This window comes from Kitasatospora sp. NPDC094028 (assembly GCF_049543595.1).
Classification (GTDB): Bacteria; Actinomycetota; Actinomycetes; order Streptomycetales; family Streptomycetaceae; genus Kitasatospora.
On sequence record NZ_JBMVFA010000011.1, the window covers coordinates 1 to 214,969 of the forward strand.

General features: G+C 72.1%; 227 protein-coding genes. 84 read left to right on the forward strand and 143 right to left on the reverse strand.

Features of this window, described 5'->3' with window-relative positions; translation table 11 throughout:
* Positions 1–387: 387 nt before the first annotated feature.
* From ACPC54_RS18235 to ACPC54_RS18405, 35 genes are all read right to left on the reverse strand, one after another.
* On the reverse strand, positions 388–945 hold the full coding sequence (locus ACPC54_RS18235) for an HAD domain-containing protein (RefSeq protein ID WP_498965861.1): 558 nt from the start codon (positions 943–945) through the stop codon (positions 388–390).
* Between the two features lie 52 nt (positions 946–997).
* Complete coding sequence (locus ACPC54_RS18240; protein ID WP_498965862.1) at positions 998–1,642, reverse strand: hypothetical protein; 645 nt, start codon at positions 1,640–1,642, stop codon at positions 998–1,000.
* Positions 1,639–2,292: a hypothetical protein gene (locus ACPC54_RS18245; RefSeq protein WP_498965863.1), complete on the reverse strand. Its 654-nt coding sequence runs from the start codon at positions 2,290–2,292 to the stop codon at positions 1,639–1,641. The genes ACPC54_RS18240 and ACPC54_RS18245 overlap by 4 nt, the downstream gene beginning before the upstream one ends.
* Before the next feature lie 123 nt (positions 2,293–2,415).
* Positions 2,416–2,694, reverse strand: coding sequence for a hypothetical protein (locus ACPC54_RS18250; protein WP_498965864.1), 279 nt, complete (start codon positions 2,692–2,694; stop codon positions 2,416–2,418).
* A gap of 330 nt (positions 2,695–3,024) precedes the next feature.
* The gene (locus ACPC54_RS18255) at positions 3,025–4,194 is read right to left on the reverse strand and encodes a DUF932 domain-containing protein (protein WP_498965865.1); all 1,170 of its coding nucleotides are present in this window, start codon (positions 4,192–4,194) and stop codon (positions 3,025–3,027) included.
* 450 nt (positions 4,195–4,644) lie between these two features.
* Positions 4,645–5,241 (reverse strand): hypothetical protein, encoded by a 597-nt coding sequence (locus ACPC54_RS18260; RefSeq protein WP_498965867.1) that lies wholly within the window; start codon positions 5,239–5,241, stop codon positions 4,645–4,647.
* 28 nt (positions 5,242–5,269) lie between these two features.
* Entirely contained in the window at positions 5,270–5,815 is a 546-nt protein-coding gene (locus ACPC54_RS18265) for a hypothetical protein (RefSeq protein ID WP_498965869.1), read from the reverse strand.
* 72 nt (positions 5,816–5,887) lie between these two features.
* A complete protein-coding gene (locus ACPC54_RS18270; protein WP_498965870.1) occupies positions 5,888–6,301 on the reverse strand; it encodes a hypothetical protein in 414 nt (137 codons plus the stop codon).
* A gap of 31 nt (positions 6,302–6,332) precedes the next feature.
* On the reverse strand, positions 6,333–6,704 hold the full coding sequence (locus ACPC54_RS18275; RefSeq protein ID WP_498965872.1) for a hypothetical protein: 372 nt from the start codon (positions 6,702–6,704) through the stop codon (positions 6,333–6,335).
* A gap of 75 nt (positions 6,705–6,779) precedes the next feature.
* Positions 6,780–7,472 carry a hypothetical protein gene (locus ACPC54_RS18280; protein WP_498965873.1) on the reverse strand — a complete coding sequence of 231 codons (693 nt, stop codon included), beginning with the start codon at positions 7,470–7,472 and terminating at the stop codon, positions 6,780–6,782.
* Entirely contained in the window at positions 7,469–8,029 is a 561-nt protein-coding gene (locus ACPC54_RS18285; protein WP_498965874.1) for a hypothetical protein, read from the reverse strand. The genes ACPC54_RS18280 and ACPC54_RS18285 overlap by 4 nt, the downstream gene beginning before the upstream one ends.
* Complete coding sequence (locus ACPC54_RS18290) at positions 8,029–8,580, reverse strand: hypothetical protein (protein ID WP_498965876.1); 552 nt, start codon at positions 8,578–8,580, stop codon at positions 8,029–8,031. Before ACPC54_RS18290 ends, ACPC54_RS18285 begins: the two co-directional genes overlap by 1 nt.
* 95 nt (positions 8,581–8,675) lie before the next feature.
* Positions 8,676–8,972, reverse strand: coding sequence for a hypothetical protein (locus ACPC54_RS18295; protein ID WP_498965877.1), 297 nt, complete (start codon positions 8,970–8,972; stop codon positions 8,676–8,678).
* Positions 8,969–9,313: a hypothetical protein gene (locus ACPC54_RS18300; RefSeq protein ID WP_498965878.1), complete on the reverse strand. Its 345-nt coding sequence runs from the start codon at positions 9,311–9,313 to the stop codon at positions 8,969–8,971. The genes ACPC54_RS18295 and ACPC54_RS18300 overlap by 4 nt, the downstream gene beginning before the upstream one ends.
* 219 nt (positions 9,314–9,532) lie before the next feature.
* Positions 9,533–10,183, reverse strand: coding sequence for a hypothetical protein (locus ACPC54_RS18305; RefSeq protein WP_498965879.1), 651 nt, complete (start codon positions 10,181–10,183; stop codon positions 9,533–9,535).
* A gap of 38 nt (positions 10,184–10,221) precedes the next feature.
* Entirely contained in the window at positions 10,222–10,539 is a 318-nt protein-coding gene (locus tag ACPC54_RS18310; RefSeq protein WP_498965880.1) for a hypothetical protein, read from the reverse strand.
* A 69-nt stretch (positions 10,540–10,608) separates the two neighbouring features.
* Positions 10,609–11,031 (reverse strand): hypothetical protein, encoded by a 423-nt coding sequence (locus ACPC54_RS18315; RefSeq protein WP_498965881.1) that lies wholly within the window; start codon positions 11,029–11,031, stop codon positions 10,609–10,611.
* A 21-nt stretch (positions 11,032–11,052) separates the two neighbouring features.
* Complete coding sequence (locus tag ACPC54_RS18320) at positions 11,053–11,814, reverse strand: hypothetical protein (protein ID WP_498965883.1); 762 nt, start codon at positions 11,812–11,814, stop codon at positions 11,053–11,055.
* Between the two features lie 112 nt (positions 11,815–11,926).
* Positions 11,927–12,730, reverse strand: a complete 804-nt coding sequence (locus ACPC54_RS18325) for an RNA ligase family protein (protein ID WP_498965885.1) — start codon at positions 12,728–12,730, stop codon at positions 11,927–11,929.
* 94 nt (positions 12,731–12,824) lie between these two features.
* Positions 12,825–13,190, reverse strand: a complete 366-nt coding sequence (locus ACPC54_RS18330; RefSeq protein WP_498965886.1) for a hypothetical protein — start codon at positions 13,188–13,190, stop codon at positions 12,825–12,827.
* On the reverse strand, positions 13,187–13,357 hold the full coding sequence (locus ACPC54_RS18335; RefSeq protein ID WP_498965888.1) for a hypothetical protein: 171 nt from the start codon (positions 13,355–13,357) through the stop codon (positions 13,187–13,189). Before ACPC54_RS18335 ends, ACPC54_RS18330 begins: the two co-directional genes overlap by 4 nt.
* A gap of 95 nt (positions 13,358–13,452) precedes the next feature.
* Positions 13,453–14,079, reverse strand: a complete 627-nt coding sequence (locus ACPC54_RS18340) for a hypothetical protein (protein ID WP_498965889.1) — start codon at positions 14,077–14,079, stop codon at positions 13,453–13,455.
* A 204-nt stretch (positions 14,080–14,283) separates the two neighbouring features.
* Entirely contained in the window at positions 14,284–14,652 is a 369-nt protein-coding gene (locus tag ACPC54_RS18345) for a hypothetical protein (RefSeq protein WP_498965891.1), read from the reverse strand.
* Between the two features lie 70 nt (positions 14,653–14,722).
* Positions 14,723–15,097, reverse strand: a complete 375-nt coding sequence (locus tag ACPC54_RS18350) for a hypothetical protein (RefSeq protein WP_498965893.1) — start codon at positions 15,095–15,097, stop codon at positions 14,723–14,725.
* A 74-nt stretch (positions 15,098–15,171) separates the two neighbouring features.
* The gene (locus ACPC54_RS18355) at positions 15,172–15,435 is read right to left on the reverse strand and encodes a hypothetical protein (protein ID WP_498965895.1); all 264 of its coding nucleotides are present in this window, start codon (positions 15,433–15,435) and stop codon (positions 15,172–15,174) included.
* A gap of 120 nt (positions 15,436–15,555) precedes the next feature.
* A complete protein-coding gene (locus ACPC54_RS18360; RefSeq protein WP_498965897.1) occupies positions 15,556–16,176 on the reverse strand; it encodes a vWA domain-containing protein in 621 nt (206 codons plus the stop codon).
* Between the two features lie 236 nt (positions 16,177–16,412).
* Positions 16,413–16,673 carry a hypothetical protein gene (locus ACPC54_RS18365; protein ID WP_498965898.1) on the reverse strand — a complete coding sequence of 87 codons (261 nt, stop codon included), beginning with the start codon at positions 16,671–16,673 and terminating at the stop codon, positions 16,413–16,415.
* Positions 16,674–16,813: 140 nt separating this feature from the next.
* The gene (locus ACPC54_RS18370; RefSeq protein WP_498965900.1) at positions 16,814–17,659 is read right to left on the reverse strand and encodes a DNA-processing protein DprA; all 846 of its coding nucleotides are present in this window, start codon (positions 17,657–17,659) and stop codon (positions 16,814–16,816) included.
* Positions 17,660–17,778: 119 nt separating this feature from the next.
* Positions 17,779–18,291, reverse strand: a complete 513-nt coding sequence (locus tag ACPC54_RS18375; RefSeq protein ID WP_498965902.1) for a hypothetical protein — start codon at positions 18,289–18,291, stop codon at positions 17,779–17,781.
* A 202-nt stretch (positions 18,292–18,493) separates the two neighbouring features.
* Positions 18,494–19,069: a hypothetical protein gene (locus ACPC54_RS18380; RefSeq protein WP_498965903.1), complete on the reverse strand. Its 576-nt coding sequence runs from the start codon at positions 19,067–19,069 to the stop codon at positions 18,494–18,496.
* A 139-nt stretch (positions 19,070–19,208) separates the two neighbouring features.
* Entirely contained in the window at positions 19,209–19,571 is a 363-nt protein-coding gene (locus ACPC54_RS18385; protein ID WP_498965905.1) for a hypothetical protein, read from the reverse strand.
* A gap of 553 nt (positions 19,572–20,124) precedes the next feature.
* A complete protein-coding gene (locus ACPC54_RS18390; protein WP_498965906.1) occupies positions 20,125–20,469 on the reverse strand; it encodes a hypothetical protein in 345 nt (114 codons plus the stop codon).
* A 108-nt stretch (positions 20,470–20,577) separates the two neighbouring features.
* A complete protein-coding gene (locus tag ACPC54_RS18395; RefSeq protein WP_498965908.1) occupies positions 20,578–21,663 on the reverse strand; it encodes a DUF6744 family protein in 1,086 nt (361 codons plus the stop codon).
* 51 nt (positions 21,664–21,714) lie between these two features.
* A complete protein-coding gene (locus ACPC54_RS18400; RefSeq protein WP_498965910.1) occupies positions 21,715–23,343 on the reverse strand; it encodes a VWA domain-containing protein in 1,629 nt (542 codons plus the stop codon).
* Positions 23,344–23,374: 31 nt separating this feature from the next.
* Positions 23,375–24,565, reverse strand: a complete 1,191-nt coding sequence (locus ACPC54_RS18405) for an AAA family ATPase (protein WP_498965911.1) — start codon at positions 24,563–24,565, stop codon at positions 23,375–23,377.
* 234 nt (positions 24,566–24,799) lie between these two features.
* Between ACPC54_RS18405 and ACPC54_RS18410 the strand changes: the two genes are divergently transcribed.
* Together ACPC54_RS18410 and ACPC54_RS18415 are read left to right on the forward strand one after the other, a co-directional pair.
* On the forward strand, positions 24,800–25,474 hold the full coding sequence (locus tag ACPC54_RS18410) for a hypothetical protein (RefSeq protein ID WP_498965912.1): 675 nt from the start codon (positions 24,800–24,802) through the stop codon (positions 25,472–25,474).
* A 128-nt stretch (positions 25,475–25,602) separates the two neighbouring features.
* Positions 25,603–26,427, forward strand: coding sequence for a DUF8829 domain-containing protein (locus tag ACPC54_RS18415; RefSeq protein WP_498965914.1), 825 nt, complete (start codon positions 25,603–25,605; stop codon positions 26,425–26,427).
* A gap of 40 nt (positions 26,428–26,467) precedes the next feature.
* Here the strand turns inward: ACPC54_RS18415 and ACPC54_RS18420 are convergent, their stop codons facing one another.
* A complete protein-coding gene (locus ACPC54_RS18420) occupies positions 26,468–26,992 on the reverse strand; it encodes a GNAT family N-acetyltransferase (protein WP_498965916.1) in 525 nt (174 codons plus the stop codon).
* A 208-nt stretch (positions 26,993–27,200) separates the two neighbouring features.
* On the opposite strand from ACPC54_RS18420, the gene ACPC54_RS18425 reads away from it, so the two are divergent.
* The 3 genes from ACPC54_RS18425 to ACPC54_RS18435 all read left to right on the forward strand — a co-directional run bounded on the left by ACPC54_RS18425 (position 27,201) and on the right by ACPC54_RS18435 (position 30,008).
* Positions 27,201–28,112, forward strand: a complete 912-nt coding sequence (locus ACPC54_RS18425; protein ID WP_498965918.1) for a squalene/phytoene synthase family protein — start codon at positions 27,201–27,203, stop codon at positions 28,110–28,112.
* Between the two features lie 78 nt (positions 28,113–28,190).
* The gene (locus tag ACPC54_RS18430) at positions 28,191–28,877 is read left to right on the forward strand and encodes a hypothetical protein (RefSeq protein WP_498965920.1); all 687 of its coding nucleotides are present in this window, start codon (positions 28,191–28,193) and stop codon (positions 28,875–28,877) included.
* A 381-nt stretch (positions 28,878–29,258) separates the two neighbouring features.
* Entirely contained in the window at positions 29,259–30,008 is a 750-nt protein-coding gene (locus ACPC54_RS18435; RefSeq protein ID WP_498965921.1) for a hypothetical protein, read from the forward strand.
* A gap of 29 nt (positions 30,009–30,037) precedes the next feature.
* On the opposite strand, the gene ACPC54_RS18440 is transcribed toward ACPC54_RS18435, so the two are convergent.
* From ACPC54_RS18440 to ACPC54_RS18455, 4 genes are all read right to left on the reverse strand, one after another.
* Complete coding sequence (locus ACPC54_RS18440) at positions 30,038–30,553, reverse strand: hypothetical protein (RefSeq protein ID WP_498965922.1); 516 nt, start codon at positions 30,551–30,553, stop codon at positions 30,038–30,040.
* Between the two features lie 40 nt (positions 30,554–30,593).
* Positions 30,594–30,794 (reverse strand): hypothetical protein, encoded by a 201-nt coding sequence (locus ACPC54_RS18445; RefSeq protein ID WP_498965924.1) that lies wholly within the window; start codon positions 30,792–30,794, stop codon positions 30,594–30,596.
* A 74-nt stretch (positions 30,795–30,868) separates the two neighbouring features.
* Positions 30,869–31,531 (reverse strand): hypothetical protein, encoded by a 663-nt coding sequence (locus ACPC54_RS18450; RefSeq protein ID WP_498965926.1) that lies wholly within the window; start codon positions 31,529–31,531, stop codon positions 30,869–30,871.
* Positions 31,532–31,737: 206 nt separating this feature from the next.
* Positions 31,738–32,220 carry an AAA family ATPase gene (locus tag ACPC54_RS18455; RefSeq protein WP_498965928.1) on the reverse strand — a complete coding sequence of 161 codons (483 nt, stop codon included), beginning with the start codon at positions 32,218–32,220 and terminating at the stop codon, positions 31,738–31,740.
* 115 nt (positions 32,221–32,335) lie between these two features.
* Between ACPC54_RS18455 and ACPC54_RS18460 the strand changes: the two genes are divergently transcribed.
* Complete coding sequence (locus ACPC54_RS18460) at positions 32,336–32,857, forward strand: transglutaminase domain-containing protein (protein ID WP_498965930.1); 522 nt, start codon at positions 32,336–32,338, stop codon at positions 32,855–32,857.
* Between the two features lie 62 nt (positions 32,858–32,919).
* Here the strand turns inward: ACPC54_RS18460 and ACPC54_RS18465 are convergent, their stop codons facing one another.
* Positions 32,920–33,567: a 3'-5' exonuclease gene (locus tag ACPC54_RS18465; RefSeq protein WP_498965932.1), complete on the reverse strand. Its 648-nt coding sequence runs from the start codon at positions 33,565–33,567 to the stop codon at positions 32,920–32,922.
* Complete coding sequence (locus ACPC54_RS18470; RefSeq protein WP_498965934.1) at positions 33,564–35,252, reverse strand: hypothetical protein; 1,689 nt, start codon at positions 35,250–35,252, stop codon at positions 33,564–33,566. The genes ACPC54_RS18465 and ACPC54_RS18470 overlap by 4 nt, the downstream gene beginning before the upstream one ends.
* Before the next feature lie 460 nt (positions 35,253–35,712).
* Here ACPC54_RS18470 and ACPC54_RS18475 point away from each other — a divergent pair, with 460 nt between their 5' ends.
* The 7 genes from ACPC54_RS18475 to ACPC54_RS18505 are packed head-to-tail and all read left to right on the forward strand — an operon-like array spanning position 35,713 to position 39,853.
* Positions 35,713–36,744, forward strand: a complete 1,032-nt coding sequence (locus ACPC54_RS18475) for a hypothetical protein (protein WP_498965936.1) — start codon at positions 35,713–35,715, stop codon at positions 36,742–36,744.
* A 50-nt stretch (positions 36,745–36,794) separates the two neighbouring features.
* On the forward strand, positions 36,795–37,064 hold the full coding sequence (locus ACPC54_RS18480; RefSeq protein WP_498965938.1) for a hypothetical protein: 270 nt from the start codon (positions 36,795–36,797) through the stop codon (positions 37,062–37,064).
* 40 nt (positions 37,065–37,104) lie between these two features.
* Complete coding sequence (locus tag ACPC54_RS18485; RefSeq protein WP_498965940.1) at positions 37,105–37,302, forward strand: hypothetical protein; 198 nt, start codon at positions 37,105–37,107, stop codon at positions 37,300–37,302.
* Positions 37,299–37,610 (forward strand): hypothetical protein, encoded by a 312-nt coding sequence (locus ACPC54_RS18490; protein ID WP_498965943.1) that lies wholly within the window; start codon positions 37,299–37,301, stop codon positions 37,608–37,610. Before ACPC54_RS18485 ends, ACPC54_RS18490 begins: the two co-directional genes overlap by 4 nt.
* Positions 37,607–38,251 carry a hypothetical protein gene (locus tag ACPC54_RS18495; RefSeq protein WP_498965945.1) on the forward strand — a complete coding sequence of 215 codons (645 nt, stop codon included), beginning with the start codon at positions 37,607–37,609 and terminating at the stop codon, positions 38,249–38,251. The genes ACPC54_RS18490 and ACPC54_RS18495 overlap by 4 nt, the downstream gene beginning before the upstream one ends.
* A gap of 2 nt (positions 38,252–38,253) precedes the next feature.
* On the forward strand, positions 38,254–39,537 hold the full coding sequence (locus ACPC54_RS18500; protein WP_498965947.1) for a site-specific integrase: 1,284 nt from the start codon (positions 38,254–38,256) through the stop codon (positions 39,535–39,537).
* A 34-nt stretch (positions 39,538–39,571) separates the two neighbouring features.
* A complete protein-coding gene (locus tag ACPC54_RS18505) occupies positions 39,572–39,853 on the forward strand; it encodes a hypothetical protein (protein WP_498965949.1) in 282 nt (93 codons plus the stop codon).
* 42 nt (positions 39,854–39,895) lie between these two features.
* Here ACPC54_RS18505 and ACPC54_RS18510 read toward each other — a convergent pair whose 3' ends face one another.
* The 3 genes from ACPC54_RS18510 to ACPC54_RS18520 form a co-directional block, all read right to left on the reverse strand.
* On the reverse strand, positions 39,896–40,327 hold the full coding sequence (locus ACPC54_RS18510) for a hypothetical protein (protein ID WP_498965951.1): 432 nt from the start codon (positions 40,325–40,327) through the stop codon (positions 39,896–39,898).
* Positions 40,328–40,384: 57 nt separating this feature from the next.
* Positions 40,385–40,960 (reverse strand): hypothetical protein, encoded by a 576-nt coding sequence (locus tag ACPC54_RS18515; RefSeq protein WP_498965953.1) that lies wholly within the window; start codon positions 40,958–40,960, stop codon positions 40,385–40,387.
* Positions 40,961–41,307: 347 nt separating this feature from the next.
* Complete coding sequence (locus ACPC54_RS18520; protein ID WP_498965955.1) at positions 41,308–41,619, reverse strand: hypothetical protein; 312 nt, start codon at positions 41,617–41,619, stop codon at positions 41,308–41,310.
* A gap of 296 nt (positions 41,620–41,915) precedes the next feature.
* Between ACPC54_RS18520 and ACPC54_RS18525 the strand changes: the two genes are divergently transcribed.
* Positions 41,916–42,743 carry an endonuclease/exonuclease/phosphatase family protein gene (locus tag ACPC54_RS18525; RefSeq protein WP_498965957.1) on the forward strand — a complete coding sequence of 276 codons (828 nt, stop codon included), beginning with the start codon at positions 41,916–41,918 and terminating at the stop codon, positions 42,741–42,743.
* Positions 42,744–42,750: 7 nt separating this feature from the next.
* On the opposite strand, the gene ACPC54_RS18530 is transcribed toward ACPC54_RS18525, so the two are convergent.
* From ACPC54_RS18530 to ACPC54_RS18545, 4 genes are all read right to left on the reverse strand, one after another.
* Entirely contained in the window at positions 42,751–43,278 is a 528-nt protein-coding gene (locus ACPC54_RS18530) for a hypothetical protein (RefSeq protein ID WP_498965959.1), read from the reverse strand.
* An 88-nt stretch (positions 43,279–43,366) separates the two neighbouring features.
* Positions 43,367–45,553: a helicase-associated domain-containing protein gene (locus ACPC54_RS18535; RefSeq protein ID WP_498965961.1), complete on the reverse strand. Its 2,187-nt coding sequence runs from the start codon at positions 45,551–45,553 to the stop codon at positions 43,367–43,369.
* A gap of 83 nt (positions 45,554–45,636) precedes the next feature.
* Positions 45,637–46,023: a hypothetical protein gene (locus tag ACPC54_RS18540; protein ID WP_498965963.1), complete on the reverse strand. Its 387-nt coding sequence runs from the start codon at positions 46,021–46,023 to the stop codon at positions 45,637–45,639.
* 46 nt (positions 46,024–46,069) lie between these two features.
* Positions 46,070–46,579, reverse strand: a complete 510-nt coding sequence (locus ACPC54_RS18545) for a hypothetical protein (RefSeq protein ID WP_498965965.1) — start codon at positions 46,577–46,579, stop codon at positions 46,070–46,072.
* Positions 46,580–46,795: 216 nt separating this feature from the next.
* On the opposite strand from ACPC54_RS18545, the gene ACPC54_RS18550 reads away from it, so the two are divergent.
* Positions 46,796–47,380, forward strand: coding sequence for a hypothetical protein (locus tag ACPC54_RS18550; RefSeq protein ID WP_498965967.1), 585 nt, complete (start codon positions 46,796–46,798; stop codon positions 47,378–47,380).
* Positions 47,377–48,231 carry a hypothetical protein gene (locus tag ACPC54_RS18555; protein ID WP_498965968.1) on the forward strand — a complete coding sequence of 285 codons (855 nt, stop codon included), beginning with the start codon at positions 47,377–47,379 and terminating at the stop codon, positions 48,229–48,231. Before ACPC54_RS18550 ends, ACPC54_RS18555 begins: the two co-directional genes overlap by 4 nt.
* A 288-nt stretch (positions 48,232–48,519) precedes the next feature.
* On the opposite strand, the gene ACPC54_RS18560 is transcribed toward ACPC54_RS18555, so the two are convergent.
* The 4 genes from ACPC54_RS18560 to ACPC54_RS18575 all read right to left on the reverse strand — a co-directional run bounded on the left by ACPC54_RS18560 (position 48,520) and on the right by ACPC54_RS18575 (position 50,993).
* The gene (locus ACPC54_RS18560; protein WP_498965970.1) at positions 48,520–49,782 is read right to left on the reverse strand and encodes an IS110 family RNA-guided transposase; all 1,263 of its coding nucleotides are present in this window, start codon (positions 49,780–49,782) and stop codon (positions 48,520–48,522) included.
* A 52-nt stretch (positions 49,783–49,834) separates the two neighbouring features.
* A complete protein-coding gene (locus ACPC54_RS18565; protein WP_498965972.1) occupies positions 49,835–50,080 on the reverse strand; it encodes a hypothetical protein in 246 nt (81 codons plus the stop codon).
* A gap of 198 nt (positions 50,081–50,278) precedes the next feature.
* Positions 50,279–50,512, reverse strand: a complete 234-nt coding sequence (locus ACPC54_RS18570) for a hypothetical protein (protein WP_498965973.1) — start codon at positions 50,510–50,512, stop codon at positions 50,279–50,281.
* 82 nt (positions 50,513–50,594) lie between these two features.
* Positions 50,595–50,993, reverse strand: coding sequence for a hypothetical protein (locus ACPC54_RS18575; RefSeq protein WP_498965975.1), 399 nt, complete (start codon positions 50,991–50,993; stop codon positions 50,595–50,597).
* A 231-nt stretch (positions 50,994–51,224) separates the two neighbouring features.
* On the opposite strand from ACPC54_RS18575, the gene ACPC54_RS18580 reads away from it, so the two are divergent.
* Entirely contained in the window at positions 51,225–51,815 is a 591-nt protein-coding gene (locus ACPC54_RS18580; RefSeq protein ID WP_498965977.1) for a hypothetical protein, read from the forward strand.
* A 242-nt stretch (positions 51,816–52,057) separates the two neighbouring features.
* Here ACPC54_RS18580 and ACPC54_RS18585 read toward each other — a convergent pair whose 3' ends face one another.
* The 3 genes from ACPC54_RS18585 to ACPC54_RS18595 form a co-directional block, all read right to left on the reverse strand.
* A complete protein-coding gene (locus ACPC54_RS18585; protein WP_498965979.1) occupies positions 52,058–53,002 on the reverse strand; it encodes a hypothetical protein in 945 nt (314 codons plus the stop codon).
* A 205-nt stretch (positions 53,003–53,207) separates the two neighbouring features.
* Positions 53,208–53,513 carry a hypothetical protein gene (locus ACPC54_RS18590; protein ID WP_498965981.1) on the reverse strand — a complete coding sequence of 102 codons (306 nt, stop codon included), beginning with the start codon at positions 53,511–53,513 and terminating at the stop codon, positions 53,208–53,210.
* Complete coding sequence (locus ACPC54_RS18595) at positions 53,513–54,049, reverse strand: ATP-binding protein (RefSeq protein WP_498965983.1); 537 nt, start codon at positions 54,047–54,049, stop codon at positions 53,513–53,515. The genes ACPC54_RS18590 and ACPC54_RS18595 overlap by 1 nt, the downstream gene beginning before the upstream one ends.
* A gap of 257 nt (positions 54,050–54,306) precedes the next feature.
* On the opposite strand from ACPC54_RS18595, the gene ACPC54_RS18600 reads away from it, so the two are divergent.
* The gene (locus tag ACPC54_RS18600) at positions 54,307–55,656 is read left to right on the forward strand and encodes an NsdA family TPR-like regulatory protein (protein ID WP_498965985.1); all 1,350 of its coding nucleotides are present in this window, start codon (positions 54,307–54,309) and stop codon (positions 55,654–55,656) included.
* 2 nt (positions 55,657–55,658) lie between these two features.
* Positions 55,659–56,456, forward strand: a complete 798-nt coding sequence (locus ACPC54_RS18605; RefSeq protein WP_498965987.1) for a protein phosphatase 2C domain-containing protein — start codon at positions 55,659–55,661, stop codon at positions 56,454–56,456.
* On the opposite strand, the gene ACPC54_RS18610 is transcribed toward ACPC54_RS18605, so the two are convergent.
* From ACPC54_RS18610 to ACPC54_RS18635, 6 genes are all read right to left on the reverse strand, one after another.
* Positions 56,440–56,808: a hypothetical protein gene (locus tag ACPC54_RS18610; RefSeq protein ID WP_498965989.1), complete on the reverse strand. Its 369-nt coding sequence runs from the start codon at positions 56,806–56,808 to the stop codon at positions 56,440–56,442. The two genes, ACPC54_RS18605 and ACPC54_RS18610, sit on opposite strands and share 17 nt — an antisense overlap.
* Before the next feature lie 84 nt (positions 56,809–56,892).
* A complete protein-coding gene (locus ACPC54_RS18615) occupies positions 56,893–57,129 on the reverse strand; it encodes a hypothetical protein (RefSeq protein WP_498965991.1) in 237 nt (78 codons plus the stop codon).
* Positions 57,129–57,830: a hypothetical protein gene (locus ACPC54_RS18620; protein WP_498965993.1), complete on the reverse strand. Its 702-nt coding sequence runs from the start codon at positions 57,828–57,830 to the stop codon at positions 57,129–57,131. Before ACPC54_RS18620 ends, ACPC54_RS18615 begins: the two co-directional genes overlap by 1 nt.
* A 3-nt stretch (positions 57,831–57,833) precedes the next feature.
* Positions 57,834–58,307 (reverse strand): hypothetical protein, encoded by a 474-nt coding sequence (locus ACPC54_RS18625; protein WP_498965995.1) that lies wholly within the window; start codon positions 58,305–58,307, stop codon positions 57,834–57,836.
* A 20-nt stretch (positions 58,308–58,327) separates the two neighbouring features.
* Positions 58,328–59,143 (reverse strand): hypothetical protein, encoded by an 816-nt coding sequence (locus tag ACPC54_RS18630; RefSeq protein ID WP_498965997.1) that lies wholly within the window; start codon positions 59,141–59,143, stop codon positions 58,328–58,330.
* A 300-nt stretch (positions 59,144–59,443) separates the two neighbouring features.
* Positions 59,444–59,866, reverse strand: a complete 423-nt coding sequence (locus ACPC54_RS18635; protein WP_498965999.1) for a hypothetical protein — start codon at positions 59,864–59,866, stop codon at positions 59,444–59,446.
* 178 nt (positions 59,867–60,044) lie between these two features.
* On the opposite strand from ACPC54_RS18635, the gene ACPC54_RS18640 reads away from it, so the two are divergent.
* The 3 genes from ACPC54_RS18640 to ACPC54_RS18650 all read left to right on the forward strand — a co-directional run bounded on the left by ACPC54_RS18640 (position 60,045) and on the right by ACPC54_RS18650 (position 62,706).
* Positions 60,045–61,667, forward strand: a complete 1,623-nt coding sequence (locus ACPC54_RS18640) for a hypothetical protein (protein ID WP_498966001.1) — start codon at positions 60,045–60,047, stop codon at positions 61,665–61,667.
* 200 nt (positions 61,668–61,867) lie between these two features.
* On the forward strand, positions 61,868–62,185 hold the full coding sequence (locus tag ACPC54_RS18645) for a WhiB family transcriptional regulator (protein WP_498966002.1): 318 nt from the start codon (positions 61,868–61,870) through the stop codon (positions 62,183–62,185).
* Positions 62,186–62,238: 53 nt separating this feature from the next.
* A complete protein-coding gene (locus ACPC54_RS18650) occupies positions 62,239–62,706 on the forward strand; it encodes a hypothetical protein (protein WP_498966004.1) in 468 nt (155 codons plus the stop codon).
* A gap of 42 nt (positions 62,707–62,748) precedes the next feature.
* Here ACPC54_RS18650 and ACPC54_RS18655 read toward each other — a convergent pair whose 3' ends face one another.
* The 3 genes from ACPC54_RS18655 to ACPC54_RS18665 all read right to left on the reverse strand — a co-directional run bounded on the left by ACPC54_RS18655 (position 62,749) and on the right by ACPC54_RS18665 (position 66,107).
* Positions 62,749–63,576, reverse strand: coding sequence for a hypothetical protein (locus tag ACPC54_RS18655; RefSeq protein WP_498966005.1), 828 nt, complete (start codon positions 63,574–63,576; stop codon positions 62,749–62,751).
* A 340-nt stretch (positions 63,577–63,916) separates the two neighbouring features.
* On the reverse strand, positions 63,917–65,224 hold the full coding sequence (locus ACPC54_RS18660) for a hypothetical protein (RefSeq protein ID WP_498966006.1): 1,308 nt from the start codon (positions 65,222–65,224) through the stop codon (positions 63,917–63,919).
* Between the two features lie 229 nt (positions 65,225–65,453).
* A complete protein-coding gene (locus tag ACPC54_RS18665; RefSeq protein ID WP_498966007.1) occupies positions 65,454–66,107 on the reverse strand; it encodes a hypothetical protein in 654 nt (217 codons plus the stop codon).
* 292 nt (positions 66,108–66,399) lie between these two features.
* Here ACPC54_RS18665 and ACPC54_RS18670 point away from each other — a divergent pair, with 292 nt between their 5' ends.
* A complete protein-coding gene (locus ACPC54_RS18670) occupies positions 66,400–66,609 on the forward strand; it encodes a hypothetical protein (RefSeq protein ID WP_498966008.1) in 210 nt (69 codons plus the stop codon).
* A gap of 639 nt (positions 66,610–67,248) precedes the next feature.
* Here ACPC54_RS18670 and ACPC54_RS18675 read toward each other — a convergent pair.
* The 6 genes from ACPC54_RS18675 to ACPC54_RS18700 form a co-directional block, all read right to left on the reverse strand.
* The gene (locus ACPC54_RS18675; RefSeq protein ID WP_498966010.1) at positions 67,249–68,199 is read right to left on the reverse strand and encodes a hypothetical protein; all 951 of its coding nucleotides are present in this window, start codon (positions 68,197–68,199) and stop codon (positions 67,249–67,251) included.
* A 6-nt stretch (positions 68,200–68,205) separates the two neighbouring features.
* On the reverse strand, positions 68,206–69,621 hold the full coding sequence (locus tag ACPC54_RS18680) for a hypothetical protein (protein WP_498966012.1): 1,416 nt from the start codon (positions 69,619–69,621) through the stop codon (positions 68,206–68,208).
* Positions 69,622–69,790: 169 nt separating this feature from the next.
* Positions 69,791–70,054 carry a hypothetical protein gene (locus ACPC54_RS18685; RefSeq protein ID WP_498966014.1) on the reverse strand — a complete coding sequence of 88 codons (264 nt, stop codon included), beginning with the start codon at positions 70,052–70,054 and terminating at the stop codon, positions 69,791–69,793.
* Positions 70,051–70,344 (reverse strand): hypothetical protein, encoded by a 294-nt coding sequence (locus tag ACPC54_RS18690; RefSeq protein WP_498966016.1) that lies wholly within the window; start codon positions 70,342–70,344, stop codon positions 70,051–70,053. The genes ACPC54_RS18685 and ACPC54_RS18690 overlap by 4 nt, the downstream gene beginning before the upstream one ends.
* Before the next feature lie 75 nt (positions 70,345–70,419).
* Complete coding sequence (locus ACPC54_RS18695) at positions 70,420–72,423, reverse strand: hypothetical protein (RefSeq protein ID WP_498966018.1); 2,004 nt, start codon at positions 72,421–72,423, stop codon at positions 70,420–70,422.
* Positions 72,424–72,787: 364 nt separating this feature from the next.
* Entirely contained in the window at positions 72,788–73,099 is a 312-nt protein-coding gene (locus ACPC54_RS18700) for a hypothetical protein (RefSeq protein ID WP_498966020.1), read from the reverse strand.
* Positions 73,100–73,276: 177 nt separating this feature from the next.
* Here ACPC54_RS18700 and ACPC54_RS18705 point away from each other — a divergent pair, with 177 nt between their 5' ends.
* Entirely contained in the window at positions 73,277–74,245 is a 969-nt protein-coding gene (locus tag ACPC54_RS18705) for a hypothetical protein (RefSeq protein ID WP_498966021.1), read from the forward strand.
* Positions 74,246–74,735: 490 nt separating this feature from the next.
* Here the strand turns inward: ACPC54_RS18705 and ACPC54_RS18710 are convergent, their stop codons facing one another.
* The 6 genes from ACPC54_RS18710 to ACPC54_RS18735 form a co-directional block, all read right to left on the reverse strand.
* Positions 74,736–75,152: a hypothetical protein gene (locus tag ACPC54_RS18710; protein WP_498966022.1), complete on the reverse strand. Its 417-nt coding sequence runs from the start codon at positions 75,150–75,152 to the stop codon at positions 74,736–74,738.
* A gap of 65 nt (positions 75,153–75,217) precedes the next feature.
* Positions 75,218–76,399, reverse strand: a complete 1,182-nt coding sequence (locus ACPC54_RS18715) for a recombination directionality factor (protein WP_498966023.1) — start codon at positions 76,397–76,399, stop codon at positions 75,218–75,220.
* Positions 76,399–77,247, reverse strand: a complete 849-nt coding sequence (locus ACPC54_RS18720) for a hypothetical protein (RefSeq protein ID WP_498966025.1) — start codon at positions 77,245–77,247, stop codon at positions 76,399–76,401. The genes ACPC54_RS18715 and ACPC54_RS18720 overlap by 1 nt, the downstream gene beginning before the upstream one ends.
* Before the next feature lie 460 nt (positions 77,248–77,707).
* On the reverse strand, positions 77,708–78,235 hold the full coding sequence (locus ACPC54_RS18725; protein ID WP_498966026.1) for a hypothetical protein: 528 nt from the start codon (positions 78,233–78,235) through the stop codon (positions 77,708–77,710).
* On the reverse strand, positions 78,232–78,495 hold the full coding sequence (locus ACPC54_RS18730; RefSeq protein ID WP_498966028.1) for a hypothetical protein: 264 nt from the start codon (positions 78,493–78,495) through the stop codon (positions 78,232–78,234). The genes ACPC54_RS18725 and ACPC54_RS18730 overlap by 4 nt, the downstream gene beginning before the upstream one ends.
* A gap of 48 nt (positions 78,496–78,543) precedes the next feature.
* The gene (locus ACPC54_RS18735; RefSeq protein ID WP_498966029.1) at positions 78,544–79,794 is read right to left on the reverse strand and encodes a hypothetical protein; all 1,251 of its coding nucleotides are present in this window, start codon (positions 79,792–79,794) and stop codon (positions 78,544–78,546) included.
* Between the two features lie 166 nt (positions 79,795–79,960).
* Between ACPC54_RS18735 and ACPC54_RS18740 the strand changes: the two genes are divergently transcribed.
* Positions 79,961–81,103 carry a hypothetical protein gene (locus ACPC54_RS18740; RefSeq protein ID WP_498966030.1) on the forward strand — a complete coding sequence of 381 codons (1,143 nt, stop codon included), beginning with the start codon at positions 79,961–79,963 and terminating at the stop codon, positions 81,101–81,103.
* Between the two features lie 114 nt (positions 81,104–81,217).
* Positions 81,218–81,499 (forward strand): hypothetical protein, encoded by a 282-nt coding sequence (locus tag ACPC54_RS18745; protein ID WP_498966031.1) that lies wholly within the window; start codon positions 81,218–81,220, stop codon positions 81,497–81,499.
* A gap of 319 nt (positions 81,500–81,818) precedes the next feature.
* On the opposite strand, the gene ACPC54_RS18750 is transcribed toward ACPC54_RS18745, so the two are convergent.
* Positions 81,819–83,144 (reverse strand): hypothetical protein, encoded by a 1,326-nt coding sequence (locus ACPC54_RS18750; protein WP_498966032.1) that lies wholly within the window; start codon positions 83,142–83,144, stop codon positions 81,819–81,821.
* A 262-nt stretch (positions 83,145–83,406) separates the two neighbouring features.
* Between ACPC54_RS18750 and ACPC54_RS18755 the strand changes: the two genes are divergently transcribed.
* Positions 83,407–85,926, forward strand: a complete 2,520-nt coding sequence (locus ACPC54_RS18755; protein ID WP_498966034.1) for a DEAD/DEAH box helicase — start codon at positions 83,407–83,409, stop codon at positions 85,924–85,926.
* A gap of 207 nt (positions 85,927–86,133) precedes the next feature.
* On the opposite strand, the gene ACPC54_RS18760 is transcribed toward ACPC54_RS18755, so the two are convergent.
* From ACPC54_RS18760 to ACPC54_RS18825, 14 genes are all read right to left on the reverse strand, one after another.
* Positions 86,134–88,665: a hypothetical protein gene (locus ACPC54_RS18760; RefSeq protein WP_498966036.1), complete on the reverse strand. Its 2,532-nt coding sequence runs from the start codon at positions 88,663–88,665 to the stop codon at positions 86,134–86,136.
* 217 nt (positions 88,666–88,882) lie between these two features.
* Positions 88,883–89,233 (reverse strand): hypothetical protein, encoded by a 351-nt coding sequence (locus ACPC54_RS18765; RefSeq protein ID WP_498966038.1) that lies wholly within the window; start codon positions 89,231–89,233, stop codon positions 88,883–88,885.
* Entirely contained in the window at positions 89,220–89,900 is a 681-nt protein-coding gene (locus tag ACPC54_RS18770; protein WP_498966040.1) for a DUF6884 domain-containing protein, read from the reverse strand. The genes ACPC54_RS18765 and ACPC54_RS18770 overlap by 14 nt, the downstream gene beginning before the upstream one ends.
* Entirely contained in the window at positions 89,897–90,793 is an 897-nt protein-coding gene (locus tag ACPC54_RS18775; protein ID WP_498966041.1) for an SRA domain-containing endonuclease, read from the reverse strand. The genes ACPC54_RS18770 and ACPC54_RS18775 overlap by 4 nt, the downstream gene beginning before the upstream one ends.
* A gap of 16 nt (positions 90,794–90,809) precedes the next feature.
* Positions 90,810–91,703: a Mom family adenine methylcarbamoylation protein gene (locus ACPC54_RS18780; RefSeq protein WP_498966043.1), complete on the reverse strand. Its 894-nt coding sequence runs from the start codon at positions 91,701–91,703 to the stop codon at positions 90,810–90,812.
* Positions 91,700–91,969, reverse strand: a complete 270-nt coding sequence (locus ACPC54_RS18785) for a hypothetical protein (RefSeq protein WP_498966045.1) — start codon at positions 91,967–91,969, stop codon at positions 91,700–91,702. The genes ACPC54_RS18780 and ACPC54_RS18785 overlap by 4 nt, the downstream gene beginning before the upstream one ends.
* Before the next feature lie 11 nt (positions 91,970–91,980).
* Positions 91,981–92,784, reverse strand: coding sequence for an adenine nucleotide alpha hydrolase family protein (locus ACPC54_RS18790; RefSeq protein ID WP_498966046.1), 804 nt, complete (start codon positions 92,782–92,784; stop codon positions 91,981–91,983).
* Positions 92,785–92,894: 110 nt separating this feature from the next.
* Entirely contained in the window at positions 92,895–93,347 is a 453-nt protein-coding gene (locus ACPC54_RS18795) for a hypothetical protein (protein ID WP_498966047.1), read from the reverse strand.
* 196 nt (positions 93,348–93,543) lie between these two features.
* Positions 93,544–94,071, reverse strand: a complete 528-nt coding sequence (locus ACPC54_RS18800) for a hypothetical protein (protein WP_498966048.1) — start codon at positions 94,069–94,071, stop codon at positions 93,544–93,546.
* Positions 94,072–94,225: 154 nt separating this feature from the next.
* Complete coding sequence (locus ACPC54_RS18805) at positions 94,226–95,836, reverse strand: ParB/RepB/Spo0J family partition protein (protein WP_498966049.1); 1,611 nt, start codon at positions 95,834–95,836, stop codon at positions 94,226–94,228.
* Between the two features lie 140 nt (positions 95,837–95,976).
* Positions 95,977–96,618 carry a hypothetical protein gene (locus tag ACPC54_RS18810; protein ID WP_498966050.1) on the reverse strand — a complete coding sequence of 214 codons (642 nt, stop codon included), beginning with the start codon at positions 96,616–96,618 and terminating at the stop codon, positions 95,977–95,979.
* Between the two features lie 70 nt (positions 96,619–96,688).
* Positions 96,689–96,925 (reverse strand): hypothetical protein, encoded by a 237-nt coding sequence (locus tag ACPC54_RS18815; protein WP_498966051.1) that lies wholly within the window; start codon positions 96,923–96,925, stop codon positions 96,689–96,691.
* Between the two features lie 371 nt (positions 96,926–97,296).
* Complete coding sequence (locus ACPC54_RS18820; protein ID WP_498966052.1) at positions 97,297–98,190, reverse strand: carbon-nitrogen hydrolase family protein; 894 nt, start codon at positions 98,188–98,190, stop codon at positions 97,297–97,299.
* Positions 98,191–98,396: 206 nt separating this feature from the next.
* Positions 98,397–99,722 (reverse strand): NsdA family TPR-like regulatory protein, encoded by a 1,326-nt coding sequence (locus ACPC54_RS18825; protein ID WP_498966054.1) that lies wholly within the window; start codon positions 99,720–99,722, stop codon positions 98,397–98,399.
* Between the two features lie 194 nt (positions 99,723–99,916).
* Here ACPC54_RS18825 and ACPC54_RS18830 point away from each other — a divergent pair, with 194 nt between their 5' ends.
* Genes ACPC54_RS18830 through ACPC54_RS18845 form a run of 4 tightly spaced genes read left to right on the forward strand, consistent with a single transcriptional unit; the run spans position 99,917 to position 104,172 of the window.
* Positions 99,917–101,815, forward strand: a complete 1,899-nt coding sequence (locus ACPC54_RS18830) for a nucleotidyltransferase domain-containing protein (protein ID WP_498966056.1) — start codon at positions 99,917–99,919, stop codon at positions 101,813–101,815.
* On the forward strand, positions 101,812–102,918 hold the full coding sequence (locus ACPC54_RS18835; RefSeq protein ID WP_498966058.1) for a hypothetical protein: 1,107 nt from the start codon (positions 101,812–101,814) through the stop codon (positions 102,916–102,918). The genes ACPC54_RS18830 and ACPC54_RS18835 overlap by 4 nt, the downstream gene beginning before the upstream one ends.
* Positions 102,915–103,706, forward strand: coding sequence for an SDR family NAD(P)-dependent oxidoreductase (locus ACPC54_RS18840; protein ID WP_498966060.1), 792 nt, complete (start codon positions 102,915–102,917; stop codon positions 103,704–103,706). Before ACPC54_RS18835 ends, ACPC54_RS18840 begins: the two co-directional genes overlap by 4 nt.
* Before the next feature lie 28 nt (positions 103,707–103,734).
* Positions 103,735–104,172, forward strand: a complete 438-nt coding sequence (locus tag ACPC54_RS18845) for an NUDIX domain-containing protein (protein ID WP_498966061.1) — start codon at positions 103,735–103,737, stop codon at positions 104,170–104,172.
* Positions 104,173–104,350: 178 nt separating this feature from the next.
* On the opposite strand, the gene ACPC54_RS18850 is transcribed toward ACPC54_RS18845, so the two are convergent.
* Entirely contained in the window at positions 104,351–104,818 is a 468-nt protein-coding gene (locus ACPC54_RS18850) for an HIT family protein (protein WP_498966063.1), read from the reverse strand.
* Positions 104,819–105,019: 201 nt separating this feature from the next.
* Between ACPC54_RS18850 and argS the strand changes: the two genes are divergently transcribed.
* Positions 105,020–106,771, forward strand: coding sequence for an arginine--tRNA ligase (gene argS, locus ACPC54_RS18855; RefSeq protein WP_498966065.1), 1,752 nt, complete (start codon positions 105,020–105,022; stop codon positions 106,769–106,771).
* Between the two features lie 25 nt (positions 106,772–106,796).
* On the opposite strand, the gene ACPC54_RS18860 is transcribed toward argS, so the two are convergent.
* The 3 genes from ACPC54_RS18860 to ACPC54_RS18870 all read right to left on the reverse strand — a co-directional run bounded on the left by ACPC54_RS18860 (position 106,797) and on the right by ACPC54_RS18870 (position 110,113).
* Entirely contained in the window at positions 106,797–107,591 is a 795-nt protein-coding gene (locus ACPC54_RS18860) for a hypothetical protein (RefSeq protein ID WP_498966067.1), read from the reverse strand.
* Complete coding sequence (locus tag ACPC54_RS18865; protein WP_498966069.1) at positions 107,588–108,520, reverse strand: methyltransferase domain-containing protein; 933 nt, start codon at positions 108,518–108,520, stop codon at positions 107,588–107,590. The genes ACPC54_RS18860 and ACPC54_RS18865 overlap by 4 nt, the downstream gene beginning before the upstream one ends.
* Before the next feature lie 81 nt (positions 108,521–108,601).
* Positions 108,602–110,113, reverse strand: a complete 1,512-nt coding sequence (locus ACPC54_RS18870; RefSeq protein WP_498966070.1) for a pyridoxal phosphate-dependent decarboxylase family protein — start codon at positions 110,111–110,113, stop codon at positions 108,602–108,604.
* Positions 110,114–110,394: 281 nt separating this feature from the next.
* Between ACPC54_RS18870 and ACPC54_RS18875 the strand changes: the two genes are divergently transcribed.
* Both ACPC54_RS18875 and ACPC54_RS18880 read left to right on the forward strand, forming a co-directional pair.
* Positions 110,395–111,777, forward strand: a complete 1,383-nt coding sequence (locus ACPC54_RS18875; protein ID WP_498966071.1) for an NsdA family TPR-like regulatory protein — start codon at positions 110,395–110,397, stop codon at positions 111,775–111,777.
* Positions 111,778–112,125: 348 nt separating this feature from the next.
* Positions 112,126–112,641 (forward strand): GNAT family N-acetyltransferase, encoded by a 516-nt coding sequence (locus tag ACPC54_RS18880; protein ID WP_498966073.1) that lies wholly within the window; start codon positions 112,126–112,128, stop codon positions 112,639–112,641.
* Positions 112,642–112,719: 78 nt separating this feature from the next.
* On the opposite strand, the gene ACPC54_RS18885 is transcribed toward ACPC54_RS18880, so the two are convergent.
* The 5 genes from ACPC54_RS18885 to ACPC54_RS18905 all read right to left on the reverse strand — a co-directional run bounded on the left by ACPC54_RS18885 (position 112,720) and on the right by ACPC54_RS18905 (position 118,278).
* Positions 112,720–113,415 (reverse strand): SpoIIE family protein phosphatase, encoded by a 696-nt coding sequence (locus tag ACPC54_RS18885; RefSeq protein ID WP_498966075.1) that lies wholly within the window; start codon positions 113,413–113,415, stop codon positions 112,720–112,722.
* Positions 113,416–113,447: 32 nt separating this feature from the next.
* A complete protein-coding gene (locus tag ACPC54_RS18890; RefSeq protein WP_498966076.1) occupies positions 113,448–114,230 on the reverse strand; it encodes a phosphotransferase family protein in 783 nt (260 codons plus the stop codon).
* A 35-nt stretch (positions 114,231–114,265) separates the two neighbouring features.
* Positions 114,266–115,030, reverse strand: coding sequence for a PIG-L deacetylase family protein (locus ACPC54_RS18895; protein WP_498966077.1), 765 nt, complete (start codon positions 115,028–115,030; stop codon positions 114,266–114,268).
* A gap of 132 nt (positions 115,031–115,162) precedes the next feature.
* The gene (fxlM, locus tag ACPC54_RS18900; protein ID WP_498966079.1) at positions 115,163–117,529 is read right to left on the reverse strand and encodes a methyltransferase, FxLD system; all 2,367 of its coding nucleotides are present in this window, start codon (positions 117,527–117,529) and stop codon (positions 115,163–115,165) included.
* A gap of 56 nt (positions 117,530–117,585) precedes the next feature.
* Positions 117,586–118,278: a phosphotransferase family protein gene (locus ACPC54_RS18905; protein ID WP_498966080.1), complete on the reverse strand. Its 693-nt coding sequence runs from the start codon at positions 118,276–118,278 to the stop codon at positions 117,586–117,588.
* Between the two features lie 709 nt (positions 118,279–118,987).
* On the opposite strand from ACPC54_RS18905, the gene ACPC54_RS18910 reads away from it, so the two are divergent.
* Positions 118,988–119,626 (forward strand): nucleotidyltransferase domain-containing protein, encoded by a 639-nt coding sequence (locus ACPC54_RS18910; RefSeq protein ID WP_498966081.1) that lies wholly within the window; start codon positions 118,988–118,990, stop codon positions 119,624–119,626.
* A 64-nt stretch (positions 119,627–119,690) separates the two neighbouring features.
* Here the strand turns inward: ACPC54_RS18910 and ACPC54_RS18915 are convergent, their stop codons facing one another.
* Positions 119,691–120,848, reverse strand: a complete 1,158-nt coding sequence (locus ACPC54_RS18915) for a sigma-70 RNA polymerase sigma factor region 4 domain-containing protein (protein ID WP_498966082.1) — start codon at positions 120,846–120,848, stop codon at positions 119,691–119,693.
* 317 nt (positions 120,849–121,165) lie between these two features.
* On the opposite strand from ACPC54_RS18915, the gene ACPC54_RS18920 reads away from it, so the two are divergent.
* The 10 genes from ACPC54_RS18920 to ACPC54_RS18965 all read left to right on the forward strand — a co-directional run bounded on the left by ACPC54_RS18920 (position 121,166) and on the right by ACPC54_RS18965 (position 130,061).
* Entirely contained in the window at positions 121,166–122,023 is an 858-nt protein-coding gene (locus tag ACPC54_RS18920) for a sugar phosphate isomerase/epimerase family protein (RefSeq protein WP_498966083.1), read from the forward strand.
* Positions 122,020–122,955, forward strand: coding sequence for a Gfo/Idh/MocA family protein (locus ACPC54_RS18925; protein ID WP_498966085.1), 936 nt, complete (start codon positions 122,020–122,022; stop codon positions 122,953–122,955). Before ACPC54_RS18920 ends, ACPC54_RS18925 begins: the two co-directional genes overlap by 4 nt.
* Entirely contained in the window at positions 122,903–124,129 is a 1,227-nt protein-coding gene (locus ACPC54_RS18930; RefSeq protein ID WP_498966086.1) for a methionine adenosyltransferase, read from the forward strand. Before ACPC54_RS18925 ends, ACPC54_RS18930 begins: the two co-directional genes overlap by 53 nt.
* Positions 124,126–125,004 carry a phosphoenolpyruvate carboxykinase (ATP) gene (locus tag ACPC54_RS18935; RefSeq protein ID WP_498966088.1) on the forward strand — a complete coding sequence of 293 codons (879 nt, stop codon included), beginning with the start codon at positions 124,126–124,128 and terminating at the stop codon, positions 125,002–125,004. The genes ACPC54_RS18930 and ACPC54_RS18935 overlap by 4 nt, the downstream gene beginning before the upstream one ends.
* The gene (locus ACPC54_RS18940) at positions 125,001–126,056 is read left to right on the forward strand and encodes a glycosyltransferase family protein (protein ID WP_498966090.1); all 1,056 of its coding nucleotides are present in this window, start codon (positions 125,001–125,003) and stop codon (positions 126,054–126,056) included. Before ACPC54_RS18935 ends, ACPC54_RS18940 begins: the two co-directional genes overlap by 4 nt.
* Complete coding sequence (locus ACPC54_RS18945) at positions 126,053–126,775, forward strand: coenzyme F420-0:L-glutamate ligase (protein ID WP_498966091.1); 723 nt, start codon at positions 126,053–126,055, stop codon at positions 126,773–126,775. Before ACPC54_RS18940 ends, ACPC54_RS18945 begins: the two co-directional genes overlap by 4 nt.
* Positions 126,772–127,551, forward strand: coding sequence for an NAD-dependent epimerase/dehydratase family protein (locus tag ACPC54_RS18950; RefSeq protein ID WP_498966093.1), 780 nt, complete (start codon positions 126,772–126,774; stop codon positions 127,549–127,551). Before ACPC54_RS18945 ends, ACPC54_RS18950 begins: the two co-directional genes overlap by 4 nt.
* Positions 127,548–128,399, forward strand: a complete 852-nt coding sequence (locus ACPC54_RS18955) for a shikimate dehydrogenase (RefSeq protein WP_498966095.1) — start codon at positions 127,548–127,550, stop codon at positions 128,397–128,399. Before ACPC54_RS18950 ends, ACPC54_RS18955 begins: the two co-directional genes overlap by 4 nt.
* Positions 128,400–128,508: 109 nt before the next feature.
* Positions 128,509–129,303: a hypothetical protein gene (locus tag ACPC54_RS18960; protein ID WP_498966097.1), complete on the forward strand. Its 795-nt coding sequence runs from the start codon at positions 128,509–128,511 to the stop codon at positions 129,301–129,303.
* A gap of 20 nt (positions 129,304–129,323) precedes the next feature.
* Positions 129,324–130,061, forward strand: a complete 738-nt coding sequence (locus ACPC54_RS18965) for a GntR family transcriptional regulator (protein ID WP_498966098.1) — start codon at positions 129,324–129,326, stop codon at positions 130,059–130,061.
* Positions 130,062–130,814: 753 nt separating this feature from the next.
* Here the strand turns inward: ACPC54_RS18965 and ACPC54_RS18970 are convergent.
* Positions 130,815–131,303, reverse strand: coding sequence for a GNAT family N-acetyltransferase (locus ACPC54_RS18970; RefSeq protein WP_498966099.1), 489 nt, complete (start codon positions 131,301–131,303; stop codon positions 130,815–130,817).
* Between the two features lie 126 nt (positions 131,304–131,429).
* On the opposite strand from ACPC54_RS18970, the gene ACPC54_RS18975 reads away from it, so the two are divergent.
* Positions 131,430–131,768, forward strand: coding sequence for a histone-like nucleoid-structuring protein Lsr2 (locus tag ACPC54_RS18975; protein WP_498966101.1), 339 nt, complete (start codon positions 131,430–131,432; stop codon positions 131,766–131,768).
* 17 nt (positions 131,769–131,785) lie between these two features.
* Here ACPC54_RS18975 and ACPC54_RS18980 read toward each other — a convergent pair whose 3' ends face one another.
* Positions 131,786–132,346, reverse strand: coding sequence for a P-loop nucleotide/nucleoside kinase family protein (locus ACPC54_RS18980; protein WP_498966102.1), 561 nt, complete (start codon positions 132,344–132,346; stop codon positions 131,786–131,788).
* Positions 132,347–132,687: 341 nt separating this feature from the next.
* A complete protein-coding gene (locus ACPC54_RS18985; protein ID WP_498966104.1) occupies positions 132,688–133,410 on the reverse strand; it encodes a hypothetical protein in 723 nt (240 codons plus the stop codon).
* A 103-nt stretch (positions 133,411–133,513) separates the two neighbouring features.
* On the opposite strand from ACPC54_RS18985, the gene ACPC54_RS18990 reads away from it, so the two are divergent.
* Complete coding sequence (locus ACPC54_RS18990; RefSeq protein WP_498966106.1) at positions 133,514–134,407, forward strand: hypothetical protein; 894 nt, start codon at positions 133,514–133,516, stop codon at positions 134,405–134,407.
* 353 nt (positions 134,408–134,760) lie between these two features.
* Positions 134,761–135,516 carry a GIY-YIG nuclease family protein gene (locus ACPC54_RS18995; RefSeq protein ID WP_498966108.1) on the forward strand — a complete coding sequence of 252 codons (756 nt, stop codon included), beginning with the start codon at positions 134,761–134,763 and terminating at the stop codon, positions 135,514–135,516.
* Between the two features lie 304 nt (positions 135,517–135,820).
* Here ACPC54_RS18995 and ACPC54_RS19000 read toward each other — a convergent pair whose 3' ends face one another.
* Positions 135,821–136,069: a hypothetical protein gene (locus tag ACPC54_RS19000; RefSeq protein ID WP_498966109.1), complete on the reverse strand. Its 249-nt coding sequence runs from the start codon at positions 136,067–136,069 to the stop codon at positions 135,821–135,823.
* 36 nt (positions 136,070–136,105) lie between these two features.
* Here ACPC54_RS19000 and ACPC54_RS19005 point away from each other — a divergent pair, with 36 nt between their 5' ends.
* The 3 genes from ACPC54_RS19005 to ACPC54_RS19015 all read left to right on the forward strand — a co-directional run bounded on the left by ACPC54_RS19005 (position 136,106) and on the right by ACPC54_RS19015 (position 139,099).
* On the forward strand, positions 136,106–136,789 hold the full coding sequence (locus ACPC54_RS19005; RefSeq protein WP_498966110.1) for a restriction endonuclease: 684 nt from the start codon (positions 136,106–136,108) through the stop codon (positions 136,787–136,789).
* A 36-nt stretch (positions 136,790–136,825) separates the two neighbouring features.
* Positions 136,826–137,521: a restriction endonuclease gene (locus ACPC54_RS19010; RefSeq protein WP_498966111.1), complete on the forward strand. Its 696-nt coding sequence runs from the start codon at positions 136,826–136,828 to the stop codon at positions 137,519–137,521.
* A 288-nt stretch (positions 137,522–137,809) separates the two neighbouring features.
* Positions 137,810–139,099 carry a competence protein CoiA family protein gene (locus tag ACPC54_RS19015; RefSeq protein ID WP_498966112.1) on the forward strand — a complete coding sequence of 430 codons (1,290 nt, stop codon included), beginning with the start codon at positions 137,810–137,812 and terminating at the stop codon, positions 139,097–139,099.
* A 1,074-nt stretch (positions 139,100–140,173) separates the two neighbouring features.
* On the opposite strand, the gene ACPC54_RS19020 is transcribed toward ACPC54_RS19015, so the two are convergent.
* From ACPC54_RS19020 to ACPC54_RS19050, 7 genes are all read right to left on the reverse strand, one after another.
* Positions 140,174–141,127, reverse strand: coding sequence for an NUDIX hydrolase (locus ACPC54_RS19020; RefSeq protein WP_498966114.1), 954 nt, complete (start codon positions 141,125–141,127; stop codon positions 140,174–140,176).
* Entirely contained in the window at positions 141,124–141,597 is a 474-nt protein-coding gene (locus tag ACPC54_RS19025; RefSeq protein WP_498966115.1) for a GNAT family N-acetyltransferase, read from the reverse strand. The genes ACPC54_RS19020 and ACPC54_RS19025 overlap by 4 nt, the downstream gene beginning before the upstream one ends.
* Before the next feature lie 154 nt (positions 141,598–141,751).
* Positions 141,752–143,725: an ATP-binding cassette domain-containing protein gene (locus ACPC54_RS19030; protein ID WP_498966116.1), complete on the reverse strand. Its 1,974-nt coding sequence runs from the start codon at positions 143,723–143,725 to the stop codon at positions 141,752–141,754.
* A gap of 49 nt (positions 143,726–143,774) precedes the next feature.
* A complete protein-coding gene (locus ACPC54_RS19035; protein ID WP_498966117.1) occupies positions 143,775–144,941 on the reverse strand; it encodes a methyltransferase domain-containing protein in 1,167 nt (388 codons plus the stop codon).
* Positions 144,938–145,561, reverse strand: a complete 624-nt coding sequence (locus ACPC54_RS19040; RefSeq protein ID WP_498966118.1) for an NUDIX domain-containing protein — start codon at positions 145,559–145,561, stop codon at positions 144,938–144,940. The genes ACPC54_RS19035 and ACPC54_RS19040 overlap by 4 nt, the downstream gene beginning before the upstream one ends.
* A 125-nt stretch (positions 145,562–145,686) precedes the next feature.
* Positions 145,687–146,271, reverse strand: a complete 585-nt coding sequence (locus ACPC54_RS19045; protein ID WP_498966119.1) for an NUDIX domain-containing protein — start codon at positions 146,269–146,271, stop codon at positions 145,687–145,689.
* 78 nt (positions 146,272–146,349) lie between these two features.
* Complete coding sequence (locus ACPC54_RS19050; RefSeq protein ID WP_498966120.1) at positions 146,350–147,450, reverse strand: YhaZ family DNA alkylation repair protein; 1,101 nt, start codon at positions 147,448–147,450, stop codon at positions 146,350–146,352.
* Between the two features lie 663 nt (positions 147,451–148,113).
* On the opposite strand from ACPC54_RS19050, the gene ACPC54_RS19055 reads away from it, so the two are divergent.
* From ACPC54_RS19055 to ACPC54_RS19090, 8 genes are all read left to right on the forward strand, one after another.
* On the forward strand, positions 148,114–149,100 hold the full coding sequence (locus ACPC54_RS19055) for an aldo/keto reductase (RefSeq protein WP_498966122.1): 987 nt from the start codon (positions 148,114–148,116) through the stop codon (positions 149,098–149,100).
* 84 nt (positions 149,101–149,184) lie between these two features.
* The gene (locus tag ACPC54_RS19060) at positions 149,185–150,408 is read left to right on the forward strand and encodes a class I SAM-dependent methyltransferase (protein WP_498966123.1); all 1,224 of its coding nucleotides are present in this window, start codon (positions 149,185–149,187) and stop codon (positions 150,406–150,408) included.
* A 119-nt stretch (positions 150,409–150,527) separates the two neighbouring features.
* A complete protein-coding gene (locus ACPC54_RS19065; RefSeq protein WP_498966124.1) occupies positions 150,528–151,247 on the forward strand; it encodes a uracil-DNA glycosylase family protein in 720 nt (239 codons plus the stop codon).
* 91 nt (positions 151,248–151,338) lie between these two features.
* Positions 151,339–152,115 carry a nucleoside 2-deoxyribosyltransferase gene (locus ACPC54_RS19070; RefSeq protein WP_498966125.1) on the forward strand — a complete coding sequence of 259 codons (777 nt, stop codon included), beginning with the start codon at positions 151,339–151,341 and terminating at the stop codon, positions 152,113–152,115.
* 162 nt (positions 152,116–152,277) lie between these two features.
* Complete coding sequence (locus tag ACPC54_RS19075) at positions 152,278–154,059, forward strand: AMP-binding protein (RefSeq protein WP_498966126.1); 1,782 nt, start codon at positions 152,278–152,280, stop codon at positions 154,057–154,059.
* Positions 154,056–155,192 carry a beta-ketoacyl synthase N-terminal-like domain-containing protein gene (locus ACPC54_RS19080; protein WP_498966128.1) on the forward strand — a complete coding sequence of 379 codons (1,137 nt, stop codon included), beginning with the start codon at positions 154,056–154,058 and terminating at the stop codon, positions 155,190–155,192. The genes ACPC54_RS19075 and ACPC54_RS19080 overlap by 4 nt, the downstream gene beginning before the upstream one ends.
* Positions 155,189–156,214 (forward strand): beta-ketoacyl synthase N-terminal-like domain-containing protein, encoded by a 1,026-nt coding sequence (locus tag ACPC54_RS19085; protein WP_498966129.1) that lies wholly within the window; start codon positions 155,189–155,191, stop codon positions 156,212–156,214. Before ACPC54_RS19080 ends, ACPC54_RS19085 begins: the two co-directional genes overlap by 4 nt.
* Positions 156,211–157,212: a thioesterase domain-containing protein gene (locus tag ACPC54_RS19090; RefSeq protein ID WP_498966131.1), complete on the forward strand. Its 1,002-nt coding sequence runs from the start codon at positions 156,211–156,213 to the stop codon at positions 157,210–157,212. The genes ACPC54_RS19085 and ACPC54_RS19090 overlap by 4 nt, the downstream gene beginning before the upstream one ends.
* Before the next feature lie 71 nt (positions 157,213–157,283).
* Here ACPC54_RS19090 and ACPC54_RS19095 read toward each other — a convergent pair whose 3' ends face one another.
* Complete coding sequence (locus tag ACPC54_RS19095) at positions 157,284–157,673, reverse strand: hypothetical protein (protein WP_498966133.1); 390 nt, start codon at positions 157,671–157,673, stop codon at positions 157,284–157,286.
* A 400-nt stretch (positions 157,674–158,073) separates the two neighbouring features.
* Here ACPC54_RS19095 and ACPC54_RS19100 point away from each other — a divergent pair, with 400 nt between their 5' ends.
* On the forward strand, positions 158,074–159,204 hold the full coding sequence (locus ACPC54_RS19100) for a phosphotransferase enzyme family protein (protein ID WP_498966134.1): 1,131 nt from the start codon (positions 158,074–158,076) through the stop codon (positions 159,202–159,204).
* Positions 159,205–159,334: 130 nt separating this feature from the next.
* Here the strand turns inward: ACPC54_RS19100 and ACPC54_RS19105 are convergent, their stop codons facing one another.
* The 22 genes from ACPC54_RS19105 to ACPC54_RS19210 form a co-directional block, all read right to left on the reverse strand.
* On the reverse strand, positions 159,335–159,856 hold the full coding sequence (locus ACPC54_RS19105; protein WP_498966135.1) for an NUDIX hydrolase: 522 nt from the start codon (positions 159,854–159,856) through the stop codon (positions 159,335–159,337).
* An 80-nt stretch (positions 159,857–159,936) separates the two neighbouring features.
* Positions 159,937–161,319, reverse strand: a complete 1,383-nt coding sequence (locus ACPC54_RS19110) for a transcriptional regulator, XRE family protein (RefSeq protein ID WP_498966137.1) — start codon at positions 161,317–161,319, stop codon at positions 159,937–159,939.
* Positions 161,320–161,710: 391 nt separating this feature from the next.
* Entirely contained in the window at positions 161,711–162,805 is a 1,095-nt protein-coding gene (locus ACPC54_RS19115; RefSeq protein WP_498966139.1) for a hypothetical protein, read from the reverse strand.
* Positions 162,806–162,892: 87 nt separating this feature from the next.
* On the reverse strand, positions 162,893–163,780 hold the full coding sequence (locus tag ACPC54_RS19120) for a helix-turn-helix domain-containing protein (RefSeq protein ID WP_498966140.1): 888 nt from the start codon (positions 163,778–163,780) through the stop codon (positions 162,893–162,895).
* A gap of 250 nt (positions 163,781–164,030) precedes the next feature.
* On the reverse strand, positions 164,031–164,870 hold the full coding sequence (locus tag ACPC54_RS19125; RefSeq protein ID WP_498966142.1) for an SAM-dependent methyltransferase: 840 nt from the start codon (positions 164,868–164,870) through the stop codon (positions 164,031–164,033).
* Positions 164,867–167,005, reverse strand: coding sequence for a helicase associated domain-containing protein (locus ACPC54_RS19130; protein ID WP_498966143.1), 2,139 nt, complete (start codon positions 167,003–167,005; stop codon positions 164,867–164,869). Before ACPC54_RS19130 ends, ACPC54_RS19125 begins: the two co-directional genes overlap by 4 nt.
* A gap of 199 nt (positions 167,006–167,204) precedes the next feature.
* Positions 167,205–168,254, reverse strand: coding sequence for an NUDIX hydrolase (locus ACPC54_RS19135; RefSeq protein ID WP_498966144.1), 1,050 nt, complete (start codon positions 168,252–168,254; stop codon positions 167,205–167,207).
* On the reverse strand, positions 168,251–168,916 hold the full coding sequence (locus tag ACPC54_RS19140; protein ID WP_498966145.1) for a hypothetical protein: 666 nt from the start codon (positions 168,914–168,916) through the stop codon (positions 168,251–168,253). Before ACPC54_RS19140 ends, ACPC54_RS19135 begins: the two co-directional genes overlap by 4 nt.
* A 135-nt stretch (positions 168,917–169,051) precedes the next feature.
* Complete coding sequence (locus ACPC54_RS19145) at positions 169,052–169,876, reverse strand: hypothetical protein (RefSeq protein ID WP_498966147.1); 825 nt, start codon at positions 169,874–169,876, stop codon at positions 169,052–169,054.
* On the reverse strand, positions 169,876–170,712 hold the full coding sequence (locus ACPC54_RS19150) for a hypothetical protein (protein WP_498966149.1): 837 nt from the start codon (positions 170,710–170,712) through the stop codon (positions 169,876–169,878). The genes ACPC54_RS19145 and ACPC54_RS19150 overlap by 1 nt, the downstream gene beginning before the upstream one ends.
* The gene (locus ACPC54_RS19155; protein WP_498966150.1) at positions 170,709–171,212 is read right to left on the reverse strand and encodes a hypothetical protein; all 504 of its coding nucleotides are present in this window, start codon (positions 171,210–171,212) and stop codon (positions 170,709–170,711) included. Before ACPC54_RS19155 ends, ACPC54_RS19150 begins: the two co-directional genes overlap by 4 nt.
* Positions 171,209–171,403 (reverse strand): DUF5999 family protein, encoded by a 195-nt coding sequence (locus ACPC54_RS19160; RefSeq protein WP_498966152.1) that lies wholly within the window; start codon positions 171,401–171,403, stop codon positions 171,209–171,211. Before ACPC54_RS19160 ends, ACPC54_RS19155 begins: the two co-directional genes overlap by 4 nt.
* Before the next feature lie 26 nt (positions 171,404–171,429).
* Complete coding sequence (locus ACPC54_RS19165) at positions 171,430–171,897, reverse strand: hypothetical protein (RefSeq protein ID WP_498966153.1); 468 nt, start codon at positions 171,895–171,897, stop codon at positions 171,430–171,432.
* On the reverse strand, positions 171,894–173,153 hold the full coding sequence (locus ACPC54_RS19170) for an acyl-CoA dehydrogenase family protein (protein ID WP_498966154.1): 1,260 nt from the start codon (positions 173,151–173,153) through the stop codon (positions 171,894–171,896). The genes ACPC54_RS19165 and ACPC54_RS19170 overlap by 4 nt, the downstream gene beginning before the upstream one ends.
* Entirely contained in the window at positions 173,146–173,709 is a 564-nt protein-coding gene (locus ACPC54_RS19175) for a GAF domain-containing protein (RefSeq protein WP_498966156.1), read from the reverse strand. The genes ACPC54_RS19170 and ACPC54_RS19175 overlap by 8 nt, the downstream gene beginning before the upstream one ends.
* Positions 173,706–174,308, reverse strand: coding sequence for a GTP-binding protein (locus ACPC54_RS19180; protein ID WP_498966157.1), 603 nt, complete (start codon positions 174,306–174,308; stop codon positions 173,706–173,708). The genes ACPC54_RS19175 and ACPC54_RS19180 overlap by 4 nt, the downstream gene beginning before the upstream one ends.
* On the reverse strand, positions 174,298–174,684 hold the full coding sequence (locus ACPC54_RS19185; protein WP_498966158.1) for a DUF742 domain-containing protein: 387 nt from the start codon (positions 174,682–174,684) through the stop codon (positions 174,298–174,300). Before ACPC54_RS19185 ends, ACPC54_RS19180 begins: the two co-directional genes overlap by 11 nt.
* Entirely contained in the window at positions 174,681–175,148 is a 468-nt protein-coding gene (locus tag ACPC54_RS19190) for a roadblock/LC7 domain-containing protein (RefSeq protein ID WP_498966161.1), read from the reverse strand. Before ACPC54_RS19190 ends, ACPC54_RS19185 begins: the two co-directional genes overlap by 4 nt.
* 50 nt (positions 175,149–175,198) lie before the next feature.
* Positions 175,199–176,761 (reverse strand): ATP-binding protein, encoded by a 1,563-nt coding sequence (locus ACPC54_RS19195; protein WP_498966163.1) that lies wholly within the window; start codon positions 176,759–176,761, stop codon positions 175,199–175,201.
* Positions 176,762–176,840: 79 nt separating this feature from the next.
* Positions 176,841–177,251 (reverse strand): hypothetical protein, encoded by a 411-nt coding sequence (locus ACPC54_RS19200; protein WP_498966165.1) that lies wholly within the window; start codon positions 177,249–177,251, stop codon positions 176,841–176,843.
* Between the two features lie 59 nt (positions 177,252–177,310).
* The gene (locus ACPC54_RS19205) at positions 177,311–178,069 is read right to left on the reverse strand and encodes a hypothetical protein (protein ID WP_498966167.1); all 759 of its coding nucleotides are present in this window, start codon (positions 178,067–178,069) and stop codon (positions 177,311–177,313) included.
* Positions 178,070–178,114: 45 nt separating this feature from the next.
* On the reverse strand, positions 178,115–178,633 hold the full coding sequence (locus ACPC54_RS19210) for an ATP-binding protein (protein ID WP_498966169.1): 519 nt from the start codon (positions 178,631–178,633) through the stop codon (positions 178,115–178,117).
* Between the two features lie 521 nt (positions 178,634–179,154).
* Here ACPC54_RS19210 and ACPC54_RS19215 point away from each other — a divergent pair.
* The 6 genes from ACPC54_RS19215 to ACPC54_RS19240 all read left to right on the forward strand — a co-directional run bounded on the left by ACPC54_RS19215 (position 179,155) and on the right by ACPC54_RS19240 (position 186,032).
* Positions 179,155–180,507: an NsdA family TPR-like regulatory protein gene (locus ACPC54_RS19215; protein ID WP_498966172.1), complete on the forward strand. Its 1,353-nt coding sequence runs from the start codon at positions 179,155–179,157 to the stop codon at positions 180,505–180,507.
* Entirely contained in the window at positions 180,504–181,361 is an 858-nt protein-coding gene (locus ACPC54_RS19220; protein WP_498966173.1) for an NAD(P)-dependent oxidoreductase, read from the forward strand. The genes ACPC54_RS19215 and ACPC54_RS19220 overlap by 4 nt, the downstream gene beginning before the upstream one ends.
* Positions 181,362–181,720: 359 nt before the next feature.
* Positions 181,721–181,909: a hypothetical protein gene (locus ACPC54_RS19225; protein ID WP_498966175.1), complete on the forward strand. Its 189-nt coding sequence runs from the start codon at positions 181,721–181,723 to the stop codon at positions 181,907–181,909.
* Positions 181,910–182,065: 156 nt separating this feature from the next.
* A complete protein-coding gene (locus ACPC54_RS19230) occupies positions 182,066–182,881 on the forward strand; it encodes a hypothetical protein (RefSeq protein ID WP_498966177.1) in 816 nt (271 codons plus the stop codon).
* 689 nt (positions 182,882–183,570) lie between these two features.
* Positions 183,571–184,737 (forward strand): ParA family protein, encoded by a 1,167-nt coding sequence (locus ACPC54_RS19235; RefSeq protein ID WP_498966178.1) that lies wholly within the window; start codon positions 183,571–183,573, stop codon positions 184,735–184,737.
* Positions 184,734–186,032 carry a hypothetical protein gene (locus tag ACPC54_RS19240; protein ID WP_498966180.1) on the forward strand — a complete coding sequence of 433 codons (1,299 nt, stop codon included), beginning with the start codon at positions 184,734–184,736 and terminating at the stop codon, positions 186,030–186,032. The genes ACPC54_RS19235 and ACPC54_RS19240 overlap by 4 nt, the downstream gene beginning before the upstream one ends.
* 110 nt (positions 186,033–186,142) lie before the next feature.
* On the opposite strand, the gene ACPC54_RS19245 is transcribed toward ACPC54_RS19240, so the two are convergent.
* From ACPC54_RS19245 to ACPC54_RS19255, 3 genes are all read right to left on the reverse strand, one after another.
* Entirely contained in the window at positions 186,143–187,291 is a 1,149-nt protein-coding gene (locus ACPC54_RS19245) for an MAB_1171c family putative transporter (RefSeq protein WP_498966181.1), read from the reverse strand.
* Positions 187,288–187,974: a hypothetical protein gene (locus ACPC54_RS19250; protein WP_498966183.1), complete on the reverse strand. Its 687-nt coding sequence runs from the start codon at positions 187,972–187,974 to the stop codon at positions 187,288–187,290. Before ACPC54_RS19250 ends, ACPC54_RS19245 begins: the two co-directional genes overlap by 4 nt.
* A gap of 185 nt (positions 187,975–188,159) precedes the next feature.
* Positions 188,160–188,672 (reverse strand): XRE family transcriptional regulator, encoded by a 513-nt coding sequence (locus tag ACPC54_RS19255; RefSeq protein ID WP_498966185.1) that lies wholly within the window; start codon positions 188,670–188,672, stop codon positions 188,160–188,162.
* Between the two features lie 1,048 nt (positions 188,673–189,720).
* Here ACPC54_RS19255 and ACPC54_RS19260 point away from each other — a divergent pair.
* The 16 genes from ACPC54_RS19260 to ACPC54_RS19335 all read left to right on the forward strand — a co-directional run bounded on the left by ACPC54_RS19260 (position 189,721) and on the right by ACPC54_RS19335 (position 204,286).
* The gene (locus ACPC54_RS19260) at positions 189,721–190,371 is read left to right on the forward strand and encodes a hypothetical protein (RefSeq protein WP_498966187.1); all 651 of its coding nucleotides are present in this window, start codon (positions 189,721–189,723) and stop codon (positions 190,369–190,371) included.
* A gap of 12 nt (positions 190,372–190,383) precedes the next feature.
* The gene (locus ACPC54_RS19265) at positions 190,384–191,400 is read left to right on the forward strand and encodes a C40 family peptidase (protein ID WP_498966189.1); all 1,017 of its coding nucleotides are present in this window, start codon (positions 190,384–190,386) and stop codon (positions 191,398–191,400) included.
* An 82-nt stretch (positions 191,401–191,482) separates the two neighbouring features.
* Positions 191,483–191,806 carry a DUF8827 family protein gene (locus tag ACPC54_RS19270; protein WP_498966190.1) on the forward strand — a complete coding sequence of 108 codons (324 nt, stop codon included), beginning with the start codon at positions 191,483–191,485 and terminating at the stop codon, positions 191,804–191,806.
* Positions 191,807–191,816: 10 nt separating this feature from the next.
* Positions 191,817–192,596: a hypothetical protein gene (locus ACPC54_RS19275; protein WP_498966192.1), complete on the forward strand. Its 780-nt coding sequence runs from the start codon at positions 191,817–191,819 to the stop codon at positions 192,594–192,596.
* Entirely contained in the window at positions 192,574–194,535 is a 1,962-nt protein-coding gene (locus ACPC54_RS19280; RefSeq protein ID WP_498966194.1) for a conjugal transfer protein TrbL family protein, read from the forward strand. Before ACPC54_RS19275 ends, ACPC54_RS19280 begins: the two co-directional genes overlap by 23 nt.
* Positions 194,535–196,064, forward strand: a complete 1,530-nt coding sequence (locus ACPC54_RS19285) for an SCO6880 family protein (protein ID WP_498966196.1) — start codon at positions 194,535–194,537, stop codon at positions 196,062–196,064. Before ACPC54_RS19280 ends, ACPC54_RS19285 begins: the two co-directional genes overlap by 1 nt.
* Positions 196,061–197,518: a putative type IV secretion/conjugal transfer ATPase gene (locus ACPC54_RS19290; protein WP_498966197.1), complete on the forward strand. Its 1,458-nt coding sequence runs from the start codon at positions 196,061–196,063 to the stop codon at positions 197,516–197,518. Before ACPC54_RS19285 ends, ACPC54_RS19290 begins: the two co-directional genes overlap by 4 nt.
* A complete protein-coding gene (locus ACPC54_RS19295) occupies positions 197,508–197,816 on the forward strand; it encodes a hypothetical protein (RefSeq protein ID WP_498966199.1) in 309 nt (102 codons plus the stop codon). Before ACPC54_RS19290 ends, ACPC54_RS19295 begins: the two co-directional genes overlap by 11 nt.
* A 30-nt stretch (positions 197,817–197,846) precedes the next feature.
* Complete coding sequence (locus tag ACPC54_RS19300; RefSeq protein ID WP_498966200.1) at positions 197,847–198,155, forward strand: hypothetical protein; 309 nt, start codon at positions 197,847–197,849, stop codon at positions 198,153–198,155.
* Positions 198,152–199,201: a hypothetical protein gene (locus tag ACPC54_RS19305; protein WP_498966202.1), complete on the forward strand. Its 1,050-nt coding sequence runs from the start codon at positions 198,152–198,154 to the stop codon at positions 199,199–199,201. Before ACPC54_RS19300 ends, ACPC54_RS19305 begins: the two co-directional genes overlap by 4 nt.
* Positions 199,198–200,691 (forward strand): type IV secretory system conjugative DNA transfer family protein, encoded by a 1,494-nt coding sequence (locus tag ACPC54_RS19310; protein ID WP_498966204.1) that lies wholly within the window; start codon positions 199,198–199,200, stop codon positions 200,689–200,691. The genes ACPC54_RS19305 and ACPC54_RS19310 overlap by 4 nt, the downstream gene beginning before the upstream one ends.
* The gene (locus tag ACPC54_RS19315; RefSeq protein WP_498966205.1) at positions 200,684–201,262 is read left to right on the forward strand and encodes a hypothetical protein; all 579 of its coding nucleotides are present in this window, start codon (positions 200,684–200,686) and stop codon (positions 201,260–201,262) included. Before ACPC54_RS19310 ends, ACPC54_RS19315 begins: the two co-directional genes overlap by 8 nt.
* Positions 201,259–202,128 carry a hypothetical protein gene (locus ACPC54_RS19320; protein ID WP_498966206.1) on the forward strand — a complete coding sequence of 290 codons (870 nt, stop codon included), beginning with the start codon at positions 201,259–201,261 and terminating at the stop codon, positions 202,126–202,128. Before ACPC54_RS19315 ends, ACPC54_RS19320 begins: the two co-directional genes overlap by 4 nt.
* Positions 202,125–202,565 (forward strand): hypothetical protein, encoded by a 441-nt coding sequence (locus ACPC54_RS19325; protein WP_498966207.1) that lies wholly within the window; start codon positions 202,125–202,127, stop codon positions 202,563–202,565. The genes ACPC54_RS19320 and ACPC54_RS19325 overlap by 4 nt, the downstream gene beginning before the upstream one ends.
* 8 nt (positions 202,566–202,573) lie before the next feature.
* Complete coding sequence (locus ACPC54_RS19330) at positions 202,574–203,800, forward strand: nucleotidyl transferase AbiEii/AbiGii toxin family protein (RefSeq protein ID WP_498966209.1); 1,227 nt, start codon at positions 202,574–202,576, stop codon at positions 203,798–203,800.
* Between the two features lie 138 nt (positions 203,801–203,938).
* On the forward strand, positions 203,939–204,286 hold the full coding sequence (locus ACPC54_RS19335) for a hypothetical protein (protein ID WP_498966210.1): 348 nt from the start codon (positions 203,939–203,941) through the stop codon (positions 204,284–204,286).
* Between the two features lie 21 nt (positions 204,287–204,307).
* Here the strand turns inward: ACPC54_RS19335 and ACPC54_RS19340 are convergent, their stop codons facing one another.
* Together ACPC54_RS19340 and ACPC54_RS19345 are read right to left on the reverse strand one after the other, a co-directional pair.
* Positions 204,308–204,712: a hypothetical protein gene (locus tag ACPC54_RS19340; protein WP_498966212.1), complete on the reverse strand. Its 405-nt coding sequence runs from the start codon at positions 204,710–204,712 to the stop codon at positions 204,308–204,310.
* Positions 204,713–204,847: 135 nt separating this feature from the next.
* The gene (locus ACPC54_RS19345) at positions 204,848–205,273 is read right to left on the reverse strand and encodes a hypothetical protein (protein WP_498966213.1); all 426 of its coding nucleotides are present in this window, start codon (positions 205,271–205,273) and stop codon (positions 204,848–204,850) included.
* A 353-nt stretch (positions 205,274–205,626) separates the two neighbouring features.
* Here ACPC54_RS19345 and ACPC54_RS19350 point away from each other — a divergent pair, with 353 nt between their 5' ends.
* Positions 205,627–206,298, forward strand: coding sequence for a hypothetical protein (locus ACPC54_RS19350; RefSeq protein ID WP_498966214.1), 672 nt, complete (start codon positions 205,627–205,629; stop codon positions 206,296–206,298).
* A 110-nt stretch (positions 206,299–206,408) separates the two neighbouring features.
* Here ACPC54_RS19350 and ACPC54_RS19355 read toward each other — a convergent pair whose 3' ends face one another.
* Complete coding sequence (locus ACPC54_RS19355) at positions 206,409–206,744, reverse strand: hypothetical protein (protein WP_498966215.1); 336 nt, start codon at positions 206,742–206,744, stop codon at positions 206,409–206,411.
* 398 nt (positions 206,745–207,142) lie between these two features.
* Between ACPC54_RS19355 and ACPC54_RS19360 the strand changes: the two genes are divergently transcribed.
* Entirely contained in the window at positions 207,143–209,008 is a 1,866-nt protein-coding gene (locus tag ACPC54_RS19360) for an RNA-binding domain-containing protein (RefSeq protein WP_498966260.1), read from the forward strand.
* 732 nt (positions 209,009–209,740) lie between these two features.
* Here the strand turns inward: ACPC54_RS19360 and mobF are convergent.
* Positions 209,741–214,726: a MobF family relaxase gene (gene mobF / locus ACPC54_RS19365; protein WP_498966261.1), complete on the reverse strand. Its 4,986-nt coding sequence runs from the start codon at positions 214,724–214,726 to the stop codon at positions 209,741–209,743.
* Positions 214,727–214,969 lie beyond the last annotated feature (243 nt).

A 214,969-nucleotide genomic window follows, 5' to 3' on the forward strand; every position in this document is an offset into this window, starting at 1 on the left:
CTACTGCCTTTCGTTGGTGGGTGGGTGTGTCGGGGTGGGTGCTCGGCCGCGTACGGGTTGGTCCCGTGGACTGTTCCCCCGGCCCCCCGGCGAAATGAGATCTTGGGGGCGGTGAGCGGCCGGAGGTCAGGCGCGGGAGGGAGTACCGCAGCCGGTAGAGCGACGAAGGAGCGGGCCGGCGAGGACACGGACCGGAGCGCTTGACCGCAGGCCGCGCGCCCCCAAAATCGAAAAGCCGGGAGGTCGGGGAGAAGCGCCGGGCGGGCCGCAGCGAAGCGAAGGCCCGCCCGGCAGGCAGCGCCCGGCGAAGCCGGGCACCACCCGGCGCAACGCGCCGGCCCTTACTCCACCGCGGAGCGGTGGAGTACTCCTTCGTACGACCGGCCGTCAGGCCGGGGCCGGCGAGCGGTACTCGGCGGGCAGGGTGTCGACCCAGGCCGCGAGGGCCTCGAAGTCGTCCAGGCCCAGCCCCTTGGCCGGGTCGACGCAGTAGAGGAGCGCGGGGCCGGGGTGGTGCCGGGCGACATAGTCGCGGTCGGCTTGCAGGATCTGATCGTCCACCCAGGCGAACGGCTGGCCGGCGGAATGCCGTACGAGCTCCGACGTCTTGAAATAGGTGCCCTCCGGGCCGATGCCGTCGAGGTTGGTCCAGGTAACCACGGGCAGGGAGGGCAGGCCGATCCGCGGGGCGATGTACTCGTTCGCTTCTTCCTCCCAGGTTGTTCCCCAGACCAGTTCGTACGGCAGGTCGGCGAGTTCGGCGCCGTGCTCGGGGTTCAGTCGCAGGGTCAGCTCCGGGACCTGGTCCGGGCGCAGGTGCGGGTGTCGGCGTACCCAGCTCGGCGGCCGGACCTGGTGGACCATGAGCTTGTGCGGCTCGTCGGGCCAGTCGTTGAGGATGTTCAGCGGGCCGTCGACGTCCAGGTAGAGCAGGGGCAGGGGCACGGGTGACTCCGTCGTGGTTCGGGGATTCGGGAAGGCAGGGAGTGCGCGCCGGTCAGGCGGCGGGCGCGGCGAGCAGCGCGCGGAGCGTCTTGACGCGTTCGGCGGCCGCGGTTCGGGCCTCCTTGGCCCGGCGTACCGCGGTCTCGGCCTTGACCAGCTGGCCGTGGTGGATGACCAGCCAGGTCGGCACGGCGACCCGGGCGGCCGTGCGGGCGAGCTCGTCCAGGTCGGGGCGGCCCAGGTAGTGGCCGGCCACGGCGCGCAGTACGGCGGCGGTCCGGCGCTTGGTGGCCGGCGGGATGCTCAGCTGCTGGCCCCACTCGTCCTCGCGCTGGAACAGCGGGAGCCGGCTGGGGTCGGCGAGGGTGCCCGGGTAGATGTTGCAGTTCCCGGTCAGGTCTACGCCGAACACGGTCAGCGGCTCGGTGCGGCGCCGGCGGCCGAGCGGGCGCGGCTGCGCGCCGCAGACCAGCACGAGGTCGGGGCGGGCGGGGCCGGGACGCTCGCTGGGGTCGTGGTCGTACGCGGGCGGGACCGCGCTGACCGCTCCGCTGACCCTGGTACCGGTGAGCCGGTAGACGACGCAGCCGGTCGCTGGCTCGGTGGTGGCGGTGAAGTGCAGCAGGCCGTGCTCGCCGAGGTCGACGTGGCCGTGGTCCTGGCGGGCGACGGTGGGCGCGGTCGCGGTGGTGGTCATGCCGCGCACACGGCGGCGCCGCTGTCGGCCAGCAGGGTGTGCAGCTGGAGCACGCGCTCGGCCGTCGAGTCCCGCTCGTCGACGATCCTGGCCAGACTCCCCTCCAGCCGGGCCAGCGCCTCGCCGTGGTGGGTGAGCCAGTGGGGAGCTGCGGCCAGGCGGGCGGCGTGCTCGAGCGCGGCGAGATCCGGCTGGGCGCGGTGGTGCTGGACCACGGCGCGCACGACGGCCTGGGCGTGCTGGTCGGTGGCCGGCGGCAGCGGAACGGGATTGCCGACCTCGTTCAGCCGCCAGACGGGGATCACGCCGCTCTCGTCCAGGTCCGCGTAGGAGAGGTGGGTGACGTCGGTGAGTCGGATGCCGTTGACGGTCAGCGGGCTGTCCTCGGGTCCGAGCCTGCGGGAGTCGCCGGCACCGTAGGCGATCAGCAGGTCGGGTTCCGTGCGCCAGGGGCAGCGGCTGGCCGGTTCGGTCGGGTCTCGGCGGGTGGTACCCGGTAGCAGCGTCACGCAGCCGCGCACGTGGGGCCCGGTGAGGGTGTAGGTGCGGACGCCGGTGGTGGTGTTGGTTGTGGCGGTGAAGCGCAGCAGGCCGTAGCGGCCGAGGTGTCGCTGCTCCCAGTGTTCGCGGTCGGTGGTGTTCTGGTCCATCGGGGTCTCTTCGGTGTCGGGGGCGGGTCCGCGCGGCTGCGGCCGGGGAGGGGCGGGCGGTGCGGGGTGCTGCCGGGCGGCTCGATGCCGCCCGGCAACTGCTGCGCCGCGGTGGGCTCCTGGTCAGCGGGGGAAATCCTTGGGGAGCTGCCAGGGGCTCAGTTCCCACTCGCGCTTGTCGTACTGGACGTGGATGCCCTCGGGCTCGGCCGTGGCGATCCCGCCCGCGGTGGCGTTGTAGGTGATGGTGATCCGCAGGGCGGAGCTGGTCTCGTCGGCCAACCGACCGCTGAGCAGCGCGGCGATCTGGTCTTCGGTGGCGCGGTCGAGCGGCACTGCTCGGCCGGCCGAGCAGTCCTCGCAAGGGCAGTCGGGGACGTGGACGGCGGTCAGGGGCGGCACGGGCGGTTCTCCTTCTCGGTGGGCGGGTGGCTGGCCGCGCCCCGGCCGGCGCGGCGGCCGGGGTCGGCGGGCCGCGGCGCCGTGCTGGTCTGGTGGTCGGCCGGGGCCCGGGGGCTGCGGCCGCCGGCGGGCGTCGGCCGGTACGGCGCGGGTGCGTGCGCGGTTCGGCGGCTCGATGCCGCCGAACCGCGGCTGCCGCGCGCGGCCGCGCGATGGGTCCGGCCCGCCCGCCGGGGTGGGAGGGGTGGGCGGACCGGGGCCGCCCCCGGTGAGGAGTGGGGCGGCGGCTCGGGGTCCGGCCGGGCCTGTTCGGCCCGGCCGGAGGAGTGGTCAGATCGCCAGGCTCAGCGCGGCCAGGGCCTGGCCTTCGAGCTCGTGCGCCTCGTCGGCGTTGTCGAGGGTCTGGGCGGTGGCGGTGATGGCCTGCATGATGCCGCCCGCCGTGGTCTGGCCGCCCTTGATGAAGTGGCTGAGCACGGACTCGCGGACACCGTCGGCGAACTTGAGCTTCTTCGCGACGATCTCGACCGTCTGGACGGGGTCGGTGACCTCGCGCCCGGCGGCGCGCTCGATCTCGGCGAGCTTCTTCTCGACGTAGGCGCGGTCAAGGAAGGTGGACACCGCGTCGCGGGTCTGGGCGGTGATCAGGCTGAGGTTCTTCGCCTCGGTGTCGCCGCTCCAGCGGATGACGCCCTCGTCCAACTTGGCGCCGAGGTGGACGGCGCGAAGCGCGTCCTTGGTGATGGTCAGGCCGTTGCGGCAGACGCGGACCACGATGCGGGGGGTGATGGTGAACGCGCCCGCGCCGACCTCGCTGTTGGCGATCACGAATCCGGCGGACACGATCGGCAGCTCGTCGCCGGTCTGGCCGTTGAAGGGGGAGCGGTAGCCCTTGAGCAGTTCGCGGGCGTGAACGGCGACGTGCTCGGACTCGACGCGGACGATCATGCGGCGCTCGGTGAGGTCGCACCCGGTGATGTTGACGCCGTGGCCGGAGGCGCGCACCCCGTCGAGCGCGGCGATCAGCACGTCGAAGTTGTCGATCATCTTGTAGCTGTCGGACAGGACGGCGCGCAGCACGCCCTCGCCGCCCGCCTCGCCGGTGAAGCCACGCAGCAGGAACTTGCGGGCCGGGTCCTGGCCGAGCCAGCCGTTGACGTTGGTGTCGTACAGGGCGGGCATCTCGGCGCGCATCCGGCGCAGGTAGGCCAGCGGGATGCCGAGCTTGGCGGCGATGCCCTCGTCGGCGACGGCGGTGGGGCGGTAGGTGCCGTCCGCCTTGGTCACACCGTTCTCGCTGAGGATGGAGACGCCGTGTACGTTGATGTTGCCGTGGTGGGCGGAGAAGGCGGAGGCCGGGGCCACCATGTCGATCTTGCTGGCCTGCTGGCGCTGGAGGATCTGGACCAGGTCTTCGAGTCCGGCGTTGCGCGCGTCGGCGGCGGTGCCGGTCGGCAGGGCGACGGCGCGGCGGCTGTACTCGGTGGCGGTCTCGATCATGGTGCGCTCCTTGGGAGTCTTGGTCGTGGTGGCCGGTCCCGGGGCTTGCCCTCCCCGTTCCGACATGTACTAATCTACCCGATCGGGGCGAGGAAGACAACTCTCCACAGCTCCCTTTTCATGATCTTTCCCGGGTGGCGGCCGCCCCGGGGCCTCCGCAGGACTCTCCCGCCGCTGGGCGGTGTCCCTCCGGTTGTTCGGCGGCGCGGTGGTGCCGTGCCGGGCGGGACTGCCGGGCTCGCGCAAGCGACCGCGTAGCGGCTTGGCCTGGCGGTCCTGCCCGGGGTGGCAGGGTTCGGACGTCGGACGGCCGGAGGGACACCGCCCAGCACCCGCACCCCCAACCACCTGCCGTGCCGCACCCGACCGCCGGGGCTGCCCCTCTGGGAGCGAGGCCGGGGTCCGGGGCAGAGCCCCGGTGCGCTGTTCGTGTATGGGTACGGGCGCCGGTCAGCCGGATGCTGCGGTGCAGGGGTTCGCGGTGGCGGTGCCGTAGACGTTGCCGTGGTTGTCGATGGCGGCCCGGCCGCAGGCGGTGCAGGTCCAGCGGTTCGCTGCCGACGGGCCGGGCGGGTCCCACTCCAGCTGGTGGGTGCGCAGGACCGGCAGGTCGGGCGGGGCCGGCTGCTGGAGCGCCCCGGCCACCAGGGCGCGGCAGCGGAAGCCTGCGGCCCGGGCGGCCAGGCGTTCGGCCCAGGCGCGCAGCTCGGCAGCGTCGCGACGTAGATCGGCCGCCCGACCGGGCAGGCCTTGGGTATCGCAGATCTCGGCGCGCTGCAGCTGCTGGTCGTGCTTCTCTCCGTCCTGCAGCACGTCGTAGACAGCCGCCTGGAGGGGGCAGACGCGGCCGCCGAAGCCGGCGGCCAACTCGTAGCCGGGCCCGAGGACGCGGGCGACGTCCCGGCAGCCGGGGGCGCACGCGGGGATGGTGGCGGCCAGGTCGTGGAAGGCCAGGGTGGGCGCGGCGACGATCGTCTCCGTTTCGCTCCCCGGGCCGGCGGGCATCCGGTACGACACCGGTGCCGTGGGGGTGTTCTTCTCGGTCACTGCTTCTCCGGGAGTTCGTCGCTGCTGCTCAGGGGAGGAGGGCCGGCTCCGGCACCTCGAGCGCGGCGGGGGTGATGCGGGCGCGGATCTGCTCGGCGCGCTGCTCGATCTCGTCCGGGGCCGGCATCGGTCCGCCGCGGCCCGCGGCGCTCAGGCGCCGGATGTTCGCGGCCTGCCGCCTGAGCAGCTGCGCCGCGAGGGCGTACAGCTCGTCGGCGGTGTCCGCCGTCGCGGTCAGGTGCCAGGTGCGGCGCTCGCGCTCGCGGACCGCGATCCGCAGCGTGCCGGGGTCGCGTCCGGACTGCTGGACGAGGTAGTGGAACTGGATGTCGGTGCTGGCGCCGAGGAAGGCCCCAGGGTCCTCGGTGTGCACGGTGCCCAGGACGGCGGGCGAGTGTTCGGTGGCCCAGGCGCGGAAGTCGGCGGCGTTCGGCGCCTGGCCGGCGGCCGTGGTGTGGTGCAGGTAGTCGGCCAGGGCCGGGACCATGGTGACCGGGCTGAGCCAGGGGTTGCGGTCGACCATGGAGGGGCCGGCGGCGTGTTCGTGCCATTCGGTGACGGCGCGTGCGCCCATGCTGGTGCTCCTCGGGTTGGTGCTCGTGGTGGTGCCGCGGGTTTGCCCTCCCGCGGCCGGGTGCCGGCGGTGTCAGCGCCGGATCGGTGAGGTCTCGACCCAGTCGAAGACACGGTGGGCCGGGTCGAAGGCGACGGTGCCCTCGTCGCCGAGGTCTCCGGAGTAGATGAGGTCCGCAGTGAGGGTGTGGCCCGTGCACCACCCGGCGAAGGCGTCCAGCGCGCAGAGAGTGCCGGAGAGCTTCGCATCCCTGTCGACCATGAGGGCCCGGATGTGGGTCGGCAGGCCCCGGGGCCCGGGGCCTGCGCCGTCGGCGGGGATAAGCAGCAGCTCTTGCTGGTCGACGAGTTCGGCGAGGCGTTCAGGCGAAGCGCCGGGTGGTGCGATGGCGAGTCCTGCGGGACCGTCGATCAGCTCCCAGAGCGAGGCGGTGGGGACTGGGGGGCCCACGACGACGGTGCCGCGCACCCAGGTGTCCATGCCCATGGTGGGGACCTTCCGTTCGCAGATCGGGTTTTCAGGACGTGGTCGCGGCCGGGAAGCGCTCGGCGGGTCGGTCGACGGATCCGGCGGGCAGCGGGAGGTACTCGTGGGCACCGCTGACGACCCGCTCCTCGGGGCCGACCGGGTAGGCGTAGACGGTCTCGGCGGGGTCGGTGCCGCGCAGCACCCTGCACCAGGCCCAGCTCCAGGTGACGTCGAGGATGTCGCCCGGGCACACCTCGACCGTGGCGACCTCGCCGACGCAGTAGGTCTCCCTGGAACCGGGGTTGAACTTGTCCTGGATGAGCATGCCGGGCTTGAGGTCTCGGGCCCGGACGGCGGGCAGGCCAGTGGCCTCGCAAGCCGCGCAGATGCCGTGCTCGTCGGGGTGGTGGTGGGTGGCCATGTCGTTGCTCCTGGTGTGCTGGTTCGCGGTGGCCGGTCCCGAGGCTTGCCCTCCCCGTTTCCGACGTACACTAATCTACGACATTGGGGGAGGGGTGTCAAGCGGGCCTCGGGCGTGGACGAGTGCTTCAAGGCCAGCGATGCGCTCGTCGTACTCGACGAGCTGGCGCTGTCGGCGGGCGATCTCGCCCTCGGTGGCAGCGCGCGAGCTGAGCAGAGTCCGGATCTGCAGCGGGGCCTGGGCCGCGCGGCGGGCTAGGTCGAGGGCGGCGAGGTCGCCGCGGGTCAGGTGGTGGCGTACCAGCGCGGCGACGATGGCGGCCGTGCGGTGGTAGGCGCATTCGGTCACCCGGTTGCGCTCGAAGGGCCTGGCGCTGGGCAGGGGGTAGGCCCGTTTGGGCCAGGCGGTGAGGGCCTCCGTCCAGTCCGCGCCCGCCCAGTGGGCGGGTTCGGCCAGCAGCTGGCGCAGGACGGGCAGGTCGATGCCGGTGGCGCCGGCCAGCTCCATGCCGTTGACGACCGGGCGGTCGTCCCACTGGGAGGCGGATCCGCCGTGGCGGATGTCGTAGTCCAGCGGCCGGCCGTAGTTGAGGGTGAGGCCGTCCTGGCCGTTGGTGTCGGTGTTCGGGGTGAGGGTGAAAGAGCCGGCCGTCTCGGCGACGGTGTAGACGGCCAGGCCGTGACGCCAGTCGGTCTCCGGGCGCACGGTGAGCCGCGCGCCGGTGGGAGTGAGCAGCTCGACGTCCTGGGCCGCGGTCGCGGTGATCATCGGGAACCTCCGGCCGGGGTGCGGGTGGAGTGCACGGGCAGCGGCCTGCCCAGTCCGCCGGTCGGGCCGGGGTCGGGCTCGGGGTCGTCGTCTCCGCCGTTGCCGCGCCGGCACCAGGGGCACCACGGCTGGAGCAGGTTGTGCTGGATCTGCGCCACGACGAGGCAGGCCGACATCGCGTAGGCCGTGCTCGACACCACGTTCGCGGCCGCGCTGCCGCCCGGCAGCGCGAGGTGCAGCAGCAGGAGCGCCGCGTAGGCCCCCGCGACGGGGCGCAGGTGGTGAATCAGCCGGAGGATGTGGCGGCGCCGTTCGGCGGTGGCGGCGGCGTCCAGCGGGACGGCGGCGATGCACTGCTCGCACAGTTCGCGCCGGTGCCAGAGGTCGGCGGCGATGACGGCGAGGAAGCCGGCGGTGGCGAGGATGTTGAGGACGGTGCCCGGCCGCACCCAGACCAGGAGTGCCAGGACCGGGTAGAGGAAGGGGAGCGCGGCATGGGCGCGGTGGCGCCAGCGCCGGTGCTGGGGGCGGTCGACGGCGTGGTCGGTTCCGGACATCAGGCATCGCCCCCCGTCGTGTGGCCCTGGCCCAGCGAGTGCAGTACCGCGGTGGTGGCGGTGGCCCCGGCGTCCCGCTCGGCACAGGCCCGGGCAACCAGGTCCAATAGCCGCCGGGTCTTCACCTCGGCCTGCTCCGTCAGGTCCTCAGGGATGTCGTCCGGCAGCACTGCGCGGCCGGCGTCCAGGTCGAGGACGGCCCACATGGGCCGGACGTAGCCGCGGGTGCCGGTGGCCAGGTGCATCCGGGCTGCGGCTCCGGCGGGGTGGGGGTAGAGGGCGACGTACTCGTTGCCCCACGAGTAGTGGGCGCAGTCCGGGGAGAGCCGCACCGAGGTGGGGCGCAGCTTGCCGGTGGGCGCGTTCTTCATGGCGTGGGGGCCGGCGGACGGGTTGGGGACCAGGTCGTAGACCTCTTGGTGGAACGGGTAGGGGCCGGGCGCGTAGAGGGCGTTCGAGGCGTCCAGGGCGTAGGCCCAGTCGTCGAGTTCGAGGTGTACGAAGTGCGTGTAGAACTCGGGTGATCCGAGGTAGGGCTTGCTGGCGGGCACGGGGCTGTTCTCCTTCGGGGCCGCCGCGGGCGCCTGTTGGCGTCGTCGCGGCGGCCGGGTACCGGCCGGATCGGACCGGCCGGTGCGGTGGGTGGTCAGGTGGTGGTCTTGGCCAGGGCGAGCAGCGCCTGGAGGGAGCGGACTTCGTGGTGGCCCGGGATGACCTGCGTGTCGGGGTGCTGGTCGTCGAGCCACTGCTCGATCAGGGCCGAGTCGGCGACGCTCGCCAGTCGTCCGGCGGCGTCCGGGTCCCATTCGGTTCGCTCGGCGCGGATGGCGGCGGCCAGCGCGGTGGGTAGGTCGGGGCCCTCGATCTCCAGCGCGGCGATCGTGCCGCCGTCGTCGTCGTCGACCGGCGCGTGGAAGACGGTCCAGCGCTCGGCGGCGCTCACGCGGCGGCACCGGTCGCGACGGCCGCCTCGGCGTCGCCGGTCGCGCCTTCGGCCAGGAACGCGATGGCGGCCTTGAACGAGACCTTCACCTCCTGGGCCCCGACCCAGGGGTAGCGGCGGTGCTGCGTGAACGCGGCGGTGACCTTCCCGCTGATCACAACGATGCTGAGGTGCCGGATGTCGGTGTAGGTGGGGGCGCCCCACCACGCCTCCGGGATCATGTCGGGGGTGGAGTGCTCGGCGGTGCGGGTGGCGAGGTAGCCAGTGCGGGTCTGCACGAGGGTCCAGCCCGACGTCTCGGCGTCCTTGATGGCCTGGATCAGCTGGGCCTGCGTTGCCATGGGTACTCCTCGATCGTGGGTCGTGGTGGTCGATTCGAGGTTTGCCCTCCCCGTTCCGACATGTACTAATCTACTCGACATGGGTAGGGGTGTCAACCTGGCGCGCGCCGAGCCGCCAGCGGCGCAAGGACCGGTGGCCACCATCAGCCGCCCAGGGACCGCCGGCTTTTCTCGGTACCGCCGGCGGTCGCCGCGCGGCTTCGGCGGTCGTCCGCCGGCTCACACCGGGGTTCCGGAGGGGATCACGGCGACGCCGTCCGGGTCGGAGGCCGCGCAGTCCTCCTCGGCGCCGCAGCGGTGGTAGTCCATCGCCAGACGGTTGACCAACTCGCGTACCGCGCGCGGGGTCTCCGGCCGGTTGTCGACGTTGTCCTGGTACCAGGCGTGGCCGGGCATCTCGTCCTCCGGTCCGGGGTCGACGATGTGCCAGGCCGCAGGCCCGGCCGGGTCGTCGGGGTCGGCGAGGCGGCCGTCGACGAATACCGAGACGTTGGTGCCGCCGTGGTCGTGGTCGACCACCACGTCCACCCTCGGGCCGTACGGGATCGCCTTGATCGTGCCGGTGACCAGGTCGACGCTGGTTGCGGTGCGGGCCTGGACGTCGAAGACCTCGAACTCGTCGGCCTCGCGGCGGCTGCCGCCGCGCATCAGGTCGGCCGCTTCCAGTGCCGCCTCGGCTGGGGTGGCCGCGGTGACGTCGATGGTCCAGGTCACGGTGTAGGTGCGTTCCTCGGTGCTCACTTGCTCTTCGTTCTCCTTGCCGGGATTGGTGTTGCGCGCTTCGTCGGCGCGGCCGTGGCCGCGACTATCCAGCTCGGGCTTCTTCGCGATGACCGCCTCGGGCATCGCCGGGGCGCGGCCGGTGGTCATCGCGGGATACCGGCCTTGGCCGCCGGGGCCCGGGTGGCCTACGGGCTCGGGTGGGCCAGCAGGGCCTCGGCCACGCCCCGGCCGTTGACCGCGACGTAGGCCGCGGCGGCGCGGGCGAGGCCCAGGGCCTGGTCGAGCTCGAAGCGGTGTTGGGCCGACCAGGCCGCCCCGTCCTCCGTCAGGTCCCAGCTACCGGCCTGCGAGAGCGTCCGGAGGCCGTGCAGGACGACCCAGCCGCCGTCGCGCCGCTCGACCGAGACGGTGAGGTCCGCCTGCCACGGGTGCCCGGCGGGCAGGCAGGTGACGGCGTACGCGACGGTGTGCACCGTGGCGGACGGGATGACGGCGTTCGGCATGGGGCGCTCCGAGGTGCAGGGTGGTCCATGGTGATGTCGACGAGTTTGCCCTCCCGTCTTTGACGTTAACTAATCTACCACACGTGGGTAGGGTTCGGCGAGTTGTCGGCTGGCCAGGGCGCGCAGGGACCGGTGGACCGTGAGGCCCAGGCGCAGGCCCTTCGCCTCGGTCGGCTCGCCGTGGAAGACCTCCGGGGCCGGCTGGCGGCGGCCGTCGATGTCGATCGCCCAGACCGCGCTCATGTCGAAGGTGGTGCAGTCGTGGGTGACCCGGACGGCGTGGCCGGCGACCTCGAGGTCCAGGCGCCAGCCGTGCGGGCCGGTGAAGTCGGTGAGGCCGTCCGGCGAACGGGTGTCCCACTCGCTGTAGGTGGCAGCGGCGACCGCGTCGCCCCAGTGGGCGACTCCGCCGGTGATGGCGCGGGCACTGGTCTGCGAGCCGGTCTCACCGGGGCTGGGCTCGGCGGTGAAGCCGCGGAAAGTCGTGGTCACGTCGGTCTCCATGGGGTGTGGTCAGTCGAATGCAGTGCCGTGGGTGCGCGTTCCCGAGCCGCCGGCGGCTACCGGCTCCCGCCTCCCGGCTTCCCCCCGCTGCCCGCGGCGGCGCAGCCGGCGCTCCCGGCGGCTGCGCCTGCGCGGCTGCTCGCGGTGCGGGTTGCTGCGCGAGGGGATGCCGGAGGTCGGGGTCCAGTGGGTGGCCGCTGCCGTACCGAGGAGGTCAAGGATCTGGGCGGCGACCTCGGCGGGTAGCCAGCGCAGTTTGATGTCGACCTCGAACGTGCTGTTGGCGATGGACACTGCGGCGTCGGTGCACGTGTCGCCGGTGCCGGGCGGCCTGCCGAAGTCCCGGGGGCCGGCCTTCCAACGGAACGCCTTCGGGTCCGTGGAGTCCGGGTTCGCGGTGGGCAGCGGTGCGCTGAGCCGCCGCCGCAACTGCTCGTACTGGCTGGCCAGCCGTGCCCCCTCGGCGAGTTCGGCCCAGGCGAGGTCGAGTGCCTTGCTGTAGGCGGGCAGGAGCCGACGGTGGATCTCGTCGGCCAGGGCGGCGCCGCCGCGGGCGGCCGCGACGGTGATCACGGGCGTGTCCTGGGAGCTGCCGGCCGGAAGGATGCCGATCGCCTCCAGGCGCAGCGGCCGGCCCTTGCCCTGGCCGATCTTCACGATCCGGCCGTCGGGGTGGTGGAGCCAGGCGTTGCTGCCGCCGCTCTCGCCGACCGTCCAGCCGTCGAGCGCGGCGGCCGCCTCGGTGGCCAGCGGGAGGGTCTTGAGTTCCAACGGGTCTTCCTCGGGGTGCGGTTCGACGGGGCGGGGTGGGCGGCACGTTCGTCCGGCCGGTGCCCCGGCCCGGCGCGGCCGGGTGGGCGCGCCGGACCGGGCTACGGGGTGCTCAGCCAGTGGTCGCGGGCTTCTCGCGCTGGTTCTGGCCCTGGCGCAGGGTCTTCTCGTAGTTCAGGAACCGGGCCTTGGCGATGGTCGTGCGGTCCGAGCTGCGCAGCACGACGCCCTCGGGCTTGCCGCCCGCTCCCTGGTTGAGGGGGACGAGCGTGCTCGGCAGGATGGCCGTCAGCCACTGGTGCATGGCCTCGACGGAGGTGGGCAGTTCCTCGCCCTGGACCACGGCCAGGCGCGGGGTCAGCGGGATGCCCTCGCTGGCGGTGAGGTTCTGCAGGTCCACCTCGTTCCACCAGTCCTGACCGCCCCGGTCGCGCCACGCGGCGATGCGCTGCCGCTCCCAGGACAGTACGTCGGTGTCCACCGAGGAGACGTCGAAGAGGCGGTAGCCGATGCTGTCCTCGCCCTCGCCCGCGTACTGCGTGTGGGCAGCGCCGACCTGGCTGCCGTAGACCTCCAGGTAGAGCGTGGTGATCCGGTTGCCGGTCAGCGCGAACGGGTCCGCCGTGAGGCGGTCGGCCAGTGGCTTCAATGCCTCGACGATCCGCGACGCCGGGTTGAACACCCGGTCGCCCTTGGCGTGGAACAGTTCCTCGCGGGAGCCGATGACGTAGTCCTGGCCGTCCGGCATCAGGATGATCCGCCCGTTCGCGCCGTCGACCTTCTCGGTGGCGATCACCTCGCCGTGGAACGGCGTGGCCTCCTCCAGCAGCGCGCCCCGGTACCCCAGGGCGTGGTAGGTGAGGATGCTCGGGTACTTGGTGGCCGTGTGCAGGGCGGCAAGGTTCAGCGCGGTCATGTGTTGTTCCTTGGACAGGGGTTGGGCAGGAGGACGGTCGGGTCCGCCCTGCTGCTTGGTGGGTTCTGCTTCGCCGGGCGGGGCCGGTCGATGGTCAGGAGGCGAGCGCGGGGGCGGGGGCGTCGGTGTCGCACTGCTCGCACAGGCCGGTCTGCTCGGCCTGGTCCTCGGTCAGGGCGTGCTGGCACCCGTGGCAGAGGCCTGCGGGCCAGGTGAACCCGGCCCTGGCGAACTGGTCCTGGACCTCGTCGTAGAAGTCGGCGCCAGAGAGGTTCTGGTCGGCCAGCCGGTACAGGACGGCGTGCGTCGTCCGGACGGGGTTCGGCACCCGGGAGCGGGCGGCCACGGCGTCGGTGGCGGCGATCAGCAGACGGGCAACGGTGTCGGTGGCCGTGTCGCGCACGGCGGCGAGGCGGTGGCGGATCGGGTGGGCGGCCGTCCGGTCGCGTCGCCCGCTCACACCAGCTCCAGCACGCGGGAGTGCTCGGCGTCGATCCGCACGGTGGCGGCGTCGAAGTCGGCGCCGCAGGGCGGGCAGAGGTAGGCCCGGATGGTGGTCCCGGCGAGCGTCTGGCGGGTGTGGAGGCGAAGGTCCGAGCGGGTGCGGCAGTCGTCGCAGGCGGCCATGGCGTACTCCTCGTGGTGGTGGTCCGTGGTGTCCGGCCCGAGGTTTGCCCTCCCCGTTCCGACATGTACTAATCTACCCAACGTGGGTAGGGGTGTCAATCCGGGTCGGCCGCTTCGCCGGCCCCGGCCGGCGGGCGGGGCCGGCTGGAGCAGCTGGCGAGAAAGCCGGGGCCGAAGCGTCGCTCAAGGGCGTCCAGGGCCTGCCGCCGTTCGCCGTCGAGGTAGGCCCGCTGCCCGGGGGTGAGGGTGGACTCGCTGGCCCGCTCGTAGTCGGAGGGGGTCGCCCAGAGCGGGACGACCACCCGGGCGATCTCCCGGGCTGCGTCGATCCAGTCGTCGTCCGCGTCCTGCGGGAGGGTGAACAGCGGCGCGCGGGTGCACGCCGGATACGGGTCGCAGAGCAGCGGCCCCGGCGTGCGGGCAAGTTCGGCGGCCCGCGGGCGGAGGTGCTCGGCCGGGCAGCTGCCGTCGAGGAGTTCGGCCGGAACCTCGTCCCCGTACTCGCGCATACGCTCAGCCTGTTCGGCGGAGAGCTTGAACTGGCCGTGAACGTGCAGGCAGTTGCGGTCCTGGGAGTCGAAGCGCTGGACAAGGCTCCCGTGCCTCCACTCGTACCCGGCGCCGAGTACCACCAGGGCCTGGTGGAGTGCCTGGGTGCGGTCAGGGTGCGAGCACGGGAAGGTTTGGATGAGCTCGGTCAATGTTTGGTCGACGCTTGCCATAAGGAGTCCTCGAAGGCGGGGTTGGCGGATCGCCGTGAACTGGCCGGTCAGGCCGAAGGATGGGGGCTGTGCGGGCCGGCTGGTCTGCGTTGGGTGGCCGGGCGGAGAAGCGCGAACCGCTCCGGGCCGCGCGGTGCCGGCAGATCCCGGCACCGCGGGCGGGGCGCTGCCCCGGGCGCGATCAGCGCGCCCGGGGCAGCAGCGTTACTCCTGGGGGACGCAGCAGCTCAGCGGAATCCCTTCAAGGTCGAACGTCTCGGCGTCCGCGGGGATGTAGTAGCGCTTGGCCGCCTTGCGGAGCTTGGCGGTGGACGCTGCGTCCAGCAGGAGCGTGGTGTACGGGCCCTTCCGGGAGGGGTTGATCGGGCCGACCGTGCCCTGGAGGCCGTTGAGGTACTGCGGGCTCATGCCCTGGATGCGGACGGTGTTCCCGGCGGTGATCATGGCGGCGCGGGCGGTGTTGAGGAACCGGGTGCGCTGGTGGGAGAGCTCGAAGAACCGGTCGAGTTCGGGGTCGGTCGCCTGGCCGGACAGGTAGGCGGCGACGTCGGCGACGGTGACGGTGTCGGTCACTGGTGGTCGTCTTTCTCTTCGAAGGCGGGTGGCTGGAGGCGGTACGGGCGGTGCTGGCGCCTTCGGCGCGTCAGGACGACTTCTTCGCGGCGGGGGTGGACTCCTTGCAGCAGCCGAGCGGGACTCGCACGTCGTAGTGCTTGGCCGTGGGGGGGAGGTACTTGTAGAGCTTGAGCGTCTCGAAGGACTCCGCGTCCAGCCGGACGACGGCGCGGGGCTCGCCGGTGCGGGGGCGCTGGATCTCCTCGACCGAACCGGTAAGGCCGTTCAAGTACTTCGTGCTGAGCTTCTCGAGCTCGACGGTCATGCCCTTGGTGATGGCGGCCGCCCGCTCGGCGCGCAGCGACTTGCGGCGGATTTCGGCGGCGGTCTCCAGGGCCGCGAGGTCTTCGCGGGTGGCGCGGGTGGTCAGGTAGTCCACGGCGTCGGGAAAGGTGATGGTCATGGTGTGGCAGCTTTCGTGGTGAGGGCAGGCTCCGGGGGCGGCCGTGCGTGGCCGCCCCCGGGCCCGGCGGAGGGTCAGCTCAGGTCGATGACGAACACGTCGACGGTGCGCACGCAGCCGCCGCGCTCGCTCTCGCGGCCGCCGGTCGGCCCGCCCGGCGTCGTGTCGGCCGTGGCCTTCGGGGCGGACTGCTGCGGGGCGTCCGGCCCGAAGGCGGCCACCAGCAGGGACATGAAGAGGTCGAAGGAGGCGTGCCCGCCCGCCTCGGGCTCGGGCTGCTGCGGGACGGCGTCGCCGATGAACATGGGCTGCCCGCAGGCGCAGGTGGTGATCTTCACGGTGCTTCCTTGGTACTCAGGGATTCGTGGTGGCCGGTCTCCGGGGCTTGCCCTCCCCGTTTCGACATGTACTAATCTACCCGATCGGGGGGAGGGTGTCAACCCGCCCCCCGGACAGGGTCACTCGGTGCGGGCCGCCTGCTCGCGCTCGGCCCCGGTGAACGTGAAGTCGCCGGTGCGCGACCCGCGCGCTACCGCCCGGCCGACGCTGGTCATGCTGGCCTCGGTGGTGCTGGTGTCGTACGGCAGGACGGTGCCGGGGTTGATCCCGAGGCCTCGCGCGACTGCGAACGCATCCTGATTTGCCGCCATGTAGATGAACGCGGCGCCGCGCTGCTCCTGCTCGCCGATCAGGTAGCGGACCACTTCGTTGGAGAACTTCCGGGAGGCGTTCTCCTTCCCGTCGGTGACGATGACGTAGACAGTCTCGGTCGGCTGCTCGGCCGCCGGGCCCGTCGCGGCTCGGCGGTCGATGCGCTGGATGGTCGAGCCGATGGCGTCGAGCAGCGCGGTCTGGCCCATCGGGTGCAGCAGCACCCGCGGCACCTCGGCGAGCGGGCGCAGCTCGAAGACCGTCTCGACGTCGCTGTTGAACAGCACCAGGGTGACGAGGGTGGTGCCGGGCACCTCCTTCTGCTCGGCAAGGAAGGTGGCGAGGCCGCCCTCCATGTCGGTGCGAATGCCCTCCATTGAGCCGGACTGGTCGGCGATGAGGACGAGGTGACGGGTCTGGTCTGCCATAAGAGCTCCTTGCTGTTGGTGGTGTTGCGGGTGGTTGAGGGAGGCCGAAGCGGGGGCCGGCTACTCGTATTCGCCGTAGACGCCGAACGACTGGCAGCCCGGGCGCAGGCACTGCCAGCCGGAGGCCTCGGCGTCCTGCCACTGGTCGAGGTGTTCGCGGGTGCCGCACTCCGGGCAGGGCTCGCGCCCCCGGCCGGCCGGGGGCGCGACTGCTCCCGGCCGGCGGTCGTCGGGGCTCAGTCCTTCGCGGATGGGACCTGCTCCTCTCCTCGGCCCTTCGGCCCGCCGTCCTCGGTGGGGCACTGGTGCCTGGTGATGGCGGCGCGGGCCGCCAGAACGCCGACCAGGCCGGTGGCCGCGATCCGGGCACCGCAGACGCAGTTCAGCTCCATGGACGGCGGCGGGGTGTTCTCCCGTCGGCGGCTGGGCCAGAACCTCGGCATGCGGGACTCGGCGGTGCGGGCGGGGGAGGTGACGGATTCGGGGGCGGAGTTCATGGCTCTCCTTCATGGGTTCGCGGTGGCCGGCCCCGGGGTTTGCCCTCCCCGTTCCGACATTAACTATTCTACCCATTCGGGGTGGGGGTGTCAACGGCGCAACCGCCGTCCCACGCCCCCACCCCTGCGGTGGTGCGGCGTCAGCTCAGGAGGTCGGCTGCGCCGGTGGCGACCCGGGCGCCTTCACGCAGCAGCTGGTGCGGCCCCGCCGACAGCTCGGAGGTGACCGGGCCGGGCACCGCCCACACGGGGCGGCCGAACTCGCGGGCCCGGCGGGCGGCGTCCATGGTGGCGCCGGTCAGGGGCGCCTCGACCACTACGGTGGCCGGCGCGAGGGCGGCCAGCAACTGGGTGCGGCGGCGGGTGCGCGCCCGGCTGACCAGGGTCCCGGGGCCGTACTCGGAGACGAGGTGGCCGCCCTTGTCGGCGACGGCGCTCTGGAGCGGCCCGCGGTCGTGGGGGAAGACGTTGTCGAGACCAGTGGCCAGGACCGCCAGCGCCGCGCCGTAGTTGGTCGCGCCCAGCAGCGCGGCCAGCCCGATGCCGTACATCATGGCGCCGGCGACCGTGCGGCCGGACTCGCCGAGGTCTGCTGCGAAGGTCTGGGCCACGTGCCTGCCGTACCCGGTGGTGCTGGAGCCGCCGGTGATCGCAACGGCCGTCTCGACGGCGCCCAGCAGCGGGGAGGTGCCCAGCACCCACAGGCCCAGGGGCCGGTCGTCGCCGAGGGCGGACAGGAGCGTCTCGGGGTACTCGTCGTCACCGGGGACGATGAACCGCGCTCCGCCCGGCCCGCCGGTGGCGGCCTCGGGCTCCACCACGTTCGGCTCGCCGATATCGGTCACCAGGTCGGGGCCCAGCGCGCCGGCCTGGAGGTCGGCGAGGGCCTGGACCGCGCCGACCTGGTTGGCGAGGGCCCGCAGTCGGGGCGACTCGTAGCCGGAGAGAAGGGATCGGGCGGTGCGGTCGCTGGGGGTGCTGTTCACGGCGCTCCTGGGCGGTGGGGTTCGTGGTCGTCATCCGGGAGGGCCCCTCCCGGATGACGACGTTGACTAATCTGCGCAATCCCGGCGAGCCGGCGGGGCCGCCGGGGAGAGCGGGTGACTCAGTGGGAGGCGATCCCGAAGAACATCCAGCCGCGGTGCTCCGGCGGGCCGCCCTGCAGGGGGACGGTGAGATCGCCGGAGCGGATCCGGCCGGTGCGGGGGTAGCGCTCGTACACGCCGGTGATGCAGTACCCGACCGTCTCGCCCGGGAGCAGCCGACCCTCGTCGGCAAGAACGGCCAGCGCGGCCTCCTCCGTCGTCCGGTACCCCTGCCCGGTAGACGGCACGGTCACCGTGACAGTCCGTCGGTCGGTCAGAATGGGGATGGCACCGGCGGGCCCCTCTCGATCCTGGACCGGGTGGCCGTCCTCGGACATGATGCGGGCGGCCAGGACTTCGGCGTCGCCCGTGGACACGGGGGTGCTGGTGACGATCCAGTAGTCGTCCTTCTCGGCGATGGTGCCGGTGCCGTGGCGGTGGCCGTACTCGTGGCGGGCGTCCTCGACGGCGTGCCGGAAGGCCTTCGCGACGTCGGTGCCGTCCTGGTAGGCGGTGAAGTCCACGGCTCCCATGCTGGTCTCCTGCTCCTCGTGGTGTGGTTCGTGGTGGCCGACCCCGGGGCTTGCCCTCCCCTTCTCGACATGTACTAATCTACCTTCCGTGGGGAGGGGTGTCAACTCGGATCGGGGCCACAGCCGGCCTTCGGGTGTCAGCGGGGCGGCCCGGGCGTCGGTGAGGACCTGGTCCGCGCCCAGCCTGCCAAGCAAGGGCTGGTCACAGTGCCTCCGCGAAGGCGTGCCACCGGCCGACCTTGTGCCACTCGGCCTGTTCCCTGCTCTCGTCGAGCGAATCAGCCCACCGCACCCACCCGCAGGTGCACCTCGCCTCGGAATCGGTCCACTTCACCTGGTGGGCGAGCAGCACCGCCTCGACCAGGGCCGCAGTGCGGGGCTGCACCGGGGTGCCCGCGACTCGCTCTCCGGTGACGTAGCCGAACTGCCGCAGCTGCTCCGAGAGAGCTGGCGAGATGTCGCCGACCGCGGGGGTCCGGATGATCCACTGGTCCCGGACGTTCTGCCAGGTGCCCCCCGCAGGGCCGAGCAGGGCCACGGCGGCGGACTGTTCCGGGTCGAGCGGCAGCACCGGGGAGTCCGGCACCAACCGGACCAGCGAGGCGGTGTTGCCGAACGCGGCGGGGTGCTCGTACTCGAACCGGCCGCCGGGCCAGAGGGTCAGGTCCCGTCGAGCCCCTCCCGCCCGGGAGAAGATCAGGCGGGCGTGGTCGTCGGTGACCCGATCCTCCCCGTACGGCTTCCCGTTGCGGATGACGGTCTGCGTCCACTCGTTCACGGTCACTTCCACTTCGGCTCGATGCTGGCAGCTGCGGCGCACGCCGCTGCGCGATAGTTCGTGGTGGCCGACTCCGAGGCTTGCCCTCCCCGCTTCGACATGCATTAATCTACCAATCTTGGGGAGGGGTGTCAACTCGTCACCGGCCGCGCCGTGCTGCGTCCCGCACCGGCCAGCCGCCCCAGAGGTACCGGATGGCCGGCTCCACCAGGTCCGGCTGTCCGGCCTGATAGAGGGATCGGACCAGCGTGGTGATGGCTGCGCGCTGCCGGTCGCCCCCGGTGAGCCCATCGCGGGCTGCCAGGAGGTAGCCCAAGTGGACGGCTCCCAGCACTCCGTCGCCGAGGTCGGCCAGCAGGCGCTCCTCGGTGGTGCCGTGCCGGTGGGCAGCGCCCTGGATCAGTGCGGCGGTCTCGGCCAGCGCGGCGGCCAGGGCGTGCTCGTCAATGGCGTGTTCGGTCAGCAGAGCTGGTACGGCGGGCATCTTCGGGCTCCAGATCATCGGGTTCTTGTGGTCGAGCGCGGGGCGGACTCGGCAACGGCGGCCGGCCACAGCGGACCGGGGGCCGCGGACCGTTCCCCCCGGCCCCCGGCGAAATGAGATGTCCGGTGCCCTGCGCCGGAGTGCCAGAGAGGCAGGGAGTACCGGAGCCGGTAGAGCGAGCGTGCGAGCGGGCCGGCGAGGACACGGACCGAACGACCTGGCGCGCAGGCGCCGAGCACCGAGAATCGAAGAGCCGGGAGGGCGGGGTGAACCTAGAAAAACAGTCCGGCGAAGCCGGTCCATCATGCGAAAATGTACGTTTTTGCATCGCACGGGGGAGAGCCTCGGAGCGGTGTCCGGCCGGCCCGAGGAGGAGAGGCGGTGCGGAGGGCTCCTGCCCCGGGGGCAGCACACCGCCGGCTGACCCGCTCCTGCCCGGGCCGCAGCCGGTGCGGCCAGGTGGCGGCTTCGACCTCGGCCGCGCCGGCTCAGGCTGACTGGCGCCAGCACATCGTCCAGGTGGCCGTCGATCGCGGGCACGAGGACGCCGACGAGGGTTCGCCGCGGAAGGTCAGGCGGTCGGTGTACCGGTTCGCCGGCGGGCTCGCAGGGACAGGTAGAGCACTGCGGCGACGGCCAGTTGGAGGCCGCTGATCGGCAGAAGGCCGGGCCGCCAGCCGGGCTGGAGCCAGGTCAGGAGCATGGAGATCACGCTGCTTGCGGCCCACGCCACCCAGGAGGCGTACGGGTCGATGCGGTAGACCACCGCCGCCGCGGCGACCAGCAGCACGATCGCGGCGATGACCGGGGCGTGCGCGCCGGTGCCGACGGCGAGCAGAACGCTCACCTGCGCCCCGGCGAGCAGGACACAGAGGGCGCGGCTGTCCCGCGGGCGGCCGTGGGGTGCAGTGGGCACTGCTGCTCCCTTCTCGGGTTGCTCGGCCACACCGGAGGCGGCGTGGGTGACAGGTCGGCACACCCTAGCCCGCAGCACCGGGCGCCGGCGTTCTCGGCCGACCGCTGGCTACTCGTCGTCGTCCTCGACGGTGGTGAGCAGGTTGGCGAGCTGCATCTGGACCAGCTCGAGGGCGTCTTGCGTCTCGTCGAGGGTGACGGACAGCAGTTCGGAGTGTTCGGTGGTGGTCGCCTGCAGGGCTTGGTACCGCTGAAAGAGCCGCTCCACCTCGGCCTGCTTGGCGCCGGCGCGGCGAGCGGCGTCGAGGTCCTTGGCGAGGGTCTCCAGTTCTTCGCGGGCCTGGGTGCTGAACGCCGCGATCACCATCTCGCGCTGCTCATCCTGGTCCGGGAGGGGCACCCGGGACAGCATGCTGTTGTGACCGAAGCGGCCGACCAACTCGCGCAAGGCCGCCAGCTCGGTGTCGTGGCGGCGGTGGACGAAGTAGACGCCGCCGGTGGGCCTGAGCCTGAGCGCGCCGAGGTGCTCGACGTAAGCGCGGATCATGGAGCGCAGCCGGTCGCCGGTGAAGTAGGTGCAGTTGGTGATGTAACTGCGCTGGATCTCGGCGAGCATCTCCCGGACCGTGGCCTGCTCCGCCTCGGGAAGTCCGGAGATGGCCTTCTCGTCCGGTCTGATGGTCATCGTGCCGGCGCCGGGCTCGCTGACGTCGCGGCGGAAGACCACTGCGGCCAGGCGGGTGTCGTAGCGGAGCTTGACCTTTTGCTCGTCGCGCACTTCGCGAACGACGTGGCGTACGATCCGCCCGCTGTCGCGAGAGACCGGGCGCACCATCAGGAGCGCGGACCGGCCGAGTTCATCGGGTCGACGCCGGCGTCGGCGGCCGTCGCGCCCGGTGGCGGTCGGGTCGTCCAGTGGGTAGGTGACCCTGACGCCGTCGCGGCCGGTGACCCGCTCGTAGGCCGCATCACACTTCAGCGCGGGCGGGAGGAAGTCGGGGTTGAGTCCGAGCTCGGCCACCCAGGCGGTGAGGTCGTCAGGGGTCACGGTGCCGGGGAAGATCGAGTAGATCACGACGTGACCGAGCAGCCGCGCCTGCTCGCCGGCCATGGCGGCGGTGTAGGCGTCGAGTTCGGCATCGCCGGTGGTCAGGTCCCCGGCGGGGGAGGGGGTCTGCGGGTCCTGGGCGGTCATGATCACGCTCCGGGCTGCGGGTTCGGACGGTGGCAGGGCGACGGTGCCGGGTCAGATCGTCCGGAACAGGTCGGCGACGGGCTCGGGGGAGGTGAGGTCGTCGATGGTGCGCAGATTGTCGGAGAGCGCGTCGAGGACGGAGCCGGGCGCGCCGGCTCGCGGGGATCCGATCGCGATAACGAAGCTGCGGAAGTCGAGCTGCGCCTTGGCGGCTTGCCAGGCCCTCAGCCACTCCTCGCCGACCGCGCACTCGCCGTCGGTGATCAGCACGATGTCCCCGCGCTGGGTGCCCTCCTCGTTGTACTGCTCCGCCAGCACGTCGACGGCGGCCGACAAGGGCGACTCGAAATCGGTGCCACCGGCGAAGAAGTGCTCGGCCATCTCGACAACTTGGGCGATGCTCACCGGCTCGGCGGCCGGGAAGTGGAAGGCGCGCAGCTGGCCGGGGGAGGAGAACAGGATCGCCACGAAGTCGCGCCGGGAACGGCGGGCCTGGTCCAGCAGGGCCAGGGCGCACGCCTTGGCCCACGCCTCGCGGGTGGGCGAGCCGACCACGCGGCCGTGCTGGAAGCCCATGGAGTCAGAGCAGTCGATGCAGGCGATGATCGCGCCGTGGCCGATGTTCTCCTCGCCCTGGCTCTCGAAGAGCATCAACTGGGCCTCGGAGTAGCGGGCCGCGAAGATTGCGCGGGCCGCCGGCACCGCCAGGGCGGCCGCCTCCGAGGAGAGGAGGCGGGTGAGGTCGTCTCCGAGCGTCACCCCGGTCAGCTCGCCGGGGACGTTCTCGACGCGGCGGGCCCGCTCGCCCGAGGCCAGGAGGCGGAACCGGCCGATCAGCTGGACGAACTCGCCGAGCCGGTTGCCGCGCAGACGCTCGGCGAGCTGGGCACGTTCCTCGAACGGCATACGCTTCAGCTGCCCGGGCTCCACACCCCAGGCGCGCACCAGGGCGTCCTCCTCGACGACCTGCTCCACCGCGCTGGCCAAGGAGTGTCGCACCGCCGCCCGGACGCCGGGCAGCGCTTCCGCCAGCGCCTGGTCGGCGGCCAGTGCCGCAGCCTGCTCGGCCTGGTCGGCGCTCTCCGCGGCCTCGAGTGCCTGCCGGACGGCGTCCGCAGCGGCGGCGGGCACGGTGCCGTTCGCGTCGGCCGCCTCCTCGGCGAGCGTCATCGCCGCCGCCACCGCCTGCGCCGCCTCGACTGCGGCGCGCTGCGCGTCCTCGGCTCGCTGGGCCTGTTCCTGGGCCTGCCGGTTCTCCTCCAGCAGCTGGCGCAGCTGGTCGGCCTGGGCGAGGACGGACAGCCCGGCCGCGTACAGGTCGCCGGCGGTCTCCCGGCGCAGCTCCGCTAGTTCGGGGCAGGCGGACATAGTGGCGACGATCTGGTGGTTGGCGAGCCGGGAGAGCTCCATCTCCTCCTTCTCCCGCACCGCCGGGGCGACCTTGTAGGCGAGAAGGAAGACGTCCTGGAGCAGCTCGGCCGTGTAGTCGTACCTCTCGTGGAAGTCGTCGGCCAGCTCCTGCAGAGCCGATGACTGGTCGAGGATCTCCTTCCAGTCGACCTCGTCCCACCGGTCGGCGACCACCGCGGTGGTCGCCTTCGGCGCGGCAGCCTCGCCCAGACCGAGCCAGCGGCCGGCGCGGTGCGCGAGGTCCTTGAACTTGGTCAGCGCCTTGCCCATGTCCGCCCTCCTCCGTTCCTGCTGGCGGTGTTCAGTGCTGGCGACGAGGGCCCGCGCCGAGCGCCTCGGTGACGATCTGGTTCAGCAGGCTCTCTTGGCGGCCGAGGACTCGGTCCACCACGGTGGTGGACCGTCCGGCGGACGCCGCTGCCGCCCGGAGCTTCTCCAGCTCCCGGCCGGCCTTGTTGAGCTTCTTCCTCGCCTCCCTGATCACCCAGTCGCTGACATCCGCGGCGGACTGGCCCTGCTTCGCCTTCCACTGGGCCTGAAGGTCGTCGATCGCCGTCTCCAGGACGAGCGCCTCCTTGGCATCCGGGTTGATCAGGTCCAGCACCTGGTGCTCGACCAGGCGGCGCTCGGTGGGGGAGTTCCAGAGCACGTGGATCAGCACCGCGATGTCGTTCTCGGCGACCTCGGTGCGACCGTCCAGCCACGCGCTGGCCTGCATCAGCCGCACCGACTGGTGCCAGCGCCGGTCGGAGGCGATCAGTCCCTCTCTGCGCAGCGCGGTCCGCAGCGTCCCGATGGTGTCCACGATGACGTCCGGGACGGCGACGGCCGGCACCCCGGTGTCGACCGCCGCCTGGAACTCCTCCAGCGACACCGTGGTGCGCTCTGCCCGCGCTGGCGCGGACGCCGCAGAGCGGATCATCGCGGCGAAGTGTCCGGGGTCCGTGAGGTAGTCGACTTCCAGGCGCACCAGCAGCCGGTCGTAGATCGCGGCGTTGTCCTCGCCGCTGGGGAGCTCGTTCGACGCGGTGATCGCGGCGATCAGCGGGCAGGCGATCGGATCGCCCCCGCTCTCCGGGTGGTACAGGCGTTCGTTGAGGAAGGCCAGCAGCTCGTTCAACGCGGCGCTGCTGCACTTGAAGATCTCGTCGATGAAGCCGATGTCCGCCCAGGTCGCCCGCCCTTCGAAGACCTGCCGGTACTGCCCCAAGGCGAGGGCCCCGACGTCCACCGGCCCGAAGATCTTGGTGGGGGGAGTGAACTTGGACAACAGGATCTCCCAGTACTTGCTGTCCTCGATCCTGCTCGCCAGCTCGCGGGCCAGCTGGGACTTGGCGGTCCCCGGCGGCCCGAGCAGCAGGCTGTGCTGGCCTGCCAGCAGCGCCACGACCAGGGTGCGCACCACCTCATCACGCTCAAGGAACTGACCCGACACCTCCTCCGCGACGGCCCGCAGCCGCTTGGCCGTGCCGGCCGCCTCTTCGGCCGCCACGGGCCCGGACACTCCACCCACCACAGGGCTCCCCACTCCAGCTGACCGGCGCTCAGACACGCCCCAAGCCTATCGGCGCCGTACTGCAAAAACGTACGTTTTTACATAAGCTCTTCCCAGTTTCCCAAGCATTTTTCGTACACTGACGTCCCGACTGGCAAGCCCGTTCGGACGCTCCCGTTCACCGCCGCGCGCAACTCCGCGCACGAAGCCCGACCCCCGAGGGGAGAACCCGTGTCCAGCCCCGTACGCCGCTCCCTGTCGGCCGCCGCCGGCCTGCTGATGCTGGCCGCGGCCAGCGCCTGCGGTCCGCTCGCGGACGCTTCCGCCGGCGACAGGCCGTCAGCAGTCGCTGTCCGGAGCGCGGACGCCTCGGCCCGGGCCGACGGCGCGCTCGCTGTCGGCGCCGGACCGCAGGCCACGTACACCGTGGCGGCCCAGCCGGCGCCGGGCAGCTGCCGCTACCGGTATGCCCAGGGACAGCCCCTACCGGACCCGGGCTGCACGCCGGGCGCGGTGTCGCCCGCGGTCACCCAGGCCAACCTCGACAGCACGATCTGCCGCAAGGGGGGCTACAGCGCCGGGGTCCGGCCGCCGGAGAGCGTCACCGAGGCGGAGAAGCGCACCAGCGCCGCCGCGTACGGGTACACCGGTCCCCTCCACGATGCCGAGTACGACCACCTCGTGCCGATTTCCGCAGGTGGGGACCCCAATGACCCGCGAAACTTGTGGCTGGAGGCCCCCTCGCCGGGCCACCGGCCCCAGGACGGTTACGGGAACCCGAAGGACGACGTGGAGGACCAGCTCCACGAGGCGATCTGCGCCCGGCGGGTTCCGCTGGCCGACGCCCAGTGGGCGATCGCGGCGAACTGGACGACCGCCCTGGCGGTCCTCGGCCTCGCCCAGTAGGCGGGAGCGAGGACCACTGCACAGCGCACAGGGACCCGGTTGGCCAAAACTCCATGCCATGCAGCAAAGTTGGGAGCTCTGCTCAGGGAACACCCTGGGCGGGCGAAGCGATCGGTGGGGGACACACGGTGGGCAGGGACAAGGCCAAGAAGCCGAAGCGGACTGCCGGTGCCCGCGCCGGTCAGGCCCTGGTCGTAGCAGTCGACGGGGCCGACCTGGCCCTCCTGCCCGCCGCTGCCGGGCCCTTCTCTGAGTACTGGGCCGAGGTGTATGCCCGGATCCGGACCGCGGCCGCGACCGGACGGCCGGTCTTCCTCCGGCCGCTGGTCAACTTCGACTACATGAACTTCTGCAATCAGCAGCGGCTCAACCCCCGTAGTCAGGCCGCCCTGGCCGCCTACGAGGCCGTGCCGGTGCCGGAGTACGAGCTGTTCCAGTACCGGGGTGATTCGCCCGAAGTCCTGCTGCACCTGCTGCGGTACGAACGAGACGCGTGGGCGACCGGCATCCGGTCGAGGGCGGTGCTGGCCGCAGTGGTCGCCCAGTTCGGTCTGGGGGCCGGGCAGGAGACACGTGCGGAAGCACGGCGGTTGCTCGAAGCCGTGGTCGGCGGCGCACGGGCGGGGGACGAACTGGCCTTGGTAGCGAAGGCAGCCGGCCTGCCGCTCGGCGCCTACGCCACCACGATCCACACCGTCGACGGCCGGACCGCCATCGAGGAGCGCGACCGAAGCCGACTGGAGACCCTGCTGGCCGCCGCCCTGCCAGCGGGCGCGACCGGCGCGGCCACGTTGACCTCGCCCGGCAGCGCGGCCCAGCGCGTGCTGGTGTGGGAGCTGTCGCCCGCCGGCCTGGTACCGAGCGAGCACGGCGAGCTGATCCTCGCTCCCAACGCACCGCATCCGGATCATCCGAAGACCGAGTACCTGCCGGGGTTCACCCTCACCGTGTAGGGGCCCCGGGCTCAGGGGCCTTCGGCCCGTCCGGCAAAGATCAGCCGCCCTTGACCCAGGTGTAGACCGCCTGGAGCTCGCCGTACTCGGTGACCGTGTCGACCAACGTCATGCCGACGGACTCGAGGAGACGCCGCGACGGTGTGTTCGCGTGCTGGGTGACCGCGACTACCGAGCGGGCTGGCTCGGCGGCCTCGGTCCAGTCGAGCACCGCGGCGACGGCCTCCTTGCCCACGCCCTTGTTCCAATGGGCGGGCAGCAGCTGATAACTGAGCTCGATCGTCCCGGGTCCACGCCCGTCCGGCTCCACCGTCACCAGGCCGATCGCCGGGCCGCCGGCTGCGAAGGCGACGGCGAAGGCGCCCGGCGCGCCGACGTACCGGGCTTTGCGGGCCTCGGCCTTGTCTGTCGAGACGGGGCCGCCGAGGTGGCGGCGGACCTGCGGATCCTGCCAGAGCTCGACGAGCACGGGAAGATCCTCCTGCTGCACCGGGCGCAGGAGGAGCCGGGCCGTCTCCAGGACGGCCGGCCAGTGGGCCTTCAGCACGGTGGCGGGGTCGGGCACGTGCCCAGCGTGCCAGGCCGGTGCCTGCTCCGACGCCCGAACGGCAGGGCGTCACTCCGCCGGGTGATCCGGCCGATCGGGCAGAGCTGTTGAGTCCGCGTCAGCCGGTCGGCGAGATCGCGCCGAGGCGGGCGCCGGGGCTGCGAGTAGGTTGTCCGGTATCCACCGTTTAGGCTCGGTGCCTCGAACGAGAGGACTGGTGGGCCGAGTGGGCAGGTGGGAGCGGGCGCTGGACGCGGCCGGGGTGCACGACCCCGGGCTGCGGGCGGACTACAGCCGGCAGCGGCAGCAGGTCGCCGACTACAAGCGCGAGGTCGCGCTGGCTGCCGCCCTGCTGCTGCCGGAGCGGATGGTCCCGCATGTGATCGCCGCGGCGGCGTTCATGCATCGGACCGACACGCTGCTCGACAGCGGCCCGGTGGAGGGTCGCCGGGAGGCGTCCGCGCGCTGGGGGAAGGAGGTCGTGGAGTGCCTCGCCGCCAGCCGCACCGCCAACCCCGAGCTTCGCCCTCTGCTGCACAGTGTCGGCACGCACCCCGCGCTGCGCGAGCGGGTGCTGGCATACCTCGCCGCGGCCGACGCGGACCTCGACTTCGCCGGGTTCGTCAGCGAGGCCGACTACCAGCGCTACGTCGACGGGTACTCGCTGCCGGGCTTCATGGTGGTGGCCGGGCTGCTCGGCCCGGACGGCGACCAGAGCGCCTTCGACACCGTCTGCCGGACCTACATCGACGCCAGCCAGCGGCTGGACTTCGTCAACGACCTTGCTGAGGACCTGGCGGACGGCCGGCTGACCATCCCCGAGCAGACGCTGGCCCAGCACGGCGTCACCCGGGCCGACCTGGAGCAGGCCCGGGACCTTCCGGCCGTGCGGGCGCTGCTCAGCGACCTGCTCGACCAGGTGGACCGCACCATCGCCGAGGGCAGGGCCGTCGTCGGCCTCGTGCCAGCCGCCCATCAGCCGATGGTGCGGTGCATCGTCGGGGTGGACGAGCTCACCAGCGCCGCCGCCCGGGCGGACCTGGGTGCTCTGCTGCGGCGCTCGGCAAGCCCGTCCAAGCCGGCCGCGCTGCGTCTGCTGGTGCGCGAGTACTTCAAGGCCCGTCGGTTCCGGCGCTGACTTCCTGCGCAAAGCCGTCGCACCTGAAGCTCTGGCCTGCAAGGATGTCCGGCCAAGCACACGACCGAAGCAGGAGCCATGATCCGCCCCAACTGGACCGACACCACCGAGGCGCTGGCCCGCCGGGCCAAGCTGGCCGAGGCCGCGTCCCAGCGGATGAAGGACGCGCAGACCAACTTCGGGCACAGCGAGCGGGAAACCCAGGAGCTCTTCGCCCTCGTCGCCCTGAGCCGGGCGCGCGACGCGGCGCTGCTCAAGGCGGCCGGCTCCGCCCTGCGCCGCCGAGCCGCCGGTCGCCCGGCGCCGTTGTGGCTTCCACCGAGCTGGGTCCTGCCGGGCGAGGCGGCCCCTCGGTGGTGGCGGGAGTTCGTGACGCAAAGGGACGCCGGGATCTGGCGGGCCATCCCGCAGCCGGGGCCGGAGGCGGCCCTGGGCCAGCTGGATGATCCCCTGGTCCAGGACGTCGCCAAGGGCGCCCGTCTGCTGCAGACCAGCCTGGTCGGTCACAAGGGCCGGGACTCGAGCTACGAGGCGTACGTGCCGGAAGGCGGGCCCCTCCAGGGGCGAAGCGTGCCCCCGGTCCCCGGGCTGAGTCCGGAGCGAAGCTGGAAGGCGAACCTGCTGCTGGGCCGCGGCAGCGGATTCCGCGTCAAGGCCGACCGGATGGAGGAGTTCGCGCAGGCCAACCGGGACAGGCACGCGATCTGGGACCGGGCACGGAGCTACGGCGCGGCGGTCGTCGCCCTGCTGCGAGCTGTCGACTGAGCCACCCGGTCAGGCTGTAGTGGGGCCGGTGCCTTCGACCGCCCTAAACTGCTGGCTGTTCGAAGACAGGGAGATGATCCCTCCCGTACCCCGGTCGAAGGAGATCCAGTGCCCCACCCGGCGGCCCCGACGCTCGCAGATCGCCTCGCGGCCCTCGCGCTGGCAACGGTCAGCGTGGCCGAGATTGCCTCCGCAACCGGGCTGTCGGTCTTCACAGTTCGCCGACTCAGCAGGGAACCGGGCTGGCCGGGATCGGTTGCCGGCGCGGGGCGGCGCGAGCAGCGCTTCCCGCGCGAGGCGTGCGTACAGTGGCTCCGCGACAACCAGGCATCGCGGATCGACGTATCCGAGCTGCCGGGGGACGACAGCGACTGCGTCACGATGACCGAGATCGCGAACCGGACCGGTCGCAACCGGGGCTCCGTCAGCCCGATGCCCGCTATGTACAAGGACAGCGTCGACCCGTTCCCTGCTTGCGATGCCCTCGGCACGTACAACTGGGGCGAGGTCAAGCAGTGGTTTGGGCGGCGGTTCCGAGTCGGCGGGCCCCGCGGTGCCACCGAGCCGCCGGCTCCGGCTGAGACGTCCTCCACCGCACCGGTGGTCGAGGTGCTCACCACGGCCACCATCCAACAGCTCACCGGCAAGGGCACGGAGGCCGTCAAGACGCTAGTCCGCCGCCCCGAGATCGCCGCTCTCAGGTCCCACAAGGTCGGCCGCTCATGGGTGTGGCCCGCCGCCGCGCTGCTGCCGGTCCTCTGGCGACTCGGCTACCTGCCCGCGTCCGGCCCGCTCTCCCCGGAGCAGACCGCCGTCCTCGTCGAACTCGGTTACCTCCCCGAGACAGGGAAGCCGACCCCCGCGCAGGCGGCCGTGCTGCTCGAATTCGGATACGAGCCGAAGGGCACCGTCGAGCACCGGGCCTGGCTGGCCGGACCGGTCCGTTCGGCAACCGAGCTGGCCGCCTACTACGGCGTCACCCTCAGCGCGGTCAGTCGGCGGCTCAAGAGCGCTCGGGAGAGCGGCGACCCCCTTCGCCCAACGCCGATCGAAGCCGAGGGCGGCACGCGGTACGACCCCAAGATGTTCGACGAGTTCTGGAAGCGCACCAGCACCACCCGCTACAGGTAGCTGCGGCCCGTTCAGGCCTCGGTGCCGGTTCAGCAGGCGAGGAGCTGCACCAGCTCCTTGGCCTCCGCGGCGCCCAGGGTCACCAGCACACGGTTCCGGAAGGGCGACCGGACGGTGAAGATCAGCCGCAACAGGGGCCAGGGGCCACGGAAGCGGTGGCCCGCGAGCGCATCCCCGCCCATGATCGTGAAGTTGAAGAACGCTGGCTGCACGAGCCCGGGCGGGGACAAATCGAGGTCGAGGCCGGACCGAACGTCCAGGTAGGGCGGCATCTCGCAGCACGCGTGGTCGGCCAGCCAGAGCGCCAGCCTCTCGCGCACCCAGTCCAGATGGTCCCGGTCCCCGATCGCGAGTGCGACCGCGACGTCCAGGTCAGCAGCCCCGGTGGCTGGCCGCCGTGGGTCTCGCACGGTCAGGATGCACCCCGCAGGCCGTCCGTTGGCCATGCCAGCCTCGGCGGCCAGGGCGAAGACGTCCCTGACGCCGACGCCATCGAGCGGCGGCCTGACCAGCTGGGGCTGCGATCTCCTCGTCACAACGAGCACAACGACTCACGCTTCGCCCTGGACACCGCCGGGCCCCCGTTCAGCTGGCCGTGGACCCGCCCTCGCTGACGGCAAGCTCCCGCAGTCGGCGCTCCAGCTCGGCGAGCTCGCGGGTCTCCTGGGTCTCGCCGGAGACGTAGAAGGTGTTCCACCGCAGGGTACGGGCCCGCTCTTGGAGCGCCTGCACCTCCGCGGAGGCAGGCAGATCGGGATGTCGACGGGGCAGCTTCAGGAATCGCACCAGATCAGGGTAGACGTCGGCGCCGGTCCAGCGACGGGCCGGCGATGTCGCGCACATCACCGAGCGCCGTGTTCCTAGGCGACCGGGGCAGCCGACGGATCATCGTCGGGCTGCGGGCCGCAGACTGCGCGCAGCAGTGAGGCAGCGACCGAAGCGACCCGATCATCAGGGATAACCGCTGTCCCGCCAAGTGCCACTTGGCCCGGTTCGGCGCTGGCTGGAAGCTCAGGAAGTCCGGTGGCGAAGAACCCTCCTCGGACCGGACTGTCCGGGGCGACATACCGCCCGGGAGCCTGTGGGTAGTAGTGCCCTTTCCGCGCGTAGGAGAGCAGCAGTTCGGGAGCAGGACCGCTCCACGGGAGCACCATGTGCAGCGGAGAGAACGTGATCGCGGTGAAGAGGGCGCGGTTGGTCCTGTCCTCGGGGCCGTGTCCGCACCGTACCTTGATCGGCTGCGTGTCCACGATGGGCGGGACCGACAAGGCGTAGGCCGGCATCTCACCCACGTCGTCGGAGTGGACGGTGAAGAACTCTGCCATCGCCACCCAGCCGCCGTGCGGGATCCCACCCCCGTACAACGGAGCGGCGCGCCGCCCGGGGCGGGGCTTCTCGTCGAGGCGCCGGCCGATTCCCCTGGTCCACACGCCGATTCCCGCACCAGGGAAGTGCACGAACACCAGGTCGCCGCCTTCGGCGGTGGGGACGATCAGTTGGTGGGCAGGCGTGGTGGAGGGCAAGGGAGGCTCCGCGGTGTGGGGCGTGGACTGGCTGACGGCCATGGCGGGGGAGCCCGCGCCGGGGGCGGGCTGCATCCCCGCTCAGCGCGGGGCCTGAGGGAGTCCGGCGGTGAACCTCTCCGCTTCAGAGCGTAGTCGAGCACGCCCAGCTGCACAGTCGGAATCGCGATCTGCGCCGCCGTCAGGAAGAGCCAGCTGGTTGCCGCCTACTGCTGAGCGGTGAGGCGTACGAGCGCCCCGCGGTCGACCGCGTCCTGGAGGAGTTCCTCGCGCTCGCTCGGGGTGAGGATCTCGGGGCAGTCCACGATCAGGACGTCGCCGGGGCCGAGGGCGAACTCGGCAGCGGCACGCTCGGCGGCGCGGGCCTGGCGCCGCCCAGTGAGCCAGTTGGAGAGCGTGTGGGACGGGGCGCCGTCGAGGGACTCAGCGAGGATGTCGGCGGAGAACTGAATCGGGCTGATGCCGATGATCCGGCCGCCGCTCGCGCGGACCGCGCGGGCGAGCAGCTCCAGCATGATGCTCCGGCCGGTGCCCGGGATGCTGACGATGGTCTCGATGGGCCGCTCGCTCATCGCCAGGGCCCGGGCCTGCTCGACCTGGCCGGTCGTCAGCGGGTGGCCGGGGTTGTCGGCCTGGTAGGCCGCGACGGTCTGCTCGAAAACATCGGGCGAGACGGCGGGGATGATCATGCGGACATGATCCCACCTCCTACCGACAGCCCGCTCACGTCAGCCTCGGTCGATCATGTGCGGGCTTCGGCGTTCCGGGCGCCGCCCGGCGACGACGCCCGTAGGGTTCGATGCCGTGGATGACCAGGTGACCGAGCGGCTCCGGCTGTTCGAGCGGGTGCGCGCCATTCCGTACGCGACGGACGGAGCCCACGATGCCGAGCAGCTCCTGGCGGTCGGGCGAGGCGACTGCCTGGCGAAGGCGGACTACCTGCTCCGGGAGTTTCTGCTGCTGGGCTACCCGGCCCGCCGGGTGAGGTGGTTGTACCTGTTGCCGGAGCAGCCGACCGAGGCGCACCAGCTCGTCTCGCGTCGGGACGTGCACTCGGCCGTGGAGATCCTGCTCGCGGGAGTGTGGGTACTGGTGGACGCGACGCATGATCCCGCGCTGGCCCGCGCCGGGCTGACCGTCGCCTCCTGGGACGGCTGGACCGACACTCTCCCCGCCTACCCGCCGCTCGGCGCGATCTGGAGACCGGGGGACGGTCCCGAACCGGTGCCCAACGACGGCCGCCCCGGGCCCGATCCGGCCGGCCCCGGGTACCGGGTGGCGTTCAACCGCTGGCTGCGCAGCGTTCGTGCTGCTCCCGCTCGCTGACCGTCGCTTCTTCGGTCACGGGCGCCAAACTGGGTCAAGGCCGTGGGCGGCGCGGTGGCTCACTACGCGGCCGCGTGGGAGCTGGCCATGACGTGAAGCCGCTCCAGCAGCACCGACGTGTCGCCCTGCGCGGTGTGGTCACCGCCGAGCCGGATCCGCCGGTACTCCTGTTCTTCGGGGTCCCAGGCCATGGCGTGCCGGCTCCAGCCCTCCATGGCGCACCACCAGTTGCCGCGGCGGGTCCACCGGGGCGGCAGCGGCTGGCCGGAGAGCCGGCCCCACTCGCCGCGCAGGGCTGGCTGGTCGAAGTGCGCGCCGTACGCCACGAGGATCGCGGCTTGGGAGAGCACCTCGTTCAGCTCGGCGGCGATCGCCTCGAAGGCGGGGCAGCCGATCAGGTCCTCGTCCTTGATCTTGTGGACCTTGACGGCCTCCGGGTCCTGGAGCCGGCCGGGCTGGACCCGCTGGAGGTAGCGGATGTTGCCGGCGGTGTCGAGGACGCAGATCTCCACGATCCGCGGGTTCGTGAGCCGGTCGGTCTCAAGGTCGACCAGCAGGACCCGGCCCGGCGGCTGGGCGAGGAGCTGCTGGGCATCTTCGGCCGCCCGGCGGCGGGCACCGAGGAGTTGGGCTCGGTGGGCGGGCGGCAGTCCGGCCAGCTCATCCGGCCAGACCTCGCCTGCCGCCGCCGTGCCCACTGCGTCGATCACGGCTGGTCCAGGTCGAGGGCGCCGTCGGTCGGGGGAGCAAGGTGCTCTCGGATCTGCTGGAGCGCCTCGAAGAGCCGCTCAGCCGGCTTGCTGCGCTGGCCGAGATCCTCCTGGGGGACGTCCAGGAGAACGGCCAGGTGCTCCGGCAAGGGCGTCGCGCGGCGCTTGATCTGAGCGATGGCCTGCTGGACCTGCTTGCGGTAGTCGACGGGCTCCAGCTTGCTGAGCTGGCCCTTGCGCGCATTGACGGGATGAACCGCGTGCCGCAGGTTCTGGATCATCCACGCCGGGATGGCGTTCCAGGCCGGGTCGCCCTCGGGCGGCAGCGGGCGCCAGACCCTCTCGGCGTCGGCGACGGCGCGCAGCGCGCTGTCCTGGTCCGCGAAGTACCGGTGCCCGGTCGGCTGGAGGGCCCGGCGCCGGTGAGTCGCCGCCCACCGGCCCGTCTGCCGAGGGGCGAGCGTGCCGATCGTCCGGCCCGCCGACCTGACCAGGTACGCACCGGAGCGGGCCTGGTCGGGGACGAGCTCCAGACCCTCGATGTCGGCATCCTCGCCCGGGTCGGCAACCGGTGCTTCCCCGGTGGCGTCCTGCTCGGACTCGGTGGCCGGGGCCAGGGCCGCGAGACTGGCCCGCAGTTCCACGAACGCGGCGGTTTGGTCGGCGAGCTGCTGTCGCAGGGGGGAGACGACCTCCCTCTCGTACCGGCTGCGGTCGGCGGCGAACTGCTCGGCCTGGGACGCCTTCTCGGCCTGCACGGTGGCGAGATCGACGCCGGCCCGGCGCAGCTGCTCCTCCAGCGCGGCGACCTTCTGCTGGAGGTCGGAGACCTGGGGGCGCAGGACTTCGAGCTCACCCTGCGCCCGGCCGGCGGCGGCGGTGAGTTTGGCGTGTGCGGTGCCCAGCTCGCGGTGTTGGTCGGCGAGGCCCCGGTGTGTCTCGGCCAGTTGCTCGTGGCGGCCGGCCAGTGCCTGGTGCTGGTTGCGCAGCTCCTGGTGCTGCCCGGTCAGCAGGTCGAGCGCGGTGCGGTCGATCGTGGCCTGGGCGTCGGCGGCGGCGGCCTCCCGCAGGGCAGTTGATGCCTCCAGGAGGGCAGCGTCGCGCTCTTCGACGGCGTCGGCGGCCGTCTGCTCGTCCTGGGCGGACTTCGTCTGGGCGGCCACCATGGCGGCCTGCGCGGTGGTGACCTGCTCGAGCGCCGCCTGCTCGACGGCACGGACGCGCTTCTCGGCAGCGAGTTGGGCGGCCTGGATCCGGTCGGAGGCCGCCTGCTCCACGCCTTCGATGTGCTGCTGAACGGCGTCGGTGTCGGCTGCGGCCTGCTCGCCGTCGCTGATGGCCTGGAGGGCTTCCAGCAGCCGGGGACCGAGGACGCCGACCAGTTCTCGATCGCGCTCGCGCCGGGCGAGGACCTGGGGGAGGGGATCGCGGGCAGGCTCTGCGGCCGCCTGCTGCTCGCGGGCCAGCTGCTCCCGCTCCAGCTTCTTCTGGTGGCGCCGAGCGAACTGCCTGTCCCTCTCGTTGTTGTGCCCCGGGCAGTACTTCGACTGCGGGCCGGTCTGGCCGTCCTTGCGGGGCGTCCGGGGGTTGGTGCACTCCGGGTATTCGCAGTTGGCGCCGATGCCGACGGCCGCGAGGCGACTGCTCAGCCAGGTATCGGGGTGGGTCTGCGGCGCGGTGGTCATCCCGGGTCTTCCCTGTGGCACGAGGGGGGTAGGCGGGGCCGCCGTGGGCCTCACCTCGGTGTTTTCCCAGGATAGCTAACTCACGTCAATATCTCAACTCAATTCAGATACGACGTTTTTCGATGTTTATTGATGTGACTTGTGATGTGCTGTGACCTGCGAAAATGTGCTGTGCGGCTCTCTAGGGTGCGAAGTGGATTAGAGGCCCTATCAGTCCAACAGCAAGGTCAAGCGTCTCAGCATGCCTTGCAGGGCTGAATCGAGCCGAGGGCCGTGTCAGAACCTTCCCGAACATGTTGAACTTTCAATCGTGTCGGTTCGGCCCCGCCGAGGCCCTGATTCCCGATACGCTCTCCTTATCCGGAATCAGAAACCACCGGGTACACGACAAGAGGCGTCAGCGGGTATCCCGTGAGCGCAAGGGACTCCGGCCGGAGGGCCGGGGGAGGGGTGGGGCGCGATGGCGCAGAGGCAGCGCCGGCCGCGGGAGGCCGCGAAGCCGGCCCGGCGGCCGGATGTGCAGTACCCGCTGCTCCAGAACGGGCTGGACTACCTGGTCGACGTGGTCGACCGGCTCTCCGACCACCACGGCGAGGGCCAGCAACCGGACGCGCGGACCCTCAAGTACGCGGTGCTGCACCTACAGGCCGGCGTCGAGGTGCTACTCAAGGCCCGGCTCCAGCAGGAGCACTGGTCCCTGGTGTTCAAGAAGCCGGAGGCCGCCGCCCAAGTCCGTTTCGCCTCTGGCGACTTCGAGAGCTGCGGCACCGAGGAGACCATCACCCGGCTGCGGCAGATCGTCGGGCTCACGCTCGCCGACAAGGGCGTCGAGTCGGTCAAGAAGCTGGGCGCGACCCGCAACGCCCTGCAGCACTACGGGCTCACCGCGTCCGCCGGCGCCGTGGAGGCACGCACCGCCGAGGTGCTCAACTTCCTGCTGCCGTTCATCGACACCCACCTGCTGCCCGGACTCGACGATCAGCAGACCGCCGACGTCCGCCAGACCATGCAGGTCGTCCGCTCCCAGCTGCGCGGCATCGAGTCGTACGTCACCACCCGGATGAACGAGCTGCGCGCCGAGCTGAAGGACGTTCAGAGCACCACGGTGGTCTGCCCCGAGTGCGACCAGCAGGCCCTGGTCCTCGGTCGCGACCTGCCTGTCTGCCGGTTCTGCCTCGCGACCTGGCAGGACCCGGCCCAGGCGGCCGAGGAGTACGCCTGGATGGTCCTGGGCCTGGACGGCGCCGCGCCGGGCGACGAGGAGAACCCGCCGGTGCGGATCTGCCCGGACTGCAGCAGCCAGGCCCTGGTCATGGAGGCGGTCACCGCCGAGGCCCCCGAGGACGCCAGGCCGCTGTGCTTCGCGTGCGGCGAGAGCTACGCGAACAGCGAGTTCGGCTACTGCGCCCAGGGCTGCGGCACCCCGCTGCCGGCCGAGTCCGAAGACCTGATCTGCTCGGACTGCGAGGGCATCGCCCTCGGGCGGTTCTGAGCGTGGCCGCCGCCCACTCCGGGCAGCCGGAGTCCTGGACGCCGACTCGCGTGCGCGTCGACCATCTGCGGGCCCTGACCACGCTTGACGAGCGGTCCGTGCTGGTGGCCGACCCCGCCGGAAAGCTGACCGTGGTCACCCCGGACGCCGCCTGGGCGGCCTGCTTCGGCGGCACCGCGCGGCTGATCGCCACCCGCTCCGACCTGCTGGACGCCGGTCTGCGCGAGTCCTGGGCCGCCGGGCGCCTGACCGGACCGGTGGTCGAGGTCTGCGCCGCCGAGGCCGCGGCCATCAATGCCGCGGAGAGGGAACTCGCCTGATGCCGTACCAGCAGCTGATGGCCGACCACGGAAGGGCGCGATGGTGAAGATGACGGTCGAGCTCGACTCACACCAGGCCGCCACGCTCCAACGAGCCGCAGGCCAGTGGGGTCTGACGCCGCAGCGTCTGCTGGCCACCCTGGCCGGGCTGGTCCGGGTGGACACCGCGCTGGCCGACGAGGGACTGGGCGGCCCGATCCTCGCGCTGGACGCCGAGCCGGCGGAGGAGCGGTGGTGAGCCGGCTGCTGCGCTGGTGGCACACCGGCTCGCCGTCGTGGCGTCGCCTGGTGCTGTGCGTCGCGGTCTTCGCCGTCGCGCTGGTCGTCGCGGTAGTCTGCTTCGCCCCGGGCTCGTCAACGGTGACCGCGCCCGCGCTGGCGGCCGTCGTGGTGGCTGCGATCGCCGCGCTGGCGGGCTACGCGGTGGTGCTGCGGGCGCGGATCGGCGGTCACCGAATCCTGTCGCCGCGCTGGTACCGCACGTTCGTCGAGCAGGCCCGGGCGGAGCGCGCCGCGCACCCCGGGCACCCGGGGGAGGGCCGGTGACCACCACGGTGCCCGCGCCGGCCGCGCTGCTCCCGACGCCGCGCACGGCGTCAGCCGGCCCGCTGCGGGTCGCCGTGATCGCGTTGAGCCGTACCTCCCGGATGGCGGGCCACGCCGTGGCGGTGGCCAGGCGGCTGGCGCGGCTGCGGCCGGACGTCGAGGTGCTCGGAGGCGGGGCGCAGTTGTGCACCCCGGCCCAGGCGAGCCGGTTGCTGGGCGCGGACGTCGACCTGCTGTACGTCTGCGGCCACCACTTCTGGGACGAGGTGGAGCCGCTGTTCCTGGGGCTCGACCTCCTCACAGCCGGCTGGGCTCTCCCGCCGGTCATCGCGCCGGCGATCGTCCTGGACACCTGCTTCGGCGGTGCGGACGACCTGCTGGGCGCGGTCGCCGCCGCCCGCCCCCGGCAGTTGCCGGCCGCTGCGGTGTTCACCACCGATGCCGACAAGCAGGCGCCGTTCAGCCATGACGTGTTGTTCGGCCCGCTGCTGGCCGCCGCGCTCGCCAAGTGCCGGCCCGCCTGCTGGCGGCGGCGGCTGGAGGACGCGATGGCCGAGGCGCTGGCGTCCAGGGAGATGCAGTTCCACACCCGGCGCGACTGGACGCGCTGGGGTGTCCACCAGGTCCAGGGAACGAGGTAGGGATGGGCAGCGAACTCGCCCTGGCCGGCGGCCAGGCGCCCCCGGCGCGCCGGGCCCCGTCGGTGCACCACCGGGCGGAGCCGGACGTCCTCACCCCGGCCGGGCACCGGCTGTCCGCCTCGGCGGCCCGCAAGCTGGTCGAGGCGATCCCGCAGAACTCGCGCGACGCCCGCGCCACCCGCTGGCGCACCTTCGAGCTGTGGGCTCAGACCTACGGGTGGGAGACCGACGAGCCGGGCGCAGTCGTCTCCCACCTGGCGGAGCTCGGCGACCGCGGCCACCGCTCCAGCGTGCTGGAGTCCCACTACGGCACCCTTCGGGCGATGCGGGCCGTCGCAGGGCGACCGTTGGACGCCGCCGAGATCAAGGCGTGCCAGACGGTCATCCGCCACCGGGCCGGTGAGGAGGCGGACGACCCGCAGGTCGAGCCGGGCCCGCTGCAGGCCGACCCGGTGGACATGGACGAGCTGCGCCAGATGGTGCGCACCCTGGACCGCACCACCGTCCGGGGGAAGCGGGACGCCGCCGTCATGATCATCGGTTGGTGGATGGCCGCCCGCGCCTCCGAGCCGGCCCGCCTGAACCTGCACGACGCGAGGATCACCTCGGTGAAGCTCGAGGACGAGGCGAGGCGCAAGGTCGCCCACCCGGCCCTGATCATCAAGATCCGCCGCTCGAAGGCCGACCAGGCCGCGCGTGGCCACGAGGTGCGCATCCTCGCCCCCGAGGACCAGGAGCTGTGCCCGATCCACGCCCTGCGGGAGTGGCTGGACGTGCTGGCCGACGATGACCAGCTCGTGCCCGGCCCGCTGCTGCGCCGCATCGACAAGCACGGCAACATCGGTGTCAAGGCGGCCGGCCGCCAGCCCAAGGACCCCGCCCGGCGCGGCGGGATCACGGCGGAGACGGTCAACGACATCATCGGTGCCGCCGCCCGCGCCGCCGAACTCACCCCCGAGCCCACCCCGGAGGAGGTCGCGGCCGCCGCTCAGGCGAAGCAGGAGGCGTACGCGGCCGCCGCTGCGGCGCCGACCGCCGAGGAGGGCAACCTGATCGTCAAGGCGTGGCGGACCGCTCAGCGGGCCGCCCGGGCGGCGGTGCGCCGGATCACCGCGCACTCCTTCCGGCGCGGCTGTATCCAGGCGCTGCTGGCCGCCGGGATCCCGCCGGACGTGGTCGCGCTGCACTCGCGGCACTCGCAGCGCAGCGCCGCGTTCGACGAGTACCGGCAGAAGAAGATCCCGTGGAAGCAGAACCCGACCCTCAGCCTGGGCCTGGCCGCCTAACCGGCCGTCACTGAGAACAAGGAGTACGTCAACCGTGCCGACGCGTTACCCGACCGATCTGCCGGAAGTCCCGCGCGACCGCTGGAACGCCGAGAAGGTCGCCGAGAACGAGATCGTGATCCCGGACGAGGGCTGGGGCCGGTCGATCAGCCACTTCGCGATCGACGCCGGCTCCGGGCCGGAGGCCGAGAAGCGAGTGCTCGCCTGGATCGATCACGACTACGAAGACGACCTCCGCCGTGCCACCGCGGAAGCCGTGGCCGAGCTGGCGCCCGGCCGGTGGCGGGTGACGCTGACCGTCCTCGGCGAGTACTGACCGGTCGACAGGTCCTGGGGCGAGGCGGCTTCACAGGATCGTTCACTCCGCCATGGTGGCCGAGGCCCGGTTCTCGCTCTGAGGTGTCTCGATCGCAGGTCCGACGTCCCCAGGAAGGACCTCGGTGGCAATCTCGGGCTTCCGACCCATCCGGGCCTTGAGGTCAGCGAACCGGCTCTTGACGTGCGGCGCGGCCAAGGCCAGGAGGGTCAACGCGGCACCTACGGCGATTCCCACCGCCAAGCCGGTCTGGGCACCGTCTGCGTAGCCGGCCCGGACTGCTTCGGCCCTGATCCGATCGATCTCGTCGTCCGCAGGGAAGAGCACCGCGTGCGTGGTGAGGCCGTTCTCGTCATTCCGCGCGAGGGAGCTGCGGCCCCCGGGAGTAGTGGTCGACTGCGACAGGCGCGTGGTCGATGGGTACTCGACCATCATCAGTTCCCGGGTCATCCCGGGCAGTTCACCAGAGGGCATGTGGCAACTGTAGGGATCATCAGCGGCTTCATGCCGGGAAACGAAGCGCTAAGCCGATCAGCGGCATCCACGCATGCGCTGGTGAGCCTGCCACCGGGCCCAGTACGCCGAGACTTCAGTCCGCCGGATCTCTTCCGGGTCGAGCCCGTCCGTACGTGCCGGGTAGTAGCGGGCCCGGTGGTTCTGCTCGGCGTAGAAGATCGCCAGTTGCAGGCGCTGCGGAGACACCAGACGCACGTCGAAGGTCTCGCCGGCCCCACCCTGGGGCACCTGCTCCCTGGTCAGGAACCCGCCCTGGATGTGGTCGAGCCGCGGAGTGCCTGGCCCGCCACCGCTTCGCCCGCACAAGGCGCAGTGGTCCCGCTCCTGGTAGTGCCAGGGGAGGCCAGGCCGCTCGCCCCTCCAGCCCCACCACACACGAGGTGTGAGCGCCTTAGTGACGGTCTCTTCGATCTGCTCCGCGTCCATCGCCGTCGGCGCCGGGTACTCGGCGACCAGCAGCCACCCCTTCCGGGTGAACTGCCCGATCCGGCGTGTCCTTGGTTCCAGGCACATGCCGACCTTGATCGCGCCAAGGCCCGGGTGATATAGGCCGTAGACAACACATGGCTCCACCCTGCTGCTGATCGTCACCGGGGATCGAGCCCGAACAACAGCGCCTGGCCAGCCGGCTGCTGGGCGGTGCGGTGCCGGCGGAGTGCCCGGGCGCGGGTCGGCCGCTCGTGCGAGGGCGCGCTTCGCGCGGTCTCCGCCTTCCGACCGGCAGCGCGGCGGTGGGAGCGGCTGCTGTGTCGGGACGGTGGCCTCATCAAGTCGAACGGGCGTCCTGGTCCACCTCGGGCTGCACTGCTCACGTCCTGCCAACGAGCGGAGCAGTGCCGAGGTCACCCGGGCGATGTCAGGTGCCGAGCTCCTGGTTCCGCCAGCGATCCCCTGTCCGCCTTCCTCTGCGCCCAGGGCATCGTCATCCTGACCAGCTGTCACCTATTCGTGCGGGCTCTGCGGCCGACGAGCCGGCGCCACCGGCCGCTTCGTGGGATCGGCACCGGGTGCGGTTGCACTCCTCGTTCCGCCTCGTCCGGCTCGACCTCGCGGGCGGCCGAGTCCGCCTCCTGCTCCTCCCGTGACTGGCCGAGGAGCTCCACGATGGTCTCCAGCAGCTCCGTTGGTATCTCGTCGACGGACTGCCCGCACGTCACGACCGATGCGCTCATCTGTTCCATCTGCCGTATCGCGTGCTGGCGTCGTTTCGACTCGTCGGTGCCGGTCGCAGGGGTGGTGGTGCGGGTCACGGGATTCCTCGTGGCAGTGCGTGTACTGATCGTCTACCTTAAGGCAGGCTCGTCTCCCGCCCGCCAAGGTACTCAGCGGCACGGGGCAGCCGGGGGTAGGCGCATCACGCAGAGTTATGGGAACTACGGAGCGCTACTTGTCCCTCTGCCGTAGCTACCCGACTACGAAGCCGGAACGCCGTCAGCCACAGGCTGACGCCGGCAGAAGGCCGGCGGTCGAGGATGCCGCCTTCGGGTTCTGATGCGGAGTCGGCGTTCGGCAGACGGCGGCCCGTCCGATCCGTAGGCTCCAGGGCATGGCAGAACTGCGCATCGCCACCTTCAACACCCTGTTCGGCGGCCGGGACGACGAGGGGTACGGCGACGACCGCCGCTGGCAGCAGCAGGCCCGGTTCCTGCGCTCCCTGGAGGCCGACACCTACGCCCTCCAGGAATGCACCGTGTGGGACGTGCTCGGCGGCCGGCGCCTGCACCAGGCCCGCCGCCAGCTCGGCATGACCAGCGCCTTCCTCGCGTTCGCCAACAAGACCACCACCGGGCACCGGTTCCACACCGCGCTGTTGTTCGGCCCGCGGGTCAGCGTGCTGGCCGAGGACGGGGACCGCGCCCGCTACCACCACGTCCTGGGCTGGGCGAGCGTGGAGATCGACGGCGACCCGGTGCCCTGGGCCTTCCGCAACCTGCACCTGGACCCGTTCGACCCGGCCAATCGGGCCAGGGAGGTCCAGCCGCTCCAGACCCTCGCGGACCCCGGCCGCCGATCCGTGCTTCTCGGCGACGCCAACTCGCTCGGCTTCGGGCACCCGGAGCCAGACTGGGCGCCGCTGCCAGCGCACCTGCGCAACGCCCAGCTCGGCCTGGACGAGCCGCGCTCGGCGCAGCGGACGGCGATGGAGCTGCTGCAGGCGGCCGGCTTCACCGATGTCGCCCACGCTCGCCGGGACGACCGGTTCACCGGCGGCTTCGGCGTGGGCGACGTGCCGCGCCGCCAGGACCTGGTGCTGCTCTCACCTGCGCTCGCCCCGGCGGTGGTCGGTTATGAGGTGCACGACGAGCCGGTCACGGACGGGTTCAGCGACCACGCCGCGGTGGTCGTGACCATCGAACTGGACCGGCTCCACTGACACTGAGTCAGGCGGTGGTGGTGACGTGGTGCCGGGTCAGCAGGCTCTCGGCCCACTCGGCACCGGTGACCAGAAGCGGTCCGCCCGGCAGCTGCTCGAGGGAGGGCAGTTCGGTGCCCGCCACCGTGCTCATGACGGGCTCGTGCTCGTAGGTGAGCTCGGCGAACAGCTTGCCGATCGGGTTCCCGTCCACCAGCTGGTTGTAGCGTTCCAGTCCCGTCCGGATCCTGTCCGGCAGGCCGGTCCGGTCGGCGACCTGCTCGATGATCCACTCTGCTGTTACCCCGTCGAGCGTCTTGGGCCAGTCGGCCGCCTCGCGGTCCGGATCATGGTCCCGCGCGGTGTAGATGAGCAGTGCGACGGTCGGCAGCGCGTTCATCCACGGGCCGCTGCTGTAGCCCTTCGGGGTGCTGGTCGGTTCCAAAACGGCGGCCGCCCGGCGCACCGAGTCGTGCCACCGGTGCTCCAGCCACCCCGCGGCCGGCATGTCGTACGCCAGCCGGCCCGCCCGCCACCACAAGCTCTGAACGTCCATGCCACCAACCTAGGTCCCTCAGCTGGTCCTTCGGGCCAGAACGCGGAAACATCGGGGCTCAAGGAGAACTCGCGGGCTGTCCCGGCATCTACGTCTGCGCGCTTTGGGCCGGGGGCCTGCGGCCGTCGGGCAGCGGCAGGACGAGTTGGAGTACGGCCAGGCCGATCGGCTCCCGCAGGCCGGGGGAGGTCGAGGTGAGCCGGTCGTGATGGTCGAGGCGGGGACCACGAACGGTGGCGCTCTCGTGGGTGCGGCCCTGGGTGCGGTACTCGACATGGACGACGGCACCGGGCCCGCCGCGGAGCGCTCCGGCCAGGACACCGCAGTCCTCGCCCCCAAGGGCCGGGGCCCGGTCCCGGATGAACCGGGCGAGGTCGTCGACCGGTTCGGGCCGGCCGTCCACGGCCGAGCCGGACGGCCACAGGCCCGGGTCGGCCGGAACACGACGGGGACGGGGTTGCCGGAGCAGGAGGCTACGGGGGAGTTCGTACGGCGCGGCGGCCGGATCCGGCTGCTCCGTCCTCCCGGCCTTCCGGGCGGTCAGAGGCTGGGGCTGGGGCTGGGGCTGGCCGTCGGGGGCGTAGCCGGCGGAGCGCAGGGCAGCCAGGACGGGGCCCTCCTTCATGGGAGACAGGAGCGTGGTCGGGCCGACCTGGCACAGCTGCAGCCGGACCAGGTCGCGGTGGTGGGCGAGTTCGGCGGCGAGGGCGGGGGTGCGGACGTCCAGGACGGTAGCGGTCCGGGTGACCGTGATGTGGCCGTGCCGAGCGGCGGTGTCGGTGATCAGGACCGTGAGGACCTGCGGCAGGGGGGTAGTGGAGCGGGCGGCGAGTGTCTCCAGCAGGTCGGCCGGGTTGGTGCCGGGGTGATCGTCGAAGTAGCGGCGCACGCCGGCGGGACTGAAGCGCCACCTTGAGGTATGGGTATCTCGGAACTCCAGGTCGCAGAGGCCGGCGAGCAGTTCGGCGAGGGCGGAGGAGGGGGTGCCGGGCACCAGGACGGTGCGGTCGGCCAGGATCGCGGCCTGCTCCACCAGCTGCAGCACCTCGTCGGCGGCCCGGCGCAGGGCGGCTGTGTCGGCCGGGTCGCGCAGGAACGCGCGGCCCAGAGCGGTCAGGGTGCCGTGGTCGGCCAGGGCGGTGAGCTCGGCCTCGCGCAGCACCGTGGCGGCCACGTCGGCGGCGGCTGGTTTAGGCCGGGCGGTGTGGGCGGCGCGCTGGGGCGGTGGAGGTGGCCCGCCAGGAGTGTGGGGCTGGACGAGCTGTGGCGAGCGGTAGTGGACAGCGGCCGCCAGGGCGGGGGCGTCGACAGCGGCGCGGCCGGCGGGCAGGGCGGCGAGGACGCGCAGGACGGTGCGCCGGAGTTGCTCGGCGCTGTAGCGCGGGAACGGGACCGGTCCGGACGATTGCGCGGGAAACTGGCTCAGCAGTCGCGGGTCGTCCCCGATGGCCGGTGGCAGGGCGGGGACCATCCGGACCTGGCCGTAGGCGAGGGCAAGGTGGGCGAGGCGGTCGGCCGGGGGTGTGCGGCTCCACCCGGGTGCGCGCTCCGTCCGGCTCCAGCGGCCGCCCTGTTCGTCGATCAGGTCGAGGTTCGCGGCCAGGTGCAGCCAGAGCCGGGCGTCCTCCTCGGCGCCGCCCAGGAGGCGGGCCAGGCGGCGGATCTCGCGCACGCCGATGCCGCCCGTCCTGAGCGCCGGCCACGGCTCGTCGAACGCGGCCAGCAGGGTGTCCACGGAGTTCAGCGCTGCCACCGCAGCCCCGGGGCCGCTCCCGGCGGCGGGGCGGGTTTCGGGAACGGGGGCTGCGGGGGCGAGTGGCGCGGTGGCGGGCATCGCCGGCCGGCCGTGGGCGGGGCGCCCGAGTGCGAGGGGGAACAAGACGGGGGTGTCGGGGTGGAGGAGGAGCCGGGTGTCGTCGGGCCAGGCCAGGGAGAGGACTGTGAGGGATTGCAGTACGTCCGCGAAGCGGTCCTCGGTGACCGCGGAACCGACGCCCAGCAGAGCGGCGAGGTCGGCGCGCTCGCAGCCGAACGGTGCGCCTGGCTGACGGGTGTGGTCGGCCGCCGCGACGGCGGCCTCCAGGAACTGCTGCTGGCCGAGGTCGAGGGCGGAGAGCGACAGCGGGGCCGTGCCTAGCAGGCGGGCCGCGAGCTGGTGGAGCGTGCGGGGACGAGGCAACTGCACGGCAGCGGGCCGGGCAGTGAGGAGGACGGCCTTGTCTTGATCGTCCATCTCGGCCAAAAGCCGCGCCAAGGAGCGGATCTGATCCTTCACCCGCACATCGTCGCATCGGAGCGGCGGCACGCGGGGAGGGTTTGGCGCAGGTTCCACCCCGGCTGGTATGGGGCTCCGGAGGGTCAGCCGAGCAGCCGCCTGGCGATCAGCGCACCGTCCGGGCCGCAGGCCGCGCGGAGGGTGCTCGCCCGGATCGACCGCGCCCACCACGGCGAGCTCCGCGGCGCCGAGCCTTCACCGGGCCTGCGCTGGTGGCCAACCCGTCCCGCCCCGGCAGCGGACGGCGGCAGCACGCGCGGCCCGGGACGGGACCGAACCGGGGCCGTCGGTTCAGCGAGCACCTCCTCGAGGTGCTTCTCGAGGAGCCCGCCCGGGCTGGCGAAGGTCGGCCACTTGATCCCGCCGCCCTTGGCCATGCCGATGATCGGCAGCCGGTCGACCAACAGGCCGGTCGGCGTTGGGGACTCGACGGATCCACCTTGCGGTTCCTGGTGCTGCTCGTGCCTCACGGTGCCGTCCTCTCCGGGTTTCCAATGATTGAAGCAGCCGGCACCGTCATCCGCGCACACCGGCAGCGGCGGTGAGGCGGGCGAGCATCCTGGTCACGATGATGTGCGCCTTCTTGTCGTTCACGACCGCGTGGTGAGCATCGACGCCCCGCTCGTCCAGGTCCTCGCCGGGCGCGGCCAGGCCCACCCGGATCAGGTCGACGGCGTACTCGTGGCACCGGGCATAGTCGGCCGCATCGCGCACCGCTTCGACGTGGTCGATGCGGCCGGGGTCCTCGGCGCGCAGCTGCGCCGGGGTGGGCAGCGGGCCGAGCACGTCGTTGATCCACGCCGAGACGGTCTCCCGGGGGCAGCCCCGTTCCAGCTTCGAGGCCGTCGCGGTGGTGAGCGCCAGGTGGATGAGCAGCGACCCGAACCAGGTGGCGGCCTCGGCCGGAGGTGTGCCCTTGCCGGCTGGCGGCATCAGCGCCTTGTAGAACGCGCCGGAGTCGTCGGCGCTCGCGGCGGCGACGATCGCCTTCACGGCGCTGTCGATGGCTGCCTGCTCGGTGGTCACGTCGGCGGTTCTCCTCCTTGTCTATGGCGGACCGTCAACTTATCTCCTTCCAGGGGAAGTCGGTGCACCTTGGCCAATCTTCACCGTTTGGCGGGACGTGCCTGCGGCCGGTGGCCGGGGGCCGGCAGCTGCGCCCCGTTGCGTCCCGTCCGACGGGCCCGTCAGCCGTAGGATGACGGCTAGCGGGGCCGGCGGCAGGGGAAGGACTTCAGGCGGATGACGATCACCGGGGACTACTTCGGCTACCTGCAGCCCCTGCACGCCGACGGCTGCCGGGCGACCGGCTGGGAGGTCCGCTACCGGGAGGCCGACACCGCCCGGCCGGACGGCGAGCACGGGTGCCGCAACCCGACGTGCGAGGACCACGGCCCCCGCTACACCGAGATGCGGGTCCAGATCCTTTGCCGCTCGTGCGACCGGATCCTGGAGGTGACCGGCGAGGAGCACACCTTCCAGCACACCCCGCTCGCCGCGGTCGGCTACGGCACGCCGCCGCTCAAGGCCGGCCCGGTCTGGCTGTACGCGGGCCGGCAGATCCTGAGCGGCGAGCCGCAGGTGCTCGGCTACCTGGTCGCCGGCCGCCGCACCGACCACCTGGTCCAAGCCGACGTGCTCGGCCGGGTCCGGTGCTACACGACGCCGCACGGAGCGTGGCGCTGGAAGGCGGAGGCCCAGCCTCGCTGGCACCACGACGGGATCATGGTGGTCTTCGACACCTCGCAGGACGGCTTCGCCACGCCGACCGCGGCCGCGAAGTGGATCGCCGCCGTGCAGCCCGGGCCCGAGGCAGCCGGCCGGTGAGCCGCAGCAGCGAGATCCGCTCCTTCGTGCAGCGCATCTCCACGCGCCACGGCTGCGCCATGGAGACGGACTACTACGACCACAAGAAGAAGTGGGAGATCCGGTGGCACGACGGGCCAACGACGGCCACCGTGCTCGCCGACGTCGCCCAGCGGCTGCCGGACCACAAGGAGATCATCTACGCCTCCCGCGACTTCTCCGAGGAGGCGATCGTCCTCTCGGCGATCCGGCTTTTCTCATCCGGCGAGGCCGGCCAGTGGCTCGACCTTCGCTACTTCGCGATCCGCTCGCTGGAGGACGTCGCGTTCCCGCTCAGGACGGCAACCCCGCGGGAGAGCGCGATGGTGGAGCGGGCGCTGGAGGAGTCCGCCCAGGAGACCCGGTGGGGCCGTGACCGGGACGCCGACTACGCGCTGAAGCTGCTGAAGGAGCGGCGGGGGATCGGCTGGCTCCTAGCCCCGCCGACCGAAGACCGTCAGCTAGAGGCTGACGCACCCCTGCTGGTAGTCCCTGACGTGACCCCGATCGAGCTGCTGACCAGCCGCTACGCCCGCGGCGACCACGGCGCGGCCTGGCGTGAGTGTGCCGAGCCGATGCCGCCCGCCGATGCGTTCGCCGCCGCGCTCGCAGACCCCGAGCCCGACCAGGACTCCTCGCTCGCAGCGCTCGCCCTCGTCGCACACCTGCGCACGCAGCTCGACGGCCAGGAGGCCGCCCTCATCGGCCGGGCGCGCGGCGCCGGCGCATCCTGGGCGGACGTCGGCCAGGTCCTCGGCATGGCCAAGCAGTCGGCGCACAAGCGGTACGCCAAGCTCATCGCCCCACCAGCGCCCCCGTCAGCCAACGGCTGACGCACGTCGTCAACGCCGCTGCGCTGGACCACGCTGGCAGGACACCTCTGGTTCGCCGGGCAGTGGAGCCTGCGCCTCTTCCCTGGTGGCCCTGGTCTAGCCCGCGCCCTGGGTCGGCCCGGCGGAGAGGCAGCCGGCACCGTTCCCGCGAAAGGGCTCGGCGGCCCGGGGTCTCATGAAGGTGTCGATCCGGCTGCCCGTCGGCCGGTCCGGCTCCGGGGCGATCTGGTGGCGCGGCCAGGCACCGCTTCCGCGTGAGGGCTCGGCGGCCCGAGGTGAGCGCAGGTGTCAGCTCTGGCCGGCCTCCGGACCGCCCCGGTCCGCGCTGGTTCCGAACATCGCCTCCTCCGAGTAGAACTCGCCGTGGAGCAGGCAGTGGTGCAGACCGCTCAGCAGTCGGCCTCCCACCCGGCGCAGCGCCGCCGCGTAGCCGTCGCCCTTCTCCCGGCGTTCGTCGTACAGGCGCCGGGCGCCTGGGGAGCGGGTCAGGGTGTTGAACGCCCACTGGTGGGTGGTGCCCTTCAGGCGGCGGTTGGCCACCTGGCGGTGGGTCACGGACCGGCTTCCGCCGGAGGCCCAGGTCAGCGGTGCGGTTCCGGCGTAGGAGCACAGTCCGCGGGCGGTGGTGAACCGGTCCGGATCGTCTCCGATCTCGCCGAACAGCCGTGCGCTGGTCAGCGGTCCGCAGCCGGGAAAGGACCGGTAGATCTCGGCGTGCGGGTGCTGGGAGAACAGTTCCTCGGTCTGGTCGGCCAACTGTTGGGCGTGGGTGCAGGCCTGGCTGAGGTCGGTGAGCAGGACGGCGGCGCGCACGCCCATCGCCTGCTCCGTCGCCGGGCGCTGGCGCAGGCGGGGCTGGGCGAAGAGCTCCAGCAGCCGCGCGGCCTCGGTGTCGATGAGCCGGCTGCGTCCCGCGCGGGCCAGCGTCTCGGCGATCTTCCGCTTGCTCAGCGCCGCGGCCGCCCGCGGTGTGGGGGCCTGGGTGAGGACGGCCCGGGCTTCGGCGCGCCGCAGTCCGTGCTGCATCGTCGCCCACGCCTCGGTGGCCGCCGGGTAGTAGAGCATCAGGTGGCTGCGCAGGCTGAGCATCAGCTGCCGGGCGCGGTCCGCGGCCTCCTCCTGGGCCCGGGCCATCATGGCGACGGCGGTCGCCTGGTCGGAGGTCCTGGGGACCTCCCGGTGCAGGTCCGGGTACATGCGGATGATGTTGGCCAGCAGGGCGGCGTCGGTGCGGTCCGACTTGGGGGGCGCTGGGGCCATGCGTCCCCGGTGGCGGGCGACGACGGCGGGCGGGACCACAACAACGGGTTGGCCTAAGCGCTGCAGCTCGACCGCGAAGAGCCGGCGCCTGTCCTCGATCGCGACCGGCACCTGGAGGCGGGAGAAGCGGTGCGAGCGGGGGTTGAGCTCGCGCAGCGCGGTGACGAACTGGGCCACGCCGGCCGGGCTCTCCTCGACGCGCACGTGGGTGACCACCTTGCCGTTGCCGTCGACGATGGCGCAGTCCTGTAGTATCTCCGACCAGTCCACCCCGGCCCACCAGCGCGTCACGCCCTCGCCGCCCCAGCCGGTCGCCGCCTGCGGCAGTCTGGTCCCTGCACCTTCAGCGCCCCTTCTTCTTGTTCTTCTTCTCCATCGGACGGATCGTCAGCAGCGGCGCGGCGGCCGGTCGGCACCGGGCCCCGGAACTGGCCGCCCACACGGTCACCGTCCGCACCGCGCTCTTCGGCACCCGACGCAGGCAGTCCGTACTGACCTGCCGCGCGGCGACCTGGGCCGTCGGGGATTCGAGGTTCACCCCGAACCACACCGACACCGGCCCGGCCACCTCCACCCAGAACCCCGCCAACACCCCTCCCCAGTAGTCCAATTGCGTCGGAACACCGTAAGACGTGCCACCGACAGTGCCCCGACGTCCGCCGCACCGGCTCCGCTCCAGCGACCCGGTACGGACAACCCTGGCGAGCGTGCCCCCTGCTGGGCCAGCCTCGCCACGCACGGGAGGACACCTGCCGTACGAAACCGACCTGCGCTGCTGCGCGGTGGACTACTGGTTGTGTTGCAGCACGGTGACCTGCTCGGTGCCGTCCGCGGTGACGACCACCTCGATGCCGCGCCACACCAGCTCCGGGTCGCTGGCGTACATGGTGGTCAGCATCGCCCTCACCCGGCGGCGGTTCTCCTGCGGTGTGCACTCGTCGGTCCGCTTGAGGACCAGCCCGCGGTCCCAGGCCGCGCCGGACAGGGCCTCGATCGCCCACAAGGTCGGCGGGTTGCTCATACCGCCATGGTGGCGCCGGCCACGGTGACCGCCGCGGTGAACGCGCCGCGCTTCACCCGGTCCGCCGACCCGAAGCCACCGGTCAGGCCAGGTCGAGGCGCAGGGCGTCGGCGATGTGGACGAGCTGGTCGCCGAACCGGCCGTACAGCAGCACTTGGCCCGGCGGGGTGTCTCCCCAGTCGCTGCCGGCGATCTCGGCCGCCAGGTCCCGGCGAAAGCCGGCACAGGTGTCGCAGGCGGGCACCTGGTGGATCAGGTACCGGGCCGAAGCGAGCTGCCGCCCCGCCGGCCCGGCCAACCACAGGCCCGTCTCGCCGGTGACGTGGCAGCCCCGCTCGCCGGTGACCTCGAGCAGCACGGACGCGACCCCGGAGAGCGGGCTCACCTCGGCGGGGGAGCCGAGCACGTACACGGTCTCGCCCTCGGCGAAGTGGTCGGGGCTGATCACCCGGGAGGAGACGAGATCGGCTTCGCTGGTCATGTCCTCACCGTCGCACCGTCCGCCGGGGCGCGCCCGCCGAGCTCTCCGACACCCGCCCGTACGGGCGGGGAGGCAACTGAGGCCGCCGTGGTGTCACCCGTTCCGGTGCTTCCCTGGACCGCCCGCCCGACAGCCATGCCGCGCGCCCTACGGTGGTGGTCAGGCCCGGGTGCCGCTCGGGCACGTGCCGTCCGCGGCCTGCTGCGCCGCGTTCCTCCAGAAGGCGACCTTGTGCCGGCCGACCAGTCCCCGCTCATCCGCATCCGCCCGGGCAAGGAGGCGGTGCTCGAGCTGCTCACCGCCAAGGGCCTGCTGCCCCGTCAGGAGCCTGGCCGCGACGATGCCGGCGCCGTCGTACGCCGCCGGTCCGGCTTCGTCATCACCACGGCCGAGCAGCCGCCCGGCTGGAAGATCAGCTACGTCCACGACGAGGGTGACGAGGTCAGCGAAGGCCGATTTCACGATCAGATCCGCCAGCTGGCCCGTGACGGCGGGCTGGAGGCCGAGACGGTCGACGCGCCGGCCTGCCGCAACGTCGCCGTCCGGGTGAGCGCGGTGCGACCGGTCACGGAAGCGGACTGGGGGTTGCTCCAGGCCGTCGACCAGGGTCGCGTCACCAGGCGGTGCGGGCGGTGGGTGGATGCCGGCGCGCTCGGCGGCTCCCCGCTCAGCACCGCCGCGCTGAGGGACCTGATCGCCAACCAGCTGGTGGACACCGGATCGGACGGCGGTACCGCGGTGCTGACCTCCACCGGGCAGGCGCTGCTGCGCCGCGGCGACCTCGGCGGGGCGCCTGCCGTCGACCTGTCGGAGTTCGTCTGAACGGCGGCGCAGATCAGGGGTCGTGCTCGTGGTCGTGGCGCCGGAGCCTCGCCGCCGCCCGGCCCTGCACGAGGGCGCAGTGCGGCGGCGGGTGAGGCCGGCCCCGTCAGACCGCCCCTGGCTCACCCGCCGCCTTCCCCGTTGCAGCCGTCCTGCCCGGCCGGCTGCGGTCCGGCCCGCCCGTCCACCACGGCCGCCCCGAGCAGCAGGGGGCGGCAACCCACGGGCGGGCCGGAGTCTCATCAGTGCACGATGTACTCGGCTTCCTCGTCGCTGAGGTCGGCCGCGGCCAGCAGCTGCGCGTAGGAGAACTGGGCGTCGACCGGCAGGTGGTCGGAGGCGCCGCGCAGCTCGGGGGTGTCGATGACGCCGCCGGCGACCAGGGTCTTGGCCATCTCGAGCACGGCGTAGCCGCGGTCGATGCACACCGCGAGGTCGACGTCGGCATCTACGCCGCGCTGGAGCCGGGTCTGGTGGCCGTAGCCGGCGGTGCCGCCGTCCGCGCCGGCCTGGCCGAGCTCGTTGGCGGCGTAGATGCCGACGTCGACGAGTCCGGCGTAGCGCAGGTGCCGGTCGGGCCGGTCGTCGGCAACGTGCACGCCGTCGTCGGTCAGCACGGAACGGTTCGCGGCGAAGGGCCGGTCCTTGACGGTGTGCAGGCTGGTGGCCGGGCGGCCGGAGGTGCGGTAGGAGTTCCAGTCGTGGTGGCCGTAGCCGAGCAGGCCGTGCTTGAACAGGCCGGTCAGCCACTCGGCCTCCATGAAGCGGCCGGTCGCGGACTGGTAGGGGGCGTGGCCGGAGACCAGGGAGATCGGACGGCGGGCCAGGGTGTTGTCCGGACGGCGCAGCCGCACGGTGAGGTTCGCCGGGGCGAGGAAGCCGTACGGGCGGGGGTGGTCGAAGGCGTCCTCGAAGACCAGCCGGCCCTCGCGCCGCAGGAAGATCACGTTCACCTTGTTGCGGCCGTGGTTCGGGGCGGTGGGGTAGGCGTCCATGTCCAGGCGCTTGGAGACGGCCGCCCAGTCGGACTCGATGCCCTTGGCGGGGTCGCCGATGATGGCCTCGTGCCACATGATCGCGTCCACGGCCGGGGTCAGCTGGTCGATCCAGTCGCACAGCTGATCGCGGGAGCGGCCCTGCTGGCAGTTGACGCCGAGGATCCTGATCACGTCCGTGGTGCTGCTCATCGTGGTTCTCATCTCGCCTTCGGTGCTGTGGTGGTGGTCGCGGCCGGGGTCCTCGGGCACTCCCTCGGGCCTGAGGACCCCGGCGGTGGTGCTGGCCCTGCCGGTCGGTGCCCGCCCCAGGGAAACGGGGGGTCCTGGGCGGGCGGCTGGGCCGGTCCGGCGGCCGCGTCCTGGGAGGCGAGGTCGGCGCCGGAGTGCGGGTGGTCTAGACGACGGGGTCGTAGAAGAGCTGCTGGACGACGGGCAGCGGCGGCAGGCCGTAGGCCTCGCGCAGGTGCTTGAGGTAGAGCCGGTAGACGCAGGACTGGCACATGGTCAGGGCGCAGAGCTGACCGTCCCAGATGCTGTCGCCGACCACGGCGACCACCTCGGCGGACTTCTCGCACTTGAAGCAGCTGCCGATCAGGTCCCACTGGTAGCGGGCCCACACCTCGGGCGGGCGCAGCCAGGTGCTGGTGTCGATGCCGGCCAGCGCGTCCTGCTTCTCGTCCAGGACCCAGGCGATGGCCATCAGGCGGCCCGCCGGCCGGCGAGTTCGGGCGGCGCGGGCCGGACGCGGACCCGGGAGGCGCGGTGGAGCGCGGCGCGGCGCCCGAGCAGGAGCTCGCGGCGGCTGATCGGCTGGGCGGGCAGTTGGAGCTGCGCCCACATCCGTTTGCCGCAGGTGGTGTTCTCCGCGCCCCAGGCCAGCGACCAGAGCCGGGTGAGGAACATGCCGACTCCCGCCCGGGGGTCGGGGCCGGCCGAGCGGGGCTTCGGCGCGTTGACCGCGCCGTCGTGCACGACGATCAGCAGCTGGGCGCGCAGGCGGTCCACGTACAGGAAGACCTGGAGGTAGGGGCCCTTGGCATGGGTGACCGCGCCGGTGATCAGCTCGGAGGCCACGGTGCGTACGCGCTGCTCGGTGTCCGGCCCCAGGGCGGCCCCGGTCTGGGCGAGCAGGTCGAGGACCTTGGTGCGGCCGCGGGCGACCTCCCGCTCGGTTCTGGCGAGCAGGAAGCCGCACGTGAGGATCACGGGGCTGCTGCTGGCGGTGGTGGTGGTCACGGCGAGGAACCCCCTTTCCGGTGGTTGGCGGCCCGCGTCCGCCCAGGTGCCCACGGCATCCGGGCGGACGCGGTTCCCGCACCGCGCGGCGGCGGGGGTTATGAGCACTCGCGCCATCCCGCTGCGGTGGGTAAAGCCTCACGGCCGGGCCCAGCAACTGGCTAGGTTTCTGGGGGGTTTCTCTTCACTTTGCGCTGATCAGCGGCGGCTGTCAGTACTAGGATCAGCGGGCTGCCCTGCCCACGAGGGGACCTGACATGGCGTCACACAGCGTCGCATCGCACCCGCTCGACTACGTGCTCGCCCAACGCGGCTGGAGGGTCGCCGAGTTCGCCCGGCTCATGATGGACAAGGGCGCTGCCATGGGAATCCCGCTGGCGACCAACCGCACCCTGGTGTGGAAGTGGCGCCACGGCCAGGAGCCCGAGCCGGGTGCCCAGCTGGTCCTCGCCTCCTTACTCGATGTCAACCCGGCTACGGTGGCAGCGAATCCGTGGCCCCGGTGGCTTCCCGTCTGGGAGGTGACCGGGGTCATGGCGCCGTGGACGCGGGCCGGTACTCTCGATGTGCTGGCGGATCTGGTCAGGAGTGGGCGAATGGACGTCGACCGTAGGGGCTTTCTCACCATCACCGGCACGCTAATGGCCGCCGTGGCCGCGGGCTGGGCCACATCGGGCGAGGCGTTCGCCGCGGCCGCCGGCGGCGACCGCGTCACCGACGAGATGGTCACCACCCTCACCACCCGCATCCAGACGCTGCGGACCCTGGACGCGCAACTGGGCGGGGCCCGCCTGCTCGACCAGGCCAAGGGCGATCTCGCGATGGTCGAGACCCTCCTCAAGCACGGCACCTACAGCCAGGCGATAGAGGTCCAGCTGTACGGCCTGGCCTCCCAGATCTCCTACATCGCCGGGTGGATGGCCTACGACGCCGGGCTGCGCTCGGCCGGCCAGCAGTACTACGTCGGCGCGCTGCGCGCCGCGCGCTCGTCCGGCGACGACGCGCAGGGTGCGTTCCTGCTCGCCGAGATGGGCGTGCACCTGTCCGATCACGGCGACAACGCCGGGCGCACCGACCTGGTGAACACCGCCCTGGACAGCGCCGGCTCGAAGGTCGCCCCGGCGGTGCGCAGCTACCTGGAGCTGCACGCCGCGGAGTCGCTGTCGCGCGACGGCCGCCACGACCGGGCCGCCGCCGCGCTGGACCGCTCGCGCGGCCTGTGGCCCGGCCACGGCGACGAGCTGCCCGCCTACCTCGCCTGGTACGGCCCCGCGCAGATCGAGAGCACCGAGGGCAAGGTGATGCTGCGCTCCGGCAAGGTGGAGCAGGCCACCGATGTGCTCGCCCGCTCGATCGCCGGCGCGGTGCCGCGCGACCAGGCGGTGCGCTCCGGGCGCCTGGCCAAGGCCCGCCTGGCCGGCCGAGACCTGGACGGCGCGCTGGACGCCGCCGGCTTCGGCCTCTCGCTGCTGGAGGGCCCGGTGCACTCGGTACGCGCGGTGGACGCGCTGCGGGACTTCGACGCCGGGCTAAACCCGTACGCGGCCGAGCCCACGGTGAAGGCCTTCCGCGAGCGCCTGGTGAACCTCCCGGCGATGGCGGCCTGACCGTGATCCTCGAGTTCACCCACGCGACCGCCGCGTCCCCGGGCGCCAAGGCCAACGACGACGCCCTGGTCGTCGGCGCCGACTTCGCGATCGTCCTGGACGGGGCGAGCGCCGGAAGCGGCGAGACCGGCTGCTGCCACACCGTGGCCTGGTACTCCCACCAGCTCGCGGCCCGCCTCGCGGCGCTGCTCACCGGCGGTGCCGACCTGACGCTGACCGAGGTCCTGCGCCGGGCCCTGACCGAGCTGGTCGCCGACCACGGCACCACCTGCGACATGGACAACCCCGACTCGCCGTCCTCGACGGTGGCCATCGCCCGGGTGCGCGCGGGGGTGCTGGAGGTGCTGTCGCTGGCCGACTCCCCGATCGCGGTCGTCCGCGTGGACGGCACCGTCCGGGTGGTCGTGGACGAGCGCACCACCCGCCTGCCCTCCTACACCGAACAGGCCCGCCGCGAACTGCGCAACACCGACGACGGGTTCTGGGTGGCGAGCACCCGGCCCGAGGCTGCCGACCGGGCGGTGACCGAGACGCTTCCGCTGGACCAGGTCACCTCGTTCACGCTGTTCAGCGACGGCGCCAGCCGCCTGGCCGAGCGCTACGACTGGTCCTGGGTGGACCTGCTCGCGCTGCTGCGCACGGCAAAGCCCTCGCACGTGATCAAGCTGACCCGCGAGGCCGAGCGGAACACCGACCCGGCGCGGCTGGGCATCGGTCCGGGCCAGCTCCGCGGCAAGAAGCACGACGACGCCACGCTGGTCCACTGCACGGTGCGGCCAGCGGCTACCGCAGGAGCCTGAGCCGGGCGACGTGGTCGACGGCCTCGCGCATCCGGCGCTGCAGGTGCTGCTCGACCGCGCCCCGGTGCTGCTCGGGGACGGGCCGGTTGTCCTTCACCGAGATCGCCGGCACGCCGGCCAGCTCGTAGCGGTGCGTGGTGACCTTCCAGCCGAGGGTGTGCGCGGCCTTGCGCACGGCGGTGCGGATCGCGTCGGTTCCCGGGTGCTCGGCCTGCTGGTCGGTCAGGGTCAGCGACCCGGCCGCTCCGTAGCCTCCCGCGTCGGGCGGGCACAGGCCGCTCAGCACGGGTACCAGGGCGGCGGGCAGCTCGTCGAGGGGAACGTCGGGCACGGCGGGCGGGGCGGTCAGCATGGCGCAGAGTCTAGGGCCGGTGCGCCAACAGCGCGGTGGGCGACAGCATTTGCTGCCGCCCACCGCCCGCCGTGGTGCTGCCGGTCAGCCGAAGAGCGCCCGCCACGCGGCGTGCAGGGCGCCGGCGGCCGACAGTGCGCCGAGGGTGAGCAGCACCTTGAGCCCGTCGTGCATCGGCACCGCGACGATGTGCTCGCCGTCGCGCGCCTCGCCGTGGTGGGCCCGGTCGCGGTGCGCCCGCCGGTCGCCGGTCAGCTTCGACGGCCGCCACGTCGGCCTCGAGGTGTAGCCGCACGCGGTGCAGCAGTAGGCCCTGGCCATCAGATCGCCTTCCGCTCGCCGGCCGCGCCAGCGCCGGGCCGGGCGGGCATGTGCTCGCGGCGGATGCCGGTGCGGTTGGAGCGGCCGGGCAGCCAGAGCTGCCCCACCTCGATCCCGTAGCCGCGGTAGAACCGGGCCAGGTCCTTGACCGTCCAGCCGGTCAGGCCCTCGGCGTGCATCCGCTCGACCAGCTGCTCCAGGTGCACGCCCGGCCCGTCGCCGATCTGCCGCCACGCCAGGGCGATCAGCTCGGCGCGGATCGTCTCCGGCGAGTACACCTCCGCGGCCTCGGCCGCCGGCACCTCGTCCTCGGGCTGCTCCTCCTCTTCCTCCCAGTCGTCGTGCTCCTCGTCCTCGGGCTCCGGCTTCTCCAGCGACACCCGGGAGCGCCGCGGCTCCGGCTCGGGCTCGGTGTCGAAGTCGGGCTCCGGCGTGGTCCCCAGGCGCAGCGAGGAGACGAGCAGCCCTCCCAGCAGGAGCGGCACGGTGAGCGAAGCCGGCCACAGGACCAGCGCGATGACCGTGAAGACGACCAGCCAGATGGCGATGACGAAGCCGCTCCAGCTGGAGACGGCGTTGGAGCCGAGCACCTTGAACGTGGCCCGCAGGCCGCTGCGGATCCGCTCGGCCACCTGCCAGGCGATCACCGCTCCGCCCGGCCCCCACTGCGTCTTCTCCTTCTGCGCCTGCTTCCTGGCCATCGGTCAGCCTCCCAGGTGCATGGTCGAGATGCCCTGGGCGATGGCCTGTGCTGGCCAGAGCAGGACGGCGGCGCCGGACAGGGCGAAGGAGACGGCGAGGGCGTGGCCGGTCCAGGCGCCACGCACCAGGCTGTGCTTGCGCAGCACGGCGAACGCCAGGATGCAGGCGGCCATGCCGACGCCGGTGACGTTGACCATCTTCGGGTTGTCCATCACGGCCATCAGCAGGGTGCGGGTGATGACGACGCTGGTGGCGAACGGGCCGCCGGCCGCGGTGAAGGTGGTCGTCGCGGCGAAGGAGAGCATCATCATCCCGTAGCCGGTCTTCTTGATCTTGTCGTTGCCGCCCTTCTTCACCATGAGGATCAGCACGACGAACAAGACCATGGCCGGTCCGCCGGTGCCCAGGCTCAGGCCAAGGTTGTTGCCGAGGTCGTTCACCTGGGCGGGCTGTCCGGCCGCCAGCAGGTAGGACACGGTGTGCTCCTTCCCCCAGGTCACAGCTGCCCCTGGTGGATCTTGACGTAGAAGACGGTTGCGATCAGGCACGTGGCGGCCGGCAGGCGGGCCAGCCACGCCAGCGGCCAGATCAGCCGCTTGGCCGCGTTGGCGGCCAGCAGGAAGAACACGGTCAGCGCGCCGCCGAACGACAGCGCCATGGTCGTGTCCGGGATGCGCCGCAGCTGCTCCCCGAAGTCGGTGAGCCAGCCGGCCGCGAGGGCGGGTGCGCACGGCAGGACGTACTGGAACGCGAGGCGGCAGTTGCGCCGGTTCCAGCCGTAGTCCACGGCGTCCTGGTCGCCCGGGGCGAAGAGCCACACCAGCAGCGGGGACTCCTGGTCGGCGGCCGGCGCCGGGACGGGCGCGGGGACGTCGGGTCCGGCCGGTTCGTCCTCGGCGGGCGGCGGATCGGGGGTGCGCCGCCGCCTGGTCCGGGTGCGCCGCCGCTCGGCGGCCCGAGCCTGGGGCGGTTCCGCCACGGGTTCGGCCGCCGGCTCGGTACTCCCGGCACTCCTGGTTCCGGCGCCCCGGGGGCGGGGTCCGCCGGTCTTGTCCCAGGGCGGCTCCAGCGGCCACAGCCGGCGCGGGCGGGAGCGGTCCGGATCGACGAACTCCTCCTCCGGGTCCGCGGTGAGGTTCCGGACCCGGGTCCGCCCCGGCGCTGGCGCGGCGGCCGGCGGGGTGGCCGGCAGGACGGTGCGCGCGGAGACCAGCACGGTGACCGGCTGGTCCTCCCGGCCGGGCGGCGGGGGTGCGGGCGGCAGTGCCAGCCGGGGCGGCCCGGATGGGAGGGCGGGCAGGTCGTCAGACACGGCGCACCCCCTCGAATAGGCACGTTTGTTCGAATTGATACACGGACGAACCCCTTTCAGTCCTAGGCGCAGCTCTAGGCACCCCGTGGAAGGGGTGCCTAGAGCTCTAGCGGCATTCGGTGAAAGTGCTGGTCAGCGGTCTTCTAGACGCGCGAGCGGCGCCTAGAGGGCCGCGGGAGAGGACCACACTACGGCGGGGGAGGGGTGAACTGCACCCCGATTGGAATGAGTTGGCCGCGCCGGGGGCCCATGGGATATGGGCCGGCCCAGCCGCGGCGGCGGCGGAGTGCGGCACGGCGGTCAGGCTCGGCCGCGCTCCGCCCGGGCCCGCGCCTTCGCCCAGGTCTGCAGGGCGGCGTGCGGGGCGGCGAAGGCGATGGCGGCGCTGGCCAGCCCGACGTAGAGCGAGTCGGCCCAGCCCAGGTTCCCCGGGCGGCCGGCCGGCAGGCCGACGTGGGCGAGGAAGACCCCCATGACGGCGGTGAACAGCACCGACAAGTAGGTGATGCCCCGGCGGGGCAGGTCCCGGACGGTGTAGGCGCAGGCGACGCCGAACACCGGCAGGACCAGCGCCGCCGCCCATGCCTCGAAGCCGTCCAGCCCGGCGTGGCGCAGGCCGGCCGCGTGGTACGGGGTGAACACGGGCCACCAGATCACGCCGGGCAGCACGGCCAGCCCCAGCATGACCGCCGTCGCGGCCGTCGGCCTGACTGCACTCGACACTGTGTCCGCCCCTTCCGCCGAACGCTGCGGTGCTCCTGACACTCCACCAGCTCCCGCAACTACCGGTAGCGAGCCGTAATCTACCCGACGCGCAGCGTACCGTTCGCGGCCGGTGGGCCCCGGGGCGGCCGGGGCCGTCGTCGAGCCGGGAGCTGGGGGTCCGGTACCGTCGGTGGCCATGATCTCGGCGTTCGATCCGCAGCGCGTCCCGGTGCCCGCCGGGCCGCTCCCGGCCGTCGACGCCGGCGCCCTGCGCGCGGTCGGCGTCGAGCTGCCCCTGCTGCTCGCGGCCACGGCCAAGCTGTCCGGGGGCAAAGGCGTCCTCCACCGCCCGCGGTCTTCCCCGGGCTCGTGCCGGCGCGCCGCGCAGTCCGGCCTGTCGCGGGAGGTCGTGATCGCCGAGGTGTACGACCGGATCTGCCCGGCGTGCCGCCGGTTGCCGCTGCCGGCCGTCGTGCGCAGCCTGTGGCAGGCCGCGGCGCAGGCGGGCGCCCTGCTGTCCGCGCTGGCGGACGCCGAGCACCTCGCGCACGCCCGGGCCGCGATGCCCCACCTGGCCTTCGCCCGGCTGCGCGCCCTGGCCGGCGACCGCGACGACCAGCTGGTGCACGCCTGGGTGGCCATCGCCGCCAGCCACCCGCGCTACCGCGCCGAGGCCGGCGCCGTCGCCGCCGCCTGGGACCGTGCCCGCGCCCGGCACCGCGACCTCCTCCAGTGGCTGGCCGGCACCTGCCCGCCGCTCGCCTCGGCGGGGGTCGTGCGCGACGTGGCGGCCGGTCTCGGCGCCGCCACGGACCCGTTGGCCCCGGACGGGCGGACGGTCGCAGCCCTCTCGCGCCGCCTCGCCCGCGCCGCCGACCTGCCCGCCGAACCCTGGGTGGTGGTCTCCTCCGCCTGGTCCGCGGCACGCGAGCTGGGCGGCGGCCCCGAGGAGGCCCTCGCCGCCGCGCTGGCCGCGCTCGACGCGCAGCTGGCCGGGGCCCGGGTCGTGGACGTGCGCGCGCTGCCGGCCCCGGTCCTGGACGGCTCCGGTTTCGCCTCGCCCGCCCAGTGGGCCGACAGCGAGCTGGCGCGCTGGGCGCCGAGCGCCGGCACCGCCTGGTGCGGGCAGTTGGAGGCGGCGCTGCGGGACGCCGGCCGCGGCGAGGACGGGGAGCAGATGCTGGTCACCGTCCTGACCTGGCCGCTCACCCTGGACCAGGACGCGGATCTGGCGCACCTGTCCCTCGTCGAGCCGCTGGCCGTGGTCCCGTACGGCGGCCGAGACGGCGGCCACGTCAACTTCGCCGCGGTGCTCGCCCTTCCGGCCGCTGTCGCCCACCGAGCCGTCCGGGCCGGTGCAGGCCGGGTGGTCGCCGATCCCGGCGCCGACGACGACGACTTCGTGGCGCGGGCCGCCGAGCTGGCCCGCGGGCTCTTCCCGTACCGGCCCGCCGACGCGGACACCGACGCGGGGGCCGTCCCGTCTGCGGCCGTCGAGCAGGCCCGCGCCAGCGCCCGCGGGGATCAGGCGCTGTGGGTTCCGGACGGTCACGGGATCGCCGGCCTGGCGGAGGCCCTGGCCGGCCTCGACCGGGACCAGGTGCTGGCCCTGACCGTGGAGTGCGGCACCCGCGACAAGCCGGTCCTGGCCTCGCTGAGCGGGACCGTCACCGACACCGACGCCACCGAGTCCCTGGTGCTGTTCGCCCCCTGGGGCGGCCACGACCCGCTGCCGGTACCGGTGCACCGTATCGCCGCGCTGCTACGCCCCGAGAAGGCGAAGAGCGGCACGGTCCCGGTCTGGGCTCCCGCCGCGTAGACGCCCGGGCCGCTCGGCAGCGCCCCGGGCGCGGACCCCGCCGAGCGGCCGGGGTCGCGGTCGGCGACCTGCCCCATTTCACCCGAACGGGTGACATGGCGGTTTCGTGTCGGCCGGGGTCTGGCGTAGTGTCAGCGGCCCGGTCGGCGATCAACGGCCGGGTGGGGTACGCGATCCGATCCTCGGGGGAGGGGAACGACGTGGAGGACAGCGACACGGACTGGGCCGCGCGCGGCGCCTGCCGCACCAGTGATCCGGACGAACTGTTCGTCGAGGGTGCGGGGCAGAATCGTGCGAAGGCGGTGTGCAGCGGCTGCGTGGTGCGTACGGAGTGCCTGGCGTACGCGCTGGACAACAGAATTGATCACGGGGTGTGGGGCGGGATGACCGACCGCGAACGTCGGGCGCTGCTCAAGCGCCGCCCGACCGTCGACTCCTGGAGCAGGCTGCTGGACCAGGCACGGCGGGAGTACGACCAGCAGGTCGGGGTCCGGGCGGAGTTGACCCGCGCGAGCTGACCGCCTGTCCGGTTCCGGGCCCGGGCGGGTCGAGCAGCCACTACGTTGGCTGCGTGACCGCCGATGACGTCGTAGAGACGATCCTGCTGGCCTGCGCCGGGGTGCTTCCCGGCACCGACGCGAAGGTGCTGGCCTGCCGGATGGCCGACAGCGTGCTGCACCTGCCGGTGCCGGCGGCCGCGCTGATCGGGTTCTCCAATGTTCCGGCGGATGTCCAGGAGTTCGCGCGCGACCTCGGGGAGCGCCAGGGGATGGCGGCCGCGGGGGAGGGCTTCCAGCTGTTCGCCGTACGGCTGTGGCACCGCCGCCAGGACAGCACGTTCCCACCGGACCCGGTCGGTGTCGCCGTCGCACTGCGCGAGCTGTGGCAGGAGCGGGTGCGCGGGACGGCGAGCGGCCTGACCACGATCGTGGTGATGCCGGCGTTCGATCCGCAGCGGTGGCTAAGCCTGGCGGAGCGCTCCCCGTGGATCGTCGGGACGCGCGGCGCCGCGCCGGGCCTGATCCCCGGTGGGGCCTGAGGCGCCGCGCCGCCTGAAGCCGGCGCCGGCAAGCGCCCGGGGTCACTCGTCCGCGTCTTCCCCGTCGTCTGCGGCGTCGTCCGCGGCGGCCATCGCGCGATCCATCAGGGCGGCCGCCTCGGGGGTGAGTCCGCAGGTCTTCTGCAGCCAGTCGAGCGGCTCGATGCCGTGCTCGGCCAGCGACTGCCGGAGTCCGTAGAGGGTCTGTGCCATGTCCTCGACACTGGACATGACGTAGCGGACGAGTTTGCGTGGTTGGGCGAAGGTGACCACGGCCTGGTCGCCCGGGGGGATCACCGCCTGGCTCAGGTGCCGCAGGCCCTCGCGCAGCAGGTCGCGGGTCTGCCGGTCGATTCGCTCCCGGTCCTCGTTCTCCGTACGGCGGGCGGCGGCGCGCTCGCGCGGATCGTCGGCGTCCGCCGCCCGCTCCGGCTGATAGGAGCGGTAGGCGCAGAGGGCGAACTCGTGCTCGACGGCCCGCAGGCCTTCGCTGCAGAGCCAGTCCCTGGTGACGGGCTGGACGATGGCCTCGCGGGCGAGCGCCTGTGTGAGCGTCGCGGTGATCTGCCGCAGATCGCGCTCCGGCGCGGCAGCCGAGGTGGCGGGCAGGGTGAACGGCTCGGGCTGCCGGTTGAGCGCGACCACCAGGCGCCCCACGAACTCGGCCACGGGGACGGGGACATCGCGGTGGCGAGAGAGGTCGTCGACCAGGCGGGCGGAGGTGTCCCGTTTGCCGTCGTCCAGGTCGGCCCGGTGCGCCGCGAGCAGTTCGGGCAGGGCCGGAAGGAGGGCTTGCAGCCAGACGCGAAGCGGCCCTGTGGAGGCCTGGTCGGCGCTAGCTGCGGGGTCCTTGGTGAAGACGGCGCTCACGATGGTCGAGGTGTCCTTGTCCGGGGCCGGCGCTGCCGCGCAGCGGGGCCGTGGCGGGCGGCAGCCGGCACAACCCGGCCGCCCGGCGCCGAGAGTAGCGCCCGGCACCGGCCCGCCCCTCAGCCAGGCGCCGGGGGGGGCCCCCCCCGGGGGGCCCCCCCCCCCCCCCCCCGCCCCCCGGCCCCCCGGCGCGCCCCCCCCCCCCCCCCCCCCCCCCCCCCCGGGGCCGGGGGCCCCCCCGGGGGGGCCCCCCCCCCGCGCCTGGCGGCCCGTCAGGGTGCCACCCATCCGGCCGGGCTGTCGCCGACTCCGCCGATCCCGGTTGGCGGTCCCGGCGCTCTTACGCCTGGCCGACCGGCGGCGGAGCTGCGCCTTGCAGGAGCCAGGCCATGGCGTTGTCGATGGTCTGGCTCGAGTGCGCGAAGCGGGCACCGTGCTGGAAGTGGCCATCGGCCAGCGCCGGCCAGCCGCCGCCGGCGGCCGCGGTCCGGGCGAAGAGCGCGGCGAGGGTGTCGGCGACCTCGACGTAGTACTCGTCGCCGGACACCCAGCTGTCGATCACCGTCATCAGCTCGGTGACGGTGTTCTCGTCGATAGGCTTCGGCTTGTCGGCGAGATCGACACCGGGCCCCCAGGCCAGGGTCCGCATCGCCAGGCTCTGCCACGACTCCTCGTTGCCCGCGTACAGGCGCCCGCTCTGGAGCTTGCCGGACCGCTCGTCCTCCTCGTAGGCGTGGCGTCGGGCAAGGCGGTAGAGGGCGACCAGCAGGCTGGCCAGGGCCTTGGGGCCGGCGCCGGTGAGAGCGGCCTGCACCCGGTCGCGGTCGGCCGCGGTGGCGGCGACGACGGGGCGAAGGGGTCCGCGGGCGGCCCGCAGTTCCCGGTACGTCATCTCCTCCAGCCGGCGCACCTGGGCGTGGTCGGCGCGGTAGAGGTCCGCCTCGATGCGGTACCAGCCGGTGTCCTGGGCGTCGACGACCCGGAAGGGGTGGCCGGGGCCGGCCAGCACCTCGACCGGCGCGGCCTCGGGACCGGTGAGCAGGTCCGGGTGCGGGTGGGGGGTGACGGCGTCGGGGGCCTTGGTGCCGGTCATCTGGGCGGCGGTCTCCAGCGGGAGTGCCTGGACGTGCACGGACCGCTCGGTCACCTCGGGGTAGCGCTCGACCAGCGCGGTGATGATGGCGGCCGCCGCGTGGCTCAGGAACGCGGCGACCGCGTCGGTGGAGGTCCACTCCCGGCGGGCGGACACCCGCACCAGCAGCATCGCCGGCCGGTGTCCGGGCAGCGGCGCCATCGCGCTCTCCTTGGTGGGGAGCGGACCGTGCACGTCGGCCCGGGCCCGGTACCAGCCGTCCTCGCCGACCAGGTAGTCGCAGGCGCCGGCCAGCACCTGGGCGGCCTCCAGGCCCTCGCCCCCGACGGGCAGCATGGTGGCGACGATCAGCGGGACGGTCAGGATCTCGTACTCGGGGCCGGCCTTCGGGGCCGGGGCGATGCCCGGAGGCGCCTGCCGCCGGCTGACCTCGTCGGCGGTGTGCTGCTGGTCGACGACCTGGCCGGTCTGGTCGAAGCGCCGGCGCTGGCCGGCGGCGGTGTCCTCGGCGCGCTGCGCGCGCACGGCCCGGTTGCGGGCTCGGTTCTTCGTCATCTGTTGACCTCGGCGACGTGCCCCACGCCCACATCGCGAAGTGGAACAGCGACGATGGGTGGTGCACGCGATTCCGAGAACCTTGCCCAGACGAGGGGGGTCTGGGCGTGGGGCTGCGACCACCCGGGAGCGGCGTACGTGCACGCCGCAGGGCGCCACTGTACCGGGCAAGTCCAGCCCGACGCAGGAGAATCCGGCATCCCACCTGCGCCGGACGGGCGGACGGCTCTCAGAACGGGACCGGCTCGGCGTACTCGGCGTAGAGGTGAAAGACCGGGTCGCCGCCGTCGTCCGGCTCGACCATCCCGGTGGGGATGCCCTCTTGCACCCTGGCGACGGACCAACCCGTTGGAAGGACGGTTGCGGCCCACGCGGTGAGCTGCTCAAGTCCCAAGTACGGCGGTGCCAGCAGCTCACCGACCGGATCGCGCTGCGCCTGGGCTAGCAGCTGCCACGTCCCGGCGCGACCGGACATGTGGTTCAGCGGCGGCTGGTACCGCAGGGTGTGGGTCGGCGCCTCTTCGCGCTCCGGCGCCCAGCCCCTCGCCAGGCGCTCCAGCCGGTCCTGCGCAGCGACCCAGTCGGTGACCGCCGCCCTCGCGTTCCCGACCAGGGCCCGCGCCGCGGCCGGCTCCGCGGTCGCGCCGAGGTCGAGCCCGGCCACCGCGAGCCGGGCCCGGCGCTCCTGGAGTTCCACGAGCTCGTACTCCCTCCCGCTGCGATCCGCCGCGATCCGGCTCAGGTCGGCGATCAGATCCTGGGCGGCCAGCAGCGCCTCCAGCGGGGTGGCCGGCTGGGAGGCCTGCTGCTCGGCCAGCAGCCGGCGGGCCACCTCGTCCACCGCCATCCACTCCTCGCCGGCGCGCCCGGTGCCGGGCGTCACCGGGTGGTCCCCGGCGCGCAACGGGCCACCGCGGTGCCGTGGCCGGGCCGGCCGGAAGCAGGCGCGGGGCGCTCAACGGGGTTCGGGCCGGATGGGCAGGTGGTGCTGTGCGGCACGGCTGGCTCCTAGTCCTCGGGGACGGCGCTGCACACCGTAGCGGCCGGGCGACGACCGGCTCCGGTCTCCGGCCCGGGCTGGAGACGGGTGTTGACGGGGGGTAGATGTGACGTGGTGACTCGGGCCATGGCGGGGTCGTTGGCCACCGCAACAGCGACAACGACTGGAGGCGGGCATGGAATCGCGCGAGGAGATGCAAGCGCGGGTGGCCGGGGAGCGGATCGTGCGGCCCGGCCACGGGTACGTGTCCAAGACGGCGGCGGTGTACCTGGTCGGTCCGGGTAGCGGCCCGGGCGGGCTACCGGTGAACCGGAAGGAGCGGCGGCGGGCGGAGCGGGAGCGGCGAAAGGCGGAGAGCCGGGCCGCCGAGCACGCTCGCCGCTGACGTGCAGCCGACTGCGGTGCCCGTCGCTGGATCGAGCGACGGGCGCCGCGCTGTCCGGACCCGACCGCACCCTGTTTGCGGACGGGCTCGTTGGGCGGGCTGTGAGCAGGACACCTCGCCGCGGGCTCGGCCGCCGGCTCGACCTCACCGTCCCCGAGCGCCGCTCGGGGCCTCGAAGCCCGCGCCGGTCGGCGGCCGAACGCGCGGCCGAGAGCCCGGTGAGCGCCGCGCCGTTGGAGGACCCCGTGCTGCTCGGCCGGCAGCGACGGCTCCTCGCCGCGCTCTCCCGCACCACCGCCCGGTTGCTGGAGGAAGCAGGACTCGGGTATCCCGGCACGACCGGGACCTGCCGGAGCCCGAGGGCACGGCCGACCTGGTCGCCGTCTGCGAGCACTGCGTCCAGCCCGTCCCCGATGGCGGGGGAGCAGTCGAGCCGGTGCGCGGGTCGCGGCTGCTTCCGGCGCGAACCCGTCCGCTCCCCTCCTCTCTGCCCCCGGGGCACCTTCACCCTTTCGGGTGACGCCCGGGCGTGTCGCTCGCGGGCCTGGCCCGGCTTCCGGAAGATTGGACGCTGGTTTCTTCTCTGCAGGGCAGGGGTTGTGCAGGGGCCTTCGGGCCCGTCACGGCGCCGGGAGTGCGTCAGTCGGCGTCCGGTCCGCCGGGCAGTCGGCGCGCGGATCGCTGGACTTGCGCGCGCTCGAGCGCGTCGAGGCCGCGAGCTCTACTGAGGGCGTCAAGGTCGACGGCGGCTTCCAGGCCGGCACGGACCTCGGCGACCAGTTCGTCGGGGGACAGGGCCTCGGCCTGGACCGTGGTGGTCATGTAGTCACCGCGGCGGTCGGAGGGCTTCTGCGGGGCGCTGGGCAGCCGGTACTGCTCGATCTGCCGCGGTGTCACGGCTAGCCGTGTAAACCGCGGTGGTGGGCAGTCGCCGAGTTCCGGGATGAAGGCGAGGACGTCGGCGGCGGCCGAGTCCAGGATCGAGAGCCCGCTGGGGTCGTGGTCACCGACGTGCAGGATGTGCGTGGGCCGCTCCCGCTCGGCGATCCGCCGCGCTGCCTCGTACTTCGCGGTGACGCTCTCGTAGCCGCCCGAACCGTAGGCGTCCACTCCGTAGTCCTGCGCGAGCTGGCCCAGCAGCGGCACCATCCCGCCGGCCTCGATCCACAGTTCGATCGCGTACGGCTGGCCGTCGGAGAGATCGTGCCGGTAGCCGCTGGCCTGCGACCTCACGCTATCCCAGAACTCGTCGGGACTGCGGTAACCGCCCGTCAGCCACTGGTTGGCCGCGTCGTCGCGGATGGCCCACATCGGGATCAGCCGGGCCCGGCGCGCCCGGTTCAGCGTCTCGATCAGCCGGTCGTAGTTGCTCTCCGTCTTCTCGAAGGCGGACCTGCCGACCAGGCGATAGTAGACCTGACGCGCCGTCAAGGCCGACCCCAGGTGCCGGTACTCGTCCAAGACCTCCTGGATCTGCTCCACAAGCAGCCGGGTAGCGGCGCGCGGCCGCCACGGCGCGAACCCGCGCACCCTGGTGCGCCCGTAGCGGCGCCCGGAGACGGTGTCGCGCTCGCGCGGGTCGGCGGCCACCGGAGGTCAGCGCTCCTGCAGCTGCTCGTCGAGAAACCTCTCCAGCGCCAGCGGCTCGAGCAGGTCGCTCCAGACCATCCCCTGCGGCAGCGCTCCGAGGTCGGCGACGAGCAGCTGGGCCTCCTCCGTGGTGCCGGGCCGTACGGCGGCGCTCAGACCGCTGGCGTGCCGCTCGCGCAGCGGCTGTTGGCCGGCTGCGCCGAGGCCAGCCAGGTAGGCACGGGCGGGCGGGGTGAGGACGACGGCGTGCTCGTGGAGGAAGGCGTCGAAGACGTCGGTGCCGGGTTCGGCGGTGTTGGCCTCCTCTCCCGCGCACGGGTAGGGCAGGCTCAGGTGGTCAAAGAGCGCCGCCGTGGTGCTGACGATCCGGTGGTCGGGGCTGGTGTGCGGCACGCTCGGCCACAGGTGGTCCTCGGTCGCGGCCTGCCGGTGCAGGTCGCTGTCCTCGCTGAGCACCGCGCGCAGCAGGGCCAGCAGGGTGACCACCTCGACTCCGGCGGTCGACTGCGGGCGCCGGCCGCGGGGGACCAGGAGGCGGCCGGTGAAGCGCTGCCGTACGGCCGGGGCCTGGAGCAGGAGTTCGGCGACGGTCTGCTCGGCGGCGAACACCGCGGCCGCGCGTGTCGCCTCGACGGCGCCCTCCTGGCCGACGAAGCGCCCGTCGGGCAGCCGCCACCCAACCTTCCAGCGCCACAGCTCGCGTGTGCGCGTGGCGGGTTCTCCCCAGAGCGCTCCGGCCAGGTACTCGCGGAGGTCTCCGCGGGCCGGCTCTCGCCGAAGGACCGCCTCCAGGATGTTCGACGACCCGGCGACGCGGTGGCAGCCGGTGAGGCCGCCGTGCTGCGCAAGCCAGGGGAGGGGAGCGGGCTGGTACTCGGTGATCCGTACGAAGCCGTCGCCGAGGGCGGCCAGCCGCACCAGGACGGCCTTGCGTACGGCCTGCCGCTGGTGGGTGCCCCAGTCCTGCGGGACGCTGTCGGCGAGGGCGGTCAGGAGGTCGAGTGCCTGCGTGGCGGCGCCTTCGGACTCGAACTCGGGCTCGGCGTCGTCGTCCCGCAGCGCTTCGAGGAGCGGTGCGAGGAGTTCACCTCGCCGCAGGCGGAGCCCGACCGCAGCCTCCCGGAGCTGGCCGGCCGTAAGGGGTCGCACCAGCGCTGCCAGGGCGTCGACCAGGGTCACGGCCTCCCCGGGCGTCGCGGGCTGGGTGAGCGGGAGTTCGGGCCAGTCCTCGGCGCCGTACGCGAGGTCTCCGATCATGAGCGTGCCGCGCGGAGCCCGGTCGAGGACGGCGAACGTCTCGCCGACCAAGCGGTGGGCCAGGTCGCTGCCCGGCACGGGCTCGCCGGTGAACGCGCAGATCGCCTCCGCCAGGGTCTTGTCGCCGAGACCGCTGCTGGCCTGCTCGATCCGGGAGTCCACCACGCGCTGTCCTTCGTCTTGCAGCGGCCGCCGACACGGCCCTTGCGGTCCGGGTGGAGGGGCACCGCCGGTGGCGCTACCCGTCACAGTGTCCCAGTCCCCGCCGCCGTCCGGGTCGGCTTCACCCGATCGAGCGAGGGCGGTGGAGCGGGTGGAGGGGAGCTCGTCCGGCTCAGCCGGTCCAGGTCAGTTCCATCAGGACGAGGGTGCCCATCTGCGGGCGGATCAGGTAGACCGCCAGGCCCGCGCCGCCGCCCCACTCCATGAGGCGGATCTCCGGGCTCATCCGCTCGTGGTAGCGCTGGGCTCGGCCCCACGGGTCGGCGGCGGCCTCGAGCAGCGCGACGACTAGCAGCTCCCGGACGTCCTGGTGCAGTCCGGCCAGGGTCTTGGCCGCGGCCTCGTCGACCTGGACGGCGAACGGGGTCGCGCTCACCGGGCGGTGGGCAGGCCGGGCAGCAGGCCGGACAGCTCGTCGCCGGACACCAGCGCCGGCTCTTCCTCGCCGCGGTGGATCCGCTCGGCCCGTGCCGCCGCCTCGGCCAACTCCGGCACCTTGTAGGCGCGCGAGCGCACCGCCCAGCCCGCCAGGTCGGCCGGCACAGGCGCGTGCTCCACCGCGGCGCTGAACAGCGGCTGCAGGTCCTCGGGCAGGCCTTCGCGCACGCTGCGGATCGTCGGCAGCGGCACCTCGGCACCGGGGTGCTCGTACGGCTGGGCGCTCATCGTCGGCTCCCTCCTTCGAGGGAAGCGTACCGGGACACCTGACCCTTGGGCAGGCGTACCGGACCACGGGCCCGCTCAGCCTCGGCCGAGGTCCTCCAGCAGCAGCCTCGCCGCCTCGGAGTGGTCCGGGGCTCCGCACGTTCTCCGGGGGAACCGGCGGCCCTGAGCGGGGTGCTGACCGATGCGCAGGACGCACTGCCGAGCCGGCACCCGGGGGTGGTGGTGCTTCTGCTTGTACGGCAGCTTCATCCACCACACCTCCCCGCCCTCTCCGCCCCACCACTTCCACACCAGCTGGTCGATCTCGTACCGTGCTGCCCGGGCCTCCCGGGTGCCCGCGGTCTCGCACTCCTTCTCCGCCTCCTCCAGAGGCTTGTCGGTCCGCCTCCAGCCGGTCACCGGATCTCCCGTGACGAGGCCCGCGTCGCTGAACGCAGCCATGTGCCTGCACGCGGTACGCTCTCCGTATCCAGTCTCCTGGATGAGCTGGGCCAGGGTTAGAAGGCCCTGTGCGCTCGCCACGGTGAGCCAGGTGCGCCCACCGTGGTGCCCTACCGCCCCGCCGTGGGCGAAGAGGTCGCTGGCTAGCAGGGCCAGGGCCCGGACCCCCCGCTCGCGCAGACCGGCCCGGGTGAAACCCCCCTCCCCGGGCCCCCCCCCGTTCAGGCATTGTGTCAGACCTGTGTTTTCAGAAAAGCCCTGGTCAGAGCCGTTTTCGCTGAGGATCGTCGCGAGGAGCTCGGGGGAGATGGTGACCCGGCGGTTGAGGTACTTGGCGTCCCGGTCCAGCTCGCTGAGGATCGTGTCCCGGTCGCGCAGCCGGTTGATGGCCTGGTTACAGGTCTCGTGGCAGAACCCGGTCGCGTTGGCGCAGCGGCGGGTGCCGAGGCTGACGTCCAGGCGGGCCGCGGCGAGCATCTGCAGCCCGACGAAGATGACCATCGCCAGGTCGGCCGGACCGGAGCGCTGAGCCCACCGTGCCGGGCCCAACGAGTCGGCGAAACGCCACAGGCCGGCGACCGCGGCGGTCACGTGCGGGGCCGGATCCGCGCTCTCGCCGTGACCGGCCGGCCGGCGGGCCTCGACCTCGCAGGCCAGCATCCACTGGCGGTTGAGGATCTTGCGGCCGTCCTGCTCCGTCCGGCGCGCCCGGCGGCCTCCAGGCCGGCGCTCGCTGATCAGGTAGGTCAGGCCGGGGTAGTGGCCGGCTAGAGCGATCTGCCACGCCTCCTCGGCGGTCCAGCGGGCGCGGACCAGGCCGCGAAGCGCCGGGAAGAGCCGGTGGCTGTGGTCGTCGGCGGGGGCCAGCGCCTCGGTCAGGGCCCGGCGAGCGCGGTCGTCCAGCGCGCGGATCCCGCCGCTGAGCTTGAGGTTGCCGTCGTCATCGAACTCGACGTTGCGCACCCGGTCGGCGCCGTGGCGCAGGACGCTCGGCGGCAGGTTCCCGCCCTGGGCAGCAGGGACCGCCTCGGGCGCGGGCAGCAGGGCCACCTCCTCCTCCAGCCACTCCACCAGCTGCTCGACCTGGCCGCGCGTGGCGCCGGCCCTGAGCCGGGCGATCGCCTCGGCGAGGCCGAGACCGTCAAGCTCCGCACGCCCGCCATCACGGTGCGGGGAACCCGGCGGGCGCAGGCAGCCGTAGCCGGAGAGGTTCTGCATCGGGGTCGGGTCCAGGGTCGGGCAGACCCTCGCGGCGGCGGCCGCCAGCCGCCGGACCAGGGCGCCCGGGATCCCCGACGGGACCGCGACCCAGATGTGCCGGCCTCCCGAGGGCCCGGAGAGCACCGGCACATACGGCATGCCGAGTGCGCCGAGGTAGGCCTGCAGAACCGCGTTGTCCTGGCCGACCTGGCCGAGGACCTCCTCGGTCTTGGCGTCCAGGTCGAAGGGGAGCAGCTGCCAGTCAGGGTCGCTGGGCTCCTCATCCTCCGGAGTGAAGTCGGCGGTGCAGTACATGGCGACCGGACGGCCCGGAGTCGCCAGCGCCATGGAGAGCGGGATGTCGCGGCCGTACTTCGAGGCCCACCGCTTTCCAGCCGAAGTGCGCCACGGCACCCGGACGTTGGCGCGCGGCGACACCGCAGCCAGGAGCTGGCCGAGTGTGCCGTTTTGGGTCGATTCGTCTTCCAGAGCAGGGTCGCTCGCCTCTGTTCCGGACACGCCGGAACAAGACAAGGGGGTGCCGCCCTGGGGGGTCGTTGCTACTATGGCAGCGTCCTCTCAGGTCACGAGAGACAACAAAGTGCGGCCCGGCGGATTGGTCTCCGGCAGGTCGTGTCTTAGCTGGTCGCATGTTGAACGGGTCTCAGCGCTGCTGTAGGAGGCGAGGAGCTGGGATCCCGATTAGGGAGGTTGGCGGGGGGACGAGGCGTTCCACACGGAAGTCATCGCTGGTCAGGCGGTGGCTCTTTCGTGTTTTTGGGCCCGTTTCCCGCGAGGCCGGTCAGCCGGTCATAGGGAGAGCCTCCTGGTTCTCGGAGGGGCCGAAGTTCGCAGCCACGGCGGCAAGAGCCGTCACGATCCGCTCCCTGGTCAGGGGAGGGTCGTTCGGCGTGGCCGGTACGAGGCTCATGATCGTGTTGACAACTGTCGACGCGGACAGGTCCGGATGAACGCCTTCGATCAGGTCGTGGATCATGTCGGCGCTGCCCGGGTCAAAGGTCAGCGTCGTGCGCCACGGCAGACCACAGCCGCGCTCATATCCGAACTTCTTACCGCGCCGTCGGCGCGTTATCGGAGTGCTGTGGGTGGTCATGTTGCTCATCCTAGGGGGTGGAGCGATTGATGTTCATCATTCGAGTCGGACGTGTCGGCCGAAATTTGCTGTTGCGATGTTCCCCGCAGACCCCGAGCATGTCCCCGCTGGCGCATAGTGTGGAGGGAGCGAGGGCCTCCGCCCCCTGTAGCGACGCTGCCGGAAGGTGAGGACGAAGTGGTTGAGGTGCAGTCGTACCCCGCCGTGGCCGCCTTCGCAGGCGCGGTGGAGGACCTGATCCGTGAGCGCTCGCCGGGCCGATCCACCGTCGCGAACCTCCGGTGGGTCGCACGAGACCTCGAGCAGGCAGCCCAAACGGACGAGTTTCCGCCAACCGCCCTGGTGAGCTTGGATGACCTGCTCACCTTGCCGGCCTGGGATGCCTACGTGCGGATCGCTGGCGCTGGCCACACCAGGGTCCGCACGGGCGGTAGCATCCGGCGGGGTGGGGCGAGGGTCAGCAGCATGCGGGCCCGGGCGACGGTCTGGAACACCGTGGCGAAGTACCGCGGGAGCGCTGTCCGCTTCCCACTGCCGGCGCGCCCGGCCTCACTCGTGCCCGTTCCGGCCGACCAGCGACAGACGCTGCTGCACCAGCTCTCCCAGCAGATGCGGACTCCGATGGCCGAGGCCGATCGGATCCGCACCATCGCACTGCTCGGCGTGGTGACCGACACCGGGGCTCGATCGGGTGAACTCGTGGCGATGACTCTGGACTCGCTGGCCGCAGACCTGTCCACGGTCGAGCTGGTCCGCAACCGGCAGGGACCGCCCGGTCCGTACGGCATCCGTCGGCCCGCCTTCGCCGAGTCGATCCAGCTGAGCCCCTTCACCCGCTCCGCGCTGCGGTTGTGGTTGAGTGTGCGCGCGGAGCTGGTCCAGTCGGTGCAGGGTTCCAAGGACGCGCTCTGGGTGTCGTTGCGCAACAACCACGGACCTCGGACATCCGCCGGCGCGCTTCCTCGGACGCCTTCAGGAATGCCGCTGCAGGTGCGCGGCCTGGAGCGCGCCTACAGCCGCGCGATCGCCAGGGTCAACGAGGAGCTGGCCGGACAGCCGGGGTGGACCCCGGTGGCTCGAACGCTGGAGCAGCTGCGCCGGTCGATCAAGGACATCAAGGTCGAGTCCATGGCCACCGCGGCGTAGACGGCACGTACGAGATGCTCCCTGGGGCCGACCCCCACCCCCAGGGAGCAAGGGCCTGGGGTGATGATCCACTTCTGTTGCATAGGGCCTTCTAACCCCGGTCCTCGCAGAAGCGGGGACAACGAAGCAGCGCTTCCCCGGGCCTCTTCCGTGCCGCATAGGGCCTTCTAACCCCGAGCATGGGGCAGGTCCGTCGGAGCAGGCCGTTCGGTCGGGCGACGGCGGGAACGGGCGCCGCCCGACCACGTTTGCGGCGGGGCGGCCGGAAAAGAAGGAAGGGGCCAGTCGACACGTGCCCAAAGGCACGTACCGGCCTCGGAGGACCGGCTCGGGCAAAATCGACTGGCCCCCGGACGGCCTCGCGGCCGTCCTTCACCACGAACCGCACCGGAGCGAGGGTCCTCAAGCTCGAAAGCGAGGTCCCCTCTCCCGTGTGACCCGTAGAGAGGATTATAGCGACGCTGGAGCGGCCCGGAGACGGCCCGCGGGTTCAGCGCTCCGCGAGGAGCTCGCTGCGGTACCGGGTGAACCACTGCTGGAAGTGGTCGTGGTGGGGGTTGAGCGGGTCGGTGGGCCACACGGCCCGCCAGGTCGGCTCGCCTTCGACGAGTGCCGTCTGCGCGAAGTGGTGCTCCCTCTCGCTGCGCGCCTTCCAGTGTTCGAGCACGACGGTGCCGGGGCCGTAGCGGGCGGTGAGTTCGGTGTGGATCTCCGCGGCGCTGTTGGTGACGGTGGCGCCGATGCCCAGTTCGGTGACGACCGCGAGGACCTGGCCGGGGGTGCTGGTGGTCCACACGCGCAGGCGGGCGACGCCGTGGCCGGCGGCGCAGGCGGAGGGGTAGCGCCAGTCGGTGTCGCTCCGGAGGGTCGCGAGTTCGGGCAGGGCGGGGAAGGGGTCGGTGTCCATGGTGGCCTTCGGTGGGGTCGGGGGTCGGGGGTCCGGCGCACCGGGGTGCGCCGGACCCTGGCCGCTCAGGCCGGGATCGGCTCGCGCAGGCGGGCGAGGAAGCGGCGCAGCTGGCCCGCGTTCGCCTGCCGCAGGTCGAGGCCGTTGTTGTCGGCGGCGAACTGCTGGGCGACCTGGCTGGTGGTCCAGTTGCGGGCACCTGCGGCGGTGAGGATCTGCTGCCACAGGGTGTTCAGGACGTCGGTTGCGGCCGGGTCGTTGTCCTCGACGATCTCGGCGTCGATCGGCTCGTCCTCACCACCGGTGTCGGTCTTCTGCCCGGTGGCCTCGGTCTTCTCGGCGTTGCGTAGCTGGGTGCCGATGGCGGTGAGTCGGGCCTTGAGGTCGCCGGTGAGGTCTCCGGCGGCCTCGGCGAGGCGGTAGATCGCGAGGACGTCGTCGGCGGTGTCAGCGACGAGGGCGTCCGCGAGGTAGGAGGAGACGGCGGCTTCGAGGGCGGGCCGCTGCGGGGGTGCGGTGAGGATGGGGTTGGGGATGGTGCCGGTGATGGCCTGGCGGATGGTGGCGTTACCGAACTCGCAGACCACGACGGGGAAGTGCTTGGTCTGGCCGCCCGCGACGCGGGTGCGGGGTTCGATGCGCATCTGGACGGGCACGAAGCCCCGGCCGCCGGTGCCGGCGGTCACGAGGTCGAGCACGCCGGGCCACTCGTTCGCGGCGTAGAAGCTGTGGGTCTCGGCGCGCCACAGGCCGATGCCGGGCAGGTCGGGCATCATGACGCTGAGTCGGCTGGTGGCCCGGCAGACCTCCCGGGGGGACATGAGGTACCAGTCCTCCCCGTACTCGTCCAGGCACAGGCAGGGCTTCTTGCTGATCTTCTCGGTCTGGCCGTCGCAGCGCCGTACGCAGCCACCGCCCGACCACAGTTCGTTGTACTGCCGCAGGGGCTCACCATTGGGGAGCATCGCCGGGATGCTGGTGGCCTTGGTGATCACCCGCCACTGGGGGGCGCCGCTGCCCTGGGGCTGCCAACGCTCGGTCTCTCCGCCCCACAGTTCGGCGGCGGCGTCGATGTAGGTCCGGTTGTGGCTGGTGAGCACCCACGTCTTGGACTTCACCGGGACGGGGCGCTTGCCCGGGTCGCGGTGGGGCACGCTCCAGCCGGTGCGCAGGCGGCCGAGTTCCACGGCCTGCTGCTGGAGCGTGAGGATGCGGTGGCGGCGGGGCGCGGTGGTCTCGCGGTCCATCAGGCTGCCCTCCTCAGGGTTTCGGCGTCGTCGCGCGGGGGCGGAGTCAGCGGGATGTACTTGGTGGTCTCGGCTTCCTGGAGGTGCTGGGCGACGACCAGGGCGGAGCGGAAGGCGCGGAAGGCGCGCCGGTTGGCGGGGACGGGGATCAGGTTGTGGCGGCGCTGGCGCAGGTTGAGGATCGCGGCGCCGTGCACCTTGGGCATCGGGGCGTCGCTGCCGTCGGGGGTCCAGATCGTCGGCGCGTAGCGGTAGGCGGCCAGTTGGAGCGGGTACTCGCTCCAGATCCGGGTCGAGGGCTGGGTGGCGGAGGTCTTGATGTCCACCAGCCACAGCTGGCGGCGGGTGCGCGGGGTGCGGCCGGTGGGCAGCTGGATGAGCATGTCGAGGGTTCCGGCGTAGCCGAGCGCCCGGTTCGCGACCGTGACCTCGGCCGCCACCAAGTCTCTTGCGAAATCCAGATCCCACGCGGCGCACCACTTGAGGAACTGGCGGAAGTAGGGGAGGACCTCCTCGTCCTCCTCCACGGGCGTGGGCTGGCCGAGCAGGTGGGCCTCAGCGCGCTGGTGCACGCGCGAGCCCCGGTCGGCGGCGGCCTCCCTGGCCACGTCGGGCTGCTTCTTGATCTCCTTGATGATCTCCTCGGGCCCGGTGCGGACCGCATTGGTGATCCGGGGCAGCTGCTCGACAACGTAGTTCGTGACGATCTTCGCGGCCCAGGGCACCAGGATCGGCTTGTTGACCGCGTGGTCGAGCACGTTGGTCACACTGATCAGCGGCGGTCCACCCGCGGGGTCCTCGTAGTAGCGGCCGCGCTCGGTGGCGACGGCCTGGCGGGGGTCGGTCATGGTGCCCCGCGTTCAGCACGGGGCACCTCGGGGAGTGGGGCAGGGCGCGGCAGGACGCCGCGCGCGGCCACGGTCCGTGGGGTCATACGGGTTCCTCGGTCGGGGTCGTGGTGGCCGATCCGAGGTTTGCCCTCCCCGTTTCGACATGCATTATTCTACGCGATTGCGGGGGTTGTGGCAACCGGGATTCGACCCGTTGCAGGGAGCCGTTGGAAGTGATAGCGGGCCAACCAACTTGATAGCGCAGTCGATAGCAAGCCGGTTCAACGTGATGGCGCCCAGGTCAACGACCCCGAACGGTTCGCCCTCCTGGCGCAAAGCTGCTGCCCGCCATCACCTTCGGCGGCCCGGGCGGGCTCTACTTCGATGAGCGCCTAACTGATAGCGCGCAGCTCAGACGGCCCGTCAACTGTCATCTTCGGCGGCTTCCTACACCCGTCACGCCGGCCGGGCCCGGCGGTCAGCCGATCGTGCGGACGGCGGCCGCCGCCATCGACAGCACCGCGCTGACGGCTCCCAGGTCGCCGTCCGCGGGTGCCAGGGCCGCCCGTACCGCGTCCAGGCCCTGGGGCGCGGCGGCGAGCGCGGCCTCCACAGTGGTGCGGTGGCGCTCGTGCGTGCCCGCCTGCTCCTCGGTGGCGGTGATGTCGGCCGCGTTCACGAGGCCGAGTCCCAGGAGCCGGTTGGTCTTGGAAGTCGCCTCCAGCACGGTGAGGGCGTCGGGCTGGACGGGGGCGAGCCGGGCCAGGTCCGGTGCGCCGTCGCGCCGCAGGTCCGGCGGGCAGCGGCGGGCGGTCTCGAACAGGAGGGCGGCGGCGAGGTCCAGGAGGCCGTCCGGGTAGGCGGCGTTGGTCTCGATGACGATGCGCACGGCCCCCTCCATGTCGCCCCGGCGGGCGCAGTCGGCGTGGACGGCGGCCAGGCCGGCCATGAGGTGGCGGTAGGCGGGGCTACCCGGTTCGGGCAGGCTGCTCGAGGGGGTGCTCATCGGCCACCGGTCCCGGTGCACGCCGCCGTGCCGGTGCGCGGGTGGGTGGCCAGGTGGCGTCGGCGCTGCTCGGCGAGTGCGGAGCTCGCGGTGGTGGCGGTACCTTCCCAGGCGCCGCAGCAGCAGCGGGCCTCCATGCTCTTCCAGCCCGGGCAGCCGTCGGTGAGCGGCCGGCGCGCGGCGGTGTGCGCGTGTTCGGGCGGGCAGGGACTCCGGTCGGCGTGCAGGCGCCGAGGCGGCGCGGAGTGACGGTGGGTCACGGTATTCTCCTTCGCGGTGGGGTTGGGGGAGTGGGCGCGTATGCGGGCTCAGGCGGCCAGGCCGATCGGAGCGCGCTGGCAGACGGGTCGCGCCGGTGCCGGTTGCACCAGCTGTGACCAGGCGTCTTCGAACTTGTCGCGCTGCTTGTCCGCGGCCAGGGCGGGGCCGAGGGCGAGGAAGTGCTCGGCGGCCGGGTACGGCGCGGTCGCGGCGAGCAGCGGGACGCGGGTGATGCCGTGGCGGTCGGTAACCGGGGTGCCGCCGTAGGCGGCGGCCGCGCGGGGCAGTGCGGCGGTCATCCGGGAGCAGCTGCCGGTGTCCAGGGCACGCACCGAGCGCCAGGCCTGGCCCTTCTTCGCGGCGTCGTGCTGGGCGGGCCAGTAGATCCGGCGGACCTCGTAGATCGCCCACCGCTGGGCGGCGAGCTGGGCCTGGTGGGCGGCCAGCACGTCGGTCAGACCCGCCTCGGCGACGACCCGGTAGGCCGCCGTGGAGCCGAAGAGCAGGGCACGCTCGTTGTGGACCAGCGCGGAGTGCTCGATCAGCAGAGCCCGCAGGGCCAGGTCCGGCTCGGCCCGCCAGCGCTCGACCAGACCGGCCCGGCCCGCCTTGGTCCCCTGGAACGGACAGAAACCGCAGCACGAGCGCACAAACCGGTGACCGAAGGTCTCCAGGAGGAACTCCTCGGAGTGCTCGCGGGTCCAGCCCCAGCGCTGGAGCGGAAAGTCCGGCCGCCGGTGCCCCTTGTTCTTCGCCAGGTCCGTCCGCGACCTCTCCGGCTCCTCCGAGCTGTAGCCGATCACGTGCACGAAGGGGGCGCCGGAGACGTTGTCCTTGATCCACGAGTCGAGGGCGAAGTGCTTGATCCACGACGAACAGGCACGCCGGTCCCGGCTGACCTGGGGCAGGGTGCCGGCCTGCAGCATCCGCTCGCCCAGGGTCACGGGCGCGGAGGCGGCCTCGTCCGCCGGGCGGGTGCGCAGCAGGGTCGGGGTGCGGGTGTCGTCGAGCACCAGGTAGCCGTCGGCGGTGCTGTGGCCCTTGCGGGCCACGGTCACTGTCCGGACCCGGTGCCGGGCGATCAGGGGGAGCAGGTGCTCCTCCATCAGGCGGTGGGTGGCGCCGTACTCCTCGCCGACGGCGGCGATCAGGAACGTCAGCTGCTCGAGGTCGAAGCCGCGGCTGGCGGGGTCGGTGAGCCAGCGGGCCGCGATGGCCGAACTGTCGACCCCCATACCGAGATTGGCGATGACCGGCATGCCGGCGGGGACGCGGAAGTCCGCGGTGAGCGGGGACACGGTGCTCCTCGGTTAGGTGGTCGTGGTGGCCGTCCGAGGGTTTGCCCTCCCTCGTTCAACGTTGACTAATCTACCCATCGGGGGCTCATCGGTCAAGGGAATGGATGCCCGGAATCCAAGAAGTGGTTAGTTGACTTTCCAGAAAGTGGATAGTTGGATTGCATCCATGGACACCTTCGCCATCGAGCGGGCCCGGGCCCGCCTGACCGCAGCCCAGCACCGCGTCGACGCACTCACCGGCGAACTCCACAGCGCCGAGGCCCACCGCGACCAGGCGGTCGCCCACCTCGACACCTTCACCCAGCCCACCCCGGGGGAGAAGAAGCCGATCAGCCGCCGCGACATCGCCCGCCAGCTCGGCGTGACCCACCCCGCGATCAAGGGCATGGTCGACCGGGCCAAGGAGCACGGCCCCGTCACCGGGCCCGAGCCGGCGCTCGTCATGTCGCCCTGGAACGCCACCCAGTACATCGCCGCCGGCGCCTTCGGCACCGTGGAGCGCGCCCTCATCGCCCACAACGAGGCCGACATCGTGCTGGAGTGCGGCGCCCACCCGGCCGTCTGGGCGGAGGGCACCAGGCTGAACACGCCCAGCCTGGTCCTGGTCAGCACCACCGGCGAACTGCTGGGCGTGACCAACTGCAACGCCGGCTACAACGGCTCCGGCCCCGGCGCCAGCCACGACCTGCTGCGCCAGCTCGGCTGGGACGAGAGCGCCGCCGGCACCGTCTTCTCCCACCAGTTCGTCGAGCTGTCCCTCGAGGGCGGCGTACTGCGCGCCACGCAGGAGAGCCTGCACGGCGGCGTCGGCGGCGGCCTGGAGAGCATCGGCGGCACGCTGATCGCCCGCCTGCGCACCGCGACCCCCAACCCGCTGAACCCCCAGCCCGTCAACCGCCAGGACCCGATCAGCCTGCTCCCGTGGGTCAAGGAGGTCCTCGACCAGCCCGAGCGCTACCCGTGGGCCGCCGGCGAGCGCGTCGCCCGCGTCTACCTGGACCGGGACGCCTCCACCGGACTGCAGGACCAGTCGCCCTACACCACCCGCGGCCGCTCCGTCGTCTCCATCGTCATCGAGCAGGGCGACCTGCAGCTGTGGTGCCCCGCCCACCACTCCACCGACTGGACCCAGGCGTTCTCCACCGAGCAGCTCCAGGTGCTCGCCAACGCCGACCTCGACCCGGCCGACCTGATGGAGGCCAAAGGCGGCCTCCTCGGCCGGCTGATGCCGCGCCCCCAGCGCCCCGCCTACGTCGAGATCTCCCGCACCGGCAGCACCGCCCTCGCCCACGAGCCGGTCGGCCTGTAGCGCAGACCCCGCCACCTTCGACCGCGCCGGCACCCGTCTAGCGTTGTGCCGAACCGGCGGAGCAGCGATGAAAGGAAGGCCGTGGAAGAGTCACCCGGCAGGTTGGCCGAGTGGGTGCGTTCCGATGTCCGGGCGGCCCGCACCGCTCTCAGTCGCGCCCGACTGCTGGACGGGGAGGAGAGCCCTTCGTACCAGCGCGCCGCGGTCCGCTGGGGTCACCGGCAAGCAGTTCTGGACGAGGTCGCCACTCAGCGCGGCATCGACGGCAAGGATGTCGATCTGCCCAGCACGCCAGCCCCGCTGCTCCTGGCGGCCGTACGGCAGGTCCGCCTCGACGTCGCGGCCGCCGACCCGGAGGCCGAGTTCCTGACGGCGACCGCGTTCCTGGGGGAGTAGCCGACCGCCGCCAACGGAACACCCGGGCCGCGCTAGGGCGAGGCACTTCGGCCGCGGCCCCCGGGGGCACAGGGCGCGGGGAGAACGGCCTCCTTCGTGGCGTCAGCGGATACGAATCCGGCTGCAAGAACGTACGTTTTTGCAGCCGGATTCGCTAGCAGCACAAGGGCTGTGACACCTCGTCAAATCGGCTTGGTCCGCAGTCGGGGTCGGGCGGGGACGATGTCGGGGTACGACGACCGTGCTCACCCCGGAGGGGAACCCGCACGACGCCGGCACCGGGGCCGTTGGCCAGCGACGGGGTGGCGGCGGCGGCCCGTCAGGTGCCGTCCAGGGTGTAGAGGGTGGTCTCCTCCCGCAGCGGCAGGTCCGAGCGGATCCGCCTGCGCGTGACGAACCGGGTCTCGTAGGTGTAGGTCTCGCCCTCCACGCCGGCCTTGTAGACCGGGCCGACCAGTTTCCCCTCCGCCGTACGCACTCCGACGCGGACGCGGTAGCGCCAGTGCGCGCGCCGCCACGTGCCGTGCGCCAGGCCCTTGCCGGTGCCCCGGGTCAGTCGGCCGACGGACGGCTGGTCCGGAGGCGGATTCAGCCGCAGCACGTGCACGCCCTGGTAGGCGCCGGCGACGGCCTCCGGGGTGCGCACCGCGCGGCGTACCGCCCGCTGGGAGAACCGCTCCCCGGGCGGCTGCCCGGCCGGGGAGGCGGGCGGCGTCCAGTTCCCGAACGCGAGCTGGGCGGCGTAGGAGTACAGAACCCGGCCGGCCGGGTGGGCTCCGAACGCCGCCGGCTGCAGGAACCGGTGCCGGACCCCGGCCTCGTCCACGCTCGTCAGCCACAGCCAGCCCATCCGGGTGTCCAGGCGCAGCTCGGGCCCGGGCTGCGCGCGCAGCAGCGCCCCGATCACCGCCGGGCTGCGGCCCGCGTCGATCCGGCCGTGCTCCAGCAGCTCGGTCAAGGCCTGGTCGTCGGCGGTGGCGGCGTGCAGCGGGACCGCGTCGTGCATCACCATCGTCCACCCGGCCGGCAGCCGCAGGTCCGCCTTCATCGCGGGCTCCAGCTCGGCGCAGGTGACCACGTCCAGCGCGGCCGGGCCCGGGATGTGGTGGACCACGGCCTGGTAGGCGGCCAGCGCGGTCACCGCCTGGTTGAAGCGGGTCATCGTCTGCGAGGCGTCCAGCGCGCGATAGTCGACGTCCACCAGCAGGTCCGGCGTCAGCAGGGCGCTGCGCAGCGGCGCGATGTCCTGGCCGTGCAGACCGGTCAGGTCCTGCGGCAGCGCGCGGGCGGTGTGGCGGGCGAACGCGGTCTCGAACTCCCACGGCCGCCGGGTTCGGTCCTGGCGGCAGGCCAGGGCGACCACGTCCACGACCTGGTCGTCCGCGCCGGCCAGCGCCAGCACCCGCTGCTCCCGTACGACGGGGGTGTCCCAGGTGATGCCGTGGCCGGCGGCCAGCGCGCCGGCCGCGCCGCACTCGCCGACCAGCGAGATCCACGCGTCGTTGACCAGCCGCTCGTGCTCCGCTCCCGGGCCGAGGAACCTCGCCCACTCCGAGTCCGGGTCCAACCCGGCCACCCGCAGACCCCCTCGGTCGGCGGCGGCCTGTTGTGGGAAGGCCCGGCCCAGCAGTTCATCCACGCTCACCCCCGGTCCAACGACACAACCCCGCGGGCGGTAGCGGCGGCCCGGACAGGACGAGCCCCGACTCGACCGCGCCCTCCACCCGACCACCGCCCGCGGCCGGACCGGGCCCGGGATCTGGCTGCAAAAACGTACGTTTTTGCAGCTGGATCCGAAGCAGTACAAGGGGCAGTGACCCCTCGTCAAATCGGCTGGCCCACCGAAGGACGGGCGAGGATGATGTCGGGGGTGCGACCGTGCTCAACCTGAAGGGGAGACCCACACGATGCCGCTTGACTGGTCCCGCGTCGGCGCCGGGAACAATGCGCCGCTGGTGCGCCCCCGGGAGATCTTCGCCGCGCTGTCGAAGCGGCCCTGGCCCTACCTGCGGCACGAGCAGGGCGAGGTGCTGGAGAGGTGGTTCGAGCGCCGCACCGACCGGGACGTGGTGATCAAGCAGAACACCGGCGGCGGGAAGACGGTCGCCGGCCTGCTCATCGCGCGCAGCACGCTGAACGAGGGCGTGGGCAAGGCCGTCTACCTCGCGCCGGACACCTACCTGGCCGGGCAGGTGCGGGCGGAAGCGGACCGGCTGGGCCTGGCCGCCACCGGCGACGCGGACGACCTGGCCTTCCGCTCCGGGCAGGCCATCTTGGTGACCACCTTCCAGAAGCTGGTCAACGGCAAGTCCGTCTTCGGGGTCGCCGGGGACGGCCGGCAGGCGATCGACCTGGGCGTCGTCGTCGTCGACGACGCCCACGCGGCCCTGGCCACCGCGGAGGGCCAGTTCCGCCTGACCGTGGTCGCCGACCACCCGGCCTACGCCGAGCTCCTCGCGCTGTTCGCCGACGACCTGGAGCAGCAGTCCCCGAAGGCGTGGGCGGACGTGCGCGCCGACGACTTCACCGCGGTGGTGCGCGTCCCCTTCTGGTCGTGGCAGGCCCGCCAGAGCGAGGTCATGGCCCTGCTGCACCCGCACGCCCAGGACAGGGACTTCAAGTTCGCCTGGCCGCTGATCGCGGACGTGCTGCCGCTGTGCGCGGTCACCGTCACCAGCCGCGGGGTGGAGCTGAAGCCGCCGTGCCTGCCCATCGCGATGATCCCCGCCTTCGACAAGGCCGTCCGCCGGGTGTACCTGACCGCCACGCTCGCCGACGACAGCGTCCTGGTCACCGACCTGGACGCCGACCCGAAGCTGGTGCAGCGGCCGGTCACCCCGGGCAGCGCCTCGGACCTGGGCGACCGCATGATCCTGGCGCCGGTCGCGCTCAACCGCTCCCTGGACGACGAGGCCGTACGGGTCCTGGCCCGGCAGCTCGCCGACGGCGACCGCGACGGCGACAGCGTCCGGGACGCCGAGCCGGTCAACGTGGTCGTGCTCGTCCCCAGCACCAAGGCCGCCGCCGCGTGGCAGCCGTACGCCGACCGCGTCCACTACGTCCGCGACCTTGAGGACGGGGTCGCGGCGCTGAAGGCCGGCCACGTTGGCCTGGTGGTGATGGTCAACAAGTACGACGGCGTCGACCTGCCCGGCGACGCGTGCCGGGTCCTGGTCCTGGACGGCGTCCCGCGCCCGATGGACGCCACCGAGCGCCGCGAAGCCGCCGTGCTCTCCGGCAGCCCCACCCTGCTGGCCCGCCAGATCCAGCGCATCGAGCAGGGCATGGGCCGGGGAGTGCGCGACAGCGAGGACCACTGCGTGGTCCTGCTGCTCGGCAGCGACCTCGCGGTGGCCACCCACGACCCGCGCCAGCGCGCGCTGCTCTCCCCGGCCACCCGGGCGCAGGTCGAGCTCAGCCGCGACATCGCCGACCAGATCCAGGGGGAGGGCCTGGACTCCCTGCGCAGCGCGATCGGCGCGTGCCTGGACCGGGACCCCCAGTGGGTGGCGGCCAGCCGCCGGGCCCTGGCGGAGATCCGCTACGCCGACAGCGGCGTCGTACGGCCGGAGGCCATCGCCTCCCGGGAGGCGTTCGACCTGGCGGTCACCGGCCGCCAGCGCGACGCCGCCGACGCGATGCAGCGCGCCACCACCGAGGTCGAGGACCCCGCCGTCCGCGGGTTGCTGCTGGAGCAGCGGGCCGCCTACCTGAACCACGTCGACCCCACCGCGGCGCAGCGCATGCTGGCCAAGGCCTCGGAGCAGAACCCGTTCGTGCTGCGCCCGGCCGCCGGGGTGCAGCCGGCGAAGCTGCGGGCCGCGGCCGTGCAGGCGAAGGCGGCAGCGGAGTTCCTGGACCAGGAGTACGGCGACGGCATGGCGCTGGTGCTCGGTGTGAAGGCGCTGCTGGACGGGGTCGTCTGGGGCGACCCCGAGCGCTCCGACGACGCGGAGGCGGCCTGGATGCGGCTCGGGCTCCACCTCGGCGTGACCAGCACCCGCCCGGAGAAGCTGTACGGGAAGGGCCCGGACAACTTGTGGGTGCTCAGCGACGAGCGGCACGCGGTGATCGAGCTGAAGACCGGGTGCGGCACCGACACGATCGCCAAGAGCGACCTGGACCAGCTGGGCGGCAGCGTCCGCTGGGACGCGAAGGCCTACAGCGGCGTCACGTCGCTGGCGGTCATGGTGCACCCCAGCGCGGTGCCCCACGACCTCGGCACCGCCGTGGACGGCATGCGGGTCGTCACCCCCGCCAAGTGGGAGGCGTTGAAGAAAGCGGTCACCGCCTTCGCGGTCGCCCTCGCCGACGGGAACGGCCGCTGGCGCGACGAGCAGGCCGTCGCCGAGCAGCTGGCCGCCGGCAAGCTGCTGGCGGGCAACTTCTTCCAGACCTACGCCGAGGCGCCGAAGCCGGCCGCCTGACGGGCGACTCGCCCGGCGGGCCGAGCAACAGCCGGCCCGCCGGGTGTCGGCCCCGGCCCGCCCGGCGCCCAGGGCCGCGGCCTGCTCGCACAGCCGGCCGTCACCGGCCCCGGCGCACCGAGCCACCGAGCCGGTGCCCTCGGGGGTCGACCCGGGCGTGCAGTTCCAGAAGGGCGGGCCCGCCCCCGGCGGCCCGCCCTCCTCGGCTCAGCTCGCGTGCCGCCCCCGCTTCGTCGGCCGCTGTTCCAGATCCGGCCGCACCTTGTACGACGGTACGATCGGCCGCTCTTCGTGGTGCGGGCACTCCTCACCCCGCTCGAGGTACTCGCGGTGCTTGTGCGTCTGGGTGCAGAACTTCCGGGTTCCCTTGGTGACCGCCGTGTACCCGTACTCCAGCGGGCCGCGCGGCGACGGCACCGCCGCGGGTGGCTCCACCGCTGGGGCCGGCCGGGGCTGGCGCGGGGTCGGCACCTCCTCGACCCGGGCGACCGACACCGACTCGGTGCGCTTGCCGCTCTTGCGCTTCTTGCCCTTGGCCCGGTTGTCCGGCAGCTCCACCACGACCTGTTCAGCCACGGCGACGAGCTGGCCGGGTGCCCGCCGGGGGTCGGTCAGCCGGTCCCAGCACGCGAACACCACCCGGGCCCAGGGCCACCGGCTGGCCGGGGACGGTGCGGCCGGCAGGTGCGCGCCGATCGGCACGACCATTTCTCCCGCCCGGACCAGCGGCAGCTCCTTCTGGCCGATCAGGGAGGGCGTCCAGAACGTCAGCCACAGGAACTCGACCTGCGGCTGTTCCACCAGGAAGCCCACCGACCGGTCGCGGCCCCGCGCGTCCTGCGCGTCCCGCGCCTCCCACTTGCCGTTGAAGTAGCGCTTCCGGTCCCCCTCGATGGGCTGCATGTCGGTGTGCCACCACGCCGGCCGGCCGAACGGCGCGGCAACGGGCAGTGCGGTGGCGTCCGGGTGCGGGGACCAGTCCGCCCGCCACGGGCCCCAGGACACCGCCACGACGGGCCGACTGCCCGCCCGGCCGATCGCGCGCTCGAACTGCATGAATCCCATGCCGCGCCGGCCCGGCACCCGGTCCCACGTGACCGGCAGCTCGCGCGCGTCGACGCGCTGCGCGGTAGCCAGGCGGGTCAGCCGCTCGTCGATCAGCCACACCGCGCCGGTCAGCAGCCGCTCGTCCTCCTGCCCCAGCAGGATCTGCGCCGCCTCGAGCGGGGAGTCCACCGCGGGCCCGAGCGTCATCTCGGGAAGGATCTCGGCCGTCGCCGCCACGGAGTCTGCGGTGAGCAGTTGGCGGCGCAGTTTGGCCCGCCAGCGCGAGGTCACCGCGGTGACGGGCTGGTGGAAGTCGAAGTGGTCGGCCGGGTCGGCCTCCAGCGGCTCGGTTCCGTGGTTCGGGTAGGGCGGCAGGACGACGCCGGCCGGGTCCATCGGCTCGCCGAACCCCGCTACTTCCAGCGCCCCCGCCAGCTCGGTGCGGGCCTGCGCGGCGTCGTGCTCGGCGCGGGCGGTGAACGCGGCGGCCGCGATCGAGGCGGTCTGCACCACCGGGTTGGCCAGTTCTGGGCGCATCCCGAGCGCGGGGCGCAGTACGGTCGTCGCCGCGTCCCAGCGGCCCCGCAGCCGCGCCTCGGCCAGCGCTGTGTCCAGCAGCTCGACGGCCGCCCGGACCAGCGCCCAGGCGTCGTCGGCCTTGCGGCCCAGCGGTCCCTTCGCCGAGCGGGCGTTCTCCATCCACACGGCGCGGTCGCTGGTGCCCGTGACGCGGTGCAGGTCCGGCTGGCCGCCGGGCAGCCGGTAGTCGGCCGGGGCGAGGTCTTCGATCCGGCCGAGGATCGCGGCCGTCACCTGGTCGTGGATGCCGGACCGCACCGCATGGCCGGTGATCTCGTTGACCAGCTCGTCGTCGGCGCGCCCGGCCGCATCGACCAGGACGTCGGCCAGCGCCGGGGCCAGGTCGTCGGGCTTCCCGGCCCGGTGCGAGCGGATCCGCTCCAGCAGCTCTCCCATGCCGGCCAGCTGCTCCACCTCGGCGCCGTCCAGCGGGCCGCGCCGGGCCTTGCCGGCCAGCTCACCGACCGCCTCGGCGGCCAGCTTCTCCATCTCGCCCAGGTCCACCCCATTCAGCCGGGCCAGCTGCAGCACCGCTTCCACGCAGTCGCGGTTCTCGCCGGCCCGGTCCAGCAGGGTGTGGATGCGGCCGGTGCCCATCATGTCGGACACCAGGCGCCCGTAGGAGGGGACGGCCGCCTCGGCGAGCATGGACAGCAGCGGGAACGCGATCTTCTCGTCCTCGCGGAACTGCGAGGCGAAGCCCTGCGCGACGGCGTCGAGCGCCCGCTCCGTGTCGGTGCGCGGGAAGGTGGTGTACAGGCCGACGGCCTTCTGCATCGTGCTCCGGCACCGCTCGGCGTCCGGCCAGTTCTCCTCCGCACGGTGGAGCGGGCGCTCGGTGGCGACTGCGTGGCGCAGGAACTCGTCCCGGTCTCGGCAGCGAGTCAGCCGGGCGATGTCGGGGATGCCGGAGCCGGTGCGCTCGTCGTCGGTGGCGCCGTGGCAGATCGCGGAGACGAGAAGCGCACCGACACGGCCGACGTGGTTGCTGCGGGCGGCCTTGAGGATCACCTGGGCGGCGGTCGGGTAGTCGTGGGCGCGGATCGCATCGACGAGCTGGCCGGTGGCGGTGGCCGCCGGATCGTGGCTGGGGCGCGGCAGGGGTGTGGTCAACGGCGTGGTCCATTCGCGTTCGGATAGGGGCCCGCCATCGCATTGTGTCGGGCGTCGGTGACAGTCGGTCAGGCTTTGAGTGCGGTCGGCGCCTCACGGATTCACCTCGTGGGGCCGGCCCCCGGCCCCGGAGTGCCGCAATCTCCACCGGTCGTCGGCCGCGGAGGCCTTCCGGGGCAGCGCGTCGGCCGGCCGGGGGCGCCGACCCGGGCGGCACCTACGGCCAGGGAGCGGGCAGCGTCGGATCGTCTGCTTCTTCGCGCTGCTGGTCGACGCGGTCGGCCGCGTCGCGGCGGGCTCGGTGCCACTGGTCGCTCTCGTGCCCGCTGGGCCGTTGGCAGCGCCTGCCCGCGCCTGCGCGGCAGCGCGGACAGGTGATCGAGCCCGGACAGGTGTACCCGTCGCTGAGCGAGTCGCAGGTGGGGCATGGCCCGCCGGGCAGCGGGTCGCCGGAGCGTTGCACCAGGACTCCGGCGGCGAGCAGCTCCCGGTACTGCCGGTGGTACACCGGGGCCGGGACCGGCTGGAAGACCGCGGGCCGGCCCCGGCCCCGATCACCGTCCGGCACGGGCCGAGTCCTGCCGGCGCCGTCCCGGCACCGGCACGGCGCCGATGGCCGTGATCGTGGACAGCACGTGGCGCATCGCGCCGATACCGCCCACCCCGGCCAGCGGCCGCCCGGCCTTCGGCCAGACCTGCGCGACGAGGTCGGCGTAGGCGGCCGGGGCCAGCACGGTCACCTCGGCCCGCTCGATACCCAGGGCCGCGGCCTGCTCGCGCAGCCGATCGGCCGTCACCGACCCCGGCTCACCGAGCCGGTGCTCGTACGGGGCGATGCGGGTGTCCAGCTCGAGCAGGCCGTGCAAGCCGGACAGCACCAGCACCCGGCCGCCGGTGCGGGTGAGCGCCTGCGCGGCCCGCCGACACGCCCAGTGCAGCGATCCCGTGTAGAGGTCGCGGACCGCCACCGGATGGTCGCTCGTCTGCTTGCCGGCGCTGCAGCCGACGATCACCACCCCGGGGGCGGGCGGGGCGGTCCGGCCGCCGGTCTTGGCCTCCAGCTCGGCCAGGGCCGCGAAGCCCTTGGGGGTCATCGTCTTGGTGCCGTCCGGGTTGCGGACCACCAGGAGGTCGGCGACCAGCTTGTCGAGGGCCGCTCCGTGGCCGTCGACCAGGCCCTGCTCGTTGGCGCGCAGGATCTTCGCGCCGGTGGGGGACAGGTCGTACTCGCTCATGCGGCGACTCCGTTCTGCGCAAGCACGGACTGGGGCTGGGACTTGCGGGCGAAGGCGCCTTCGGCGGTGGGCCAGATCAGGGTGATGCCGTACTGGGCGGCCAGGAGCCGCAGGTCGCGGTCCGGCTGCTCGGCCAGCAGCAGGGCCCGGCCGACACCCGGATCGGCGTAGCGGGCCAAGTCGTCGAGCAGCCCCACGGCCCGGTGCAGGGTGTCGCGGCTGCCGTCGGCCACCACGGTGACCAGTTCGTTGGCGGTCAAGTCGTACAGGTCGGAGCTGATGGCGGTGAGGTCGCCGGCGGGCGTGACCACCAGCCGGGCCAGGCTGTGGCCGCGCTGGCGCTGCCGCTGGCAGTACCGGGCCAGCAGTTGGGCGCCGGCCGGAGCCCGGCGGTCACCGGCGGCGTGCAGCAGCTGCGGGTCCAGAGCCGTCTGCTCGACGCGCGGCCTCCCGCGCGGCGCGTCGACCGTGGAGCGCACGCCGGTGGGCGCACCGTCCAGCGGCACCAGCCGGAAGACCATGCCGCGGATGGGTCCGAACTCGCCGGGCAGATCGGCGTGGACGTAGGGAAGGTCGGGGTCGACGGCGTACCGGCCCAGGTAGCGGGGGTCGCCGTCAGGGAGGTGGTGGAACAGCCGCAGCGTCTGGTCCGTGCGGCGGCGGCCCAGCAGTGCGGCGTTGCCCTGGGCGATGCGGTGGTGGCCTTCGCGGCTGCCCTCCCCGGTGAACATGTACCTGTGGCCGGTCCAGCCGTCGTGGACGGAGGACGCGTCGCTGATCAGCAGCAGGTGCTCGGTCCGGGAGGGCCGGATGCGGCCCTGCAGGCGGCCGCCGTAGCGGTTGGGCAGGTCCTTGAGCGGCACCGTGGCGCCGATCGGCAGGTCCCAGTCCATTGATCGTCTCCTAGGGTCAGCGCTCGGGGCGGCGCGGTGGCGGGTAGGTGGTGGCGGCCATCCGGATGCGCGTGCGCCGGGGGCCGATGGTGCGGGCGTAGCGGTGGTTGCCGCCGTGGTGGAGCGTGGTGGCGCCGATCTCGGCGAGCGCTCCGGCCAGCCAGGCGGCGCCGTCCTCCCCGGCCGCCCGGGGGCGGGCTCCGAAGGAGACCAGGCGGCGGGCGACTCCCCGTCCGCCCGGCTCGTCCTGGCGGACCTTGGCGGCGGCCCGGTCGTTGAGCACGGTGGCGTCGGGCAGCACCGTCAGCCGGCGCGGCCGGGTCCGGCCGAGGTAGTCGAACCCCTGGACCGCGTACACGTGACCTACGTGGCCGGGGGAGAGCTGCTGGGGCCCGTCCGGGGTGCTGCGCACCCGCGGGTACGGATCGGAATGCGCGAGAACTCCCCGTACGCCCAGGCGGGCCGCGCGGTCGAACGCGCGGGCGCAGAACCAGCTCTCGGCGTTGGACTCGGCCCGGTCCAGCAGGACCAGGCGGCTGAGTTCGAGGCTCTCGCGGTAGGGGACGAGGTCGTCGAAGACGGTGGTGAGCACCGCCTCGTTCATCGGTATACCGAGGGCGAGGACACCGAGCAGCCGCCCGCCCGGCGGCTCGCCGGGGCCGGGCTCCTCGTCGAGGCGCTGGAGGCCGAACGACATGCGTACGGCGGGCCATGAGCCGCTGTAGTGGTGCTCCCGGACGAAGCTGCTGGCCGGTCCCTGCTCCAGCGGCACGCAGCGGTGCAGCGCCGGGTCGAAGCCCCCGTCGCTCGTGCGCAACCAGGTGGGCTGACGGCGGTTCCAGCGCTGGCACCACCCGGCGGCGCCCGGCGGCGTCAGTTCGAGCTGCTCGGGCCGGCCGTGGCCCGTCACCGGCTGCTCGGGGTGCTGTCGGGCTCCCGGCCGGGGAAGGAGCCGGCGAGCCAGGCGCGCAGCCCGGCCTCGTCCTTGCACTCGGCGGCCAGGAAGGCGAGTTGGGCGGCGGTGCCGCCGTTGTTGACCGCGCTCGCGCGGCCGGAGAAGAGGTCGTGGACGAGGTCGTCGAGGTCCTCGTCGCCGAGCGCGAAGTCGGCCGTCAGCCGGTCGATCTGCGCATCGGTCAGCACAACGGTGTCGGTGGTGTCGGTGGTCATGATCATCGGTTTCTCGTTCAGGATGCGGTGGCCAGGGCCTGCTGGCGGCGGCGCAGTTCGGCCAGCGGCAGGGGACGGCGGACGCCGTCGCGCTGCTCGCGCAGGATCGCGACGTCGCCGAGTTCCTCGCGCAGCCGCTGCTCCTCGGCTTCCGCCCGGGCGAACTCCTCCGGGAAGAGCTGGAGAGTGCGGCGCCACTGGCGCTGACCTGCCTTGACGCACAGGCCAAAGCAGTTGTTGTGGTCGTAGCCGAGCTCGTAGAGCTCGGGGATCGCGATGCCCAGACTCCGGGCCTCGGCGAACAGGTCTGCCTTCGTCAGCTCGGGCTCGTCGTGCAGCGGGTAGAACACCTGCCACGGCCGCCAGCCGGCCGTGATGGCGCGGGCGCGGGCCTGGTCGCGGCGGGAGTTGTCCAGGCCGATGTAGAGCCGGTCGCGGGCGGGGTCGGCGTTCTCCTCCAACCAGCGCAGACACGGTTTGATCTTGAGTTCGAGGCTGCAGTGAGCAAGCCGGGAATTCCCGAGCCAGCGCTTGTCCGCGAACACCTCCCAAGGGGTGCGCCCGTCGCATACCCGGGTCAGCGGCACCTCGAGCAGGGCGGCCGCCTCCCGGCTGAAACGCCACAGGTCGGGGTGCTCGGCGAGGGTGTCCGCGATGAGCAGGACCAGCTCCTCGCTGCGGCGGCGGGCCAGGGCGGCCACCCGGGTGGCCACGGCGAAGGAGGCGATCCCGCCGCTGAACTGGACGATGTGCGCGACCGGCCCGGTGGCGGGCGGTGCGGGAGCGGCAGCCGGACGGCCGCCGGTCAAGGTGGTGGTCATGGTGGTGGTCCCGAAGGGGTTGGGGGGTGCGCGGGCACGCCGGCGCGCGGGCGCAGCGCAGGACGCGGGCAGCAGAGGAGGAGGAGAGGGGGGTGTCGAGGGTGTCGACGTCAGTCGAGGGTGCGCGCGGGCAGGCACAGGCCGGCGGGCGTCGCGACGAAGTGCGGATCGCGTTCGACGAGCAGCGGGCCCTGGACACGGCCGCGGGGCCGGCGCATGAGACGGGGAGCCAGGACGCACTCCTCGAGCTCGCCGAGAAGGAACTCGCCCCACTGCCCGAGCAACGTTCCGCAGCGGTGCCAGCCGTACGCCTTGCCGGTGGTGGGGTCCAACTCGGCGACGTACCAGTCGTAGTCCTCGACCGGGGCGCGGTAGTGGATGTGGAGGGTGCGCGCGTCCTGCGGGATGCCGCCGGTGGCGTTGAGCGCGGGGATGAGCGCGAGTTCGTGGAACGGCGGGTAGAAGTCGTCCTGACGCAGGTCGCGGTGGATCTCGGGCATCACCTCCCACGGCCCGGCGGGGAGGATGACGCTGCCGTTGACGATGCGGACGGTGGGGTCCATGGGGGTGGTTCTTCCTGTTGGTGGTGGTCGTGGTGGCCGCTCCAGGGTTTGCCCTCCCTGTTTCGACATTCATTAACCTACTCGAATCGTTCGGCATGGATCAAGACGGTTGAGGTTCAGGCCCCGCCCCCGGCGCGGGGGCTGCACCGCGGCCGGCCGCCCGGGCTGCGGCCCGCCGCCCGGACGGCCGGGCCGGTCACGCTGCGGCGGGCAGCGCCGCCGAGGCGACGTCGGCGAGCAGCGCCTCGGCGCGTACCTGCTCCAGAGCGGGCAGCTCCTCGGGCCACAGGCTGTGACCCAGGCGGTAGGCGAACGTCCAGGCGTCCATCTGGGTCCGAAAGGCGTCCAAGTCGCCGACGGTGAGCGTCAGGGCGCCCAGCTGGAGGCGGATCTGACCGGCGCCGGTGGGGCTGGCCTCGGCCGGGCGGGCGTCCACGTGGACGCCGTGCACGGGACCGGCGAACGTCAGGTGCCCGGAGAACTGCACGTCGTCCATGCCGGGGGCGCGCTGGGCGACCCGGGCGGCGTCGAAGGTGCTGGCGGCGAGGCGCTCGGCGTCGAGCCAGGCGCGGCAGGCGGCGAGGAGGGCGTGGGGGTGGCGAAAGCGCAGGCGGGCGGAGGGCATGGTGAGGAAGACCTCGCGGCCCAGCTGCACGGCCTGGACCTCGTGGGTGCCGACCAGGTAGACGGAGAGGGTGGCGCGGTGCCCGGTGACGGTGCTCATTCTCGACTCCTTGCTGGGGTTCATGGTGGCCGATCCCGGGGTTGCCCTCCCCGTTCCGACATGTACTAATCTACCCGCTCGGGGTGGTGGTGTCAACAGGACTGGAGGTGGTGGGGGCGTCCTCACGGGACGCCCCCACCACCATCCGGCCTCGTCAGGCCGCCGCCGGAAGGTCGTTCAGCTCCCCGCCCTCGTCCACCGGGGCCGCCGGCTGCTCCTCCATCACCGCCACGTCCGCCGTCTCGTGCTCGTCGCCCTCCTCGTCCCCGTCCTGCTCCTCGTCCTCGGAGTCCGCCTCGTCCTCCTCGTCGGTGACCGCGTACAGGCCCCGGTCCTCCTGCGGCGGGTTGTCCCGCTTCTCGCGCTCCTCGCGCAGCTCGGCGAGCAGGTCGATCTCCGGCTCGGCGAAATCGTGCCCGTACGCGCTCAGCAGCTCCAGCCAGGCGATCGCCCAGTCGAGGTCGAACGCCCAGTTCCGCTTCTGAAGGTTCACCTCGGCCATCACGGCAAGCTCGGCGAACATCATCAGGGGGAGCCGGTGCTCCGGAGTCCGGCTGATCCGCCGCGCCATCAGCTCGACGGGGTCCTGGTCCTTGGCGGGGGACGCGCCGATGATGCGCAGGACCTCCGCCTCGAAGCCGTCACTCGACCCCCGGTCGAAGGCGTAGGCGAACATCTGGGTCATGGTCGCCTTGCAGAGGCCCTTGGGGGTCTTGGCGGCGCGGGCGAGCTTGGTGATGAACTCCACGCGGATCTTCGCGGCGATCCGCAGCGCCTCCTCACGCTCGGCCTTCGCCTTGGCCTCGGCCGCCTGCGCCGCGCTCTCCTCCGCGCTCATGTGCCGGTAGTAGACGGTGACTTCGTGCCCGTAGCGGCGCGGCTCCCGGCAGACGTAGACGACGTAGCCGCGATCGTCCAGGTAGGCCGCGTGCCCGGCGCAGTCGGCGTGGGAGTCCTCGTTGTACGGCTCGCCCTCGGGGTCGTTGAGCTTCGACAGAGCCAGCGCCACGGCGCCGTACCCCGCCGGCTCGGGGACGACGGGGGTTCCAGCCTCGTGCAGCTCCTTGCGCGACTCCGCCTTGCGCTGCCGGATGTTCCGGCGGTTCTCCGCGCTGTCCAGCGCGTAGCGCAGGTTGCCGCCCTCGCTGGCCGTCTTGAGCAGCTTGGCGTACTCCTTGGGGTCGTCCTCGAACTCGCTGATCCGCTGGCCCTGTTCGATGGAGAGCTGACCGAGGTCGGCCGCGTCCCGGGCCGCCTTGGGGAGCTTGTGCAGCCGCAGGGACTCGCGGACCGTCTCCTCGTCCTGGGCGACCTCGGCGGCGATCTCCTCCACGTTCAGCCCTTCCAGGGCGAGCTGGTCGTAGACGGCCGCGATCTCGCTGGGCTTCATCTCGGTGCGGTGGATGTTCTCGCTGAGGGCCTGGATGAGCCGGACGGCGGTGCTGCTGATGTTCGTGCGCACCAGGGCGGGGATCAGCTCGTGCTCGGCGACCAGCGAGGCGGCGTGCCGGTGGTTGCCGAACACCAGGTCGTACATGCCGTCGCCGATCTCGGCCACGGTCACCGGCTCCAGCACGCCGTGCTTCTTCACGGAGGCCAGGAAGTCGGGTGCGAGATCGACGGGGCGGATCTTCCGCTCGGAGACGATCTTCCGGGGGTCGATCAGGGCCAGGACCAGGTCGTAGTCCGGCTGGCTCTCGACGCTGGCGGTGGGCTCGGTCTCGATGGTCTCGATGGCCTGGGGGGTCTCGACTGCGGTGGTCACGGCTTCTCCTCGGTGTGGTTCGCGGCGTCCGGCCCGGGGTTTGCCCTCCCCGTTCCGACATGCACTAATCTACTCTTCATGGGAAGGATTGTCAACCTCCCCACCCCGCCCGGCGAGCCGCCAGGCGGGGCAGCGCGGCGCTACGCGCCGACCGGGACGAGGGCCTCGGCGGGCAGCAATGCGGCCCAACTGGCGGCCTCGGCCTCGAGCCGGGCGGCCTCGGCCTGGGCGTCCAGGATGCGGCGCAGCACGCCCTCCCGGCGGGCCTCCAGGTCCGCGATGCGCACCGGGGCGACGGCGGCGGCCCTGGCCCGGATCAGGGCCGACCGGTCCGGGCGCGCCGCGTGGTGGCGGGCCACGGCGGCGACCAACTGGGCGGCGGCCAGGTTGACCCGGTCGGTGACCGTGGTGGCGGCATACAGGTCCCGGGAGGCCGAACGCCGCAGGCGGGCCGGGCGCTCCATCCAGACGTGCCAGCCGAAGCCCCAGTCCGAGCGGGTGGCGATGAGGCGTTCCATGTGCGACAGGCGGACGCGAGCCCGGCCGGCGAGCGCGATCCCGTGCACCAGTGGGTGCCCGGTCCAGCCGGTGATCCCGTCCGGGGCGGCCTGCGGCCCGGCCGGTCGGCCGTAGACGATCTCCAGGCGGTCGGCATCCTCGGCATCGGGGATCAGGGTGAACACTCCCGCGCCGGTCAGGCGGTAGCCGCTCGTGCCGCAACTCCAGTCCGTGGTGAGCTCTGCGGGCAGACGCGTTCCGGCCGGAGTGGTCAGATAGATCACGGCTTCTCCTCGATGGTGGTCGTGGTGGCCGATCCCGGGGTTTGCCCTCCCCGTTTCGACATTAACTATTCTACCCAATCGGGGCAGGCTTCGCCACCTCCTCGTCCGTGTAGTACGTCTCGCCGCGAGTCAGCGCCTCCTGCAACGAAGGGTCCTCGCCTTCGGCGGCCAGGAAAAACATCAGGTCGCCGAGGAGGTCGGCCAGCAGGGTCTGCCAGTCGCCGACCTCGTCCAGCGGGGTGTCGCCGCAGGTCTGCGCGTAGGTACGGAGTGCAGCACGGGCCCGCTCGGGTGCCTGGGTGATCATGAGCTACTGCCTTTCGTTGGTGGGTGGGTGTGTCGGGGTGGGTGCTCGGCCGCGTACGGGTTGGTCCCGTGGACTGTTCCCCCGGCCCCCCGGCGAAATGAGATCTTGGGGGCGGTGAGCGGCCGGAGGTCAAGCGCGGGAGGGAGTACCGCAGCCGGTAGAGCGACGAAGGAGCGGGCCGGCGAGGACACGGACCGGAGCGCTTGACCGCAGGCCGCGCGCCCCCAAAATCGAAAAGCCGGGAGGTCGGGGAGAAGCGCCGGGCGGGCCGCAGCGAAGCGAAGGCCCGGCCGGCGGGCAGCGCCCGGCGAAGCCGGGCACCACCCGGCGCAACGCGCCGGCCCATCGAAGGGCCGGCGTCGGAGTGCGCTTTAGCTGAAGACTCCGGCGTCGATGCCTTGCACGCGGGCCAGGCGGCGCCAGGGGCGGGCTAGATTCAGGCCGGTGGCGATGACGGGGTCAGCCGTATCGAGGTCGAGGTCGGTCACCGTCACCGCGGAGCGGTTCTCGGCTGGGCAGTGGGCGAGAACCGCTCCGCCTGGGGCAATGACCCCAGCCGGAGCGGTAGCCCCGTACTGGGCCGGCACGCTGTAGCCGAGCCAGAAGTTGAAGAGGGTGCCGTAGGACTTCGCCAGGTCGGCACGCATCGCGTCGTCGACCATCACCGACAACAACACACAGTCCACGTCCATCGACTCGTACTGCACGAACAGCTCGTGGAAGTTCGCCTCTACGCACAACGCCACGCCGAAGCGCCACCCGTCGACCTCGAAGACCACTGGATCCGCCCCGGGGGAGTACAGGCGGGTGCGCTCGGTGTTGGACAAGATCCGCTTGTCGTAGCAGGCGACCACCTCGCCCTGGTCGGAAACCACGAGCAGGCTGTTGCGCGGCCTTGCCGACTCGATGGGGCGGATAGTGCCGAACGCCGTCCACAGACCCAGCTCGCCGGCCAGGGCGCGGATCGCCTCCCCTTCCTCTTGCAGGACGTCCCAGCGCGTGGCGGACCAGTCCACGTGTCCGGCGCAGCTGGCCGGGTCGGTCGGCATGGTCCGCGGGTTGGGGTAGACCAGGGCCCCTTCGGGGAACTGCACGAGGCGGGCGCCGGCATCGGCGGCTTCGCGCATCAGCTGGCGGATCTCCTGGCCGCTGGCGCGCAGCAGCTCCGGGTCGGACGGGTCCTCGGGAACCCTGCTCTGCGCAACGGCCAGGCGCAGCGTCCGCGCGGCGTGGGCGTGATGGGGCAGTACGCTCTGCTGATTCATGGAACTCCTATCCGATTGATACCTACCCCCACGCCGGCCTGCCCACGTAGCCGCTGGCCCAGCCCTATCCCTCTCGCTTGGTCCAGCAGCCCTGGTCGGACGGCTCACGGGCCACGCTGTCGGTGGAGCAGGCAGGTGGGCGCCAGCCGAGAACCTCAGTTAGGGGCTTGCCGGAGTTCCGTTGACCGGCAGCTGCTGGTTCGGCATTAGGCAGCTGCCTGCACAGCCTCCAGGAATTCACCGACGCCGGGCGTCCGGCTGTAGGGCTCGAGCGTGCCGCTCAGGCTCGTGATCTGCCGAATGCAGCGGGTCGCGCCGATGTGCTGGGCGAGTACGAGAGCTTGACGCGCAGTGGCGGCGGCATTGTCGATCTCGCCTTGCCGAATCAGGCTCTCGGCCTCGTACGTGAGGAAGACAGCCCGGGTCTTGTCCCGGCTGCCGGGCAGCAGGCTGACGCCCTGGGCGATCTGCTGGTGAGCCGGGCGCGGCTCCCCGAGGTCGATGAGGCAGCGGCCGGTGTCCACGGCGAGGTCGGCGGCGCCCATCCAGGAGCACCAGGCGGGCGGGGTGCCGGTGGCGATGTTCAGGCAGTGCTCGGCGGCGTCGAGCGAGCGGCGGCTGGCACGGGCTTCGCCGACCATCGCCAAGGCGCGGGCCTTGCGCAGGTTCAGCAGCGAGCGTGCGGTGCGGTCCTGGGTGCGTGTCAGGGCGCGGTCGAGCACGGCGACGGCAGGTGAGGCGTCGCCGAGCCACATGCTCTGGTAGGCGAGGTCGGAGAGGATTCCGGCACCGCGGTCCGTGTCACCGGCATGATGGGCGGCGTGCAGGGCTGCGCTCCAGTAGTGGGCAGCGGCGGTGTGGTGCTCGTTGTCGAACTGGTACCAGCCGATCGTCTGCGCGAGTGCGGAGGCGAGCAGTTGGAGGCGGATGCCGACCTGCTGGGTGTAGGCGGCACCTTCGAGAAGGCCGACCACGGTGTCGTAGTAGCTGTCGAGGAGCTGTGCGGTGTGCTGGCGGTCGGCAGTGGCCATGCTGGTGAGCTGGTAGACGCTGGTCTCCAGCCAGGTGACGAACTCGGGGGCCACCTCCTTGCCGTCGTGAGCGGCCGCGGCCAGGGCGGGGTCGACAGTGGCCCACTGGTGAGCGAGGGTCACGAGGGCGGCTGGGGCGAGCCCCAGGAGGGTGCGGCGGTTGAGCATGGCGCGGCGGGGGGCCTCTCTGAGGGCGGCGACCGTGTCTCCCGTGCCCAGGAGCATCAGCGGCGCTTCGTTCCCGGGCAGCCAGTACGGCCAGCCCAGGAGCGGGACGAGTTCGGGATCGACACCGAGGGCTTCGGCCATCAGCTGCTGGGACCAGGTGCTCGGGGGGTTCGAGCTGGGCTGCTCCCAGGTGAAGATCTGCTGCTTGGTCGTGCCGGCCCGGCGGTCGTGGCGGCGTGCTGCAGCTCTCATCGCCGACGCCAGATCGGCCATCGACATGCCCGTCACGGCGCGGGCGACGGCGATCGGGTGCTGGATCCTGTGCACATCCACGGACCCATCTCAGCACCACCCGGTGCCCGCGCGGGCCGGAACGGGCAGGTTCCATGACCCCTCCATGACGGCCGGGCAAGGGGCCCATGACGCCTCCATGACGGTCGAACACTGGTACGCCGTACGGCGGTTCGACTGTACTCACACCTCCGGGCCGTCTAGGCCCGAGGACGAGCACCGTTCGGAGGTTCGGGGTGGACGACAGGGTGACGGTCGCGGTCAGCGGCCCGGACAACACGGGCAAGACGAAACAGCTGGGCATCCTGGCCCGCCGGCTGGGCGCTGCGGCGACGCCGGCCGGGCCGCTGGACGCACATGACAAGCGCTGGGCGGGGATCAAGGAGCGCGGGATGGGCGCGTGGTGGTGGCAGGACGCACCGGTGGAGGAGGTCGCCGACGTCCTCGCCTCCTCCTACCTCGCCCGCTCCCGCCACCCGCTCACCGCCGGGGCGGTACTGCGGCTGGTGGACCGCGGCATGCCGATGCTGGAGGCATCACTCGCCGCGACCTTGGCGGTCCGCGAGGACCTGGACGCACGGCGGGCCGCCGACCGGGCCCGCCGGCTGCTGGAGCCGTTCACCGACGCGCTGCTGGACGCCGAGGCCAGCGAGCGGAGCATCCTGCTGCTCCACGACGAGAACCCGGAGGTCGGCACCCGCCTGAGCCTGTCGCACGAGAAGACGGTCACCGACACCTACGCCGCCTACCAGCGGCACCTGCACGAGCAGATCCACCGGCTGGCCGACGCCAGCCGCTTCGACGCCGTGGTCCTGGTCGCCGGCCGACCGGTCGTCGCCGTCCAGGACGAGCTGCGCCGCCTGCTGCATCCGCACCACCCGGTCGTGCCCGCCGGATGCCTGCCCGGCGTCGGGGTGGTCGCGCTCGGCGGCCCGTCGGAGAGCGGCAAGAGCAGCGCCGGGGAGTACCTGCGCACCCGCCACGCCCACGACAGGTTGAAGATCGGCTACCTGCTCGAGGCCGCCGCCGCGCACGCCGGCATCCAGGCCCCGTACGCGCTCGCCCCGGTGGTGCGCGCCGAACTACTACTGGACGGCCTCGACCGCTACACCGCGGCGCACCACTACCTCGAGCGACTGACCATCGAGTCCCTGCACGAGTACGACGTCACTGCCGAACTGCGCCGGATGCTCGGCCAGCAGCTGACCGTCGCGTACCTGGAGGCAGCGCCGGAGGTGCGGATGCGCCGCAGCACCGCCGGGGCGGACGACGTCCTGGTGCGCGACGAGGTGAAGCGGTCGAGGGGAGCGGAGCGGATCCGGGAGATCGCCAACGTCGTGATCGACAACAACGGCTCCCGGCTCGCGCTGGAGCGCCAGCTCGACCACCTCGCGCTGGGCGCCGCCTGGCAGACGGCCGCACCGGTGGCCGCCCCGGTGAACACCCTGGGCTTGCCCGTTCACCTGGAGGTGTTCCTGACCGAGCTGCTGGAGCGCACCGCCACCGGCCCCGAGCCGCTGATCGACCTGCTGGCCGTCACCGGTAGCGGCGCCCGCGGCAAGTACCAGCACGGCTGGTCCGACCTGGACGTGTTCGTCATCGCCGACCCGGGCCGAACGCAGGAGCTGCGCCGCCTCCTGGCGGAGGTTCAGGACGAGCTCGGGCAGGTGAAGCTCGGCCTGACCGTCCTGTCCCTCGGCGAGTGCTTCGCCGGCGCGGTCACCTCCCGCCTGCTGCACGTGCTCACCCTGCTCGGCTCCGGGGCGCTCCAGCCCCAGTGGGTCCGCCCCGGGCTGGTGATCCCCGCCCCGCAGCTGGCCGACGACGTGACCGCGAGCGCGAAGGCGGGTGTCCAGGCGGCGGTGGAGATCCGCCGCCAGCTCCTCAAGGGCGCACCCGACCTGCGGGCCCTCTACAAGATCACCGCGCTGCTCGCCAAGGTGCTGCTGCGTTTCGAGGGCGTGGAGCGCTCCGGCGACGACGAAGCCCTGGCCGACCTCGCGCAGCTGGCCGGCAACGCTGCCGCCCTGACCGCGAAGGCCCGCGACGACCGCGGTGCGGCATGCGAGCTGGCGCAGTTGGTCCTCGGCCAGTGGATGGCGACCATGCCCTCCGCCATCGGGGAGAAGGTGTGACGCCGGAGCAGCGGACCTTCCGCAAGAGGATGCCCCGGGACCTGGCGACGGCGGAGGAGTTCGGCTGGCGTCAGCTCGCCGGCCGCCTCCAGGTCCCGGCCCTGCACGCGCGCCTTGAGGTCGACGCGACCCGCGATGACCTGGTGTACGAGGACGTGTTCGCCTCCGGCCGGGCCGGGCACCTGCTCGGCGACCTCATCGCCCTCGCCGACCACGACCCCACCGCGCTGGATGCGGTCACCGACCTGGTCGACGCCGTCTGCGACGACCTCATCGGCGCGGTGGCCACCAGCGGCCGCACCGCCCCCCTCGCCGAGTGCGTCCCCGGCCTGTACGCCGACCGCCTGCGCCCCGGCGGCCGCATCGACGCCTGGTGGCTCGATCCCGATCTCACCCTCACCACGGCGGACGGCCCGGACCTGCCCGCCGTACGGGACCTGGCTGGCTACACCTTCACGGTCAACGGCACCCGGCTGGCCCTGGACGTCCCCGCAGCGATCCACGCCGCCCGCACCGCCCTCAACCCGACCAGCCGCTGGGCCACCGCCCTCACCCAGGGCGACCCCACCGAACCCAACATCGTCAGCACCGCCTCCGGGGCGTGCTGGCTCGACTTCGAGTACGCCGGCCGCAACACCATCGCCGGGGAGAGCGCCAACCTGCTGTGGTACCTGCTCGCCCTCGGCGGCTGGCTGGTCCCCCTCCACCAGCGCGACACCTACGTCCGCACCCTGCGCCTGCACCTGCCCCCGGCCGCGGTCCCCGCTGTCCACCACGCCGAGATCTCCACCCACCACCGCCACCTCGACCTCGCCTACACCTGGGCCGCCGGCCCCGGCCGCCGCGCCGCCCTCGCCCGCCTGCTGATCCGTCTCACCGGCGACCTCGGCGCCGCTGCCGGTCTCCCGGCCGGCCGGGAGCTGGAGGCGCTGCGCCCCTTCCTGACCGCACGGATCCTCGGTGTGATCCCGCCCAGGTCCCTCGGCGACGACGAGTTGCTGCTCGTCATGGCCAAGCTCGCCGAGACCCAGCACCTCGCCGACCAGCTCGTCCGCACCGACCCGATGTCCGCATCCGCCCCTGCGTCCCTGGAGCTGCTGTGACCCTCACCTCCACCGAGCTGCCCCTCGCCACCCGTCCCCTCCAGGGCCGCACCGCCCTGATCACCGGGGCGGCGACCGGGATCGGAGCCGCCACCGCCCGCGCCCTCGCCGCGGCCGGCGCCATCGTCGCCATCGCCCACCTCGACCAGATCGACCAGGCCGGCGAAGTCCTCGACGCCGTCCGCCGGACCGGCTCCAACGGCATCGAGATCAGCGCCGACCTCACCGATCCTGACGCCGTCGCCATGATGGCCAGCCAGATCCGCAACGAGCTCGGCCCGGTGGACATCCTCGTCAACAACGCCGGCGCCTACCCGAGGATCGAGTGGGCGGACACCGACGAGGACGTCTGGGCCACGGCACTCAGCATCAACCTGACCGCGCACTACCGCACCTGCCGCGCCTTCACCCCCGCCATGATCGAGCGCGGCTGGGGGCGGATCATCAACGTCTCCTCCGTCAACGCGCGCCTCGGCCGCCCCGGACTGACCGCCTACAGCACGGCCAAGGCCGGAATCCTCGGCCTCACCCCGTCGCTGGCCAGGGAACTTGGCCACCACGGCATCACGGTGAACACTGTCCTCCCGGGAGCAATCCAGGTCTCGGCCGAGAACGGCCTCCCCGCGCACCACCGTGCCCGGCCCGAGGACCAGATCGCCCGCCAGTGCGTCCCCCGCCGGGGCCAGCCCGAGGACGTCGCCGCCGCCATCGCCTTCCTCGCCAGCCCCAGCGCATCGTTCATCACCGCCCAGTCGTTGAGCATCGACGGCGGCTGGATGCCCCACTGACCCACCACGACCACCAGGGAGAAGCCCCATGAAGGAGCGCGTCCGCGCCATCCTCCTCACCGCCGCCGGCACGACGCTGGTGATCAACCGCATCCGCCCCGGCATCCCCGCCTACCAGGTCCTCGTCGGCGGCGGCGTCGAGCCCGAGGACGCCAACCTGGAGGCCGCGCTGCTGCGGGAGATTCGGGAGGAGATCGCCGGCGAAGCCCTCGACCTGCGTGCGTTCTGCCAGCTGCGGAACGACAAGGGCGAGATCGAGCACTTCTACGCCGCCCGGATCGTCAAGTGGAACTTCGACGACCGCACCGGACCCGAGTTCCAGCGCGACGACCGCGGCGAGTACCAGCTCCAGGAGGTCCCGCTCACCGTCGAGGCCATCGACACCCTGAACCTGATGCCGCCCCAGGTCAAGGACGCGCTGCTCCACGCGATCCGGGCAGGAAGCCTCACCGCCGCCATGGCGTAGCCAACCGTCGCCAGCTCAATCCAGCAGCCTGGCCGGCTGAATCATCGCGCCCGGGCCAGCCAGTTCCGCCCGGTGGGGTGGCAACCCCGGGCGCCACCCCACCGAGGCGCGGCAGCGCCCAGCGCCAGGCGCCGCCCACCCCAGCCCAGGGACGCCGGAGGTCGAAGGTATGTGAGGGTCAGTTCAGGATCTGGCGTAGGTGTGCGACGTCCTGGGCGAACTGGGGCGAAGCATCGGGCTGGTGTTCCAGGAGCGCTGAGGGAAGCTGCATGCCGGGGGCCGGGTCGTCTTCCGGCCGGGGAATCACGTGGACGTGGAGGTGCGGGACCGCGTTCCCCTGCACCTCGTAGTTCATCTTGGCCGGCTGCAGGTACTGCTCGATGGCCAGGCCGGCACGGAGCACGTCGCGGAAGAACCCGGCGACCTCGTCTGGGGTGAGCTGGGTCGGCTCGGCGACGTGAGGGCCGTTCCAGATCGCGACGGCGTAGCCGCGCAGGGCTGCCCGGTTCAGGTAGACGTCGGCGTATCCACCCTTCATGATCCTTTCTCCGCGCCCGTTGTCGTCCAGTCCTCTGGTGTCGCACATGCCGCAGCCGAAGCCGGCCTTTCGGTCGTTCCAGTCAGCGGGCCAGGACGATTCGCTCATGATCCCTGCATAGCGGTTCTCGTCCCGCCGGGCACCTTGTGGCACGCGGGCAGGGAACCGCTCATCAGTGCGCTTGGTGCTCAGCCTGAATCGCGACCGGGCCTCTGGGGGCGATATCCCGGAGCTTCGTCCCCGTCAGCACCACTACGATTTAGGCAAGTTGGCGATGGATCCAGGGTCCGCGCCGGAGAGGGAATTCCCGTGACCGAGGTACTTGCAGCGATGGTCCTAGCGCAGAACGCCGTGACGGAGGCCATGGCCCGCGTCCTGCCGCGCCAGCTGTCCGAGCGAGACCCTCTCGTCCGACCCTCCGAACACGCCGACTACCAGTCCAACGTCGCCCTGTCCCTGGCCAAGGAGTCCGGGCAGCCGCCGCGGGAGCTGGCGCAGGCGCTCCAGCAGGAGCTGACGGGCGGGGTGGTGTCCTCCACGCTCTCGGGGCCCGGCTTCCTGAACCTGTCGGTGGACGACGCGCAGCTGTGGCGGCAGGTCGAGGCCCGGCTGGCGGACAGTCGGCTCGGGGTGGGCGAGCCGCTCGCCGGCACCCGGACGGTGATCGACTACTCCGCTCCGAACATCGCCAAGGAGATGCACGTCGGGCACCTGCGCACCACGGTGATCGGCGACTGCCTGGTGCGGGTGCTGTCGTTCCTGGGCGGGGACGTCGTGCGGCAGAATCACCTCGGGGACTGGGGCACGCAGTTCGGGATGCTGATCCAGTACATCGACGAGCACCCCGAGGCGCGCTGGCAGGGCGCGGACCCGGGCGAGCAGGTCTCGGTCCTGGACGGCCTGTACCGGGCGGCCCGGCAGGTCTTCGACACCGATCCCGAGTTCGTCGAGCGTGCCCGGCTGCGGGTGGTGGCCCTTCAGTCGGGCGACGAGGCGACGCTGGCGGTGTGGCGCGAGCTGGTCGCGGTCTCCACGGCCGCGTTCCAGCAGCTGTACGACCGGCTGGGCGTGCTGCTGACGCCGAAGGACTCGGCGGGCGAGTCGACGTACAACCCGGTCCTGGACGAGGTGGTGCAGGAGCTGGTCGACGCGGGCATCGCGGTGGACAGCGACGGGGCGCTGTGCGTGTTCTTCGACGACGTCACCGGCCCGGACGGGGAGCCGGTCCCGCTGATCGTCCGCAAGAAGGACGGCGGCTACGGCTACGCCGCCACCGACCTGGCCACGATCCGGCACCGGATCAGGAAGCTGGAGGCCGACCGCGTCCTGTACGTGGTCGACGCCCGGCAGGCCCTGCACTTCCAGATGGTCTTCGCCACCGCCCGCCGGGCCGGCTGGCTCACCGACGAGGTCGAGGCGCGCCACGTCCCCTTCGGCACCGTGATGGGCCCGGGCGGCACCCCGTTCAAGACCCGCTCCGGCGGGACGGTGCGCCTGTCGGAGCTGCTGGACGCCGCGGTCGAAGCGGCCCGCGAAGCCGTGGCCGACAAGCCGCACGACCTGGACGGCGAGGCCCTGGAGCGGGTGATCCAGGCGGCCGGGATCGGCGCGGTGAAGTACGCCGACCTGTCCACGTCCCGCACGAAGAACTACGTCTTCGACATCGCGCAGATGGTCGCGCTGCAGGGCAACACCGGCGTCTACATGCAGTACGCGCACGCCCGGCTGCTGTCCATCCTGCGCAAGGCGCCCAAGGACGCCCTCGACACCCCGGTGGACACCTCGCTGGCGCTGCACCCGGCCGAGCGGGCTCTGGTCCTGGCGCTCGACGGCTTCGACGCGACGCTGCGCGAGGTCGCGGCGGAGCTGGAGCCGCACCGGCTGTGCGGGTACCTGTTCTCGCTGGCGAAGGCGCTGACCGACTTCTACGGGGCATGCCCCGTCCTGAAGGCCGAGTCCGCGGGCGTCCGGGCGAACCGGCTGGCGCTGTGCCGGCTGACCGCCCGGACGCTGGCCCGGGGCCTGGACCTCCTCGGTCTGCAGGCCCCGGACCGAATGTAGCCGTCGGCGCAGGTGGTGGGCCCGGCTACGCGCTCACCACCTGCGCCGTCAGCTCCTGCAGGAGCTGACGGCGGCGCTTCGGGCGCTGGCGGAGTCGGACGCCGCCGCTGGTGCTGAGCGCCCCCTCCTGCTCCAGCGTGCCCAGCGCGCGCTGGAGCAGGCCGAAGAGGGCGGAGGGGCGGCAGGCCCGCTCGTCGTACCCGAGCCAGTCCTCGCCGTTCTGCGGGGCGGTGCCCAGCAGGACGGCGGCGGCCTCGTCGACGGTGACCTCCTCGCGCTCCGCCAGCAGGGACAGCGCGAGGAGGGCCACGGCCCGCTCGGCGCGCAGGCGGTGCCGGTCGTAGAGGGCCAGGTCGCCGCCGAGGAAGACGTGCGGGACCGTCAGGGCGTTGAGGACGAGCCGGAGCTTGAAGGGCATGGAGTTCAGGAACCAGGGCTCCGCGACCACCGGGTCCACCACGATGTCGCCCGCGGCGGTGATGGTGAAGCCGCCGAGGGCGGTGGCCCGCTCGACCTGGCCGGTGGTGGCGTGGAGCTTGCTCTCGTAGGACACCTCCTGGTCGAGGGCCAGGCCGTGGCGGCGGTGGAGGCCGATCACGTCGTCGGTCAGGGCCCGGGCCCGGTCCGCGGTCAGCGGCTCGGCGCCGACCAGGAGCAGGTCGAGGTCGGAGGCGGCCCCGGCGCCGCCGTCGGTGTGCGAGCCGTAGGCCAGCCCGTAGCCGCCGCCGGCCAGGTGTGCCGCGCGCAGGGCGCAGGCGTCGGCCAGCAGGGTGCGCGCGGCGGGGCCGCGCTGGTGCGGCACCCGCCGGTCGGCGCTCACCTTGCGTCCGCGGGTCGGCGGGCCGGCAGGTGGCGTTCGGCCGGCCCGGCCCAGAAGTCGATCAGGTACGTGCCGGTGGGGATGAACACCCGGCCGTCGCCCTGGGTGTGGTCGGCGACGAAGGCGTCGATCTCGTGGTGGACGTCCGGGTCGTGCAGGGCGGGCAGGGACTTCATGTGCACGGTGGTGAACCAGGCTTGGGCGGCGTCCTGGTTCGGCGCGACGGCGATGCCGCCGTGCCGGGCGACGTTCAGGCGTCCCTGCCCGCGGGCCTCGGCGGCCTGCAGCTCGTCGAGGAGGATCTCGCGGGTGTAGCCGCGGCCGGTGCCGGGGAAGGGTGCGACCTTCTCCCACGCCCGGGTCACCAGCTGCTGCTCGGGCGTCTCGGAGTCGAAGAACAGGGCCAGGAAGTGGCCGCCCGGGGCGAGCAGGCGCACGATGTCGCGCACCAGGTGCCCGGCTTCGGCCCGTCCCTGCTCGGCGTCGGGCCGCGGGACGATGCCGTCGGCGCTCAGCTCCTCGAAGTAGTCGCCCAGCGGGTAGCTGAGCGACCAGAACGCGCCGACGACGTCGAACGTGCCGGCCATCCCGGCGTTCAGCATCCGCTCGACCGAGAGGGTGGTCTCCTGCGGCAGGGCCTCGGCGCCGGGGTAGCGGGAGCGGAAGGTGTCGATCATGGAGTGGCTGTAGTCGGTGGCGCGCAGGTACCGGGCGTACGGGGCGAGGGCGGCGGTGACGCGCCCCGTGCCGCAGCCCAGCTCCGCGACCCGCAGGGCCGGCTCGCTGCCGGGCTGCCCGTAGTGGAGCTCCATCAGCCGGCGGACGAGGTCGGTGTCCTCGATCCCGTCGAAGTAGTGCGGCAGTAGGAGCCGGTCGTACAGACCGGGGGCCTGGTAGATCTCCCGGAAGCCGTCGGTGGTGGCGGACATGGTGCTTCCTCTCGTCGTGGTCCGGTTCGTCGGGGGCGTGCTGCCGCCGCGCTCGCGGCGGCAGCACGGGCGGGCGTCGGGCTACTCGAGTTCGCGGCCCAGGGCGGTGACGTAGTCGAGGACGCCGGTCAGGTGGCGCTCCTCGATCCGCAGGTTCTGGCCCATGAAGCGCAGCGGGCGCAGGACGGCCCCGGCCCGGAACATGCCGTCGTCGGGCAGGGTGAACTGGTGCAGGTGCCAGGTGCCCTCGGCGAGCATCCGCTCGTGGATGGCCTTGTTGACCGTGTTGATCCGCTCGACGTCGGGCGCGGCCGGGTCCGTGCCGGTGGGGACGTACATGAACGCCACGGCGGTCAGGTCCGGCTCGTTCAGGCGCACCAGGTGCGACGAGGCGTCGACCAGCTCGGTGAAGCGCCGGGTGGTGGCGAGCCGCTGGTCGACCATGGCGGCCAGCCCGGCGCGGCCGTATGCCTTGATCATCATCCAGAGCTTGAGCGACATCCACGCCTTCGACCCGATGAAGGGCGTGGTCTGCCCGATCGCGAAGTCCTCCTGCATGATCAGGTCGGAGAAGCTGGCGACCATCCGCATGTGCTGCGGGTCGCGGACCAGCAGGGCGCTGAGCGCGTAGGGGATGCCCATGACCTTGTGCGGGTCGACGGTGATGCTGTCGTAGCCGCCGATTCCGTCGATCTTGTGGGCGAGCGTGTCGGTCAGCGCGCAGGCCAGGCCCCAGCAGGCGTCGGCGTGCAGCCAGATGCTGTCGTCGATGGAGCGCACCAGGTCGTGGACGCCGCGCAGGTCCTCGATGGTGTGGGTGCGGCTGTCGCCGGCGTAGGCGATGACGGCCATGACCGTTCCGGCCTGCTCGCGCAGCGTGCGCTCCAGCGCCCGCAGGTCGTAGCGGAAGCCGACGGTGTCGACCTCGACCAGGCGCGAGCCGCAGCCGATCCACGCCATGGCGCTCTTGACGCTGTAGTGCCCGATTCCCCGGGGCACGACGATCGACATGCGCGAGGCGTCGGTGATGCCCCGGTCCATCGTTCCCGGCGCCCGGTGCTCGCGGGCGAGCATCATGGCGACGGTGTTGCTGAGCGTGCCGCCGTGGGTGACGCAGCCGCCGACGTCCCAGATCGACTCGGTCTGCGCGGCCTGCGGGTTGCGGTAGCCGAGGAGTTCGCGCAGCCAGCGCAGCACCGCGATCTCCACGAAGGTGGCGGTCGGGGAGTCGAAGCTCTGGTTGATCAGGTTCTGCTGCGTGAAGAGCGCGAGCAGGCCGCCGCAGATCGCCGCGATGTCGTCGCCCGTGTCGCCGAAGCCGAGGAAGAACGGGCTGTTCTCGTTCTTGCACTCGGGCAGGACGTCGCGGACGAACTCGTCGAGGACCGTCTCGATCGGGCTGCCGCTGTCGGGCAGCGCGGTGAGGAGCCGGTCGCGCAGTTCGGCGGGGTGCCGGCGGGACTCGAACACCGAGTCGCCGAGCTTGAAGTCGAGTCCGAGGTCGATCAGACGGCCGAACAGCGTCCGCAGCTGGTCTCGGCTCTCGGCGGTCAGGTGGCGCGGGCGAAGGTCCACCGCGGTGGGTGCGGTCATCGGTGCTCTCCCAGCGGTCCAGGGGGCGGCAGCGGCACGGCTGCCACGGAGCACGACCACGACGACGCCGGCGGGCACCACGAGGCCGGAGCCCAGGTGCCGGTGTCGGTCGCGTCGCGATCGGCGGGAGTTCAGGAAAGCTCCGGAAGACGCCGGCGAGGAGGTTCACAAGGGGGGTTCATTGCTCTTCAACCGGGTTCACCCAAAGGCGAGTTGAGGTCTAGGCTGACGTCTCCCGCCTCGTGACCCCAGGCCGAGACGGGTAGTCGGAAGGGGATGTCTTGGACGACGAATCGCGCCGACCCGCAGGCAACGCCGACCTCGCCCGGATCTTCGAGAGCTCCGGGTACAGCCGCAAGGCCCTCGCGCACCGCGTCAACCAACTCGCACGGGATGCCGGCCTGTCCCGGCAGTACACCCATACGAGTGTTCTTCGCTGGCTTGGGGGACTGCCGCCCCGCCAGCCGATCCCCGCTCTCGTCGCCGCTGCGCTGGGCGAACGTCTCGGCCGGCACCTCACAGAGGCGGATATCGGCATGGCCGGGGTGAACGACCCGCTGGCAACGATGGGGTTGGATTTCCCAAGGGACCCGACCGCCGCCGTGCGCGGCGCCACCGCCTACTGGAGCAACGTGCACCGTCGTCAGTTCCTCGCCAGCACCGGCTTCGCCGTCTCCGCCTACGCCACCCCGGTGACCCGCTGGCTGGCGGTCCCCGAGGCCGCCCCGCCGCCTCCGCGCGGCACCCGGTTCGTCGGGCAGAGCGATGTCGAGGAGCTCTGGGCGGCGGCCGACGACGCCCGCCGACAGGACAGCCGGTTCGGAGGCGGTCACTGGAAGGCGTCGTCGGTGAGCCAGTGCCTCACCCAGCAGGCCGTGCCGCTGCTGAACGGCCGCTACTCGGAGGTGGTCGGCAAGAACCTCTTCTCCGCCACCGCGGAGCTGTCCAGGGTGGTCGGCTGGTCCGCGGTCGACACCGGTCACCACGACGCCGCCCAGCGGTACTTCATCCAGGCCCTGGCCATGGCCCGCGCTGGCGGCGACGTCCAGGCGGGCTCGTACATCCTGGGCACGATGGCGTTGCAGACCCTCCTCGCGGGCGACGCCGACAAGGCCGTGGACATGGCCCAAGGGGCCTACGACCGCGGCAAGAGGGTCGCGGCCCCCCGCGTCCTCGCCTTCATCAAGCTGATGGAGTCCCGCGCGCACGCCCGGCTCGGCGACGCACCCGCCGCCTCCGCCGCCCTCCGCCAGTCGGAACAACTCCTGGAGAGCATTCGCCCCGGCACCCGCGACCCGGACTGGCTCGCCTACTTCACCCACGAGCGGATCGCGGCCGACGCCACCGAGATCTACCGCGACCTGCGCAACCCCCGCGCGGCCCTGGCCTGGAACCGCCAAGCCGACACCATGCCGCAAGGCAGCTACACCCGCTCCGTCGGTATGCGCCTGGCGATCGTCGGAACCGCCTACCTCCAGCAGCGCGACCTCGACCGAGGCCTCCACATGGGCCGCGAAGCGGTCTCGGTACTCGGACAGGTCCACTCACCACGGGCCCGCAGCTACGTACTCGACCTGATCGGAGCGCTGGAGCCATGGAGGACCGAGCCCCGCGTGCTCGACTTCATCCACCACGCTCGAGCCGGGCTCGCCCACCTCAACTGAGCCCCCGCACCGTAGGGGCGAGCCGCTCCGGTCGTCACCACGCTCCTCGACCACCCGCTGCTGGAGTGCGACGCCGCGCTCGCCGCGTCCAGCTCCCGAACCGCCGGGGCATCGGGCGCCGGTCGGCCACCGCCGGGCACCCCGGCACCCCTCTGCCCGTCCCTCGCTGACCGGTTGCCCACCGGCGCCCGGCTGCGCGTCGCGGGCAGCAGCGCAAGCGCCGCCGAGGCCCAGCACCTCACCCCCGAACTCGTCGGCCGCTACCCCACGTACCGCCGTTGGCCGGCAACTGCGCGCTGCCGGGCACGGGGATGCACTGAACGCCCTCCGTACGGCACTATCGACACCATGACGCTGCGCCAGGCCGCCCCTCAGTGGACGCTCACCGCCGTCCCGTACTGGACCGTCGACGCCCGCGCCCTCACCCAAGCCCTCCACCAGGAGCAACTGGCCACCTACGGCAGTGCCGACGACCCCGAGGCCACCGACTGCGCTGAATTCGACGCTCCGAACGGCCAGTTCCTCCTCGCCCGCCTCGGGGACGGACCGGCCCTGGCCTGCGGAGGCTGGCGCACCCTCGGCCCCTCGGCCGCCGAGATCAAGAGGATGTACGTCGCCCCGCCCGCCCGCGGGCAGGGGCTCGGGCGCCGGATCCTCACCGCTCTGGAGCAGGATGCGCTCGGCCGCGGCCACACCGAGATCCTGCTGACCGGTGTCCGCAACGCCGCCGCCCTCGCCCTGTACACCGCTGCCGGCTACACGCCGATCCGCTCGTACGTCCCCGGGCGCAACCCCGGCATCAACCGGGCGCTGAAGAAGACCGTCCCGCCGTCACCCCGCCGACGCCCCGGCTTGCCCGCCTAGACCCCCCGGCAGACGGTGAGCACGGGGAGGTCGGCAACGGCGACAGAGCCGGTGGGCTCGCCCGAGGCCCGGTCGGGCCTACGCGTTGCGGCGCAGCAGCACGACGACGGTGGCGTCGTCGCGGTAGCCGGCGCCGTTCTCGACCGCGGCGGCGACCAGGGCGTCGGCGAGGGCCTGCGGAGCGTCGGCGTGCTCCGCGCACAGCTCCCGCCAGGAGGACTGCTCGACGTGGTCAGGGATGCCGTCGGAGCAGAGCATGACCAAGCGGATTTCCTCGGGGATCTCGGCTTCACGGCAGGTCGTCTCCGTTGCCTGAGCTAGTCCGAGTCGCGCCCATTCGTCGTACCGATCGCTGATCTCCACCGGAACGCCGCCGTGGGTACGAAGGAGCGTCCCCATGGTCTGGATGGTGTTGTAGCAGGTCAGGGCCTCTCCGTTCCACCCGTAGGCGCGGCAGTCGCCAATCCAGTGGAGGCCAACGGCCTTCCCGGGGTCGACCCGGGCGTAGATGGCGGAGACGTGCGGTGGCTTGGGGTACGCGTGGGCCATCCTCCCTGCGGTGATGAGGCCGGCCAGGCCGCCGAGGGTCGCACCGACGTGGGTGATGACGGCGGGGGCGATGCCGACGTACCGCACCGTGTCGGGGTGGTGCCCGGCGCCGTCGACGACCGCGATGGTGACGCGGTCGTCGGTGTACTGGACGTCGTACCCGTCCGCGCAGGGAGGCTTCGTGCCCGGCCGCTGGGCGGCGCCGATCGTGACGTGCTGGTCCATCAGGTCCTCTCCTTGGTCTGGGTCTGGGCTGTTCAGGCCAGCGCTTTCTCGAACACCGACCGGTTCTCGGTGGTGAACGCGAGCTCCCGGCGGCTCCACTCGATCCGCGAAGCCAGCACCCCGGGCTCGGCGGGCGCAGTCTCGGGCGAGGCCATGAGCTCAGCCCAGAACCTCGCGTTACGTGCCTGCCGCTCGAGGATGGCGTCGACCACTGCGGCACGCTCCGGCCTCTGGAGGCCGTAGGCGTCCGCGAGGATATTCACTTGCTCCGCCTGCCGCTTCACCGGAGCGGTGCTTTTGGAGGCGATGCACCACGTCCACGCGGCATAGCCGAAATCTTCCATGGGTGAACCTGGAGCGGCCGTGTCGAAATCAATCCAGGCGACTGGCAGGCCGTTGCGGAAGACGGCGTTGTTCGGACCGGGGTCGTGATGGCATACCACTGGGAACCTGCCCGCCAAGCTGCTTTCTCGTGACGCCTCGTGCATGGCTCGGAGGAGTCCGCCTGCGGCCTCTACCTGGCGATCCTCCCACGTCTGGAAGCGCGTCGGCACGTCACCTGGCAGATAGCTGAGGATGTCCATTCCGTCTTCCTGTCCGAGGTATCTCGGCGCGCCGCTGAAGCCTCTTTGCTCAAACAGGTCGAGGAGGGCGTGGACGAATTCGGAGGAATCCGTAATGGGCCTGCGCACGGAGTTGCCGACCCGGACGATTCCGGCAGTCAGCCGTCCGCCGGTCAGCGGGATCCGATCAGCTGCGGCAGGCGCCTCGGCAACTGGATCAGCAGACGGCTCGCAGGCGTCATATTTCTTCATGTCGTCATTTCCCGTTGTGGCTGCTTGGGGCGTGGTCAGGCGGTGAGAGCGGTTGCCCGGCTGGCCGTGGGCCGGACGTGGATGCGCGTGAAGTATTCGGTCCCGATGATCCGGTTCCTTTCCGGTTCGGGAAGGCGGGCCAGGATTCCGGGCAGGGGCCTCTCCCGTTCGACCTGGCTGCGGTGGGCGAGGATCGCGGCCAGCTTGGTGGGCACCCACGGGAGCACGTCGACGGCCACGTCGACCAGCTCGTCGGGCACGCTGAGCACGGACTTGTTCACCCGGGTGAGCAGCGGGCCCAGGTCCGCGACCGCCGAGTGGGGGTGGGTCGCCGCGTACAGCGCAGCGGGCTGCCAGGGTGCGCCGGCCTGCGGATAGTGGTGTTCGAGGCCTGCGGCGCTGACGGCGAGTACGACCGCGCGGTGGGTCTGGAGGTGGTCTGGGTGCCCGGTGAGGCCTCCGTAGGCGTCGTGGGTGATCACGATGTCGGGTTGGAACGATCGGATGTGCCGCACGATGTCCTCGACCACGCGGTCCAGCGGCGCATCGCACAGCCGCGGGCCGGTGGAGGAGTCCGGGACGCGGTGGTCGGCGTAGCCGAGTAGTCGCGGCTCTCCCGCTCCGAGGATCCTGACGGCGTCGGCCAGCTCTGCCGCGCGGTGGGTGTCCGGGGCCCAGGTGGCGGTGACCACGGCGGTGCGCGCTTCCGCCTCGGCGTGCTGGGCGAGGACGCCGCCGAAAGCGAGCACTTCGTCGTCCGGATGGGCGGCCACGGCAAGCAGGCTCGGCAGGTGGGGCATGACTGGCTCCTGGAAGTGGCGGGTGGTGCTGCCGGGACCCGAAGGGACGCAGGGCCGTCGGGTCCCGGCAGCGGTGGAGGCGCGGCGGTGCGCGCCGGCGTGGTCGGCGATCGGCGGGGTGGGGTGCCGCGATCAGCCGATGTTCTGCATGACCTGCTCGTCCTCGGTGGCCGGCGGGAGGGCCTCGGTGTGCCCCCGCCACTGCACGACCAGGCGGCAGCGCTTCTTGTCCACCACGTGGCCCGCGGGCAGCAGTTCGTCGGGAGTGCCGGCCGGGTAGGCGGTCAGCACCGGGTCGGCGTGCTTGCTGTTGTCGTCGGCGCGCACGGTGCGATCCCAGGCCTGCACTGCTGCCACCATCTGCTCGGCGAGCTGCGGCCCCCGCGCGCCGAAGGCATGGACGATCCACGCCCACTCCTTGTCCTCGGGGCGCTCGCCGTCGCGGGTCTGGACGTAGGTCAGGTAAGCCAGCGAGGCGTCGCCGAGGATCGCGGGCACGTCCCGGCCCTTGGCGATCGCGGTGACGCCGTCGGCCGGGTCAAGGTAGGCAGCCAGCCGGCAGAAGCCGGGCAGTGTGGTGGCGACGTACAGCTGCAGCGAGCCGAAGAACGTGTTCGCCCCCATGGTCACGCCGGTGGGGGCCTCGTGCCGCGGTCTACGCAGCGCTTCCTCCACTCCTTGCGTGGGCAGGGCGGTGCCGTGCTCGAAGCGCAGCGTCAGCTCGCCCTGGAGGAGGTCGACGGAGGGGATGGAGCGGGCTTGCAGTCCCTGGTCGCGGACGAATCCGCAGTAGGTGAAGCCGCGCGCGTGGAAGACCTGGCCGCGTCGCTCGAAGGTGATGGCCCGGGTGTAGCCGCCGATCTCGAGCGGCAGGACCAGCCGGCCGCCTTCGACCAGCTGCTCGCGCCAGGCCGGGGCGATGTCCCAGCAGTTGTAGGTGATCACGCTGGCGTCGAAGCCGCCGCGCGGCACGAGGTGCGCGGGCGCACCGAGGGCGGCGTCCACCTCGACGGCGGTGACCCTGCCGCTGCCGGCCTCCGCAGTGAACCGGCGGGTGCGCCGCACCACCCACGGGTCGATGTCCACGGTGACCACGCGCCCCTCGGGCCCGGTGACGTGGGCGAGCAGCTCCGCGTTGTAGCCCCCGGAGCCTGCCTCGAACACGACCGCTCCCGGTGCCGGATCCAAGCTGCGGATCATGTCGGCGTGGAGCCAGGCCGCGGAGACGGAGCTGGTCGTCCTGCCGCTCTCGTCGCGCCGGGTGGTGACGGCCCGATCCCCGCCGTCGTACGCGCTCTCAAGGTCGGCTTCGGGGACGAAGCGGTGACGCGGCACCGTCCGCAGCGCTTCCTGGACCCGCTCGGAGGGGGCCCAGCCGCCGTCGATGACCATCTGCGTCATCGCCTCGCGCAGCCGGACGGCCTGGGTCGGCTCCCCGGGAACGGGGGGCTGGTCGACCGCGAGGGGGTAGGCGGTCACGGCCGGCGGAGTGGGGAGGACCCCGGGCCAGACGGCGTCGAGCGCCGCAGCGGCCGGGGCGAAGATGTCACCGGCGCAGGCCAGGGAGTGAAGGTCGAACCATTCCCACCTGGCGAACAGCGCCGGCTCCTTGACGGCCAGTTCGCCGCTCCAGCTGGTGATGCGGACGACCGCCGTGAGCCTTGGGACGCCGTGGCTGTCGTCGAGGAGCATGGTCAGCACGTGGGCGTCGCCCGGGTCGGCGACCAGGCCCGTCTCCTCCGCGAGTTCGCGCACCGCGGTGGCTGCGAAGCCCTCCGGCCCGCTGTTTTTTCCGCCGGGCAGCTCCAGCATGCCGCGCCGGCTCCGGCCCAGCAGGACCCGCCCGGCAGCATCGGTGACGACCGCCAGCGCACCGGTCAGGGCGTGGCCGGTGGTCGGCGACTTCTCCACCGCCCGGGCGTCGGCGTGGCAGGGGCCGCGCAGGACCAGGACGGCCAGCCCGTCGGCGTCCAGCTGCTCCGCTGTCTCCCAGCCGGCGGTGACCAGGGCGATCTCGTCCTCGTCCAGGGCGATCGCGCGCCGCTCGGCCGGGGTGTGCTCGACCACCGGGGTGATGACGACGAGCGCACCGCCCTTGCGCAGCCGCTCACCCAGGCCGTGCAGCACGCGCCCGCGGTCGTGCAGGAACGGGTACGTCAGGCGCAGGACGACCAGGTCGTACCCGGCTTCGTGCAGCGGGGCCGGGTCGTCGCGCTCGATGTCCAGGCGCAGCCAGTGCACGCCTTCGACGTCACCCTGCTCTGCCCTGGCCCGGGCCAGGGCGCTGTCGGTGAAGTTGACGGCGTCCACGGTGTAGCCCACGCCGGCGAGGTGGACGGCCAGCTCGCCGGTGCCGCAGCCGACGTCGAGCGCTCGCCCGCCGCCCTCGGGGGCGGGGACGTGCGCGGCCAGCAGCTCCCGCTCGGCGGCGCCGAGCGGCCTGAAGCCCAGGCCCTCCGCGAAGTGCTGCTCCCACTCCTGCTGCGGGATGTGCCCCACGTTGCTGCTCCACTTCTGGGTGTCGGTCGTTGCCGGACTGGTCGAGGCCGGGTCTCTCAGGGGGAAGCCTCGGACGCTGCCGGGGCGATCCCGCTGCCGCGGGTTGCGCGCAGTTGGGCCAGGGTGCGGCGGCCTCGCTCGACGAGCTCGGGGTCGCCGTGGGAGATGCCGAACTGGATGCCGGAAACGGCATCGAGGACCTGGTGGACGGCGAGGTGCTCCTCCTCGGCCTGCGAGAGGTGCCTGCCGTAGCCGGCCATCACGGCCGCGTGCAGGTCCGGGCGTCCGAACCAGGCGTCGGACAGGCGGATGAAGTCCCGTAGGGCTGGGCCCCGTTCGGAACGCTCGAAGTCGATCACGTACAGCGTGCCCGTGGCCTGGTCCCAGCGGAGGTTGCGCAGCTGGAAGTCGCCGTGGGTAGGCACGTGCTCGAGTTCCGGCAGCCGGTCGGCCTTCGCGGTGACCTGGCGGATGAAGTCCTCGTCGCCTGGGGCGAGGTGGGCGCGGGCGGCGGCCAGGTGCCGCTCCAGCTTCCCGAACGCTGCCGGCGCCCCGCTGCTCGGCTGCGCTGGTCGGCTGTGGTGGATCGCGGCCGCGAGTTCCCCGATGCGGTGGAAGATCTGCTGCTGCTCCTTGGGCGGGTGGACGGCGCCGTGCAGGGACCGGCCGGGCACCGCGGTGATGACGATGGCCCGCAGCTGCGGGTCGGCGGCCACCAGGCGGGGCGCGGCCGGACCCAGAGCTGGCACCCAGCTCCGGTACGCCTCGTTGTGGACGGACCTTCTGACTGACCGTTGACCGCAGCCGAGGCGATGCGTTCGAATCCGGGGAAGCCGTACAGCAGTCCTCGCCGCCGCGGTGTTGCGCACTGTGCCCCCTTCCTCGCCGATTGGATCGGAACATCATGGAGAGCCCCAGACCCCCTTGCGGCTGTGGGCCAGCTCGGTCTGCACGAGAACAGGCGTCCAGAGGACTCACACTGAGTGGAACTTCAGACGGTCAGGCTTCCGAGGTAGCGCTGGCCGGGGCCGTCACCAGGACCGCCACCCCAGCCGGCGTCTCCGGCGAGGCGACCGTGCCAGCACGGCACCATCCAGGGGCTGAAACGCCGTCGCGTGATCGAGCTTACGCAGATCGTAGCCACTCGGTCGGACCGCTCGAGCCCGTTCCCCCGATCAGGTTCCCACGCGGGGTACTCCGTCCCCCAGGCTCGCATCTCAGACCAAGATCACGTCGTGTCCCCTTGCGCGTACCTCGCACGGGCCAGCTCGTGTCACGACTTCGTTGACCTTGGCTGAGCGTCACTTGGCGGCTCCGCGGAGGTCGACCCGCGGCTGTGTCGGCAAGCCCTGTGCCGGGCCAGAAGTCTTGATGGACCGTCACCGAGCTATGGCTGAACAGGGGTTCTGCCACGGAAGGCGGACCGACCAGGTCGGGCTTCGGGAGTACGTTGTGACGATGACCGAATACCTGCCGCCCGGCGGCGCTGTGATCGATGCGGCCGAGTTGGATACCCGGTGGGCGGACGCCTGGCGACCGGAACAGGTCGCTGAACGATTGAGTGGGGTCAGCGTGCCCTGGTGCGTCGCGGCGGGTTGGGCGCTGGACCTGTTCCGCGGGGGGCAGTCACGGCCGCATGGCGATCTGGAGATCGCCGTGCCCGCGGCGGGATTCCGGGAGGTTCGGGACTGCTTCCCGGAGTATGTCTGTGACGCGGTGGGTTCGGGGCGGGTCTGGGCAAATGCGGGAGCCGAGGCGCTTGCGGCCACACGCCAGACCTGGGTGCGCGATCCGGCGAGCGGCCGGTTCCTGTTCGACATCTTCCGGGAGCCTCACGAGGGCGCGACGTGGATCTGTCGGCGGGAGGAGAGTCTGCGACTGCCCTACGACGCGATCATCGAGCGAACGGCGGACGGGATCCCCTACCTGGTGCCGGAGGTGGTGCTGCTGTTCAAGGCGAAGGCGCCGAGGCTCAAGGACCACGCGGACTTCGAGGGGGCGCTGCCGCTGCTGAGCCGGACGCGGAAGGAAGTCCTCAGCGGGTGGCTGGAGCGCGTGCACCCCGGGCATCCGTGGCTGGCGGAGCTGGAGGGGTAGCACGTCCCCGGGGTCGACCACTCATCGTCGACCGGCTGGTCACCAAAGCGGGCAGTCGGGTCGGTTAGCCGTTCGGCTGCTGGGTGGTGTTGTCCAGTCGGACGGTGAAGGCGCCCCCGCCGTCGCGGGTGAGGACGAGCAGGGGTTCGGTGGCGGTCAAGTCTGGGGTGTCGGTGATGCCGCCGATCTTGCGGGTGGTGGTGACGACGATGAGGTCCCCGGTCGGGGCGAGGCTGTCCAGGTAGGCAGTGTTGCGCCGGCCGTGCTCGGCGGCCAGGAGGCATTTGGCGGCGCCGAGGACGCCCAGGGTCAGGCAGCCGCCGAGCAGGACCACGGTGGTGCCCTGGGCGAGCGTGAGGCGGGTGATGACGGCGATGTCGGCCAGCAGTTCACCCTCGGGCGTCCATTGCGGTGCGAGGCGCACGCCATGGTCGGGGAAGGCGATGGCAGCGTCCGGGAGCTGGTTGAAGCGGTAGGGCAGGTGGGGTAGGAAGTCGGCGTAGACGCTGTTGCGGTGCGGGGCGCCCAGCACGACCACGCTGTCGGGGTCGGCGTTGTAGTACTCGCCGGGGTAGAAGTCGCGGATGGTGGCGGCGGGGAACGCCTGTGCCAGGCGTACACGCACGTAGAACAGGGCGTCCAGGTCGGCGAAGCCCGCGTAGCGGGCGAACAGCTCGTCCCTGCCGCGCTGACGGTCGGCGCCGGCCGGTAAGGCGGAGCAGACCACGTGCACGTTGGCGGCGTCGGTGATGCCGAAGAACCGGCCCGCCACGTCGGACGGCACAGTGCCGATGTCGGCGGTGGCGATGCCGGCCGGGGCGGCGAGGTAGCTGCCGTCGGAGATCAGCAGGGCGAGGGTGTCCAGTGCCTGTCCAGCGTGGCGGCGAACGGTCTTGGTCGAGCAGCCGAGGACCCGGGCGAGGGACTCCTGCCGCTCGCTCAGGGTCGGCCACGAGTGCTCCGGTACCAGGTTGAAGTCGGCGACCGCGTAGCGGCGTTCGTGCGGGCTGAGGCTGTCGATCGCCCGGCGAAGAGCGGCCAGCAGGCGCGTCGTCTCGCTGGCGGAGCCCGCCAGCGGCGGTTGGCGCTCCAGCAGCAGCGAGCGCAGTTGGTCACTGAGAGCCGTCACCGCGCCGGGGTGGCCGAGGGCGGGGCCTTGGCGGAGCCGGGAGAGCTGGACGCGGACGGCCTCGGGCGACAGGCGCGGCTGGGGAACGGTCATATGTCCAAGGGTTGTCCAACGGGCCGATTCTGTCCGGGTTTTGGGTGAGCTGATGGGCTGTCGATCCGGCTGGCATCGAGGGATGGTGGCTGTCCTCTCACCCTGGAGGTGAAAATGCCCGCCAAAGCCGTCCCGACCTTCGGGCCGCAGCCCCCGCCCCCTCCTCCGCCGGCGCCTCCGCCGCCGCCGGGCCCGCCGTCGCCGCCCTTCCCCGGCCGCAGCTGACCAGGTCGGCTGACGACTGCTGAACCTGGTGCCGGGGCGCCCCGGCACCAGGTTCCAACTCCCCACCGCTTGATCGAAGGAGACCGACCGCCGTGAACGTCCACCCCGCTGGCACCCTGGTGCTCAACCCCGATGAGCTCGGCCCCGATCCGGCCGTCGGCATGGACCTGGCCGTGAAGCTGGGGATCGGCCGGCTGGAGATCCGGTCCGCCGAGGGCTCGAACGCGCTCGTGCTGCCCGACGACCGGCTCCGCCACATCCGGGCGCTGGCCGACGAGCGCGGCCTGGCCGTGGCGGCGCTGGCCTCCCCGCTGTGGAAGTGGTGCCGGCCCGAGGCCACCCCCGGCCGGGTGGACAGCTTCGCCTTCCCCACCCAGGTCCCGACCGGTGACCGGCTGGGATGGGTTCAGCGGGCGATCGAGGTCGCCGGCCTGCTCGGCGCGCCGATCGTCCGGGTCTTCTCCCACCTGCGGGTGGAGGAGGAGCTGACCGAGTCCTTCGCCGGTGATCCGTTGCTGCCCAAGGCCCTGGACCTGGCGAACGGGGCCGGGGTGCGGCTGCTGCTGGAGAACGAGCCGGTGTGCACGGTCGCCCACGCCGAGCCGCTGCTGGAGGTGCTGGAGCGGTACCACGGGCAGGGACTTGGGCTATGGCTGGACGTGGCCAACCTCCACGAGGTCGGCCAGGCCACCGGCGACGTGGTGCGGGCTCTGGCCCCGTACGCCGGTTACGTGCACGTCAAGGACTACCGGGCCACCGCGGCCGGCGGCCGGGCGTTCTGCCCGGCCGGGACCGGCGTCGTCCCCTACGGCGAGGTGCTGCCGCTGCTGCACGGCGCCCAGCCGGTCCTGCCGTACGCGCTGGAGACCCACGTGCGCGACACCCCCGCCGACGCGCTGGCCGCCGGGGCGGAGTTCCTGCGCGCCGCGCTGCCCGGCGGCGCGCGGTGACCACCAGGGTGCTGCTGGTCGGCGCCGGCGAGGTCGGCACCAAGCACCTGACCGCCCTCGCCGGCCTGCCGGACACGGTGGTGACCGCCGTGGTCGACCCCCGGCGGCCCGCCGCGATGCCGCCCGGCGCGGACCACTTCACGTCCTGGCGGGCTGCGCTGGACGTACTCGTCTTCGACCTGGTGATCGTGGCCGCCCCGCCCGGCATCGCGCTGACCGCAGCCCGGGCCGCCGCCCGGAGCGGGGCTGCGGTGATCGTGGAGAAGCCCGCCACCACCGACCCCGCGGCGCTCGCCTACCAGGCGGGGGACGAGCGGATCTTCGTCGGCTTCCAGCCGCACTTCGCCCCCGGCCTCGATGCCCTGCTCGCCCGGCTGCCGGCCGTGAAGCGGGCCGAGGTGCTGCTGGAGGTGCGGCGCGACCCCGGGTACTTCCGGGGCTGGCGCCGTACCTACGCCACCGCCGGCGGGGTGCTGCACCAGCAGGCCATCCACGGCCTGGCCCTGGCGCTTCGGCTGATGCCCGGCCCCGTCGAGACCGTGACCGCCGAGGTCGAGCACCGCCGGCACCTGGCCGACACCGAGGACCGGATCACCGCCGAGCTGCAGCTGGCCGGCGGGCGCACGCTCACCGTGGACGCCCGGGTCGACCACGACGGCGCCCCGCGCCACGAGCTCGTCCTCCACCTCGCCGACGGGCGGGCCCTGCGGGTGCGCGGGCGCAACCTCGAAGCCGGACTCGGCGACCCCACCCGGGCCCTGAACCACGAAGAGCTGCGGCAGCGGATGTACACCGCCGTGCTGACCGCAGCAACCGGGGATGCCCATCCCTGCCTGTTCCCGCTGACGGCGCTGCGGCGCCCCTTGGAGGTGATCGACCGTGTCTACCGCGACGCACACCTTGCCGACCGCGCGCACGCCGCTGCCATCTGAACTGGCCGTCGAGGTCGTCGAACGCAAGGGCGTCGGCCACCCCGACACCCTCGCCGACGGCATCGCCGAACTCGCCTCCATCCGCTACAGCCGGCACTGCCTGGACGTGGCCGGGGCGGTGCTGCACCACAACCTCGACAAGGTCGCCGTCCTCGGCGGGCGGGCGGCGTTCACCGACACCGACGGCGCCTACGACCGGCCGCTGCGGGTCGTCTTCGGCGGCAGGATCTCCACCAGCTTCGCAGGCCGGCCGCTGCCGGTGCGCGAGATCCTCGAGCAGGCGGCCATTGACCACCTGCGGGCCTGCCTGCCCGGGTTCGATCGGGTCAAGCTGGAGATCCGGCACGAGACCACCGACTCCAGCAAGTTCCCGAACTGGTTCGCCCCTCGGAGCGTGGAGGACCTGCCGGAGCGGCCGACGGCGTTCTCCAACGACACCGCCTACCTCGTCGGCTCCGCCCCCCGCACCGCCACCGAGACCGTGGTGCTGCTGGCCGAGGCATGGTTTCGCCGACTGCCGTGGGCAGGAAGCGACATCAAGGCCCTCGCCGTGCGCCGCGGCAATGCGCTGGCGGTCACCGTGTGCGTGCCCGCGCTGGCCGGGCACCTGACCACCTCGGCCGAGTTCGACGACGCCGTTGCCGCCGCCGCCCGGGAGCTCAGCGACCAGCTCACCGCCCGGCTGCCCGGCCCGGTTCAGGTGGTGTGCAACACCCGCGGCCACCGCACCGGACCGATCTCCGGGCAGTACTTCACCCTGTCCGGCTCGGCCGTCGACTACGGCGAGGACGGCCTGGTCGGCCGCGGCAACGCCCGAACCGGCGTGATCAGCGGCGCCCACCTGGCCGGCAACGAGGCCACGTTCGGCAAGAACCCGGCCTACCACGTCGGCAAGGTCGGCGGCTGGCTCGCCGACACCGCCGCCCAAGCCGTCGCCGACCAGTTCGGCCCCTCCCGCGTCGCCCTGCTGTGGCACAACGGCGCCCCCTACGACCAGCCCGCCTCCATCGAGACCACCACCAGCACCGAGGCACCGCCCGGCGCAGCCGAGGAGCTGGTGCGCGCCACGCTGGCCCGCACCGACTGGCTGGACGACCTGCTCGCCGGCCGCTACCTGCCCAGGATCGAGCCCGTCGAGCAGCTGCTGGCCGAGCTCGACCAGGCGGCCAGGTGACGCTTCATCAGCTTGCCACCGGCCACGTCCGCGCTGCCATCGACCTGCCCGCGCGGCTGGACACCGCGGCGGCGCGGACGGTGGCCCGGATGCTGCCCGGTGGCTGGCAGCTGGCGGGGCCCGAAGCCGGCCCCGGGCGGGCGGCGGTAGAGATCACGCTCGGGGAGGCCGGCATCACCGCCGACACCGCCACCGTGCAGATCCGCCTGCCCCAGAACATCGCGGCCTCCAGCTCCCTGGCGTACGTCACCTACAGCGCGCTGGAACGCGCGCGCCAGCAGCAGGGCAAGGTCACCGTCCACGCCACCGCCCTCTTCGCCCCCGGCGGGCAGGCGGTGCTGCTGCTGGGCGACAAGGGCGCGGGCAAGACCACCACCGCGCTCGCCCTCGCGGCGCGGGGCTGGGTCCACGCCGGAGAGGACTTGGTCGTCCTCGCCGAAGACCCCGACGAGCGGGTGGCGGTGTGGCCGGGCAAGCCCACCGCGGCGATCCGCGACCTGCACGCCCCGCTCGCCCCCAAGCCTGCGGTCGATCTGACGCCGTTCGCCGCCGGCCCGGCCTCGCTCGGCTGGATCGTGCGGCTCGCCATCCACCCCGTCCATCCGGCGGCATCGCTGAAGTCCGCGCTGCCCCTGTCGGTGAACGAGACCCTGCGGCTGCACGAGCTGCTGGCCCGCCACGTCTCCGGCCTGCCGACCCCGCTGGCCGGGGTCGGCACGGTGCCCTACGGGCCGGTCTGGCCGCTGGACAGCCCGGCACTGGCCCGGTGGCGAAGCCACCTGATCACCCGTCTGGCCACCTACCGGTTCGACTACCTGCACGCCCCCGACGCGGCCAGTGCCGCCGACCTGCTCGTCAAGGAGGCCACCCGGTGAGCGTCGCCGCGATCCTGCCCAGCCGCAACGAGGCGGCCACCATCGCCGCTGTCACCACCGCGGTCGACGAGGCCCTCGGCGATGCAGAAGCGGTCATCGTCCACGCCGACTCCTCCGACACCCCCGCCACCACCAGCGCCTTCACCGCAACCTCCGCCCGGGCGGCGAAGACCGCTCTGACCTGCCTCGTGCGGGGCAAGGGCGCCCAGATTCTCGCCGCCGCTCGCCGACCGGACGTCGCCGGCGCCGACGTGGTGCTGATCGCCGACACCGACACCAAGAGCCCGGCCCCGGCCGTCTATCGCGCACTGCTGGACACCGTGCGCGGTGGGGCGGCGCTGGCGATCGCCGACTATCCGCGGCACTGGGACGAGGCCAACCTCACCAACCACCTCGCCCGGCCGCTGATCGCAGCAGCCACCGGGCTGGACGTGCCGCAGCCGCTGGCCGGCGACCTGGCCCTGTCCGGCTCCGCGCTGGCCACCGCCGTCCGCTCCTACAACGCCCTGCCCGGACCGCTGGCCGCGTGCGTGGACGGCTACGGCATCGACGCCTTCCTTCTGCTGACCGCCGCCGCCCACGGCTCCGTCGCCTCCGTGCAGCTCACGCAGCCCAAGCTGCACGCCGGCTCGTTTCCCCACCTGCCGGCCATCTACCAGCAGGCCGTACCCGTGCTGCTCCACCTCACCGCCAACTGGGCCCCTGCCGCAGCCACCGGGGCGGCGGCGCCGGCCGCGTACCGGATCGGAGACAGGGTGCTGGCGCCGCAGCGTCTGGAGGAGATGCTGGCGGTGCTGGACCACCTCGTCCCGGCACCGACCCGATACCATGAGCACCCCTGGCCGCTGCCCGTGGCGGATGCCTGGCATGCCGTCAACTCCGGTACGCCGGCGCTCGATGCGGCGCACCGGCTGTGGCCGCACTACGTCAGCCGCGTACGCGACTGGCTCACCGCCGGCCAGGGCGCCGCACCCAGGCAGCGGGCTGTCACGCTCGCCGCCGCCCACGCCCGACTGTCCACCGCACTCACCTCTGCTGGAGCCCCGCGATGACCGCCACCTCCGGATTCTCCGCCTTCGCCTTGGAGCCGTTCCCCGACGTCGAGATGGGCGACGACCTGGCCGGGGTCATCCTCGGCGCAGCCGACGCCGCTGGAGCCGAACTGCGCGACGGCGACATCGTGGTGGTGGCCTCCAAGGTCGTGTCCGTCGCGGAGAAGCGCTACGTCGACCTGACCACCGTCAGCCCGTCACCCGAAGCGGTGGAAATCTCGAAGCGCACCGGCAAGCCCGCCGCGGTCGTCCAGCTGATCCTGGACCACTCCAGTGAGCACTTCCTGGCCACCGAGCGCGGGCCGATCATCGCCCGGCACCGCCTGGGCTACCAGCTGACCTCCGCCGGGATCGACCGCGCCGGCACCGACGGTGCCTGGCTGCTGCCCGCCGACCCGGACGCCTCTGCCCGGCACCTGCGCGACGCCCTGACCGCGGCCACCGGCGCCAAGGTGGCGGTGGTCATCGCCGACTCGGACGGGCGGGCCGACCGGCGCGGGGCGACCGTCATCTCCATCGGCGCGGCCGGCATCGCCCCGCTGCGGACCACCGAGCACGGCGGCAAGCGGCAGGAGGAGACCTTCACCGACCTCATCGCCGCCGCCGCTGGGATCATCCTCGGACAGCGCGGCCGCGGCGCCCCTGTCGCCATCCTGCGCGGCATCACCTACGCCCCCAGCGACGAGGGCGTCGCGGCGATGCTTCACCACCGGCCGTGACCTGGCTGATCACCGGCGCGAGTGGCGCCATCGGCCGCGGCCTGGCCACCGACCTCGCCGCCCGAGGCCTGCCGCTGCGGCTGCTCGATCGCACGCCCCTGCCCGCCGACCCGCCGGCGGGGACGGAGTTCATCCAGGCGGACCTGCGCGACCTCGACGCCATCGAGCGGGCCGCCGTCGGGGTGCGGGCGATCATCCACCTCGCCGCGGCCAGCCAGGAAGGTCCCTTCGCCGCGATGGTGGAGCACAACATCACCGGCACCCACCACGTCCTGGAGGCCGCCCGCCGCCAACGCGTGCCGCGCGTGGTGCTGGCCAGCAGCCACCACGTCACCGGCCTGCACCCGGTCGGCAGCGCGCTTGAAGGTCAGGTGCTCGCGCCGGACAGCTTCTACGCGGTCAGCAAGATCACCCTGGAAGCACTCGGCCACCTCTACGCCCACAAGGCCGACCTCGAAGTCGTCGCCGTCCGGATCGGCAGCTACCGGCCCGAGCCGAACGAGCCCCGCCACCGCGCGACGTGGCTCAGCCCGCGCGACGCAGGCGACCTCCTCCACGCCGCGGCCACCCGTCCCCTGCCCGGCCGGTTCCTCGCCGTGTACGGGACCTCGGACAACACCGAGCAGTGGTGGCCCCGCACCGGCTGGGACGCACTCGGCTACCAACCCGACGACGACGCCGCCGAGCACCCGGACCCTGGGCCGGTCACCGACCACTTCACTGGCGGCGCGTTCGCCGACCAGCCACTGCCCCACGCCGAGGACAACGCTCGGTGACCAAGCAGCTCGCCATCCTCGGCTCACCGATCGGCCAAGCCCTCTCCCCGGTGCTGCACCGCGCCGCCTACCAGGCTCTCGGCCTCGACTGGACCTACCACGCCATCGACTGCACCCCCGAACAACTGCCCGACCTCCTCGCCGGGCTGGACGACACCTGGGCCGGCCTGTCGCTGACCATGCCGCTCAAGCGCACGGTGGTCCCCCTGCTGCACGAAGTCTCCGACACCGTACGAGCGACCGGCACCGCCAACACCATCACCATCCGCGACGGCCGCTTGCTGGGTGAGAACACCGACGCGGCCGGCATGCTCCAGGCCCTACGCGAGGCAGGCATCACCGAGGTCCGGTCGGCATGCCTGCTTGGCGCGGGGGCGACCGCCGCCACCGCCCTGGCGGTCCTGCACACCCTGGGCTGCACCGAGGTGACCGCCCTAGCCCGTGACACCTCCCGCACCCACGAGCTGGCCCGAGCCGCGACACGCATCGGCATTCGACTGCGCGTACGGCCCTTGGACGAAGCAGGACACCACCTCGCGGCGGATCTGGTCGTCTCCGCGCTGCCGCCCGGCGCCTCCGACCCGCTCGCGGCACTGTGGCCGGCAGAGGGCCTGGGAGCCCTGCTGGACGTCGTATACCGGCCCTGGCCCACCCGCCTTGCCAACACCGCACAACGGGCCGGCCATATCGTGATCGGCGGTCTGCCGATGCTCGTCCATCAGGCCGCCCGGCAGGTCGAACTCCAGACCGGCCACCAGGCGCCGCTGGCCGTGATGCGGCAGGCGGCCGCGCTGGCCCTGCTTGAGGGGCCGGCGTCGGCAGTGAGTCAGATGGACGGACCATGCTGATTCCGTGGGCCGACGAGCGCGCCCTTGGCTCGGGCCTGCAGAGTGGGCAAGGGGCGGTAGGCGGCCCCGCACCAGCCACCACTACCAAGGCCAGGGCTAGGCTGAGGCGGTGACTTTCCTCGCCACCACGAACCGGCTCATCACCGACCTGCCCCAGGACCCGGACGACATCCGCCTGACCTACAACCTGGAGGCGTCGCTGGGCAACCACGAGTACGAGGACACGATCGAGAAGTGGACCATCACCGCCGACCTCGGTGAGGATCCCTTCGGCCTGGACCACATTCCGCCGTGTGATGCCTGCCTGGCCCGGTGGCGGAAGATCGAGGAGACGGACGGCTACGTCGACGAGGACGAGGACTGCCCGCACCGGCTGCACGTCGGCGAGCTGGTCTTCTACAAGATCCGGTGGGGCGGAAGCCAGAACCCCTACTGGGCCATGGAGGAGGAGAGCCAGAACCTCTACGAGATGGCCGAGGTGGTCTTCTCGGAAGAGCACAACGACTTCAGCGAGGAGTTCAACGAGCTGACCGAGATGGGCATCGGTGGCAGCGACCTGCTGGTGCTCTACAAGGCGGAACTCGCCGGGCCCTGGCGGGGGTTCGACCTCGGCCCGATCATGGCCGCCGACGCGATCCGGCGCCTGGCTGGCGGCTGCGGCGCGGTCATGGTCCACCCAGCGCCGATCGACTCCAGCGGCATGACCGGCGAGCAGAGCAAGCACGCGCGCACCCGACTGCGGGAGACCTGGGCGAAGGTCGGGTTCGTCCCCTACGGAGACACCCCGTACATGATCTTCGCGACCTGCTGGGCCGACCCCGAAACGAAGCAGGCCGACCTCCGCAAGGAGCTGAAGGAGCTGAGCCAGCAGTGGCAGGCCGCCAACCGGCCGGGCCGGTCGTGACGACCAGGCAGACCCGCACGGTGACCACACCGGTTTCCGCCGCCCCCGACTTCCGGGGCATCGCCGAGCAACTCCGCTCCCGCATCCGGGAGGCCTTCTACAAGCCGGGCCAGCGCCTTCCCGCGGCGCCGGCCCTGGGAGAGGAACTGGGCTGCAGCCGCAGCATGATCGAGCGCGCGGTGCGGCTCCTGGCCGCCGAGGGCCTGCTGATCACCAAGGTGGGCTCGGGTGCCTACGTCGCGCGGATCCTGACCAAGCTCGTCTGGGAGGGCGACGCCGTCCTCGCCCGTAGTTTCGGCCCGCGGAGCGGTGCCCGGGACCGGTTCGAAGCCCAGTTGCGGAGCCTGGGGCTGGTGCCCCGCGAGCATGACGGCGAGAGCCGCGAAGTCCCGCCGGCCGACGTCGCGCGTCTTCTGGGAGTCGATCCGCAGACGGAGGCCACGATCAACGTGGCCCACGCCTACGCCGCCGAGGCCGACGGGGCACCGGTCGACCTCGGTACCCCGATCCGTCTCACCCGCACCTACCGCCCGTCACCGGACCGGGCCCACGCCGCAGCGGTGGACTACTTCACCGCGCACACCGACACCCGGCCACCGGATTCTGCGGAGGCCTCGTTCTTCAGCCTCGACGCCGACGCCCGCGTCCACCGGGTCCTGCACGCCGCCTGGGACGCCCAGGACCGCGCGGTGCTCGTGCAGATCCACATCCTGCCGGTCAACCTGTGGTCGCTCGCCTACCGGTGGCCGAACCGCTGAACCAGCCGCAGGCCCGTCGGCGCCGCCTTCGTGAAGCCCTCACGCCCGCTTGGCCCGCCCGGGCGGGTGTCCTCCTGTCCACGGACACGAGGTCCAGAACATCAGCGCTGGTCAGAGCCGTCGGCGCGATGACGACGGCGCCACCTGGCACGGGCGCTGTGACGGCTTCGCGTACCCGCTCGGCCCGGCGGCGGCGCCATGCGGCCGTCCGACACGACGACCGGTCGAAGACCTGGTCCCTGCGATGCCCGTGGCCTGGCACGAAGCGCCTGCCGCAGACCGGGCAGGCCCGCGAGACCTCGGCCTTGCCCCCGTCGAGGATGGCGAAGCCGATCGCGACGGCCTCGGCCTGGTGCCGGCGCTCACGTCGGCGGGCCGCCTTGCACACCCGGTCGCAGAACCGCGCGTCGGAGCGGGCGCTCGCTCGCAGCGGCTTTCCGCAATGCCCGCACCGACGTACTGCTGCCTCGCCCGCCTGGCCCACGCCGGACAGGCTCGGACTGGCCAAGGCCATGTCTTCACCGTACGCCCGCCCCGCCCGGACGGTCAGCTCGGCCAGCGAGCCGCTGATCTGGGCAAAGCCCTGAGTTGATCAAGGCGTGCGCGGGATACTCACCCGGGGTCCGCGCGTCGACGAGCACCTGGCGCGGGCCCCACCGGTTCCGACCTTTGAACGCCAGGCGACCATCACAACGCAGGCCGTCGCCCCGGCCAGGGCGTACGCGGTGTTCGCCGGCGGGGCTGGCGGGCGTGTCACAGGTGGTAGGACAGGCGGGACGGGGTGCTGGTGATGAGGCGGGCGCCGTTGGCCTCGATCACCTTGCGGCTGGCGGTGTTCGCCGGGGAGACGGTGATCAGGGCGGGGTCGATACCCAGGGCCCGGACGAACGGCACCGCGGCGGCGAGCATGGTGGTGGCGTGGCCTTGTCCGCGTGCGCTCGCACGGACGTCGTAGCCGATGTGGCCGGTGTCGGCCAGGGCGCCTTCGAGGCGGTGCCAGACGGACAGCCGGCCGAGGTAGGAAGGGCCGTCGGTCCACCAGAGCATGGTCATCGGCGGCAGCCCGGGCCGGTACAGGGCGTGCGGGGCGGTCCGAGACTGCCGGACGTAGGCGGCGAACGCGCGGGGGTCGGTGACGTCGAGGGCGTCGAACTCGGGGAAGCACCCCTCGGCGCGGTACTCGGCGAGGGCGCCGAGAAAGGAGGCGTGGACCCGCGTCGTCGGGAGGCTCAGCTGCGGCACGGACCGGACGCTACCGCCGCCGGCCCCGCGGCCGCACCCGGATTGTCGGAAATCAATTGGTGCGAACGAATTTACGACCTATACGATGCGCTGACGAACAAAGTTTCTCGTGAGGAAGATCGACCAGTGGTCCAGCGCATTCAGATTGTTGTCGAGGACGACCTCACCGGCGGCCGCGCCGACGAGACGGTCTCCTTCGCGCTGGACGGCCAGCGGTACGAGATCGACCTCGCCGAGGCGAACGCCGAGAGCCTGCGCCAGGCGCTCGCCCCGTTCATGGCCCGGGCCCGCCGGGTCCGCGGCCAGCTTCCGAAGTCCGGCCCGCACCGGCCGGCCCGGGCACCGATCTCCACCGCGGACGCGCAGCAGATCCGGGCCTGGGCGCGGGCGACCGGCCGTACGGTCAACACGCGCGGACGACTTCCCCAGTGGCTCATCCAGGCATACAACGACCGCGCCGCGTAGAACGGGCTGGACTCGGCTCAGTCGGCAACGGTGGAGCCGTCGCGGATCCACCGCAACGAATCCGGCTCGATGATCTCCTCGCCCTCATCGTCGGGTACGTCGAACCGGGCGTAGAAGTCGTCCAGTGCGCCGGCAGTCACGGTCAGCGCGTTGGCGTCCTCACGCCGGTTGCGCTCCTGAAGGCGTCGCAGCAGCTCGTCCTTGGGGACCGGGAAGTACAGCAGCCTCCACCGGCCGCCCGCCTCGGCGACCAGTTGCTTCCACTCGTCCCGGTCGTGCCGCAGCCACAGCCCGTGGTCGAGCACCACGTCCCGGCCGGAGCCGACCAGCTCGGCCAGCTGCTCGCGGACCTCGGCGACCACCGGCGCCTCGAGCTCGAAGTACCGGTCCTCGGGGTAGTCGAGGCCGTAGCGGCCGTGCCGGGCATGCACCAGCTCGTCCACCGACAACCGCACCGCACCGGCAGGCTCGAGCACCCGGGTGGCGTACGTGGTCTTGCCTGAGCCGGTCAGCCCGACCAGCAGGAACACCGTCGGCACCTCGGTGTCGATGTCGCCGGCCGGGCTCAGCACTGCCACTCGTAGCCCTCGTCCTCGGCGTCCCACCGCGCCGCGTCCGTACGGCCGTCCAGCAGGTCGTTGACCTCGTCTGCGGTGAGCTCGCCGAACTCATCGCCGTCCACGTCCACCATCATCCTCCGACCGTCGCCCCTCCTCGAACCATGTCCTCGCCCCGCGTGCCGGCCGGAAGTACGGTCGGTACGCGGCCCTGATCCTGCTCCGCGCGCAGCCGGTGCCCGTGCGCGGAGAGGACCGCCCTGTACAGCCTGGTGCACGGCTGTCTGGACGCTGGCGAACGGCTCCCCGAGCATGCTCACCGCGGGGTGCTGGCGCCACACCGCCCGCAGCACCGGGCGGGGTCAGCCGCGCACCGCCTCGTCGCGGAAGGCAGCAAGCTGGGCCGTGTAGTAATCGCACTGCTCATCGGTGAACCGGCGGACGGCGTATCCACCGCATTTGGAGCACCAGCGGTTCTGCTGCTCGTTCCAGACCATGTACTCCGCGGAGAACATGGAGAAGTTGGCGGATCCTCGCGGCTGGGGCAGGTGAGGAAGGAACTCCTCCAGCGTAAGAAGCTGGTGCCACTCCGTCTCCAACAACCGCGCATGCTGGCAGCCCAGGCCGTGCGACTTCCGGCTCCCCCACGAGCTGAACGCCCGCGGGTCATACTCCTCACCCACCGGGTCAGAGGCGTAGACCTGTGCCGAAGCCAGCGGCCCGAGCGGGGCACCCATCTGGAAAGGCTCCAGGGTGAAGTACCGGAAGTCGTTGTAGCCGTGGGCCCGTTCCTGAACGAAGATCCACGAGATTGAGTAGTGATCGCGGAGCCGGTGCGGCAAGGTCCGCAGATCATCATCAGGCATCAGCGCAGCCCAGGCCGCCCGGTCCTCCTCCGGCTGACCGGGCGGGGTATACGGGCCGTTCGGAATGCGCGGGTAGGCGCCGCTCAGGCACCACGGACTCCCGTGGCAGTCGTGCACCGGCCCTCGGCTGGAACTCTCCATGCCCAGAAGGCTATCCGGCCGCCGCGGCAGCTGAGCCGCACGCAGTTCAACATCGACGACGAGGTGCGGCTTCGCCACTGGTCCTCCGCTGGCTGTGCCGCAGTCTTGTCCTCTGGGCGGGGAGATGTCAGACCCCATGGGTAGCTTTGCGTGCCCGAGCCATACCTTGGAGTGATGAACGATGGCGTCTTCGGCCCGCATCAGCGCCGAGCTGTTGCAGCAGTACCCCGGGCTCAGGCACCTCACCAGCGCTGAGCGAGCCGAGTACCTCCGGGAGCGAGCGGCCGAGTGGTGGAGCCGGTACCTGGCAGAGGCGGTGGATCGGAAGTGGGCAGCTGCCGGGGAAGCACGCGCCCGGGCCGCCCGCGTGCCCGACCGCCCCTTGTACGGCCGCGACCTTCGAATCGCAGATGAGCAGCGCCTCCGCCGACGGCTGAAGCGCCGTTACGGCTGGAACAACTTTCCCGAGGAGCCACCGTGTCGCTGGTACGAGCGGTCCGAGGAGTTCACCAGCGACCTGCGTGAGCTCGCCCGAGTCCTCGTGACCCGGTGGCGACTCGACGGGCGCGAGATGGGCGGGCCCGAGCGTGACCACCTGATCGCCGAAGCGTTCGACCTCCTGGACTGGCCCCACCTGCGCGATGCCTTCGAGGTGGCGGCACGGTTCCTGAACGACAGCGCCTGGCAGTGGGAGAGGATCTTCACCGAGGCGATGGCACGCCACGACGATGCCCTCGACGAGGAGACGTGCCCCCGTTGCATGGGCCACCGAGACGGTCAGGCCCCGCACCGGGTCTACATCGCCCACTACCGGCTCCTGAAGCTGTACAAGGTGGGCGTGACCACGCTCAGCAGCGACCGCAGGTTGAAGACCCACCGCTCGGCTGGAGCGTCGATCGTGGACACCTTCATCACGAGCAGCTACCAGGAGGCCCTGGTCCTCGAAGCCGCCGTGCTCAAGGCGGTCGAGCCGTGGCGGACCAGGAACCGGCTGGTGCCCGGCGGCGGCGAGGCCTGGACCGATGACGCGGTCCTGATCCGCTTGGCCGCCTTCGTCGAACGCGGCATGAAGTGACCGCCGCAGCCCACCTGCTGCACTGCGGCCCTCGCTCGCCGACGCCTTGCACTGCGGGAAGCCCCTACGAGCAAGCGCCCGGGCCGACGCATGTCTTCACGGGATGTCCGGTTGCAGGAACAGGCAGGTCGGACCGAGTCGCCCCTGATCGCGGCGCGCTTCCCTCGTACGCTCGCAAGGTGCCCCCTCGACAGCTCTTCAGCACAGGAACGCTGGGTGGCCGGCTCTGGCACCGCCTGCGGCGTGCTCTGGGACGACAACCCGAACCAGTTGCACCCCAGGCGGCTCTGGAATCTCGCGCCCGCACGCCGGAGCCCGTGACGGAACCGCCGCGGCCTCGGCGCATCGTCCTGGTGCCTGATGAGGAGTACGCCGAGCTCAAACGCCGAGTGGCCGCGAAAGAGCTTCGGTGGGAGCAGGTAGCCGCGAAGCGTACGGCGCTGTACCGGTTGTACGACGTCTCGGGCGCCCTGCTGTATGTCGGCATCACCACGAACCCGAAGTCCCGCTTCAAGGGCCACCGCTACGGCAACGGCCGGAACAAGCCGAAGGAGTGGTGGTCCGAGGTCGCGGACACGGTGATCGAGTGGTTCGACAGCCGACCCGAGGCTGAGGCGGCGGAGGCGTTCGCGATCGTCACCGAGCACCCGCGCCACAACAAGGCCATGGCCGACGCCTGGTTCACCGCCGATTTCCTGCACCGCTGGGTGCAGGAGCGCCTGGCCGGCAGGCCTCGGCCGGCGCCGGGCGCCGGACCCGAGCTGTGGGAGGGGTGCGGTCCGCTCACCTCCGAGATCGACGGCCACCGCGTGCCGTGGCAGCGCTGGTGGAGCCCTCACCGGCCCTGTGGTCGGCTGTTGGAGAAGCGGAAGGCGGACGCGGTCCGTCTCGGGCTGAGGTTCCACGACGGCTCCCACCCCCTCCTTCCGGCCCCTGAACTGCTTGTGCTGACGCGCTATCACCGCATCGAGTGCCAGGCGTGCCGCCGGCCGTTCCCCTGTGACGTGGTCCGTTCGGTGGCGGCCCGTTACACCGACCACCCGCAGTACGCGCTGCTGTGGGAGCACCCGCAGCAGCCCGAGGACGGCGGAGCCGACTCGCTGGGCTGAAGCCGCAGACCGGGCGCGGGCACCATCAGCACCCGGCCGTGTGCCACCGGCGTACGCCGCCGCTTTTCGCCATATTCATGACCAGGACCCCCGCAGCGCGGGGCCGCATGTCCTCGCAGGCCAGGACACCGGGCACGCGCGCGGGGGCTTCCGCTGCCGGCGCCCGCGGAGGAGTGCTCGCACTGCGAAATCAGTCGGTTACGAGCGGTCAGGGCTGGTGTCGCGGGTGGCGGCCATCGGCCCACCCGCAGCGGCCGGCTTGTCCGGAACACGCTCCCGCCCGCCACCGACCGTTGATGATCCGTCAATTCCTGTCGTGGGCCGCTGGTACATCAATTGCCAGACGGGCCGCGCGGTGCGGTCCGCCGATGGGAGGGGACAGTCCGATGCCGGTACCTGAGGGATACCACGTCGTTCGCCGCCACATCCGCCGCAACCCGCGGCCGAGCGCGAAGAGGATGAGCGGCTGGGCGATCGCCGGGATCTGCGCGCTGGTGTGGTTGTGGGGGCACTTCATCGGCTTCAGCGACACGAGCTCGACGACGCCGAGCACCCCGGCGCCCGCGGCCACTGCCCATGCAGCGCGCTGATGGCCCGTAAGCGGCGCCGGTGGCGTCGGCCGCGCGGCACCACCGAGCTCGCCGCGGCCGGGCTCGTTGCCCTCGCGGCGGCCGTCCTGCTCTTCCAGGCAGCCGAGGCCGGCGTCCGGGCCGCCGTGCGGCACTGGCCCGTCCTCGCCGGCCTCGCGGGCGTAGCCGCCGCCGGCGCGACGGCGTGGTGGGTGCGGCGCCGGGCCGCGGACCGGGTCCGCGCGGAGCGGCTGGCCACCCTGCGGCTCAGCCTGGCCGGCATCGACGCCCTCGGCGACCAGGAGTTCGAGTTCGCGCTGCGGGATCTGCTGGTGCGGGACGGCTGGAGCGCACGGAAGGTCGGCCAGCAGGGCGACCAGGCCGCCGACGTGATCGGCCAGCACCCCACGCTCGGGCGGATCGTGCTCCAGGCCAAGCACACCAAGGTCGGCGCGAAGGTCGGCTCCCAGGTGATGTACCAGGTCAAGGGCACCGCCGGCCCCGCGCACGGCGCCGACACCGCGGTCGTGGTCACCAACGGCTCGTTCACCCGCGACGCCAAGGCATGGGGCGACAAGCACGCCGTGCACTGGGTCGACCGCGACCGGCTGCGCCTGTGGGCCGAGCACGGCGTGGCTCTGCACGACCTGCTGCGGCTGCCGGCCCGCGCGTCCAGGCGAGGGCTCGGCCGTCCGGCGGCGTGATCCTTCCACCACACCGATTCGACAAGGAGGGCGGCCGTGCGCGACGACAGCACGTTCGATCCGCTGCTGAAGTTCCTCGCCGGGGTGGTTCTGGCCGTGGCCGCCGCGAAGGTGCTCTGGCAGTGGCTGAGTACTACGGTCTGGCGCTGGCTCAGCGTGGACGTGTGGGGCTGGATCACGGGCCACCCCTGGTGGTCGGCCCTCATCGCCGCCCCGCTCCTGCTGGCTGCCGTCTTCCTGGCCCGCTTGTTCCTCTTCGCTCCGCGCGGGTACGGCCACTACTCGGACGAGGAGGAGTGGGAGGAGCCGGGCGCCCCGACCTACCGGATGCGGCACCTGGACGAGATGCACCCGACCGACTTCGAGAAGGCGTGCGCCGCCATGCTCATCCGGGACGGCTTCGCCCAGGTCGAGCACTCGGGGCGTACTGGTGACCTCGGCGCGGACGTCGTCGCCTGGGACCACCTCGGCCGCAAGGTGGTCGTCCAGGTCAAGCACTACGCCCGGCCGGTCGGCTCGCGGGACGTCCAGACGTTCAACGGCACCGCCCGGCCCGAACACGGCGCGGACGTGCCAGTCATGGTCGGGCTCAACGGCTTCACCGCGGACGCCAGGGCGTTCGCCGCCCGCCACGACCTGATCCTGGTCGGCCGCAAGGTCCTCAAGCAGTGGGCCCATGGCACCCGCCTGTACGACGCGATCGACGAGGAGGAGGACCTCGCCGCCGCATGAACCCGAAGGCCGGCCGACCGGCCGGACCCAGCTGTCAGTGCGCCCCGCCACAATCTCCTGTGTACTCACAGCTGCCCGACATGCCCGGCGGGCTCCGGCCCCTGCGCGACTCGGATGCCGGCGGCGAGTGACCTGGCAACGGCGTTCACTCACATGGGTGACAGCTCCCCGGATCCGTCCCCCCGTGACGCGCAACGCGCTTATAGTCCAGCCAAGTTGGCGCATAGCGCTGGGGGACTAGAAGCAGGCGCGCGCCGGTCGACGTCAGGCTGACTGGTGGGGGCACCGGTGCAGTTCACCGCCGTGCACGGCAAGTGGGGCAGGGTGGATGTCACCCTGCCCGACCTCGGGGTCGGAAGATCCTGGGAGGCGATCCACCGGGTGCGGGGCATCGAGCTGACGTGCCCCGAGTGCGGCGGGCAGGTCTTCGCGCGGGTCTCCCAGCTCGGCAACCAGCACCTCTACCACCGGATCAAGCCGCCGACGTGCTCGCTGGCGAACGAGTCGCTGGAGCACCACCTGCTGAAGCTGGAGCTGGTGACCCTCGCCCGCGCCGCCGGCTTCCGCGCCGAACTCGAAGTCGGCGACCCGGCCGGGCTGTGGCGGGCGGACGTGATGGTCTTCGAGCAGGACGGCGGGTGGCTGATGGCATTGGAGGTCCAGCTGTCCCCGATCACGGTCGAGGACATCAAGCACCGCACCAGCCGGTACGCCCGCGACGGGGTGCGGGTGTGCTGGTTCGGCCTGCAGCCCCGGCCGTGGGCCGGCAGCGTGCCGACGCTCCTGGTCGACCTGCCCGAGGGCCGGGACGCAGCGTGGAAGGTGACCGCGGGCCTGGCCCGCTTCAACTGGAACCCCACGCACCCGGACGCCCTGGCGCGGTGGGTGCCGGCCGACGTGACGCTTGCCGACGTCGTGGCGTGGGTGCTGCGGGGCAAGGTCGTTCCGCACCGCGCGACGCGCCACAGCAACCAGGTCAGCGGGCCGGTGTACGGCGAGTGGCCGTCGGGCTGGACGGGCAGCTGGAACCACTCCTGGCAGGCGTGGTGGACCGCCCCGGCCTACACGGCCCTCGCCCACCAGCACGCCCAGCACGTGGAGGAGGAGGAACGGCGCGAGCGGGAGGCCGCGCAGCGGCGGGCGGAGCGCGAGCGGCTGGAGGCGATACGGGAAGCCGAGCGGGAGAGGGAGCGGGCGAAGAAGCGGGCGGCGAAGGACCGGGCCTACAAGGCGTTCTGGGCCCGCACCGGGATGAACCAGGCGTACTGGCGGATCTTCGCCAACCTGCTGATGGGCTACACAGACCGGGAGCTGGTGTTCGGGATGCCCGACCCCAGCTACGGCAACGGCCGGCCGGCCTTCCGCTGCACGGACGCGGGCCCGGTGTGGACGGAGCCGATCGCCGTCGCCTGCCCGGACCCGGGGAAGCTCGGGGCCTGGGCGGAGGAGTTGCCCATCCTGGTGTACTCGGACCAGTATCTGGACGTCCTCGCCTCCCGAGCGTGGGCACCCATGACGGTGTTCGTGGTCGACCTCGTCTACCACCGCGTGACCGAGGAGCACCCGAGGCCCGACTGAGAGCACACAGGGCCGGCCACGCGCCGTCGTACTCCCCTCCCGCACCAGCTCGGCCCGCCCGGCCGCCGGGTGCGACCGATGCCGGTCAGTGTCGGGCCTCCCTGGCCGCGAGCGGGCAGCGGTGTGCCGTCACCCGTTCCGTGAGGACGGCCCCGCCGTCGAAGCCTGGTCGGGTGCCCCAGCCAGGCCCAGTTCCTCCATGATCTGGTCCACGCTTGCTTCCAAGGTGCTGTCCGCTGCGATGATCTGCTCGAGGCCGCCCGGCAGGAGATCTCTCGCAGGTCGACGTCGTACTCGAAGAGGGGAGACAGCAGGTACGGCACACCGTCGGGGATCGCCGCCTCGTCCAGCCACACCTCGAAGTCATCCGACATGCCACGCAGGAACCACGGCAGCTCATCCAGCTGCGGTAGATCCCGGCACGTGTAGTGCACCGACCACGCGTCGCCTCTGCGCACCATCGAACCGTAGGCGGTCAGTGACCACCCACAGCCTCGAAGTCCAGACCTGAACGAGTTGGGCCCCCACCCGCGCCGGGGTGATCAGACAGCTCCACATCGGATACCTTTGGGCGCCCGTACACAAGCCTCAACCTCGCGGTCGTGGAAGCGGTCGCTCTGGTGGACCTTCACGAACCACTCGCCGCCCTCGGCCCCCTGCGCCCGCCAGACGCGGCTGCCCTCTCGCGCCCAGGAGGCGTCGGTCCAGCCGGTGATGCGCCCCACCAGCGTGCTCGTGCGGGCCGTCGAGGTGCCCGGACGGCCGGCAGATGCCACAGGCCTGCGGCGTAGACGTCGCCGGCGCGGCGGGACAGCAACGCCTCTGGGCCGGTCGGCCCGTCCCGGCGCAGGAGGAGATGGACGTCGACGGGTTCCTGGTGGCGCGGTGGTGCGGTCGCGGACGGGTCCGTGGACACGGGGGCGGGCTCCTTGAGGAGGTTGGTCAAGTCGATCGGGCGGGTGGAGGGCGTTCGCGGTCCGGCCAAGGGGGTGACCACCGTGGGGCAGAACAGGTGCCAGTGGTCCGCCGACAGCCGTGACGGGCGCGGCCGGTACTCGTCGGCGGGCCGGGCGGTCAGCGCACGACGTAGGCGGGGGCACCGGTGCGGAGCGCGTTGAGGACGGCGAGCGTCAGATCGTGGGCGTGCGGGTCGTCCAGCTGCGTCAGCCCAGCCTCAGAGACGGTGACGACCTCGCTGTGCTCATCCGGGTTGAGGCGGATCGCGGCGAGCTGGGCCGGGGCGAGGACCCCGCCGGAGAACACCAGCCCGACCTTGGCCGGCCAGCCGGCACGGGGCTGCTCGACCACCGTGGCCACCAGTGGCAGCAGCTCCGGGGCGGGGGTCAGGCGGATGCCGGTCTCCTCCCAGGTCTCGCGTACCGCCGCGTGGAGCGGGGTGGGATCGGTGAACTCGACGTCCCCGCCCGCATATTGAAGGCCCTTGAGCGGGTTGGTGGAGCGCAGGAGCACGGCCTCGCCGAGGGCGGTGGTGAAGAAGACCGCACCCCACATCGGGGCCGCCGGGATGCCGGCCAGGTAGGCGGGCAGCGGCAGGTAGCCGGGGTAGGGCTTGGGCTGGGCGGCGTGGCGGGCGATCAGGTCACGCTCGTGGTCGGCGAGCCGGTCGGGCAGATCGGCGGGCAGCACCCACTGGTGCGCGTCGTGCTCGGGGCTGAGGACGACGTCCGGGTCGTGGTCGACGACGGCGGCGAAGGCGAACTCGCGCACCAGCAGCCTGCGGGCGTTCTCGTAGTCGCTGTGGCCGAGGTAGGCGGTGAACCGGGCCGCGGTGATGCCGGTCTCCTCCCGCAGCTCGCGCCGCCCGGCGCCCAGCACGTCCTCGCCGGCCTCGACGCCACCGCCCGGTAGCTCCCAGAGCCCGCCCAGCAGGGTGGTGGCCGCACGGCGTACGAGCAGCAGCTCCCCTCGGAGGTTGACGAGCAGCACCGAGACGGCCGGGCGCTGGATCCCGGCGTCCGCGGCCTCGGCGAGAAGGTCGAAGGGCGGGTGCTGGTCGGTCTCGGTCACGGGGCGCTCCAGGTCATCGGGGCCGGGCCCGCCACGTTGGCGTAGCCGAGCGAGCGGTACAGGGCCTCGGCGTCCGGGGAGGCGGTGAGGTTGATCTGGCCGCAGCCGCTGCTGACCAGCCAGTCGTGCACGGCAGCGACGACGAGCCGGGCGTGGCCCAGGCGGCGGTGGCCGGGGTCGGTCGCGACGGAGGCGATGTGCCCGACGTGCGGGCCCTGCCCGGGCCGGGGCATGCGGTCGGCGAACTGGCCGACCGCGCAGGACAGCAGCCGGCCGGCGCCGTCGTCGACGACGAACGCGGCGAACCGCGGGTCGCCGGCGAGGCGGTCAGCGAACCACCGTTCGCACTCGCTGCTCCAGGGCTGCGGCGGGATGCTGCCGGCGGAGGCGAGCATGACCAGGCGCAGCCGGGTGAGTTCGGCGGCGTCCGAGGGCAAGGCTCGGCGCAGGCTGGGCGTGGTGTGCTCCACGGGGCGGTTCCTCTCCTTGGGCGGCGGTGGGCTTGGCGGGGCTGCGGTCATCGGCCCGGCCCGGCGGCGGTGTGCACGGTGTGCGCGGACCCGGCGTCGGCGAGGTCGGTGTCCAGTCCGGTCGGGATCCGGGCGGTACGGGTGTCGGCGTCCATCAGGCAGCGTCCTGCCTGTCGGCGCCGGTGCGGTAGGCGGCGGCCTGGGTCTCGAACATGGCCGCGTAGATGCCGCCCAGGGCCATGAGTTCGGTGTGGGTGCCGGACTCCGCGATGCGGCCCTCGTCGAAGACGAGGACGAGGTCGCAGGCGACGGCGGGGCCAAGGCGGTGGGAGACGAGGACGGTGATGGTGTCCGGTCCGGCGTAGTCGTCCATGACGGCCTGGAAGAGCTGGTGCTCGGCGAGGGGGTCCATGCTGGCGGTCGGCTCGTCCATGATCAGCACAGGGGCGTTCTGGTAGAGGCCGCGGGCGCACGCGATCTTGCTCCAGTTGCCGTCGGACAGCTCCGCGCCGCCCTCGAACTGCGGGCTCAGGATGGTCATCCAGCCGTGGTCGAGTCCTTCGATCACCCGGTCGGCGCCGGAGGCGTGCACCGCGCGCAGTGCGCGTTCGGGCTCGGCGGATTTGATGGTGCCCGCTCCGATGGTGACGTTGGCCAGGGCGGTGAGCGGCCAGTGGCCGGGGTCCTGGAGTACGAGGGCGACCCGGCCCTGGATGCTCTCGCTGTCGTAGTCGTCCACGCGCGTGCCGTCCCAGTGGACGGTGCCGGAGGAGGGCTCGTACAGCCCGGCCAGGATCCGGGACATCGTCGACTTGCCCGACCCGTTGCGGCCCACGAAGGCGACTTTCTGCCCGGCCCGCAGGGTGAAGCTCACGCCGTGCAGGGCCTGCTTGCCCTGCGGGTAGGAGAACGCGACGTCGGTGACGGTGATCTCCTTGATTGCGGCCGGCGCCTGGCGACCGGTGGTGCGCGGCAGCCGGTGGCGGCATGCCTCCTGGAAGTCCGCCAGGTCCCGTACCCACAGGCTGTTCTCGAATACCTGGTGGGCGGCGATCACGACCCGCATCAGGGCGCTCTGGCTGGCCTGGATGGCGAAGTAGGCGCCGCCACCGGCGGCGAGCGGCAGCCAGCCGGCGCTCAGCATCCACGCCAGCACCGCGTAGGTGGCGAACAGGCCGACCCCGCCGAGCGCCCGCCCGACCAGCGCGGTGCGGGCCTGCTCGGTGCCCAGGGCGACCTCTTCCTCGCTGATCCGGGTCGCGAGCGACTCGTGCTCGGCCAGCAGCGCGCCCTGGGCGGTGGAGGTCCGCAGCTCGGCCGCGGTGTCGCGTTCGTACAGCACCCACGAGAAGTGCAGGATGCGGCGGCGCAGGCTGCTCTGCCGGACCGCCGAGAGGTAGCCCTTGCGCACCGAGGTGACCGACGCGGCCCCCTTGGGCAGCACCGCGGCGAGCAGCAGGACGAGCAGGATCGGGTGCAGGACCCCGAGCACCCCGGCGGCGCCGGCCAGGGCGAGCAGCGCCGAGACGAGCTCGATCGTCTTGCCGACCGACTCCTTGGCGAAGTACAGGCCTCGGTCGTAGGCGCGCCGCACGTCGTCGGCCCACCCCGGGTCGTCGACCACGTCCAGGCCCACGTGGCTGGTCAGGGCCAGCAGTTGTGCCTCGAGTTCCTGGCGTACCCGGGGTCCGAGGCGGGCCTGCCAGTGCGCGATGCCGGTGTCCATCAGCCCGCGTGCCAGCAGCAGGACGGCCACCACCGCCAGCGCCGGCAGCGCTGCGCGGATCCGCGTCCCGCCCGCCCCGTCGGCGAAGACCCGTTGCAGGACGTTGACGGACGCGAGGAGGCCGGCCGAGGCGAGTGCGGCGGAGACCAGTTGGAGCGCGGCGACGAGCACGGCGGCGCGCGGGTCGGCTCGCCAGGCCGTGACCCACACCTGGCGCACGATCGCCGGCAGGCTTCGAAGGATGGTCAGCACTCCCGTGCGGGACGCTTGCCCTTCGAAGGTTTCCCAGTACCCCTGGCTGACGTGCCCCGTGAGGTCTCCGCTCTCGGGCGCGGACGCGGCCGAGGCCGGCGGCGCGGTCAGCGCGGTGCGCGGGGCGGGGACGGTGGTGCGGTCGGTCATCTGCACTCCGATGCGGTAGAGGAGTTGGCCGGTCGTGGTCCACGAGGGTTCAGGACGTCGGCAGTTCCCAGCTCAGCCCTGGCCCGCCGACCGCCCGTTGGACGCCGTCGGTGAACTCCAGCCGGTACTCGGCCGGGCTGCCGGCCGCCGTCCACCGTGCGTGGATCTCCTCGGCTTCCAGCCACAGGTTTCGCGGCCCCCACTCGGTGGCGTGCGAGCCGTCCCGCGCGACCGCCGCCCGTGACCCGTCCGCGGCAACCAGCACGACCTCGTCGTCAAAGCCGGGAGCCCAGTGCCGCCGTACTCCAGGCAGGGCGTGCGCGAGCGCGACCCAGAATCCACGCTCGGCCGGCGCGGGCGGCACCAGCACGGCGGAACGGCTCCGGCCGCTCCCGGCTGGTGCGGCCGGCAGCGGGATCCACCCGCCGGCGCGGTCCGGTACATGTCCCCACAGCTCCGCAGCGAGCCGCCCGGACAGGATTCCCCTCTCGTCGCGGTGGACGAGGGCGGTGGCGTGCCAGCCGGGCGCACCGGTGGTGACGGTGGTGCGCAGCCGGCCGCCCGGGGCGAGGTGGTGCAGCCAGGCGGCGGGGATGTGCCGGACGGCGAACGAGGCGGTGATCGCGTCCCATGGGCCTTCGGGCAGTCCGCGCAGCCCGTCACGGACCACGATCCGCACGTCGGCGCCGATCGCGGCCAGCCGCTGCGTGGTGTCGCGGGCCAGCTCCCGGTCGATCTCCACCCCGGTCGCCTGCCGTCCCGTCAGCTCGGCGGCGACCGCACTCAGGTAGCCGGTGCATGAGCCGATTTCCAGAAGCCGGTCGCCCGGCGCGAGACGGACGTCCTGGAGGCTGACGGCCAGAAGCCCGGCGCCCGAACTCTGCCCGCTCGGGATACCGGTGTACTCGCTTCCGACCGCGTACAGGCACTGCGGGCGGCAGTCGAGTTGCACCACGACCTGGTCCATCCCGTAGCAGACGGCAAGGTGTTGCTCGGGGTCGTCCTGGAGGTCGACGAGTCGCCAGCGCCGGACGGGGCGCTCGCTGCCGAGCGGCGCGAACAGGCGTGGCATCAGCAGGTGTCGCGGCACGGCGGCCATCGCCGCGACGATCCCGTCATGGTGGACGCCGGGCTCCAGGGCGAGCGCGTCGGTGAAGGCGGATCGGGCAGCGGAGAGCGAAGCGAGGGTTGGTAAGGCGGTGCTCTTCTCGGTCACCGGCCGCGCGCCTGCGACATCTCGCCGTGCTGTGCTGGCAGGGCCTCCGTGATTGCCCGGTGGGCGAGGTGGGCGCCGAGCTGTTCCGGGTCGTCCGCGGCGTTGGCGGGGGCGTCGTCCAGCCAGGCCATGAGCTGCAGTGCGAGGAGCCGGCTGTCCTCGGAGACGGTCGGGTCGGTGGTGAGGCGGCTGTGGGCGAACCAGGTGAGCTGGTGGTCGGCACGCTGCTCGGCGGCTGCGGACGCGGTGTCCACGAGGGCCAGGTAGATGTGGTCGACGTGGGTGTGCGGGGTGCTGGTGTGGCTATCGGGGCTCGCGCCTCCCTCGCAGATCCACCACGGAGCGGGAACGGGACGGTGGGGAAAGCTGGCCGGGGTGGGCGCCGCGGGCCCGGGGATCAGGCGGGCCCTGAGGCCGGTCTCTTCCAAGACCTCGCGGACTGCGGCGTCGTGGACTCCTTCTCCGGGCTCGCCGTGACCGCCGGCCGGCATGTGGCTGCCCAGTCGGTCGTGCCAGATCAGACCCACGCTCCAGTGACCGTCGTCGCGGCGCAGGAGGAACGTGCTCGCGGTCACCTCCCGTACTGAGCGCGCCGGCGTCGCCATCTGCTGGTCGGTCACTGCCTCACCTGTTCTCTCGGATGTTGAGCGCCTGGTGGGGCGCTCCGGCTTCTCGTCGACGCGGGGCCCAAACCGCGGGCAGCCGGATTCACCGTGCGGGACCCCGCTGCCGGGTGTCCTCGCGGTCAGCCGGTCGTCACCGCGGCCAGAAGTTTGCGTGTGAACCGGTGCATGTGCGGGTCGAGCTGATGGATGGGCTCCTCGAGGACCTGCCGCCAGGGCAGCCACTCAACGGCGGTGTACTCGCCGGGGTCGAACCAGCCCACCTCCTGTCGGCGAGCGCGCAGTACGAACCAGCACGACACGTCGGTGTGGCTGCGCGGACCCACGGTCGGCGTGCGGGTGACGAAGAACGGGCTCTGGCCGAGGAAGGGGACAGCCGGGAGTCGCAGCTCTTCCACCGCCTCACGTTCGACCGTCTGCCAGAGCGCTTCTCCAGACTCCACATGCCCGCCGGCCGGAAGACGCAGGCCGCTCTTGATGTGGTGGCCCAGCAAGAGCTCTTCGCGGTCAGGGTCGGCGACGACGAAGTAGGCGACCAGGTGGGGGTCGGGCACATCGAACGTGGTCCGCTCCAGCGGTGCCCCGCTGGAGATCCACGCCACGGTCTCCTTCAGGTGCTGGGTCTCCATGGAGTCCCAGGGGCTGATGGCGGCAAGGTCCTGGAGCAGCCGCTGGCGGCGGTCGTAGTCGGGCTGAGCGGGGATCACTGCGGGCTGCTCCTCGGGATCGGCCGTCGAACGGGCGGTGGTGTGGTGCTGCGATCGGTGTGCGCGGGCCCGGCCTGGTCAGGCCGGACGGTCGGTGATGCGCAGGAGCGCCGGGGCGTGTCGTCGGCCGTTGACCTGGAGGGCTAGCTGGTAGCTGCCCGGTACGAGGGCAGCCGTGCCGGTGGACTTCAGAGGATGGGTCTTGGTGAGGCGAAGCGGTGCGCCCGCCTTGGCCGTGGCCCGGGTGAGGTGGGAGACCTTCGCCCGGGCCACGGTGCCGGGATCACTGCGGGTCAGGACGTACATCACGTGCACCGGGGTGTCGTTGGGAGCGCTGAGCTCGGCTTCGAAGGAGAGGCTGTCGCCGAGCTGGTAGTTGGTGCGGTCCAGGCGGATCGGGCCGACGCTGACGGCGGCCTGGGGGTCGTAGCCGAGAATGGCGTAGGCGGGTGGCCAGCCCGCCTTGAGCCGCAGCTTGAGCGCTTCGCGGGTGATGAAAGCGAGCTCGGCGGGTGCGGCTCGCCCTTCGGCGTGCCACCGGGTCAGGGTGGCGAGGACGAAGTCGGGTTGGCTGCGGCTGACGTCGCGCAGGTGGTTGGCGACCGAGGTGGTCACGAAGCGGCTGCTGTCGGCGTATAGCCGGTCGAGCAGCGGGAGGGCCGTGTCGACGGGCAGGCTGGCGCTCACGGACCAGGGCAGGTGCGGGCGGGTGGCCTCGCTGGCCAGACGCCGCACCCGGTGGTCGGCTGCGGCGGCCCACGTTGCTGCTGCGGCGAGTGTCTGCTCGGGGAAGGAGACCAGGGCGGTGCGGACGGCGTCCTCGGCTGAGAAGTACGGGGTGATGGTGGCGAACGCGGCGAGGGCCTGGTCGAGCCTGTCGGGGTGGAGGTGGTGGGCGGCGACGTACGCGGAGTGCGGGGCGTAGGTGTACAGCCCGAAGTCGGCCTCCGCGCCCGCGGCCTCCGGAGTGGCCGGCAGGGAGCGCAGCACGGTGTCGAGGGCGGCCTGCCCGGTAAGGGGCAGGTGCTGGTGCAGGCCCTGCGCGGTGCGGGCGATACGGGCCTTGAGTTCCAGGCTGGGCAGATCGGCGGTGACCTGGGCGGTGAAGGAGGCGGCGTCGAAGGCAGGGCAGGCCGTCTGCATCTCGCGCCCGATCCGGGCGATCCGCTCCGGGCTCAATGCCCTTTCCTTCAGGGGAACTTGGGAACTCACTCGATCACCCTAGTGTCGGGTCGGCTCGGCGGCGGGCGACTCGGTGGGGATTCCCCCGTCGGGAGGACTTAGGCGGCGTGGCGCCTGGCGGAACAGCAGCGGTTACCAACAGCAGCTGGCGGCGGGGCGAACGGGGACAGAGGCGACGTCCCGGTACTCGAATCGACAGCCTGCCCCGCCGCTGTCGGCCGGGCCAGAGGCACAGGGGCTCATATCAGGGGTCGTTCAGTTCCGCCTTCCACCACACAGCGGGCAATCCCAAATCCGTTCATATCTGGGCCAGTTGCCCTGAGATGCGTCGTCGCTTCTGCGAGATGACCCCCGATATGAGCCGGTAGGCACCTGGACCGCCAGTCGGGAGAGATGTGACGGTGAGTGGGCTGACGAGCGCCGCGCTCCACCCCGCCTCCTCCTCATCTCCCCGGGCCCTCCGCTTCGTCGCTGTGCTGCACCGCGGTGATCCGAGTCTGCGCCCCGTCCTTCGCGTTGAGAGCGAGCCCTGTCGTGACCGCTTCACACTTGCCCCGGCGTCGCCTGATCGGCGGGTCGGACGAGCACCCTCTCGGCGTGGGCTGCCGGCCTATCGGGGGGCCGGCAACCAACGTGGGCCGCGCCGCAGGATGGGCCTCCGTGGACGATGATCGCGCGGTCGACGCCCTCCTGCGCGCTCGCGATGAGGGAGCCACCGTCTTCAATACCGCAGACATCTACGGTCTCGGGCACTCCCAGCGGCTGTTGGGCCGCATGCTCGCCCAGGTGCCCCGCGCAAGTGTCCGCATCACCAGCACGGTCGGGGCGTTCAAGGGCACCAGCGACAACGCGTACCGCTCCCTGGTTCTGCACGGGCAGGTGGAGCAGAGCCTTGAGAACCTCGGCGTGGAATCGCTGGATGTCCTGACGCTGCACTACACCGACTTCGGCCCTCGCGATCAGTACCTCCAGGAAGCTCTGGAGACGCTGGAGGCCCTGCGTGACCTCGGCAGGGTCAAGGCGCTCGGGATGAGGGCGCCGAAACGGCTGGGGGCAGGTGCCGGGACCGCAGGCAACCGCCACCAGGTGGCCACGGCCCGGTTCGCTTTCCTCATCCAGCAGTTGCGCCCCGAGGTCATCACCGTGCCCTTCAGTCCCCTCAGCCAGCCACCGCCCGAACACGGGGCCGACGGCTGCGAAGAGGACGAGGACATCTTCAGCTTCGCCCGTCGCCACGGCATCGCCACCATGATCACCCGGCCTTTGGCGCTGGGCCTGCTCACCGGCAAGCACCGTCCCGGCACGGCTTTCGGCCCCGGGGACGTGCGCTCCCGCCTCACCGCGCCGGTCCTGGACGCTGTCCAGCGAGGCCTGCAGCCCCTGCGGGACCGGTTCGGATCCACCCCGCACGACCTCGCCCGGGTCGCCCTCCTGTACTGCCTCCGGCGCTGCCCAGACTCGATCGTCCTGACCGGATTCACCAGTGCGCAGCAGGTGGCCCTGAACTACCAGGGCCTCAAGACCGAGCTGGGCGAGCCGGACTACGAGTTCCTCGACTCCGCGTACGCGGCCCTACGGGCGGAGCTGGAGGAGGTCGGCCCGCCATCCCGCTCCCGCGAGGCGGCGTCCGTGCCGTGCACCCCCTGAGCAGTGCAACCTACCCACGTCCCCGAGGAGCGATGACGCCCCGTGCATGCCGCTGACCCAAGGAACCCGGACAGCACCTACTGGATGGCCTACGCCATCGGCCTCGCACAAGAGGCTCCATCGCCGGGCCGGCGGGTCGGCGCCGCGCTCGTCTCCGAGAACGGTCGGTTGATCTGCTCCGCGTTCGCGGGCGAGGTGCACGGCGCGTCCTGGTCCCGCATTCTGCGGCACCGGGTTCGAGAACTCGGGGTGTCCAGCGCGTACAGCGTCTGTCTGACGATCAACACCCTGTCGGAGGCTGGCGCGTTCGAACTGGCCGAGCTCCTGAGCGACGTGCGGATCGACAGGGTGTGCATCGGCCTGCCGGATCCCGCGCTGACGAGCTACCTCAGCGGCGATCCCGTCACCGGGCGAGGCCACGTCCTGCGCTTCCCCGACGAGCTCCAGCGCCAGATCCTGGACCAGAACCGGGAGCTCTACGCGGCGAGCGGGCAGAGCATCGAGTGCAACCCCCACTACTCCACCCACCGGATCAGTGAAGCCGTCACCGCCTCGCTGGTGTCCATGGGGTTCGCGCTGACCAAGGACGACGTCAACGCGCACCGGGGGCGGATGGCGCTCGCCTCGTTCATCTCCCAGAGGTACGGAGCGGAGTACACGGAGGCGGATCGCGCCGTGGGCGACGCACTGGCCGCCGCGTTCGACGCGAAGTACGGCAGCTACGACTACGCGTTCGACGCCCGTACCGCCGACGCGGGGTGGGTCGACGACTTCATGTCGGTGTACCGGATGGCCTCCACCAGGCCCCTGTCCGCTGTCAGCGTCCTCAACGTCGGCGTCGGCGGCGGTCAGGAGGCGACGGCCCTGTTCTCCGACTGCCCGCGAATCACCTTCGCCGACATCGCGGAAAGCGGCCTCGCAAACATAAGCGAACGCATTCCCCGTTCGAGGACCGTGGTCTCCAGCGCCGAGGATCTGTCCGCCCTGCCGGACGACAGTTTCGATCTCTATGTCTCCTTGAGGACGTACAACTCGTCGTTCTTCGACACGTCCGCAGCGGCCCGGGAAGCACACAGGGTACTGAAGCCCGGAGCGGTGATTATCGTCTCCGTGGCCAACGGATTTCTGTATACTCAGCGAGGCTGCGTCGTGCCGGGGCTGATCATTCCCGGAACTGAATTCGTCGACCTCTACCGGGGAATGGAGACGGCGAACCTGATCGGCGCGGACCTCGAATGCGCCGGATTCAAAGATGTTCGAATGCTCCCGACAAGTACCGAGATCTACCTGTCGGCGGTCACCGTCTGACGCCTCCACCCGCCCGGCCGGCCGCGGTCGCGGCGTCCCGTCGGTCTCGCGGGAAGGACGGCGGAGTGCGGAGGCGGCCGGACGTCCTGGAGGGGCAGCGTGAAGGAAGGGCTTCTGCAATGAACGAGCGAACGACGATCGCCGACCGCATCCTGCAGTTCAACGAGGGACTCGCGGGCACGACGCTCGAACTGCCCCCCGGCTTCAGGGTCGTCAACCCCTTCAGCGGCCCCCAGAAGGAGCGCGTCCGCGAGGTGACGACCGCCTTCTACCGCAAGTACTACGGCGACGACGAACCCCGCCGGCTGGTCCTGGGCAGCTCGCCCGCCCGGCGGGGCACGGCCGTGACCGGGGTCCCGTTCGAAGACGCGAAGCTCCTGGAGAGCGACACGGGAATCGACCTCGGCGACGGCTACGCGGTGAGCCGGCCCTCCGCCGGGTTCCTGCACGACGTCATCGCGCGCTACGGGGGCCGGACGCGGTTCTACGCCGACTTCGTCATGAGCTTCGTGTGCCCGCTCGGCCTGGTGAAAACGAACGCCCAGGGACGGGAGGCCAACTACAACTACTACGAGAGCAAGAAGCTGGTGGAGTCCCTGCGCGCCTTCCTGGTGGACGCCCTGGAGCGCCAGCTGGCATTCGGGCTCGACACCTCGGTGTGCTACTGCATCGGCAGTAGCGGGAATTTCGCATTCCTCTCGGCACTCAACGACGACCGGGGGTACTTCAAGAAGATCGTGCCCTTGGAGCACCCGCGGTTCATCACGCAATACAACAGCGGTAGAAAAGAAGAATTCGCCGAGAAATACCTCAGCGCTCTGCGCGGAGAAGACGATTAGCAGCCGCACCCTCCGCGGCATCTTCCCCGGCCGGCTTCCCGGCTGCGGACTCCCAGGACGACGGATCGAGAAGAAGGAGAACAGCACCGTGGTGACAGACGGCAGGATCCAGGTCCACTTCGGCCCGGAACACGTCAGCGTCCACCGCTCCCGGGGCGGCGAGCTGCAGTTGCTCACGAGGGAACGGCTTCCGTTCGGAGCCGGCCTCGCCGGCGAGGCGCTGGCGGAGCGCGTCGGCGAGTTCTGCGCCGGGCTCAAGGAGTACGCCGAGGCCATCGACAACACGACCACGCGCGTGCACGCCACCGGGGTCTTCCAGCAGCTCCCGCAGCCGGAAGCGGCAGCGCTGGTCAACGGCGTCTACGTCGACACGGGCTTGTACTTCAACATCGTGGGGCCCGCACTGGAGCGGTTCTACCTGGACACGGCCCTGGCCGTCTGCGGGTCGACCGACATGCTGGACGGCCTGGTCCGGCGCGAGTTCCGGACAGCCGTCGTCTGCGGCAGCTTCCAGCAGTCGCTGGGGGACATCGAGGACACCATCGCCCGGCTGCGCGAAACCGGCACCGAGATCCTCAGCCCCCGCAGCACCCGCATCAAGCCGGAGACCGCGGGCACCGACTTCATCCTCTTCGACTACCAGGACCTGCTGAAGAACCCGCGCGACACCTGGCGGCACAAGTACGTGCACATGGACGCGTTTCGGCAGGCCGACGCCGTCGTCGTGTGCAACCCGGGCGGTCGCGTCGGAAGCGGCACGGTCTTCGAGCTCGGCTTCATGTCCGCGCTCGGCAAGAGGGTCATCTTCACGCAGGAGCCCCGGGGCGTGTCGGTGTCCTTCCCCTGCGAGGTGGGCCTGGGCGCCTGAGCCCGGCCCGCCGAGGACCGCCGCACCCACCCCGTTCCCGGATCCTCGCCCGGATCGTGTCGCGGTGAACGGTGCTCCCCGCAAACAGGTCGCCTGCCCAATTCTCTCTGCCCAGCCCGGCCCCGCTTCTCGGCTACGAAGATACGGAAAGGACTTCCGTCGGTGGAACTCAGCGACATAGCGCGCGACAGGCTGCGAGAGATCGTGGCGTCCGTCCTTGAGGTGGACAAGGAGACCATCGAGCCTGGTGCCCAGTTCTACGAGGAACTCGGCATGAGCTCCTTGGAGAAGATCGAGGTCGTGGTCGCGGTCGAGCGCGAGGTCGGATCTCTGTCCGCGCAGGAAGCGGCAGCCTTCACCAGCCTGGACGCCGCGGTGGCCGTGCTCGGCGAGCGGGCAAGGAACCTCCGGGGAATCGACCTGATCGACCGCCTGGTGGCGCGCCATGTCTGCGCCGGCCGGGGCGACCGGGCCAGCTACCTCGACCCCCAGGCCGGGGAGATCACCTACGCCGGCCTCCTGGAGGCAGCCCGGGGGTACGCGGGCGCCCTGCGGGCCGCAGGAGTACCCGAAGGCGGCCGCGGCCTCCTGGTCGCCGACGACTCCGCGGCGACCGTGGCCGCCGTCCTCGGCCTGTGGTGGCACGGCTGCGTCCCCGTGGTGATCAGCCCGGTGCTCACGGACGACGAGGTCCGCTACATCGCCGCCGACTGCGCCGCCACGGTGGTGCACCTGGACGCGGCTCCCGCGCGCCAGCGCGCCCTGGAGGCGCTGTTCACCACGACCACCCGCTTCGCCGGCGCCGACGTCCGCGCCGGCCTGGCGACTGCCTCGGCCGGCCCCGCGTACCGCCCCGAGGCGGCCGGGCCGGCGGCCGCGTGGAGTGCGGGGAGCGAGGCGCTCGTTCAGTACACCTCCGGCAGCACCGGCATGCCCAAGGGGGTGCGGCACACGGCGGGCGCGATCGCGGCCATGGCCGACGGCGTCGGCACGGTCCTGGCGCTGACGCCCGACGACACCGTACTGTCCAGCGCCCGGATGTCTTTCGGCTACGGCTTCGGCAGCTCCGTCCTGTGCCCCCTGGCGGCCGGCGCCCGCGTCGCGCTCATCAGCGGCACCGTCGACGTCCACTCCCTTGCCGCCGCGCTGCAGCAGCACCGGCCCTCCGTGCTGTTCTCCGTCCCGCGGCTGTACGCGGCGCTGCTGAACGCCCCCGGGGCGGAGCTCGCCGCTGGCAGCGTCGACTCCGTGCGCCTGTGCGTGGCGGCGGGCGAGAACCTGCCCGCTGCGCTCAGCGAGCGCATCCGCGCCGCCTTCCACGCCCAGCTGCTCAACGGCCTCGGCGCGACCGAGGTCCTCTACATCGTCGTCGGCACCCCGCCGAAGGATGGCCGGCCGGGGACCTTCGGGGTCCCGGTGCCCGGGATCACCGCGACCGTCCGCGCGGCCGACGGCACGCCCGTCGCAGACGGGGAGCAGGGCTGGCTGCACATCGTCGGCCCGACCGTCGCGCTGGGCTACATCGGCCGGCCGGAGGCAGCGGCGGTCACCTTCGCCGACGGCGGCGCCTACACCGGCGACGTGGTGCGCCGTGCGCCGGACGGCACGTTCACCCATCTGTGCCGCGCCGATGACGTGCTCAACCTGGGCGGCTACAAGGTCGTGCCGAGTGAGATCGAGGGCGTTGTCCGCGGTGTCGAGGGGGTCCAGGACTGCGTGGTGGTCGGCGGCCGCGATGCCGACGGCCTGGAGCAGGCCGTGGCCTACCTGGTGGCCCGGCCGGGATCCGAGGAGGCCGTGGTGCGGCGCGCGGTGATGGCCGCGATCCGTGGCGGACTCGCCTCCTTCAAGCGCCCCGCCCGGCTGGTGTTCCGCGACGAGCTCCCGACCACGTCGACCGGCAAGGTGGCCGTCTTCGAGCTGAGGAAGGCGGCACAAGCGTGACCTGGGACATCACGGGCATGGCGGCCGTCGCCAACGTCGGCGCCACCCCCGGGGAGATCTTCGCCGCGCTGTGCGCAGGCCAGGAGAGCCGCAGGCCCCTGATGGCGTTCGATTCGGACAAGTACCGGGCGGCGTACGCCTACGAGATCGACGACCGGCCCGCGGGCGGCGGTGACCAGCCGCGGCGCGCCACCCGCTGGCTGACCACCGTCGTGCGCCAGGCGACCGCCGACGCCGGCCTGGGCGAGGACCTGACCCAGGTGCCCGTGCTGGTCGGCACGACCATGCGCGAGCAGCGCAGCCTCGAACTGTGGTGGCGCGACGGCGCACAAGTCGTGCTCGAGGAGCTGCACTTCGGCACCGCGCTGAAGGCGGCCTTCGGGGCGTGCACCACCTACACGTTCGCCAACGCCTGCTCCGCGTCGCTGTACGCGCTCGGCATGGCCACCGACATGATCGAGTCCGGCCTGGCCGACACGGTCGTCGTCGCGGGCACCGACGCCGCCACCGAGAGCGGCTTCGGCACGCTCGACCGGGTCCAGAACGACCTCCCCGACGCGCTGCGCCCCTTCGACACCGCCCACAAGGGCATGCTGATGGGGGAGGGCGCGGCGGCCGTCGTCGTCCAGCGCGCCGGCACCGGGCGCGCACCCGTGCACGCCCGGGTGCTCGGTGTGTCCATGGGCTGCGACGCCCACCACGCCACCGCGCCGGACCCCGACGGCATCACCCGCGCGGTACTCGACGCCCACCGCAGAGCCGGGGTGCGGGCGAGCGACATCGACCTGGTGATGCTGCACGGCAGCGGCACCCCCCGCAACGACACGACGGAGGCGAGCGTCCTTCGCCGGATCTTTCCCGGCCCGGGTGCGGGTCCGCGGATGACCGCCATCAAGGCGATGACCGGACACACCCTGGGCGGCTCGGGACTGCTCAGCCTCGTCATGGCGGTGCTCGCCATGAAGCACGGGACGGTGCCCCCGGTCCTGGGCCTGGCCGATCCGATCCCGGAGGCCGCGGGGCTGGGCCTGGTGCAGGGCAGCCCTGCCGTCGGTGGCCTGGGCATCGCTCAGATCGACGCGTTCGGTTTCGGAGGCATCAACGCCGTCGCGATCGTGGAGACAGTCCGATGAACGCGGCGAGCACCGCGCCCACCAGGAGGGGTCCGAACGCCCGGGAGGTCGTCGTCACGGGCATCGGCCTGGCGCTGCCCGGCGTCCCAACGTACGGCGACCTGCTGGGACCGCTCCCGGGCGAGGGAGGCTTCGACCCGGCCACCGGACTGGCCGGACGCGAGCTGCGCCACAAGGGCCGCGCCTCGCGGCTCGCCCTGCGCGCGGCCGAGTCCGCTCTCCACGACGCCGGTCTGACCGACGCCGACAACACGTTCACCGGCGCGAGCGACTCGACCGCCGTCGTGGTCAGCACCAACCTGGGCAACGCGGACAGCGTCTGCGAGGCCACCGACACCATCGCCGCGGCAGGCGTGCTGGGTCTCAGCCCCTTGGGTCTGCCCCAGACCTCAAGCAACGTCATCGCCGGCTGGGTGGCCATCCGCTACCGGCTGCGCGGCCCCAACCTCACCGTCTGCAACGGCGCAACGAGCGGCTTGGACGCCCTGGCCTGGGCCCGGAACCTCATCATCTCCGGGCGTGCCGCGACAGCCGTCGTCCTCGGCGTCGAACCCGCAGGCGACGTGGTGACGAAGGTCCTCGGCCGGCAGTCCACCGACGTGGCGGTCGCGGTCGTCCTGGAGCCCGCGGCTGCGGCCGCTTCCCGCGGCGCACGGCCCCGCGCCACGATCGGCGGCTACGCACGGGCCGGGAACCTCGCCGCGGCGCTGGCTCCGCTCGGAGTGACCGGGCAGGGGCCCGTCGGGCTGTGGCTCGCGGACGAGGCGGAAGCCGGCGCAGCCGGGGCGGGCCGTCTGCTCGCAGCCCGGCGCCGGATCGACCTGGAATCCCAGCTGGGCCCGCTGTCCGGGGCACTCGGTGTCCTGCAGTGCGCTGCCGCGGCCGCCTACCTGGAGGGCGGCGCCGCCGGCAACGTCCTGGCCACGGCCGGAGGCCCGCGCCACGACGCGACGGCCGCCCTGCTGCTGACCCCGCCGCCGGCCCTTCGCCCACCCACGCAGGAACGAGGACAACACCCATGACCACGACGGGCGTGACCATCGAGAAGCTCCGCACCCTGATAGCCGTCGTACTGGAGACCGAGCCCCAGGAGGTCACCGACGACGCGCACTTCGCCCACGAGCTCGACATCGACTCGCTGCTGATGCTGGAGATCTCCACCCGCGTGGCGGGCACGTTCGGCGTCCCGGACAACGCCGTGGCCGCCAGCGGCGCCACCACCCTCGCCGAGCTGCACGCCTTCCTCACCTCGCAGCTCACCCGCGAGACGCAGCCCTGCCCGCTCATCCGCCCCAGGCCGGTGCGCGACCCGGCGGCGCGCCTGTTCCTGCTCCACCACGCCGGCGGTTCACACCTGCTCTACCGGGGCTGGGCGGAGCACTTCCCCGACGACTGGGAACTGTGCCTCCTGGAGGCCCCGGGCCGAGGCAACCTCCAGGGCCTGCCGCTGATCGACGACTGCGACCAGCTGGTCGACTACTTCCACGCCGCCATCGCCCCGGTGCTCGACCGGCCCTTCGGGTTCTTCGGCCACAGCATGGGTGCCCTGATCGCCTACCAGCTCACCCGCCGACTCCTCCACGAGGAGGGACCGCTTCCCACCTGGCTGGGAGTGTCCGCCTACGGCGCCCCGCGAGGCGACGCCGGCGCCGACCGCAGTCCTCACCTGATGGCCGACGACGAACTGCGCGCCTGGCTGCGCAGCGGCGGCGGCAGCCCACCGCAGCTCCTCGACAACGACGAGGTGTGGCGCAAGTTCGCCCCGGTGTTCCGCAGCGACTTCAAACTCGTGGACACCTGGACTGCGCCCTCCAGCCCCGAACCGCTGCCCGTCCCGCTCACCGCCTTCGCGGGCGAGCACGACAAGCTGATCGGCGAGGACCGGCTCCTCGCCTGGCGGGCGCTCACGACGGACTTCCGCGGCGTCGAGAGGTACGACGGCGACCACTTCTACCTGATGGACCACCAGCAGCAGCTCGCCGCCGCCATCACGGCCGCGATGCGCACCGAAGCCCCTTGAACCCGCCACCACGCCGCCCGCCGGACGATCCGCATCAACGGGGTGCCGACGGAGTGTGCGGGAGCGAGCCCTCAGGCGTCGGGGTCGACTTCGGGGTGCGTGAACCGCACGGGCCGGCCCAGCGACCGGGCGTAGGCGATCTCGGACCTGGTGCTGTCACCGATGTAGTCACCGACCACGAGCACCTCGTCAGCCAGCAGGATCTTCGACCGGTGCAGCTCGTCGAGCCGAACCTTCAGCGCCTCGGCCTCGACAGGATCGGACCACAGCGCGTGCGGCGACTTCAGGTCGCAGCCCGGCTTGACGACGATCCTGCCCGCCTCGGTCTCCCGCACATCGGCCTCGGCCATCTCGGCCATGAAACGGGTGGAGCCGCAAATCGCGACGATGCGGGGGAAGTTCAGCTGCGACTTCGCCTCGGCGAGCTTCTCCTCGGGGGTGGTCACTTCCGGGGACGACACTGTTCCTCCTGGTGGTGCTGCCCGAGGGATGCCTGCGGAGACGAGTACGAAGGCGCCCAAGACCACCTTACGGCGAACCACATGCGCACCAGCCCGCACTCTATGCGACCAGCGCCCCCGCCCGGTGCCGCTTCGCCCGCCAACGCGGGGCCGCCCCGGTCGCCCTCGCCGCGGCTTCGGCCCCGTCGCCCGGCCTGCTGCCAGCAGCTGGTGCCAGGGGGCCGGACCGGGCTCGGGCACTGCCGCCACCCGAACGAGGGACGAGCCACCCGACGACCGCATTGACGGGGGCTGCCCGCCGGAGAACACCGCGACCGCATGCCGGCAGCCCCACCGGCACTGCGCGCCCGCGCCTCGACTGCCCCGAACACCTACCGACCGCTCACTGACCACGACCGCTGTGCACTCCGACGAGGAAGCCATGCCCACCGCATCCCAGCAGCCCCAGCCCGGCCCCGGCAGCGCGAACGGCACGGTCGCCGCGCCCTCCATGCCCGGGGCGCCCGAGCAGATCGCAGCGCTCACCGACACGCTGGTGCTCGAGTACGGACTGCACCCGGCAGAAATCACGCGAATCCCGGAAGGCACCGCAACGGACAACTACGCCATCGTCGACCAGGCGGGCCGTCAGCACTTCGGCAAGGTCTACCGCACGCGCAGCAACTTGGACCTGGAGCTGGCGTCGGTCGAGCTGTCCGAATACGCCGCCGACGGGGGCGTCGCCACCGCTCGGGCGATCCGCACGCGCGGTGGCGACCTCATCGCGACCCGCGGCCGCGTGCCGATGTCCCTGTGGTCGTACGTGCCGCACACCGAGACTGCCGAGGGCACCCTGACCGGGGCACGGTGGGCGGCCGTCGGCGCGACGATGGGCCGTCTCCACGGCCGGCTCGCCACCCACCCCGCCGCGGCACCCACCCTGGAACCCGGTTATGCGGTCTGCGACGTCGCCACCGCCCGTGACCGCTTCGCCAGGCTGATCCTCGCCTACCAGCACAGGCCCCGGCTGGGCGAGTTCGAGGCATGGGCTCTGCTGGCGGCGCGCGAGCGATACGCCGCCCTGGGAGAGGTCGAGCGCATCCTCGCCTCGCTTCCGCCGCTGACGGTCCAGGTCATGCACGGCGACCTGGCCGGCCCCAACGTCCTGCTGAGGAACAACGGCGTCGCCGCGCTCGTGGACTTCGGACCGCCCACACCTGGCTACCTCGCCTGGGAACTCATGCGCCTTGGCTGCGATCCGAAGAGCTTCGAGGCCAACGGCGTCGAGCGGTGGCTCAAGGGCTACACCGACCTCGCCCTCGCCTACCGCGACACCAACCCCACGGCACCCGTGGACGACCTCCTGTCCTCACTCCGTGTCGGCTGCGCAGCCATGCTCTGCTCGGCCTTTCCGCTGTCGGCACCCGTCGAACGACCCCACCTCGTCGACGCCGCACTCAAGTCCTACGCGCGGGCACGGCACGCGGCAGCCCTGACGATTCTGGAGCAGCTGCCCGCCCTGGAGGCGGCCCTGCGCGATGCTCTTCGCTGAGTCCACGACCCTCACCGGAGCGAGCTCCACCGGCCACGCCTGCTGAAGCAGCAGAGCGCAGGGCCGGCCGCGGGCGCGGCCGCCGTGCTCGGACGGCGGCGCCGGATGGTTCAGGAGGGCGAGGCGGCGATCATCTGGTGAGCTGCTCCACCTGACGCAGCTCGTCGGGGCTGACGCGGACCGCGCCGATGTCGGCGAGCCACTGCACCCATACCGGCTCGATACCGGGCTCAGCCTCGAACTCGGCGTCGGTCACCCATCCGTGCGCGTAGGCGACGGTGCGGTCTACCAGCTCCTGCAGGGCGGCGGGAGGGATCCAGCGGACGTTCTTCGTCTCGCGGGCGCTCGGGGCGAGGTCGCCCGTGACGGTGGCCCGGTAGACGGTCCAGTCGTGGCCGGTGCCGCGTGCACCGGGACGGCGGCGGCATGGGTTGTCCCGCCAGCAGCCGGTGACGCGGGTGAGGCCGGTGACGGTAAGTCCGAGTTCTTCCTCGACCTCGGCGCGGGCGGCATCCCGGGCGCTGCCGTGGTCGTCAATGTGGCCGGCGGCCGGTGCTGTGCCCACCGGGAAGGTGGCGCGATCGAACATCAGGTAGCGGCCCTGGTGGTCGGTGATGACGACGCCGACCGAGGTGTTGTCGCAGTCCTTCAAGGTGTCGCTCCTGGTGGGTGCTGAACGTCGTCGGCGCACGGTGGCATGCCCGGCTTCACGTAGATCCAGGCCGGGCAACGCTACAGTGGCCCGGCCTCAGGGCTCGGGGCCACGGATAGGGTCGGGTCGGCATGCGGTCCGCGCAAGGGGTCGCTCAGCCTGCCGATGAAGCGCAGGGTCTGGTCCAGCGCCTGGAGCGTGAGGAGGCGGCTGCGCGGCCGCAGCATGCTGGTGATCCCCTCCTCGGCCAGGCCCCGGCACCGGCCGGCCAGCCAGGACCAGTCCAGGTCGAGGTAGTCGGCCAGCGCCGCCAGCCGTGCCGCCGGCGTCGGCCCGTCGACCGCGCTGTGGGCCCGCACGTGGCCGATCACCTCCTGGTAGGGGGCCACCTCCCGCCGCACACTGGTAGTGGCGACCCGCCAGACGGATTCCCCGCGCACCCAGTTCGCCAGGATGGCCTGGTTGCGCGCGAGGACGAACCCCTCGACCTCCTGGTACCTCTGTTCCGCGGTCAGCCACACCCTGACCCCGTACATCTCCATCATGGCAATCGTGAGGAACAGGAGAATCCGCTCATACGTCGCGCTTGATCGGACGACGGGCTCCGGGACGCAGAACGCACGACCGAGCGCGCTCCCTGGTCCCGCGAAGCGGTCGGCGATGTTCTGCAGGTAGTCGTGCTGATGCCTGAAGAGCAGCCACGGTGCGCACTCCTCCCCAGTGGCTTCGCGGGTCCAGAACGCCGGCGCCTCGGGAAGGCCACCGAGATGGCGGACGACGTACTGGGCGCAGAGGCTGGAGCCCAGCCAAGCGGCACCGACCGGGGACAGGTCGGGCATCTCGGATCGCGGCGGGGCCGAGTTGCTGATCCTGACGTAGTGCCGAAGCTGCTCGGCTCGCTCGGAGAGCGGATTGTCGTCCGCCAGCAGGCCGTCGTCCATGACGTGCAGCGCCCAGATGATGGCGTAGACCAGGTCGTCCAGCTGGTAGGCGATCGGCACCTGTGGGCCCTGACCCACCACGAGGTTCTGGCGGGCGAGCGCGGCGTCCATCACGTACAGGCCGGACCCGCCAGCCGCACCGGGGGAGGCCAGGATCACGCCCCTGCGCGATGAGCGGACGAAGGTCTCCAAGTGGGGGAGGTCTGCGGAGCTGATCTCCATGACGTCGCCGCGGGGCTGCGCTTCATAGATCTGCACACCGATCGAGGTGCCGTCGAAGTGCCGTCCGCCGGCGAGCTCCCAGCTGCCGAAGATGCCGGCGTCCGGGTCGCCGGGGACGTGCCGGGAGGTGGTCCAGGTGTAGTCCAGGGTCCGTGCTGCGGTGCGCGTCCTGCGGTCCAGGGGGAGAGGGTGAACGAAGTCTCGTACGGGGACGAGCTGGAAGAGCAACTCGACCTTCTTGCCGAAGTAGGCCTCGATGATCGTGCGCAGGTCTCCGCGGGGAACGTGGGTGCCGGCCAACCACCGCTTGTAGGTAGCCTCGGAAGGCCGGACCCGAGCGAGGCGCGGCTCTTGCAGCGCCCTCGCAGCGTCTTCGGCCATGATCGGCCACAGGACCCGGAACTTGGTCGGTGAAGCGCAGTTGAGCTCTGGAGCGTCCAGCAAGTGGTACAGGAGCGGCGCGACAGTCCGGGTCCGCGCCCCCTCCGGTTGAGTCATGTCGTCCATACCTTTCCCGCAGCGCCGTGGACAGCGGCCTCAGTGGCTGGGTCCTGCCCGGGCTGGACCCAGCCACCAGGCAGGGAGACGGCCGTCCCATTGCCGACGAACAGAACGTGACTGGCCTGGTGGGTCAGCAGGCGTTCCGCCCGCACCGGCGACAGCGGTCCAGTGGGCGACGTCCGACCGCTGCTCACGCTCCCCCCACCGGCGCGTCAGGGTCCTCGCCTCGGTGATCCCCCGACGCCTTGTGGTGGGACGCCCGACCGCACGAGGTCGCGGACGCGGAACGCCAGGGCCACGCCGGGTCGGTGAGCGGCTCGGCGGCGGCCCGTCGCAGCAGAGCGAGGGTGTCACTCTGCGGGAGGGCCCGGCTGCTGCGATCGTCGAAGTCGCCCAAAGCGCCTGTGCTGTAGGCAACGACGTCGGTACCTGGGTCCGCGATGAGCACGCCGTCGAGGTCGAGCAAGACCTGAGAAGCCAGCAGCGGACTGCGTGTCGGGACGACCCTGAGCGTCAGCGAGCGGAAGTTGACCAGATCGGCGAGCAGCGTGAGCTGGCCAGTACGGGACTCGACGGTACTCAAGTCCGCGAGGAGGACAGCGTTGATCAGGATCTCCGCCGTCGCCGGGCCGGGCCGACGGATGCGCTCCAGGAACGCGTCCGCCCGCGCGGCGGCGACCCGGCCGTACCACTCCCGCTCGCGCCACTGCAGCTCCCGCGCGGACCTACCCCGGTCGAGCAGCACGCTACGCAGCAACGCGCACAGCTCGCACGGCGTCCCGGTCACGTCCGGGATCGAGCCGCGCCCGGGCAGTGGCGCTGCGAGCCCGCGGGCCATCCGGTCCTTGACCGAGGCCTTGCCCCGGTGCAGGAATTGGCGCATGCCGAGGGTGAGGACGGGCAGGTCTTGCACCAGGACGGCGGCGATCTGGATCCGCGCCGCCTGGGCCTCGGCGAGGTGGTAGCGGTGTGCTGCCCCCGGACCGAGGTCGCAGAACTGGGTGAGCTCGTCGGTGCGGCTGGTGAGGCCGGCCAGCCACTCGCTGGCCTCACGCTCACTCGCACCGTAGTGCTGCGCGAGTGCCTGCCGGTGGCCTGCCTCCAGGGCCTCGCGCAGCGCAGTGGTCCGCCCCGACTCGAGGTCGTTGGTGTCGTAGGGCAGGGGGAGCGCGCCGGTCGCGTCGGCGGCCGGGGCGCGGGTAGCGCGCAAGTGGGCGAGATGCAGGCCAAGTACCCGCTCCAGGGGACCTGGTGCGGGCGGTGCGGGGACGGCGTCGCTGGGCACGGGTCGGCTCTCCTGGGAGTGGGGGGCGCGGTTTCGAGGAGGGTGGCGGGCAGGTCGTGGGTGGCGTTGAGGGGCTGCGAGCGGTCTTCAGCAGCAGCCCCCGGTTCCGGAGGCGGGTTGCTGCTGGTAGAGGTGGATCGCCGCCTCGATCAAGAAGGAACTGCGCTGGCTGTCGGCCGCGTGCTCTGCCACCCGGCACAGCACGTCCTGGAAGGGGGAGATGTCGTCGGGCGCGTTCAGGTACAGCGCGCTGGTGTCGGATTCCAGGCAGACGACGTCGCCGGGGCCCACTGGCCCGTAGACCATGCGGGTGAAGGCCGTCGCCGACACGGTGAGCCGGCAGGTGGCGGGCACGATGCGCACGTCCGCGCCCGCTTCGATGAGGTGCTGCAGGTGCCTCAGCTGCTCGATCATCACGTCCGGGTCGCCGACCGGGCGGTGCAGCACGCGCTCGTCGAGCATCGCCGCCGACCGTGCGGGGGCCCGGGCCAGGAGCTGCGACCGGCGCGCGTGATGCTGGAGGTGCTGGGTCCGCTGGGGTGCCTGAAGGGGTGCGGCGGCAATGAGCTCCTGCATGTAGCGGCCGGTTCGGAGCGGGACGGGGATGACGACGCCGGCCCAGTGCTCGACGCGGCTGGCCGCGGCGGTGAAGCCCGTCAGCCGGCGGGCCCAGCCTGGGGCGACGTCGGGTTGCGCGGCCGCGCGCGGCCCGGCCTTCACCATCGCCATCAGGATCTGGGCGTCCGCACGCGCCTGGTCGTCGGCCTCGTAGATGTCCAGGAGGTCGTCGACATCGCGCGGCACAGGAGTGCTCTCACCCGTCTCGATCCGGCTCAACTTCGACACCGAGGCGCGGATGTGTGGTGAGACCGCGGCCATCCGAAGCTGGTGCCGCGTGCGCAGCTGGCGCAGGATCGCGCCGAGAACTCTGGCTGCGGCGACCGGCCCTGTCCAGCTCGGTGCGGCTTCCGGCACCCCGGGCTCGGCCGCGGGCGATGGTGTCTGGTTCATGTTCGACCTGCTCTACGTTCTCGGGTGGCGGGAAGAGGGCTGGCTGGGGTGCACGCCGTACTCGCCGACCGGCTATCGGCCCGACCCCGCACGACGGGGCCGACCTACGGCTGACCGGGCGGTCACCGCCGCACCCCCGGCTCCCGGGTCGGCTCGCAGACCCGCAGGTGACCGGCGTCGGGTGCGCGCTGCCGGCGGCGCGGGGTGGAAGTCGTCACGTGGCGACTCCGGGGCTCAGCTGGGAGCGGCCGATGTGGATGACGCCGCCGAACTCGATCAGCCCCGGCCGATGACCTCCGGTGCCGGTGAGCACCCGCGGATCCGCCCTGGAGGCGATAGGGCTCGGCGGGCCGAGCAAGGGATGCGGGGCGAGCGCCTCGGCGATCTCCGTGCTGGAGCGCGCCAGGCCCCACAGGCTCTGCGTGCGTTCGGCCATCAGGCCGTTGACGCTCCACCGCAGTTCGTCGCAGTCGATCGCCCACTGCGAGAACGCCAGCAGGCTGCCCGCGGGCAGCCTGTCGACCAGCTGCCCGAGCAGGTCGGCGAGGTCGGCCAGCGGAGCGGTATGAGCGCTGGAGACCATCAGCACGCACACCGGACGGATCGGGTTGAGGTGGCGGGTCAGCACGGGGTGGTCGAGCACGTCAGGCGTCAGAAACCGCGCCCGGAACACCGGCGTCAAGTCGTTGTCGTCGAGCAGGGTCTTGACATAGGTCCAGCCGGCCAGGTCGTCCTCCACGGAGACGACCAGCGCGTCGGGGTCCAGGTACTGCGCGATCTCGTATGGGTAGGGCCGGCGGGGGATCCCGGTACCGAGGTCGACGAACTGGCGCACTCCCATGCCGATCGCTCCGCGCACCACCGCCTCCTTGAACGCGTGCGCGCTGCGGGCGGCGTCCCCCACACCGCTCACGATCGCCTCGACCTCCTCAGCGAGTTGCCGATCGGCTGCGAAGTCGTTGCCGCCGCCCGCGAGGTGGTCCACCATCCGTAGCCCATTGGGCACTCCAAATTTGAAGTCCTCGCCAGGCCGGATGTACCGATCCGCGCTCACCGGAACGCCTCCTGCACAGCGGTAGAGACATGCGTGGGGTCGAGGCCGGGAGGATTCGGAGCATCCCTCGGCGGAGGGATATCGGCTCCCACCGCGACGAGTTCCGCTCGGTGCTGATCGGGGAGCTGCCCCCGGCGGGCTTTGACAAGGACGCCGTTGAACCAGGCGCCGAGCTTGTCGCCATCAGGTGTGACGTAGCTCTGCACCACGCGCTGGCGCCCGGTGTCGGCGATGTACTGCCCTAGGAGCTTCATCCAGACTTGACGGCGCCGCTCCAGGTCACTCACGACAAAGCCCAGGTCGTCCAGTTGCTTGCGCTGGGCGGGGGTGTAGCGGTCGTAGTCCGCGCGGGCGTGCTGGACGCGGTAGCCGAGCTTTCGGCCTTCGGGGGTGACGTGGGCGCTCGAAACCAGCAGGTCCCCGTACTCCTTCTTGTACGCGGCCAGGTCGGTGATGAACTGGTCCCAGGCCGCGTCGAGCATGTTCCAGACCACACCGAGTTCGTCCAGGCGCTGGCGGATGGCGGGGGGTAGATGGCCGGGCCTCTTCCTGGTGTTGGCGAGCCACCTGCCGGCCATCACCCCGGCGGGACTGACCCAGTCCGGGGGGACGCGCAGATGGCCACGCTCGGCCTTGAAGGCGGCCAGCGCGTCCAGGATGTGTTCGCGGCGGGAGGCGGAGGCGTCGATGGCGGACACCCTGATCGCCTGGACGAAGCTCTCCGGGACTGCGGTGCCCTCGAAGGAGATCCAGTCCGGGAGCGAGGCGGTCGGCCCGTTGCCGGAGCCGGAGTGTGTGGTGTGCCGGCCCCGTCTGGCACGGTCGAGCGTCACGCGAACCCGGTCGTCCACCGCGGCCATGGCCATCACCGGTGCCAGCACTGCTGAGGCGGAGGCAGCCTCCTGCCCTTCGCCATCGCTGGGACCGACAAGCGCTGGAATGATCACGGTGGCGGTCTTGGGCCTGCTCGGGTCACCTCGGCGCAAGGCGCGTCCGATGATCTGGATGAGGTCGATGACGGAGCCGCGCTCGTCGATGAGGGCAACCGAGTCAACTTCCGGTGCGTCGACGCCCTCGGTCAGCAGCTTCGCGTTGGTGACCACCGTCAGGGCGTCGTTCCCAGTGCGCAGCCGGTCCAAGACTCGTCGGCGAGTCTCGCGACTCTGCTCGCCATTGACGTGTCCGGTCCACAGCGATGCCGGTCGCTCCCCAGCAGGCAGGTGCTCCATCGCCTGCTGGAGAACCAGCGCGAACGCCTTGGCGGCGGCGATCGTGGCGTGATACGTGATCATCCGCTGACAGCCGTACTTCGCGGCGGCCCGCAGGACCGCGATGGCCTTGGCGAAGACGGCGGCTGCGACATTGCTGTGACCGATCGTCAGGTACTGCCCGCCGTCGGACACGAGTGCGCGGATGTCGTCGTCGGTGACAGTAGCGACAACCAGCCGGTAGTTCGCGAGCAAGTCCCGTTCGATGGCCTGGCTGAACGGCAGGTTGTACGCGATGGGTCCGACCTGGTCCGGCCGGTCCAGGCTTACGGCCCGGTCATCGTCCTCGCTTCCGATGACGGCCTTCAGCGTTGCGGTCATCGACAGGCGCAGCTGGGACGGGAGCAGCCGTTCGTCGTGGATCACGGACCAGCTGTTGTTGACGCCGACGGTGCGATGCGCTTCGTCGGCGATCACCAGGTCCCATGGTTGCAGCCCGTGGTCACGGTGGGCTGCCACCAAGGTGTGCAGGCTCTGGTACGTGACTGCAGCAGTCACCCTGCGCCCAGGTCCTAGCTGGTGCGCGATGTCTGCGGGGTTGCTGCTGACGCTCGCGCCAGGCCCGCTGCGGAAGACCTGGGCCGACAGGAGCTCCCTGTCGGTACACACCGCCAGGATCTTGCCGAGCCACCGTCTGCCGAAGGCGTCGACCCACTGCTGGAGCATCTGGGAGAGAAGATCCAGCGTGGGTGCTCCGACGAGGATGTGGCCGCTTGGATGGTCGAGCATCGTGTTGACGACCGCTGCCGCAGTACGGCTCTTGCCTGTTCCGCAGGCCATCAGCAGCACAGCTTTACGGTCCTGGGCGAGCACCTTGGCAATGCTTTCGGTTGCCTCCTCCTGGTGCGGCCACAACAGAGCTCCCACGTGCGGTGCTTCTCCTGTTCATCGTGATTGGTGGTTGATCCGGGCCTTCACCGCCCGCTCTCACATGTCTGTCCGGTGCTGGTATTCCGAGGTTTCGGAGAAACCCCACCTGCCCCAGCCCCGGCTCAGGGGGCCGGCGGGGCGGCGGGGCGGGTCCGGCTTGGGCTGCAGACGCAGGACTGTGCTGTGGATGTGCCGGTCACAGGGAGCGCCCCTCGGCCGGCAGTTCGGTGACGGGGTAGCGGCCGGCGTCCGGCAGGCCGATCTCCTGGGTGGCCAGTCGCACGGCGGCGGCCATCTCCGCCCGCAGGGCCTTGCCGCCGCCGAGCAGGTCGACGGCTTGCTCCGGGGAGACGAGCAGGCGTAGCGGGGCCGACGCGTCCGGAGCCGTGGAGAGGGGCTTGACGAACTTGACGGTGGTGACGATGCGGGCGCTGGCCGTGGAGCCGGTGACGTGATGGCCCAGCAGGAAGCGGTCGGTGAAGCTGATCATCGCCCGTGCGGTGCTGTCGGCCAGCAGGACCAGGGCCGTCTCGGGCGCCTCGCTCTCGTCGGGCTCCAGGGAGCCGCCCGGCAGGAAGGTCGTGCGGGTGGCCGGGTCGTGCACGAGGACTACCCGTCCGTCCGGGGCGAAGAGCCATCCGCGGACTTCCTCCACGACGGTGCCCTCCATGGCGGGCCCGCCCTTCCACGTTGCCGTGGCCGGGCCGGGCAGGGCGTGGGTGAGCAGGTGGTGGCGGTCCAGGACGCTGGGTGTGCGGGGCTGTCCGCTCTCGAGGTCGGCGGTCGAGCCGTCGACCCGGGCGTGTAGGGCGGCCAGGATGCGGCTGGCCTGGTCGGGCGATGCCTCGGCCAGGTCCTTGGGGTGGACGAGTCGTGGGCCGTTGCGCAGGCCGGGATCGGCGCCCAGTGCTGCCGCCTGGCCGGCCGTCAGCGGCGGGTGGTCGTAGATGAAGCGGAGGCCGGCCGTGCTCGGGTCGGTTCCGGGGTGCCAGTCCACGGCGAGGAGGCGACCCGCTGTCAGGGACGGCAGTCCGGTCGGGGCCTCGGCTGCGCGGGCTGCGGCGGTGGCCGGGGACTCGCCGAAGAGTGAGGGGCCTCCAGGCAGGCCGCAGGACTCACGCTGGGGTTCGGCGGTCTGGCTGATCAGCACCCGGCCGTGGTCGTCGACCAGCAGCAGGGCGGCGTGGACCTGCGCGGCGGCTCCGAGGACGCCGCTGGTGATCTCGTTGCGACTGTCGGTGCTCATGCGGCTCCTGCTTCGGTGGTGGGGTCGGCCGTGTGTGCGGAGAGGTGGGGGTGGGCGGCGGGCAGCAGTTCGAGGCGATGGCCCAGCGTGACGGCGTGGGTGGTGTCGCGGGCCAGTAGGACGTCCCGGGCCGCGGCCAGGACTTTGTGCACTCGTCCGATGGAGATGCCCAGGTCTTTCGAGCTGGCCTGCGCGCTCGATCCGGCGGCGGCGTTCGCCAGCGCGCCGCGCTCGGCCTCCTTCAGGTCGCGGCTGGGCCGTCCCGGGCGGATCGGGGCGACGGCGCCCGGGTCGATCAGCCCCCACCGGATCGCCGAGTCCACCAGGTGCGGGATCCGCTCGACTCCGAAGATGGTGCGCAACGCCTTGATGCCCGCACTGACCTGCTTCTCCTTCAGGCCGAGCTGACGGGCGATGGCCGCGGTGGTCAGGCCGTGGGCCAGGGGCAGCAGCAGTGCCGCCTCGTCTGCGGCCAGCACGATGGTGTGGCCGCACGGGCACGGCTTGCCGACCACCTCCTCCAAGGCGGCGGCCTCGCCGTCCGCGCCCGCCAGGAGGGGCGGTTCGGTAGTCGCCGGGTCCGTCGGCAGGGCGGCGGTCCGCTTGCGGGGGGCGTCGACGTCTACGGATGCCGGGTGAACGGCGGTGGGAACGGGGGGCACAGCAAGGTCTCCAAACAGGTGCGAGGCGATGGAACTTCGGCATCGCCCGCCGCTACGGCGGGCGGGCCTGGCTGCTCGGCGGATGCAGCACGGCGGGGCGTTCCCGGGGCGCGCGGACGGCGTGGGTGTTCGGCATCAGATCGACGCCTCGGGGAAGGCCGCGAGCTGCTCGGCGAGCACGGCCGAAGAAGACTGGGCGCCGTCGGGCGGCTCGTTGCCTGACCGCTCCGGCGGGGCGAGCGACGGCAGCGCGTCCAGGACGACGGGGTTGCGCAGCTCGGCAACCAGTTGCTGGCCGACCATGAACTCGAGGTCGGGGTGGTCGAGGTCGACTTCTTCCCAGCGCGGGTCGGCACCGGGGCGGTGCACGGTGCCGCGGACTGCGACGATCTCGACTTCCGGTACCACCAGCACCAGGCACTCGACCGCGAGGCGGCGGCAGTGTCGCTGTGCCTGGTGGGCGTGGCGCAGGCAGAGCGGCGGATTCACGGTCCGGATGCCGGAGGGGACGGCGGAGCGAGGGCGCGGCTGGGTGGGATCGGCCGGCAGGAGCCACAGGAGCCCTCCGGGCGTGCGGTGGGCGGGGCCGCCTCCGACCAGGCACCGGGTCCTGGAGTCCATGAGCTCCAACTGCCTGGCCGGGTGGTGCACCGTCCACAACGGCTCTCCCTGCCGCGTGCCGGCCCACGTCTCCCACCGCACGCCGTCGATGGAGCGGATGTCCGTCTCGCGGGGCGGCGCGGGCGCGGGCGGCTCCTCCCCCGTCCAGGCCAGAATCAGCGGGACCGGCTTGCCCTGGAACCGCACCGGATCAGGACACCGCAGCACCCCGTCGGCGTTGCCGCCCCCGACCGGTGCGGGGCTGTTCATGGCGTGCGCGACGGGGAGCCTCGTCGGCTCTTCGCCTTGCCGGTCCGTCAGGTACGGCACCGGCGCCTGGGGCATCCGTGCCCGCGCCATCAGGCCACACCTGCGGGGGTGAGAGCCGAGCCGCGCGCGGTCAGGGGACCCAACCCGGACACCGCCCTCTCCGCACGGCCGATCCCGATCCGGATCGCCAGCCGACCGGTGCCGCGCCGGGGCAGTAGCTGGGTTTCGGCCTCCGCAGTGCGGCCCGCGCCGCGCCTGCGCGAGCGGACGGCGAGGGCACCGGGGCGCAGCAGCAGCGTGAGCCCGCAGACCCCCGTCTGGGCCGCGAGGCGGGCAGCGGCATCCGCCAGGAGTAGCCGCGCGGTGTCCTGGGCGCCGGACGGCGGCGCTTCGACGAGGAGTTGAACGGGCAGTCCGGCATCGACCGCGAACAGGACGCCGTTCAACGACTCCTCCCAGCGTGCTTGGTGCGGCAAGGCCAGCCGGTCGTGCTCGTACTCGGTGGGCGCGCGAAGTTGCACCCGCAGAGCGTGGACGGCGCCCGTCAGCTCCTCGGCCAGCTGCGGCAGGCCGGGCCGGCTGGTCGTCACGGTCACCAGCAGCCCCGCGCGGCTTAGCCAGCGGGCGGAGTGGACCAGGGCCTCGTCCAGGTCAGCCGCCAGCAGGTTCACCGCGACGATGCCGGCTCCCTCCAGAACGGGCAGCGCGTGGCGCTGGTCGGTGAACAGCCTGCTGGGGCCGCCGACGGCGAGCACCGGTGTACGCCGCTCCTCCGGCCAGCCGGTGACCTGCTGGTGGTCCATGGCCACCCGGCCGGTGGGCAGCGGCTGCGAGCCCCGGTGGGCGACCCCGGTCAGCGGATCGAAGACCAGCGGCAGGCTGCCGGTGCTGTCCCCTATAACGGCGAAGGTTCGCGTCTGCCTCACGCGGCGGCTCCCCGGTCCCGGCCGGCAGCGGGCGCGGCGGGATGCACGAAGACCAGGTTCGGTGCGCTGCCCCTGCCGGCTCGGTCGGGGACGACTGCCAGTACCAGCCACCTCTCGACGACGTTCGCGTAGCAGCGCCACGTCCCGTCGGCGCGCACCGTGGACTCCTGGAGCTGCCCCTGGATGAAGGTGCTGAGGAAGCCCACCTCCTGGCCGTTGGGCACGGTGGCGGCGAGCAGCGCCTGGATGAAGCGCTCCCGGCTCTGCTCGGAACGGGCAGCGGAGCGTGGAAGGGGGTGGACCTCGGTCCGGCTGTTGTCCTGGTACAGGCAGATCGTGAACGCCGGGCCGGCGACGTCCGCCGCCTTCGCCGTCCTCCAGCGGGTGTCGGCGGAGGCCAGGAGCGCCACCGGCAGCCCGGATGCGTCCGCGACGGCTTGAGCCTGGGCCGCGCCGGGAAGGTTGTCGACGTCGTGGTGGAACGCGGTGGTGGCGGTCATGCCGCAACCGTGCCGCTCAGGCGGGTCGGGCCGATGCTGCGCCCGTCGGGCAGGATCACGCCGGTGTCCTCGAAGAGCAGCACGCCGTTGCACAGCAGGCTCCATCCCTGATCGGGGTGGCAACTGACTGCGGCAGCGGACTGGCTGTCCGGATCGTCAGCGGTCGGACACTCGGGCTTGTGAGAGCACATGGGCGGTCTCGTTTCTGGCGGGCGGGCTACGGCTTCCGGCGTGCGGGCAGGGCGGGGTGGGGGAGGGGCAGGCGGCGCTTTGGCGATCGTCCGGCGAGGGCGTCGCGGAGGTCGGCGGGATCGGTGTCTCCGGAGCCAGGAGGGACGGCCCAGTGCACGTCCGGGCCGTCCCTGACGTGCCACTGCGGCACCGCGACGACGGTTCCGGGGCGCAGCAGCCTGGCCGTGCGGGTCGGCTCCCACAGCTCCTGAAGCGTGGTGATGAGGAAGAAGCTGACCTGGGCGTAGGGGTTGGCGATTACGGGGCCGATGCCGGGGCCGAGCAGCTGCAGCGCGCGGTGCGCCTCGGGTTCGATGACCCGGATCGCGTCCCAGTAGCGGCCGGCGGGAAGCCGGGCCGTCTCGACATCCGGCACCCAGGCGGGCCGCCACTCCTGCTGGTCGGGGTCGTCGAACAGGTCGTCATCGTGATCGAGCCAGCGGGAGCGCCTCACCGTCGTGCTCCGTCCGCGGTGGCGAGCACCGGGCCGTCGGAGGGCGCCACCGTCGTGCTCTCGCGGCCTGGGAGGCGAAGCCGATCGGCGAACCGCTGTGACCAATCGGGGTGGCGGCCGGGATGCAGCAGTTGCTCGGCCAGGCGGTGTACCTGCACGTCGCCGGTTCCGGCAGGCGGATTGATGCACCAGCTGTCCCGCATCAGCCGCACCATCTCGCTGTCTGCGTCGAGCGCGGCCGCCGCGTGGATCTCCATCGCCTGGCGAACCGAGTCCAGGAGCAGCTGCACACCTTGGTGTTTGGCCGCCATCAGCTCGCCGTCGCAGGGCTCCCCGCGGTCCAGCCGCGCCACGGCCCGGTAGGCGAGAGCGCGTGCGGCGGTGAGCCTCGACTGCATCTCGCCGATCTTGTGCTGGACCACCGGGAGATCGCCCAGCGGCCTGCCGTAGCGCACACGCTCCACGGCCTCGGCCACGGTGCGCTCGACCACCGCGCGGTGCAGGCCGAGGGCCACCGCGGTCAGGTTCGCGCGCCCGTACAGGACGCTGGAAGAGTAGGCGACGGCCAAGCCGTCGCCTACGTCGCCGACGATGGCCGACTCCGGGACCTTGACACGGTCGAACCGGATGGTGCCGAAGCTGAAGCCGCGAAGACCCAGTCTCGGCCGGTGGGATTCCAACGACACACCGAGCCGGTCCGCCTCGACGAGGAACGCGGTCAGCCCCTTCGGGCCGTTGCCGGTGCGGACCACGACGCCGTGCACGTGGCCGACGTGGCTGTTGCCGACGAACACCTTCTCGCCGTCCAGGACCCAGGACCGGCCTGAGCGCCTGGCCGTTGACTGCATGCCGAGAACGTGGCCTCCGGAGGCGGCCTCGGTCACCGCGATCGTGGGCAGTGCGCTTCCCTGGGAGATGGCCGGAAGCCAGGTGCGCTGCTGGTCCTCGTTCCCGAAATGGAGGATCTTGGCGACGCCGAGCTGGGAGGCCTGGGCGATCGCGCCGGCGGCCGCGCTGACGGCGGAGAGTTCCTCAACGATGGCCGTCTTGGCCTCGTGCCCGGCACCCATGCCTCCCCAGCGCCCGGGGACGGTGGCACCGATCCACCCCTGGGCGGCGATCAGCGAGGCAAGTTCGACGTCCACGCTCTGGTGCCGCTCCATCGCCGCAATCCGGGGAGCTATCTCCTCCGTGGCGAAGTCCCGTACTGTACGGCGCAGTTGCTCGTGGTCCGGCGGCAGAATCGACTCAGGCACCGTGGCCTGCCTGGAGGCCGTAGGGGTCGGCGACCAGGGGCGTCACGGACGGGGCCGTCGAGCTGATCATCGCGATCACTTCGTCCGCTCGCCGCTTGATCATCTGGAGGGACTGCTGGGCGGTGGACAGGTCGCGCGGTTCCTGCCCGAGCACGCACACCGTGCCGATCACGACGTCATCGACGATCAGCGGCGCGCCGATGTAGGTGCGGATGCCGAAGCCGTCGACAACCTCATTGCCGGCGAAGCGCGGGTGGGCGTAGACGTCGGGCAGGACGAGCGAGCGTCCCCTCTCCAGGACCTCGGGGCAGAATCCCGCGTAGCGGCCCATGGCGCGGTCCATGTGGGGCAGACCGCCCGCAGGGTTGTGCAGGCCGACGAAGAGCTGATGGTCGGTGATCAGGTTGACAATGCTCCAGGACAGGCCGGACTCCGCGGCCATGGCCGCGGCGAAGTCGTCGAAGCGGGCCTCGACGGCGCCAAGGCCCAGGGTCGCGATCGTTCTCAGGCGCTGGCCGAGCCCGTGGTCGGCGGTGGTGACGGGGTCGACGCTCACGTTGCTGGTACTCCCATCGAGCTGAGGGCGGATTGTGCACGGTTCAGGGCGTGGCCGACCACGGTGGGCAGGGCGCGCGCGGCTGAGCGCCTGTCGCGGGCGTCGCACAGCAGCACCGGGATGCCAGGGTCGAGGTCGAGGGCGTCGCTCACTTCGCTCGGGGTGTAGCGGGCGGCGTGGTCGAACTCGTTGACGGCGATGACGAACGGCGTGCCGCGCTGCTCGAAGAAGTCGATCGAGGTGAAGCTGTCGACCAGGCGCCTGGTGTCGGCCAGGACCACGGCGCCGAGCGCACCGCGGACGAGGTCCTCCCACAGGTTGGAGAACCGCGGCTGCCCGGGGGTGCCGAACAAGTGCACTTCAACGGCGGGCTCGGCAAGGGTGATGCGGCCGTAGTCCATCGCCACGGTCGTCGTCTTCTTGTGTGCCAAGCCGGTGATGTCGTCGGTGCCCTGTCCGGCGGCGGTCAGGTACGCCTCGGTCGTCAGCGGGGGGATCTCGCTGAGGGTGCGGACCAGGGTGGTCTTGCCCGCGCCGAAGCCGCCGGCGATGACGATCTTCACGATGGCCTGCGCGGGCCGGTTCGGGTCAGGCCGCATCGTTGCCCCACTTCTCCAGGGCCCCGAGGAGGCTGCGCAGGAAGACCGGGTCCTGGGCACGGGCTTTCGCTGGGTCCTCGCTCAGGACGGCGACGATGCCCGCCTCGATCAGGTCCGACAGCAGAATCCGCACGACCTGGAGCGCCAGGCGCAGGGTTCCCGCGATCTCCGCCACCGCGGTGGGCCGACGCCCGCACAGGGCGACGATCTGCGCCACCTCCGGGTCCAGGTTGGCCAAGGACGCACCACGGCCGACCGCGATGATCGCCGACAGGCCCAGTTCGTGCCCGGGCACGGTGCGGCCACTGGTGATCACGTACGGCCGCGGTGTCGCGGGCTCCTCCTCGACCCACGCGGCCCCGGAGGTGAGCGTCATCGCTCGACGCCTCCGGCCGCCTCGCCGGTGCGCACCGGCGTGATGAGGTGGCTGGCCAGGCTGCGGACCAGCTTGCTCATCTCGTGCCCGATCATCGACGGGTCCGCGGTGGCCGAAGCCTGCACCGCGATCACGGTGCCCGCGCTGGACGGCAGACCCGTCACCGAGCCGGACACCTGCCCGGCGTGCATCACGAAGTACCAGTTGCCCGCGGTCTCCGTCACGCTCTGGCTGACCGGGGTCTCGTCGCCCACGGCCCGGGCCCAGGCCGTGCTGAGGGCCAGCACTCCCACGACCGAGGACGCGGAGGAATCGGCGAGGTCCTTGGTGAGCCCCGCGTAGCTCAGGCACAGTCCGTCGTCGGAGGCCAGCACGACGCTCTGCGCCCCGGGGCAGCGCTTCAGGAAGTCTTCGAACAGCCATGCCACGTCGAGGCCGCTGGCGGTGTACTGAGTGCTCGTCATGGTCGATCCGTCCTGTCCGTGGGCGGTGCCCAGCTGAGGGATTGCGGTGGTCATGGCGCCGGGAAGGGGTGCGCTGCCTCCGGCGGTGCCTGTTCGGCGCTGGCCCTTCGCGCACCGCTGGCGAACCGGCCCATGAGGTCGCCGGTGGGCGCCCTGGTGGGCTCCCGGTGCTGTGGGTTCACGGCCTCGGCCGTGGCCGTAGGGCCGCTGCGTGTGCGACGGGGCAGCACCGGCCGGCCGTCGGCATCGCTTTCGGGCGGCGGTGGTGCAAGGACGGCGGCGCCTGGTTGGCGCTCGGGTGGCGCAACCGGTCCGGTCGCGGGGGCGGCCTCCGGGTGGGGGTCCGGCTGCGGGGCGGGGGCAGCGGCCAGCAGGTCCGAGGGGACCAAGACCATGGCCGTCGTCCCGCCGAAGTGATTGGGTTGAAGTTCAACGCGGATGCGGTTGCGCTGGGCGTAGCGCGCCGCCACGAGCAGCCCGATCCGCCCGTCCTTCAAGTGCGCGTACGGGTCGGTGTCCTGTGGACTGGCCAGGAGCTGGTTGAGGTCGCGGCGTTGAGTCTCGGACATCGGCAGTCCGCCCTGGTCCTCCACCTCGATGACCAGGTCCGCCCCGGCAGCGTGCACGCGTATCCGCACCTGTTCCCGGGAGAACCTGGTGCCGTTCTGCGCCAGCTCGGCCAGCAGGTTCTCCAGATCCGGAGCGGCCGCGCCCATGTAGGCATCGAAGGCTGGCGGCTCCACCCGCACGCGCTGGTAGTGCTCGGTCGCGGCGACCGCTCGGCGCATCACCGTGGCCACGAGTACCGGTTTGGCAGCCCGGCGCGCCGTCGCTCCGCCGAGCACCGCCAGGCCCTCGATCTCCCGGCGCTGACGGGTCAGCAGCTGGTCGACATGGAACAGGCCGTGCAGGAGGATCGGGTCCTCCTCGTTCCTCTCCAGCTCTGACACCGCCTCCAGCGCCAGCAGGTTCAGCGCGTTGACGCGCTGGGTGGCCAGGAGGAAGACGTCGGTGAGCCCGGCTCGTCCTCGCGCCGTGTGCTGCTGGTGGGCCGAGCTGAGGGTGACATCCCACCACCAGGCCAGAGTGGCCGTCACCGCGCGGGCGAGATGGGCCATCGGCTCGTCGCCCTCGGGCTCGGTCAGCACCGGCCGACTGGGAGCCCGGCCGCCGGCGATGTCCTCCAGCGCTGTGTCCAGCGCCTGCGTGTACACGTCCAGCACGGTGCGCAGGTAGTGCACCCATCCGTCCTGCCGGGAACGGTCGTTGCCCATCCGATGGTTCAGCACGTTCACGGCGCTGTGGATCTGCTGCCGTGCACTGGCCAGCAGCGCGCTGAGCACGTGCTCGGAGGGGCGGCCCGGCGCAGCGAAGCTGAACTCCGTGACGGGCTGGTTGGCCAGCAGAGCCGGCAGCTCCACCTGCACGAAGCCGCGGACCAGGTCCTGGTACGCCTGGTTGTCGGCCTGTCGCGAGCTCGCGGTCTTCTGCGCCGCGCGGGCTTCGGCCCGGACGCGGACCAGGGCCGAGCGGGTGCGGTAGAACGCCCCGGCGAACAACGCGGTGCAGCCGCCAGTGGCGATCACGACCGCGACGGCGGCTCCTTGCGGCATCGGGTACTCCTCAAAACGGAAAGCGGGGCAGTGCGAGACGGGTGGCAATGAGGTGGAACGCGCGTTCGCTGGCCGTGTACTACGGCGCGCGGGCGGCCGGACACGGCCGCGGAAGGGCAGCTGCAAAGGACCTCATCGCGGACCTCATCGAGTCGAAGTCGGTGGTGCCGTCGGACGAGACGACGAGCAGGCAGCTGTCGCCAAGGGCGGTGACCATGGCCTGCGTGTCGTGCGTACGGCGTGCCCAGTACCAGGTGCCGCCGAGGTGCCCGCCCTCGAAGGCCCACCGGCGGCCGGCGACCGCCGCCCGCGCCAGCACCGCCGCCGTTGCCAGGTCGAGTCCAAGGGTGTGGGCGAGGATCGCGCCTGCGTTGGTCGTACGCAGCGCGCCAACCCCGCCGCCGATCCCGGTAACCAGCGCGGCCAGTTCCGCAGACGAACACCAGGACGAGCCGCCAGCCGTCATGTTGAAGCGCGTAGTCGAGCCCACGACCAACTCCCCAGGCCGGACGAGCTGGAGCTCGGGTTCGGGTTCCCAGCCCGGGAGATTCAGCACGAGGCGACCCCTGCGTACTCGGTCCGGGCCACCTGCTGCTCCTGGACCAGGGCGCCCAGGAGCAGCGACGCCTCGGCGCCGAAGGCGATGTGTACGTAGGCGTCGAGGAATGCGAAGTAGCCGGGCGGCACCTTGCCGCGGTCTACGGCCGCGCTCAGGGCTTCCCGCAGCTGCACCTGGACCGTCGGGTCGGCCTCGGTTGCGATCAGCAGCGCTGCGCTGCTGGCTTCCTCGCCGATCAGCCGGTACGAAGGCCAACCGTGGTCGGCCACGATCCCCACGAGGAGGTCGACCGCGCGCCGGGCGGCCTCCAGCCGCGCTTCCGCCCACATGTAGTCGCCGGATCCGGTCTGCTGCCGGGTCGCTCGGCGGACAGCGTCGGCGCAGCGGACGAGCTGGTCAGCCAGCAGGTCGTCAAGCGTAAGGTCCCCGGCCTCCCGCTGGGCGATGCCCTGCACGGGCGCCGACTGGCGATACCCGACCGCGAAGGGCAGCTGAGCGCTGCGGGTGTGGGCAGCGGGTACCGCCGGCAGCACCTGTTCAGCGGCCAGCGTCGGCGCGGTGGTGTCTGGTGGGGCGTGCCCGGGTGCTGGTTCGCGTCCCTGGCTGACGGTGCGAGGGTAGGAGGTGCGAAACCGAGCGTGCTCGTCGGTGCCGCCGGTCCGCATCAGCGTGCCGAGCCGGCGGAGGAGCCGGCGCCCGGGCGCCGGCGGCTTGCGCCGACGAGCGCCTCCGGCACGTATGGTGGTCATTTCCCCCCCAGGGAAAGTCAGTTGATGGTGGTGACGAGATGCGACTCAGGTGGCGAGCGCCGGCTCCGTAGCCTCCTGGAGGCACCGGGCGGTGCCGTCGCTGCGCCAGTAGGCAGTGATCCGTTTCCCGTCGCAGGTCTCGGTCGGGCCGATGGTCAGGTGGTCGCTCAACGTGGTGACCAGTTGGAGCCCTCGACCACCGGTGGCATCCGGCCCGGGCTCGCGCGGCACCGGACGGGCGAGGTTCTGGTCCTCGACGCCGACGGCGATCATGTCGCTGTACCGGGCGATGGTCAGGGTCACGCGGCCCATGTCGCTTCCGGGGCCACGCCCGTGCAGAACGCCATTGGTGGTCAGCTCGCTCACCACCAGGAGTACGCCGTCGATGAGGTCTTCCAGACCCCAGGCGGCGAGTTCGCCGCGAACCAGCCGACGCGCGGCCGAGGCAGCTGCCTCGCCTTCGAGTTCCACCACGCGCAGCTCTTCGGCCTGCGAGCGGGCCGGGAGCGTGCCGACCTTCGGTGCAGGGAGCAGCCAGGGAGAGTCCGGGGTTGTCCTCGTCATGCCGTCAGCTCCCTCGCGTCGGCGCCGCTGCGAGGGCCCTGGCCCAGCGCGCCGCGTACCTGTGCTGTTGAAGCGGCTGCTGCCGCTGGGCGCCCGCGGTGCGATGACGGCAACAGGCGCATCGGGCCGGAGTCCACCGCCGGCGGGACCACGCTCGCTCCGCCCTTCGCACTGAAGTGGGTTCCGGCCGAGGACTGGTATCGCGATCAGGACGTCGCGCCGTCAGCGAGAAGCGCACGCGAATTCGCCCCATGCGCCCAGACGGACAGGACCAGCGGGGCCGGGTGCCCATCCACGCATGACACCCTCCCGAAGATCGACTCGTCACCATGAGGCCCCAATGGACTGCGGAACGTGATCAAGCGTTCCAGCAGGCCGGCGGGCTCGGCCAGAGGGTGGGCTGCGACATGAGGTGACGCGGGGTGTCCTGTGATGACATTGGGCATACTCCCGCAGGGCGACCCTCGCGTCAGACATGGTTGTGGCGCAGCATGGTGTCGAGCGACCGGGGAGGCGAGGCAATGGCTTTGACGCTATTTCAGGTCCTGGCGGAGCGGCGCGGGATGACCGAGTACAAGGTCTTCCTTGCTAACTTCCGCCAGGCAGCCAGGCACCTGTCCGAGGTTGAGAACAACTCGGCTCTCGCCAGCCTCGAGATCGGTGAGCGGCAGTTCCTGAGGTGGCTCAAAGGACAGATCGGTGGCCTGCCTCGGCCTGCATCTCAAAGGATCTTGAAGCACCTGTTCGGCCGCTCCGCCGAAGAGCTGTTCGCCCCCACGCCGGGAGGCAGTTCGCCTACGGGCCACGACGTGGTGGCCGCGAGCGCCAGCCCCCGGCCGGCAGGCAACCCTGAAGACACCTGGACCATGCTGATGACAGCTGCAGACGAGTCGGCCCGCTTCGCGCACCTGGCCGAGCAGACGAACGTCGGGCCACACACTCTCGAGCAAATGGCCTCGGACGTCACACGAATCGTAACCACCTACCCGAACCGACCCGTCGTTCCTCTTTTCTGGGAAGCGAAGGCTCTGCGAGACCGAAGCTTCACCTTGCTCGAAGGTCGCCAACCGCCCTCGATGACCTCAGAGCTGTACCTGCTGGCCGGAACCCTGTGCGGTGTCCTCTCCAACGCCAGCTTCGACCTCGGGGTCTACCACGCCGCCGAAACCCACGCCCGCACCGCGCTCCTGTGCGCCGAACGCGCGGGCCACCATGCTCTTCAGACCTGGATCCGTGGCATGCAGGCACTGATCGCGTACTGGGACAACCGCCCCGCCGAAGCAGTCCGCTTCGTCCGCTTGGGGAGCGACTTGATCCCCGAAGGAGGAACCGCTGCAATCCGCCTGGCCAGCATCGAGGCCCGGGCCTTGGCACGGCTAGGCCGCAGAGAGCTTGCCGTGGCGGCCATTCGCCGCGCGCGGGACCTCCGTCAGGATTTCGACGGCGAGGAACTGCTCGGCGGGCTGATGGCCTTCCCCGAAGCGAAGGAGAAGTTCTACGCCAGCACCGCGTACTTGTGGCTCGGTGAGGAAAGTGACATCGCCGAAGCTGGCAACTGCGCCGAGGAAGCCGTAGGCATGTACGTCAGCCTCCCCGCCCACGAGCAACGTCTGGGCGAACTGTCGCTGGCAAGAATGGACCTCGCCTTGGCCGACCTAGGGGGCGGTGAGCTCGAAGGGGCCGCTGACCAGGTCGATCATGTCCTCGCGGTAGCAGCGCGCAGGCCCACGGAGAGCGTCACCCGACGCTTGGGACAATTCGCTCGGCGTCTGGAACTCTCCGATGCCGGCCGGAGCCCTGGCGGCATCGCGCTCCTAGACGCCATCCAGGGCAGCACCCGGCCACCCGAGCTTCCCGCAGGAGACATGGAATGAGCACCGTCGCAGTTCTCCACCCCGGCCAGATGGGAGCCGCGCTCGCGCGGCAGCTGATTCTGGCCGGTCATCGTGTTCTCTGGGTTCCCGATGGGCGAAGCGAAGCCACTGCGCACCGAGCTGCCAAAGCAGGGCTGATTCCGGCTACGTCGCTTCGATCAGCATTGGAGGAGAGCGAGTTGGCCCTGGGGATCTGCCCTCCTGCCGCTGCCGAGGACTTGGCCGCGCGGGTAGCGGAAACTGGCTTCGCCGGAACGTACGTGGAGGCGAACGCAGTCAGCCCAGTCCGGGTTCATGCCATCGAACAGAGCATCAGCTCCTCTGGCGTGGCACTCGTAGACGGTTGCGTCATCGGCCCTCCGCCGAGCAGTAGCGCCACGGCAAGGCTCTACCTTGCCGGAGACGTCCAGCAGACCAAAGCCGTGTCCGACCTCTTCGCCGGCACCCAGGTGACCCCCGTTGTCCTGAACCGGGAAACTGGGGCAGCGTCAGCCTTGAAGATGGCCTTCGCCGGATTCCAGAAGCCCGCCCGGGTACTGGCTGCGCTCGCCCATGCTCTCGCCGACACGCATGGGGTCGGTGACGAACTCGTCGCCGAGGCTACTGCGATGCCTTCCGACGTCCTCGCGGATCGGGACTACCTGAGCAGCGTGGCGCCCAGGGCCTGGCGCTGGGGACCGGAACTAGAGGAGATCGCGCGCACCCAGCGGGCAGCCGGTCTCCTCGATGACATGGCACTCGGCACGGTGAGGACCATGCGTGCATGGGACCACCTGAAGGGCAGCGACAACCCAGCAATCGGCGAGGTTCTCGATTCGCTTCGCGTGCAGCCGGCCACGGATAGCGGTTTCTGATCCAACGGGAAGCATGGTCATCACTCACGACAATGGTCGCCTTCGACGACGCTGAGCTACACCCCTAGGTCCGCTGACGCGACATCGCCTGGCGCTGACCCCGGGCCGCGCCAGGCTCCCCCTGGCCACCACACGTCAGCGGCGACGACCTCGCACACCCACCGCACGCCGAGGGCCTGGCCGCCACTCCCGGGCCTCCGCGACGCCAGGTGCCACGGCACCCCCGGCGTCGCCACCGCCCTGCACCACACCGGCCAGGCCCTCGCCGACCCCATCCTTCTCACCCTGGCCCGCCGTCCGCCCACCACCTGAGACACCACCGGCCCGGGGCTCTGCCACGGCAGCGCGGGAGTCCTCCAGTGGCCATGCGTCTGAACCACCGGCCCCTCTCCGACGCCGCCGCCCGGCACGTCACCACCACCTTCCACGAAACCGGTTCGGACACCGGCTTCCTCACCGGCCGCGCCGGAGCGGCCCTCGCCCTGGCCACCCACCGCCAGCCGACCAGCCAACAGGTCCAGTGGGACAGCCAGCTCATGCTGACCTGACCTGGAGCCCAAGTTGGGGGCCAGGCTCTGGCCCAGGACCCGACGGTCCTGTACCGCCCAACAGGGCGAAAAGCAGCTGGTCAGAGCGGCCGACGAGCACGGCAGCTCTGACTAAGCAGCTGATTCACATTCTGTGAATCAGGCACAATCGGGACCATGACTCCCCGTCGCAGCCGTTCGACTTCCAGGGCAAAGGCAGTGGCGCCACTGCTCAAGACCCCTGTACAGCTCGCTCTCATCAATCCTGGTGCCCTCGTGCGGGAGTTGCGGGACTTCCACGAGGAACATGGCTCGGCCGACTCAATGCCAGACGACAGCGAGCTCTACGGAGCCCTTCTCTGGACTGAGCGCCACGCCGCAGATCTGCGGCGAGCTCCAGACGCCGTCCGACAGCGGGCCGCGCTTGTCCGCGTACGGCTGTGGCAGCACCTGCGCGAGCAGCTCGACCGCCACCAGCTAGCCGCAGTTGACGATGCACGCGCCGCCGGCGTCGAGTGGGCTGAGCTTGTTGAGCCCCTTGCGGTGAGGGCCCCGAACGCTGCCTACAACCGTGCTGCGCGGATGCGAGCCGCCAGCATGGCAACCCCTGACGGCCAACCCATCCGACGAACCCCCGAAGCCCTCGCCAAGGCTCAAGCCGAGGTCGAGCGGGAACTGCGTGAGACCCGCCGACGCGAGGCAACCGCGGCAGGGCTGCACGTCCTCGTCTACGCGGTTGCCTCGCGCCTCGTCGCTTGTCGCCAGCAGCTCCCTGACGACGAGAATCTTCAGGACTGGCTTGACGAGGTCGAAATCACCCTGACCGACTGCGCTACCCCTGCGCAGCAAGCGCGCCTTCATCGCTATGTCGCCGCTACGACGCGAGCGTTTCGCCTGCTCACTCGAGAGCGCCTCGGCTCCTTGACGATGACCGCCGAGGCGTCGGCAGCCGTCGCTGCGGCCGAGGAGCTGCCCAGGCTGGAAGAGCGCTAGTAGAGCCAGAAAGCGCTCCGTTGGCGTCCCAAGCGGACGTTCTGCGAACCGCCTGCGGGCGCCGCTTTCTCAAGCCATTTCCGCGCCCTCGTGTGGGCTCGACGTCGAGGCTGCGTCAATTCTCGGCCGCGACTACCAATCGGCTCGGCCCCGCAGGCGCGATCTCCCTGACGCCGTCGTCAGCGAGGTGCAGCACTCACTAGTTGACATGTCCAAACCATGGCGCTCGCGCCATCCGGCGCGAGCATGTCATTAGTAAAGTGAAGGCAAAAACATGGTCTGACCTGCACGTTTCACAAAGTCACATACTTTACTCACTTACTCACTCCGACACTCACCCCTCCGACTGCACCGTCAGCCAGCCGCAAGCGATCGGGGCGATGGGGGCGCCATCGAATTCGCCACAAACACCTCATACATTGGGTTTCATGCGAATAAGCAGATTGAATTTCACTACCTGCTGACGAGGTCGCTAAGAAGGTTGGGGTTCGAATCCGAGAGCGAGAACGAGCCGGTATGCAGTCACCTAAGCCACGCCGACATCTGATGCAGCGTGACATGAGTCGACTCATGCGTGTATGGTCACCGCCGAGAACGAAGGGACACGCAGTCCGGTCAGCAATCGGCGCTTCCCCTCCAGGTGGGGTGGCGTTTGGCCTTCGCGGCCGTCTCGCTACAGCGGAGAAGTCTTGGAACTCTACGAATTCACCGACCTAGTCAGTCGACTTGAGGCCATTGCGAGCTTCGACGACATGTCTGGTGACGACATGCTCCAGGAGCTCGTGGAACAGCTCCGCCCCTACCTGCAGAAGGTGATCGGGGTAACCATCGGCAAGGGCGGGGAGACCAAGACCACCCTTGCTACCAACCTCGCGTACATGCTCGCCGAGGAGCAGTCGCTCCGATCCAAGCGAGGCAAGTCGGCGCTGCCCGTTCTGTACTTGGAGCTCGACCACAACGGCGACAGCAAGACCGACTTCGGCCTCCTCCGCAGAATCCAGGAGCATGTCTTCGCCAGCCACACCGGCACCGAGGACGAGGCCAAGGCCAAGGTCAGGAGCCTCCTCAAGGCGATCGACGACGACGGCAAGTCGCTTCGAGATGCGATCACCAACGACGGGAACCTGAAGGTCGTCAAGGAAATCCGCCCGTTCCTGGACTTCGCAATCTCCGGCAAGTGGTGCGCGGACATCCCAACTCGGCTCGGCAAGTTGCAGGACACCCACGGCCTGGCGGCGTTCCTGCTGCTGGCGCTGCTGCTCGCGCAGATCTCTCACCTGTACAGCTGGATCGTGATCGACTTTGCTCCTGGCGACAAGGCTGTTCAGCGAAGTGGCGTGGCTGCGGCTACCCACCTGGTAGCGCCTATCCACAACACCGATGATGCGGCGCTCCGCGGTGTGGCCACCGTTGCCCGCCTGGTCCGGGGCAACCGCCGCCTCAACCCGGAGGTGGACCTCGTGGCCGTTGTCTTCGTAGGGTTCCGGAAGGTGGACGGCGAAGCCACCACCGAGTTGACGAATCCTCGCGACAAGCTTGCGGCGATGCTGGCGGCTGCCGGGATGGACCCGGGCATCATCCTCGACGAGTACATCCGCGACGCACGAAAGCTCGCCTCCCTCTGCCGTAACCAGGGCCGTCCGGCACGCGAGTTCGCACTCGCCGCCGCTGGCCAACTGCTCGATGCGGGTGGGGCTGTCGTCCCGCGGCCGCGGGACGACAACGGCCGCTACGCGGATGCGGACGCATCGGCCAAGCTCGCTGACGACTACTCCCAGCTGGCGCGAGTGCTCTTGGGCCGCGTCCGTCAGCACAACACCAACCTTCGTGACCAGCAGATGCAGGGTGCCTCGTGAGCAAGTCGACCACCAACAGCAGGACCACGAGGGCTGCGCGCGGCGAGGGCGAAGTCTCCCAGCAGCCCGCAAGCGGGCCCACCGTCAAGCCTCATCAGGTGATCCCCGAAGCAGACTTCGGCGGCGATGATGATGAGGAGGACGACTATCAGCCACCGACGCGCGCCTTCACCCCCAGGCCGGCAGTCTCTCAGACACCTGCGGCAGTAGTCCCTGCCCAGGTAACCGAGCCCACCGAGGGGGTCAAGGCAGCCTCTCCCCAGGTGATCACAGCGGAGTCTTCAACCTCCCCGGCCACGCAGCCTGAAGCCGCCGACGTCGAGGCGCCCGCCGACGTCGAGACAGTCGCCGACACAGCCACGGAGATCCGGGCCACGGCCCAGGGTTCTCCGGCTACGGCCACCTCGCCGGCCCCGCAGACCCTCGCGAAGCCGGACACGCGGAACGCTGATCTGGCGGACGAGTCCGCGGATTTGCCTGCCGCATCGGGAGCACTCGTTGACACCGACGAGCGGACCACCAGCATCCAGGTCGAGTCGAACGCCGTGGTAGACGTCACCCCGCAGGCCCCCGACGTCCCTACATGGACGCCTCGCTACGCCCCCGCCGTGAGGACTTCCGGGTCGGTCTCCGTTGCCGCGCCGGCTCGCCGCCCCGGACGCCGTCGGCCGATCGAGTCGTTCGATGCGGAACGGCCACGACAGCGTAACCAGGAGGCCGGGCAGGAGCTCGCAATGCGGGCACCCCGGTACGCTGCGCTGCTCGGGGTCTACAGCGGCGGTCAGTTGGCGACCCTGCAGTTCGAGAGCCGCAACGTCAACCTGTACGGTCTCCTCGCCGATCAGGTCGGTGCTCAGGTCGTAGCCGACAAGGCGCTGCTGAAGAAGCTCACCAACCAGCGCCCCCGGCTGACGCCCGCGCACTACGTCGATGCAGCCCTGGAGCCGGTTCTCCGCCCGCTCGACCCGGAGGGCACCGACCTGGACAACCTCGAGGCGGAACGGGAGTACGTCTGGGATCTCGCCCAGCGGGGCAACGCCTACCGGAAGTACATCAAGAGCGACCAGGACAGCGACAGCCTGCCTCACTACCGAGCAAAGATTCCGCTGCGCGCTGACGTCAACGCTCGGTTCAGCCGGCTGATCGACGTCATGGACTCGATGCAAGGCGTCCCGGCGAAGCCCTACGAGATCGTCAGTGCCGTGCTGGCGGAGTACCTGATCGGCCTGACGGGAGAGGTGCCAGCTCTGACCGAGGTATTCGGGAAGTACACGGAAGTGACCACCATCCAGTAGGGCACAAGCCAATCTCCTGAGCATGAAGCCCAGTTGGACCTAGCGTTGCGCCGTACGGGTCCTTGCCCTGCCGCACTCTGTCGTGTTGGCGGGGCAAGGACCCTTTGCCGTTACGCGTAGTTCTGGAAGAACGTCCGAGCGCTGGCAGAGTGGTAGGCCTCGTTGAGGTGGTGCAGGCGCACGATCTCGGCGTCGAAGTCGATTCCCTCGGGGTGCGGTGCGGTGCTCTCGGTTTCGTCGCTGACGACGGCGGGGGTCTTGCCGGCGGCCTTGGCGGCGTGGGCCGCTCGCAGGGTCAGGGCCTCGATCATGGCGTCGAGGGCGTCACCGCGGAGGCCTTGGGCCTGGGCGGCCTGGCGGGCCTGGGCGCGGACGTGGTCGTCGGCGTAGGGGGTGAGGGCGAGGCTGGCGTCGCGGATCTCGATGACGAGTCGGTGCAGGCGCAGGCGCTGGCTCTGTCGCTTGGTGGGGGTCAGGACGATCTCGGGGACCTGGCCGGTGAGGGCGGTCCAGAGGGGGCGGATCTGGCGCAGGTGGCGACGGTTGCGCAGTGCGCGGGCGGCGACGCCGCCGGCGGGGATGCTGTTGCCGATGAGGATGAGGGCCATCGCGATCCACTCGACGTTGCTGATCAGGTTGGTGTCGATCAGGTCGGTGTCGAAGAGTTCGGCGAACATCTGGGTCATGCGCAGGACGGTGTAGAGCATGCCTGTGGCGGTGCCGGCGGCGAGGACGCGTAGGCCGGTGCGTAGGAAGGCGGCGCCGGCGTTGCGGCTGGCGCTCCAGAAGAGCCAGGTGGCGACGGTCATGACGACGCCGAGGTAGCCGATGAAGACGGCGGCGTAGGTGGTGGCTGACCAGGAGCCGGCGTACGCCTTGTAGAAGTCGTCGACTTCGGCGGGCATCTGGATGCGGGCGAAGAGGATGCTCAGGGTGGCGGCGGCGGTGACGGCGAGGGTGATGTGCGGCTTGCGGATCCTGGTGACCAGGTCCGGGCGGGCCATGGTGACCACGAACTCCAGTGCTGCGCCGCAGTCGATGATCCCGATGAGGTGCTTGAGCAGGATCGAGACGTTGGTGATGCCGGCCGCGCGGTCGATGGCGTGGGAGATGGCGGGGATGGAGATGGTGGAGACGACGGCGAGGGCCGCGAATCCGACCCACAGTGCCCGCTGTGCGGGGACCCGGATCGCGGAGGGCAGGCGCCAGAGGGTGACCGTCCAGAGCAGGGTCAGGACGGCGATCTTGCCAGGGTTCATTTGCTGCGCACCGGGTGCCCGAAGGCGTCGTTGAGGCGGTCGAGGACGTCGGCGGCCCGACGGGACTTCGGGTTCGCCTCGTTGCGCGAGGCACGTTCGAGGATGAGGGTGGCCAGCTGCTCGGCGTCGCGTTCCTGAGTGCAGGCGTACTTGGTGCGGCCCAGCAGTTGGAGGACGCGCTCGGGGGAAAACCCGATGGCTTCGTCAGTGGGGCGCGGGGCCGCGACGCTGGCCCGGATGCGGGCGGCTTCGGCGCGGATGACGGAGGCGATCGGCAGGCCGGGGGTGTCGACGCTGGCGATGGCGCGGGAGGTGCGGGCCAGTGTGCGCTCGAAGTACTGCTCGGCGTCGGCGATGCCGGCCAGGGCGGGATCGGCGGGGTCCAGCTCGGGGGCGACGTGGCCCAGGAGCATGTGGCTGATCTCGTGCAGGATGATGTGGATCTTGAGGATGTCGGGGGCGCCACCCTCGTAGAACACCAGGTCGGCGACGTCGAGGCCGAGCCAGATTCCGCAGGGCAGATCGGGGTCTCGAGGGCCGTCCAGCGGGAGCAGGACCAGGGGGCGGCCGCGCTGATCCTCGATCGCGTCGATGAAGGCGCCGAGTTCGAAGGGCTGCGGGATGGAGAGCTGACGGGCGATCGAGGCGCAGGCGTCAGGTCGGGCCCGTCTCCACCAACTCATAGCTCCCTCACTGCTTGGCCCGCGCGGTGCCGAACGGGTTCGGCAGGCTCGCGCGACGGCATGCGGAAGCGGCTGCTCCGCATGAGATCGGAAGCAGCTTAAGGGGACTTTGTGGAGATCGAAAACCGCAGTTTATGTGACCCGGAGTCAAAATAACCCCACTAAATTCACATGTGATTTCTGACTCAGTTCTTGCGGCGTTTCCTGCCCTTGGCCTCGGGTAGCTCGGGCAGGCCCTCACCGGCTCGGACTCCGTCGACGATGCTGGTGATGGCCTTGATCGCCTTGCCCGACAGGCCGCCCAGGCGCAGCGCGAGCGCGCGTACCTGCTGGTTCTCGAGCACGGTGGCGAGCTCGTCGCTGGCGGCGGCCTGGTCGGCGCCCTGCTTGATCTCTTCGATGCGGGCGGTCACGACGTCGGCCACTTCGTCGTCGGTGAAATACCCGGTCGGTACGCCGAAGAATGCGGCGAGGGCGCGCAGGGAGTCGACTCCGGGGTTGGTGACCTTGCCGCTGCGGATGCTCTGGATAGTCCCGTGGGAGACGGTGGGGCCGCCGTCTGCGTCGGCCTTCTTGCGGATCAGCTCGGCGAGTTCGAGGTAGCTGTACGGGCCGCGCCCCTCGGGGTGGATGGTGCGGATCAGGTAGTCGAGCCGCTGTGCGAGCGTGCCCGACCCGACGAGGGCGTCCTCACCCATCCCGCGATCACCACTCCCTGAGCCTGCCTGGCCTTGATGTTGATTTACTTGACGATTCCCATTATCCAGGCACCTAGACGCCCAACGCTACACCTGGCGCGAAGTTCATCTAGCCAACTGGGGATGATCTTCACTGCGCGTGCCCCCCGCCGGGACAGGCGATCACCAGAGGGTGATCACCTCCATCTGCACAAACAGCCCGCCCGACAGGGGGCCAGACCCCCCAATCCTCTTGTCCCCACCAGCCTAGATCGCCCCGGCGGCTGCCTGGAACACCAGTGGTGGACTCCGGCCTCAAACCCGTGAATATCACCGTGAGTGATGGGACTTGACAGGTGCAGTGGGCGGCAACGTATGTTTCGAGCACGCCGCATCTAGCCGACTAGATGGCCTAAAACAGGTAGGTATGCAGACCTATCCAGTTGTCTAGCGCCATGTGGTCGGGTGCGGCAAGGGGGGCGAATCTGTGGCGACAGCCCGGACCGCAGCCCGCAGCAAGGCCGGTGCCCGGGGGTTGCAGCCCCCAGGCACCGGGACGCGGCTTCTGCTCGGAGCCGCGGACCACTGGGTCCTCGACCGTCCAGCCCTGGAAAGCGAACCGGTCAAGATCCCTTGGACAAAGGGCAGTGTTCCATGCATTCCACCCTGCGCAAAGACGCAGCCGTGGCCAGGCCGACTCCGCCGGCAGCGCCGGTGACCTCCTGCGCCCTCGCCTCGGCCCCCCGCGCGGCGATGACGGCCTCGGCGCCGTCGCCCGCCGCCTGTCGCGGCGTCCCGGCGTCCGCCGCCGCGCGGCGCTTCGCCGGCCTCCTTCGGGTATCGACCCGCCCCTGCTGCCGGAGCGCCTGGCGCTGACCGGCCGGCTCACGGCCCTGTCGGCCGTGCCCGCACCGCGATGACCCCCGGTCCCGGGTCCGGCGCTGACCACGCCGCCCGCCGGGGCGAGCACCTGGGGTGGCCGCGCTGACCACGCGGCCCCCAGGCGGCGGAGGCTCCCACCCCCTCCCCTCCTTCTTCCTGCCCTTTCGCGTCCCGAGACGGACCACCCATGCCCTCAGATACCCCTTTTCTCCGTATATGTCCGCGCGGTGCGGCGTCCGGTGCGCTGATCGCCGCGCTCGGCATGACGCTGGCCGCCTGCGGCTCGGCCGCCTCCGGCCACCAGGCCGCCGCTCCGGCTGCGGCTTCCGCGTCGGCCGGCGCCTCCAACGCCGCGGCGAGCGGCCCGGCCGTTCCCGGCACCGGGACGATCGCGCTGCCCGCGGGCTCGGCCGCCGCGAGCGACGGCTCCGGCCTGCCCGCCGACGCCGCGAAGGCCGCCTCCCAGTTCGTGACCGCCTGGGCCTCGCACGACGCCCGGCCCGGCCACGACAGCGCGTTCACCGACGCCGGCAAGCGCGCGGCCGAGTTCGCCTCGGCCGACCTCGGCGCCTCCCTGTCGATGGCCCGGCCCTCCTCCGCCACCCAGTGGCAGCGCTGGAGCAGCGACCAGGCCGTGGTCGTCGCGACGGTCACGAAGGTCTCCGTGCCGGACGGCGCCCCGGCGCCGAGCGCCACCAGCGCCTTGGCCCGGGTCCTGTACAAGGCGACCGTCACCCCGGCCCAGGGCAAGGCGTCGAGCGAGGACGACCAGGTCGCCGTCCAACTGGAGCGCGGCACGGACGGGCGGTGGCGCGTGATCGCGCTGCCGTTCGCCTGAGGCGGGCGCCCGATGAAGAAGACCACCATCTCCGCGGCCATCGTCGTCGCTACGGCCTGCACCGGCATCTTCGCCCTGCTGATGACGCTGGCCGGCGCGGGCGGCGCCAGCGCCGCCACCCCGAACGGGCCCGGCGGCGGCATCACCACCAGCGCCCCCGTCCCGGACTGGCTGCGCACCCTGATCGACAGCGCCACCAAGAAGGGCTGCCCGCAGGTCACGCCCTCCCTCCTGGCCGCGCAGCTGTACCAGGAGTCCGGGTTCAACAAGCTGGCCACCAGCTCGGTCGGCGCCCAGGGCATCGCCCAGTTCATGCCGGCGACCTGGGCGACCTACGGCGTCGACGGCGACGGCGACGGCAAGAAGGACGTCTGGAACCCCGCCGACGCGGTGCCGGCCGCGGTCGCCTACGACTGCGCGCTGGCGAACGACGTCAAGCAGGTCCCGGGGGACAGCACCGACAACATGCTGGCCGCCTACAACGCCGGCCCGAACGCGGTGATCCAGTACGGCGGCATCCCGCCCTTCACCGAGACACGCGACTACGTCAAGCAGATCCGGGACCTGGCCACCAAGTGGGCGGCCACCGGCGGACTCGTACCGCTGCCGCCCGGCTCCGGCGGAGCCGCGACCGCGATCGCCGCCGCGGAGAGCGCGCTGAACACCTGGTACCAGTGGGGCGGCACCTGCCAGGCGCCGTTCACCGGCGCCCAGGGCTGCGACTGCTCCTCGCTGATGCAGATGGCGTGGGCGGCGGCGGGCGTGAACTTGCCGCGCACCACCTACGAGCAGGTCACCGTCGGTACCCCGGTCGCCTCCGCCAGCCAACTCGCCCCCGGCGACCTGCTGTTCACGCCCGGCTCGGACGGCTCGGCCGCCCAGCCCGGTCACGTCGGGATGTACATCGGCGGAAGCCAGGTCATCGAGGCGCCGCACACGGGTGCGGTCGTACGGATCACTCCGCTCAGCCAGTGGACCGGCTCGGCCGGCCCGACCAACACGGTCGTCGCGATGCGCCACATCGGCTGACCCGCGACCGCCGCTTCCCCCCTCGACTCTCCCGTCCGGCACTCCGCCGGCGCGGAGTTCTCCTCCCTGAAGGGATCTCACCATGCCTGCTCTGGGCGCGAAGATGCAGTACCTGGCCGACGGTGTCGGCGACGTCGTCGGCGGCGTCAAGCCGAGTTGGGGCCCCTTCGGGGCCGTTGGCAACACCTCCAAGACCCTGCTCGGCGTGGCGGCCGCCCTGGTCCTGGCGATCTCGGTCGCGACCTTCCTGTTCGGCATCGCCAAGAGCAAGGGCTGGGTCGGCTCCGGCAACAGCACGATGCACACCGACACCGGCAAGGGCCAGATCGTCGGCGGCCTCATCGGGATCTTCCTCGTCGCCTCGTGCGCCACCATCACCACCATCGTCTACGGCATGGGCATCTGAGGCGACCACGATGACCAGCGACGTTTCTACCAATGAGCGGTCGTGGACGGCCGCGCCCGCCCCCCGCCCGCGCCGCCGCCGGGCACTGACCGTCTGCGTCGGCTTGGTGGCCGTCCTGGTCACGGCCGGGCTGGTCACCGCGGGCCTGAGCGGCTCGCACACCAGCCCGGCACCCGCCGGCCCCGCCGCGGCCCCGGCCGCACCGGCCGGCCCCGGCACCGTCCCCGGCACCGGCCTGCACCTCAAGGACGGTGTGCCCGTCGGCTACGCCCGCACCGAGTCCGGCGCGAAGTCGGCCGCCACGAACTTCCAGATCGCCCAGTCCACGGCCGGCTTCCTCGCGAACCCGGACGTGCGGCACAAGGTGAGCGCGGTCGTGATGGCTCCCGACGCCCTGGCGCAGCGTCAGCAGACCCTCGACAGCCAGAGCCAGAACGCGATGACCAACCTCGGGATCGGCGCGAACGGCCAGACGCAGGACGGCGCCCCGCTGATCAACCGCCAGGCGGTGCTGTCGGCGACGGTCTCCTCGTACAGCGCGGACGTCGCCACGGTGCAGCTGTGGACGGTGGCGGTCACCGGGGTGGCGACCACCGGTACGCAGCTGCCGCCCACCAGCGAGTTCTCCACCTGGAACTACACGCTGACCTGGACGGGCGGCGACTGGAAGGCAATATCGATCACCCGCTCCGCGGCGCTGATCCCGCAGGCCACCGCCGGTCAGCCGTCCTCGCCGAACAGCTTCCGCGAGCTGGGAGGTGACGCGGGTGCTCCGCCGTTCGCAGGCTGACCCGGCACAGCGCCGGCGGCTTCGGCTGCGGCGCCCGCTGGCGGCCACCGGCATCACCGGGTTCCTCGTCTCGCTGATGCTGATGTTCAGCGCCCCCGCCGCGCAGGCCGCCCCCGGGGTGTGCGACATCCCGGGTGTCTCGACCGTGTGTGACGTGGTCGACGGCGCTACCAGCGTAGCCAGCTTCGTCTCCGACCCGTTCGGGTTCATCGCGGGAAAGATGGGCGAAGGCGCCAAGTGGCTCCTCACCAAGGTGATGGACCTGATGCAGGCGTCCTCCAAGGTCGACTTCACCAACCCGGGCTTTCTCAAGCAGTACGGCCTGATCTTCGCCGCCTCCGCGATCCTGACCACGGTGCTGTGGCTGATCGCGGTCGCGAAGCGAGCGGTGCGCGGCGTGTCGGTCGCCACCGCCGTCTCCGAGGCGATCGGGCTGCTGGCTCTGCAGGTCCTCGTCTCCGCGTTCACTCCCGCCGTCCTGATGCTGCTCAACCAGATCGTCGACGATCTGACCTCGGTGTTCGCCGGGAGTGCGGTGGACGAGGGCAAGAAGTTCATCGACCTGCTGACGAAGGCCATCTCGACCCAGGGCTCGAACGCGCCCAGCGCCATGATCTTGATCTTCCTGGGCATCATGGTCGCCGCTCTGCTCGTCTGGATCGAGCTGCTGGTGCGCGCCGGCGCGCTCTACATCGGTGCCGCGCTCGGGCCGCTGGTCAACAGCGGCCTGGTGGACCGCGACCTGTGGGGCCGGTCCAAGAAGTGGGTTGGCATGCTGTTCGCGCTGTTGCTGAGCAAGCCGATCCTGTTCGCCCTGTTCGGCCTGGCGGCGTCCATCGAGAACTCCGACACCAAGACGAACAGCGACACCGCCAGCACCGTGCTGGTCGGCGCGCTGATGATGTTCCTCGCGGTCTTCTCCTCGGCCACCCTCTACAAGTGGGTGCCGTCGTTCGGTGACGACATGGCTCACCTGATGCACTCCCGCAAGGCCGCCGCCCAGGCCGGCCCGGTCGCGGCCATCCCCGGCCCGGTCCAGGCGAGTCAGCAGGCCATGAACGCGCGGATGATGCAGAGCTCGGTCGTCGGTGGCGCCCGCGCAGGCGCCGGCGCCACCACCGCGGCCGGCGGGCCGGTCGCCGCGGCGGCCACGGTCGCCAAGGCGGGCCTGGACATGGCCAAGAACAAGGTCGACGACGCCAACACGATCCCCGACCAGGGCGCCGGCCACGGCAAGGGCGGCGAGGACAGCCAGAACAGCAGCGTGCCCAGCACGGTGCCCGGCTCCTCCGGCACCGGCGACTCGATCGTGCCGACCGGCACCGGCGCCGACGCGCCCGCCCCGGCGGACACCGTCGCCCCGGGCACCGCCGGTAGCGGGACGCCGACCGGCGGCTCGATCGTGGCGACCGGCACCAACACCGCCTCCGCCGCGCTGGGTTCGACCCCGGCCGGTGAAGGGACCGGCGACAACGCCACCGGCTCGTCGACAGGTGCCTCGCCGCTCGGGGGCACGGCGACCTCGAGTCCGAGCACGCCGTCCGTGGTGCCCTCCCAACCGGGAGCAGCAATGGGCTCCCCGAGCACGGGCACCGCGCCCAGCCCCGGCACCGGCTCGTCGGGCCAGCCGAGCCCGGCACCCACCAACCCGGCGGGCCCCTCCACGGTCGCCACCGGCGCCAACGCCCCGGCGCCGTCCCCGACGGCGGCTCAGGCACCGGCCCCCGCAGCGGCTCCCGTCCCGGCAGCTGCTCCGGCCGCTGCCCCCGCACCCGCAGCGGCGGCGGTGGCCTCACCCCCGGCTCCGGCACCGGCTTCGCCGACCGCCGCCCGGACCGGCACCGGCGCCCCCGCCGTCCAGAACAGCGGCCCCGCCCCCGCGCCGGCACAGTCCGCGCCCGCAGCGGGCCCCGCAACTCCCCGAGGAAGTGATCACTGATGGCCGCCGACAGTTACGTCTTCGGCAAGGACCGGCCCACCGGCCTGGTCGGCAAGCGGGACCTGGGGGAGCAGGTGCTGCTGGTCAGTGCCGGTGCGATCGCCGTGCTGGGCGGCTGGATCTGCTCCGGCAGCCCGGCCCTGGCGATCCTCGCGATCTCCCTCCCGGTCGTACTGGCCGTGCTGATCGTCCTGGTGCCCTACAAGCCCAAGGGCGCAGCCGCGCGCCGCACCTATTACAAGTGGTGGCGGATCCAGCGCGACTACAAGCGGACCCTGCGCAGGACCGGCGGCGTGTGGACCTCCCCGGCGATCGAGGCCGGCGTGCGGCGCGACGGCGCCGCGCCGGCCGCCGCGCTGGCGCCCGCCCCCGGCATTACCTCGATGCGGCCGCTGACCGGCTCGGTGCGCGGGCAGGACATCGCGGTCGTGCTCCAGCCCGAACTGGGCTGCGTCACCATCGCGCTGGAGGTCTCCTCCCGCGGCCACGCCGGCAAGGACCGATCCGAGCAGGCACTGGCCCTGGAGCGGTGGGGCGAGCTGCTGGACAGCTTCGGCAACTCCGCCGACAACCCGATCGACCGGATCTCGGTGCTGGCACGGCAGTTGAAGTCCGACCCCGAGGCCCACCAGCAGTACGTCGCCACCCGCGCGGCCTCCCCGGCCACCGCCAAGGTGCCGGACTGGCTGGACCAGAGCTACAACGCACTGGCCAACGCGGTGTCCACCTCGGCGGAGGAGCACCGCTACTACGTGGTGGCCTACGCGACCTGGGGCAAGGACTTCGCGGCCGAGGCGCACGAGCGCGGGGACGGCGACGAGGGCATCCTCGCCGTCATGTCGGCCGCCGCCGAGGAGCTGTGGGCGCGGTGCGAGGACGCGGAGCTGCGCGTGGTGGCGCCCGTGGACCTCGGCACGATGACCGCGGTCATCCGCAACACCTACGACCCGGACCACGCGATCTGGGACGACAGCCTCCCCATCCAGCACGCCTTCCCCCGTCAGGTGGACGTGCGTGACGAGCGCTACTTCCGCGCCCGGGCCGCCGACTCACCCACCGGCTGGTACCACGCCACCGCCGCCGTCGTCTCCTGGCCGACCACCCCCGTCGGGCCCGACTTCCTGGCGCCGCTGCTGATCGGCCTGCCGGACATCATCCGCACCGTCGCCATCACCAGCCACCTGGAGCCGAACGACAAGGCCGTCAAGCGGATGCTCGCCGAGGACACCAACAACCAGGCCGAGATCCAGCGCGACCTGCGCAAGGGCAAGAACATCGACCCGCGCGACGTGATCGCCCGGGACCGGGCCAGCCAGCGCGGCATGGAGCTGGCCGCCTCCGGCGCGGCCGGCTCGGCGATCGTCGGCTACATCACCGTCTCGGCCCGCACCGAGAAGGAGCTCGCCAAGGCCAAGCGGGACACCACCGCCAAGTCCCGCTCCTCCCACCTGGGCGTGGAATGGCTCGACCTCGAGCACCACCGCGCCTTCTTCAACACGCTGCCCTTCGGCGGAGGTATCCGGATATGAGCCTGCTCTTGGAGACCTCGCCGATCACCGCCCGGCGACCCCTGCACACCACCACCCGCGCCTCCCAGTCGCTCTACCTCCCCATCGCCCCGCCCACCCTGGGCAGCGCCGGTGTGGTCATCGGCCGGGAATTGTTTTCCGGCAAGGCCTTCGTTTATTGCCCGTTCAGTATTTTCGGTGACGGATTGCCTGGCGGGAATGCCTTGGTGATGGGCGACACCGGCCGCGGAAAGTCGTCCCTGACCAAGACGTACGCGCTGCGCCAGGCCCGAATGGGCAGGCAAATCGCAATTCTTGACACAAAAGAGCAAAAAGAATCTGGCGAGGGCGAATGGGCTGCAGTTTGCCGTGCCCTGACCGGAAAGGACCCGATTAAATTCGTGCCCGGCGGCGGCCCGGGCTCGGCCTGCATCAACCCGCTGGACCCGGCGATCTCCGGCCGGCGGCAGGTCGAGCTGGTGCGCACCATCGTGGAGCTCGGCCTGGGCCGCGGCTTGGACGAGTTCGCGGGCTCGGCACTGCGCATCGCGGTGCGCCGGGCCAACGAGCGCGGCGCCGCCGAGGAGCGGGTGGCCACCCTGCCCGACGTCGCGTACGCCCTGCGCCACCCCTCCGAGGAAGACGCCGCGGCGAAGAAGCGCACGGTGGACGAGCTACTGGCCGACGGCCTGGAGACCTCCTACGTCCTGGACCGGCTGTGCGGCGGCACCAAGGACGACGCCAACGGCGGCGGCGACCTGGTCGGCATGCTGGACGGGCCCACGTCGCTGAACGTCGACCTGGACGCGCTCATGATCGTCTTCGACCTGGCGCGGGTGCCCTCCGGCGGCGTGGCGATGACCATCCTCATGGCCGTCATCAGCGTGTTCCTGGAGGAGGTGTGGCTGCGCGGCGAGTGCGAGTGCGGCACCGCGCCGGACACCCACCAGCGGGTCACCACCGACGAGGCCTCCGGGGCCTGGCGCCGCGGCGGCAACCCCGCCACCGGCTGCACCCAGTACAACCAGCGCAAGCGCTTGCTCATCTTCGAGGAGGCCTGGCACATCCTCGGCACTCCGCAGCTGGCCAAGCTGCTGGAGAAGTTCCTCAAGTTCGCCCGCGGCTACGGCCTTTCGTGCATTTTCATCGTCCACCACTTGAGCGATGTGGACGACAGCGCGGAGACGGCGGCCGCGTTGAAGATGGCCGACACGATCGTCATCTACAGCATGAAGGCGGACGAGGCGAAGGCGGTGGTCGCCCGGCTCGGGCTGCCGGCCTGGACGGCCGGTCACATCCCACGGCTCAGGCGCGGCGTGGCGCTGTGGATGGTCGGCGAGACCGTCTACCCGGGGGTCCAGCACCTGCTGACCGACACCGAGCAGTTGCTCTGCTTCTCCTCCAATGCGATGACCGAGCAGCTGGCGCCCGACGACGCCGACGCGTTCGACGAGGAGCTGGCCCATGCAGCCTGACGCCCCGTCCCGCCAGGAGCACGCGCCGGCCGCCGTGCTGCTGGGCCGCCTGGTGCTGGAGACCTCCCGGCCCCGCATGCCCGGTGGGCGCGGCCACGCCGTGCCCACCGGGTGGTGGATGTCCTACGTCTGCACCGACTGCCTGGAGCCCCAGCACGACGCGCTGGCGGACCTGCCGGTCCGCTCCGACCGGGCGGCCCTGACCGCCAGGGCCGCCGCCTTCTTCGGGGAGGAGTGCGTCCTTCGCTCCTGCAAGGACGGCTTCGCCGTCTACCCGGCCGACCGGGCGCGCTGGTAAGCCGCCCCGCACGCAGAGGAAACGTTTCCCTTGACCACGCCCGTCCTTGCCTTGCCCTCCGGCCACGCCCCGGTGGCCGCGCTGCTCGGCCAGCTGGTCCTTGAGCGCGGCCCGTGGTCCGGCACTCTGACCGCCCAGCGGTCCGCCGTGCCGGGCTGGTGGGTGTACTACACCTGCCGCTGCTGCCTCCAGGACCGGTTCGAGCCGCTGCCGGACCTGCCCGTGGAGGCGGGCGAGGACGAGCTGACCAGCCGGGTGTCCGCGCTGTTCTGGCAGCCGTGCGCCCTGCGGCCGATCGCCGACGGCTACGCCGTCCACCCCGCTGGGGTGTGCGCGTGAAGATCTACCCGGGCCGGGCCGAGGGCACCGCCCTGGCGGATGCGACCCGCGACGACCAGCGCCTGAGCGTCACCGCGCTCGGGCTGCTGGATGTGCTGCTGGCCGCTGGCCGGCACCACCGGGAGCTGACGATGGACGTCCTCGCGCGCCACCGCGGTCCCGGGCGCGAGCAGCTGCTGGATGCGACCCGGGACCTGATCGCGCTGGGCTACGTGGCCAGGGTCAAGCACCAGAGCGGGGGCGGCCGGTGGGCCACCGACCTGTACGCCTTCGCGACCCCGGCCACCGGCGAGGAGCTGGCCGAGCTGCGCGAGCGCTATCCGGACGCCGTCTCGGTGGCCGTCGAGCCCGACGCCCCGTCAGCAGCAACGGCCGGTGCGCAGCCGTCGAACGGCGAGGTCCCCGCGGCCGCAGGTGGGGGCGGCCGTTCGGCCGCGCCTCCGGAGGAACCGGCCGAGGATCCGGAGCGGGCCGGGGCCCGCGCGGTGCGCGGCGTCCTGGCGCAGCTGCCCGGCCCGCTGGCCGTGCTGCTGCCGCAGCACCTGCCCGCGACGGTGCTGGAGGCGGTGCGCCGGGAGCTGGAGGCCGGGCGCACCCCCGAGCAGTTGGCCGAGCGGATTCAGCGGCGCTGGGAGCTGCACGGGTACGCGGACAAGGCCGCGGCCGGCGCGCTGCAACGCCCGCTGGGGGTGGCCGTCGCGCTGGTACGCCACGGCGAGTGCCCGGACCGGATGTGCGAGGACGGGGTGCGCGACGACACCGGCGCCGCGTGCCCGCGCTGCGCGGAGCGCCGCGAGGAGCACCACCGGGCCCGGCGGGCCGCCGCCCCGGCAGCCCGGCCCGGCACCGCGGTGTTCGCGCCGGCCGACCCCATGGCGGGGGCGGCCAGGCCGACACCGACTCCGCCGCCGTTCGCCTCGCTGCAGCTGGGCACCGCGCCGCCGGACCCGGCGACGACCAGCGCCGGGCTGGGTCGGGCGCGCGCCGCGCTGGCCGCCGCCAAGAACAAGACCACCTCCGCTCACGGTTCCGGGAGCGCACGATGACCCTTCCCTCGATGTTCGGCGGTGGCGGCGTCGCCGAGTACGCCCCGTGGGCGCTGCTGGGGATCACCGTTCCGGTAGCCGCGCTGGTCCTCAAGCCGTGGGACCGCAAGGGCAACGGCGCGACCTGGGGCGGACGGGCGGTGGAGAAGCAACTGCGCGCACCGCAGGAACTCGCCGAGCGCCAGGACCGGCTGATCGCCGGACGCGGCACGGTGTCGAAGAAGCTGGTGGCCGCTCAGCCGTGCCTGTCCGGGATCGCGTTCGGGGTGCCCGGCTCCGGCAAGACCATGGGCCTGCTGCTGCCCAATGCGCTGGAGTGGGCGGGTGCGCTGGTCATCACCACCACCAAGGCCTCCGACCTCGACCTGATCTACGCCCGGCGCGCGGCCGACGGCAAGCCGGTCCACGTCGTGGCCCCCGGCGGCATCCCCGGACGCGAGACCGCGCACTGGTCCCCGGTGGACTACTGCAAGACGGAGGAAGACGCGGACCGGATGGCGAAGTGGCTCGCCGAAGCCGCCGCCTCCAGCAACAACCCCGACTCGCAGACCTGGCTGGAGCAGGCGCAGCCGATCGTCAAGGGCCTGCTGCTGGCCGCCCGCGTCTCGGGCCAGGGCATCGAGGGGTTCCGGCGCTGGCTGCGCCTGGGCAAGGACGCGGCCGACACCGTCGAGGGGATCCTCGCCGACGGCGGCTTCCCGGACGCCGCCGACGAGTACGCCTCCCCCTGGCGGCGCCTGCACGACGACGGCATCGGCAGCGTGCAGCTGACCTTGAACGTCATCGCCCGGGTCTACACCGACAAGGCCGTACGCGAGACCAGCAGCCGCTCCGACTTCAACGTCGAGGAGATCCTGGAGAAGGGCGGCACCCTGGCGATCGTCGCCTCCACCTCGGACAGCAAGCGCTTCGCACCGCTGATCACCGCGCTGATCGCGTCGATGATCCACGCCGCCGAGGCCAAGTACGCCCGCACCGGCAAGGCCCTCTCACCGGCGTTGGGGTTGCTGATCGACGAGGCCGGCAACCTGCTGCGCTACCCCGAGCTTCCGAACGTGCTGACGACCGGGCGCGGCATGGGGATCGTCATGTTGACGATCTGGCACGACCTGTCCCAGCTGCGCACCAGCCTGGGCGAGGACAAGGCCAACACCGTTTTCAGCGCCTCGCCGATGCGGATGCTGCTGCCGGGCGTCGCGGACGAGCCGACCTTGAGCTACTTCAACCGGATGCTGGGCCGCGCCGAGGTGAAGAAGGCGACGGTGACCCGGGGCAGCGACGGCTCCCAGTCGAGCACCACGTCCACCTCCGAGCACGACCTGGCGCCCATCCACGCCCTCCAGCAGCTCGACGACTACACCGCGGTCGTGCAGTACCACAACAAGCGGCCGATCCGGGTGAACCTGCGCAACGCCGGCGGCGACCAGGACCTGGTGGCTCTCACCACCCCCGCAGACGAGCGCGCCCCGAAGGAGCTGACGTATGCCTGAAGAGCTGGAACCCCCCTACGCCGGCCCCACCGGCACCGGCGGCACGCCCCCGGACGACGAGGACGTCCTCGAAGGCGAGATCGTCGACCGGGAGACCGGCGAGATCCTAGGGGACGACTACGAACCCGAGATCGACGAGGCGGACCTCGCGGGCTGGGTGTTCGACGCGATGGAGCCGGCCGTTCGCCGCGAGCGGATGGCCGAGTTGCGGATCTGGGTGAACTGGCTGGTACGCACCCAGCGCAAGCACGCCGAGATCACCCCCTGCTGGTACAAGCACGAGGACGTCCGCGACCGCCTGGCCGCGCTCTTCGTCTCCTGGGTACGCGTCTACAGCCCCGGCGACAAGCGCGACACCGCGGAGGCGGACTGGTTCCTCATCATGGACCGCATCGTCTCGGGCCTGCCGCTCAAGGAGTGCACGTCGGCCCGTCACCACGAACCGGAGCAGCGCGAGTTCGCCGAGATCGAGACCGAGTACCAGACCTACACCAAGACCAGCGACGCGATGACCCGCCCGGCCCGCCACCCGGCGGTCCACGAGATGCTGCGCCAGGGGGTCGCGGAATGACCCGCACCACCCTGCCCACCCCGGCCGCCGTGGTGGCCGGGCGGGTGTGGCCGCACTGGGCCGCGGTCGCCGACTTCACCGTGGCGGGCGGGCAGATGCTGCGCGGCCAGCTCGAGTTCCTGCTCGAGCTGCCGCCCTACGCCACCTCGGTGGCGCTGCTGCTGGGCCGCGACAACGCGGGCAGCCACTTCACGAAGGTGCTGTCCTGGCCGTTCGCCCGCCACCTGCTGCACCAGCCGATGGCCTGGTGGCCGGTCGCGGACTCCGAGCCGGCGCAGCCGGGCTGGCCCGGACCTCACGGCCTGCTCGCCGTCACCGACCTGACCGCCGTGTGGCCGGCGTTCGCCTACCTGGCCGGCCACCCCTGCACCCAGGCGTTCGACGGCGACCACCAGGTGTGGCAGCAGGCGCGCCGCTCGGCGCTGTCCAGCGAGGTCGCCCGCCAGGACGGGCCCGGCGGCACCTGGACGATCCGGGTCACCGAGCAGGTCGCGCCGTGGCTGGCCGCGCACTGGTCGGTGCCCTACCCGGCCCGCAACGCGCCGACCTCGCGGACCCTGGCCGCCGTCACGCTCACCCGCTCCGGCGCGCTGCGCGGGCGCCGCGAGGTGGTCCTGGAACTGGACGCGATGCCCGCGGCCGCCGCGGCGCTCGCCCAGGTGATGGTCGGCGCCGCCCGCACCCCGGCACCGGACGCCGCCGCCGGGGCCGCGTCCCTTCGTGATCTGCTGTGGCGGTACGCCGAAGGGCAGGTCGTCGGCGAGGGCGATCTGACCGGCACCCACCGGGCGGCCGCCCGCTGGCTGGCCGCTGCCGTGCCCGCGCCGACCAGTTCCCTGTCCCCTATATACAAGGAGTCTCGATGAGCACCCCCCGCCCGCGCGAGAGCGGCCAGCGGATGGCCGACGCGCACGCCGCCCGGATCGAGCGCGCCGTCGCCGAGGGGACGCTGGCCGCCGACATCGGCGAGGCCCTGAAGGCTCCCGGGCTGAGCCGGTGGCGGGCCGCGGCGGGATTCTGCGTCGTCGACGACTTCGCCCAGCTGCGCGGCCCGGCCTTCGGCACCGTCGAGGTGCCGGCGGACCTGGTGGGCGGCAGCGAGCTGCCGGACCGGTTCGACGTCGCCGACGCCCGGCTGCTGCGCGCGCTATACCGGGTCGTGCTCGCCGACGGGAGCGCCGAGCAGCAGGCCGCGCTGCTGAACCCGCAGCTCCTGGCCGCGCTGTGGGCACCGGGCCTGGCCGAGGCGCCGATCATGCGGGTGTGGGAACGCCGCTTCCCGCAGCTGGCCTCCGGGCGGTGAGCTGACCGGTGGACGAGCAGCAGAAGTGGGCGGTCGCCAGGGTCGCGCTGGACGCGGTGGGGGAGAAGTACGACTACGCCCTGGCCGGGAGCATGGCCTTGCGTGCCCACGGCCTGGCCGACCGCCCGGTCGACGACATCGACCTGTTCAACGCGGTGGACACCGACGGCGCCGCCGCCCGGGCCGAGGTCGTCCAGGCGCTGACCGAGGCCGGCTACGAGGTCGCCGTCGAGAAGGTCTGGGCGCTCAACCAGGCGGCGAACCTGAGTGTCGCCGACCCGCGTCGGCCCGACAGCGAGCCGGTGACGGTCCAGATGGTGCCGATGCAGACCAACTTCTACCCCGCCGAGATCGACGGCCTTCGGGTCCTCGCGGTGGAGGACTGCGTCCAGATGAAGGCTGAGGCGATCGAGTGGCGCACCGAGGCCAAGGACTTCATCGACCTGAACCAGATGAACACGGTCCTGGGCCCGGATGTCGTCGACGCCCACCTGGTCGCCAACAACCGCTCCCCGGTCGACCCGGTGATCTTCCGCTCGCAGCTGGGACAGGTCGCCGAGATCCCCGACGAGTCGTTCGCCCGCTACGAGGTGGACGCCTTCGAGGCCGCCGAGATCCGGATGAACATCCTGTCCTGGACGACCGAGTTGGCCGCAGACCAGCCCAACCCCCTCCAGGTGCAGGCCAACGGGCCCGCGGCCGGCGTCCAGGCCCTCTACCTGGACCAGGCCGAGGCGGCGGCGGAGCGGATCTCCGCCAACCAGCCGCAGTCGCTGCTCACCGACCACGACCTGACGATGGAAGCGGCGAGGAGCCGCCGACTGGCCGAGGTCGCCGAGTCCGAGGCGCACAAGGCTGCGCAGGAGGCCGGGTGGATGCGCGACAACTACGAGGCCTCCGGCGGCGGCTCGTTCGCCGCGATGCTGCGCGATCAGGGCGCGGACCCGGAGCTCGTGCAGCGCGCGGTGAACAGCGAGCAGGAAGACGTGAAGCGCAAGGAGACGCTGGCCGGCGAGCTCCAGTACCAGGCCGAGGGGCTGCGCGAGAAGGCGGACACCCTGGACGGGGAGCTGGAGCGCCGCGCCGAGCTGGAACCGGAGGAACGCGCGGCCGAGACCACGGTCCGCCGTGAACTGAAGGGCCAGGCCACCGCCAAGCAGGAGCCGAGCTGGAACAACGCGCTCGCCCGGGCCACCGCTCCGACCCCGCACCAGCGCCAGGCCGCCCGCGCGTAGCCGACAGGGCTTGCGCCGCGAACCTGGGACAGGTCGGCACGACCGCCTGATCGACTGCTGAGCCAGTTGGGCGGCGGGCCGCTCGCGGGCAGGCCACCGCTTCCGGGGGCAGCCTGGTCCCTTGAGAAGATGGGAGTCATGCGGCTGCAGCTCGAACTCCCCGATGGCCCGGCGACAACGGCCCGGATCGGTCGCTCGTCGACAGGCAAGACGCTGCCGTACGGTGCGGACCTGCGCACGTGCCTGGCCGTGCTGCACCGCGTGGTGAGCGAGATCGAGAGCCGCGAAACGCAGCGGGAGGAGCAGCGGTTCTCCTGGCTGCGACGGCGGGCGGGCGTCTCGTACTACCTGGTCGCCGATGGGGACCGGCTGCTTGCCGAACACCCTGGCAGTGCGGAGCTCAGCGCCCTGGTCGCCGTCGTGCGCGAGCGCGGCCCGGCCGTGGGCGTGATCCTAAAAACGCCCGATGCAGTCCGGGCCCGGTGAGGCGACCACCCGTACGGGCGACTACTGCAGCGGTGTCGCCGCTTGACCGGCGTGGTGGTCCCAGCCGCGGTCCGGGCCCGGGAGAGTGGGTCGGGTCGGGGCCGGCATCAGCGCCGCCGCCTGCTCGACCTGGCCGATCGCCCGGCACAGGTGGAAGTTGACCAGGGCCAACGCGGTGCCGCCCAATCGCTCCGCCGCGCTCAGCGTTTCCAGCGCCGGCCTCAACAGGAGCCCCGACGCCCGCTGCTGCTCGCCGGCCTGCGCGCACCAGGCGAGGGTGTGCTCCACCTTGTCCAGCACCTCGTCGAGGAACGGCACCTCTCCCAGTACCGGTACTCCCCAGGCGCACATCAGCCGGTCGAGGGCGAGCAGCCGTTCGTCGCACCGCCGCGCCCACCACAGGTCAGGACTCTCGAGACTCACCACGTCCTGATCATCGTGCACCGGCGGCCGGAAGGTGACCGGAATCGTTCAAGAGGCGCTGGTACTGGTGCCGCTGGCGGGTCCGCCCGCCGTGGTCCCGGTGGTGGTGTTGATCACCGCCCCGGGGTCGGTGGCGGCTCAGTTCGCCTCCGCGTGCGTGGTCGGCTCGGCGGCGATCGCGAAGATGACGCGCGGCACCTGGTAGCCGAAGAGCACGTCGAGCCCGCCGAAGAAGACGGGCAGGACCCAGGGACCTCGCCCCGGTGTGCCCACCGGGTAGCTCAGACCGGCGTACCCGATGGCGAGGAACAGCAGCAGAAGAACGGTGATCGCCTCGTTCTTGCGTGAGCGCCGGCCGCCGGACTCGAGGCGCTGCATCGTGGCGGCGCAGGTGGTGGCGGCCAGCGGCAGGAAGAGCGCCGCGATCCAGCCGAAGAGGCCCGGGTAGCCGCTCGCGGACAGGCCGATCGCCGCGTAGGGAACGTTGATGGCCCACCAGCCGAACGCGGCGAAGCCCAGCGTGATGCCGGAGGCGCCGATGGTGAAGCGCTTGCCGATGTGCATGGACATCTCCCTGCCGGTCGGGTTCAACGGATCAGTGTGGCGTGCCCGGAGACCAGGAGGAGTCCGGCCAGCCGCCCGTTCACCCTCACGGGGGCCTGCCGGTACCGCCCTCGCCTCGACTCCACCGACCGGCTGCCACTGGCGACGGTGCCCTCCGCCGTCGCTCTGCCCGCGACCTCCTGACGACAGGTCGTGTTCCGAGGGGCGGACCGGGCCGGTCTCCCGGCGCGCGACAAGCTGCGCCGGGAGAACTGGAGGGGTGAGTGGTACCGGCCGGCTCGGTTCGGACCTGCCCCGCTCACGGGCCGGTGTCCTTGTTATGGTCTCCCGACGTACACCAACCAGGGGGAACCATGCACCACCGGACAGCCACGATCGCCCTGGCCGGCGCACTGCTCGCGCTCACCGCCACCGGCTGCTCCAGCAGCAGCGGCCCGGCTGGCCCGGGCCAGCCGGGCGCGGCCGCCGAGCCCGCGCCTCTCACCGCCCAGCAGTTGCAGCAGCGGCTGCTGACGGCCGCCGACCTCGGTGCCGGCTACGCTCCGGCGCCCAGCAGCAGCGCGGCCGGCTCCGACAACGTCGGTATGCAGGGCTGCCCGGCGCTGGAGAAGCTGGCTGGCGCGTCCGGCGGCAAGCCGCTCGCCTTCGCCGCCAAGGCCACCGCCTCGTTCTCCTTCACCGGCCCCGACGGCGTCTCCGCGCTCGGCGAGGAGTTGCACAGCGACACGACGGCCAAGCTGTCCTCGGGGGTGAAGGCTCTCTTCGACGCGTACGCCTCGTGCCCGTCGTTCCAGATGACCGCCGGCTCCTCCCCGGTCCAGATCACCATCGCCAAGATGACCCCGGCCCCGCTCGGCGACGAGCAGTACCGGCAGACGATGACGATCTCAAGCGCCGCCTCGACCACGGTCATCGAGCAGGCGGCCGTGCGCGTTGGCAGCGTGGAGGTCATGCTGACCGGCGCGCCCGGGCTGGTCGAGAAGCAGCTACCGCAGGCCGTCCAGAAGGCCCGGACCGCGAGCTGACCATGCCGGGGTGCCCGACTCGGGAGCCCGGTCGTCCGACCGGTGCGCGGGCCGGAGTACCGCACCGCAACCCCGGGTCGAAGCCCGGGGTTGCGCCGTCGGACCGTGTGCTACGAGCGGGCGCTGGCGAATGAGTTCGGGTCGCCGTCGGCGCGGCGCAGCTCGCCGATATCTTCCAGGCGCAGCACGCACACGGCCAGGCGCAGCGCCTCGCGGACGGTGGTGATGAGCAGCAGCTCGCCGAGTTCCTGGAGGCGGGCGCTCGCGCCGGGGATGGTGTGGAGCATCTTGCGGACATCGTCGGTGTACCCGCCGGAGGCGTCGATGTCCTGCTCGGTGAGCAGGTCGCGCCATTCGAAGCCGTCATCGGCCGGGGTGTAGGAGCTGAGCTCCAGCCAGTCGTCCGACGACGGTGGGGTGTCAAGGCTGAGCACGTGCAGACTCACAACGGGGTCCTTCCTGAAGGGGGCGGTCGAGGGCAGCACGGTGTGCCGGGGCCGACCGGTCCGCTGCGCGAGCGCCTCGTTGGTCTTCGCGCGGTCGATCCGGTCGGCGGCCGGATGCGTTGGAATCCTCGGCTCCTGGGAGCCGCCACCCGCAGGGGGACCAGCCCCTGCTGCGGGTGCATCGTAGCCGCCTGCGGGACGTCCGTTGGGTGCCCCGTACTGACCAGGGAAGATCCCTCACCTTGCTGCCGCACCCGGTGGCGGGTGCGGTGCCGCAGCGGGTTGACCGGCGGTCGACTCGGACCACCCGGTGTGCTGCGCCGGCAGCGGCGGACGGGATCTGGCTGGGCAGTTCGATGCCGCGCGAGCCCGGACGCGATACTGGGCCGGTGGCGAACATGGACCTCGCGGGTGCGGTGGCGGCCCTTCTCGACGGGCGATTTGACGACGTGCTGGGCCTGAAGGAGAGCGTCTGGCTGGACGCGAAGGGCGGCATCTACGACCTCGACAGCCCGGCCAAGGCCGAGGAACTCGTGAAGGACGTTGCCGCGCTCGCGAACACCGCGACCGGCGGGCTGCTGGTCATCGGGATCGGCACCCGCCCCGAGCATGAGCAGGAGATCCTCGACCGCCTCAAGCCGGTGCCGCGCAACCGTGTCGACCTGGACCGCCACCGCAAGTTGATCCGGGAGCGGATCACGCCACCGCCCCGCGGCATCGACGTGGACTGGATCCCGGTCGACGGGGAGCACGGTGTCCTGCTCATCCACGTGCCCGCGCAGCCGACCGCCCGGCTGCCGCACCTCGTGGCCGCGCCGACGCGTGGGGAGAAGGGCCACCCCGACTCGGTGGCGGTCCCGGTCCGCGAGGGGGACGGGACGGTCTGGCTCCCGAGGGCGGAGGTGCAGCGGCTGCTGGGGGCCGGTTGGAGTGCGACCGGGGGTCCGAGCCGGGAGGTTCTCGCCGAGATCGCGACGCAGGCCGCGACCGCGGCCGTGCACCAGAGCGTGTCCGCTGCCACGGCGGCTGCCCCCGGTGAGGGGGTGCCATCGGCGCAGCGGCGGTGGGCTGCGGCGTACGAGGCGCTCGGCGGCCGAGAAGTTCTCGGCAGCGCCGACGGCCAGATCTACGCCGACGGGCCGGGCCTGGTCCAGCACTTCATCGGGGTCGGCGCCAGTGGAGGCTGGGTGTTGTGCGAGCTGCCGGGGCGGCCGGTGGTCGCGGTGGCGGAGAGCGTGTGGGAGGCGCTGCGGCTGGAGGGCAGTGCTGCCCTCGGCGTCGACGCGTTCACCGCGCTCGGGTTCCCGGACCCCGGTGCGGTGCTCCCGGGTGCGGTGCCAGCTCTGGTGGACGGAGCCACCGGTGAGGTCCGGCTGGTCGACGGTTCCTGGGGGCCGGGCCGGCTGGTTCGCCGCGGCGACGGGGCGGCGTGGCGGTGGGAGCCGCAGGTCCGGTTCAGTGCGGATTCGACCCGGGCGGGTCGGAACTGGGCCTACGGCGTGCAGGCGCCGCAGCTGCGGATGCGGGTGACCGCCACCCTTCCGTGGGCCGGTGACGACGCGTTCGAGCTGCGGCAGCTCGAACGCAGGAAGTTGCTGGGCGCGCTCGCCTCCAGCGAGTTGTCGCAGTTCGCGGCCGCACTCGCGATGCACCACGGGTCCGTGTCCTGGATACCGACGTGGGATGTCGGGCGCCTGGAGGGCAGCCGGAACTCCTTCAGCTACGCCACCGCCCTCACCGGTACGGACGGGCAAGTCGCGCTATCCGCCGAGGTCTTTCTGGGGCTGCCGAACCCCAGCGACTCTGCGGTGATCACCTGCGCCGAGCTGGTGGTGGGAGACCGGGATGTCTGGGAGCGGCTCGTCCGAACGGGTGGGCGGCCAGCGCCGGGGCCCCGGGAGCTGCTGGCCCTGGAAGACCTCTACTACTTCGCCGCCGCCGGGTGGCAGATGGCCTCCGAGGAGTTGCCGGCCTCGGTGAGCACGGGGGCGTCGGCACTGCGGTGGAGCAACGCCCCGCAGGTCGAGATCCGGTTCAGCATGGAGCACCCGCACGATCACACCGGGCCCCGGCAGACGCTCACCGACTTCGTGGACGTCACCGGATTGGGCGGGCGCCGCGGCAGGGAGCTGCCTTCGATGGGGGTGACCGCCTTCGCCGCGCCGGGCTTGGAACAGGACGAGCGCCGGGCCGTCGTGCGGCAGGCACTCGTGCAGATGGCGCACCACTTCGGGTTCCTGGACGCCGACGAGTCGGCGTTCTGACTCTGTTCCACGGTCTGCAACACGCTCTGCCTGGTGCCCGCCGGCGGGGCGTGGCACTGCGGGGTGCGCGGCTCTCGGGGCAGGCGCACGGTGAAGCCATGGCCTTGATTGTGTTGCTGGAGCTGATGGAGCCCGCCGACGCCCGGGCGATCCTGGCGAGCGGCGAGCCGGTGGAGCCATCGGCCGTCCGGCAGGTCCACGCCGCGCCGTCAGACCCGGATGTACCGGGAGATCCGGGGCCGACAACGCTCTGCGGCCGCGACACCGCAGCGCTGATCGTGGAGCACTGGAGACCGTCCGGACCGGGCGGTCGATGGTGGCCGCCGCGCTGGGCAGGCCGGATCTGCCCGGACTGCGCCACGGCCGTGCGGGCAACTGGCTGACCGTACGGCGGTGCGCCCGCCCGCGGAGCCAACCGGTCCTGGTGCCGTGCTGACATCGCCATGGACGAACGGCTGATCGTCCGTTCGCGTCCGCAATTCACCCACACAGACCACACTGGGGCGCGGATCCCGACATCGCCAGGCGTTCTCCGCTACTGTCCAACCAACACGTCGTCCCCCGTATGCCGGTCGGCGTGCGCAGCATCGGCACCACCAGGTGGCCAGTCCGTGCACGCGGGTGCAGTTCGGACCCAAGCAAGCGCAACCTGGACGAAGAGGGCCCGGGTCACCGGGCCCTCTTCGCTGTTCCGGTTCCGGGCGGGGGCCGATCCCGCGCCGGGTTCCGAGGTCAGCGGCGGCGGCCGTTGTTGCGGTTGCGGTCCTGGTCGAGTTGCTGGCGAGCCGCTTCCTGCGCGGCGGTCTGGGCGCGCTGCTGCTGGGCCTGGGCGGCTGCGCGGGTGCGCTCAGCGTCCTCCGTACGGCGCAGCTGGGGGTCCATCGCGTCGCGGGTGCGGGCCTCGCCGCGCAGTCCGCCGGCCCGCTCGCGTTGGTCGGCGGCGCGGCGGCGCAGCTGCTCGGCGGTGAGCCGCGCGCGGGTAGCGTCGCCTGCGGTGACCTCCCGCTCGGTGGCGGTGACGGCTTCGATGCTGCCGCCCAGCTGCTGCCACTGGGCCAGCGCTTGCTCGTGCCCGGCCGGGTCTCCGGCCAGCTCGGTGAGCCGTTGGATCTCGGCCCGCAGCTGGGCGGCGCGCTGCTCGGCGGCGGCCGCGGCGGCCTGGGCGCGGGTGGCCTGCTCCTGGACGGCGTCGCGTTCGGTGCCGCGCAGGACCGGTCGGCCGAAGCGGCCGGTCGCCGCCAGGCGGGTGGCGGCGTCGGCCGCGTCCGCGGTGGCGGAGCGCTGCTGCTCGCCCAGCTGACCGAGGTCGGTGTGCGCCTGGCGCAGCGCCGAGATCGCTTCGACGTGCTCGGCTCGGGCGGCGGTCTCGGTGTCGATGCGGCCGCCCGGGGCGAGGTCCGCGTCCAGCGCGGCGGCGCGCCGTTCGGCCTCGTCTGCTTCCAGGTCGGCCAGTCGCGCGGTGGCCAGGGCGTTGGCCTGGGCCTCCTTGAGTGCGGCGTCGGTCAGGCGGCCGAAGGGGCGCTGGCGCCAGGCCGGGGACTGGGCGGTCGGCTCGATTCCGAGCGCGGCGAGGGCGACTTCGGCGTCGGCGCCGGAGCGCTCGGCGGCCCGGTCCTCGATCGCCTGCGGGGCGAGTTCGGCGGCTTCGGCCTCCACGTCCTGGGCGTGCTGCTCGGCCTGCCGGGCGGCCTCGGCGAGTTCCTCGGCGCGCGCCAGCGCGGTGGGGACGTCGGTGCTGTGGCCCGGCTGCTGGGCAGCGGTGCGCATCGTCTCGGCGCGGTTGGCCGCGTCGGCGGCGGCCTGTTCGGCGGCGAGCGCGGCCAGGCGCGCGGTGTGTGCCTCGTCGGCCACCTGGGCGGCGCGGGCCGCCCGGGCGCCTGCTTCCTCGCCGCGGCGGGCCTGCTCGCGTAGCCGCTCGCGGTCGGCTTCGACGACCGGCTGGTGGGCGGGCTGCAGTTGGCGCCAGGTGGTGATGGTGGCGTGGGATTCGTCGTAGTCGAGTGCCTGGACGGGCTCGGTGGGGCGCGGTCCGATGGCCAGGTCTTCGCGGCCGTAGTCCCAGCGCTGGCGGTAGGTGTCGATGGCGCGGGCGGCGTCCATCCAGGCCGCGTGGCGTCGGTCGTCGTGCTCGGGGAGCGGGCCGAGCGCGTCCAGCCAGCGGGCGCCGGCCTCGAGGGCAGCGAGCACGCGGGCGGTGGCGACGGCCTCCTCGACGGGCGGCTGGCCGTCGCGCCACAGGCGGCGCAGGTGGTCGGGGCCGGGCTCGGCGGCGGGGCCCAGCGGGGTGGCGTCGGTCCACTGGGCGAGGTCGCGCCAGGCTGCGGCGGAGGCCAGGTTGGCCCGCCAGGCTGCCGCTTCCTGCGGGTCAGCGGGGGAGGGGCCGAACGCTGCCGCCCAGCCAGTGGCGAGGGTGGCCTCCTCGGCGGCGGTGGCGGCCAGCGCCTCGGCGCGGGCCTCGATGTCGCGGGCCAGGGCGTGAGCGAAGGTGGTCTTCTCGCTGCCGTCGGCGGAGGGAAGGGTGAGGTGCAGCTGGTCCAGGAGGCGCTGCCCGGTGGCCTGGGACAGCGGGCGCTGCTCGGCGGCGTCGAGCGCGGCGAGGACCTGCTCGTCCTGGTGCAGACGCCAGTGGAGGACGGCGGCCATGTCCTCGGCGTCGCCGAAATCGCGGACCGGGATCGCCCGCTGGAGCGCCTCGATGGAGTCGCCGCCGCCAGCGTCGATGCGGGTCATGACGTCGCGCAGCGCCGGCCAGGCCTCGGAGGTGACGATCCGCTCGGCCATCGGGACCCGCTCGCGCAGGGCGACCAGCCGGTCGGCGGCGAGGTCGTCGAGAGTGAAGCGCAGCTGCGGCACCAGGGTGTGCAGCGCCTCGGAGGCGTCCAGGGATTCGCGCTGGGCGACGGTGGCCGAGCGGGTGGTGCCGTCCTTCTCCACGATCTGCGCCCACGCCTGGCGGGCGGTCTTGACCGGGTCGGGCTCGCCGACGATCGGCACCATCTCGGGGTTGACGATCAGGTAGATGAAGTTCGCGAACTTGCCGCGGGTCGCTGACGGGTAGGCGCCGTTGCGGTTCATGCCCTGGGCGAAGAGCGCGTGGCCGGTGTCGACCGTCAGGCCCTGGGCTCGGTCCTTGGTGACGGCGTAGCCGAGCTCAACCGAGTGCTCGACGTAGTGCGCGGGCAGCACCGCGGTCGCCTTGGAGTCGGTGGAGCGCACGGCGAGGCTGCCGTCGCGCCGGACCCGGATGACGGTCCACATGTCGCCGTTGCGGACGTAGCCGCGCCCGCCGTGGACCTTGAGCTTCCGGTCGATCTTCCGGGTGACGATGGTGTCCCCGGCGCCCGAGCGGTTGCCGTCGCTCAGGCGTGCCGTGCGCCGGTCCTGGACGACTCCGGCGCGGATCAGGTCTTCCTGGGCGCGGGCGGACAGGGCCGCGGCGGTGGCGTTGTCGGAGGCGATGAGGATGGAGCGCAGGCCGTCGCGGGTGTCGGAGCGCCAGGCGTCGTACGCCTTCTCGGCCATCGCATCGGCGCTGCCGGCCGCGATCCGGCCGCGGGCGTGGTAGGCGTCGAAGGAGGCCTTGGCGTCGCCGTCGGCCAGCGCCTTGGACGCCTCGATCTCCCAGGTCCGCAGCGCTCCGTCGGTGTCGCGGAAGCGGCGGACCTCGTGCAGGTAGATGGCTCCGGCGTCCGCCTCGATCTGGGCGAGCAGGCCGCCCGGGCCGGGTGCGCCGAGCTGCAGCGGGTCGCCGACGGGTACCAGCCGTCCGCCCTTGGCGGCGGCCTGGCGGAGCATGGCGGCCATGTCGGTCGAGGCGGCCTGGCCGGCTTCGTCGATGATGACGATCGCCTCGTTGGGCAGCTGCCACTCGGGGTCCTGGGTGGCGATGAACTCGCTCATGGTGAGCCAGCGGCGCAGGTTCTCGGTACGGATCTTCGCCTCGTCGCCGAGGATGTCCGCCTGGACCTGGCCGTTCGAGAAGCCGATCACCGGGATGCCGTGGACGTCGCCGACCTCGCGGAGCAGCGCCATAATCGTCGTCTTGCCCGCGCCCGCGCGGCCGATGATGGCCTGCACCTGACGGTCGCCGGTGAACACTCCGCGGACGGCGGCGAGCTGCTCTTCGCTCGGGTCGAAGCCGCGTTCGGCGCGACCGGCTTCGAGGGCGGCGTCGATCTGCTCGACGGTCAGGGTCCGCACCGCGGACGGGGTGAGCGCGGCGGCACCCACCTCGCGCTCGGCGGCCTTGATGTTGTGGCTGGTGTAGCGCGTGCACCCGGCGTCGTGGAACAGCGAGGTGCCGTCCGCGCGGATGTAGGCGGACGGCACCGGGAGCAGGGCCGGCATGTCGACGAGTTCGCACCACGTCGGCGACAGCGCCGCCGAGGTGAGCTGCTGGACGACGGAGTCGTACTGCTCGCCGAGCTTGATGTGCCAGCCGGTCGTGGTGAGCTGGCGGATGACCTCGGCCTCGGCGTTGGGCCTGGTCCACGTCTCTCGCTGCTGCTCCAGCACGGTCACGACCGAGCGGGGGATGTCCTCCAGCCGGGTGTTGCGACGGGCTTCGAGGGCCATCTCCTCGGGAGTGCGCGGCCTCCGCTTGGCCGCCTTCTCCGAGGCCCGCCGGCCGATCTCAAGGATCTTCTCGGGGTTCGACAGGCCGGCCGCCCGGGCCCGGCGGCGCCAGTCCTCACGCGAGTCGGCCTCCGTACGGAGTTCCTTCTCGGGGCGGGCGGTGAGGGCGGCGACCTGCCCGAGCTGGTGCAGCTCGGCCCGGTTCGGCTCGCGCTCCTCGCGGGCGCGGAAGGTGCTGAGCAGGGCCCGCAGGTGCTTCTCGGTCTGCTGGCGGCGGGAGGAGAAGTCGAGCAGTACCGCCTTCTCGACGCCTCGGAACTCGCGCACCGGCCGCTTGTCGAACGAGATGCTGTCCTCGCGTTCGGTGGCGGTGATTCCCAGGTCGGAGGCCATGCCGCGCTCGACCTCGGCGGTGTAGATCTCGCCGAACGTCACGCGCATGCGGTGCAGGGGGCGGGCGTCCAGGGCGAGCCACTTTCCGTCCGCCAGGACCTTCGAGCTGATGGCGATGTGGCGGTGGAAGGCCGGGTCGCCGGCCCGGCTGGCCTGGTGGGTGAAGACCGCTCCGGTCAGGCCCTCGGTGCGGATCTGGGCGACGCCGTTCGCGCCGATCCGGGCGTACGCGGCGTCCACCTCGATGCGCTCCCACATCTTCCGGAAGGCCCGCTCCTCGATGGCGAGAAGCTTCTCGCGGCCCTCGTCGTCGGCCACGGCGAGCATCGCCTGCCAGCTCTTGACGGGGGAGACGACCATCTCCCAGCCCGCCCGAGCGGCGCGCTCGCCGGCCTGCTCGACCTGGGCGCGGAGCAGTTCCTTGCGGGCCTGCGAGGCGTTGGGCTCCAGCAGTAGCCGGGCGGCGTACCGCTGCTCGACGGTCTTGTACTGGCGCCACCGGCGGCCCAGTGTCTCGCCGGAGTTGGGGTGCTCGCCGTACTTGAACAGCGCGTCGGCGTGCTGCTGGGTGACCTCACCGCTCAGGCCCAGGGCTTCCGCTCCGAGCCCGATCCAGACGCCCGGAGTATCGACTCCGTCGGCCCAGTGGGCGTTGTTCTCCTTGACGCCCAGGGTGCGGTCGTCGGAGGCGACGGTGCTCAGCAGGTAGTCGATACCGGTGCCCGCGGACACCGGGTGGATGGTCAGCATTCGCACCCTCGGACGCCTTCAAAGAACCCCTGGTCAGAGGCTATGAAGGCATCCATCTGGGTGATCACGGGGCTGATCGTATCCGATCGGTACGACGATCTGAAAAGTAATGCACATGGTGTGGTGAAGAGGAGCGGGAGCGAGGGCGGAGCGGGAGCGAGGGCGGAGCGGGAGCGAGGGCGGAGCGGGAGCGAGGGCGGAGCGGGAGCGAGGGCGGAGCGGGAGCGAGGGCGGAGCGGGAGC

What these genes read in the sequence shown, in the direction of transcription:
- ACPC54_RS18240 (WP_498965862.1), bottom strand. Translation starts at nt 1,642, where the DNA reads ATGACCACCACCGCGACCGCGCCCACCGTCGCCCGCCAGGACCACGGC.
- ACPC54_RS18245 (WP_498965863.1), bottom strand. Translation starts at nt 2,292, where the DNA reads ATGGACCAGAACACCACCGACCGCGAACACTGGGAGCAGCGACACCTC.
- ACPC54_RS18255 (WP_498965865.1), bottom strand. Translation starts at nt 4,194, where the DNA reads ATGATCGAGACCGCCACCGAGTACAGCCGCCGCGCCGTCGCCCTGCCG.
- ACPC54_RS18265 (WP_498965869.1), bottom strand. Translation starts at nt 5,815, where the DNA reads ATGGGCGCACGCGCCGTCACCGAATGGCACGAACACGCCGCCGGCCCC.
- ACPC54_RS18270 (WP_498965870.1), bottom strand. Translation starts at nt 6,301, where the DNA reads ATGGGCATGGACACCTGGGTGCGCGGCACCGTCGTCGTGGGCCCCCCA.
- ACPC54_RS18275 (WP_498965872.1), bottom strand. Translation starts at nt 6,704, where the DNA reads ATGGCCACCCACCACCACCCCGACGAGCACGGCATCTGCGCGGCTTGC.
- ACPC54_RS18280 (WP_498965873.1), bottom strand. Translation starts at nt 7,472, where the DNA reads ATGATCACCGCGACCGCGGCCCAGGACGTCGAGCTGCTCACTCCCACC.
- ACPC54_RS18285 (WP_498965874.1), bottom strand. Translation starts at nt 8,029, where the DNA reads ATGTCCGGAACCGACCACGCCGTCGACCGCCCCCAGCACCGGCGCTGG.
- ACPC54_RS18300 (WP_498965878.1), bottom strand. Translation starts at nt 9,313, where the DNA reads ATGGCAACGCAGGCCCAGCTGATCCAGGCCATCAAGGACGCCGAGACG.
- ACPC54_RS18305 (WP_498965879.1), bottom strand. Translation starts at nt 10,183, where the DNA reads ATGACCACCGGCCGCGCCCCGGCGATGCCCGAGGCGGTCATCGCGAAG.
- ACPC54_RS18310 (WP_498965880.1), bottom strand. Translation starts at nt 10,539, where the DNA reads ATGCCGAACGCCGTCATCCCGTCCGCCACGGTGCACACCGTCGCGTAC.
- ACPC54_RS18325 (WP_498965885.1), bottom strand. Translation starts at nt 12,730, where the DNA reads ATGACCGCGCTGAACCTTGCCGCCCTGCACACGGCCACCAAGTACCCG.
- ACPC54_RS18335 (WP_498965888.1), bottom strand. Translation starts at nt 13,357, where the DNA reads ATGGCCGCCTGCGACGACTGCCGCACCCGCTCGGACCTTCGCCTCCAC.
- ACPC54_RS18340 (WP_498965889.1), bottom strand. Translation starts at nt 14,079, where the DNA reads ATGGCAAGCGTCGACCAAACATTGACCGAGCTCATCCAAACCTTCCCG.
- ACPC54_RS18350 (WP_498965893.1), bottom strand. Translation starts at nt 15,097, where the DNA reads ATGACCATCACCTTTCCCGACGCCGTGGACTACCTGACCACCCGCGCC.
- ACPC54_RS18360 (WP_498965897.1), bottom strand. Translation starts at nt 16,176, where the DNA reads ATGGCAGACCAGACCCGTCACCTCGTCCTCATCGCCGACCAGTCCGGC.
- ACPC54_RS18365 (WP_498965898.1), bottom strand. Translation starts at nt 16,673, where the DNA reads ATGAACTCCGCCCCCGAATCCGTCACCTCCCCCGCCCGCACCGCCGAG.
- ACPC54_RS18375 (WP_498965902.1), bottom strand. Translation starts at nt 18,291, where the DNA reads ATGGGAGCCGTGGACTTCACCGCCTACCAGGACGGCACCGACGTCGCG.
- ACPC54_RS18385 (WP_498965905.1), bottom strand. Translation starts at nt 19,571, where the DNA reads ATGATCTGGAGCCCGAAGATGCCCGCCGTACCAGCTCTGCTGACCGAA.
- ACPC54_RS18395 (WP_498965908.1), bottom strand. Translation starts at nt 21,663, where the DNA reads ATGACCGCCCAGGACCCGCAGACCCCCTCCCCCGCCGGGGACCTGACC.
- ACPC54_RS18400 (WP_498965910.1), bottom strand. Translation starts at nt 23,343, where the DNA reads ATGGGCAAGGCGCTGACCAAGTTCAAGGACCTCGCGCACCGCGCCGGC.
- ACPC54_RS18430 (WP_498965920.1), top strand. Translation starts at nt 28,191, where the DNA reads ATGATCCGCCCCAACTGGACCGACACCACCGAGGCGCTGGCCCGCCGG.
- ACPC54_RS18435 (WP_498965921.1), top strand. Translation starts at nt 29,259, where the DNA reads ATGACCGAGATCGCGAACCGGACCGGTCGCAACCGGGGCTCCGTCAGC.
- ACPC54_RS18455 (WP_498965928.1), bottom strand. Translation starts at nt 32,220, where the DNA reads ATGATCATCCCCGCCGTCTCGCCCGATGTTTTCGAGCAGACCGTCGCG.
- ACPC54_RS18470 (WP_498965934.1), bottom strand. Translation starts at nt 35,252, where the DNA reads ATGACCACCGCGCCGCAGACCCACCCCGATACCTGGCTGAGCAGTCGC.
- ACPC54_RS18475 (WP_498965936.1), top strand. Translation starts at nt 35,713, where the DNA reads ATGGCGCAGAGGCAGCGCCGGCCGCGGGAGGCCGCGAAGCCGGCCCGG.
- ACPC54_RS18485 (WP_498965940.1), top strand. Translation starts at nt 37,105, where the DNA reads ATGGTGAAGATGACGGTCGAGCTCGACTCACACCAGGCCGCCACGCTC.
- ACPC54_RS18500 (WP_498965947.1), top strand. Translation starts at nt 38,254, where the DNA reads ATGGGCAGCGAACTCGCCCTGGCCGGCGGCCAGGCGCCCCCGGCGCGC.
- ACPC54_RS18510 (WP_498965951.1), bottom strand. Translation starts at nt 40,327, where the DNA reads ATGCCCTCTGGTGAACTGCCCGGGATGACCCGGGAACTGATGATGGTC.
- ACPC54_RS18525 (WP_498965957.1), top strand. Translation starts at nt 41,916, where the DNA reads ATGGCAGAACTGCGCATCGCCACCTTCAACACCCTGTTCGGCGGCCGG.
- ACPC54_RS18530 (WP_498965959.1), bottom strand. Translation starts at nt 43,278, where the DNA reads ATGGACGTTCAGAGCTTGTGGTGGCGGGCGGGCCGGCTGGCGTACGAC.
- ACPC54_RS18550 (WP_498965967.1), top strand. Translation starts at nt 46,796, where the DNA reads ATGACGATCACCGGGGACTACTTCGGCTACCTGCAGCCCCTGCACGCC.
- ACPC54_RS18570 (WP_498965973.1), bottom strand. Translation starts at nt 50,512, where the DNA reads ATGAGCAACCCGCCGACCTTGTGGGCGATCGAGGCCCTGTCCGGCGCG.
- ACPC54_RS18575 (WP_498965975.1), bottom strand. Translation starts at nt 50,993, where the DNA reads ATGACCAGCGAAGCCGATCTCGTCTCCTCCCGGGTGATCAGCCCCGAC.
- ACPC54_RS18585 (WP_498965979.1), bottom strand. Translation starts at nt 53,002, where the DNA reads ATGAGCAGCACCACGGACGTGATCAGGATCCTCGGCGTCAACTGCCAG.
- ACPC54_RS18590 (WP_498965981.1), bottom strand. Translation starts at nt 53,513, where the DNA reads ATGGCCATCGCCTGGGTCCTGGACGAGAAGCAGGACGCGCTGGCCGGC.
- ACPC54_RS18600 (WP_498965985.1), top strand. Translation starts at nt 54,307, where the DNA reads ATGGCGTCACACAGCGTCGCATCGCACCCGCTCGACTACGTGCTCGCC.
- ACPC54_RS18610 (WP_498965989.1), bottom strand. Translation starts at nt 56,808, where the DNA reads ATGCTGACCGCCCCGCCCGCCGTGCCCGACGTTCCCCTCGACGAGCTG.
- ACPC54_RS18615 (WP_498965991.1), bottom strand. Translation starts at nt 57,129, where the DNA reads ATGGCCAGGGCCTACTGCTGCACCGCGTGCGGCTACACCTCGAGGCCG.
- ACPC54_RS18620 (WP_498965993.1), bottom strand. Translation starts at nt 57,830, where the DNA reads ATGGCCAGGAAGCAGGCGCAGAAGGAGAAGACGCAGTGGGGGCCGGGC.
- ACPC54_RS18640 (WP_498966001.1), top strand. Translation starts at nt 60,045, where the DNA reads ATGATCTCGGCGTTCGATCCGCAGCGCGTCCCGGTGCCCGCCGGGCCG.
- ACPC54_RS18660 (WP_498966006.1), bottom strand. Translation starts at nt 65,224, where the DNA reads ATGACGAAGAACCGAGCCCGCAACCGGGCCGTGCGCGCGCAGCGCGCC.
- ACPC54_RS18670 (WP_498966008.1), top strand. Translation starts at nt 66,400, where the DNA reads ATGGAATCGCGCGAGGAGATGCAAGCGCGGGTGGCCGGGGAGCGGATC.
- ACPC54_RS18690 (WP_498966016.1), bottom strand. Translation starts at nt 70,344, where the DNA reads ATGAGCGCCCAGCCGTACGAGCACCCCGGTGCCGAGGTGCCGCTGCCG.
- ACPC54_RS18700 (WP_498966020.1), bottom strand. Translation starts at nt 73,099, where the DNA reads ATGACCACCCACAGCACTCCGATAACGCGCCGACGGCGCGGTAAGAAG.
- ACPC54_RS18710 (WP_498966022.1), bottom strand. Translation starts at nt 75,152, where the DNA reads ATGGACACCGACCCCTTCCCCGCCCTGCCCGAACTCGCGACCCTCCGG.
- ACPC54_RS18715 (WP_498966023.1), bottom strand. Translation starts at nt 76,399, where the DNA reads ATGGACCGCGAGACCACCGCGCCCCGCCGCCACCGCATCCTCACGCTC.
- ACPC54_RS18720 (WP_498966025.1), bottom strand. Translation starts at nt 77,247, where the DNA reads ATGACCGACCCCCGCCAGGCCGTCGCCACCGAGCGCGGCCGCTACTAC.
- ACPC54_RS18725 (WP_498966026.1), bottom strand. Translation starts at nt 78,235, where the DNA reads ATGAGCACCCCCTCGAGCAGCCTGCCCGAACCGGGTAGCCCCGCCTAC.
- ACPC54_RS18740 (WP_498966030.1), top strand. Translation starts at nt 79,961, where the DNA reads ATGGACACCTTCGCCATCGAGCGGGCCCGGGCCCGCCTGACCGCAGCC.
- ACPC54_RS18755 (WP_498966034.1), top strand. Translation starts at nt 83,407, where the DNA reads ATGCCGCTTGACTGGTCCCGCGTCGGCGCCGGGAACAATGCGCCGCTG.
- ACPC54_RS18770 (WP_498966040.1), bottom strand. Translation starts at nt 89,900, where the DNA reads ATGAGCGAGTACGACCTGTCCCCCACCGGCGCGAAGATCCTGCGCGCC.
- ACPC54_RS18775 (WP_498966041.1), bottom strand. Translation starts at nt 90,793, where the DNA reads ATGGACTGGGACCTGCCGATCGGCGCCACGGTGCCGCTCAAGGACCTG.
- ACPC54_RS18785 (WP_498966045.1), bottom strand. Translation starts at nt 91,969, where the DNA reads ATGATCATGACCACCGACACCACCGACACCGTTGTGCTGACCGATGCG.
- ACPC54_RS18790 (WP_498966046.1), bottom strand. Translation starts at nt 92,784, where the DNA reads ATGACCACCACCTTGACCGGCGGCCGTCCGGCTGCCGCTCCCGCACCG.
- ACPC54_RS18795 (WP_498966047.1), bottom strand. Translation starts at nt 93,347, where the DNA reads ATGGACCCCACCGTCCGCATCGTCAACGGCAGCGTCATCCTCCCCGCC.
- ACPC54_RS18800 (WP_498966048.1), bottom strand. Translation starts at nt 94,071, where the DNA reads ATGAGCACCGTCACCGGGCACCGCGCCACCCTCTCCGTCTACCTGGTC.
- ACPC54_RS18815 (WP_498966051.1), bottom strand. Translation starts at nt 96,925, where the DNA reads ATGATCACCCAGGCACCCGAGCGGGCCCGTGCTGCACTCCGTACCTAC.
- ACPC54_RS18820 (WP_498966052.1), bottom strand. Translation starts at nt 98,190, where the DNA reads ATGAATCAGCAGAGCGTACTGCCCCATCACGCCCACGCCGCGCGGACG.
- ACPC54_RS18845 (WP_498966061.1), top strand. Translation starts at nt 103,735, where the DNA reads ATGAAGGAGCGCGTCCGCGCCATCCTCCTCACCGCCGCCGGCACGACG.
- ACPC54_RS18850 (WP_498966063.1), bottom strand. Translation starts at nt 104,818, where the DNA reads ATGAGCGAATCGTCCTGGCCCGCTGACTGGAACGACCGAAAGGCCGGC.
- ACPC54_RS18865 (WP_498966069.1), bottom strand. Translation starts at nt 108,520, where the DNA reads ATGTCCGCCACCACCGACGGCTTCCGGGAGATCTACCAGGCCCCCGGT.
- ACPC54_RS18870 (WP_498966070.1), bottom strand. Translation starts at nt 110,113, where the DNA reads ATGACCGCACCCACCGCGGTGGACCTTCGCCCGCGCCACCTGACCGCC.
- ACPC54_RS18880 (WP_498966073.1), top strand. Translation starts at nt 112,126, where the DNA reads ATGACGCTGCGCCAGGCCGCCCCTCAGTGGACGCTCACCGCCGTCCCG.
- ACPC54_RS18885 (WP_498966075.1), bottom strand. Translation starts at nt 113,415, where the DNA reads ATGGACCAGCACGTCACGATCGGCGCCGCCCAGCGGCCGGGCACGAAG.
- ACPC54_RS18890 (WP_498966076.1), bottom strand. Translation starts at nt 114,230, where the DNA reads ATGAAGAAATATGACGCCTGCGAGCCGTCTGCTGATCCAGTTGCCGAG.
- ACPC54_RS18895 (WP_498966077.1), bottom strand. Translation starts at nt 115,030, where the DNA reads ATGCCCCACCTGCCGAGCCTGCTTGCCGTGGCCGCCCATCCGGACGAC.
- ACPC54_RS18910 (WP_498966081.1), top strand. Translation starts at nt 118,988, where the DNA reads ATGACCGAATACCTGCCGCCCGGCGGCGCTGTGATCGATGCGGCCGAG.
- ACPC54_RS18915 (WP_498966082.1), bottom strand. Translation starts at nt 120,848, where the DNA reads ATGACCGTTCCCCAGCCGCGCCTGTCGCCCGAGGCCGTCCGCGTCCAG.
- ACPC54_RS18945 (WP_498966091.1), top strand. Translation starts at nt 126,053, where the DNA reads ATGACCGCCACCTCCGGATTCTCCGCCTTCGCCTTGGAGCCGTTCCCC.
- ACPC54_RS18990 (WP_498966106.1), top strand. Translation starts at nt 133,514, where the DNA reads ATGGCGTCTTCGGCCCGCATCAGCGCCGAGCTGTTGCAGCAGTACCCC.
- ACPC54_RS19005 (WP_498966110.1), top strand. Translation starts at nt 136,106, where the DNA reads ATGGCCCGTAAGCGGCGCCGGTGGCGTCGGCCGCGCGGCACCACCGAG.
- ACPC54_RS19030 (WP_498966116.1), bottom strand. Translation starts at nt 143,725, where the DNA reads ATGACCGACCGCACCACCGTCCCCGCCCCGCGCACCGCGCTGACCGCG.
- ACPC54_RS19060 (WP_498966123.1), top strand. Translation starts at nt 149,185, where the DNA reads ATGGCCTACGCCATCGGCCTCGCACAAGAGGCTCCATCGCCGGGCCGG.
- ACPC54_RS19065 (WP_498966124.1), top strand. Translation starts at nt 150,528, where the DNA reads ATGAACGAGCGAACGACGATCGCCGACCGCATCCTGCAGTTCAACGAG.
- ACPC54_RS19085 (WP_498966129.1), top strand. Translation starts at nt 155,189, where the DNA reads ATGAACGCGGCGAGCACCGCGCCCACCAGGAGGGGTCCGAACGCCCGG.
- ACPC54_RS19090 (WP_498966131.1), top strand. Translation starts at nt 156,211, where the DNA reads ATGACCACGACGGGCGTGACCATCGAGAAGCTCCGCACCCTGATAGCC.
- ACPC54_RS19135 (WP_498966144.1), bottom strand. Translation starts at nt 168,254, where the DNA reads ATGAGCACCGACAGTCGCAACGAGATCACCAGCGGCGTCCTCGGAGCC.
- ACPC54_RS19145 (WP_498966147.1), bottom strand. Translation starts at nt 169,876, where the DNA reads ATGGCGCGGGCACGGATGCCCCAGGCGCCGGTGCCGTACCTGACGGAC.
- ACPC54_RS19155 (WP_498966150.1), bottom strand. Translation starts at nt 171,212, where the DNA reads ATGACCGCCACCACCGCGTTCCACCACGACGTCGACAACCTTCCCGGC.
- ACPC54_RS19160 (WP_498966152.1), bottom strand. Translation starts at nt 171,403, where the DNA reads ATGTGCTCTCACAAGCCCGAGTGTCCGACCGCTGACGATCCGGACAGC.
- ACPC54_RS19180 (WP_498966157.1), bottom strand. Translation starts at nt 174,308, where the DNA reads ATGCGGCCTGACCCGAACCGGCCCGCGCAGGCCATCGTGAAGATCGTC.
- ACPC54_RS19185 (WP_498966158.1), bottom strand. Translation starts at nt 174,684, where the DNA reads ATGACGCTCACCTCCGGGGCCGCGTGGGTCGAGGAGGAGCCCGCGACA.
- ACPC54_RS19190 (WP_498966161.1), bottom strand. Translation starts at nt 175,148, where the DNA reads ATGACGAGCACTCAGTACACCGCCAGCGGCCTCGACGTGGCATGGCTG.
- ACPC54_RS19195 (WP_498966163.1), bottom strand. Translation starts at nt 176,761, where the DNA reads ATGCCGCAAGGAGCCGCCGTCGCGGTCGTGATCGCCACTGGCGGCTGC.
- ACPC54_RS19205 (WP_498966167.1), bottom strand. Translation starts at nt 178,069, where the DNA reads ATGACCACCATACGTGCCGGAGGCGCTCGTCGGCGCAAGCCGCCGGCG.
- ACPC54_RS19210 (WP_498966169.1), bottom strand. Translation starts at nt 178,633, where the DNA reads ATGACGAGGACAACCCCGGACTCTCCCTGGCTGCTCCCTGCACCGAAG.
- ACPC54_RS19215 (WP_498966172.1), top strand. Translation starts at nt 179,155, where the DNA reads ATGGCTTTGACGCTATTTCAGGTCCTGGCGGAGCGGCGCGGGATGACC.
- ACPC54_RS19220 (WP_498966173.1), top strand. Translation starts at nt 180,504, where the DNA reads ATGAGCACCGTCGCAGTTCTCCACCCCGGCCAGATGGGAGCCGCGCTC.
- ACPC54_RS19230 (WP_498966177.1), top strand. Translation starts at nt 182,066, where the DNA reads ATGACTCCCCGTCGCAGCCGTTCGACTTCCAGGGCAAAGGCAGTGGCG.
- ACPC54_RS19245 (WP_498966181.1), bottom strand. Translation starts at nt 187,291, where the DNA reads ATGAACCCTGGCAAGATCGCCGTCCTGACCCTGCTCTGGACGGTCACC.
- ACPC54_RS19250 (WP_498966183.1), bottom strand. Translation starts at nt 187,974, where the DNA reads ATGAGTTGGTGGAGACGGGCCCGACCTGACGCCTGCGCCTCGATCGCC.
- ACPC54_RS19255 (WP_498966185.1), bottom strand. Translation starts at nt 188,672, where the DNA reads ATGGGTGAGGACGCCCTCGTCGGGTCGGGCACGCTCGCACAGCGGCTC.
- ACPC54_RS19260 (WP_498966187.1), top strand. Translation starts at nt 189,721, where the DNA reads ATGCCCTCAGATACCCCTTTTCTCCGTATATGTCCGCGCGGTGCGGCG.
- ACPC54_RS19265 (WP_498966189.1), top strand. Translation starts at nt 190,384, where the DNA reads ATGAAGAAGACCACCATCTCCGCGGCCATCGTCGTCGCTACGGCCTGC.
- ACPC54_RS19270 (WP_498966190.1), top strand. Translation starts at nt 191,483, where the DNA reads ATGCCTGCTCTGGGCGCGAAGATGCAGTACCTGGCCGACGGTGTCGGC.
- ACPC54_RS19275 (WP_498966192.1), top strand. Translation starts at nt 191,817, where the DNA reads ATGACCAGCGACGTTTCTACCAATGAGCGGTCGTGGACGGCCGCGCCC.
- ACPC54_RS19285 (WP_498966196.1), top strand. Translation starts at nt 194,535, where the DNA reads ATGGCCGCCGACAGTTACGTCTTCGGCAAGGACCGGCCCACCGGCCTG.
- ACPC54_RS19290 (WP_498966197.1), top strand. Translation starts at nt 196,061, where the DNA reads ATGAGCCTGCTCTTGGAGACCTCGCCGATCACCGCCCGGCGACCCCTG.
- ACPC54_RS19295 (WP_498966199.1), top strand. Translation starts at nt 197,508, where the DNA reads ATGCAGCCTGACGCCCCGTCCCGCCAGGAGCACGCGCCGGCCGCCGTG.
- ACPC54_RS19310 (WP_498966204.1), top strand. Translation starts at nt 199,198, where the DNA reads ATGACCCTTCCCTCGATGTTCGGCGGTGGCGGCGTCGCCGAGTACGCC.
- ACPC54_RS19315 (WP_498966205.1), top strand. Translation starts at nt 200,684, where the DNA reads ATGCCTGAAGAGCTGGAACCCCCCTACGCCGGCCCCACCGGCACCGGC.
- ACPC54_RS19320 (WP_498966206.1), top strand. Translation starts at nt 201,259, where the DNA reads ATGACCCGCACCACCCTGCCCACCCCGGCCGCCGTGGTGGCCGGGCGG.
- ACPC54_RS19325 (WP_498966207.1), top strand. Translation starts at nt 202,125, where the DNA reads ATGAGCACCCCCCGCCCGCGCGAGAGCGGCCAGCGGATGGCCGACGCG.
- ACPC54_RS19335 (WP_498966210.1), top strand. Translation starts at nt 203,939, where the DNA reads ATGCGGCTGCAGCTCGAACTCCCCGATGGCCCGGCGACAACGGCCCGG.
- ACPC54_RS19345 (WP_498966213.1), bottom strand. Translation starts at nt 205,273, where the DNA reads ATGCACATCGGCAAGCGCTTCACCATCGGCGCCTCCGGCATCACGCTG.
- ACPC54_RS19350 (WP_498966214.1), top strand. Translation starts at nt 205,627, where the DNA reads ATGCACCACCGGACAGCCACGATCGCCCTGGCCGGCGCACTGCTCGCG.
- ACPC54_RS19360 (WP_498966260.1), top strand. Translation starts at nt 207,143, where the DNA reads ATGGACCTCGCGGGTGCGGTGGCGGCCCTTCTCGACGGGCGATTTGAC.
- mobF (WP_498966261.1), bottom strand. Translation starts at nt 214,726, where the DNA reads ATGCTGACCATCCACCCGGTGTCCGCGGGCACCGGTATCGACTACCTG.